165 protein-coding genes and 1 tRNA gene (1 of these 166 cut by a window edge) are annotated in these 173249 nt (G+C 61.5%); 90 read left to right on the top strand and 76 right to left on the bottom strand.

The window, feature by feature from the left end; translation table 11 throughout:
• On the top strand, nucleotides 1-355 hold a 355-nt coding region (locus ACFORG_RS19770; RefSeq protein WP_386737274.1), incomplete at its 5' end, for a TetR family transcriptional regulator C-terminal domain-containing protein.
• Nucleotides 356-1198: 843 nt separating this feature from the next.
• Here the strand turns inward: ACFORG_RS19770 and ACFORG_RS19765 are convergent.
• From ACFORG_RS19765 to pyrH, 11 genes are all read right to left on the bottom strand, one after another.
• Nucleotides 1199-1288, bottom strand: a tRNA-Ser gene (locus tag ACFORG_RS19765).
• A 147-nt stretch (nucleotides 1289-1435) separates the two neighbouring features.
• Nucleotides 1436-3871, bottom strand: a complete 2436-nt coding sequence (locus ACFORG_RS19760; RefSeq protein WP_386737273.1) for a DUF3772 domain-containing protein — start codon at nucleotides 3869-3871, stop codon at nucleotides 1436-1438.
• Complete coding sequence (locus ACFORG_RS19755) at nucleotides 3871-4905, bottom strand: cysteine synthase A (protein ID WP_386737272.1); 1035 nt, start codon at nucleotides 4903-4905, stop codon at nucleotides 3871-3873. Before ACFORG_RS19755 ends, ACFORG_RS19760 begins: the two co-directional genes overlap by 1 nt.
• Before the next feature lie 74 nt (nucleotides 4906-4979).
• Nucleotides 4980-6104, bottom strand: coding sequence for an NUDIX domain-containing protein (locus ACFORG_RS19750; RefSeq protein ID WP_386737270.1), 1125 nt, complete (start codon nucleotides 6102-6104; stop codon nucleotides 4980-4982).
• 17 nt (nucleotides 6105-6121) lie between these two features.
• Complete coding sequence (locus tag ACFORG_RS19745; protein ID WP_386737269.1) at nucleotides 6122-6565, bottom strand: TrgA family protein; 444 nt, start codon at nucleotides 6563-6565, stop codon at nucleotides 6122-6124.
• A gap of 8 nt (nucleotides 6566-6573) precedes the next feature.
• Nucleotides 6574-7788 carry a class I SAM-dependent methyltransferase gene (locus ACFORG_RS19740; RefSeq protein WP_386737268.1) on the bottom strand — a complete coding sequence of 405 codons (1215 nt, stop codon included), beginning with the start codon at nucleotides 7786-7788 and terminating at the stop codon, nucleotides 6574-6576.
• Nucleotides 7789-7862: 74 nt separating this feature from the next.
• On the bottom strand, nucleotides 7863-9281 hold the full coding sequence (locus ACFORG_RS19735; RefSeq protein ID WP_386737267.1) for a cryptochrome/photolyase family protein: 1419 nt from the start codon (nucleotides 9279-9281) through the stop codon (nucleotides 7863-7865).
• Between the two features lie 47 nt (nucleotides 9282-9328).
• The gene (locus ACFORG_RS19730; RefSeq protein WP_386737266.1) at nucleotides 9329-10552 is read right to left on the bottom strand and encodes an aminotransferase class V-fold PLP-dependent enzyme; all 1224 of its coding nucleotides are present in this window, start codon (nucleotides 10550-10552) and stop codon (nucleotides 9329-9331) included.
• Nucleotides 10553-10653: 101 nt separating this feature from the next.
• Nucleotides 10654-12357, bottom strand: coding sequence for a BCCT family transporter (locus ACFORG_RS19725; protein ID WP_386737265.1), 1704 nt, complete (start codon nucleotides 12355-12357; stop codon nucleotides 10654-10656).
• Nucleotides 12358-12410: 53 nt separating this feature from the next.
• Nucleotides 12411-12830 carry a universal stress protein gene (locus tag ACFORG_RS19720; RefSeq protein ID WP_386737264.1) on the bottom strand — a complete coding sequence of 140 codons (420 nt, stop codon included), beginning with the start codon at nucleotides 12828-12830 and terminating at the stop codon, nucleotides 12411-12413.
• A 233-nt stretch (nucleotides 12831-13063) separates the two neighbouring features.
• Complete coding sequence (gene pyrH / locus ACFORG_RS19715; RefSeq protein ID WP_386737263.1) at nucleotides 13064-13816, bottom strand: UMP kinase; 753 nt, start codon at nucleotides 13814-13816, stop codon at nucleotides 13064-13066.
• Between the two features lie 44 nt (nucleotides 13817-13860).
• On the opposite strand from pyrH, the gene miaA reads away from it, so the two are divergent.
• A complete protein-coding gene (gene miaA / locus ACFORG_RS19710; RefSeq protein ID WP_386737262.1) occupies nucleotides 13861-14796 on the top strand; it encodes a tRNA (adenosine(37)-N6)-dimethylallyltransferase MiaA in 936 nt (311 codons plus the stop codon).
• 154 nt (nucleotides 14797-14950) lie between these two features.
• Here miaA and ACFORG_RS19705 read toward each other — a convergent pair whose 3' ends face one another.
• A complete protein-coding gene (locus ACFORG_RS19705; RefSeq protein ID WP_386737294.1) occupies nucleotides 14951-15439 on the bottom strand; it encodes a hypothetical protein in 489 nt (162 codons plus the stop codon).
• On the opposite strand from ACFORG_RS19705, the gene ACFORG_RS19700 reads away from it, so the two are divergent.
• The 6 genes from ACFORG_RS19700 (at nucleotide 15320) to ACFORG_RS19675 (ending at nucleotide 24093) form a co-directional block, all read left to right on the top strand.
• Nucleotides 15320-15688 carry a helix-turn-helix transcriptional regulator gene (locus ACFORG_RS19700; protein ID WP_386737291.1) on the top strand — a complete coding sequence of 123 codons (369 nt, stop codon included), beginning with the start codon at nucleotides 15320-15322 and terminating at the stop codon, nucleotides 15686-15688. The two genes, ACFORG_RS19705 and ACFORG_RS19700, sit on opposite strands and share 120 nt — an antisense overlap.
• Before the next feature lie 223 nt (nucleotides 15689-15911).
• The gene (locus ACFORG_RS19695; protein ID WP_386737261.1) at nucleotides 15912-17579 is read left to right on the top strand and encodes an ABC transporter substrate-binding protein; all 1668 of its coding nucleotides are present in this window, start codon (nucleotides 15912-15914) and stop codon (nucleotides 17577-17579) included.
• Between the two features lie 140 nt (nucleotides 17580-17719).
• Complete coding sequence (locus ACFORG_RS19690; RefSeq protein WP_386737260.1) at nucleotides 17720-18766, top strand: ABC transporter permease; 1047 nt, start codon at nucleotides 17720-17722, stop codon at nucleotides 18764-18766.
• Between the two features lie 24 nt (nucleotides 18767-18790).
• Nucleotides 18791-20005 carry an ABC transporter permease gene (locus tag ACFORG_RS19685; protein ID WP_386737258.1) on the top strand — a complete coding sequence of 405 codons (1215 nt, stop codon included), beginning with the start codon at nucleotides 18791-18793 and terminating at the stop codon, nucleotides 20003-20005.
• Between the two features lie 89 nt (nucleotides 20006-20094).
• Entirely contained in the window at nucleotides 20095-22182 is a 2088-nt protein-coding gene (locus ACFORG_RS19680) for a dipeptide ABC transporter ATP-binding protein (RefSeq protein WP_386737257.1), read from the top strand.
• A gap of 63 nt (nucleotides 22183-22245) precedes the next feature.
• Nucleotides 22246-24093, top strand: a complete 1848-nt coding sequence (locus ACFORG_RS19675) for an adenylate/guanylate cyclase domain-containing protein (RefSeq protein ID WP_386737256.1) — start codon at nucleotides 22246-22248, stop codon at nucleotides 24091-24093.
• A gap of 10 nt (nucleotides 24094-24103) precedes the next feature.
• On the opposite strand, the gene ACFORG_RS19670 is transcribed toward ACFORG_RS19675, so the two are convergent.
• Nucleotides 24104-24682 (bottom strand): lytic transglycosylase domain-containing protein, encoded by a 579-nt coding sequence (locus ACFORG_RS19670; protein WP_386737255.1) that lies wholly within the window; start codon nucleotides 24680-24682, stop codon nucleotides 24104-24106.
• 209 nt (nucleotides 24683-24891) lie between these two features.
• On the opposite strand from ACFORG_RS19670, the gene ssb reads away from it, so the two are divergent.
• Complete coding sequence (gene ssb / locus ACFORG_RS19665; protein WP_386737254.1) at nucleotides 24892-25398, top strand: single-stranded DNA-binding protein; 507 nt, start codon at nucleotides 24892-24894, stop codon at nucleotides 25396-25398.
• 18 nt (nucleotides 25399-25416) lie between these two features.
• Nucleotides 25417-26487: a site-2 protease family protein gene (locus ACFORG_RS19660; protein ID WP_386737253.1), complete on the top strand. Its 1071-nt coding sequence runs from the start codon at nucleotides 25417-25419 to the stop codon at nucleotides 26485-26487.
• A 3-nt stretch (nucleotides 26488-26490) separates the two neighbouring features.
• Here the strand turns inward: ACFORG_RS19660 and aroB are convergent, their stop codons facing one another.
• Complete coding sequence (gene aroB, locus ACFORG_RS19655) at nucleotides 26491-27594, bottom strand: 3-dehydroquinate synthase (RefSeq protein WP_386737252.1); 1104 nt, start codon at nucleotides 27592-27594, stop codon at nucleotides 26491-26493.
• On the bottom strand, nucleotides 27594-28178 hold the full coding sequence (locus ACFORG_RS19650; protein WP_386737251.1) for a shikimate kinase: 585 nt from the start codon (nucleotides 28176-28178) through the stop codon (nucleotides 27594-27596). The genes aroB and ACFORG_RS19650 overlap by 1 nt, the downstream gene beginning before the upstream one ends.
• A 72-nt stretch (nucleotides 28179-28250) precedes the next feature.
• On the opposite strand from ACFORG_RS19650, the gene ACFORG_RS19645 reads away from it, so the two are divergent.
• The 6 genes from ACFORG_RS19645 (at nucleotide 28251) to ACFORG_RS19620 (ending at nucleotide 35416) form a co-directional block, all read left to right on the top strand.
• Nucleotides 28251-28403 (top strand): hypothetical protein, encoded by a 153-nt coding sequence (locus tag ACFORG_RS19645; protein WP_386737293.1) that lies wholly within the window; start codon nucleotides 28251-28253, stop codon nucleotides 28401-28403.
• A complete protein-coding gene (locus ACFORG_RS19640; protein WP_386737250.1) occupies nucleotides 28393-29916 on the top strand; it encodes a hypothetical protein in 1524 nt (507 codons plus the stop codon). The genes ACFORG_RS19645 and ACFORG_RS19640 overlap by 11 nt, the downstream gene beginning before the upstream one ends.
• Complete coding sequence (locus ACFORG_RS19635; protein ID WP_386737249.1) at nucleotides 29917-30879, top strand: site-specific tyrosine recombinase XerD; 963 nt, start codon at nucleotides 29917-29919, stop codon at nucleotides 30877-30879.
• Nucleotides 30880-30932: 53 nt separating this feature from the next.
• The gene (locus ACFORG_RS19630) at nucleotides 30933-32240 is read left to right on the top strand and encodes an HlyC/CorC family transporter (RefSeq protein ID WP_386737248.1); all 1308 of its coding nucleotides are present in this window, start codon (nucleotides 30933-30935) and stop codon (nucleotides 32238-32240) included.
• Between the two features lie 130 nt (nucleotides 32241-32370).
• Nucleotides 32371-34788, top strand: a complete 2418-nt coding sequence (locus ACFORG_RS19625) for a GcvT family protein (RefSeq protein ID WP_386737247.1) — start codon at nucleotides 32371-32373, stop codon at nucleotides 34786-34788.
• 31 nt (nucleotides 34789-34819) lie between these two features.
• Entirely contained in the window at nucleotides 34820-35416 is a 597-nt protein-coding gene (locus ACFORG_RS19620) for a nucleotidyltransferase family protein (RefSeq protein WP_386737246.1), read from the top strand.
• 96 nt (nucleotides 35417-35512) lie between these two features.
• Here ACFORG_RS19620 and ACFORG_RS19615 read toward each other — a convergent pair whose 3' ends face one another.
• The 7 genes from ACFORG_RS19615 to ACFORG_RS19585 all read right to left on the bottom strand — a co-directional run bounded on the left by ACFORG_RS19615 (nucleotide 35513) and on the right by ACFORG_RS19585 (nucleotide 47987).
• Nucleotides 35513-40741, bottom strand: a complete 5229-nt coding sequence (locus tag ACFORG_RS19615) for a Hint domain-containing protein (RefSeq protein ID WP_386737245.1) — start codon at nucleotides 40739-40741, stop codon at nucleotides 35513-35515.
• A gap of 728 nt (nucleotides 40742-41469) precedes the next feature.
• On the bottom strand, nucleotides 41470-42456 hold the full coding sequence (locus ACFORG_RS19610; protein ID WP_386737244.1) for an oligopeptide/dipeptide ABC transporter ATP-binding protein: 987 nt from the start codon (nucleotides 42454-42456) through the stop codon (nucleotides 41470-41472).
• Entirely contained in the window at nucleotides 42453-43427 is a 975-nt protein-coding gene (locus ACFORG_RS19605) for an ABC transporter ATP-binding protein (protein WP_386737243.1), read from the bottom strand. Before ACFORG_RS19605 ends, ACFORG_RS19610 begins: the two co-directional genes overlap by 4 nt.
• Nucleotides 43424-44332 (bottom strand): ABC transporter permease, encoded by a 909-nt coding sequence (locus tag ACFORG_RS19600; protein ID WP_386737242.1) that lies wholly within the window; start codon nucleotides 44330-44332, stop codon nucleotides 43424-43426. The genes ACFORG_RS19605 and ACFORG_RS19600 overlap by 4 nt, the downstream gene beginning before the upstream one ends.
• Nucleotide 44333: 1 nt before the next feature.
• On the bottom strand, nucleotides 44334-45311 hold the full coding sequence (locus ACFORG_RS19595) for an ABC transporter permease (protein WP_386737241.1): 978 nt from the start codon (nucleotides 45309-45311) through the stop codon (nucleotides 44334-44336).
• Nucleotides 45312-45372: 61 nt separating this feature from the next.
• A complete protein-coding gene (locus ACFORG_RS19590) occupies nucleotides 45373-46929 on the bottom strand; it encodes an ABC transporter substrate-binding protein (protein ID WP_386737240.1) in 1557 nt (518 codons plus the stop codon).
• An 89-nt stretch (nucleotides 46930-47018) separates the two neighbouring features.
• Nucleotides 47019-47987: a LysR substrate-binding domain-containing protein gene (locus tag ACFORG_RS19585; RefSeq protein ID WP_386737239.1), complete on the bottom strand. Its 969-nt coding sequence runs from the start codon at nucleotides 47985-47987 to the stop codon at nucleotides 47019-47021.
• Nucleotides 47988-48071: 84 nt separating this feature from the next.
• Between ACFORG_RS19585 and ACFORG_RS19580 the strand changes: the two genes are divergently transcribed.
• The 5 genes from ACFORG_RS19580 to ACFORG_RS19560 all read left to right on the top strand — a co-directional run bounded on the left by ACFORG_RS19580 (nucleotide 48072) and on the right by ACFORG_RS19560 (nucleotide 54274).
• Nucleotides 48072-49700, top strand: a complete 1629-nt coding sequence (locus ACFORG_RS19580) for an amidohydrolase (protein ID WP_386737238.1) — start codon at nucleotides 48072-48074, stop codon at nucleotides 49698-49700.
• Nucleotides 49700-50572 carry a CobW family GTP-binding protein gene (locus tag ACFORG_RS19575; RefSeq protein ID WP_386737237.1) on the top strand — a complete coding sequence of 291 codons (873 nt, stop codon included), beginning with the start codon at nucleotides 49700-49702 and terminating at the stop codon, nucleotides 50570-50572. The genes ACFORG_RS19580 and ACFORG_RS19575 overlap by 1 nt, the downstream gene beginning before the upstream one ends.
• A gap of 104 nt (nucleotides 50573-50676) precedes the next feature.
• Nucleotides 50677-52077 (top strand): DegQ family serine endoprotease, encoded by a 1401-nt coding sequence (locus tag ACFORG_RS19570; RefSeq protein WP_386737236.1) that lies wholly within the window; start codon nucleotides 50677-50679, stop codon nucleotides 52075-52077.
• Between the two features lie 162 nt (nucleotides 52078-52239).
• Nucleotides 52240-52920, top strand: a complete 681-nt coding sequence (locus ACFORG_RS19565; protein ID WP_386737235.1) for a response regulator transcription factor — start codon at nucleotides 52240-52242, stop codon at nucleotides 52918-52920.
• Nucleotide 52921: 1 nt separating this feature from the next.
• Entirely contained in the window at nucleotides 52922-54274 is a 1353-nt protein-coding gene (locus ACFORG_RS19560; protein ID WP_386737234.1) for a sensor histidine kinase, read from the top strand.
• Here ACFORG_RS19560 and ACFORG_RS19555 read toward each other — a convergent pair.
• The 5 genes from ACFORG_RS19555 to ACFORG_RS19535 all read right to left on the bottom strand — a co-directional run bounded on the left by ACFORG_RS19555 (nucleotide 54265) and on the right by ACFORG_RS19535 (nucleotide 58507).
• Nucleotides 54265-54729, bottom strand: coding sequence for a CYTH domain-containing protein (locus tag ACFORG_RS19555; RefSeq protein WP_386737233.1), 465 nt, complete (start codon nucleotides 54727-54729; stop codon nucleotides 54265-54267). The genes ACFORG_RS19560 and ACFORG_RS19555 overlap by 10 nt on opposite strands.
• Nucleotides 54729-55478, bottom strand: a complete 750-nt coding sequence (locus ACFORG_RS19550) for a ParA family protein (RefSeq protein ID WP_386737232.1) — start codon at nucleotides 55476-55478, stop codon at nucleotides 54729-54731. Before ACFORG_RS19550 ends, ACFORG_RS19555 begins: the two co-directional genes overlap by 1 nt.
• Before the next feature lies 1 nt (nucleotide 55479).
• On the bottom strand, nucleotides 55480-56988 hold the full coding sequence (locus ACFORG_RS19545; RefSeq protein ID WP_386737231.1) for a CYTH and CHAD domain-containing protein: 1509 nt from the start codon (nucleotides 56986-56988) through the stop codon (nucleotides 55480-55482).
• A 9-nt stretch (nucleotides 56989-56997) separates the two neighbouring features.
• Nucleotides 56998-57171: a hypothetical protein gene (locus tag ACFORG_RS19540; RefSeq protein ID WP_386737230.1), complete on the bottom strand. Its 174-nt coding sequence runs from the start codon at nucleotides 57169-57171 to the stop codon at nucleotides 56998-57000.
• A 115-nt stretch (nucleotides 57172-57286) separates the two neighbouring features.
• On the bottom strand, nucleotides 57287-58507 hold the full coding sequence (locus tag ACFORG_RS19535) for a cytochrome P450 (protein ID WP_386737229.1): 1221 nt from the start codon (nucleotides 58505-58507) through the stop codon (nucleotides 57287-57289).
• A 164-nt stretch (nucleotides 58508-58671) separates the two neighbouring features.
• On the opposite strand from ACFORG_RS19535, the gene ACFORG_RS19530 reads away from it, so the two are divergent.
• Together ACFORG_RS19530 and ACFORG_RS19525 are read left to right on the top strand one after the other, a co-directional pair.
• The gene (locus tag ACFORG_RS19530; protein ID WP_386737228.1) at nucleotides 58672-58848 is read left to right on the top strand and encodes a YqaE/Pmp3 family membrane protein; all 177 of its coding nucleotides are present in this window, start codon (nucleotides 58672-58674) and stop codon (nucleotides 58846-58848) included.
• Between the two features lie 3 nt (nucleotides 58849-58851).
• Nucleotides 58852-59259, top strand: coding sequence for a DUF4112 domain-containing protein (locus tag ACFORG_RS19525; RefSeq protein ID WP_386737227.1), 408 nt, complete (start codon nucleotides 58852-58854; stop codon nucleotides 59257-59259).
• A gap of 68 nt (nucleotides 59260-59327) precedes the next feature.
• On the opposite strand, the gene ndk is transcribed toward ACFORG_RS19525, so the two are convergent.
• On the bottom strand, nucleotides 59328-59750 hold the full coding sequence (gene ndk / locus ACFORG_RS19520) for a nucleoside-diphosphate kinase (protein ID WP_386737226.1): 423 nt from the start codon (nucleotides 59748-59750) through the stop codon (nucleotides 59328-59330).
• A 114-nt stretch (nucleotides 59751-59864) separates the two neighbouring features.
• Nucleotides 59865-61067 carry a multidrug effflux MFS transporter gene (locus ACFORG_RS19515; RefSeq protein WP_386737225.1) on the bottom strand — a complete coding sequence of 401 codons (1203 nt, stop codon included), beginning with the start codon at nucleotides 61065-61067 and terminating at the stop codon, nucleotides 59865-59867.
• A 97-nt stretch (nucleotides 61068-61164) separates the two neighbouring features.
• On the opposite strand from ACFORG_RS19515, the gene ACFORG_RS19510 reads away from it, so the two are divergent.
• From ACFORG_RS19510 to ACFORG_RS19495, 4 genes are read left to right on the top strand one after another with little or no spacing between them, the layout of a single operon-like run.
• Nucleotides 61165-63021: an ABC-F family ATP-binding cassette domain-containing protein gene (locus tag ACFORG_RS19510; protein WP_386737290.1), complete on the top strand. Its 1857-nt coding sequence runs from the start codon at nucleotides 61165-61167 to the stop codon at nucleotides 63019-63021.
• Nucleotides 63018-63404 (top strand): ACT domain-containing protein, encoded by a 387-nt coding sequence (locus ACFORG_RS19505; RefSeq protein ID WP_386737224.1) that lies wholly within the window; start codon nucleotides 63018-63020, stop codon nucleotides 63402-63404. The genes ACFORG_RS19510 and ACFORG_RS19505 overlap by 4 nt, the downstream gene beginning before the upstream one ends.
• Complete coding sequence (locus tag ACFORG_RS19500; RefSeq protein ID WP_386737288.1) at nucleotides 63404-64024, top strand: MarC family protein; 621 nt, start codon at nucleotides 63404-63406, stop codon at nucleotides 64022-64024. Before ACFORG_RS19505 ends, ACFORG_RS19500 begins: the two co-directional genes overlap by 1 nt.
• Before the next feature lie 39 nt (nucleotides 64025-64063).
• The gene (locus ACFORG_RS19495) at nucleotides 64064-64645 is read left to right on the top strand and encodes a retropepsin-like aspartic protease family protein (protein WP_386737223.1); all 582 of its coding nucleotides are present in this window, start codon (nucleotides 64064-64066) and stop codon (nucleotides 64643-64645) included.
• Between the two features lie 30 nt (nucleotides 64646-64675).
• On the opposite strand, the gene ACFORG_RS19490 is transcribed toward ACFORG_RS19495, so the two are convergent.
• Nucleotides 64676-65134 carry a DNA polymerase III subunit chi gene (locus tag ACFORG_RS19490; protein ID WP_386737222.1) on the bottom strand — a complete coding sequence of 153 codons (459 nt, stop codon included), beginning with the start codon at nucleotides 65132-65134 and terminating at the stop codon, nucleotides 64676-64678.
• 8 nt (nucleotides 65135-65142) lie between these two features.
• The gene (locus tag ACFORG_RS19485) at nucleotides 65143-66624 is read right to left on the bottom strand and encodes a leucyl aminopeptidase (protein WP_386737221.1); all 1482 of its coding nucleotides are present in this window, start codon (nucleotides 66622-66624) and stop codon (nucleotides 65143-65145) included.
• Nucleotides 66625-66888: 264 nt separating this feature from the next.
• Here ACFORG_RS19485 and lptG point away from each other — a divergent pair, with 264 nt between their 5' ends.
• The 5 genes from lptG to rsmA all read left to right on the top strand — a co-directional run bounded on the left by lptG (nucleotide 66889) and on the right by rsmA (nucleotide 73276).
• Entirely contained in the window at nucleotides 66889-67989 is a 1101-nt protein-coding gene (lptG, locus tag ACFORG_RS19480; RefSeq protein ID WP_386737220.1) for an LPS export ABC transporter permease LptG, read from the top strand.
• Between the two features lies 1 nt (nucleotide 67990).
• Nucleotides 67991-70144 (top strand): LPS-assembly protein LptD, encoded by a 2154-nt coding sequence (locus ACFORG_RS19475; protein WP_386737219.1) that lies wholly within the window; start codon nucleotides 67991-67993, stop codon nucleotides 70142-70144.
• The gene (locus tag ACFORG_RS19470; protein ID WP_386737218.1) at nucleotides 70129-71376 is read left to right on the top strand and encodes a peptidylprolyl isomerase; all 1248 of its coding nucleotides are present in this window, start codon (nucleotides 70129-70131) and stop codon (nucleotides 71374-71376) included. Before ACFORG_RS19475 ends, ACFORG_RS19470 begins: the two co-directional genes overlap by 16 nt.
• Nucleotides 71369-72355 carry a 4-hydroxythreonine-4-phosphate dehydrogenase PdxA gene (gene pdxA, locus ACFORG_RS19465; RefSeq protein WP_386737217.1) on the top strand — a complete coding sequence of 329 codons (987 nt, stop codon included), beginning with the start codon at nucleotides 71369-71371 and terminating at the stop codon, nucleotides 72353-72355. The genes ACFORG_RS19470 and pdxA overlap by 8 nt, the downstream gene beginning before the upstream one ends.
• A gap of 81 nt (nucleotides 72356-72436) precedes the next feature.
• Complete coding sequence (gene rsmA, locus ACFORG_RS19460) at nucleotides 72437-73276, top strand: 16S rRNA (adenine(1518)-N(6)/adenine(1519)-N(6))-dimethyltransferase RsmA (protein ID WP_386737216.1); 840 nt, start codon at nucleotides 72437-72439, stop codon at nucleotides 73274-73276.
• Here rsmA and ACFORG_RS19455 read toward each other — a convergent pair.
• The 4 genes from ACFORG_RS19455 to prfA form a co-directional block, all read right to left on the bottom strand.
• On the bottom strand, nucleotides 73273-74850 hold the full coding sequence (locus ACFORG_RS19455; protein ID WP_386737215.1) for a trimethylamine methyltransferase family protein: 1578 nt from the start codon (nucleotides 74848-74850) through the stop codon (nucleotides 73273-73275). The two genes, rsmA and ACFORG_RS19455, sit on opposite strands and share 4 nt — an antisense overlap.
• 163 nt (nucleotides 74851-75013) lie before the next feature.
• Nucleotides 75014-75655, bottom strand: coding sequence for a DUF4167 domain-containing protein (locus ACFORG_RS19450; RefSeq protein WP_386737213.1), 642 nt, complete (start codon nucleotides 75653-75655; stop codon nucleotides 75014-75016).
• Between the two features lie 247 nt (nucleotides 75656-75902).
• Complete coding sequence (gene prmC, locus ACFORG_RS19445; protein WP_386737286.1) at nucleotides 75903-76718, bottom strand: peptide chain release factor N(5)-glutamine methyltransferase; 816 nt, start codon at nucleotides 76716-76718, stop codon at nucleotides 75903-75905.
• A gap of 38 nt (nucleotides 76719-76756) precedes the next feature.
• Complete coding sequence (prfA, locus tag ACFORG_RS19440; RefSeq protein WP_386737285.1) at nucleotides 76757-77806, bottom strand: peptide chain release factor 1; 1050 nt, start codon at nucleotides 77804-77806, stop codon at nucleotides 76757-76759.
• 76 nt (nucleotides 77807-77882) lie between these two features.
• Between prfA and ACFORG_RS19435 the strand changes: the two genes are divergently transcribed.
• Nucleotides 77883-78197, top strand: coding sequence for a hypothetical protein (locus ACFORG_RS19435; RefSeq protein WP_386737211.1), 315 nt, complete (start codon nucleotides 77883-77885; stop codon nucleotides 78195-78197).
• Here the strand turns inward: ACFORG_RS19435 and ACFORG_RS19430 are convergent.
• Together ACFORG_RS19430 and speB are read right to left on the bottom strand one after the other, a co-directional pair.
• Nucleotides 78129-78536 (bottom strand): DUF1499 domain-containing protein, encoded by a 408-nt coding sequence (locus ACFORG_RS19430; RefSeq protein ID WP_386737210.1) that lies wholly within the window; start codon nucleotides 78534-78536, stop codon nucleotides 78129-78131. The genes ACFORG_RS19435 and ACFORG_RS19430 overlap by 69 nt on opposite strands.
• A gap of 31 nt (nucleotides 78537-78567) precedes the next feature.
• Complete coding sequence (gene speB, locus ACFORG_RS19425; RefSeq protein ID WP_386737209.1) at nucleotides 78568-79515, bottom strand: agmatinase; 948 nt, start codon at nucleotides 79513-79515, stop codon at nucleotides 78568-78570.
• A gap of 197 nt (nucleotides 79516-79712) precedes the next feature.
• Here speB and ACFORG_RS19420 point away from each other — a divergent pair, with 197 nt between their 5' ends.
• Nucleotides 79713-80516, top strand: coding sequence for a lytic murein transglycosylase (locus tag ACFORG_RS19420; RefSeq protein ID WP_386737208.1), 804 nt, complete (start codon nucleotides 79713-79715; stop codon nucleotides 80514-80516).
• 211 nt (nucleotides 80517-80727) lie between these two features.
• A complete protein-coding gene (locus ACFORG_RS19415) occupies nucleotides 80728-81636 on the top strand; it encodes a hypothetical protein (protein WP_386737207.1) in 909 nt (302 codons plus the stop codon).
• A 30-nt stretch (nucleotides 81637-81666) separates the two neighbouring features.
• On the opposite strand, the gene ACFORG_RS19410 is transcribed toward ACFORG_RS19415, so the two are convergent.
• A complete protein-coding gene (locus tag ACFORG_RS19410) occupies nucleotides 81667-82401 on the bottom strand; it encodes a heme-dependent oxidative N-demethylase family protein (protein ID WP_386737206.1) in 735 nt (244 codons plus the stop codon).
• A 145-nt stretch (nucleotides 82402-82546) separates the two neighbouring features.
• On the opposite strand from ACFORG_RS19410, the gene dddP reads away from it, so the two are divergent.
• Nucleotides 82547-83887 (top strand): dimethylsulfonioproprionate lyase DddP, encoded by a 1341-nt coding sequence (gene dddP / locus ACFORG_RS19405; protein WP_386737205.1) that lies wholly within the window; start codon nucleotides 82547-82549, stop codon nucleotides 83885-83887.
• Nucleotides 83888-83918: 31 nt separating this feature from the next.
• On the opposite strand, the gene ACFORG_RS19400 is transcribed toward dddP, so the two are convergent.
• Complete coding sequence (locus ACFORG_RS19400) at nucleotides 83919-84773, bottom strand: endonuclease/exonuclease/phosphatase family protein (protein WP_386737203.1); 855 nt, start codon at nucleotides 84771-84773, stop codon at nucleotides 83919-83921.
• Between the two features lie 139 nt (nucleotides 84774-84912).
• On the opposite strand from ACFORG_RS19400, the gene ACFORG_RS19395 reads away from it, so the two are divergent.
• Entirely contained in the window at nucleotides 84913-86130 is a 1218-nt protein-coding gene (locus ACFORG_RS19395) for a bifunctional alpha/beta hydrolase/OsmC family protein (protein WP_386737202.1), read from the top strand.
• Between the two features lie 9 nt (nucleotides 86131-86139).
• Here the strand turns inward: ACFORG_RS19395 and ACFORG_RS19390 are convergent, their stop codons facing one another.
• Nucleotides 86140-86448 (bottom strand): hypothetical protein, encoded by a 309-nt coding sequence (locus tag ACFORG_RS19390; protein WP_386737201.1) that lies wholly within the window; start codon nucleotides 86446-86448, stop codon nucleotides 86140-86142.
• Nucleotides 86449-86461: 13 nt separating this feature from the next.
• A complete protein-coding gene (locus ACFORG_RS19385; protein ID WP_386737200.1) occupies nucleotides 86462-87022 on the bottom strand; it encodes a hypothetical protein in 561 nt (186 codons plus the stop codon).
• A gap of 191 nt (nucleotides 87023-87213) precedes the next feature.
• Here ACFORG_RS19385 and purB point away from each other — a divergent pair, with 191 nt between their 5' ends.
• Nucleotides 87214-88521 carry an adenylosuccinate lyase gene (purB, locus tag ACFORG_RS19380; RefSeq protein ID WP_386737199.1) on the top strand — a complete coding sequence of 436 codons (1308 nt, stop codon included), beginning with the start codon at nucleotides 87214-87216 and terminating at the stop codon, nucleotides 88519-88521.
• A gap of 17 nt (nucleotides 88522-88538) precedes the next feature.
• On the opposite strand, the gene nhaC is transcribed toward purB, so the two are convergent.
• The gene (nhaC, locus tag ACFORG_RS19375; protein ID WP_386737198.1) at nucleotides 88539-90032 is read right to left on the bottom strand and encodes a Na+/H+ antiporter NhaC; all 1494 of its coding nucleotides are present in this window, start codon (nucleotides 90030-90032) and stop codon (nucleotides 88539-88541) included.
• Nucleotides 90033-90223: 191 nt separating this feature from the next.
• Between nhaC and ACFORG_RS19370 the strand changes: the two genes are divergently transcribed.
• From ACFORG_RS19370 to ACFORG_RS19350, 5 genes are all read left to right on the top strand, one after another.
• Nucleotides 90224-90382, top strand: a complete 159-nt coding sequence (locus ACFORG_RS19370; RefSeq protein ID WP_386737196.1) for a chitin-binding domain-containing protein — start codon at nucleotides 90224-90226, stop codon at nucleotides 90380-90382.
• A gap of 108 nt (nucleotides 90383-90490) precedes the next feature.
• Complete coding sequence (locus tag ACFORG_RS19365) at nucleotides 90491-91087, top strand: tetratricopeptide repeat protein (protein WP_386737195.1); 597 nt, start codon at nucleotides 90491-90493, stop codon at nucleotides 91085-91087.
• A 72-nt stretch (nucleotides 91088-91159) separates the two neighbouring features.
• Complete coding sequence (locus ACFORG_RS19360) at nucleotides 91160-92263, top strand: flagellar motor switch protein FliG (protein ID WP_386737194.1); 1104 nt, start codon at nucleotides 91160-91162, stop codon at nucleotides 92261-92263.
• 223 nt (nucleotides 92264-92486) lie between these two features.
• On the top strand, nucleotides 92487-93377 hold the full coding sequence (locus tag ACFORG_RS19355; protein ID WP_386737193.1) for a DMT family transporter: 891 nt from the start codon (nucleotides 92487-92489) through the stop codon (nucleotides 93375-93377).
• A gap of 6 nt (nucleotides 93378-93383) precedes the next feature.
• Nucleotides 93384-94307: a lysophospholipid acyltransferase family protein gene (locus tag ACFORG_RS19350; RefSeq protein WP_386737192.1), complete on the top strand. Its 924-nt coding sequence runs from the start codon at nucleotides 93384-93386 to the stop codon at nucleotides 94305-94307.
• Here ACFORG_RS19350 and ACFORG_RS19345 read toward each other — a convergent pair whose 3' ends face one another.
• Nucleotides 94308-95009, bottom strand: coding sequence for a DUF1223 domain-containing protein (locus ACFORG_RS19345; protein ID WP_386737191.1), 702 nt, complete (start codon nucleotides 95007-95009; stop codon nucleotides 94308-94310).
• A 238-nt stretch (nucleotides 95010-95247) separates the two neighbouring features.
• On the opposite strand from ACFORG_RS19345, the gene acnA reads away from it, so the two are divergent.
• Nucleotides 95248-98025, top strand: coding sequence for an aconitate hydratase AcnA (acnA, locus tag ACFORG_RS19340; protein ID WP_386737190.1), 2778 nt, complete (start codon nucleotides 95248-95250; stop codon nucleotides 98023-98025).
• Between the two features lie 145 nt (nucleotides 98026-98170).
• Here the strand turns inward: acnA and ACFORG_RS19335 are convergent, their stop codons facing one another.
• The 5 genes from ACFORG_RS19335 to ccmA are packed head-to-tail and all read right to left on the bottom strand — an operon-like array spanning nucleotide 98171 to nucleotide 100923.
• Nucleotides 98171-98710 carry a DsbE family thiol:disulfide interchange protein gene (locus ACFORG_RS19335; RefSeq protein ID WP_386737189.1) on the bottom strand — a complete coding sequence of 180 codons (540 nt, stop codon included), beginning with the start codon at nucleotides 98708-98710 and terminating at the stop codon, nucleotides 98171-98173.
• Entirely contained in the window at nucleotides 98703-98861 is a 159-nt protein-coding gene (ccmD, locus tag ACFORG_RS19330) for a heme exporter protein CcmD (protein ID WP_386737188.1), read from the bottom strand. The genes ACFORG_RS19335 and ccmD overlap by 8 nt, the downstream gene beginning before the upstream one ends.
• On the bottom strand, nucleotides 98858-99610 hold the full coding sequence (locus ACFORG_RS19325; RefSeq protein ID WP_386737187.1) for a heme ABC transporter permease: 753 nt from the start codon (nucleotides 99608-99610) through the stop codon (nucleotides 98858-98860). Before ACFORG_RS19325 ends, ccmD begins: the two co-directional genes overlap by 4 nt.
• Before the next feature lie 45 nt (nucleotides 99611-99655).
• Complete coding sequence (gene ccmB, locus ACFORG_RS19320; protein ID WP_386737186.1) at nucleotides 99656-100312, bottom strand: heme exporter protein CcmB; 657 nt, start codon at nucleotides 100310-100312, stop codon at nucleotides 99656-99658.
• Nucleotides 100309-100923 carry a heme ABC exporter ATP-binding protein CcmA gene (gene ccmA, locus ACFORG_RS19315; RefSeq protein ID WP_386737185.1) on the bottom strand — a complete coding sequence of 205 codons (615 nt, stop codon included), beginning with the start codon at nucleotides 100921-100923 and terminating at the stop codon, nucleotides 100309-100311. The genes ccmB and ccmA overlap by 4 nt, the downstream gene beginning before the upstream one ends.
• Before the next feature lie 130 nt (nucleotides 100924-101053).
• On the opposite strand from ccmA, the gene ACFORG_RS19310 reads away from it, so the two are divergent.
• Nucleotides 101054-102346 (top strand): O-acetylhomoserine aminocarboxypropyltransferase/cysteine synthase family protein, encoded by a 1293-nt coding sequence (locus tag ACFORG_RS19310; RefSeq protein WP_386737184.1) that lies wholly within the window; start codon nucleotides 101054-101056, stop codon nucleotides 102344-102346.
• 32 nt (nucleotides 102347-102378) lie between these two features.
• Here ACFORG_RS19310 and ACFORG_RS19305 read toward each other — a convergent pair whose 3' ends face one another.
• Entirely contained in the window at nucleotides 102379-103077 is a 699-nt protein-coding gene (locus ACFORG_RS19305) for an SIMPL domain-containing protein (protein WP_386737183.1), read from the bottom strand.
• A gap of 164 nt (nucleotides 103078-103241) precedes the next feature.
• Here ACFORG_RS19305 and ACFORG_RS19300 point away from each other — a divergent pair, with 164 nt between their 5' ends.
• The 5 genes from ACFORG_RS19300 (at nucleotide 103242) to ACFORG_RS19280 (ending at nucleotide 110962) form a co-directional block, all read left to right on the top strand.
• Nucleotides 103242-105581, top strand: a complete 2340-nt coding sequence (locus tag ACFORG_RS19300) for a hypothetical protein (RefSeq protein ID WP_386737182.1) — start codon at nucleotides 103242-103244, stop codon at nucleotides 105579-105581.
• A 175-nt stretch (nucleotides 105582-105756) separates the two neighbouring features.
• A complete protein-coding gene (locus ACFORG_RS19295; RefSeq protein ID WP_386737181.1) occupies nucleotides 105757-107643 on the top strand; it encodes a monovalent cation:proton antiporter-2 (CPA2) family protein in 1887 nt (628 codons plus the stop codon).
• An 85-nt stretch (nucleotides 107644-107728) separates the two neighbouring features.
• Nucleotides 107729-108187: a (2Fe-2S)-binding protein gene (locus ACFORG_RS19290; RefSeq protein WP_386737180.1), complete on the top strand. Its 459-nt coding sequence runs from the start codon at nucleotides 107729-107731 to the stop codon at nucleotides 108185-108187.
• A 3-nt stretch (nucleotides 108188-108190) separates the two neighbouring features.
• Nucleotides 108191-110359: a xanthine dehydrogenase family protein molybdopterin-binding subunit gene (locus tag ACFORG_RS19285; RefSeq protein ID WP_386737179.1), complete on the top strand. Its 2169-nt coding sequence runs from the start codon at nucleotides 108191-108193 to the stop codon at nucleotides 110357-110359.
• Nucleotides 110360-110362: 3 nt separating this feature from the next.
• A complete protein-coding gene (locus ACFORG_RS19280) occupies nucleotides 110363-110962 on the top strand; it encodes an Isoquinoline 1-oxidoreductase subunit (protein WP_386737178.1) in 600 nt (199 codons plus the stop codon).
• 18 nt (nucleotides 110963-110980) lie between these two features.
• Here the strand turns inward: ACFORG_RS19280 and cobT are convergent, their stop codons facing one another.
• Complete coding sequence (gene cobT, locus ACFORG_RS19275) at nucleotides 110981-111994, bottom strand: nicotinate-nucleotide--dimethylbenzimidazole phosphoribosyltransferase (protein ID WP_386737177.1); 1014 nt, start codon at nucleotides 111992-111994, stop codon at nucleotides 110981-110983.
• A 79-nt stretch (nucleotides 111995-112073) separates the two neighbouring features.
• Here cobT and ACFORG_RS19270 point away from each other — a divergent pair, with 79 nt between their 5' ends.
• Nucleotides 112074-112835, top strand: coding sequence for an adenosylcobinamide-GDP ribazoletransferase (locus tag ACFORG_RS19270; RefSeq protein ID WP_386737176.1), 762 nt, complete (start codon nucleotides 112074-112076; stop codon nucleotides 112833-112835).
• Between the two features lie 71 nt (nucleotides 112836-112906).
• On the opposite strand, the gene ACFORG_RS19265 is transcribed toward ACFORG_RS19270, so the two are convergent.
• The 5 genes from ACFORG_RS19265 to ACFORG_RS19245 form a co-directional block, all read right to left on the bottom strand.
• Nucleotides 112907-113416, bottom strand: coding sequence for a CarD family transcriptional regulator (locus ACFORG_RS19265; protein ID WP_386737175.1), 510 nt, complete (start codon nucleotides 113414-113416; stop codon nucleotides 112907-112909).
• A 282-nt stretch (nucleotides 113417-113698) separates the two neighbouring features.
• Nucleotides 113699-114037: a ferredoxin FdxA gene (fdxA, locus tag ACFORG_RS19260; RefSeq protein ID WP_386737174.1), complete on the bottom strand. Its 339-nt coding sequence runs from the start codon at nucleotides 114035-114037 to the stop codon at nucleotides 113699-113701.
• 64 nt (nucleotides 114038-114101) lie between these two features.
• Nucleotides 114102-114488 carry an RNA-binding S4 domain-containing protein gene (locus ACFORG_RS19255; RefSeq protein WP_386737173.1) on the bottom strand — a complete coding sequence of 129 codons (387 nt, stop codon included), beginning with the start codon at nucleotides 114486-114488 and terminating at the stop codon, nucleotides 114102-114104.
• 12 nt (nucleotides 114489-114500) lie between these two features.
• Nucleotides 114501-117446, bottom strand: coding sequence for a helicase-related protein (locus ACFORG_RS19250; protein ID WP_386737284.1), 2946 nt, complete (start codon nucleotides 117444-117446; stop codon nucleotides 114501-114503).
• Between the two features lie 48 nt (nucleotides 117447-117494).
• Entirely contained in the window at nucleotides 117495-118064 is a 570-nt protein-coding gene (locus ACFORG_RS19245) for a tetratricopeptide repeat protein (RefSeq protein WP_386737172.1), read from the bottom strand.
• A gap of 100 nt (nucleotides 118065-118164) precedes the next feature.
• Between ACFORG_RS19245 and ACFORG_RS19240 the strand changes: the two genes are divergently transcribed.
• Genes ACFORG_RS19240 through ACFORG_RS19210 form a run of 7 tightly spaced genes read left to right on the top strand, consistent with a single transcriptional unit; the run spans nucleotide 118165 to nucleotide 124991 of the window.
• Entirely contained in the window at nucleotides 118165-118455 is a 291-nt protein-coding gene (locus tag ACFORG_RS19240) for an SCP2 sterol-binding domain-containing protein (protein WP_386737171.1), read from the top strand.
• Nucleotides 118455-119423 (top strand): alpha/beta hydrolase, encoded by a 969-nt coding sequence (locus ACFORG_RS19235; protein ID WP_386737170.1) that lies wholly within the window; start codon nucleotides 118455-118457, stop codon nucleotides 119421-119423. Before ACFORG_RS19240 ends, ACFORG_RS19235 begins: the two co-directional genes overlap by 1 nt.
• 36 nt (nucleotides 119424-119459) lie before the next feature.
• The gene (locus ACFORG_RS19230) at nucleotides 119460-120467 is read left to right on the top strand and encodes a ligase-associated DNA damage response exonuclease (protein ID WP_386737169.1); all 1008 of its coding nucleotides are present in this window, start codon (nucleotides 119460-119462) and stop codon (nucleotides 120465-120467) included.
• Nucleotides 120464-122056 carry an ATP-dependent DNA ligase gene (locus tag ACFORG_RS19225; protein ID WP_386737168.1) on the top strand — a complete coding sequence of 531 codons (1593 nt, stop codon included), beginning with the start codon at nucleotides 120464-120466 and terminating at the stop codon, nucleotides 122054-122056. Before ACFORG_RS19230 ends, ACFORG_RS19225 begins: the two co-directional genes overlap by 4 nt.
• A gap of 35 nt (nucleotides 122057-122091) precedes the next feature.
• On the top strand, nucleotides 122092-122862 hold the full coding sequence (locus ACFORG_RS19220) for a phosphatase PAP2 family protein (RefSeq protein WP_386737167.1): 771 nt from the start codon (nucleotides 122092-122094) through the stop codon (nucleotides 122860-122862).
• Nucleotides 122863-122892: 30 nt separating this feature from the next.
• The gene (locus ACFORG_RS19215) at nucleotides 122893-124713 is read left to right on the top strand and encodes a M3 family oligoendopeptidase (protein WP_386737166.1); all 1821 of its coding nucleotides are present in this window, start codon (nucleotides 122893-122895) and stop codon (nucleotides 124711-124713) included.
• Entirely contained in the window at nucleotides 124710-124991 is a 282-nt protein-coding gene (locus tag ACFORG_RS19210; RefSeq protein WP_386737165.1) for a hypothetical protein, read from the top strand. Before ACFORG_RS19215 ends, ACFORG_RS19210 begins: the two co-directional genes overlap by 4 nt.
• Nucleotides 124992-125023: 32 nt before the next feature.
• On the opposite strand, the gene ACFORG_RS19205 is transcribed toward ACFORG_RS19210, so the two are convergent.
• On the bottom strand, nucleotides 125024-125293 hold the full coding sequence (locus tag ACFORG_RS19205) for a DksA/TraR family C4-type zinc finger protein (RefSeq protein WP_386737164.1): 270 nt from the start codon (nucleotides 125291-125293) through the stop codon (nucleotides 125024-125026).
• 121 nt (nucleotides 125294-125414) lie between these two features.
• Between ACFORG_RS19205 and ACFORG_RS19200 the strand changes: the two genes are divergently transcribed.
• A complete protein-coding gene (locus tag ACFORG_RS19200; RefSeq protein WP_386737163.1) occupies nucleotides 125415-126593 on the top strand; it encodes a dipeptidase in 1179 nt (392 codons plus the stop codon).
• A 16-nt stretch (nucleotides 126594-126609) separates the two neighbouring features.
• On the opposite strand, the gene ACFORG_RS19195 is transcribed toward ACFORG_RS19200, so the two are convergent.
• Complete coding sequence (locus tag ACFORG_RS19195) at nucleotides 126610-127071, bottom strand: Lrp/AsnC family transcriptional regulator (RefSeq protein ID WP_386737162.1); 462 nt, start codon at nucleotides 127069-127071, stop codon at nucleotides 126610-126612.
• A 153-nt stretch (nucleotides 127072-127224) separates the two neighbouring features.
• On the opposite strand from ACFORG_RS19195, the gene cobA reads away from it, so the two are divergent.
• The 8 genes from cobA (at nucleotide 127225) to ACFORG_RS19155 (ending at nucleotide 133549) form a co-directional block, all read left to right on the top strand.
• Nucleotides 127225-128016: a uroporphyrinogen-III C-methyltransferase gene (gene cobA, locus ACFORG_RS19190; RefSeq protein WP_386737161.1), complete on the top strand. Its 792-nt coding sequence runs from the start codon at nucleotides 127225-127227 to the stop codon at nucleotides 128014-128016.
• Nucleotides 128016-128330: a DUF2849 domain-containing protein gene (locus ACFORG_RS19185; RefSeq protein WP_386737160.1), complete on the top strand. Its 315-nt coding sequence runs from the start codon at nucleotides 128016-128018 to the stop codon at nucleotides 128328-128330. Before cobA ends, ACFORG_RS19185 begins: the two co-directional genes overlap by 1 nt.
• Before the next feature lie 57 nt (nucleotides 128331-128387).
• Nucleotides 128388-130052, top strand: a complete 1665-nt coding sequence (locus tag ACFORG_RS19180) for a nitrite/sulfite reductase (RefSeq protein ID WP_386737159.1) — start codon at nucleotides 128388-128390, stop codon at nucleotides 130050-130052.
• Complete coding sequence (locus tag ACFORG_RS19175) at nucleotides 130042-130785, top strand: phosphoadenylyl-sulfate reductase (RefSeq protein ID WP_386737158.1); 744 nt, start codon at nucleotides 130042-130044, stop codon at nucleotides 130783-130785. The genes ACFORG_RS19180 and ACFORG_RS19175 overlap by 11 nt, the downstream gene beginning before the upstream one ends.
• Nucleotides 130782-131189, top strand: a complete 408-nt coding sequence (locus ACFORG_RS19170; protein WP_386737157.1) for a DUF934 domain-containing protein — start codon at nucleotides 130782-130784, stop codon at nucleotides 131187-131189. The genes ACFORG_RS19175 and ACFORG_RS19170 overlap by 4 nt, the downstream gene beginning before the upstream one ends.
• 110 nt (nucleotides 131190-131299) lie before the next feature.
• Entirely contained in the window at nucleotides 131300-132133 is an 834-nt protein-coding gene (locus ACFORG_RS19165; protein WP_386737156.1) for a ferredoxin--NADP reductase, read from the top strand.
• Nucleotides 132134-132311: 178 nt separating this feature from the next.
• Nucleotides 132312-132860 carry a translation initiation factor IF-3 gene (gene infC / locus ACFORG_RS19160; RefSeq protein ID WP_386737282.1) on the top strand — a complete coding sequence of 183 codons (549 nt, stop codon included), beginning with the start codon at nucleotides 132312-132314 and terminating at the stop codon, nucleotides 132858-132860.
• 89 nt (nucleotides 132861-132949) lie between these two features.
• A complete protein-coding gene (locus tag ACFORG_RS19155) occupies nucleotides 132950-133549 on the top strand; it encodes an SAM-dependent methyltransferase (RefSeq protein ID WP_386737155.1) in 600 nt (199 codons plus the stop codon).
• Here the strand turns inward: ACFORG_RS19155 and ACFORG_RS19150 are convergent.
• Nucleotides 133546-133893: a phasin family protein gene (locus tag ACFORG_RS19150; protein WP_386737154.1), complete on the bottom strand. Its 348-nt coding sequence runs from the start codon at nucleotides 133891-133893 to the stop codon at nucleotides 133546-133548. The two genes, ACFORG_RS19155 and ACFORG_RS19150, sit on opposite strands and share 4 nt — an antisense overlap.
• A 146-nt stretch (nucleotides 133894-134039) precedes the next feature.
• Here ACFORG_RS19150 and ACFORG_RS19145 point away from each other — a divergent pair, with 146 nt between their 5' ends.
• Entirely contained in the window at nucleotides 134040-134165 is a 126-nt protein-coding gene (locus ACFORG_RS19145; RefSeq protein ID WP_386737153.1) for a hypothetical protein, read from the top strand.
• Nucleotides 134166-134169: 4 nt separating this feature from the next.
• On the opposite strand, the gene ACFORG_RS19140 is transcribed toward ACFORG_RS19145, so the two are convergent.
• From ACFORG_RS19140 to ACFORG_RS19095, 10 genes are all read right to left on the bottom strand, one after another.
• Nucleotides 134170-134964 (bottom strand): FAD binding domain-containing protein, encoded by a 795-nt coding sequence (locus ACFORG_RS19140; protein WP_386737152.1) that lies wholly within the window; start codon nucleotides 134962-134964, stop codon nucleotides 134170-134172.
• Between the two features lie 93 nt (nucleotides 134965-135057).
• Complete coding sequence (locus ACFORG_RS19135; RefSeq protein WP_386737151.1) at nucleotides 135058-137421, bottom strand: xanthine dehydrogenase family protein molybdopterin-binding subunit; 2364 nt, start codon at nucleotides 137419-137421, stop codon at nucleotides 135058-135060.
• Nucleotides 137422-137458: 37 nt separating this feature from the next.
• A complete protein-coding gene (locus ACFORG_RS19130) occupies nucleotides 137459-137944 on the bottom strand; it encodes a (2Fe-2S)-binding protein (protein ID WP_386737150.1) in 486 nt (161 codons plus the stop codon).
• Between the two features lie 110 nt (nucleotides 137945-138054).
• On the bottom strand, nucleotides 138055-139053 hold the full coding sequence (locus ACFORG_RS19125) for a molybdopterin-binding protein (RefSeq protein ID WP_386737149.1): 999 nt from the start codon (nucleotides 139051-139053) through the stop codon (nucleotides 138055-138057).
• Nucleotides 139050-140018: an XdhC family protein gene (locus ACFORG_RS19120; protein ID WP_386737148.1), complete on the bottom strand. Its 969-nt coding sequence runs from the start codon at nucleotides 140016-140018 to the stop codon at nucleotides 139050-139052. The genes ACFORG_RS19125 and ACFORG_RS19120 overlap by 4 nt, the downstream gene beginning before the upstream one ends.
• Nucleotides 140019-140176: 158 nt before the next feature.
• Nucleotides 140177-140767, bottom strand: a complete 591-nt coding sequence (locus tag ACFORG_RS19115; protein WP_386737147.1) for a YeeE/YedE thiosulfate transporter family protein — start codon at nucleotides 140765-140767, stop codon at nucleotides 140177-140179.
• Nucleotides 140768-140770: 3 nt separating this feature from the next.
• Entirely contained in the window at nucleotides 140771-141322 is a 552-nt protein-coding gene (locus ACFORG_RS19110) for a YeeE/YedE thiosulfate transporter family protein (RefSeq protein ID WP_449284312.1), read from the bottom strand.
• Between the two features lie 145 nt (nucleotides 141323-141467).
• A complete protein-coding gene (locus ACFORG_RS19105; protein WP_386737146.1) occupies nucleotides 141468-143285 on the bottom strand; it encodes an OmpA family protein in 1818 nt (605 codons plus the stop codon).
• 97 nt (nucleotides 143286-143382) lie between these two features.
• Complete coding sequence (locus ACFORG_RS19100) at nucleotides 143383-144645, bottom strand: vWA domain-containing protein (protein ID WP_386737145.1); 1263 nt, start codon at nucleotides 144643-144645, stop codon at nucleotides 143383-143385.
• 58 nt (nucleotides 144646-144703) lie between these two features.
• Nucleotides 144704-145612, bottom strand: a complete 909-nt coding sequence (locus ACFORG_RS19095) for an AAA family ATPase (protein ID WP_386737144.1) — start codon at nucleotides 145610-145612, stop codon at nucleotides 144704-144706.
• 204 nt (nucleotides 145613-145816) lie between these two features.
• Between ACFORG_RS19095 and ACFORG_RS19090 the strand changes: the two genes are divergently transcribed.
• The 20 genes from ACFORG_RS19090 to ACFORG_RS18995 all read left to right on the top strand — a co-directional run bounded on the left by ACFORG_RS19090 (nucleotide 145817) and on the right by ACFORG_RS18995 (nucleotide 165832).
• Nucleotides 145817-146848 (top strand): glycosyltransferase family 2 protein, encoded by a 1032-nt coding sequence (locus ACFORG_RS19090; protein ID WP_386737143.1) that lies wholly within the window; start codon nucleotides 145817-145819, stop codon nucleotides 146846-146848.
• Complete coding sequence (locus tag ACFORG_RS19085) at nucleotides 146845-147513, top strand: hypothetical protein (RefSeq protein ID WP_386737142.1); 669 nt, start codon at nucleotides 146845-146847, stop codon at nucleotides 147511-147513. Before ACFORG_RS19090 ends, ACFORG_RS19085 begins: the two co-directional genes overlap by 4 nt.
• A complete protein-coding gene (locus tag ACFORG_RS19080; protein WP_386737141.1) occupies nucleotides 147513-149888 on the top strand; it encodes a glycosyltransferase family 2 protein in 2376 nt (791 codons plus the stop codon). The genes ACFORG_RS19085 and ACFORG_RS19080 overlap by 1 nt, the downstream gene beginning before the upstream one ends.
• Before the next feature lie 4 nt (nucleotides 149889-149892).
• A complete protein-coding gene (locus ACFORG_RS19075; protein WP_386737140.1) occupies nucleotides 149893-150600 on the top strand; it encodes an FkbM family methyltransferase in 708 nt (235 codons plus the stop codon).
• Between the two features lie 5 nt (nucleotides 150601-150605).
• The gene (locus tag ACFORG_RS19070; RefSeq protein WP_386737279.1) at nucleotides 150606-151682 is read left to right on the top strand and encodes a glycosyltransferase family 2 protein; all 1077 of its coding nucleotides are present in this window, start codon (nucleotides 150606-150608) and stop codon (nucleotides 151680-151682) included.
• Nucleotides 151683-151766: 84 nt separating this feature from the next.
• Nucleotides 151767-152729 (top strand): phosphoadenosine phosphosulfate reductase, encoded by a 963-nt coding sequence (locus ACFORG_RS19065; RefSeq protein WP_386737139.1) that lies wholly within the window; start codon nucleotides 151767-151769, stop codon nucleotides 152727-152729.
• Nucleotides 152730-152814: 85 nt separating this feature from the next.
• Nucleotides 152815-153852, top strand: a complete 1038-nt coding sequence (pyrC, locus tag ACFORG_RS19060) for a dihydroorotase (RefSeq protein WP_386737138.1) — start codon at nucleotides 152815-152817, stop codon at nucleotides 153850-153852.
• Nucleotides 153853-153872: 20 nt separating this feature from the next.
• Nucleotides 153873-154550 (top strand): orotate phosphoribosyltransferase, encoded by a 678-nt coding sequence (locus tag ACFORG_RS19055; RefSeq protein WP_386737137.1) that lies wholly within the window; start codon nucleotides 153873-153875, stop codon nucleotides 154548-154550.
• Nucleotides 154551-154741: 191 nt separating this feature from the next.
• Complete coding sequence (locus ACFORG_RS19050) at nucleotides 154742-156220, top strand: replicative DNA helicase (protein WP_386737136.1); 1479 nt, start codon at nucleotides 154742-154744, stop codon at nucleotides 156218-156220.
• A 47-nt stretch (nucleotides 156221-156267) separates the two neighbouring features.
• Nucleotides 156268-157059 (top strand): DUF1194 domain-containing protein, encoded by a 792-nt coding sequence (locus ACFORG_RS19045; protein WP_386737135.1) that lies wholly within the window; start codon nucleotides 156268-156270, stop codon nucleotides 157057-157059.
• Nucleotides 157060-157118: 59 nt separating this feature from the next.
• Nucleotides 157119-158153: an alanine racemase gene (gene alr / locus ACFORG_RS19040; protein WP_386737278.1), complete on the top strand. Its 1035-nt coding sequence runs from the start codon at nucleotides 157119-157121 to the stop codon at nucleotides 158151-158153.
• Entirely contained in the window at nucleotides 158150-158932 is a 783-nt protein-coding gene (locus ACFORG_RS19035; protein ID WP_386737134.1) for an MlaE family ABC transporter permease, read from the top strand. Before alr ends, ACFORG_RS19035 begins: the two co-directional genes overlap by 4 nt.
• On the top strand, nucleotides 158929-159675 hold the full coding sequence (locus tag ACFORG_RS19030; protein ID WP_386737133.1) for an ABC transporter ATP-binding protein: 747 nt from the start codon (nucleotides 158929-158931) through the stop codon (nucleotides 159673-159675). Before ACFORG_RS19035 ends, ACFORG_RS19030 begins: the two co-directional genes overlap by 4 nt.
• Before the next feature lie 4 nt (nucleotides 159676-159679).
• Nucleotides 159680-160123, top strand: coding sequence for a paraquat-inducible protein A (locus ACFORG_RS19025; protein WP_386737132.1), 444 nt, complete (start codon nucleotides 159680-159682; stop codon nucleotides 160121-160123).
• A 133-nt stretch (nucleotides 160124-160256) separates the two neighbouring features.
• Nucleotides 160257-161081, top strand: coding sequence for a DNA repair protein (locus tag ACFORG_RS19020; RefSeq protein ID WP_386737131.1), 825 nt, complete (start codon nucleotides 160257-160259; stop codon nucleotides 161079-161081).
• A 72-nt stretch (nucleotides 161082-161153) separates the two neighbouring features.
• Nucleotides 161154-162518: a DNA repair protein RadA gene (radA, locus tag ACFORG_RS19015; RefSeq protein WP_386737130.1), complete on the top strand. Its 1365-nt coding sequence runs from the start codon at nucleotides 161154-161156 to the stop codon at nucleotides 162516-162518.
• A 41-nt stretch (nucleotides 162519-162559) separates the two neighbouring features.
• The gene (locus ACFORG_RS19010) at nucleotides 162560-163114 is read left to right on the top strand and encodes a CvpA family protein (protein ID WP_386737129.1); all 555 of its coding nucleotides are present in this window, start codon (nucleotides 162560-162562) and stop codon (nucleotides 163112-163114) included.
• A 192-nt stretch (nucleotides 163115-163306) separates the two neighbouring features.
• Nucleotides 163307-164767 (top strand): amidophosphoribosyltransferase, encoded by a 1461-nt coding sequence (purF, locus tag ACFORG_RS19005; RefSeq protein ID WP_386737277.1) that lies wholly within the window; start codon nucleotides 163307-163309, stop codon nucleotides 164765-164767.
• Between the two features lie 114 nt (nucleotides 164768-164881).
• Nucleotides 164882-165130 (top strand): hypothetical protein, encoded by a 249-nt coding sequence (locus ACFORG_RS19000; RefSeq protein WP_386737128.1) that lies wholly within the window; start codon nucleotides 164882-164884, stop codon nucleotides 165128-165130.
• Between the two features lie 42 nt (nucleotides 165131-165172).
• A complete protein-coding gene (locus ACFORG_RS18995) occupies nucleotides 165173-165832 on the top strand; it encodes an SDR family NAD(P)-dependent oxidoreductase (protein WP_386737127.1) in 660 nt (219 codons plus the stop codon).
• A 5-nt stretch (nucleotides 165833-165837) separates the two neighbouring features.
• Here ACFORG_RS18995 and ACFORG_RS18990 read toward each other — a convergent pair whose 3' ends face one another.
• Nucleotides 165838-166680, bottom strand: a complete 843-nt coding sequence (locus tag ACFORG_RS18990; protein ID WP_386737126.1) for an ATP-binding protein — start codon at nucleotides 166678-166680, stop codon at nucleotides 165838-165840.
• A 160-nt stretch (nucleotides 166681-166840) separates the two neighbouring features.
• Here ACFORG_RS18990 and ACFORG_RS18985 point away from each other — a divergent pair, with 160 nt between their 5' ends.
• Nucleotides 166841-167269 (top strand): c-type cytochrome, encoded by a 429-nt coding sequence (locus ACFORG_RS18985; RefSeq protein WP_386737125.1) that lies wholly within the window; start codon nucleotides 166841-166843, stop codon nucleotides 167267-167269.
• A gap of 127 nt (nucleotides 167270-167396) precedes the next feature.
• On the opposite strand, the gene tatC is transcribed toward ACFORG_RS18985, so the two are convergent.
• The 3 genes from tatC to ACFORG_RS18970 are packed head-to-tail and all read right to left on the bottom strand — an operon-like array spanning nucleotide 167397 to nucleotide 169024.
• Entirely contained in the window at nucleotides 167397-168287 is an 891-nt protein-coding gene (gene tatC, locus ACFORG_RS18980) for a twin-arginine translocase subunit TatC (RefSeq protein WP_386737124.1), read from the bottom strand.
• Entirely contained in the window at nucleotides 168284-168760 is a 477-nt protein-coding gene (tatB, locus tag ACFORG_RS18975) for a Sec-independent protein translocase protein TatB (RefSeq protein WP_386737123.1), read from the bottom strand. The genes tatC and tatB overlap by 4 nt, the downstream gene beginning before the upstream one ends.
• 6 nt (nucleotides 168761-168766) lie before the next feature.
• A complete protein-coding gene (locus ACFORG_RS18970) occupies nucleotides 168767-169024 on the bottom strand; it encodes a twin-arginine translocase TatA/TatE family subunit (protein WP_386737122.1) in 258 nt (85 codons plus the stop codon).
• A 221-nt stretch (nucleotides 169025-169245) separates the two neighbouring features.
• Between ACFORG_RS18970 and ACFORG_RS18965 the strand changes: the two genes are divergently transcribed.
• Entirely contained in the window at nucleotides 169246-169878 is a 633-nt protein-coding gene (locus ACFORG_RS18965; RefSeq protein ID WP_386737121.1) for a helix-turn-helix transcriptional regulator, read from the top strand.
• Here ACFORG_RS18965 and ACFORG_RS18960 read toward each other — a convergent pair.
• The 4 genes from ACFORG_RS18960 to ACFORG_RS18945 all read right to left on the bottom strand — a co-directional run.
• Nucleotides 169866-171107: a peptidoglycan DD-metalloendopeptidase family protein gene (locus tag ACFORG_RS18960; RefSeq protein ID WP_386737276.1), complete on the bottom strand. Its 1242-nt coding sequence runs from the start codon at nucleotides 171105-171107 to the stop codon at nucleotides 169866-169868. The two genes, ACFORG_RS18965 and ACFORG_RS18960, sit on opposite strands and share 13 nt — an antisense overlap.
• Before the next feature lie 73 nt (nucleotides 171108-171180).
• Nucleotides 171181-171831 carry a protein-L-isoaspartate(D-aspartate) O-methyltransferase gene (locus ACFORG_RS18955; protein WP_386737120.1) on the bottom strand — a complete coding sequence of 217 codons (651 nt, stop codon included), beginning with the start codon at nucleotides 171829-171831 and terminating at the stop codon, nucleotides 171181-171183.
• Entirely contained in the window at nucleotides 171828-172616 is a 789-nt protein-coding gene (gene surE / locus ACFORG_RS18950) for a 5'/3'-nucleotidase SurE (RefSeq protein ID WP_386737119.1), read from the bottom strand. The genes ACFORG_RS18955 and surE overlap by 4 nt, the downstream gene beginning before the upstream one ends.
• Nucleotides 172617-172755: 139 nt before the next feature.
• Nucleotides 172756-173249 carry the end of an ABC transporter ATP-binding protein gene (locus ACFORG_RS18945; protein WP_386737118.1) on the bottom strand. The gene runs 595 nt beyond the window's last position, so the window shows 494 of its 1089 coding nt (coding positions 596-1089); its start codon lies off the right edge, out of view; the stop codon is at nucleotides 172756-172758.

Genomic DNA, 173249 nt, shown 5'->3' with positions numbered 1-173249 from the left:
CGCGCTCGACAGGGTGGTAACCCTTCTTGTGCAGGACTTGCGCCGGGCGGAGATCGCGTTCTTTCCGCAACTTTGGGCGCGTTCATTGAATGACGATGCCGCGGTCGAACTGATGGACAAAATCCACGAGCTTGAGAGACAGGTGATTGCAGGACTGATTGGAGCCAGTCGTCCCGACTGGCCACAAGAAGACTGCGATTCACTTGCACTTCACGTCACTGCGGCAATTGAGGGGCTGACCTTGTTCATCGGGCGAAACAAGAAATCACATGGCATCTATGCAGCGCCCGAACAGGAGATTGCCCGCGTACTGAAAGCTGTGCTGGAAACCAAATGTAGTCCGAGCCAGTGCTAAATTTGAGAGTTAAGTCGACAGACGACGCTGGGCTCGAAGCGGTTATGCAGCATTGCGGCAGACAGCCCGGCCTCCCAGGCAGGACACCATGACGCTGCTGGCCTATGGCTTACTTCGCCAGTTCGTCCGGTGCGGCAGCGCAGTTTCAACGTACCTGCCTTTCGTGCAGCACGCAAAGCTTCAGGTACCTTTATCACCGAGATACAAACGGGGCTCTGTTTCACAAATCTGGCGAGAGATGCATATCGCGAAACCAGCGAATGAGCTGGGACGCATAGTGCCAGCGAAAAGCACAGAGATCGGATTGGCCAAGTCAGTTGGAATGTCGAGCCAGTCTGTTCGGTTATTGGAAGAGCAGATATTCGTTGCCACCCTGTCGTTGTTTGAATTGGGCTTGGAGCCGACTTGCGCCAGTTCAGCGCGAGGAGCGGTATCATCTTAGTAGGACGAATGTCCGCTACATCGGATGTCGCATAGACGGCTCGCGATAGCAGCGAATGGCAGCTCCCCGCCCTTCCTGTCATGCTTCGAGGAGTGCTGCAGGTCAGCGGTCATGCACAGCTTCGAGCGACCAGCGAACGTTCGATTTCTGTTCCATCTTACCGAGCGCCACTGGCATCGAAGTGTTCAGGTTGCCAGTCAGAAAAGCAGTTTGTTTTCAGCGCGGTACAAGCTTTGCACCAAATTGGCGCAGTCATCAGGTTCAGAGAATATCGCTCATGAGAGACCACCACCGGGCCTCCTGGAGCCGGGGCCAGTGCTCAGCCCCACCCGCATAACCCTCGAAAACAAAAAGAAATTCAGGCCGCGGCGGCCAGCGGAGAAAGATTCGGAGAGGTCAAGTGGCGGACAGTGAGGGATTCGAACCCTCGAGACGGTTTCCCGCCTACACACTTTCCAGGCGTGCGCCTTCGACCACTCGGCCAACTGTCCGTGGAGCGCTGTTTGGCTTATCGATATAGGATTTGCAAGAGGGCAAACGTCATTTTGCGGAACAAGGGGGCAACGGCGTCCGAGCATGACATAAGCGTATGCAATGGGCGCCGCAGCCATCTTCTGGCAACACCTTCAAGCGTTTCGCTAGTAGTCGCTATCGGGATCATTATCGAGATCGCTCGCCGTCATGTCGACCGGGCGTCCGGATCCGGAGGTCGTCTCGTCCGACGCCTCTCGGGAAACGCCATCAGGCTGTTTTGTCAGCGCTTCAGGATTTCGCAACCAAATGTCACGCTGAGCGAACGGGATATCGATGCCTTCCTCTGCAAATCGGCGCGCGATTTCATAGTTCATGTCCGACTTGACGGACAGCACCCAATTCACGTCGCGCAAGATCGCCCGGATCTCGAAATCGAGGGAATCCGCACCAAAGCCCTGGAAAACGACCGATGGAGGTGGATTGAGCAGAACCATCGGATGCGCTTCGCCAATTTCCCGAAGGATCTTTTCGACCTTGCGCGTGTCGGTGCCATAGGCCACGCCAACCGGGACGATCACGCGCCCGACCGTATTGCCGCGCGTGTAGTTGGTAACAGTACCGCTGATCAGATCCGAGTTGGGTACGATCACATCCGTGCGGTCGAAGGTCTCAATCCGGGTGGAGCGGACCGAAATGTCGCGCACATAGCCCATCAACCCGTTCACATCGATCCAGTCCCCCTTTGAAATCGGTCTTTCGATCAACAGGATGATTCCTGAGACGAAATTCGAAACGATTGTCTGCAGGCCGAAACCGATACCGACGGACAGCGCACCGGCGACAATGGCAAGCGACGACAAATCGAAACCCGCGATCGTAATCGCCACGATCGCCGCAAGGAATATTCCGATGTAACCAGTACCTGAAACGATGGCGTTCTGCCCACCGGGATCGATCTTGGTCTTTGGCAGGAGCGACGTCTTGAGCCCGCTCTGCATCAGGCGTGTCAGGCTGTAGCCGATGACAAAGACAACCGCAAAGGCCAGAAAGCTCGACAGCGAAATCGTGACACCGCCGATCTCGAACCCACCGACCACGCGAGCCCACAACTCGGTGAGGTCCGTTGTTCGTGCGCCCCAATAGAGAGCCAGAATTGGCAAGGACACAACGGCCAGTACGAAACCGATGACGACGGAGAAGAGCGACTCGCTCGCGGCCTCTCCCTTGCCGCTGATCCAGCCGTAAAGCGTGGTGAAGAACCTTTGGAGGATGAACATCGTCGCGAAAAGCGAAAGCGTTTTGATCGCTGGCAGCACGATGGCTTCGGCTGCATAAGTATACCCTGCCGCGGCGAGGATCGGGGACACTACCCCCATGATGAACAGTATCCTGCGGACAATTTCCACGAACGCCGTGAAACCAGCGCGCGAAGGACCGTCCTCTCCGTCATCAACTGTTGCGCGCTCTTCCCGTGCGAAACTGCGAATAGCGTTCAGCCGCAACAGCAGAAGACCGGAGGCCAAGATGATCGGGAACGCAAGAACCGCACGTGTCGGATCAGACAGATTTTCAACCTGCTCAATCAGTTTCACCAGCGAAAACAGGACCAGCATCATCGCAAGCATGTCGACGACCAGCCGTATCTCCCAAATCCTGGCGGTAGGTATGGCTTCGAGTTCCTCGTCGGACCGCATGGCGAACGCCTGGCGACCAATCCAGTTGAAATACAGCAGCGTCGCTGCCCATGCGGGAACCTGCTCCAGCAAGAGGGTTCCGTGGATCCCCGGGATTTCCGTCAGGATGATCGCAACGACCAACGCAAGAACGCCCAACCATGGAAGCAGGATCCGGAACAAGGAGATAACGAATTCCCATACACCGTGCCCACGGCCGCCCCATTTTCGCAGTAATTCCCCCAGCCACTCCGACCAATGCTTGCCTCTGGCCAACAGGATAGTTCCCAAAACGACCAGGAATATCAGAACAGGGGCCCGGTCCTGAATCTGCTCGCGTACCGTGCTCTTGCCCATGTTCGAGGAAATCTCGGCAACAAGAGCAAGTGTCACCTGCTCCATCGTGCGCCATGCTTCTGGCCAGTACTGCGGATTAAGAGGCGAAGGCCCTCGAGACAGGAGTTTGTCAGCTTGCCTTTCCCGGATTATCCGGTCGATCTCGCGTATCAGCCCGTCTGCACGCGCATAAGCTTGTTCTGCAATGATCTGGGGAACACGGAGTTCATTCAGTTGATCCTCCAGACCCTGACGCAATCGCGCAATGTCCTGCGGTTCTTCGGATCCATCCTCCGGTCGAGGTCCCAGAACCTCGAGCTGGTTTTCGAGCGTCTTTATCCGGTCAGTACTTTGCGTCCGCGTGTTGTTGAAGGTCTCACGGTACTCGCTGAGTTGCTCTCGCAGACTCTCGAAGGCGTTGCTCGACGCTCGTTGCGCCTCGATCACATCCTCGGCGCGGTCAGCCGTGCTGCGCCACTGCTCAAGATAGGCCTGGACCTCTTCGTCCAGTTGTGCCGAAGCCTGCGGGACGAAGGCTAGCGAACACAGGGCGATCAGGATCGCCGAGAGGAGGCGCAGCAACCGAGGCATCAGACGTCCTCGAAGACACCGGGGATGGAGCGCGGTGCGCTGGTCATCCAATCAGGCACCGGCAGTTCCTTTTCTCGGAGGAAATCAGGGTTGAAGAGCTTGGATTGGTACCGTGTGCCGTAGTCGCACAGGATCGTCACGATGGTGTGGCCCGGCCCCATCTCACGGGCGAGCCTTACTGCACCCGCAATGTTGATTGCAGTAGAGCCGCCCATGACAAGCCCCTCTTCGCGCAACAGGTCAAAGACGTAGGGCAGCGCTTCGTTATCCGATATCTGGTATGCATGGTCGGGCTTGAAGCCTTTGAGGTTCTCGGTGATGCGAACCTGGCCGATACCCTCGGCGATCGACCCGCCCTCCATCTCCAACTCACCCTTCGTGTAATAGGAATAGAGCGCGGCCCCCATGGGATCGGCCAATCCGATCGTCACGCCCTTGGGCTGCAATGCTTCGGCCGTCCCTGCAAGGGTGCCGCCCGAACCGACGGCGCAGATGAAACCGTCCACCTTGCCGCCTGTCTGTTCCCAAATCTCTGGCCCGGTCGTTTCGACATGGGCCTGCTTGTTGGCCACGTTGTCGAACTGGTTTGCCCAGATCGCGCCGTTCGGCTCGGTCTCGGCCAGTTTCTTGGCCAATCGCTCGGAATATCGGACAAAGTTGTTGGGGTTCCGGTAAGGCGCGGCCGGCACCTGCACCAACTGTGCACCCGCAAGGCGCAACATGTCCTTTTTCTCTTCGGATTGGGTTTCGGGGATGACGATAACCGTCTTGAACCCCATCGAAGCGCCGACAAGCGCCAGGCCGATACCGGTGTTGCCAGCGGTCCCTTCCACGATGGTGCCGCCAGGCTTCAGTTCCCCGCGCGCGATGGCGTCACGAATGATGTAGAGCGCGGCGCGATCCTTTACAGACTGGCCGGGGTTCATGAACTCGGCCTTACCGAGGATCTCGCACCCGGTTTCCTCGCTGACCCGGCGCAACCTGATGAGGGGTGTCTTTCCTACGGCGTCGGCCAGATCCTTTGCGATGCGCATGGCGCCCTCCTGTTGACTATAGCCCAATCTCTAGCGGTCGGCCTGCGCGACCTCAAGCAACGAGGTCGGTGTTTTCATCTACCGGCATGTTCGCGCAAACGTGGCCGGTGTCGGGCAAGCCAAAGAGCAAGCGACAAGAGCGGGAGATCGTTCACCTCGCCGCCATCTACGCGGGACATAAGATCGTCAAATGACAAAATGGCGCTGCGTATGTCCTCCCCCTCGCCTTCGGCCCCTACCCCCGAGACCGTACGCTCGAGCTCTGCGATACCCACGAAAAGGTGAAGATACTCGGTCGAGGAACCACTTGAGGAATAACAACCGCCCGCCCGCTCCAACCGCTTGAGTTGAAGATGTGCCTCTTCGGAGGCTTCGCGGTGGGCTGCCTCCTCCGGTGATTCCCCGGGATCGACAAAACCGGCCACAGGTTCCCACACCCAGGGGTTGGGATCCCCTGCAATATACACCGGGGCGCGAAACTGTTCGACCAACAGCACCGTATCGGCAACCGGATCGTAGGGCAGCACCACCGAAGCCTGCGCCGTCATCAAGGCGCTGCGCTGCATGACTTCACTCATTCGACCATCATGCAGGCGATGACTCAGCGAGAACTCATCAAGCCCGAAAAAACTCATCCCTATGCGACGCCGCCCGATCATTCGAACGTCGCTTGCAACGACCCTAGCGCCCGAGGGACGCATAGACGCAGCCTCGCGCGAGCACGCGCGCATCCTGACAGCCGGAAAGTTGCGCAGCACATCGTCGGTTTCGAGCCTGCCGAAATAAGCCATCATCTCTTCCGCCGCGTAAAGGGTAACTCTTCCCCAACGCTCGATCCAACCATCGAGGGACCAAGGCCCATCGGGTTCCCAGAGCTCGACATCAGGAAAGAAAACGCGCGCCGAGCGTACTTCGCCACTCGACGTGACGACTCCACGCGGGTCGAGATCGAAATCGAAACCACCTTCGTAAAAGCGCAGCCTCTCGACGTCTTCGTCGCTCAACCCCGAAACAAGCAAACCTTGTGCTTGCCCACCGACTGTTTGCCCGATCATTGGGAAGTCTTCTCCCCGCACAGAGAAAACAGCATGTCCGTCAAGCCGCGCTTCGACCATTTCGATGTCAACGGCGTCACGCCCGAGAACCAGCGACAACAACGGCGGGTATCTCAGCGTTCCATAGAAAAACAGATCGGCCAAGGAATGCGCCCTTTCGATCAGCGCCACTGTCGAGCGGCAATTTCGGTTGCGATACCGGTAAGTATCCCGCCGATGACCAGCGTGCCGATTGTATCGGCATGGGCAAGGAGTGGAGCGTATTCGAAAACTCCGATTTCGAATACGGCCACGATCGCCTCCAGCGGGCCATCATAGCGGTTGCGCATCGCCCGCTGGAACATCTCGTAACTGCCCTGAACGAACAACGCCCAGAAGACCACTGCAGCTGCGCCGGTCACGCCATTGTTGATGGCCCAGGTCAGGCCGCGGCCCGCGCGTTTTCCCATGATGATCCAACCGCATAGGAAACCAAGGCCGACGTTCACCCAGACGAACCATCCGAAATCCATGCCTTCGGGAAGACGAGGCATGACTTGCCCGGACACGACGAACCCGATCAATCCAAGACCGAGTGCTGCGATCAGCGCGGCGGCGGTCGGCATCTCCGCTCTCAGACCCCGCGCGGACGGGCGATTGTCACCTGTGTGACATCGCAATTGCCGGTTTCAAAAGCCGCTCCACATGCGGTCAGGTAGAAATTCCACATGCGCCGGAACCGCTCATCAAATCCCATCTCGGCAACTTGCTCCCAGCGTTCGTTGAACGTTTCGTACCAGCGACGCAGGGTCAAGTCGTAGCTGCTGCCGAACTCCTTCGATCTCACGAAGTTCAAGCCAGCACGATCGATCTCCTCACGCAGTACCTTGGGCGCAGGCAGCATACCGCCCGGAAAGATATACTTTTGTATGAAATCGACGCCATTTCGATAGATCTCCCACCTTCGGTCGGCAACGGTGATGATCTGCAAAGTAGCATTTGCGCCAGGTTTCAACCGGTCTCGGACCGTCTGAAAGTAAACCGGCCAGTATTTCTGGCCCACAGCCTCGAACATCTCGATGGATGCTATGCCATCATACGTACCGCGCTCGTCGCGATAGTCCTGCAACTTGAAATCAACCAAATCAGAAAGCCCTGCCTTTTCAATCCGGTGTCGGGCATAGTTGAATTGCTCCTGGCTGATCGTAAGCCCTGTTACACGCAATCCGCGCTCACGGGCGGCGTACTCGGCAAAACCACCCCAGCCACAACCGATTTCAAGGATGTGGTCGCCGGGTTTGGCACCCATTTCATCAACCAGCGACGCGTATTTGGCGGTCTGAGCTTTCTCCAGGCTTTCCTGCCCGGTGTCGAAGATTGCGCTGGAATAGGTCATCGTCTCATCAAGCCAGAGCGAGTAGAAGTCATTTCCCAGATCGTAGTGATAGGAAATGTTCTTTTTCGCTTGGGTCTTGTGGTTACGTTGAAGCCAGAAGCGGAGGCGTTCAAATGCGCGCACGATCGCCCGACCGGTAAAGCTGTCATAGACCGCGTCGTTGCCTTGGTGCACAAGGTCCATGAATGCCCTGAGATCGGGCGTACTCCACCCGCCTTCGAGGTATGCGTCGGAAAAGCCTAGTTCGCCCTCTCTCACAAGGCGGGCAAAGACGTCAGGGTCGTGAATGACGATCTCGGCAACGGGACCCGGTTTTGCCGCGTCAATTCGAAACACACGGCCATCTTCCAGACGGATATCGATGCGCCCGCATTCCATGTTGCTCAGCATCTTGAAGACCTGGGCGAAATAGCGTGGCAGGCCGGACTGCCCATCTGTCGTCGTCAGGATCATCCGCTCTCCCCATTGCGGTTTTGCGTCAGGCTAGGACGGAACGGCCAATCAGGCAAGTTCCCTGTCCCGAAGTATCAGAAATCTCTGTTTTCGTAAGCGCTTAGCGCTTTATCACGCCCTTCTTCGGCGGTTACGATCGGATCGGGATAGGTGTCGTCAGCCGACATCCCCCAAGATATTGGAATCGCATTGAAATAGCTGAGCGCAGTATCAGGCGGGCTGGATTGTCCTTCAGCAATCCAACGGCGACGGTATTTCTTGTCCGGGTCATATTGCTCAAGCTGCTTTTCCGGGTTGAACACACGGAAGTAAGGTGCGGCATCCGGCCCCGACCCCGCCACCCACTGCCAGCCAAGCGCGTTTGACGCCGGATCCCAGTCGATCAGGCAATCCTCAAACCACTTAAGCCCGACCTTCCAATGGGTTAGCATATGCTTGGTCAGGTAACTTCCTACGATCATGCGGGCCCGGTTGTGCATTCGGCCCGTGACGTACATTTCGCGCATCGCCGCATCGACGAAGACCATGCCCGTACGCCCCTGCTTCCATGCCTTTATCTCCTTGGCGCGCTCATCGTCTTTCCATGGGAACGCGTCCCATTTCTCACGCCAGTTGCGCGTGGCAATTTGCGGGGTGTGGTACAGCAAGTGGTAAGCGAACTCGCGCCAGACCAATTCCTTGAGAAAATGCTCCGCACCCTCCTTTCCTTGTTTTTTCGCTCGCAATCCGGCATGCCAAATACGGCGCGGGCTGATCTCACCGAGACTCAGATATTCAGACAGGTTCGACGTGGCATCGATATCGGGACGGTCACGGTTTGTTTTGTATCCCTCAACCTTGCTCGACATGAATGCCCCGAGACGCGCTTCGGCAGCGTGCTGGCCTGCATCGATATAGGTCGAGACGACCTCCGCGCCCCTTTTCATCGCAACGCTCAGGCCCCAGTCACCCAGATTTTCACTTTCGGGCCAATGCTCCGGCGAACGCAACGATGACGGTTCGGGCAGCGGATCGGCAACCTCGCGATCCTTCACTGCGCGCCACATGGGGGAATAGACCTTGTAGTATCCGCCATCCTTGGTCTCGACCGTCCAAGGTTCAAAGAGAAGATGACCGGGAAAGGATCGCGCATCGATGCCATCTTCCTTGAGGGACGACTTCACCCGCTGGTCCCGTTCGATGCTGTCTGGATCGTAGGCCCGCGTCCACCAAACGGCTTCTGCGCCCGTGGTCTGGATCAACTCCCGCAAGACTTCCAGCGGTGGCCCCGATCTAAGGACAAGTCGACTGCCCTTATCTTCCAGCAGATGTGCAAACGCCTCCAGACCCTTTTCAAGTCGAAGGCTCGGGGCAGCTCCCAGGCTATCGACAAGCGCGTCCCGAACAAAGACAGGAATGACGCTACTGCCTGATTTTGCGGCCTCGAAAAGCCCGGGGTGGTCGCTCAACCGCAGGTCGCGGCGGAGCCAGTAGATAATCGGTTTCTCGGGCATTCTTCCTCACGGTTTTCAAGAGGTTACGCCCGCGACTTGCGGCCGGATCACAAAATGTCGTTCAAGGCGTCAATCAACTGTTCGATTTCCGATTGCGATGTGTAATGGGTGAAGCTGACACGCAAAACGCCCTGCTCGGGATCAAGGCCAAGGGCCTGAAGCGCGCGGACGGCGTAGAAATCCCCGCCGCCCGCCATTATGCCACGCGCAGAGAGTGCCTCGGCCACGGGCGCCGCGGGACGATTGAGCGCCAACGCCACGGTAGGTGCACGACGCTCGGCATCGTCCGGTCCAATCAGCCGCACCGCGTTCCGCGTCTTCACCGCGTCGAGCAGTGGCTGTAGCAGTTGAACCTCTTGACCGCGCATCAGGTCGTGGACAAAGGCCGCCCTTTCCGCAGCAGTCCCTTCCGGCTTTCCATGGTGAGCGCTCAGAAGGTCGACGTAATCGGCCATTCCGGCGCTCGCCGCAACCTGTGCGTGATCGGGACCGGCAGGTGTGAAGCGCTTGTACAATATGTCGGCATTGAAGAAATGCGCCTGGTTCGGAAGAATCTCTCCAAGCGCCCGGCGTATCACCATCAAACCCTGGTGCGGCCCGTATGTCTTGTAGGCCGAGAACAGGTATATGTCCGGACCCAATTCACCAACATTCGGGAATCCATGAGGTGCATAGGAAACACCATCGACGCAGACAAAGGCGCCGGCCGCGTGCGCAATTGCCGTGATCTCGGTCACCGGGTTGATTTCACCCACCACGTTCGAGCAATGCGGAAAACAGACAAGACGAACCTTCTCGTCCAGCAGATCCTCCAGCTTGGCAGGATCTAGGTGACCGGTGTCCAGATCGATCCGCCATTCCCGAATTTCGATGCCCGCCTCGGCAAGTCTGCGCCAAGGACCCGAATTTGCCTCGTGGTCCTGGTCCGTCACGATAATCGCTTCGCCCGGCCGCATCCACTGCCGGAAAGCTTGGGCAAGCACATAGGTGTTCTGGGTCGTTGACGGGCCAAAGCTTAACTCGTCGGTCTCCACGCCCAAGATCGCTGCCATGCGCGTCCGAGCCTCGTCCATCTCGGCCCCGCCCAATCGGCTCGCTTCGTATGGCCCATAAGGTTGCACCTTCCGCTGGGTATAGAACCGCATCAGCCGATCGATCACGGGCTTGCAGGTATATGACCCGCCGGCGTTCTCAAAAAATGCCTGGCCCTGTAGCGAAGGCTCTGAAAAGGCCGGGAATTGCGCCCGGACGAATTCGATGTCGAGTGTCATGGCAGCAAGTCAAAGCGCCCTTTCCACGCCTCGTCAAGCACCAACAAAAAAAGCCCGGCGCAAGCGTCGCGCCGGGCTTAGACTTCATGGGCTGCGTAAAGTCAGCGTGGCTCGGCGCTGAGACCGCGCCAGATTGCGAAGCACATCAAAAGAAGCACGAGAGTGAACGGCAGCCCCGTGGAGATGACAGCCGATTGAAGCGATGCCAACCCGCCGCCGATCAGCAGTACCACCGCGACCGCGCCTTCGAAGATGCACCAGAAAACGCGCTGCGACACTGGCGCATCGACCTTCCCGCCAGCCGTGATCGTGTCGATCACGAGGCTTCCTGAATCAGAGGACGTCACGAAAAACACAACAACCAGCACGATACCGATAAGCGATGTGATCCCTGCAAGCGGCAATGGATCGAGCATGTAGAACAGCTTCAACTCCAGCGACGCATCGCGGACAGCTTCGTAGCCATCATTGACGAATTGGTTAATTGCAGTGCCGCCAAAGACGGTCATCCACAAGACGCAGACGAGCGACGGGATCAGCAGAACGCAGATTATGAACTCGCGCACGGTCCGACCACGGCTGACCCGCGCAATGAACATGCCGACAAAAGGCGACCAGCTGATCCACCACGCCCAGTAAAAGGCCGTCCAACCTTGGCTGAAGTTCACGTCTTCTCGTCCGAACGGGTTCGACAGCGGAATGAGGTACTCGAAATAGGCGAGGAGGCTGTCCCAGAAGAGCGTGATCAGGAAGATCGGCCCACCGACGAAGAAGACGAACAGAAGCAGGAGTGCCGCGAGCCCCATGTTGATCTCCGAAAGAACCTTCACGCCTCCGTCAAGACCACGCACCACCGAGACCAGAGCAATCGCCGTGATGCCGGAAATCAAGATCACCAGCAGTGCCGGGCTGTTGGCAACGCCGCTTTCCTCGCTGTTGCCATAGGTTATGCCGAGAAAGTTGCGAGTTCCCTCTGCTGCATCGCCGGAGCCGAACAGGAACGTGAGGCCCGAGGCCGCTTGCTCCGCACCAAAGCCCAAAGAAGTGGCAAGGCCGAAAAGCGTGGCAAAAACCGCCAGCGTATCGATGATGTGACCCGTCCACCCCCAGACTCGTTCCCCGAAGATCGGGTAGAACGCCGAACGTAGTGTAAGGGGCAGCCCCTTGTTGTAGGTGAAAAGCGCGAGAGCCAAGGCCACAACCGCGTAAATCGCCCAAGGATGCAGACCCCAGTGAAAGATCGTCGCAGCCATGCCCAGACGCTGTGCCGCTGCCTCGTCGCCAGCAGCTGCACCAAGGGGCGCCCAGTCGGTGCGCATTTCGCCTTCCATCGAGGTTCCACCAAGGGAAGAGCCAAAATGGCTCATCGGTTCGGAGACGCCGAAAAAGACCAGCCCGATCCCCATACCGGCAGCGAACAACATCGCGAACCACCCAACATAGCTGTAATCCGGTCGCGCGTCGGCCCCGCCGAGCCGCACACTGCCGTATGGTGTGAAAATCAGCAGCAGACAAAACAGGACCATGATGTTGGCTGCGCCAAGGAAGAACCAGTCAAACGTCGTGGTTACCGCCGAAAACAACCAGCTGAAAACCGAAGAAGCCTGTTCCGGCAAAGCCAAGGCATAGAAAACGAACAAAACGATGGACAAACCCGAGATCAGGAAAACCGGATTGTGAATGTCGAGGCCGAAAGGACCGATATGCGTTTCGATGTTGTCCTGTCCGATCTCGTAATCGGTTTCGATTATGTCAGAGGGCCCCTCGGGATCGGGTATCCCTTGGTTCTGCGAACTGTCAGTCATGAAAAATGTCCCTGTATAGGAAGTCTTTTGCTTGAGGCGTCGGCGCAAGCGGATCAGGAGTCTCGCACGATCATCACCGAGCACTTGGCGTGGTTGGCCATATGCCCGCCATGAGACCCGCGAAGGAAGTCGGACCATGCGGGAACGTGGCTGGCCATGATGACAAGGTCGGCACCGGTGTCCTGCACGGCTTTCAAAAGGGTCCTGTCGAGATCGACCGCAGGGTCGTGACTGATCGCAAGGTGCGATTTGGCCGCATGGCCGTGTGCCTCGCCCTGCGCCGCTGCGAAATGCGCCAGTTTCGTTCGGGCTTCCTCGGGGTTGTGTCCGAGGTCGCCCGGGGCCGACGACGAAACCGCGACGTAGCAGATTTCTGCCCCGTAATGCATGGCAAGATCAGCCGCCACTCCCAACGCTTTGGATAGTCCGCCGGGGTGAGCAATGTCGACCGGCACCATGATTCTGGAATACATGTGTCCATCCTTCCTGATTTTTCGGCCGGCTCCAAAAAACAGGATGGTCCGCGGACCACTATGGACCGGCTCTGTTATTGTGATCGGCTCCTGCCCGCCGACCCATTTAATCGTGGCATATCGAACGCGTTTTGGCGCGATACATCAGACGCCCCGGCACCAGAATGCGACGCTAACAGCTGATTAGTCGAAGTGTCCCACAAGTCTCAGCGTGAACGCCACGAGGCAGCGGTTCAACCCTGAACCTTGGTATAAGTTCCCTCTCCCGCCAGAATCCCCCGGAATCCGCCCGGTTCATCGAGAGAAAAAACAATCAACGGCAGGTTATTGTCACGTGCAAGCGCGATGGCGGACGCATCCATGACCTTCAGTCGTTTAGCCAGCACGTCGTCATAGCTGACATGGTCATAGCGCACGGCGTCGGCATGCATCTTCGGGTCCTTGTCATACACGCCGTCGACCCCGTTCTTGCCCATGAAAATCGCTTCGCAGGCCATTTCGTTCGCACGCAGCGTCGCGGCCGTGTCTGTCGTGAAATACGGATTCCCCGTACCCGCCGCGAAGATACACACACGTTTCTTTTCAAGGTGACGCACGGCCCGCCGACGGATGTAGGGTTCCGCGACTTCGTCCATTCGAATGGCGGTAATTACACGACAGAAGACGCCCAGCCCCTCGAGAGCGGATTGCATTGCCAAGGCGTTCATGACCGTCGCAAGCATTCCCATGTAATCGGCCGTGGTACGCTCCATGCCTTGGGCCGATCCCGAAAGCCCCCGAAAGATGTTGCCGCCGCCGATGACCATGCAGATCTCGACGCCCAGATCATGCACCGATTTCACTTCTTGGGCGATGCGTTGCACGGTCGGCGGGTGCAATCCGAATCCCTGATCCCCCATCAGAGCTTCGCCCGAAATCTTCAGCATTACCCGCCGGTAGGTGGTCTGCGGCCGTTCCGCCGGGTCAGTTGCAAGGGTCGAGGTCATACGGAGGCTCCGAGATCGCGAAAGGGTTGTTTCCGCCGCGCAAAATGACGCAAAAGCCTCGGAGGTTCAATGCGGCATGGCAAAGGAAAGGGCACGGCCAGGTGACATCGCTTATCGACCAGCTTCCCGAAATTCCTGCCGACAGACCTGTGCTGATCGCCGGTCCGACCGCATCGGGCAAGTCCGATCTGGCGCTTGCCATTGCCGAAAAATGGGGCGGCGTTGTCGTGAATGCCGACGCCAGCCAGGTTTATGATTGCTGGCGCGTCATTACCGCCCGCCCGACAGAGAAGGACGAGGCGCGCGCCGAACATCTTCTTTATGGCCATGTACCTTATGACATGGCCTATTCTGCGGGACACTGGCTGCGCGCAGTCAAGCCGCTCCTGCGAGGGCCGCAGCGTCCGATCATTGTCGGCGGCACCGGCCTTTACTTTTCTGCACTGACCGAAGGCATGGTGGATATCCCGCCGACACCGCCGCACGTCAGAGCAGAAGCGGACATGCTCGATCTTGAAGCCCTGTTAGCGGGCATCGACGGACGCACACTTGGCCGTATCGACCAGCGGAACCGGGCACGTGTTCAACGCGCCTGGGAAGTCCAACTCGCGACCGGGCGCTCTCTGGCGGATTGGCAGGACGAAACACCGCCGCCCGAGCTAAGCCTGTCCGCTTGTGTTCCATTGGTGTTCGATGTCGACAAGAACTGGCTGAACACACGGATCACGGCGCGCTTCGATCGAATGCTGCAAGGCGGCGCGCTGGACGAAGTCGCCGCGATGAGAGACCGCTATGATCCCGCTTTGCCGTCCTGCCGGGCCATCGGTGTTCCGGAACTCATGGCCCATCTGAACGGAACGCTCACCCTGGCGGAGGCACGCGAAAAGGCGACTATTGCAACTCGCCAATTCGCCAAGCGTCAACGAACCTGGTTCCGGGCGAGGATGCGCGCCTGGCATCGCTTGACGCCTGAGACATGACACCGCAGAAAACTAAGAGCCGTGTTCTTGTCACTTTGACGTGAACCAGTCACGTCCATTTCCAGCCCAGCTGCACGAGGGCGACGATCCGATGGCATTCACTCCTGCCGCCTCGACTGCGATACGGGTACTTACTCTCCCGCAATTGTCGCCGTTAGGACGCTGGCAATTGGAGCTTGTCCACGATCGCGAAGATCACTTGCTCATATGGATAACGCGCGGTCAGGGCATTGCCTTGCTGGACGGGGCGCGTGTAGGTATCGGCGCGCACAATGCAGTTTTCGTTCCATCTCGAAACCTGGTTTCCCTGACGGCAGGACGTCAGTGCTTTGGACAAGCGCTGCTGATCCCCGGCGGTACCGAATTGACCTTGCCGGAACATCCGCTGCATTTGCGGGTTCGCGACACCGCCTCGCAGACGGAACTCACCCAGATTTTCGAAGCGCTGGGGCGGGAACAAGTGAGCGCAAAACCGCTTTTTCAAAGCGCTATGCTGGCTCATTGCGAACTTGCCGGGATATGGTTGCGCCGCCATCTCGGCGCGGATACGCTTCCCTCTTCCCCATCGGCAAGCCGCCAGTTGACCAGGCTCTTCTTTCGTCACCTCGCGCGACACTACGCCGATGGGAAGCCGCTTGCCCATCTTGCCGCCTCTCTTTCGATCACCCCGACACATCTGACCCGCGTTTGCAAGGTCGAGACAGGGCGTACTGCTGCAAGCCTGATGACTGACAGGATACTTCACGCGGCTCGCCTGCTTCTGGCCTCGACCGATGTGCCGGCCAAGGATATCGCGCGGCATCTTGGCTTCGGCAGTCAGGCCTATTTCACCCGGTTCATCCAGAACCACACGGGGCAAACACCGTCCAACCTGCGTCGAGCGACGGCCTGAACACGGGTGTATGAGGTGCCTTGATTACTCTCACCCCGACATCGGCATGTCGTTTTCCGTCTGTCAGTGTCGAATCCGGTCATTGACGCGGGCCGGAATCTGTTGCGGAATACCGCCAAGGGGATGGCGTACAGCAGCATGCGAAACAAACCACCGATCATGTCAAACGCCAACAAGGCCGCAAACAGAAGCGGACCCCAAAAGAAGTGACAGGGAGAAATTGATGACATACCAGGAAAACATCCAAGAACCGGTGCATTGGGCCGCGGAAATGCACGCGCAGGAGTATCGTGATGGCAAGCTGAGCCGTCGTGAGTTCCTCACCCGTGCTACCGGCCTTGGCGTGTCCGCAGCGGTGGCCTACTCGCTTATCGGACTGCCGGCTCCGGCACAGGCACAATCGGCCGAGGCTCGCCAGGGCGGAACATTGCGGGTGCAAATGAGCGTCCGCGCTTTGAAAGACCCCCGGACATATGACTGGTCCGAGATGGGCAACCAGAGCCGCGGCACGATGGAATACCTTGTGGAGTACAACTCCGACGGTACGTTCCGGGGCATGCTGCTCGACAGCTGGGAAATTAACGACGACGCAACCGTCTACACCCTCAACGTCAGGCAGGGCGTGAAGTGGAACAATGGCGACGACTTCACAGCCGAAGACGTTGCCCGCAACATCGAGCGGTGGTGCGACAAGAACGCAGAAACCAACTCGATGGCGGGCCGTTTCGCGACCCTGGTCGATGATGAAACCGGCATGGCGATCGAGGGAGCGATCGAGGTCGTGGACACACATACCGTGCGCCTCAACCTGCCCAAATCGGACATCTCTCTAATCGCCGGCATGTCCGATTACCCGTCGGCCATCGTGCACAGCACCTTCAATGAAAACGATCTGACCAACAATGTCGGGACCGGCCCTTACGTGATCGAAGAGTTGGAAGTCGGGGTAAAGTGCACGCTGGTCCGCAACGAGAACCACCAATGGTGGGGCGAAGAGGCGTTCGGACGTCCTGCGCTGGACCGGATCGAATACATCGACTACGGCACCGATCCTTCAGCCTGGTTGGCCGCGCTTGAATCGGACGAAGTCGACATGCTTCACGAGTCGGTTGGCGAATTCATCGACGTGATGGACGGCCTCGGCTATGTGAAATCCGAGATCGTCACCATGGGCACCATCGTCATACGTCCCAACCAGTTGGCCGAGGTCGATGGCATGAAGCCCTATGCCGACAAGCGTGTTCGGAAAGCGCTCGCCATGGCGGTCGACAATTCCATCTGCCTCGAACTGGGTGCGGGCGGACGCGGCACCCCGGCGGAAAACCATCATGTCGGACCGATCCACCCGGAATATGCTGAACTGCCCAAGCAGGCTGTCGATCCTGCCGCGGCCAAGGCGCTGATGGACGAGGCCGGTATGGGCGATTTCGAGCATGAGCTTGTGTCGATCGATGACGACTGGCGCCGTAACACCACTGACGCGGTTGCCGCGCAGCTGCGCGACGCGGGAATTAACGTCAAGCGGACCGTTCTTCCAGGCAATACATTCTGGAACGACTGGACAAAGTATCCGTACAGCTCGACCAATTGGAACCACCGTCCGCTGGGTGTGCAGATCTGGGCGCTGGCATACAAATCCGGAGAAGCGTGGAACGAGTTCGGCTGGGCGAATGCCGAGTTTGACGCCATTCTTGCCGAAGCCCTTGCAATCGCGGATGCCGAAAAGCGCTCCGAAGTTGCAGCCAAGGGCATGGCGCTGATCCAGGAAGAGGGTGTCACAATCCAACCCTACTGGCGTTCGTTGTATCGCCATATGAAAGAAGGTCTCGTCGGCACCGACATGCACGTCGCGTTCGAGCACCATCACTACAAGTGGGGATTCGCGGCCTGATGGCAGCGTCCTGACATCACGCGGGGCGCCCTGTTCGGCGGGGCGCCCCACCCAGCCGCGGCAAGGCCAGCCAATATCGGCCGAAAGAGACCCCGGAACGGTCCAACACGCTGCGCAACATCCTGAAGACAGGGGAAACCATGGGATTGTTCATTCTCCGTCGGTTCGGCGTAATGCTGTTGACAGCGTTTTGCCTTACCTTTGTGGTCTTCTTTCTGACCAACCTTTATCCGAACCTTGAAAAGCTCGCCAAAACGCAGGGCAACCAAAGGATGACGGACGAGCAGGTCGAAACCTGGCTCGACAATCGCGGGTATACCGACCCGTTGTTGGTCAAGTACGGACGCTGGCTGGGCGTTGCCCCGGGGTTCGCCAATACGCTTGATGACGGGCAGTTGGTGGGCAGTTGCGTCAGGCCCGGCATGGAAGCGGCTGATGTTCCCCAGTTCTGCGGGATCCTCCAGGGCGAATGGGGCTATTCCACGGTCTTCAAGGACGAGGTGGGCGGTATCGTGGCGAAACGCCTGGGCAATACCGGTTACCTCATGTTCTGGGTCCTTGTACTGATGGTTCCCACTGCGCTTTTGGTTGGTGTCCTTGCAGGCATGCGCGAAGGTTCGGCAACCGACCGCAGCCTGTCCACCTTCTCGATTATCACGACGGCGACGCCGGAATATGTCTCCGGCGTGATCTTTATTGCCGTTTTCACATCATCCGCTGTCGGGCTGAAATGGTTCAAGGGTACTGCCACTCAGGCGATGGACAACCCGACATTCGAGAATTTCTTCCTGCCGGTTCTGACGATCGCCCTTTACGGCATGGGCTACATCGCGCGCATGACCCGCGCCTCGATGACTGAAGTCATGACTGCTCAATACATCCGAACGGCGCGTCTCAAGGGCGTATCCTTTCCCAACATTGTCATGAAGCACGCGCTAAGGAACGCGCTTATCGCCCCCTTCACTGTCATCATGCTGCAGGTTCCGTGGCTTCTGAACGGCGTCGTGATCGTCGAGACGCTGTTCAACTACAAGGGCTTCGGCTGGGTGCTGGTGCAAGCAGCAAGCAACAATGACATCCAGCTGCTGCTCGCGGTTTCAGTCGTTTCGGTTTTCGTGGTCCTCGTGACACAGATGATTTCGGATATCGGATACGTCTACCTCAACCCACGCATCCGCATTTCGTGACCGGCCTGCAGGAGTAAATCGATCATGGAACCTCTTACAGGTCTTGAAATCACCGGGCGCATCTTTTGGCAGCTGATGCCAGTCTGGGTCGCTCTCGTTCTCTTGTTTGCAGTCTCGATCGCCTTCAAGCGACGCCTCGGCCTTTACGGAAAGCTGTTCGACAGCCTGATCGGCATGATCGGCTTTGCACTTGTCATGTTCTGGGTCTTCGCCGGGATTTTCGGCGCAATGGACCTGATCGCGACGCATGATCCATTGAGCCAGGTATCAGGCATGAAGAACAAGGTGCCCGGCACACCACTTGGGAACCCCGATGAAGGCGAGTACGCATGGTACCTTCTTGGTGGCGACAATCTTGCGCGTGACGTCTTCAGCCGCGTTATCAAGGGGGCGTGGATCGTCGTGCAAATTGCACCGCTGGCCACCTTGTTCGCTTTCATGGTCGGAGTGACACTGGGCCTGCCTGCAGGATACTATGGCGGTCGGCTGGATACATTCCTGTCGTTCCTCGCCAATCTTATCCTCGCCTTCCCGGTGATCCTGCTCTTTTATCTGCTGGTCACGCCAGAGATCGTGGCGACAGGTGTGCCAAATTATATGGCGGCGGTTCTGTTCGTCTTCCCGATCATCTTCCTCGGCGTATTGCTCAACTCGCGCTATTATACGCAGCCGAGTTTCCGCACACCGCTGCTGATCGGGGTGCTAGGCATCATGATCTGGCTTTATCTCGCGGTGATCTCGACCGAGGGCTACGTTGTGAACAATGGCAACGTGGCCATTCCAGGGCTGCCCGGCATTCTTGATCCGTTCGACATACCCGGAGGCATTCTGGTGGTCTTCGTGTCGGTTGTCTTCGTCAACTCGCCTACCGTTTTCCGGATCGTTCGGGGCCTCGCGCTTGACATCAAGACGCGCGACTATGTTGCCGCCGCACAGACACGCGGCGAAGGACCATGGTACATCATGCTGTGGGAGATCCTGCCCAACGCACGTGGCCCGCTGATCGTGGATTTCTGCCTCCGCATCGGCTACACGACGATCTTGCTGGGAACGCTGGGCTTTTTCGGCCTCGGGTTGCCGCCTGAAAGCCCTGATTGGGGATCGACGATCAACGAGGGGCGCAAGCTTCTGTCGATTTACCTGCACCCGGCCCTGCCGCCAGCGCTCGCACTTCTCAGCCTTGTTCTGGGGTTGAATCTCTTGGCTGACGGACTGCGCGAAGAAAGCCTGAAAGACTGAGGATGGTGCCGGGGCTCTCCCCCGGCCCTCCGACGCATTTTCAATAAGATTAACGCCACAAACCGGCGTTTCACCCGGGAGACAGCAAGATGAGCAAACTCGCCGATTACGACGGACCGATCCTTGAGATCGACAAGCTCTCGATTTCCTTTTTCACAAGGTTGAGGGAAATTCCCGCAGTCATGGATTTCTCGGTAAAGGTCCAGCCGGGTGAGGCGGTCGGTCTTGTGGGCGAGTCCGGCTGCGGCAAGTCCACCGTGGCACTTGGCGTCATGCAGGACCTTGGCAAGAATGGTCGGATCGTTGGCGGCACGATCAAGTTCAAGGGCCGCGATCTGTCCGAAATGAGTGCCGAAGAACTGCGTGACATCCGGGGCAACGAGATTGCCATGATCTATCAGGAGCCGATGGCCTCGTTGAACCCGGCGATGAAGATCGGCAAACAGCTGATGGAAGTGCCGATGATCCACGAAGGGGTCAGCGCCGACGAGGCCCGCAAACGCGCTCTCGAAGTTGTGACGGATGTCCGTCTGCCCGACCCGGAACGCATTCTGAACGCCTTTCCCCACCAGCTGTCGGGTGGTCAGCAGCAGCGCATCGTGATCGCCATGGCCCTGATGTCCAAACCGGCCTTGCTAATCCTAGATGAGCCGACCACGGCGCTGGACGTCACTGTGGAAGCGGCCGTTGTCGAACTCGTAAAGGACTTGGGCAAGAAATACGGCACATCAATGCTGTTCATCAGCCACAACCTCGGCCTTGTCCTTGAAACCTGTGACCGCATTTGCGTCATGTATTCCGGGGAAGCTGTCGAACGCGGCTCGATCACCGATGTCTTCGACGAGATGCAGCATCCCTACACGCAGGCTTTGTTCCGTTCCATCCCCCTGCCCGGTGCGGACAAGAACGCGCGGCCCCTAGTCGCGATTCCTGGCAACTTCCCCCTGCCCCACGAACGCCCGCCCGGTTGCAATTTCGGACCACGCTGCGATTACTTCGAAGCCGGGCGCTGCGACGCTCAGGACATTCCGATGTTCGATGTGCCGGCCAACGACCGTCACGCGACACGTTGCCTGCGGTTTCAGGAAATCGATTGGAACGCACCACTCGAAATCGGCGAGAGCAAGGAAAAGGCCGCCGTCGGCGATGTTGTCCTGCGCATGGACAAGCTGAAGAAGTATTACGAGGTCGCAGCCAACGCCCTGTTCGGAGGCGGCGACAAGAAGGTTGTCAAGGCAAACGAAGAACTGAGCTTTGAGGCACGGGAAAGCGAAACCCTTGCAATTGTTGGAGAATCCGGCTGCGGAAAGTCGACCTTTGCCAAGGTGTTAATGGGACTTGAAACCGCGACCGAGGGTCAGATCCTTCTCGACAACCGAAACATCGAGAGCCTTCCGATCGAGAGTCGCGACGCCAAGACCGTCGGCGAAGTCCAGATGGTGTTTCAGAACCCGTTCGACACCCTGAACCCCTCGATGTCCGTCGGTCGGCAGATCATGCGCGCGCTCGAGATATTTGGCGTCGGCAAGAACGATAGCGAGCGCCGGCAACGGATGTTGGAACTGCTGGACCTTGTAAAGCTGCCCCGCGCATTTGCAGAGCGGATGCCACGGCAGTTGTCGGGAGGCCAGAAACAACGTGTCGGCATCGCACGAGCCTTCGCCGGAGACGCAAGGATAGTCGTTGCGGACGAGCCTGTTTCGGCACTCGACGTGTCCGTTCAGGCCGCGGTTACGGACCTGCTCATGGAGATTCAGCGTGAACACAAGACCACGCTACTCTTCATCAGTCACGACCTGTCGATCGTTCGCTATCTCTCGGACCGGGTCATGGTGATGTATCTGGGACATGTGGTGGAATTGGGTACGACCGAACAGGTTTTCAGCCCGCCCTACCATCCTTATACCGAAGCACTGCTATCTGCAGTGCCGATCGCGGATACCCATGTGGAGAAAACGCACATCGTGCTCGAAGGCGATATTCCATCGGCGATGAACCCGCCGCCGGGGTGCCCTTTCCAGACGCGCTGCCGGTGGAAATCCAAGGTGCCGGGTGGCCTTTGCGAAAAAGAAGTTCCGCCGATGGTGACAATGGCCGAAGGACACCAGGTGAAGTGTCACCTGAGCTCGCAGGAGTTCGCGGACATGGAGCCTGTCATCAAGATTGCGGCCGAATAGCAGGAAATCTGCCGCGTTCCTTCGCGTCGCTCTCTCTGTTAGCCTGATCTCGAGGAGATCGGGATGAAACGACATCTCTGCGCCATACTCGCGGCGGATATCGTCGGATACAGCCGCCTAGTCGAGGCGGATGAAACCGGTGTCCTCACACGGCAAAAGAAGCATCTTTCGCAGTTTCTTCTTCCCGTGATCGAACGGCATCGCGGCCGGATCGTGAAGCTGATGGGCGATGGTATCCTTGTGGAGTTTTCCAGCGCGGTCGAAGCGGTTTCCTGCGCTGTTGAAGTGCAGCGGGAAATGCCTGAACGCGAAGCTGGTTATCCCGAAGGGTCCAGGATTGAGTATCGGATAGGGATCAATCTCGGCGATGTCGTCGCCGAAGGCGAGGACATTCTCGGTACTGGGGTCAACATAGCAGCGCGCCTCGAACAAGCCGCGGACCCCGGAGGCATATGCGTATCCGGGACGGTTTACGACCAACTCGGCGCCTTGCCTTCGTTACGGTTGGAACCGCTGGGAGAAATCGAGGTCAAAAACATCGAGAAACCGGTTCGGGCTTACAGGATCGCCCTTTCACCGGATGGTATGACCGCTCCACCCAGAATCCGGCGAAAGAAGATCTTGCCGGCAGCCCTCGCAATGGTCGCCGCAAGCATAGTGGGCGGCTGGTTTTTCTTTTCAACCTCACCTCGATTTGCACAAAGCACGGGATCCGAACAAGTCACGGATGACCGCCCGTCGATAGCCGTGTTGCCATTCGACAATTTCGGGGCCGCAGGAGAAGAAGACTACTTCAGCGATGGGATGACCGAAGACCTGATCACCGATCTGTCCAAGGTTTCGGGCCTGTTCGTCCTCGCACGTAACACGACATTTGCCTACCGGGATCAAGCGATGGACCTGCAGGAGGTCGCGCGCGAACTTGGTGTGCAATACGTGGTCGAAGGCTCGGTGCGGCGTGTTGGCGACAGAATTCGCATCAATGCGCAGTTGATCGACGCAAGGACAGGCGGCCACATCTGGGCTGATAGGTACGATCGCGACATGACAGATGTACTTGAGTTGCAAGACGATGTCGTAAAACGGATCGTGACCGAGTTGGCGGTGACACTAGACCCTGATGAGGCCGCCCGTCTGGCGGAACCAAAGCAGGTGGACCCCGAAGCCTATGACCTCTTGCTGCGCGGCTTGGAACAGTTCCGACGGTTTTCTCCTGACACAAACCGGGTCGCGCGCAGCTACTTTGAACGCGCACTCGCAATCGATCCGAATTTTGCACGGGCCGAGGCTGATCTCGCCTTGACTTACGCGATGGATGCCGAGCAAGTCTGGACACAGTACCCGCACGAGGCCTCGCGCAAAGCACAACTCCATGCGGAGCGCGCCCTGAAGCTCGACGCCAAACTCGCCCAGGTGCATTTCGCGTTCAGCCTTGTTCACAGGAACCTTGGCGACATCGACGCTTCGATAGCCGCTTCGCAAAGAGCGGTGGAACTGGATCCGAACTACGCCGACGGATACGCAACTCTGGCGTCGTCACTGGCTTATGCAGGACGGGTCGACGAGTCTTTTGCCGCAATAGAGCACGCGGTGAAACTCAATCCGATCCGGGCTTTCTTCTACGTTTGGATCGAGGGCTTGGCCCATTACGTCGCTGGCGACCATGCACGCGCCGCCGAACTTTTCGAGCGCGTCCTGATCGCCAATCCCGAGTTCACGGCAGCGCATCGAATGCTGGCGGCAACCTATATAGAGCTCGATCAGATCGACGATGCCGAATGGTCGGCTCACGAGGTGCTAGCAACAGCGCCGGGTTTCCGCGTCTCATTGGACGCGAAAGTCACCAATTTCATGGATGCGGAGCTTAAGGAGCGTTATCTAGCCGCTTTGCAGCAAGCTGGGCTTCCGTGACACCGACAGTTCACCCGCCCCAGATGATTTTCACATAGTTCTGAGTTTCGGAATAAGGTGGAACACCGCCGTGTTTGCGAACCGCTTCGGGCCCAGCGTTGTACGCCGCCAGTGCAAGGCGCCACGATTTGAAGTTCCGGTATTGCCGGGCGAGGTAGCGCGCACCTCCATCGAGGTTCTGCGCAGGATTCAGCGGGTCCACCCCAAGCGCACTTGCCGTCGAAGGCATCAATTGAGCCAGCCCAAGAGCCCCCTTGTGAGATTTGGCGACGGGGTTCCAACCCGATTCCTGCTGCACAAGACGCAGGAACAGTTCCTCTGGAACATTATGTCGACGGGCGGCGGCACGTGCCATTGCAAGATATTCGCCACGGTACTTGCCCGCATAACGTTTGATCGCGTTAACAGTCGCCGATTTCGGTTTCAGCCTGTCCGAACTCTCGTACTGGCTGGCCCCGCGCGTATCCAACAGCCGCGCCTGCTTTTCAAAGATGGCGCGCCGGTTCTTGCTCGAAAACATGTCCGCCTGTACCGGAATGGCCGTTGCGGCCAGTGACACGGCCAAAGCTGCGCCGAGAATGCTGCGCATGTCCCTCACACTCGTTTTCACATGTCCCTCGCAACTGCCATACCCGAATTCCGCTCCCTTTGCAAAGGCGACGCCGCATAGCGGCGATGTCTCGCCAGAAGTGATGCCAATGGGTGGTTTTGATCGCCTTCAAGGGCGTATAGGGTCTTGCAAACGCGTGGCCGGATTCGGCGCGCACCAAGAACAACTCGACATGCACGGGGGAAGCCATGGCAGGCTCGGTCAACAAAGTCATTCTCGTAGGAAACCTGGGCCGCGACCCTGAAGTACGGTCATTTCAGAACGGGGGAAAGGTGTGCAACCTGCGCATCGCGACCTCCGAGAACTGGAAAGATCGCAACACCGGCGAGCGTCGCGAACGCACCGAGTGGCATTCGGTCGCGATCTTTTCGGAACCGCTGGCACGGATCGCTGAACAGTACCTGCGCAAGGGCTCCAAGGTATATATCGAAGGCCAGCTTGAAACCCGCAAATGGCAGGACCAATCCGGCCAGGATCGCTACACCACCGAGGTGGTATTGCGCCCCTATCGTGGAGAGCTGACGCTGCTCGACAGTCGCGGCGAAGGCGGCGGCGGTGGCGGTGGTTACGGCGGTGGTCAGGGCGGTGGCTATGGCGGCGGTGGCTATGACCGCGGTGGCCCGCAGGGTGACCCTTATGGCGGAGGCTCGGCACCGGCGTCCGGTGGGATCGACGATGACGAGATTCCGTTCTGATCAACGGGGACTGACGATATGACATGGTCCTTTTCCCTTGGCCGCTTGTTCGGCTCGGAGTTGCGGATCCATGTCACCTTTTTCCTGCTACTGGCTTGGGTAGGGTTCGCCTCCTACAGCGAAGGCGGGCCAGACGCCGCGCTGAACAACGTGTTGTTCGTCTGCGCCCTTTTCGCCTGCGTCGTTGCGCACGAATTCGGTCACGCGTTGGTGGCGCGGCGTTATGGGATAAAAACGCCTGATATAACTCTACTGCCAATAGGCGGCTTGGCCCGGCTGGAACGCATGCCGGAAAACCCGCTTCATGAGATCGCCGTTGCTCTCGCAGGCCCGGCCGTGAATGTGGTCATCTGGGCGGTGTTGATCGCGCTTGGCGCGCGAACGAGCACCGATGCGCTTATCGCACTTGATGGAACCGGTGCGGGTTTCCTCGGACGACTGGCACTGGTCAATCTGTTCCTCGCCGTTTTCAACCTGATCCCGGCCTTCCCTATGGATGGCGGCCGGGTGTTTCGTGCCGTTCTCTGCCTGCGCATGGATCGGGTCAAGGCGACGCGATACGCGGCCTATGCGGGCCAGGCAGTTGCCGTTGTCCTTGGGTTTCTCGGTCTGACCGGCGGCAATCCGGTTCTTGTTCTGGTGGCCGTATTCGTTTTCGTAGCCGCGAACGCGGAAAACCAGGATGTCGCGATGCGCGCCGTCACCCGCCGCATGATGGCCCGCGACGCGATGATCACCAGTTTCGAGGCCTTATCGCCCGCCGATACCTTGGGAACTGCGGCGCAAGCCGTCATCCGCACGACACAGCACGAATTTCCTGTTGTTGACGAGACCGGCTCGCTGCTGGGCTTCGTGACGCGTGGCAACCTTTTTGCGGCCCTCGCCGCCGAACACCCTCGCTCCGACCCAGCCACCTCGGTGATGGAGGAGAACATTCCCCGAGTAAACCTTGCCAGCGGACTCGAGGATGTTCTGGACCTGCTGCACAAGGGAGCGCCCGCGGTCGCAGTCTGCTCTGAGGTCGGCGCAATGCTCGGCTATGTCACTCGCGAAAATGTCGGCGAGTTGATCGTTATTCGGGGTCGTTAGGCGTCACGCGGCATCTCGCAGAACCTGAACCACGCTCTCGCGCGGCACATCACCCGTCACGAACGCGTCACCGATACCACGGGCAAGGACGAACCGAAGCTGGCCGTCGACGACTTTCTTGTCCTGCCCCATCAAATCGACCAATGCCTCCGCGTCAGGAAGGTCACCGGGGATGTCTCGCAGGTCGGTTTTCATTCCCATTTCGCGCAGATGCGCGCGAACGCGGCTGGGATCTTCCTGCGGGCAGAGGCCCAGCCTTGACGACAGTTCAAAGGCCAGCGCACAGCCGATCGCGACACCTTCACCATGCAGCAGGCGATCGGAGTACCCCGTGGCGGCCTCCAGCGCGTGACAGAACGTATGCCCTAGGTTGAGCAGCGCGCGATCGCCCTGCTCGGTTTCGTCGCGCGCGACGATTTCGGCCTTCATCTGCACCGAGCGCGCGACAGCCTGAACTCGCGCGGCCATGTCACCCGCTGCCAGCCTCGGTCCCTGCGTTTCTAGCCATGCAAAGAACTCTGCATCGCCAAGCAGCCCGTATTTGACGACCTCGCCATACCCGGCCAAAAGATCACGCGCGGTGAGTGTTGCAAGCACCGAGGTATCGGCAAGAACCAGTGATGGTTGGTGAAATGCGCCGATCAGGTTCTTGCCGTGGGAAGAATTGATGCCGGTCTTTCCGCCCACGGAACTGTCCACCTGGGCAAGCAGCGACGTGGGGATCTGGACGAACCGCACCCCACGCCGCAAGATCGCTGCCGCAAAGCCGGCCAGATCGCCGATGACCCCGCCACCCAGCGCAACGACGACATCACGCCTTTCGATCTTCTGGGACAAAAGCCAGTCCACGGCATGCTCAAGGTGCGGCCATGTCTTGGTCGTCTCGCCTTCCGGAAGGGAGAGGGACACCATGTCGATCCCTCCACGCCCAAGACCGTCGCGAAGCGCCTCCAGATGCAGACCGGCAACCGTTTCATCAGTCAAAACCGCCACGCGCGGCCGTGCGAGAAGGGGCGCGATTCTTGCGCCGGACTGATGCAGCAGATCTGGTCCGATCTCGACGTCGTAAGAGCGCGCGCCAAGCGCAACCCGCACTGAATGATGCATTATGCCTGCTCCAACACGTCCGGACGGGTCTTGAGTGCTTCGATCACCCTATCCACCATTGTTTCTATTGCCGTGTCGCTGTCCGATATCACGGCAAGGTCAGCCTCGGAATAGAGAGGTACGCGCGCGTCATAGAGTTCACGCAATGTCGTCCGCGGATCGTCCGTACGGAGCAATGGCCGGGTGTCGCGATGTCTGACCCGGTTCCATAGTGTTGAAAGATCTGCCTTGAGCCAGACAGAAACCCCCTTTTCCGAGATCATGCGACGGTTCGTCTCGGAGAGGAAGGCACCGCCTCCCGTCGACAGCACACCTTTCGCCTCGTCCAGGAGCCTGCCGATGACCTGCGTTTCCTTCTTTCGGAAGAAAGGCTCGCCATCGCGCGCGAAAATCTCGGGGATGGTCATGTTGGCGGCTGATTCGATTTCGGCATCGCTGTCGAGGAAAGGAACGTGCAACCGTGCGGCCAGCGCCCTCCCGACGGCCGTCTTGCCTGCACCCATCATGCCGACCATGACGACGGTCTTCTTGAGAGTATAGGCTTCGCCCCCCGTCCGCGCCGTGCTTTGCTCAATTCCGCTCATTCTCACGTGAATGACGTGATCTTGTCGAAAAGGCCAGTTATATGTTGGGCAAAATCTAAAATGGGGCAGGCGATGATCGGCCGACTACTCAAGTTTCTTCTCTACCTGGTCTGCTTGGCCGTGATCGGGTTGATCGGCTACACTTATATCGGGCCATTCTTCGGCGTGGATTTCTCGGCGCCGCAAAGCGAAGTGCGGCAGCCTGTGGTACTGGATGCGAATTGAGGGGTTCCTGATTGCAGTACTGTTCCCGGCGATCGCCTGGTCGCAGGAACCGCTGTCGTCGATTGACTGGCTAAAGGACACGTCGCGCATCCCGCTCCCCGACACCATGGTGATGGAACCTCCGGTGTCATCGACCGGCGACGGCCCCGCTGTGGATGTCATCCCGCTCGCGCCCGCGACGCCGCCCATCGGTTTGGTATCCAGCACGGTGACCGGGTTACCTGTCGATTTGTGGCAGGGCAGCGACCCTGCCCGGCTGGCAGATTTGATATCGCGTGTGCCGGTTGGCGATAGCCCGGCAATGCAAAAGCTGCTTTATGCCCTTTTGCTGACCGAGAGTAGCCCGCCAGCCGGACCGGATGCCGCCGAAACCCTGCTCCTAGCACGACTGGACAGGTTGGTTGCTCTGGGAGCCAGCGACCCGGCACAGGCCTTGGTCGAACTAGCTGGACCGGATCAGAGCCGCGCGAGGTTTGCGCGCTGGTTTGAGACGACCCTGCTGTCCGGAGACGAGGACCGAGCCTGCTCGGCTTTGCTGGCAGCGCCATACCTCTCGGACGACTACGCCGCCCACATCTTTTGCCAGGTCCGGGTCGGCGACTGGGAAGCAGCCGCGTTGACGCTTGAGGCCGTCCATACGTTGGAACTGATGCATGAGGAACGCCTGGCGCTACTCGACCGTTTCCTCAGCCCGGACATCTTCGAGGGTTCGCCCCCTCTTCCGCGTCCGAACTATCCAGACGCGCTCGAATTCCGCCTGTTCGAAACGATAGGCGAACGTCTCAACACCGGTTCGCTCCCGAAAGCTTTCGCCAATGCAGACCTTCGCGACATAGCTGGGTGGAAAGCTCAGATCGAGGCCGCCGAACGGCTTACCCGTATGGGCGTGTTGCCCCCCAACCAGTTGATCGGCCTTTACACCGAACGTGATCCTGCCGCTTCGGGCGGTGTATGGGACAGGGTCGAGGCGATACAAAGATTCGACACCGCTATTTCCGTCGGCAACTCAACCGCAATCGAAAGAAGTTTGGGGCAGGTGTGGCGCAAGATGCGCGAGGTAGGCCTTGAGGTGCCTTTCGCCGAACTCTTTGCCGAAGGGCTTGGCAACCAATCGCTCGAGAATGGCAGCGCGGCCGAGTTGGCGTGGCGCGTCCGGCTTCTATCGAGGCTGTATGAACAGGCATCGTCGGATGCTCCGAATGAATCGGCGGAGTCCATGTTTCTTTCGGCGCTGGCCCAAGGTGATCCGGGCCGCGTGATCGCCCCTTCCGAGTTGGCAGCATCGATAGCAGACGGGTTTTCCGAAGAGGCCGTCGTACCGCAGAAGATTGCCGATCTGCGGCGAAACGGACAATTGGGAGAAGCAATTCTCGAAGCCATGCTGTTGTTCGACCGTGGCGCCCGCGGCAATCCATCGGATCTAAGTGCTGCGCTGGCCTCTTTGCGCGCGATGGGGCTTGAAGACACCGCCCGGCGCGCCGCGCTGGAGCTTATGCTACTGGGGTATGGCTGAATGACATCCGGCCCCGCGACAATGCATCAGTGGATCTCGACCTTTTTAGACGCACAGGCCGCCGAACAAGGCGCTGCGAACAACACCCTTCTTGCATATGGTCGGGACTTGAAGGATTTCGCGGACTGGGCGGCCCATCGAGATTTGGAATTCGCAACGCTCGATCAAGCGGCCGTAGAGGCGTACCTGATCTCCTGTGAAACGGAGGGCCTTTCTCGCGCCACGCGTGCGCGGCGACTGTCGGCAATACGTCAGATTTATCGCTTTGCCTTTGAAGAGGGTTGGCGCAGCGACAATCCGGCGATCCAGATCAAGGGTCCGGGCCGCGCAGCGAGGCTCCCCAAAACGCTGGACGTCCTAGAGGTCGACCGTCTGTTGGAAGCTGCCCGTACCAGCGGGCGCGAACGTCTTCGCAATACCTGCCTAATGGAGCTTCTTTATGCGACCGGTATGCGGGTCAGCGAATTGGTATCGCTTCCAGTTGCAGCCGCCCGGGGAGATCCGAGGATGCTGCTTATCAAAGGGAAAGGCGGCAAGGAACGTATGGTCCCGCTATCCCCTCCTGCCCGAGAGGCTTTGGCTGAATGGCTCGAAACGCGGGATCAGGCGGAAGCGGAAGCCGAACGCCGGGGGCGCCCTACATCACGGTTCCTCTTTCCGTCGCGCGGCAAAGCAGGATATTTGACCCGGCACAGGTTTTATCTGCTGATCAAGGAGCTCGCTGTTGCGGGCGGCGTCTCGCCCGAAAAGGTCACGCCGCACACCTTGCGCCATGCTTTTGCAACGCACCTGCTGGCAAATGGCGCTGACTTGCGCTCGATCCAGACGCTACTTGGACACGCCGACGTGGCCACGACCGAAATCTATACACACGTTCTGGAAGAGCGTTTGCGCGACCTCGTTCTGGACCACCATCCGCTTGCCGATCAGGACGACCGCGACGGGCCATCACGCCGCACTTGATTGGTTTGGTTCGCACCCCCATAAGATAGGGAACACTGCTGAACCGGAACCCGATGGACCCTTCTCCTTCTTTGATCGACGGCGCCTTTTGGCTTACCACTGGCGCCATTCTCTTGCTCCTTGTACTTTCAGGATTCTTTTCCGGCTCCGAGACAGCTCTGACCGCCTCGTCTCGGGCCAAGCTTCGGACGCGAGCTGACAAGGGCTCGCGCGGGGCGCAGCGTGCGCTGGACATCACAGAGGATAACGAGCGGCTTATCGGCTCTGTTCTTCTGGGCAACAACCTCGTCAACATTCTTGCCGCGTCGCTTGCGACCGCTCTCTTCACACGCTTGTTCGGTGAAAGCGGGGTCGCACTGGCCACTCTCGTGATGACGCTCTTGGTTTTGATCTTCGCCGAAGTGTTGCCAAAGACCTATGCGATTACGAATGCGGAAAAGGCCGCATCGGCGGTCGCACCGATCATCGGTGTAGTTGTCACGGTCTTTGCCCCCGTTGTCAGCGCCGTTCGCCTGCTCGTACGCGGCGTCCTTAGGCTATTCGGCGTCCGGATCGACCCAGACAGTCATGTCCTTGCGGTACGAGAAGAAATTGCAGGTGCGCTTCATCTTGGCCATTCCGAAGGCGTAGTAGAAAAAGAAGATCGCGACCGAATCCTTGGCGCACTCGACCTCGGTGACCGCACCGTCGAAGAAATCATGCTACACCGTTCCGGGATAGAGATGATCGATGCGGATTCGGATCCCGAAGTCATTCTGGAGCAATGTCTACAGAGCCGTCACACGCGTCTGCCCGTGTTCCGGAACGAACAGGAAAACATCATCGGTGTGATCCACGCCAAAGACCTGTTCAGAACGCTCTATACCGAGCTTGGCGAAGCCGAGAGTCCGAAGGCCCGGGTTCAGCAGTTCGATGTCTCAGAGGTGGCCAAGGCCCCCTATTTCGTTCCTGAAACAACGACACTCGACGACCAGATGCGGGAGTTCCTGCGGATGCGCAGCCATTTTGCGCTGGTGGTCGACGAATACGGCTCGCTGCGAGGCTTGATCACGCTGGAAGACATCCTCGAGGAAATCGTCGGCGAGATCACCGACGAATTCGACGTGGCCGAAGAAAGCGTTGCGCGCCGGACCGATGATGGTCAGTTCATTGTCGAGGGTGCAACGACGATCCGGGACCTGAACCGGGAGATGGACTGGTCGCTGCCCGACGACGAAGCGAACACACTGGCGGGTCTCGTGATTCACGAGGCGCAGATGATACCGGTCGTCGGACAGGTCTTTTCATTCCACGGCTTCCGCTTCGAGGTGACAGCACGCGAGGGCAACCGCGTTACCGAGCTGAAAATCCGGCCGCTGTAAGCCGCAACTCCGCCCGACGCTTTGGGCGCAGGCGGAGTGACGGGGCAACCACGACATTATCTGTCGCAAACGGTCTTGCTGGCCTTCCCAGCCTCGCGCAGGGTGGCGCCGAACAAGCGGAGGGACGGATATGCAGACCACAACCCGAGTTGCCGTCATAGGCGGCGGCGTCGTCGGATGTTCGGTGCTTTATCACCTGACCAAGCTGGGCTGGTCAGATGTTATGCTGCTGGAACGGTCCGAACTGACCTCGGGTTCGACATGGCATGCTGCGGGCGGGTTCCACACGCTGAATGGCGATACGAATATGGCCGCCCTGCAAGGTTACACCATCCGTCTCTACAAGGAATTGGAAGAGATTACGGGGATGTCTTGCGGGTTGCACCATGTCGGTGGCGTGACCCTTGCCGATAATCGCGACCGGTTCGACATGCTTCTTGCCGAACGCGCCAAGCACCGTTTCATGGGGCTGGAAACGGAAATCGTTGGCCCTGACGAAATCCGCAGGATAGCGCCGGTCACCAATACGGACGGCATCATCGGAGCTCTCTATGATCCGCTGGACGGTCATCTCGATCCCTCAGGAACCACGCACGCCTATGCAAAGGCCGCGCGCATGGGTGGTGCCTCCATCGAGACGCATTGCATGGTTCGCGAAACACGCCAGAGAACGGACGGAACGTGGGATGTCGTAACGGACAAAGGCACGATCCATGCCGAGCATATCGTAAACGCCGGCGGGCTCTGGGCGCGAGAAGTGGGCGCCATGGCGGGCGTGTATTTCCCGCTGCACCCGATGGAGCATCAGTACCTAGTCACCGACGCGATCCCGGAGATCGAAGCGATAATTGATGCGGGTGGCGAACATCCTCATGTGATGGACCCGGCCGGCGAAAGCTACTTGCGCCAGGAAGGTCGCGGCTTGTGTATCGGTTTCTACGAACAACCCTGCAAACCCTGGGCCGTGGATGGCACACCGTGGACTTTCGGGCACGAACTGCTGCCAGACGACTATGACAAGATCGCCGACAGCATCGATTTCGCCTATCGCCGCTTCCCGGTTCTTGAACGTGCAGGCGTGAAATCGGTGATCCACGGCCCGTTTACCTTTGCGCCCGATGGCAACCCCTTGGTGGGCCCCGTACCGGGAATGCGCAACTACTGGTCGGCTTGTGGCGTCATGGCCGGTTTTTCGCAAGGCGGCGGTGTTGGCCTGACGCTTGCGCAATGGATGATCGAAGGTGCGCCCGAACGCGATGTGATGGCGATGGACGTCGCCCGCTTTGGCGACTGGATCACGCCCGGATACACCCGGCCGAAGGTGATCGAGAATTACCAAAAACGGTTCTCTGTCTCCTACCCGAACGAAGAGCTTCCGGCCGCGCGCCCAAACCGGACCACCCCGATGTACGACATTTTCTCAGAAATGGGGGCTGTCTGGGGGCAGCAGTACGGGTTGGAGGTCACGAACTATTTTGCTGAAGCCGGCGAACCTTCCTTCGAGACCCCGTCCTTCCGCCGATCCGACGCCTTTGCCGCGACAGGGCGAGAAGTGCGCGGTGTTCGCGAAGGGGTCGGTATCAACGAAGTGCACAATTTCGGGAAGTACCGGGTAAGCGGGCCGAATGCGCGCGCGTGGCTCGATCGGATCATGGCCGGCCGCATCCCCCAGCCGGGACGTTTGTCGCTGACCCCGATGCTGAACCATGCGGGAAAGCTCTACGGCGATTTCACGGTGTCCTGCCTTGCGGAGGACGAGTTTCGGCTGACCGCATCCTACGGTGCGCAGGTCTTTCACATGCGTTGGTTCGAAATGCACGCGGAAGACGGCGTAACCATCGAAAATGCAAGCGATAAATTGACCGGCTTTCAGATCGCGGGTCCAGTGGCGCGCGATGTTTTGGCAGCGTGTACCAGAACTGACATCAGCGACATGCGGTTTCTGGATGTCAGGCGTTTGGTCGTGGGCATGACGGACTGCATCGTGCAGCGGGTAAGTTACACTGGCGATCTGGGGTTCGAGATCTTTTGCGACCCGATGGCCCAGCGAAACCTGTGGTGGACGCTGTGGCAGGCCGGCAAACCACACGGCATGATACCCTTCGGCATGAGAGCCATGATGTCCTTGCGGCTCGACCGGTTCTTTGGGTCTTGGATGCGGGAGTACTCACCGGATTACACTGCGGCCGAAACCGGGCTTGATCGCTTCATCTCCTTCCGCAAGAACACTGATTTCATTGGCAGATCGACCGCCGAGGTTGAACGTGAAACGCCGCCGTCTCGCAAGCTCTGCGCCTTTATCGTCGATGCAGACGATGCTGATGTGAACGCCTACGAGCCCATCTGGCTCGATGGCGAAGTTGTCGGCTATTGTACCTCTGGCGGATACTCACATTACGCTCAGAAGTCAGTCGCGATGGGCTTCTTGCCGACCGCCAAGGTAGCTGATGGGCGAGAGGTCGAGATTGAAATACTGGGACAGATGCGAAAGGCACACGTTGTCTCGACACCGCTCTTCGACCCCGAAGCCCTGCGAATGCGAGGCTGACAACCTCACGGAAACAAAGCAGAATGGAGGCATGACCTCCATTCCTGTTATCCTACTTGCCGCTGGCACGTCTTCCCGCATGGGGGGGAAAGACAAGCTCCTGCAGCCGGTAGACGGCATTCCATTGCTGCGGCGAACCGCGCTCAGAGCTTTGAGCGCGGGTCCACTTTGGGTGGCGCTCCCGCCGTCTCCACATCCGAGGTTCGAGGCACTCGCCGGGTTGGATCTCAACACCGTTGCCGTCCCCGATCGTCAGGAAGGAATGAATGCCAGCCTGCGCCGCGCAATTGCCGCACTTCCAGTGCATTGCCATGCGGCCATGGTTTTGTTGGCCGATCTTCCAGATCTCACCGCTGAGGACCTAACTAAGGTACTCAATGTGGCCGATCAGGACAGAGAGCATTTGATCTGGCGGGGCACGACGGATGACGGCGCACCAGGCCATCCTGTGATCTTTCACTCTGAACTTTTCCCCGAGCTTCTTGCCTTGACCGGTGACGGCGGAGCACAAAGCGTGGTTGAGCGACACCGTGACGCCACCTGCTTCGTTCCGCTTGCAGGGAAACGCGCTCGGCTGGATCTAGACACGCCCGAAGCTTGGGAAAGCTGGCAAAAATCCCGTTCATGAAGCAGCGAGGGGTGGTGCGCCTGTGCGCACCACCCATGCCCGCGGGTCCCCGTCGCCCACGGCAGCTGCAAATCGGGGAGGTTCGAGGCCCGCCGCTCAGAGCAGCAGGCGCGCCTCGTGTTTCTTCAGCGAGCGGCGGGCAGCCGTGTACGCTTCGAGACCTTCGGTCTCGGCCAGTTCCGGGAAGAGTTCATAGATCTCCTCACGTTGAGCATCACCCATGCTGGCCAGCGTCTGATCGCCGGGCTGGAAGCTTTCGGTCCAGGCGCCGTCGGACAGTACCACCTCGTGCTGTTCGAACATGAAGTGGATGTAGCTGACCTCACCGACCTCGATCTTATCGACCCCCTCGAGGCCGGTGAGGTGCTTGGCGGCCACAAGAACTTCACGCTCTTCGAAATAAAGCGCGGTCTTGTCATTGGCGACCAAGATCCTGTGGTTGGGCGAAACCAGCATGTCCCGCTCCGGCAATCCGCCACCCAACGCGCCCTGACGGATCAGGACCGGCTGCAGATGTGGCGCGCGGGTCAGTTCACGTGAGGCCAGATCGCGGCGGCCGAGCCACTTGATCTCCTGGATGCCGTTGTCCCGCGTAATGATCCGATCACCGACTTCCAGCTCTTCCACCAACCGTTCACCTTTGGGCGTCGCGATCCGCGTACCGGGGGTGAAACAGGGGATGATCTCTTCGATCTCGCGGTACTCCATCGACCCTTCGACACTGCCATCGGCAGCAAGGAAGTTGATCGTCCCCGAGAAGCTGTCCCCGTCCGGGTCCAGAGTACGGCTGGCGATCTCAAAGTCGATACCGGTCAGATCGAGCGTGTCGAAGTCATCGCCATCGGTACCACCATCGGCAATGTCACCGTCGTTGCCGCCGATGAACAAGTCGCGCCCGGCTCCACCCGACATGTTGTCGGCTCCTGCGCCACCGGTGATCGTGTCGTTGAAGTCGCTGCCTATGACACTGTCATCGCCATCGCCACCATCGATGGAGTCACCGATGCTGTCCTCAAGGCTGGGAGCGAGGCTCGGAACACCCGGAGCGTCACCACCGTAGATCGTGTCATTGCCCGCGCCACCAAGGATCGTATCTCCGCTGATGCCGCCAGCAAGCAGATCATCTCCGCCTCCGCCGTCGATCGAGTCGTTACCGTCCTGACCATGGATCTCGTCGTCGCCGTCACCACCTGTCAGTGTATCGTTGCCAGGTTCGAGGGTCAGAGCCTCGGCAATATCGGCTGGCGGCGCCGTATCCGGATCGCTGTCGCCAAAGATCGTGTCGTTGCCTGCGCCGCCATCCATCTGGTCGGCACCGATCCCGCCATATTTCTCGTCGTTTCCGGTTCCGCCCATGACCACGTCGTCACCCGAACCGGTACCGATCCGGTCATCGCCTGCGCCACCGTCGACAAAGTCGGGCGACCGGCCGATCGACGCGACCCCCGTAAAGGCGGGGTCGTAGGCAAGTACGGAGTCGTCGCCGCCACCGGCAAAGACGGTATCTGCACCATCTCCGGCCTCGATCGTATCGGCGTTGTCACCACCGGTCGCCAAGTCATCCCCGGCACCCAGCTGCACGAAGTTGCGGCCAAGGCCAGCCTCAACCGTGTCAGATCCGTCACCGCCCAGCAGGGTATCGTCGCCGAAGCCACCAATCAGCAAGTCGTCGCCATCCTCACCGAACAGCTTGTCATCGCCTTCCTGGCCGTCGAGGGTGTCGTTACCAGCACCGCCCGCGACATCGTCGAAGCCGAAGCCAGCATAGACGAGGTCGTCGCCGCCGCGCCCCTTGACGATATCGTCGCCCGCGCCAGAGAACACCGTGTCGTCACCGTCTCCGGCATCGACCGCGTCCCGCTGGTCACCTCGCGGCGTGCCGCCGAGATCCTCGAAGAAGTCCGACGGAACAAGACTGTCAATCGGCTGATCGAGGAAGTTTTCCAGCGCATCGAAGCCGTCGATGACATCGCCTTCGGGGTCGCCGGTATAGCTTGCATCGATCAGGTCAGCCCCATCGCCGCCTTCGACAACACCGTCGATCTGGGGATTCCGGATGATGACTTCTTCGATATTGATGAAAGTCGTCGTCACGCCGGTCCGGACATCCGCATCGTCGAGATAGAAGACGGTGCCGTTCTCGATGTTTGTCGGATCGTACTCGACCTCGGCGTTACCGAAAACAATCAGCGTATCGAAGTCGTCGCCGCCTTCATTGCCGTCAACGAACTGATCGTTCTGGCCGACAACGATGAACGTGTCCCGATCATCACCGCCAGACGCGACATCCTCACCCGGACCTGTCGAGATCGTGTCGTTCCCGGCGCCACCGGACAGCGTATCGCTACCGTCATTGCCGATGATCGTATCATCGCCATCACCACCGTCCAGCACATCGTCGCCGGGATTCCCGGTCAGGACATCGTTGCCGGCGTCGCCGAACATGGTGTCATTGCCCCGCCCGGCATCAAGTGCGTCGTCACCGTCGCCGCCATGGATCTGGTCATCGCCGGCATTGCCCTCGAGAACATCGTCGCCCTCCTGGCCACGCACCGTATCGTCACCGTCATCACCATAGGCGGTGTCGTCACCCGCTCCGGCAAACACGTTGTCGTTGCCGTCACCGGACAGAATCGCATCGTCTCCGGTCTTGGCAATGATGATGTCATCGTCGCCAACCTGTCCGGGCAGAATGGCATCGTCATTGTCAACGAAGTCACCATTCGGGTCGCCGTCATAGGCCAGGTCGATTATGTCATCGTCGAACGTGCCTTCGACAATTCCGTCCGGCTCCAGCGGATCATCGATAAGGACGGTCTCGATCTCTTCGAAGGTCACGACCCCGCCGGTGTCACCGATCACCGCGATGCCGTCTTCCTCATCCGGCGAGGTGTAGATGACACCGATGGGTCCAAGACCGCGAAGATCCAGCGTATCGAAGTCATCGCCACCAGATCCACCGTCGACCTGATCGCCATTGTCACCGCCAAGGAAAGTGTCCCGGTCGTCGCCACCGGCGAGCAGGTCTGCACCGTGGCCGCCCGTGATCGTATCGTTCCCAGTGCCACCGTCCACGATGTCGTTGTCGATACCCGCGTCGATCAGGTCATCACCTTCGCCGCCAGTGATTACGTCGGTGTCATCCTGACCAAAGATCGTGTCGTCGCCAGCGCCGCCATCGATTGTGTCGTCACCATTGGTGGTTTCTGGGTCGGCCGGACGGCCATCGCTGCCATCGTCACGGATGTTGAGACGGTCCGGAAAGCTGGGATCGAGACCGCCATACACAACGTCGGCGCCATCGCCCGCGATGATACTGTCGGCACCTTCGCTGCCGATAAGCGTGTCGTCACCCGTTCCGCCATCGATGGTATCATCGTCAAGTCCGCCGTCGATCAGATCCATCCCGGCACCGCCGGTGATCATGTCGTTGTCGTCACCTGTCGAGATCGTATCGTTACCATCGCCTCCATCGACCGTGTCACGGTCGTCCATGACGTCAGGATCCGCAGGAACTGCCGGCAGCCCGTCATATGACGGGAACCCGCGGTCCGGAAGCTCGGTCAGCGGGTCGCGGCCGGTTTCGATCAGATCATCGCCGTCTCCACCGTCGACGGAGTCCTGTCCTTCACCGCCTGTCAAGGTATCATCGCCTTCGCGACCGATCAGGGTATCATTGCCGTCGCCACCGTCGAGACTGTCATCTCCGGGAGCACCACCTCCGGTGAACGGTTGCGCAACGTCGAAGTAAACGTCGGTCACGTTTATGGTCGAGCCTTCGGGCCCGATATTCGCTTGCTCTATCACGAAGCGAGACACAGGCCCCGGGATTGTCACGAGCATCGAATAGTCTTCGCCGATCGGGTCCTGGAAGCCGCCGGTGCTGACACCGGTGTCGGCACCCGGCACCGCGTCTGTGTCCGAAAGCATGACGCGTGGGCCTGCCCCGAGGTTCACCGTGATCGGGTTATCCGCTTCGTCGAACGCCGTCACGCGGACACCGGCGCTTCCGTCAATATCGTTGATGCGGAACGATACGTCGGTGACCGGACGGTCGAATTCAAGCTGGTACTCCGTGGCGGTACCGGGGCCATCAAGAACCGAGTTGAGGCTGCTCGCCGGGTTCGCACCCGGACCATCCGTATCGATCTGGTTCGTGTGCTGCGGGACAGTGTCGAACTCGGTCGTGGTTCCGGGCGAGCCGGTCAGTACGCTGAACGTGACATTGGCATTTCCAGTATCCTGGGTGACGCCGCCGCTCAGGTCCTCACCATCGGGGTACGTGACACCGTCGTTCTGAATCGGCCCTTCGTTCCAGAGAAACGCTTCACGGATCACGGTCCCTGCACCGGGCGCCGTGCCATCGCCATCAATCAGGTCATCCCCCGGCCCACCTGTCGCGGTGTCATCGCCACCGCCGCCGTAGATATCGTCATCCTCATCGGCACCGTCGATCATGTCATCGCCGTCGCCGGCATTCACAACATCGTCGTTGGGATTCGCCGACGGGTCGATCGCATCCATGTTGTCGATCCGGTCACCTTCTGGGTCACCGGTATAGCCCAGATCGATATCGTCATCACCCGGAGTGCCGTCAACGATGCCGTTCAGGCCGCCTCCATTCACGGGCGCATCCAGAACCGCAACATAGTCGATGCCGCCAAAGAAGTTCTGGTCGAAATTGCCATCCGTCGCTTCGCGCGCAGCGAGCGAGAAGCTCTGCTCGGTCTCTTCCGCAATGTCGAGCGTCAGCCCCGGTGCTTCACCGCTCATCTGTTCGGAAGTGCCCTGCGTCTCGTTCACGACCGAAAATGTCTGCGTCCCTTCCGACGAGAAGGTATAGGTCGCAGTCACGACGTCGCCGTCGTTGAAAAAACCATCCGAGGTTCCGAAAACCTGCTCCGCATCACCGTCGCGGTGCACAACCTCGACCCGGCCCTCGGGGGTTACGCGCATCTCGAAAAAGCCGCGATCTTCCGCTTGTCCTGCGCTTTGCTCGACACCGCGGCTGACAACTGTCTGATTACCGGGTGTGGGCGACCCACCAGAGGCAACGGCGGACCCGAAGCCGAACGGCCGGAATGACGCGATTATCGTTCCCTCATCGAGATCGAAGGGCTCGTCATCGCCGTCGTCGATATCCATTCTGTCGCTGTCGCCAGCACCCGTGAACATCCAGCCAGCCGAAAAATCCGGCGAGTCCACGGGGGTTCCGTCCTGGGCGATGCCATCATCAAGCCCGGTATCATTGGTCTCGAAATTCGTGCGGAAATCCCAAAGACCAATCAGGTTGGCCGAATACGGATTGTCAAAGTTCGTCGCCATCACACTCTCCTTTTCGGCACAGACCGTGCCACACCGCCTAACCGCGGCTACCCCCCAAACCACCAAGGCGCGATGACCGGACGAAAAGCGACCACCTCGAAATGCACCCGTTCACGCCCAAGGCGAGGAGAGAGATTCAGCACAAAGGACACGTTCCGAAGCGCGTCAAACACGCTTCGGGGCGGCGACCGGTGCAGAGAGCAGCCCCTGCACGTGCACTTCAATCCCCTCGCATCGAGATTCGATGCAAATCGTGCGGTCGCCCCCGTGACCAGCAAACATCGCCCCCCAGTTGGGCTAATCCATGAATACTCCTCGCCAGATCACCGGCAAAGTGAAAAATCTCTGAAAACTGGCGGGATTGCGGCAACTTAGAGGTAGGCTCGATTGCCGAACACTCCAGCCACTCCACCTAAGCGCGAACATTGTTTCCACGCCGAACGCGTGCATCGTCGTGTTTTTCCCTTGATTGCTTCACTATCATGTCGACACTCAAGGTTGTGGAGGCTGCGCCATGTCCGGGTTTGTTTCGCCCCGGAGAACAGTGCTCACCGCCACATTTCGCATACCGGCCGGTTCAGCGTTGCCCTGTTTTCGCCACAATTGTCGCCTTACGTGGAACCAATCAAGGCGGCATGCGGTCATTATTTCCGCGCTCGAGGGCAATACCAGCAGTGTTTTCCTCGAATCATTCTACAATTTCATCAAAAATGTCGATTCTTGCAGGCTCACGCCACGTCTGGCGGTCCGGGAAAGTGGCAAGCGACTTGCAATGACCCGTGGTTTTCCAACTCGGGTGCCTTTTCCCGGCACAGGCTTTGCGCCTTGGGGCAACGTTCTGCAAAGGCGCAGCCCGGTGGCGGGTTGATCGGGCTCGGCGGATCCCCTTTTACTTTGAGCGGTCGCACGTACCCCTTTGACTTGCGACGTGCCAGTGATGGAGCAGCGGCCAATAGGGCCTGCGTGTAAGGATGCTGAGGTGCGGCAAACAAGGCCTCCGTCGGCCCCTGCTCGACGATCTTGCCAAGATACATCACGGCAACCTCGTCACAGACATGGCGCACCACGCCCAGGTCGTGACTGATGAACAGGTAACTCAGACCTAGACGATCCTTCAGGTCCGCCAGAAGATTGAGGATCTGGGCCTGGATGGCCACGTCGAGCGCTGAAACCGGTTCGTCACACACCAGAAGTTTTGGATTGGTGGTCAACGCACGCGCAATCGAAATCCGCTGGCGCTGCCCGCCCGAGAACTGGTGCGGGAACAGGTTCAACTGGTCCTCGCGCAACCCGACGAGAGTGAACAATTCCTTGACCCGTTCCACGCGCTCGTCCGGCGTTCCAATCTCCATGAGGTCCATCGGTTCGCGCACGATGTCCATTACGCGCGCGCGAGGGTTGAGAGAAGAATAAGGATCCTGAAAGATCAGCTGGATGTCACGCCGACGTTGGCGCATGTTTTCATCATCAAGCGCAAGAAGGTCATCGCCGTCGAACAGAACCTTCCCGCCCGCCGCCTCGGTCAGGCGTATGGCAGCCATGGCTGTCGTGGTTTTCCCCGATCCGCTCTCGCCAACAATTCCCAGAGCCTGCCCGGCCCTGAGGGTGAAGGAGACCTGGCGTACTGCCTCTAGGTGGGGCCTCTCGGCAAAGATCGACGGTTTCGGCAGGGCAAAGCGCACTGTCAGACCGCGCACATCCATGAGCATGCTCATATCCGCCCCTCCTCGACGGCATGGCAGGCCGCCGGATGATGGCCATGTGCCGCGAGAACGGGTTTCTCGGTCTCGCAGCGTGCCTCACAATGGGCGCAACGCGCAGCAAAGGCGCAGCCATCCCCCAAAAGGTGCAATGGAGGCACAACTCCCGGGATTTCGGCAAGCCTGTGATCGTCGCGTCCAAGGGCGGGGATGCAGTCGATAAGCCCACGGGTATAGGGATGCTGCGGGAAATCCAGCACATCGTCTGCACTGCCCTGCTCTATGACACGGCCCGCATACATGACCGCCACGCGATCGGCCATTTCGCTGATCGCACCCATGTCATGCGTGATGAGGATGATTGCCGCGCCAAAATCTCGCTGGATTTCGTTGAGCAGGTCGAAGATCTGGGCCTGGACCGTCACGTCAAGCGCGGTCGTCGGCTCGTCCGCGATGAGGACCTTGGGCCTGCACGAGACCGCCATAGCGATCATCACCCGTTGTCGCATACCGCCCGACAACTGGTGCGGAAAATCCCGTGCACGCTTGTCCGGGCTGGGAATTCCGACCCGGTCCAATAGCGCAACCGCATCGCGGAACGCCTGATCGGCGCTGACCTTCTGGTGCAGCATGATCGCCTCGGCAATCTGGTCGCCGACCGTGAACACAGGGTTCAGCGAGGTCATCGGCTCCTGGAAGATCATAGCCGCCTCGGCCCCCCTGAGAGAGCGCAAACGTGCCGGGCCCGCCTTGGTCAGATCTTCGCCCGCCAACCGGATAGCTCCGCCGGCAATCTTGCCGGGGGGTTGTGGGATCAGCCCCATGACCGACAGGGCAGTGATAGACTTGCCGCAACCGGACTCGCCCACCACTCCAAGCGTCTCACCCTCATTGACATGCATGGACACGGAATCGAGCGCCGTGACTTCTCCATACCGCGTGTCAAAAGTGACGCGCAGATCTTCTATTTCCAGAAGCGCGTTCATCGGCCCCTCAGCTTGGGATTGAATGCATCGTTCAGACCGTCCCCGATCAAAGAGACTGCAAAGACCGTCAAAAAGATCGCGAGCCCCGGAAAGGTCACCGGCCACCACGCGTCGAGTATGTACTCGCGGTTTGCGCCGATCATGAGGCCCCAACTCATTACATTGGGATCACCGAGCCCGAGAAACGAAAGCCCCGCCTCGAACAGGATCGCCACCCCGATGGTCAGCGTCGCCGAAACGATCAGCGGCGGCGCCGCGTTCGGCAGGATCACTTTCCAGATGATACGACCGTTCTTTGCCCCGATCGCGCGCGCGGCGGTGACGTATTCCAGCTCCTTTATCTTCAGGAACTCGGCCCGCGTAAGGCGCGCTGTCTGTGGCCAACTGACCACCCCGATGGCCATGGCGATCGTGAACAGCGACGGCGAGAAGAGAGAGACAAGCACCATCGCGAAAAGAAGCGCCGGCAGCACCTGAAAAAATTCGGTGATACGCATGAGCAGGTTGTCCACCCAACCGCCATAATACCCGGCAAGCGCACCCAGCGAGATACCGATGACCATCGTGATAGAGGCCGCGGCAAGCCCGACCGCCAGTGTTGGCCCCCCGCCTGTCAACAATCCCGCAACGATATCGCGACCAAGATAATCCGTGCCAAGCGGGAACTCCGGAGTGGTAAAGGGGCGCTCATGCGGGGCCCAGACGATCTCGTAGGGATCGCCTGTATAGAAAAACGTGCCATAGAACGTCGCCAGAACGATCACGGCCAAAATGGCGGTTCCCGCAAGCGCGGGCAGGTTCCGCCGAAACATGCGCCATGCTTCGCGCGCCGGGCTTTCCGCCTTGTAGGTCGCCGCGCCATCCGGCAGGTTTCGCCCCTTGGTATCGACACTGGTTGCGCGCATGTCAGCCCTTTCCCCGCAACCGCGGATCGGCGAGCCTGTAGCTCAGGTCAGTCAGGATATTCGCAACGACCACCATGAACGAGGCAAAGAAAAGCACACCCATGATCGTCGGGTAGTCCCGCCGAAGAATGGAGTCGAAAGCCAGGCGCCCCATTCCGGGCCAGTTGAACACCGTCTCGACCAGCAGCGCGCCAGAGATCAGGTTGCCAAACTGCAAGCCGGCAACCGTCAGGATCGGCAGGGCGGCATTGCGTAAAGCGTGGCGGAACAGCACCGAGCGCTCCGAAGCCCCCTTGGCGCGGGCTGTCCTGATGTAGTCTGACCCCAGAACTTCAAGCATGGAAGCGCGGGACAGGCGTGCATATTGGGCGAGATAGATGATCGCCAGGGTGAAAGCGGGCAAGACTAGATGGTGCGCGACATCCAATGCTTTCACCAGGACATTCGCATCCCGCAGCTTGACCGATTGCATGCCCTCTACGGGAAAGACGGGCAATACGCTTGCGAACAGGATGATAAGCATGATCCCGGTCCAGAAAACGGGTACGGCGTAGCCGATCGTCGCAAAGACCGAAACGAAGGCACTCATAGGACCGTTTGGTTTGCGGGCCGCGATGACGCCCAGAAACACGCCTAGCAGGATTGACATGAGCTGCGCCGTGACGACGAGAAGGATCGTCGGCCCGATCCTGTGTCCGATCAAGGTCGTGACCGGTTGGTTGAAGAAAAAGCTTTCGCCAAGATCGAACCGAACGACATTGCCGATGTATATTCCAAGCTGTACGAGCACCGGCTTGTTCAGGCCGTATTCCTCGCGAATGCTCTCCAGCATCTCTTCGGTCGCACCGCCCATCTCACCCGCGATCACGACAGCGGGATCGCCCGGTGCCATACGGATGAGAAGGAAGTTCAGAACCACGACCCCGAGCATAAGCAAAAGGCCATAGAAGACGCGTCGTAACAAGAAACTGCCGCTCATGCCCGCTGCCCCCGGGATTGGCCCCGCACCGGACGAACCGGAACGGGGCGGATTTCAAGGATCACTCGGACCAGTCGACCATGTCCATCGGATGCATGGTGCCCCAGATACCTGTCGGGACATTCGAGAGCTTCTTGTCATAGGCAGTGTGGTAAGGCAGCGCGTTGATCCAGTAGATCGGCAGATCCTGGGCAACGATCTGCTGGAACTGTCCATACATCTCCTTGCGCTTGGCATCGTCCTGCTCGACCGCGGCTGCATTGAGCAGTTCATCGACCTTTTCGTTGCAATACTGCTGGGTATTCGACCAGATCACGCCCTCACGGATATTCGAGCAGAGATACGTCCGGTGGACGCCGATGACCGGGTCACCCCAGTTGAACACCACGTCCATTGTCAGTTCGAAATCATGTCCACCTACCCGGCCAGCCCAAGTCGGGAAATCCGGCGCAGCGCGCACGGTCACGTCGATCCCGATCTTCTTGAGCTGCGATTTCATGTATTCGGCAACAGATTGCTGCTGCTCCTTCGGGCCGGGGATGAAGTCGATGGTCAGTTCCATTCCATCACCGAACCCCGCCTCCTGCATCAGAGCGTTGGCCTTGTCGAGATCGACATCGTAGCTGGGGATCGACTCGTCAAAGAACGGTGAGCTTTCGATGATCGGGCCGCGCTGGGGCGCGGAAACGCCGCGATGCAGGGCCTTGGTGATGAAGTCGCGATCAACCGCGTAAGCGATGGCTTGGCGAACTCGGACGTCGCTGAGCTTTTCCGAGGTTGTGTTGAAGGCCAGCCAGTTGATCGGACCGACCGCAGCATAGCCCTGGTCGGTGATGCTCAGATGGTCAGCGCCTTCAAGGCGTTTGATTTCCTGGCTGCCAGCCATGAACGGATACAGGTCGGCCTCGCCATTTTCCATCGCGATCAGCAGGGCCGAAGGATCCTTGATGATGCGAATGATGATCTCGTCGAGTTTGGGCCGACCGTCGATAAAGAAATTCGGGTTCTTCTTGAGAACGACAGCTTCGCCTGCTGTGAACTCTTCCAGCATGAATGGTCCTGAACCGACCGGCGCAGAGTTGAAGGAATTTGACTTGGGATCTTCGCCATTGTCGAAGAGGTGCTTTGGCAGAACCGGAGCAAGCGCCGGTGACAGGGCCAGCAAAAGCGCCGGGTGCGGCTGGCTGAGATTGATGACGGCTGTATGCTCATCCGGGGTGTCGATGCTCTCGACCGGCGCGAACATGGATGCAAAAGGGTGGTTTTCCTTCGTGACCATCAGCGAATACGCCACATCCTCCGACGTGACCGGTTCACCATCGTGGAAGGTCGCGTTCTGAACGAGGTTGAGCGTGACTTTCAGGCCGTCTTCGCTGACCTCCCAGCTTTCGGCGAGGTACGGCTGCGGCTCCCAGTTCTCGTCATACCGCAGCGGCGAGGCGAAAATCTGTGTCGAAGGCACTGCGGTCGCGATTCCCGACTGCACCGCCCCGTTAAGGTGGCGCGGCACCTGAGTAGACGCGATTACAAGCGTACCCCCTTCGGCATGGACCGGCGCGCTTGCCAGTCCGGTCACAACAAGGGCTGCCGCCCCCATCAGTCTCGTCATCATCTTCATTATGCTCTCCCGGTTGGCTTTTTCAGCTTTCAGAAGAGGCTAGCCGTGGCCTATCCCGCAGAAAACAGCGTTTTCTGTGTCGGAAAGATCTATTCAATGCACTTTCTGGTCGATGCCAGAATGCGTGGCGGCATGAGTATCGGCTCGAAAGCTCCCTGCGTTGTCAGTTCCGCGGCGATACTGCGCACCGCCTCGACAATGGCTGATCCGTGAAGCGGGCCAAGATAGGCTACACCGAATTCCGGCGCGGCCACGTCTTCGATGATTGGCAAAGCGCGATAACCGTTTCGTCCATCACGATCGTTTGGACCGCAGATATTCAAGATCGAATACCCGAAATCGCTGGCCACGAGGCCACGCAGGACCGAGCTTGACCGGGTCGAATGTACCACGTTCGGCGTAAGACCCTCGTTCTCGAACAGGGCGCGGAAGTAATCCTCGGTATTTGGCAAATCCAGCAGGATCATCGGTAATGGTGCGAGATCATGCAGGCTCACCTCGTCACGTTCCGCCAAGGGCGAGTTCACCGGCAATAGCGCCCAAGGGTGAGCCAGAAAAAGCGAGTCGAAAGGTGGATCGACCTCAAGCCCTGCCCGGTAGGTCAACGCGACATCGACCGCACCCGTCGCCAGATGGGTGGCTATGCTTTCCATGTCGCCCTCGGTCAACTCGATCCTGATCGAAGGGTATTTTTGTGCGATCCGGCTCAAGATCGGTGGCAAAACGTAAGGCGCCGTCGGCGCATAGCAGCCCAGCCGCAAAGTACCGGTCGGGTCACCGGCGATCGACATGAGGTCGGACTCGAAAACCCGTGCCTGGTCGAGAAAGGCGCTGACCCGTTCGCCGACCTCCAGCCCTGTTTTCGTCGGCACGATACCCTTGGCCGGGATACGGCGAAACAGATCAGTCCCGATAGTCTGCTCGATCAGGTCAATGGCAGCGGTTATCGAACTTTGCGAGATATTCATCTCGCTCGCGGCCTTGGCAATCGATCCACACCGCAGCGCGGCATCGAGGTAGCGGAGTTGTTTGAGTGTGAAATGCATGGCTAACAACATTTTGCCGATCTTTGCTGCACAGTAAATCCATTTTCCCACGGGTTTCACCTGCGTTACCCGTGTTGAAAACACCGGGAGGACCCAATGGCCGCGATAACAGTATTCCGGGCCCGAAAAATCATCACGATGGACCCCAGCCGTCCAGAGGCCACGCATGTCGCGGTTCGGGACGGTCGCATCTTGGCGGTGGGTGGGTCCGACTGTGCCGATGCCTGGGGCGAGGTCGCACATGATGAAAGCCTTGCAGATACGGTTCTCATGCCAGGCTTCGTCGAGGGCCACGCCCATATGATGGCCGGCGCGATGTGGAACTTCGCCTATGCCGGGTATCATGACCGCATCGATCCACGAGGCAAATGGCACAAGGGAATGACGGATATCGACGCAGTGGTGGAGCGGTTGCGTAAGCAGGCCTCGGACCTGCCCGAAGGCGCGCCACTAATCGGCTGGGGGTTCGACCCGATTTTCCTGCCTACCGAACGCCTGAATCGCCACCATCTCGACCGGATCGCAGATGATCGACCGGTAGTGATCATGTATTCGAATTTTCACTTGCTTTGCGCCAATTCCACGGCGCTCGAGATGGCAGGATACAATCGCCAAACCAATGTCGAGGGCGTGGTGAAGGGGCCGGACGGCGAGCCCACCGGCGAATTGCAGGAAATGGCGGCGATGTTCCCGGTCATGCGCCGCACCGGCGTGGATTTCCGTGGCCTGTCCCAGAAAGAAGAAGCGATCCGCGCCTACGCCGACGTATGCAAGCACGCTGGTGTCACTACGGTGACCGACCTTTATTCGCAGATGGAGGATGCCGACCTCGACACGCTTCTACGCGTGACGGGTGACGACGAGTTCGCTGTCCGCATCGTTCCTGCCCTCGGAACGGTCGGACACGACCCCGATGAAATCGCTCTCCGAGCACTCTCCCTACGCGCCAAATCCACCGATAAACTGCGAATGGGCGCGGTGAAGTTGATGACTGACGGGTCGATCCAGGGCTGGACCGCACGAGTCAAATGGCCGGGCTATGTCGGCGGCCAGCCGAATGGGATATGGAACACACCTCCCGAAACGATTCATGCCCTTTGCGAGGCGATGCAGAAACACGGTGTACAGATGCATATCCACGTAAACGGCGACGAGGCGTCGGACGTTTCACTTGACGCAATCGAAGCAGCGGGAAAAAAGCATCCCTGGCCGGGAGCGCGTCATGTATTGCAACATTGCCAGATGATGGGCGTCGATCAGTTCCGGCGCTGCGCGGATATGGGCGTTTGCACCAACATATTCTCCAACCATATCTGGTACTTCGGAGATCAGCATGCCGCCCTGACCATTGGCGAGGATCGCGCGCAGCGGATGGACGCGGTCCGATCGGCTCTGGACGAGGGCGTGAACGTCGCCATCCATTCCGATGCTCCTGTTACTCCCATGGGACCACTGTTCACCGCATGGTGTGCCGTAAACCGACAAACCATGTCAGGCCGGACACTGGGTGATGCGCAGCGCATCAGCGTGAACGAGGCGCTTTACGCGATTACACTGGGTGCGGCCTACACCCTGAAGCTCGATGACGAAATCGGCTCCATTGAAACGGGAAAGATCGCGGATTTTGCCGTTCTGGGCGACGACCCCACCGCTGTCGGACGTCAGAGACTGAAGGACGTTCCGGTGCTTGGCACCGTCTCCGGTGGACGTTTGCACCTGGTATGATGCGGCTGCCGCTGACAGTCATTTCCGGCTACCTCGGTGCTGGAAAAACGACGCTCATAAATCGTCTGCTGGCCGAGGATCACGGGCTGCGCCTTCTGGTGATGGTCAATGACTTTGGCGCCATCAACATCGACGCGGCCCTGATCGCCGCGAAAGGCGACGATACCATCGCACTGACCAACGGCTGCGTCTGCTGCACGATGGGCGCCGATCTGTTCCTGGCCCTTGGCGACGCGCTCGACCGCGACCCGAGGCCCGATCATCTGGTAATCGAGGCGAGCGGCATTGCCGATCCGGCCGCAATTGCGAACGCGGCGAAGGCAGAACCTGATCTGTCCTATGCCGGGATCGTCACGCTGGTGGATGCACAAAACGCCACCGGCCTGCTGTCGGACCCACTGATTGCACCTCAGGTAGCTCAACAGATGGCCGTGGCCGATTTGCTCTTGCTGACAAAGGGTGATCTGACAGATAGCCTCAGGGGCGCACTCGCCGCGCATCATCTGACAGAACCACAAAGACTCCCAGCAGGCGGCGGGCTTGCGCCGTTGCTGTTCGGCCTTACCCCCCTTCTCCGATCCAGGCCTGCAAACGCGCACCCGGCCTATTGCCATTGGGCGACCGATAAAGTCTCCGCACATTCACGCGATGCATTATGGGATAAACTCGCGGCTCGCCCCTCTGACCTCTACCGGCTCAAGGGGATCGTTCCTGGCCTTGACGGATGCACCGAAGTGCATGTTGTAGGCCATCACGTCGAACTGCGGCCGGTAAAGGATGGCACACCTGCACTTGTTGGTTTGGGACTTGCAGATCGGATCACGCCCCAAGAAATCGACCGCTGGTGGCGTGGCGCGGACATCGAAGATTAAACTTTCTTAATCCCGCGGTCAGCGCGCTGTCAGGTTCACCCTTTATCTCCTCGTTCAAGCTTGGGGACAGGCACCCCAAGACAAAAGGACCAAGGAGATCCATGATGAGCATGCAAACGAAAAACTGGCTGGGTGCGTCCGCGCTTGGCGCTGTGCTGATGTCGAGCACCGCCCTACCCGCTTTGGCGGATGAGGCACTTGCCGATCTGGTCGAAGAGGTCGCGCCATCGGTCGTTACCATCCTGGCGACGCAGACCGCGCAATCGCAGCCTGCACAGGTTCCAGACATGCAAGGCCACCCCTTCGGTGAGTTTTTTCGCCAGTTCGGCATGCCCGAGGGCATGCCGATGCCCAAGCAGGGACCGCGCCAGGGGCTGGGATCCGGGTTCGTGATCGAAGCGGACGGATTGATCGTTACGAACAACCATGTGGTCGAAGGCGCTGACAAGGTGACCGTACGCTTGTCGGATGACCGCAGCTTCGACGCCGAGGTGATTGGCACGGACCCGCTGACCGATCTGGCGCTGCTGCGCATCGAGGCCGACAACCTTCCCGCGCTTGAGTTGGGTGACAGCGATGCGATCCGCGTAGGCGAAGATGTTTTTGCCGTCGGCAATCCGTTTGGCCTTAACCAGACCGTCACCACCGGCATCGTCTCGGCCAAGGGCCGGAACATTTCCGAGGGCCCCTATGCCGAATTCATCCAGACGGACGCCGCCATCAACAAGGGCAATTCCGGTGGCCCATTGTTCAATATGCAGGGCGACGTGATTGGCGTGAACTCAGCCATCTACTCTCCCACCGGTGGCTCTGTCGGCCTCGGTTTCGCGGTGACCTCGAACATCCTCGACGAGGTGGTCGAGGATCTGCTCGACGATGGCAAGGTTGACCGTGGTTGGCTGGGGGTCTCTATCCAGAATGTAAGCCCCGACATTGCCGAGGCGCTTGGGCTGGATGGTGCCAAAGGCGCGTTGGTTTCCGAGGTGGTCGAAGGTAGCCCAGCAGAGGGTGTGCTCAAGGCAGGCGACGTTATCCTGTCATTTGGCGGCAAGTCCGTCACCTCCAGCTCCGATCTACCGCGACTTGTGGGTGCAACAGATACCGGAGAAAATGCCGATATCTCTGTTTTGCGCAATGGCAAGGAAGAGACGGTTACCGTCACGGTCGGCGCGTTCAAGGCGGCGATGGAGGTCGAGGAAACCGTTGAAGAACTCGCTTCGGGCAAGGCTCTTGGCGTGACCGTGGCGCCGCTCACGGCTGATACCCGCGCCCAAGCCGGTGTAGACGCATCGACGGAAGGTGTGGTCGTCATGTCGCTGAAATCGGGCAGCCCTGCCGAGCAGGCCGGCCTTCGCCCGGGCGATGTGATCGTCAAGCTTGGCAGCCAGGCAACGCCGTCCCCGCAGGCGCTCAAAGATGCGCTGCAAACTGAACCGACCGATCCGGCCCTTTTGCTTGTCAAGCGCGGCGGCAGCCAGATCTTCATACCTGTCCGGATCGCTTGACCCCGAAGCCCGCCGCCCGTGGGGAGTGGGCGGTGCGCAAGCCCGGCATCGGCCGGGTCGCCGGGCGCCCTTTTTTGGGGTGCCCGGCCCTTGCGTCGCAACCCACGTGCAACGCCTTGGCGCATGCCTTATACCCCATGCCGAAAGGAGACATCGAGCCAGATGAGCCGCCGCCTGTTGATCATTGAGGACGACACAGAAACCCGCGAGTTCGTCGCCAAGGGTTTCGCCGAAGAGGGTTTCGCCGTTGAAGCCGCCACCGACGGGCGCGAGGGGCTTTACCTCGCAACCGATGGCTCCTTTGACGCTATTGTTTTGGACCGGATGCTCCCTGGTTTGGATGGGCTTGCACTCATCAAGTCCTTGCGCGCCGCCGGAATGCGCACCCCGGTCCTGATGCTGACCGCAATGAGCGCGGTCGACGAACGCGTCAAAGGCCTGCGTGCGGGGGCTGACGACTACCTCGTCAAACCCTTTTCTTTTCAGGAACTGCATGCGCGGATCGAGGCATTGCTACGCCGACCGCAAGAGGCCGAGGAGACGGCTTTGCTGTCATGCCGTGATCTGGAGATGGACCTGCTGCGTCGCCGGGTCACCCGTGCCGGACGCGAGATCACGCTGACACCGCGTGAATTTCAGATCCTCGAGTATTTCCTGCGCCGCAAGAACCGGGTCATCTCTCGAACGATGCTGCTCGAAGGCGTGTGGGATTATCATTTCGATCCGAGCACCAACATCGTGGACGTACATATCTCGAAGCTGCGCCGCCAGATCGGAGACAACTCGGAGTCCCCCCTGATCGAAACTGTCCGCGGCGCGGGTTACATGATGAGCGACGCCTGACGTGCTGCGCAACGCCCGCACACGGTTGGTCCTTGCGGCCATGCTTCTCAGCACCGTATTGGCGGCGGCCGTTTTGGCACTCGTCTATGTAACCGCCAACCGGACCATCGCCGCGGAAACCCGGTCGGTCGTCGAAGCCGAACTTGCGGGTTTGGAAGACGATTACGAGCGCCTGGGTGTTCTTGGTCTCATCACCGCGATCGAACGGCGCGCAGTCGATGCGGAACGCCGCGATGCGCTCTACCTACTGACGAACCGCTTCGGGACGGTGCTGGCAGGCAACATGCTACGCTGGCCGCCTGACGTGGAACCCGGCAGTGGTTGGGTTGAGCTGGACCTTATCCGAACCGCCTCTGGCGAAACGGTTCCGATTTCGGCCGCGTCCCTGCAATTACGCGGTGGAGAACGGCTCTTGGTCGGGCGCGACGCGAGCGCCCGGCGCCAATTCGAGCAGGTTCTGCTTCGTACTATGGGTCTTGCGCTGCTGGCGGCGACCGTGCTCAGCCTCTTGACCGGTGGTCTGCTGACCCGTCTCGTTTTTTCGCGGCTTCAGGAAACCGCCCTTACAGCCGGAGAGATCGTCTCCGGCGACCTCAGCCAACGTATTCCATTGCGCGGCACGGGGGACGAGATAGACCAGATGGCCGGTACATTGAACGAGATGTTGGATCGCATTGAGGAACTGGTAAGCAATTTGCGAACGACATCCAACGCCATCGCACATGATTTGCGGTCGCCGCTGTCGCGGCTTCGCCAGCGGATCGAAACACTTGCCGATGCAACGCTTTCGCCCGAGACCCGCGAAACCGATGGCACGCGCGCGTTGGCCGAAGTCGATCACCTGCTCAAGGTACTCTCCCAGCTCACGGCCATTTCGCGAGCCGAGGCAGGGCTTGGTCGCGACCAGTTTGAGCCGGTCCGTCCCGCACGGCTGCTGCAGGACGTGGCCGAACTCTACGAACCCGTTGCGGCCGAGCGTGGCATTGCATTGGACGTATCCGCCGAAGACACGGTCCTGCCGGGACACAGGGCTCTCTTGGCCCAAGCGCTTTCGAACCTGGTGGAGAACGCGTTGCGCTACGCACCCGACGGCTCGACCATTTCCTTGCGGGCCGAAAGCACGGACAAGCATGTGCGACTGGCTGTAGCCGATGCTGGCCCCGGCGTGCCCGAAAGCGACCTGCACAAACTCGAGCAACCCTTTGTCACTCTTGACCCGTCTCGCGGCGATGGGTCTTCGGGCTTGGGTCTCGCCCTTGTGGCGGCGATTGCCCGCATGCACGGCGGCAAGTTCGAACCGCGCTGCCTGTCGCCGGGGTTTGAGGCAACCTTTACTCTGGCCCGTCAGGGTTGACCGTCGATCGCGAGTGCCCGGTTCTTGTAGCGTCCATCTTCACTAACGTCTTCGCCGAACCAGTCGGGTGGGCTGAAGTTGCGGGCAGCCGTCTCGTTTGCAAATTCCACTTCGACGAGCTTCAACCCTTTCAGCGCGCCTTCGAAGACGTCCAATTCAAAGAATAGACCATCGGCCAAAGCGCCGGTATGGCGTGTTTTTTCAACGCGCCTGCCTTCGGTCGCCGGCCAGAAGGTCTCGAAAACGGCCACCGGTATCTCGGCCTCTTCCTCGCGCCGGACAATACCTCCCTCGCCCTTGAGCGTCAGGAAATACCGTGCGCCTTTCTGGCGAAGCCGCATTTCAACCGAGTCGCCCGGCGTCGTCAGGTAACCTTGGCGGATTGCGGCCGAATTGGCCTCGGCGAGGTCCGGCATTTCCCGAACCAGGAACTTGCGTTCGATCTCCTGCCCCATCATTTGACCCCGCTGCCCAAAACTTCCTTGTAAAGGGCGGCATAGGCACGCCCGGCTGGTTTTTTGGCAGCATAACTGCGCACCGGGGCGCGTTTCAGCCCCATGCGCTCCACATCCGCCGAGAATGGAATTGTGCTTTCGAGAAACAGCTTGCGATACCGTGCGCGCATTTCTTTCATCGTGTCGGTATGCAGGGACTTGCGCGTTTCCACCATCGAAAAGAACGGCGCCAGCTTTCGACGGCGCAACCCGTGCTCGTCGAAGAACTCGACCAATTGTTCGAACGTTCGCGCAGAGAGAGTCGTCGGAATCACGGGAACGATGATCCGGTTGGCCGCCTTGAAAACGTTCTCGGAGAGGGCCGAAATATTCGGCGGGCAATCCAACACGATAACATCGTAATCATTGCCGACCGCGCTCAACGCTTTCTTGAGGCGCGACCGCTTATTGCGCATCCGGGCCAGGAAAACGTCGAAATCCCGAAAGCTCATGTTCGCGGGCAGAATGTCCAACCGTTCGAAATCGCTCGCACGGATGGCCTTGGTGAATCGCGCGACATCCTCGAAGAAACGCGCCTCGTCCAGTTTCTTGGAGGGCTTTACCCTGAAATAGAAACTCGACGCGCCTTGCGGGTCGAGATCACACAAAAGCACGCGTTTCCCGCCTTCGGCGAGAGCATGGGCCAGGTTGACTGAGGTCGCTGTTTTGCCGACCCCGCCTTTGTTCGAGTAGCAGGCGATGACTTCCACCTTAGCCCTCCGTGACATGGAACAGCGTGCGCGCGGTTTCGCGCACCTCGTCGCTGTCGAATTGTTTGAATCTTGCTGTGACAAGCGCACGCTCGTCCAGTTGCCGCTTGTGCAACACGGTTATCAACCCGCCCACTGCAAGAGCAACTTCCGTATCTGTAGCGCGGTCGCGACTGCGATGCGTTTTCACGAAGCTGCGCAATGCCTCTTGCTGAACCGAGTAGTCGTTGAAAAGACCCAGGTTGTCCTGCAATTTCTTAAGCGGTTTCAAAACCTTGGCGAGATCTTCTGCCGCAAAAAGCGGGGCGAAGAATTCGATAAGATAGCGCAGTTTCTTGCAGCTGATCCGCAGTTCGTGCACCTCTTCGTCCGGAGTGCTATCATCGATAGCGCGGGCGATCTTGCACACCTTGCGGTACCGTTTCCAGATTAGCGCCCTGGCATATTGAGCAGCAGGCAAATCGGCTTTGTCGCCCCGCGACAAGTCCTCCTCGGAAAATGCCTGTTCGAGTTCTGCCATGCGGTCGGCGTAAGCTTTCGACCGGAACCTCCGCGCAATTCTTTGCTGTGCGGCGTCGCGTTCCTTCTGATACGTGCGAAACATGTCGCGCAGCCCACGATGAAGGCTGTCCGGCAGCAGTTCGAAATAGGCGTCTTTCTCCAGCAAGTAGACGTCCAGATCACGCAAGGGACCGGTCGGCGCCATCAATTCGGAGAACGCGCTTTTCAAATGAACTGTCTGCTCGTGAGGAAAGACACCTTTGAACAGGCTCAGAACCGAGCGGATCTTGCGCAGGGCAACCCGGTAGTCGTGCAGGAACTCGGTATCGTGATCGGCGATCGTGCCAGCCTCGTTGCGGCGTGCGACCTCCAGATACGCGCGAATGATGGTAACCGCCACGTCATGGGCAGTCTGACCGGCATCGAGGGGGATTGCAGGTTTCGATACGTAAGGCTTCAATGAGGGTGCCAGTTTCGAAGCAATGGTGCCTGTTTGCGCCGTGGCGCCCCGAGCGATGAGCGACGCTCGAAGCGTCTCGAACGCCTTGTCGTAGCCGCGCATGAGTTCGACGGTGACCAGCGTGACCTCACCTTCCGCCGCCGACAGAACACGGATCGCAGCTCGCGCTTGGGTCTTGTCCTCATCATCCAGCAATGCCGCCTGCTGTGACTGAGCGGTACCTGACGCGACCTCCAGCAATGCTCGCAGTGGAGAAATATCGCCAAGCCGTTTGCGCACAGGACCGGGTGTCATTTCGGCGACGAAACCGCCTGAGGCCTTGGTTGCCTGATCATACACTGAGCCATCGGCTGCAAAGAGCAGGAGTTCCCCGCCAATTTCAAGCAATGCCCGGCCCGATTTCTGCAAACTCTGGTCGAAATCGTCGAGAAGAACAAAGCCCCCCTCGTCCTTCAGCGGTTCAAGAAGCAGTCGCAAGCCGTTGTCCGACCATATCTTTCCGGCTTCGATGCGCCCCGGAACAACCAGCATTTCTTGTCGCGCTGACATTTGTTTCGCTCACTTTTTCCGCGACGTACCGAGATAGTCTTCTACCAGCGTCTCAACGATTTTCTGGACACTCGTCCCCTCCTCGATGGCTCTGATCTTGAGGGCCTTCAGCGTTTTGACGTCAAGTCTCAACGACGTGTTCCGCTTGCCCTTTTCGCCATCGGCTCCGGTATTCTTGCCCATCCCGCCAACTCGCGCCTCGAACTCATGACGTCATGCTGTCACCGGACGACGCAGAAGACAACCGGCCGACATACTTGACGTCCAGTTACGTTACTACATTTCGCGTCGCCGGTTTTCAGGAAAGCTGCGCAGGAAGCTCCGCATATCCGCGAAAACGTATTCGTCCGCCCAGGACCCGCCCCCGCAACAATTGATAGTCGGGATATCTTGCGAGGAAGCGCGACAGCGCGATCCGACCTTCAAGTCGCGCAAGGGTCAATCCGACACAGACATGGGGACCACCTGCAAATGCGAGGTGCTTGTTCGGTTTGCGCGCAATGTCGAACTCTTTTGGGCTGTCGAACTGGTCAGGGTCGCGATTGGCCGCGCCAATGCACAGGTGCAGGTTGGTTCCTGCCGGAATGTCTTCGCCACCGATTTCGACGGTTTCGGTCGTTTCGCGGTTACCCAACTGGTTCGGCGAACGAAAGCGAAGGATCTCTTCCACGGCGGATTGCATCAAAGTCGGCTCGTCCATCAGGCGTCTGCGCGCCTCGGGGTGGTCATTCAGCAGTGCCAGGCCATTGCCGATCAGGTTCGTTGTCGTTTCGTGCCCGGCATTCAGGATGAAGATGCAGTTCTGGAGCAGCTCCGTTTCGCTCAGTTGCGCATCAGCACCCTCACCCCGGATCAGGCGCGTCAGAACGTCTGTTTCGGGATCTCCCGGCTGCGCGCGCCGCCGCGCGACCAGATCCTCGAGATAGCGCTTGAAGTCCTCCACCGCGCGGTGTCCTTCGGCCAGTTGCTCTTCGGTCAAGGCCGGTTCGAGCGCACCAAGGATCGCCAATGACCAGTCCCGCAACGGTCCGCGCTCGTCCATTGGAACGTCCAGAAGGTTCCCGATTATCTGGATCGGGATGGTGGATGCGAAATCCTCGATCAGATCCACATCTTCCTTCGTTGCCATGTCGTCCAGCAGCGTATCGACCGTGTCGACAAGGCCGGGCTCCATCCGTGCGATCGCACGTGGTGTCAGGGCTGAGGTCATGATCTTGCGGACGCGCGTATGTAAAGGCGGATCGGAGAAGACCAGCGAGGTCGTGTGATGCTCGTATAGCGGCGAGCCTTTCCCGAATTTCGGCGCAAAGGCGACGGTTTTATCCGAAGAAAACAGCTTTGTGTCGCGGTAGATGCGGTCGAGGTCACGATACCGGCTCAGCAGTACGGATCCGTCCGGCTGCCACAGCACAGGGGCATGCTCCAACAGCGCGTCGTAGAAAGGAAACGGGTTTTCGACAAATCCCTTGGGCGGCGCCAAAAGGTCAAAAGATAAGGCGGTTTCTCGCGACACGGTCATCAGTTCTCCCTTCGGCGGCAACCTGCGATCCGGCGCGACGCTACATCCGACCTGTTCCGGCGTCCAGATACACACTCCTGCCACCGCGCAGTTCTGCCCAAGGGAACCACGCAAGCCGATGGTTGTTGATCAGTAACACCTGACACATGTTCAAGGAGGCCGTAATGGACCTGATCCGCATCATTGTCGCCATCCTCTTGCCGCCGCTCGGCGTGTTCCTGCAGGTCGGTTTTGGCAAGCACTTCTGGCTCAACATACTTCTCACGCTTCTCGGCTATATCCCCGGTATCGTGCACGCCGTCTGGATCATCGCGCGAACCCCGGACTCGCGAACGGTGTAACCCATGGACACAGCCAGAAACCTCCGCCGTGTTGAGCGGGCCGAGCGCATCGCGCGGAAACTTGACGCCGCCTTTCGCTTGCCCGGCACTCGGATCCGCTTTGGTTGGGACAGTGTACTGGGCCTTGTGCCTGGCGTCGGCGATGCCCTCACCGTGGCGCCGGCCGCATACATCCTGAAGATTGCCCATGATACGGATGCACCTACCGCGCTGTTGGCCCGAATGGCCGCGAATGTCGTGATCGACTGGATCACTGGACTGGTGCCGATCGTGGGTGACCTCCTCGACGTGGGCTACAAGGCGAACTTGCGAAATGTCGCACTTCTTCGCGAGCACGTGGAGAAACAGCACAGCCACGCTACGGCCCAAACCCAAAGGCCTGGGCGTTTCCGATCGGCCAGAACAGCCTGAAGACCCAAACGAAAAGAGGCGCCCAGCAAAGCGGGCGCCTCTACGTCTTTTTTTTAGGGACGGACGGCTTAGCCGACCAGTTCGATTCCGGCGAAGAAATACGCAATCTCGACAGCCGCAGTTTCAGGGGCGTCCGAGCCGTGAACAGAGTTTTCGCCGACCGACTCGGCAAACTCTGCGCGGATCGTGCCGGGGGCGGCATCGGCGGGGTTGGTCGCGCCCATGATCTCGCGGTTTTTGGCAATGGCGTTCTCGCCTTCCAGCACCTGAACGACAACCGGAGCCGACGACATGAACTCGCACAGTTCGTCGTAGAAGGGGCGCTCTTTGTGTACGGCGTAGAACTCGCCTGCCTGCGCCTTGGTCATGTGGATGCGCTTCTGGGCAACGATGCGCAGGCCGGCTTCCTCGAACTTTGCGTTGATGGCGCCGGTCAGGTTACGGCGGGTTGCGTCGGGCTTGATGATCGAAAAAGTGCGTTCCAGTGCCATGAGGTCTCTCCTTGAAAAATTGCTGCGCGGGACGGCCGCCCGACGCCTGATTTTCATCGCGCGCCGCGTAGCACGACCCGCGCCTCATGAAAAGCACTAACGGAAGCGTCCTGTTCAGGCCGGCCCGGGCGCTCCTTCCAACCGTTCGATGCGGCGGACGTAAAGCGAGGCGATCAGTGCTGTGGTACTGGTTACCAGCATCGTCCCCAAAACAGCAAAGGGTGCGTTTTCGGGTGTAACCAATACACCTACGCCAGAGGTCAGCACGGCGCCAAGGGCCACGGTGAATGCTCCGGACAAGCCCGAAGCACTGCCTGCAAGATGCGGGCGGACGGACACCAGCCCCGCATTGACAGATGCGAGCGTCAGACCGTTGCCAAGCCCCAGAAGGATCGCGGCGCCGAAGAAGACCAAGACGCTGCCTTGTCCAAGAAGAAAGGCGCCTAGGCCGAGGAACGGCCCCAGCACCGCCGAGCAACGACCGGCCAATACCAGGTTCAGCGGATCGGTTCGAGTGGCCATCCGGCCGGTGACGAGGTTACCCACCATGAAGCCACCGGTTATGATACCGATACCCAATCCCAACTGCGCGGGCACCAGGTCGAACCATGCCGCCGCGACCAAAGGCGCGCCGGTGATGAACGTATAAAACCCTCCCACCGAGAACCCGAGGCATAGCACGTAACCACGAAACCGGCGCGAAGCTGCAAGCTCCGGCAACTCACTCAGCTGCTGCGCCAGGCTTTGCGAGGCGCGACGGCTTGTTTCGCCTAGGTCGAACCAGATCAACCCAAGCACGGCAAGCCCAGCCAAAGTATAGAAAACGAAGGATGCACGCCATCCGAATGCCATGTCGAGCGCACCGCCCAGCATCGGTCCAAGCATCGGCGCCAGCGCCATCGACATGCCAATATAGCCCAGGCGGCTTGCAGCCTCGGCGGGTGGGTACATGTCACGGACAATCGCCAGCGAAACGACACTGGCAGCAATAACGACACCCTGCATCATCCGAAACAGCAGAAAAACCCAGATTGAGCTGGCCAGCGCGCACCCGATCGACGCGAGCACGAATATGGCCATGGCGCTCAACAGCACGGGCCGCCGCCCAAACCGATCGGACAGCGGCCCGATAAGCAGTTGCAGCACGGCTGTCATCGCCAGGTACCCCGCGACCGACAGGTTGACCAATCCATATTCGACGTCGAAATCTTCGGCCATCCGCGCCAGCGACGGCAGGAACATGTTGAGCGACAGCACGCCTAACGCAGAGCCGAGTATCAGTGTAACAAGATGCGGCGGAGTTTTGGCAGGGCGCATGAGCTTCTCTTTGCGGAACCACATGGGCCTATCACGACATTACGATGCTGACCATGACCGCTGGCGGGCGCGTCGCCGCTCTGCTATCAGCCACGCCATGTTGCGCATTCAGGACATAACTTACGCCGTCGAAGGTCGCCCCCTGTTTGAGGGCGCGTCAGCCACGATTCCGACCGGGCACAAGGTTGGGCTGGTCGGCCGAAACGGCACCGGAAAAACCACGCTCTTTCGCCTGATCCGTGGTGAACTTGCGCTCGAGTCGGGAGCGATCGCCCTGCCCTCGCGCGCCCGTATCGGAGGCGTCGCGCAGGAGGCGCCCGCCTCGGATGTCTCGCTGCTCGACACCGTGCTCGCGGCGGACACCGAACGCGCCGCGCTGATGCAAGAGGCCGAGACCGCGTTGGATTCCGTTCGCATCGCCGAAGTGCAGACGCGGCTTGCGGATATCGACGCTTGGTCGGCACCTGCCCGTGCGGCCTCGATCCTCAAAGGCCTCGGGTTCGATGACGACGAACAACTCAGGCCCTGCTCCGATTTCTCGGGCGGCTGGCGCATGCGCGTGGCGTTGGCAGCGGTGCTCTTTGCGCAACCCGACTTGCTGCTGTTGGACGAACCGACCAACTACCTCGATCTCGAAGGAGCGTTGTGGCTGGAAACCTATTTGGCGAAGTATCCCCATACCGTCATAATCATCAGTCACGATCGCGGGCTCTTGAACCGGGCTGTCGGATCGATCCTGCACCTGGAGGATCGCAAGCTTGCGCTCTACCAGGGTCCTTATGACCAGTTCGCACGCCAAAGGGCCGAGAAACTCGCTCAGGCCGAAGCCATGGCCAAGAAGCAGGAAGCGAGGCGCGCGCATCTGCAATCCTATGTGGACCGGTTCCGTTACAAGGCCGACAAGGCCAAGCAGGCACAGTCGCGCCTCAAGGCGCTGGCAAGGATGCAGCCCATCTCCTCACCACAGGAGGCCGCGCTGCGCGCCTTTTCCTTCCCCTCACCCGAGGAAATGTCACCCCCGATCATCGCGCTCGAGGGCGGCGTGACCGGCTATGGCGAAACCGAGGTTCTCAGACGGTTGAACTTGCGCATCGATCAGGACGACCGCATCGCGCTTCTTGGAAAGAACGGCCAGGGAAAATCGACCCTTTCCAAGCTTTTGAGCGACCGCCTGCCGCTCATGGCGGGCAAGGTGACGCGGTCAAGCAAGCTGCGTATCGGCTATTTCGCACAGCACCAGGTCGATGAATTGCATGTCGACGAAACCCCGCTCGACCACCTGCGTCGGTTGCGTCCGGAGGAGGCCCCGGCGAAACTCCGTGCCCGCCTTGCAGGATTCGGATTGCTTGCCGATCAGGCCGATACGGTGGTCGGCCGCCTTTCGGGCGGACAGAAGGCACGGCTGTCGTTGCTGATTGCCACGATCGATGCGCCGCATATGCTGATCCTCGACGAACCGACCAACCATCTGGACATAGAAAGCCGCGAAGCTTTGGTCGAGGCGTTGACCGACTATTCGGGCGCCGTGATCCTCGTCAGCCACGACATGCACCTGTTGAGCCTCGTGGCCGACCGGCTCTGGCTTGTATCCGACGGAACGGTAAAGTCTTTTGACGGCGACCTTGATGCTTATCGTGGGTTCCTGCTGGCACGCGACAAACCTCAGGCGCCCAAAGTACCTGCGACGCCCAAACCCAAGCGCCCGGCGCGCGAAGCATTGCTGGCGCTCCGTGCAGACCTTCGCAAAGCCGAGGAACGCGTCGAAAAGCTGACGGATATGCATGACAAACTGTCGGCCAAGCTCGCCGACCCGTCCCTATACGAAGACGACAAACGCGGTGATCTTGAGCTATGGAACCGCAAATACGCCGAACTGACAGAGGCGATGGAGCGCGCCGAAGGACTGTGGCTCGAGGCGCAGGAAAAGCTCGATGCGGCAGAGGGGGCGGCATGAGCGTCGTGCGCGAAACCGCGGCAATGATCTCGGGCATGAACCCGGATCTGCGCGCGGGCGAATTCGCGTTTGCCCTTTGGGAAACCGGCAGACCTTGGCCCGATGGCACTTTTGCCAGCGTTGCCGAAGAGGAAGGCATGTCACTGATCGTGCCGCTGTCACACGCGCCCGACAAAGCGCTTCCGATGCGGTGCATCACATTGCGGGTGAACTCCGCCCTCGACGGGGTCGGCTTGACTGCTGCCGTATCGGGTGCCTTGGCGCGGGCGGATATCCCTGCGAACATGGTCGCCGGACTACATCATGACCATGTTTTTGTCCCGACAGAAGCGGCAGACAAGGCTTTGGACATATTGCGAAACTTGCAGGAAAGTGGCGCATGATTGTTGACACAGCCTTCCTGATCACCGCGTTCACGACCCTTTTCGTCGTCATCGACCCATTTGGTACGACACCGGTTTTCGTCGCCCTGACCCACGAAATGCCAGCGGCAACCCGTCGACGTATTGCGGTCCGCGCCTGCGTGACCTCGATCGCCGTGCTTTTGGTCTTTGCCGCCTTTGGCGAGGCGGTGCTTGGCTTCATAGGTATCTCCATGCCCGCCTTTCGCGTCGCAGGCGGCGCTCTCCTGTTCCTCACGGCGCTGGACATGCTGTTCGAGCGGCGGACCAAGCGGCGCGAGGACCGCGCCGAGGAGGCCGATGCGCCCGACCCGTCCGTCTTTCCGATTGCCATTCCTCTCATCGCAGGGCCAGGTTCCATCGCGTCGATGATCCTGCTTGCAGGCGCAAAACCGGGCCTCGAAGGCATCGCCTACGCCTCGGCGGCCATGCTCGCCGTCATGGCCATCGTTTTGTTCCTGTTTCTTACGGGCGGCGTTTTGGCGCGCATTCTGGGCAAGACAGGCCTCAACGTCGTCACCCGGCTTTTGGGCATGCTGCTGGCCGCGCTTTCCGTTCAGTTCATTCTCGAAGGGTTGCGGGCCTTCGGTTTCGCGGCCTGACGCCTATATCTTGCAGGAATACTGCTGCAAGGAGTCATCATGGACGGTACCGACGTCGCAAGCGTTCTCTACTTGGCCCTTCTGGGTGCGGCTTTGCTTTTCTGGTACTTCACCCATCACCGCGCAAACCTTGGCAAAACCGTCCAGCAGGCTGCGGCCTGGGTATTCATCTTTATCGGCGTGATAGCTGTCGTCGGTCTGTGGGAAGATATACGCGGCACCGTTTCGCCGAGTTCAAGCATGGTCGTTACCGAGGAGTCCATCCGCGTGCCACGCGGACCCGACGGGCATTACTACCTGAGGCTGCTGGTCAACGATACACCGGTAGAGTTTCTGGTCGATACCGGCGCCAGCCAGGTCGTATTGACGAATGGAGATGCCCGCCGCATCGGGGTAGACCTTGATAACCTCAACTTCTTTGGTCGGGCAATGACGGCAAATGGTGAAGTGCGCATTGCTCCGGTCGAACTCGATACCATCACGCTGGGCGAATTCGAAGACCGCGGTGTGACGGCCTGGGTCAATGAAGGACAGATGGACCGCTCCCTCTTGGGCATGACCTATCTCAACCGCTGGGCCTCCGTCTCGATCGCAGACGGCGCGCTTGTCCTGACCCGATAATTGGATCGACACCGCCTAATCGTAACGGCGTCATGCCTCGGCCTTCATCTCCCACCGACCCGACTCTTCGGACCAGTACTTCGCCGAACACCCCGCCTTGGTAAGCTCCCGCCACTGGCGGCGCGCATGCTGAACGGCAGCGTCGTCGCCTCCGTCAAAGAGAATGCAGGTCCGCTCAAGTGCCTGCACCTCGTCCGCCGCGATCTCGGCGCCGTCAATCGACATGACGCAATGCGGACTGTTTCCGGCGGTGCGCTCATTTCCCAACAAGACCGGTTGCAGCGCATCATACGGGCCGCCGGCCAACCCGTGCGGAAGGAAACCGTCCTCGGCACCCAGCCACAGCTTCTCATCAAGCCAAGCCAGCCGGTCCGGTTCCCGCCCTCGCACGGCGACGCGCCAACCTGCCTGCAGAGACTTGCCCAACAAAACGGACAAGGTCTCGTCCAGCGGACGGCGCGTCAGGTGATAGAAATAGACTGCGCCCATGCGCCAGCTCAGCCTTTCGCTTCGTAGCTATCCTCGACAAGGCGGCTGAGCGCGCGCACTCCCCATCCGGTCGCTCCCTTCGGCGCGTAATCCGTGTCGGATTTTACCGAAGCGACACCTGCGATGTCGAGATGGATCCAAGGGGTGCCATCCTTGATGAAGCGTTGGAGAAATTGCGCCGCCGTGATCGAGCCGGCCGGCCGGCCGCCGACATTCTTCATGTCTGCGATGCGCGATTTCAGCTGGTCGTCATAGGCTTTGCCCAAGGGCAAACGCCACGCGCCTTCCGCTTCGGCCTCGGCAGCCTTCAGGAACGCACCGCAGAACGCATCGTCATTGGAGAAGACCCCTGCATTCTCATGGCCGAGACCGATGATGATCGCGCCGGTCAGCGTCGCCAGATCGATCACGCCCGCTGGCGAGAACCTTTCCTGCGCGTACCACAACACGTCGGCCAGAACGAGGCGACCTTCGGCATCGGTGTTGATGATCTCGACCGTGTCACCCTTCATCGACTTGACGACATCGCCCGGACGTGTGGCGTTGCCGGATGGCATATTCTCGACCAGACCGACAAGCCCAACAACATTCGCCTTGGCCTTACGCAAGGCAAGCGCTCGCATCGTGCCTGCGACGACGCCTGCGCCGCCCATGTCCATCGTCATGTCTTCCATGCCGCCAGCAGGCTTGAGCGATATGCCCCCCGTGTCGAAGACAACACCTTTGCCGACCAAGGCCAACGGTGGCTCACCCTTCTCGCCGCCGTTCCACTGCATGACCACGACCTTCGACGGGCTGTCGGAGCCTTGCCCGACGCTCAACAGCGTGCGCATGCCAAGTTCCTCAAGCTGTGGCTCGTCCAGCACCTCGACGTTCAGGCCAATGCTCTCCATCTCTTTCAGGCGGTTGGCAAACTCCGTAGTGGTCAGAACATTGGCGGGTTCGTTGACCAGATCGCGTGTCATATGGACGCCCTCGGCCAAGGCTGCAAGCGGGGCATAGCTCGCCTCGGCCTCTTCTGGCTTCGAACAGGCAACGGTTATCGAACCCACCTCTTCGGCATCCTCGGCCGGAGTCTTGTGCGCGTCAAAATCGTAAGCGCGCAGCGCGATCCCTTGTACCAGTTCGGCCAGCCGAACCTGTCCGCCTGCTGCAAGCAGCAGTGCCGAACGCCCGCGCAACTTTCCCAAAGCAGCGCCCGCCTTGCGCGCTTCGACCGGCTGCGGACGCCTGGGCAGAACCAATACATCGACCGCTTCGGCCGCCATACCGGCGGGCCAGGCCAAGGTGATTACCTGCCCCGGCTTGGCCTTGGCAAAACGTGCGCTTTCGACCAGCCGCCCAAGTGCCCCGCGCGTAAGCTTGTTCACGCGTCGCGCCGCAGGATCCAGCTTACCTTCGGGCGGGACAATCACCGCAATGCGCCCTGCGGCCTCGGCAATCGTATCGAGGTCGGTTTCGGCAAAGCGGATCGAGGTCTGGCTGCTCATGTCGTGCGCTCCTTTGGCAAATGCGATGCTGTGTTCATGTCGGCCATATGGGTAGCGCGGCCCCGTGCCCTTGACCAGATAGCAGTTTTCGGCGGCATCGATTTCGTCTAGTGTCTCCCGAAAACGACTGGCAGGTTCCGGGGGGATCGCAGTGTCACGAAATGGCAGGCAAGGGCTGTCGCCCTATTTCATAGGCCCGGCAACGGGTTGCCTGCATGTGCCCCGCCCGATTCCCCTGCTGGCATCCCGCAAGGAGCGGTGTGCATGATCCTTGACCGTTACTTTGCACGTCTCTTTCTGCAAAGCTTCCTCGTCATTGGCGCGATCTTTCTGTCGCTCATCCTCCTCGTCGATCTGATCGAGCAGGTACGACGGTTCGAAGGTGTGGGGCTAAGCTTTGGTCAAGTGTTTCGGCTGACACTTCTGAATGCGCCCGCGACCATGAGCGAGATCCTGCCCCTGCTGATGATCCTGGCCACGATCGTACTGTTCGTGAGCCTTGCGCGCAGCTCCGAACTGGTTGCAACCCGCGCCATCGGTCGGTCAGGCATTCGCGCGCTGGTTGCCCCGGTCCTGGTCGCGCTGATCATTGGCGTGCTGGCAGTTGCGATGCTGAACCCCATCGTTGCTGCAACGAGCGAGCGGTACCAACGACTGTCGGATACTTATCGCAATGGCGGCGCGTCGGCGCTGTCGTTTTCGGGCGAAGGTTTGTGGCTAAGACAAGGATCGCCGACGGGCGGGCAATCTGTCATTCACGCCACCGGCTTCGGCGGCGAGGGCATTACCCTCTACAACGTCACGATCCTTACCTTTGCCAAGGATGGCGGGCCAGTCCGGCAAATCTTCTCTGACAGCGCTGAACTGGCCACGGACACCTGGGTCTTGCGAAATGCAAAGGTCTGGCCACTGGTTGCGGGCATCAACCCCGAAGCAAATGCCGTTCTGCATGAGACGCTGGATATCCCGACCACTCTTACCCAGGACCGCATTCGCGACACGCTGAGCAACCAGGATACGATCTCGATCTACGATTTGCCCGAGGTGATCGCAGCACTGCGCGAGGCCGGGTTCAACACCAAACAGCACGAAGTCTGGCTGCAGGTCCAGCTGGCGCGCCCGATGTTTCTGGTCTCGATGGTTCTGGTTGGCGCCGCGTTCACCATGAGGCATGTCAGGTTCGGGGGAACCGGCGTTGCGGTGCTTACTGCAGTTCTATTGGGTTTTGCCCTTTATTTCGTTCGAAATTTCGCGCAAATCCTTGGAGAGAATGGGCAGATTCCGATCATACTCGCCGCTTGGGCTCCACCGGTGGCTGCTTTGATGCTTACCTTCGGTCTTCTCTTGTACTCGGAGGACGGCTGACATGCGTCGCTGCCTCGCCTTGTTGGTCCTTGGCGCCGCGATGGCCCTGCCCGGCCTGTCGGTCGCGCAGACCAGCGGGGCACAGCCAGCGGAAACAGAGGCACAGCGCCCCGCGATGCTTGTCGCCGACAGCGTGTTCATCACACCAGAGCGCCAGCTTATCGCCGAAGGCAATGTCGAAGCTTATCAGGGTGACGTTCGCCTGCAGGCAAGGAGGATTACCTACGACCGCGCGACAGGACAATTGTCAGTGGTCGGGCCGATCCGCATTGACCAAGGCGGCGCGGTTACCATCCTGGCTGATGCCGCGGAACTCGACAATGAACTGCGGAACGGGCTTCTGACAAGTGCTCGAATGGTTTTCGACCAGCAGCTTCAACTTGCCGCCCTGCAGATGACCCGCGTGGGTGGACGCTACACCCAGCTATACAAGACGGCTGTCACGTCCTGCCATGTCTGCGAGGATGGTCGACCTCCGCTCTGGCAGATACGGGCACAAAAGGTCACGCATGACGAGTTGGAACGGCAACTCTATTTCGAGAACGCGCAGTTTCGTGTGCTCGATGTACCCATTTTCTATCTGCCGGTCATGCGCCTGCCAGATCCCACGCTCGATCGCGCTACGGGTTTCTTGATTCCGTCGGTGCGAACGACATCTCAGCTTTCGACGGGCGTGAAACTACCGTACTTCTTCCGTCTCGGAGATCATCGCGATCTGACGTTGACACCGTACGTGTCGTCGAAGACGCGCACGCTTTTCTACCGATACCGGCAGGCCTTTCGCCGCGGACGGATTGAAATCGAGGGCGCACACACCCGCGACGATCTGCAACCCGACGATGACCGCGGATATTTCTTTGCCAACGGTCGATTTGCCCTGCGCAACGACTTCAAGCTCGATTTCCAGGTTCAGACGACCTCGGACAATGCCTATCTCGTCGATTACGGCCTGCCCGACTACGACCGCCTGCGCAGCCAGATCTCGCTGGAACGGATCAAGCGGGACACGTTCTTCTACACCAGCTTCATTCACTTCGAGACGCTGCGCGACAGCGAAATCGAAAGCCAGATCCCCTCGGACATCATTGACCTCGCCTACCAGCGTCGGTTCTTTCCAGCGGGACTGGGAGGAGAAGTGCGCCTGACCGCACTTGCCCACGGACACAAGCGAACGACCTCAGCGGACATGCTGGGCCGCGACGTCGGCCGCTTTACCGCAGATGCGGAATGGCTGAGAAGCTGGACATATTCGGGCATACGCGCTGACTGGCGGATGGGTGCGTCCGTCGAACAGTTCCATGTTTGGGATGACAGCAGTTATCCACCCGACACGACCCGAACAACACCCCGCGCGGCACTGACCCTGCGGTATCCAATGGCACGGACGGAAATCGCCGGCGCCCGGCAGATGCTGGAACCCATAGCGCAGATCGGTTGGAGCCACGTCTCAGATACGAATGTGCCAAATGACGAAAGCGGATTTGTCGAGTTCGACCAGGGCAACTTGCTGGCCTTGTCTCGCTTTCCCGCCCCCGACCGGCGCGAGGATGGAACCACCGCGGTCCTCGGTGTCAACTGGGCGCGGTTCGATCCATCGGGCTGGGAGGCTTACGCAACGCTTGGCCAAGTGTACCGCCGTGATGCCGATCCGGGGTTCTCCAAGACGTCTGGACTGGGCGGCACAACATCCGACCTGCTCGTTGCAGGACAGATCAGGATGGAAGACAGCCTGTCGCTCATCGCGCGGGGGCTTCTCAACGACCAGTTCAATTTCTCCAAGGCGGAATTGCGTGCTACCTGGTCGAACGAGCGGACCGATATCTCTGGCAGCTATCTCTGGCTTGGGCGGGATCCGGCCGAAAACCGCGCACTTGCCGTGTCCGAAGTCTGGTTCGATGGCAGCTACGACGTCACCCCGAACTGGACCGCATTGGCCAATATTCGTTACGATATCGAAGACAGCCGCGCCATCAACGCGGGTGTGGGCGCGATCTACCGGAACGAATGCGTAACATTCAATGTATCCATAAACCGGCGGTATACGTCCTCGACAAGTGTTGAGCCTTCGACCGATTTCGGCTTTACCATCGCGCTGAACGGCTTCGCCGTGGAAAGCGGCAACAAAGAATACAGGCGATCATGCAAAACTTCCTGAACCCGCTGACCCGAACCGCCGCCCGTTGGATGCGCAGAACGCTTCCGCTGGCCTTGGCGGTGACGCTGTCCACCGCGCCGCTTTCGGCGCAGAGCCTCTTTTCGCCTGCGATCCGCGTCAACTCCGACATCGTGACACGCTACGAAATCGCTCAACGGCAGTTGTTCTTCGAAACGCTCCGTATTCCCGGTTCTTCCGAACAAGACGTCCGCAATTCACTGATCGACGACAAGTTGCGCCTTCAAGCGTTGCGCGAGGCTGGCATCGACTATCCGCCCGAGGGTGTGCAGCAAGGCATCGACGAGTTCGCCTCGCGCGGGCGCCTTACAACCGAAGAATTCCTGCAAGCACTTGCCGAGGTTGGTGTCGATGCCGAGACGCTGCGTGATTTCGTGGCGATGCAGATTGCTTGGCGCGATTATATCAGCACGCGCTACCTAGCCCAAGCCAGACCCAACCCGGACGAGATTGACCGGGCGATGGGTCTTGGCGGCGGCGGCGGCCTCCAGGTTCTGCTGTCCGAGTTGATTGTTCCGGTGACGCCGCAGACTCTTGACCAGGTGGACTCGATCACACGCGAACTGTCTCAACTGAACAGCTTTGGCGCGTTCGAGGCAGCGGCGGCGCAGTATTCCGCCGCGGAAACCGCCAGCCAGGGCGGTCGGCTACCTTGGATCCCGCTCGCCGACTTGCCGCCCGCGCTTCAACCCGAGATCCTGTCGCTGAAACCCGGCGAAGTGTCGGACCCGATCACCCTGCCGAACGCGATCGCCCTGTTCCAGATGCGCGACGTGCGCGAGGCAGCGACTGGAACGCCTACGTATTCCAAGATCGATTACGCGGCCTATTACATCGCCGGAGGCCGCAGCGCCGAAGGTTTGAGTGCGGCGGCAGAACTGCGCAATCGCGTTGACGTGTGCGACGATCTCTACGGTGTCGCAAAAGACCAGCCGGAACAGGTGCTTGACCGTGTCAGCGCGGCTCCGGGCGAAATACCAAACGACATAGCGCTGGAACTCGCAAAGCTCGACAACAACGAAGTCTCGACCGCGCTGACGCGCAACAACGGCCAGACGCTCGTCTTTCTCATGCTTTGCAACCGCACACGCGATCTGGGCGGGGATGCCTCGCGCGAAGAAGTTGCAAATGCCCTGACGCAGCAGCGGTTGCAGGCCTTTGCCGATAGCCTAATAGCGCAATTGCGAGCCGACGCGGTCATCGTTGATGAATGAAGCAACCAGCCCCTCGGGGCGACCGATCGCACTCAGTTGCGGAGAACCAGCAGGCATCGGGCCGGAAATAGCCGCGCGCGCATGGGACCAGCTACGCGAATCTTGTCCGTTCGTCTGGATTGGTGACCCCGATCACCTGCCCGCCGGGACGCCGGTCCAACTGCTTGAAACACCTGCCGGCGCCCAACGGGTTGCGGGCCATGCCCTGCCCGTGCTTCCGCTCGAATTTGGCGGCGATGCTGTCCCCGGAAAACCGGACCCTCGCAACGCGACCGGCGTGATCCGGGCCATCGAATACGGCGTCGAGCTTGTGCGCGGCGGTCAATGCGCGGCCTTGTGTACGGCACCCATCCACAAGAAAGCACTGATTGACGGGGCGGGCTTTGCCCATCCCGGCCACACGGAGTTTCTGGCAGCAATTGCAGGGCGCCGTCGCGTCGTGATGATGCTCGCCAGTCCACAGTTGCGCGTCGTGCCCACCACGATACACATTGCTCTTGCGGATGTGCCCCGCACCCTCACCCCCGCGCTCTTGCGTGAGACGATCGAGATCACGGACACGGCGCTGCGCGATCAGTTCGGCATCGCCGAACCACGCCTCGCCGTGACTGGCCTGAACCCCCATGCAGGTGAAGGCGGTGCTATGGGCCATGAGGAGATGAACTGGATCGCCCCGCTGATCGCCGAGATGGAAAAACAGGGCTATGCGCTGACAGGTCCACATCCGGCTGACACCCTGTTTCACAAGGCCGCCCGCGTGAATTATGACGCCGCAATCGCGATGTACCATGACCAGGCGCTTATCCCTATAAAGACGCTCGATTTCGACCGCGGTGTGAACGTCACCCTTGGTCTTCCGTTCATTCGCACCTCGCCGGATCATGGCACGGCTTTCGACATCGCCGGACAAGGCAAGGCCAATCCGACGAGCCTTGTCGAGGCATTGAAGCTCGCACAACGCATGGCGGCCGTTGCGTGATACGCCGTTTCGCGTAAAGAACGATGCCACCGCGATGAAAATCTCTGGCCTTGCCCCGTCCCGGCGCGCTACATCGCCGGAATGAGTGCTATCGACACCCTGCCCCCCTTGCGCGCGGTCATCGCGTCGCATCAACTGTCTGCCCGCAAATCGCTGGGCCAGAACTTCCTGCTCGACCTGAACCTTACCGCCAAGATTGCTCGGCAGGCCGGAGACCTGACCGAATGTGATGTGCTTGAAATCGGCCCCGGTCCCGGAGGTCTGACCCGTGGACTGCTTGCCGAAGGCGCGCGCCGGGTCGTGGCGCTGGAAAAGGATACGCGCTGCATCCCCGCGCTCGAGGAGATTTCAGCGGCCTATCCCGGAAGGCTTGAGATCGTTCAGGGCGACGCGCTCGAGATCGATCCTCTCACCTATCTGAATGCACCCATCCGCATTGCCGCCAATCTTCCCTACAATGTCGGTACCGAACTATTGGTGCGCTGGCTCACCCCGCCCGACTGGCCGCCCTTCTGGCAAAGCCTGACACTGATGTTTCAGCGGGAGGTCGCCGAACGCATCGTGGCGCAGCCGGGCTCAAAGGCCTATGGACGCCTCGCAATTCTATCCCAATGGCGCACCGATGCACGCATTGTGCTGTCCCTGCCACCCGAGGCTTTCACGCCGCCGCCAAAGGTCTCCAGCGCGGTGGTGCACCTTACCGCCTTGGCCGAACCGCGCTACCCGGCGGATGCACAAGTCCTCAGCCGCGTAGTCGCCGCAGCCTTCAACCAGCGCCGCAAAATGCTGCGCGCCGCTCTCAAGGGCGTCACCCCGGATATCGAGGATCGGCTGCGCGCCGCAGGCATTCAGCCGACCGAACGTGCCGAACAGGTTTCGCTCGAAGCGTTTTGCGCATTGGCCCGAGAGCTCGCGCGCTAGATCACCTGAGTCGCGGTTCCGTGGTATACATCCTCGACGATGTGCCGATCCGCTGCCGCGACAACCGCCGCGATTTCCTGCCGCTGATCAGCGCTCAACACGCCCTGCTCGGGCGCAGCCGCTATCAACTCCAGCGCGCGCTCACGCGCCGCGTCAAACGCGGTATGCCGACCGGCTTTTTCGTAATCGTCGCGACCTTGCCGCAAGAACACGCCGGGACGATGCTGATCACGGCAACCGGCCAGCGTATGCGTACTGTCGAGGAAATGCCCACCTGCCCTGACTTGCAACATCTCTTCCCAGTTCAACGCCTCGGCGCTCACATCCGGCGGCTGCAGAAACCGGCGCACCATCGCGCCCATCTCATCGTCAAGGACTGCCTGAACCGGGCTGAATACCGTTGCGCATTCAAGCTGGCCGACCCCGCCCAGTATATCAGCACCGGCCAGCGCCACGGCCTGCGCGAGCAATGCGCGTTCGCTCTGGGACTGGTGATCGGCATCGGGCGTGTCGGATCCGGCACCATAGGTATGGGTCGGCAGGTCAAAGCCCTGCCGCATCAACTGCACCGCCATAGAGGCGGCCTGAATCGACTCGGGGCAGGATTGCAGCGCCGAGCCAGTTCGCATGTCCAAGGTGAACATCAACGGCACCGCGATGACCGGCGTCTCCGGTACCAGAACATGTGCCACAGTCAGCATCGACAGGATCTCGGCCGCGGCCATCAGCACCAGCCCACCCACCCCCAAGGGCGCCGTTCCGCCCGCAGACGGCAGCGAACACGCATGTAGCGGTAGCCCCAATGCACCGGCCCGCAAAATCACCTCGGTATCCATATGCTTGAATTCGAGCGGCGAAAAGGAACAGGTAATCACCGAGGTGATCGGGTTCGCTCGTAGCGCGTCTTCGCCCCCGGCAGCGATGGCCGCAATCTTCAAAAGGTACTCGATGTTCTCTTTGCCGTAAGGCTGCATCCAGCAGTGCTTGTTGGTGTGAGACACCATTTCCGCAAAGGAATGAACGTCCGCCGTCACTTCGGGTACGCCATGCACGAAGGGATGCGCAATGAAACCGACCTGCTCCAGGCCGCTGGCCACGGCGGCCATCTCGCGCACTGCGGTCAAGTCGAGATTGCGATAAGACGCGTCGCCCGGGTCGACGTAACCATGCGCACCCGTGCCTGTCCGCATTACGAACCCGTCATCAACGCGTGGAACCGCAAGGTCAAACGCCCGGGTCTTGCCAGCAAGGCGGAACGCGCGCGGCGCGGCGGCGATGGCCTCCTCGACAAGTTCACGCGGAAACCGGAGCCTATCGGCATCGCGTCCCTCGACCGCCCCTGCTGCAAGCAGTGCCTCGCGGGCCTTCGGGTGGATGATGACAACGCCATAATCAGCCAGAAGATCGAGGCTGCGAGCACGCAAGCCCTCGATCTCGGCATCGCTCAACAGTACGAAGCGTGAGCGGCCCAAGGAAACTGGCGAATTGACGAAAGCCCCGGGTAAAGAAACCTCGGGCGCAGGGGTAACGCGCCGGCGCGACCGGCGGCGAGTAGGAAGTTCGGTCTGATCCATAACGAACCCTCGAAAACAGACAATCCAAGGAAGTTATGGCACACACCGATTATGCTCACTGCCTGCCGACTTGAGCATGCTCAGGATAAGACCGCCAAGGCAGATCCGTCAATCACCAGCGCGATGCGGCGCAGAAAAGCCCCCGCCCCACGCCGGGTAAGGATCACTCTGCCGCTTCGGGCGCGCCTTTTGGCGAATCCTTTTCGGAACCGCCCTCTGCCGACGCTACCGGCTTTTCGACCTCTGCCTTGGCCTCGTCAGCCTTGGATGCATCGGTCTTGGGCTCATCAGCCTTGGCCTTTTCGGTCTTGGGCTTTCGAGGCCGCGGCGTGCGTTTTGCCGGTTTCTTGGGTTTGCTTTCGGGCGTCTCGACAAGGCCGCTGTCGGCCTCTTCACGACGATCGCCGAAATCGAGCACGTCGGGCTGTTCGCCTTCGCCTGCAGCCTCGGGCACAGGCTGGTTCGCCTCACGCTCTTGCCGTTCGGCGCGCTCGCGGTCACGCTCGGCCTGGCGTTCGCGGTTCTGGCGCTCCTGCTCTTCGCGTTTTGCGTCGATCTCGCGCTGTGCCTCGCTCAACAAGCGCAGGTAATGCTCTGCATGTTGTTGAAAGTTCTCAGCCGCGACACGGTCATTACCCAACTGTGCATCGCGTGCCAGCTGGTTGTACTTGTCGATGATCTGCTGAGGTGTGCCTCGCACCTTGCCTTCCGGGCCCGAACTGTCGAACACCCGGTTAACTACGTTACCGCCAGAAGGCCGATTGCGGTTGTTCTTCGACCGCGAACGGGATTTGGAAGATCTCATTTTGTTTAACTGCAGCCTTGTACTTGATGCCGAACGATCCGTGTTGCGTCTCTTGCGCCTGTCTCGATCTGGATCTGCGGGCTTTTTTTGGGCTTGATGTCGGGACGCGCCAAGTAGGGCGCAGAAGTCCGTGACACCTCTGAGTAAGCATGTCCCAAGGACCGATACAAGAGGTTGTAACCGAAAAATAGGCAAAAAACCGCGTTTTCCACAGCGAATTCGCGTGTTCTTGCCGTGTTTGGGCGAATCACGAAGTACGGCGCGCGCGAACCACGCGGTCGCGGCCATCGATATCAGGAATCACGCTCATCTCCTGCAGGCCGCCTTGCGCCAACAAATGGCAAACGTCTGCCGCCTGTGTCGGCCCGATTTCCACCAGAATGCGCCCGCCGGGGCGCAGGAAGTCATGGGCATGTCCCGCGATGCTGCGATAGGCACTCAGCCCGTCTAACCCGTCCGTCAGCGCCATCTCGGGTTCGTGCTCTCGGACTTCTGGCGCAAGTCCGGACATTTCCGCCTGAGCGATGTATGGAGGGTTAGATACGATCAGGTCGAATCGTCCATCAATGCCATCCAACCAATCGGCCTTGCGTATCTCGGCCCGCCCATCGACCCTGTGAAGAACGGCGTTTGCGCTGGCCTGAAGGCAGGCTGCCTCGCTCAGATCAGTCCCCACGCCGGTCGCTTCGGGCCGTTCGGCCAGCAAGGTCACCAGGATGCAACCCGATCCGGTCCCTAGGTCCAGAACCTTGCCATATGGTTCGGCAAGGGCAGCCTCGATCAGCGTTTCAGTCTCGGGGCGTGGGTCGAGCACATCACCGGACACCTTGAAGCGGCGACCATAAAACTCGCGTTCACCAAGCAGGTGCGAAACGGGCACCCGAATGGCCCTGAGCGCAATCAACTGTTCGTAGCGTTCGGCTATTTCTGGCGAGAGCGCCTCTGGCGCTATGAGTGTCACCCGGCTTGCCTCGATCCGGGCCGCGTGCGCCAACAGGATGCGCGCATCGCGAGCAGGGTCCGAAACGCCTGCGGCGCGCAATCGGGCCGTTGCGGCGACCATCGCCTCGGCGGCCGTCAGGTGCGCATCGCCATACAGGCTCACTGTCCCATCTCCGCCAGCATCCGCGCTTGGCCATCGGCGATGAGCGCGTCGATCACTTCGTCCAGGTCGCCGCCCATCACGGCTTCGAGTTTGTAGAGAGTGAGGTTGATCCTGTGATCCGTCATCCGCCCCTGCGGAAAATTGTAGGTTCGTATGCGTTCTGAGCGATCGCCAGAGCCCACCTGCGCCGAACGACTGGCCGAGCGTTCGCTGTCTAGACGCTGCCTCTCCAGATCGTAAAGCCGGGTCTTGAGCACCTGCATCGCGATTTCACGGTTCCGATGTTGCGACTTCTCGGAACTCGTGACCACGAGCCCGGTCGGGATATGCGTTATCCGTACCGCCGAATCGGTGGTGTTCACGTGTTGCCCACCCGCACCCGAGCTGCGCATTGTATCGATCCGCAGATCGTTCGCGTCGATATGGATATCCACATCTTCCGCTTCGGGCAGGACAGCCACGGTCGCAGCCGAGGTATGGATGCGGCCACCGCTCTCGGTCGTCGGAACCCGCTGAACGCGATGTACGCCGGATTCGTATTTCAGCCTGGCAAACACGTTGTCGCCGGAAATCCGTGCCACGACCTCCTTGATCCCCCCAAGCTCGGTTTCCTGGTATTCGATGAACTCGAACCGCCAGCCGGAGGCTTCGGCATATCTCTGGTACATGCGAAGCAGATCACCCGCAAAAAGCGCCGCCTCGTCTCCTCCCGTGCCGGGCCGTATCTCGAGAATGGCGGGGCGTGCGTCGGCCTCGTCCTTGGGCAACAGCGCCAACTGCAAAGCATGCTCAGCCTCGGGTAGCCTTGCCTTGAGTGCCAGAACTTCCTCTTCGGCCAGTTCCTTCATATCCGGATCCGACAGCATTGCCTCGGCCTCCGCCAGATCGGCGCGCAATTGCCGCCATGCCGCGATCTGCTCCACCACCGGGCGCAGGGCGGAGTATTCCTTGGCGAGCTTTGCGATATCCGCGTTCCCGTCGGCCATCGCGGCCTCGAGATACTGGAAACGCTGGGTGATCTGTTCAAGTCGGTCTTCGGGGATCATCCGCGCGGTGTCCGCCATTGCGCCGCTTCGGTCAAGAGGCTTTGGCCGGATGCGAGAGCCATGCTATCGTCAGCCCATGACAGAATTTCCGATCCGACAGCCGCTGTTGATACTCGTCGTGTCCCTCTTGCCTTTTACCGCGGCTGCCGACGTCGTTGGTCCCGGAGGCAAGGTACAGGATTGCTACTGTACCGATACGAGCGGTTCACGGGTCGAGTTGGGGGAAACGATTTGCCTGCATGTCGACGGGCGTATGTTCATGGCGCAGTGCCAGATGTCGCTCAACGTACCGATGTGGCGCGAAGTGCAGGAAGGGTGTCTCTCAGCCCGGTTGATCCATCCGCGCCACCCAGTCGTCGAGCCGCCTGGCGTTCACCCCAAGATCCCGTAAGCCAAAACGCTGGCGCGACAGCAAGCGTAAAGTGCTGCCATCCTGCTGCGCAGTTATGTAGTCAGGAAACCCGAGCCACTTGCTGCGCTGAATATAGGTCACCATGCCCTCGCTCACCGATCCGGCTAGCGCAATCGTCCGGGGGGCCGACCGCGCCACCGTGTCGAATCGTTCGAGGCCCTGCGGACCAGTCTCAACCACACGCACGGCGCCACTGTCGAAATTGCGGTCTTGGCTTGCCTCCGTCGCAACATGCCAGCGCGTGGGATCACTTGGGGCAAGCCGGACATAGCCGAGCATCACCACGACAACTGCAAGACAGATGTAGAGTATCGTCATCACGCGCCCCATGTCCTGCGGGTCGATCCTGTCATCGTTGCGTCACCCCCGGCAGCACGCAGATCAACTCGTAGAGCAGGTTGGCTCCCGTCAGGGCGGTATTTCCTGACAGGTCGTAAGGCGGCGATACCTCGACAAGGTCGCACCCCACGATGTTCAACCCCTTCAGCGCGCGGATCAGTTCCATCGCTTGCGGTGTTGTCAGCCCCCCGATCTCGGGCGTGCCGGTGCCCGGCGCATAGGCCGGGTCGAGACTATCGATATCATAGGTGACATAGACCGGTCCCGTTCCGATATCGCGACGTATTTCCGCACCCAGCGAAGCCAGCGACCGGTGCCAAAGATTCTGCGCCGGGAATTGCTGAAATCCCCAACCGGCTGCCTCGGTAAAATCATCGGCGGCGTAGCCGGTGCCGCGAATGCCGATCTGGTAGGTCTTCGCGGGATCAATCAACCCCTCCTCGCGGGCGCGGCGAAACACGGTTCCATGCGTTTCGCGTTCTCCAAACATCTCGTCATTCACATCGGCATGTGCATCGACGTGGACAAGCGCAACAGGGCCATGCCGCGCGGCGATAGCCCGCAGGATCGGGAGCGTGATGGAGTGATCGCCACCCATCGCGACCGGAATAACGGGGTGCGCAAGGATCGCGTCGTAACTTTCGCGGATTATCCGAAGGCTGTCCGCAAGCGAAAAGGTGTTGATCGCCAGGTCCCCGATATCCGCGATTTGCAAGCTGTCGAAAGGCGCCGCACCGGTGGCCATGTTGTAAGGTCGGATCATCGCGCTTTCCGCGCGGATCTGTTTCGGTCCGAACCTCGTACCCGCGCGCCATGATGTCCCGATATCCATGGGAATGCCCAGCACGGCCACGTCGAGTCCCTCGAGGCTATCGGCAGCGGGCAGACGCATGAAGGTATTCGGCCCAGAAAACCGTGCTAGGTCATTGCCGCTAATCGGCTGATTGAACTCGCTCATTCCATTACCCCTGTCGTGTCGCGCACAGCTTTTGCAAATTCCGCGCAGGCTGGCAATTCTCACGGGAACGTCATTGCAAGAGGGCTTTACCGCAACGCCCCTTTTTCGTTGACCGGGCACGCCACTCCCCCGAAACTGAAAGGAACGTTTCGTTCATCCTGTCGTTGACCCGATACCCCATTCTTCCGGAGATCGTTATGCCCCGTATTGCTTCCCTCGTCCTTGGTTTCGCCCTGTCCATCGCGTCAGGGTTGCCGCTCGCAGCGGCGCAATGCGGCAATACCGGTGCCGGATTCGAGACCTGGAAGCGTGATTTCGCGCGCGAGGCGCAACAGGCGGGCGTTGGTCAGCGCGGCCTGAACGCCTTGGCGCAGGCACGTTACGCCACGGGGACGATCGCGGCTGACCGCAATCAGAAGAGCTTTCGCTACTCCCTCGACAAGTTCATGCAGATCCGCGGCGCCGACACGATCGTACGCCAGGGACGGCAACGCAAGGCGCGAAACCCCAACTTCTATGCAGCGCTGGAACGCCAATACGGTGTGCCGGCCGGCATCTTGATTGCGATTCACGGCATGGAAACCGGGTTCGGAGGGTTCATGGGCGACAGCTCTGTCGTCTCGGCGATTACCACCCTCGCCTATGACTGCCGCCGGTCAGACTTCTTCAAGCCACACGCAATCGGCGCGCTGAAACTGGTCGATCGAGGGGCCATCACCGGCGCAACCCGCGGGGCCAAGCATGGCGAACTTGGCCACACCCAGTTCCTACCGGGCAACGCATTGGCATATGGTGTGGATGCAACCGGAGATGGCAGAGTCGATTTCTACAACGTGACGGATGCGCTCGCCTCTACCGCGAACTTCCTGCGCGCAAAGGGCTGGCGCCCGGGGCAAGGCTACCAGCAGGGACAGCCGAACTTTGCCGTGATCAAACAGTGGAACGCGGCCACCGTATACCAGCAGGCAATCGCAATCATGGCCGCACGAATCGACGGATGACTGAATACGTAATGGCCGCCAGTTCGCCGTAGGGTTGCCGCCTTCTCGCCTTGTTTGGACGGATACCCCTTGTTTTCTTGGTTTCCGGATCGTGGTCAATCCGTCGAAAAACGGGCGAACGGCCTCGTGAAAACACAAATCAAGACAAAATTTTTCCCACATCCAATCCTAGATTGCACTGAGAGAACACACGCAATGGAGGATTCTCGCTGTGACACATACAGGCAGGTATCACGGTGGGCTGGTATTCCTGAGTGACCTCGAGGGGGCGCTCGACCGCTTCTGCAGGATCACCTCAGCCACACTCGAGGATTACGGTCACTCGGTCGACCGCCAGTCGATCACGTCCCCGGTCGAAGCTCGGGTTGTCGCCAGTCACTATATGGTCAAGCTGTCTCTTGAGACCTTGCCCGGTGGCGAACGCGACGTGCTCCTCGACGAAGCGGCCGGTCTCAATCGCCGGGTCAAGCCACGCAAACCACGCGACCGGCAGCGTCTAGTGATCGAGCTTACACCGGTTGCTTCGGCAAGCGACGATCGCGACATCTCCGAGTTGATGCTGGTGGTCATGCTTTACCGCATGGTCGACATCTACGCCTCGGAATACATTGAATGGCTCAGCCCCGACGTGCACCTGACCATCGAGCAGTTCCTTGGCGCTTTTGCCAACGTGTCACCCCGGCGCGTTCGGGGCCGCCAGCAGATAATCGCGAATAATGGCAAGCGCTTTGCAGATATCGAGGAAACCGCGCCCGATCTGGCAATGCGCTACGACAGGATTGCAGGCCAGAATGCTCATGCAGGCAATCAGGGTCTCGTTCGCCTGACCGAGGAAGAAGCGCTTGCGCTGGCATTCCGTGCCGCTCCTCATCCGAACGAAGTCGATGGGCAACCCCCCGAGGAAGAAGCCGAGAGCGACATTCGCCGTCTCACTGCCTGGGGCATGACCGGAATGCTGTGCTTCGTTTCCGCGCCAGTCGCGGCGGCCATGGCAGCCGTGAACCTTCTGCGCGGCGAAGACTTCCGTCTCAACACGCAAGTTCTGGCTTTGACCGGCGCCGTAGCGACAATCGCCGGCAGTGGCATGTTGGGCGAAGCGCTTTCTTTGCTGTCGATCTAATGCACAAACAGATCGCCCAAACCCCCGCTGTCAGGCGGGGTTTTGCATTTCTGGTCCTACCGCCTTGCGTGGCACCACGTAGGTGTGAATCGAGAAAACGACAGCCTTTGTTTCCGGCAGACGCAAAAGGCATTGCCGTTCGCTGCGCAGAAAGGGAGGAGTCGCCGCTGGCTTTTTCCGGCGGGCGCTTTCGCTCCTTGGTTGGTGCAGTTCCGGATCCTCGTACCACAGGGCATTGAACCGCCAAAGGGGTCGACCAACCTGGATGCCATCGAAAAGCCGCTGCACTCTGCGGGCGATGTTGTCGTCATAGCTTTCCACGGGCTTGTGTATGCCAATCAGCGGGCGCATGAGCTTTTCGGACAGCAGCCAGCTTGCGGGAAAGCAAAGCGAAGCGGCAGTCAGAACATGTTCATCGCCCTGTTTCTGCAAAACGCAAAGATCTTCCTGCACAAGCCTGCCAAGACTGGCCATCGGGTCGGAGCGATTGATCGCGACGGCCACACCATCAGGACGCAGCACGCTATCACCCTGCACCCCATATGCGGTTGCAAGAACAAGATCGAGTAATTCCAGCGCCGCTGGCCTTGCGCTCTCGTGCATTGCGATAACCTGATCGTACCGCTCTGAGATCAGCGCATCACGCCGGGCCATCTGCCCGTCAAACGCCTCGTCACGATGCAGCCAGTCCTCCATCGTCGTCGGCTGGATACCGGGGAGCTTTCGTGGGCTCAAATCAAAGGGGATACGCTCTTGCAGGATCATGCAAAGGGGATAGCGCGCGTTCCGCTCAATGAGAAGAACAATCAGGGCGGCTCTCGGCCGTGACGCGGATGAACAAAATCCGCGTCGCAAACCGACATGACCCTTTTGCATTCTCGGCAGACCCTTCAGATGGGAGGAGACGCGCATGAACCAGTATTTCCGAGATGGACGAAAGATCGACCCGACCGGCGGGCCGATACTGGGAGACGGAACCCCCAACGACAATGACCGCATCGAGATCGGGCCGACCCAGCTGGCATTTGCCGAGTGGGCAGCTGCGGGACTCGACCTGCCCGATCTTGCCCGAATGCGCGAGTTTCGGTGGCAAAGGCTGACCCGAGCGATTGTCGACCGCGACTATGGCGGGCTGCTGATGTTCGATCCGCTGAATATCCGTTACGCGACCGACAGCACCAACATGCAGCTTTGGAACACGCACAACCCGTTCCGCGCAGTCCTGCTCTGCGCCGATGGGTACATGGTGATCTGGGACTACAAGAACGCACCCTTTCTGTCTTCGTTCAACCCGCTGGTGCGCGAGGTCCGGTCAGGCGCGGACCTGTTCTATTTTGATCGGGGCGACAAGGTGGATGTCGCGGCCGACAGCTTTGCGAATGAAGTTCGGCACCTGATCGACGAGCACAGCGGCGGGAACCGCAGGCTGGCGGTAGACAAGATCATGCTGCACGGCCTCCGTGCGCTTGAGGCGCAGGGGTTCGAGGTGATGGAGGGTGAAGAGGTCACGGAAAAGACCCGCGCCGTGAAAGGGCCCGACGAGATCCGTGCCATGCGCTGTGCAAACCATGCTTGCGAGACCGCGGTGGCCGAGATGGAACGCTTTGCCCGCACCAATGTAGGCGATGGCAAGACCTGCGAGGACGACATCTGGGCCGTGCTGCATGCCGAGAACATCAGGCGCGGTGGCGAATGGATCGAAACGCGCCTTCTGGCCTCGGGCCAGCGCACGAACCCGTGGTTTCAGGAATGCGGCCCGCGCATCACGCGACAGAACGAAATAATCGCTTTCGACACCGACCTGATCGGCTCTTACGGCATTTGCATCGACATCTCGCGCACGTGGTGGATCGGCGATCAAAGGCCGCGCCCCGACATGATCTATGCGATGCAGCACGCGCATGAGCACATCATGACCAACATGAGCATGCTCAAGCCCGGCGTCACGATCCCGGAACTGACTGCCAACAGCCACCGGTTGGACGACAAATTCCAGGCCCAGAAATACGGCTGCCTTATGCACGGGGTTGGCCTGTGCGATGAATGGCCTCTGGTGGCTTATCCCGACAAGGCTGTCGCCGGGGCCTACGATTATCCGCTGGAACCGGGCATGGTGCTGTGCGTCGAGGCCTGCGTGGGCGAAGTCGGTGGCGATTTCTCGATCAAGCTCGAGGATCAGGTGCTGATTACGGAAGACGGGTACGAGAACCTCACGACCTACCCGTTCGACCCTGCACTGATGGGCCAGTAACCGACCACCCGGGTACCTTCATGACGCGCCCTCAATAAGGTCGCACATACGCCAAAACCCCGTTGTGATCCGAGCCCAGACGGGGCTGAACCTGCGCAATTCCATCGGGCGCAAGCACATGGTCGATTGTCACCGGATATGGAATGTGCGGAAGAGCGAAGGTAGCGCCCGACGGACCGACGCGTCTAGTCCCGGTGACCCGTGCGATTTGGCGGACGGTATGCGACCAGCCCACCGCGTTGAAATCTCCTGCGAGGACGACAGGGCGCTCAAGCCGGGCAAGCATAGACAACAACTCCTCAACTTGGTGGGATTGGCCATACGGCCACGGCCAATGAAGGTGCAATGACACGACGGTAACCGGACCATGTGGCGACACGACCTGCATTGCCGCCACCCCCCTTGCACAGACGGCGCTGTCCGGCACTTTCGGAAAAGGCGACAGCACCGCCACGCCCCCGACGGCGGCAAAGGGGCAAAGGGTCAGCGCCGGGTAGTTCGGTCGGAGTTCGTCCAGCAAGCTAGTGTTCTTCTTTGAAACCTCCTGCAGGGTAATCACGTCCGGCTGCGCTTTCGCGATCGCCTCCAGCCACTCATCGTTTTCACGACGGTTGAAGAGTAGATTTTGCTGATACAGCTTCAATGATTGATCCGGGCTCTGGCGCGGCATCCATCCCGGCCAAAACACCTGCAGCAGGGAAAGCATGCCGGAAACCGCCAGCGGCCAGCGGATCCGCCTGGGCCAAGCACTCCAGATCGTGGCCAAAGCGAAAAGGAGTGCCCAGACGGGTCGGAAAACGGCAAGGCTGTCCCCGGCTGGATGCAGGACGCCAAGGTAACTGACTAGTAGGATCGCACCCAACACCACCGCCAACACCTTCGGCATCCCAACCCCTTCCATCTCGACGCCCCAGGCGGCATCTCCCGTACACCAATCTCACCATGCCGTGACAGCGTAGGCGAACGGCTTGCGACGCCGCTTCGGCGCGGCCATGTTGCAGAGGCCTTGCCACACAGGACCTGCCATGCCGACCGAACGCGTAACCTTCGAAGGCCACGATGGTGGCCAACTCGCCGCCCGTCTCGATCTACCCGAAGGACCGGTGCTTGCAACCGCGCTCTTCGCGCATTGCTTCACCTGTTCCAAGGACATTCCCGCCGCACGCAGGATTGCTGGACGTCTTGCATCGATGGGCATCGCGGTTCTGCGCTTCGATTTCACCGGTCTGGGTCATTCCGACGGCGAATTCGCGAATACCACTTTCACTTCGAATGTCGACGATCTCAAGGCCGCCGCCCATTACCTCGAGGGGCGCGGAATGGCCCCTTCGCTTCTGATTGGACATTCGCTGGGCGGTGCTGCCGTGTTACGGGCGCGCGAGGGGATCGCATCGGTCAAGGCCGTGGTGACGCTGAATGCACCCTTCGACCCGAGCCATGTCACCCATCACTTTGCCGAGGCGCTGCCGCGTATCCACGAAGACGGCAGTGCCGAGGTCTCTTTGGCGGGCCGGTCGTTCCGCATCGGTCGCGGTTTTGTCGAGGATATAGCCGAGGTTGCGCTTCGCCCGGCAGTCGAACGCCTCGGCGCCGCACTGCTGGTGATGCACGCGCCGCGCGACGATACCGTCGGGATCGACAACGCCACGGGGATCTTCACCGCCGCGAAACATCCCAAGAGTTTCGTGACGCTCGATGATGCCGATCACCTGATCACCCGAGAAAGCGATGCAGAGTATGCGGCGGCTGTCATTGCCGCCTGGGTTACGCGATACGTCGACCTGTCTCCGCCAGCCCCTCCGCCTGGCGCGCCAGAGGGTATCGTCCGCGTCAGCGAGGCCGATCCATCAGGCTTCCTCCAGGACGTTCAAAGCGGCCCGAACCATTACGTGCGCGCCGACGAACCCCTGGCATACGGCGGAACCGATCTCGGCATGTCGCCTTACGGCTTCCTTGCTGCCGGGCTCGGTGCCTGCACCTCGATGACCATTCGTATGTACGCGCGGCGCAAGGGCTGGCCCCTTACCCATGTCAGCGTGGATGTCAGCCACGAGAAGGTCCACGCCCAAGACGCCGACCCCAGCACCGCGCCCGGCAAAGCCGACCGTTTTGCCCGGGTCATCCATCTCGAAGGCGCGCTGGATCGCGAGCAGCGCCAGGCCCTGCTCGAAATCGCAGATCGATGCCCGGTTCACCGAACGCTGGAATCGTCTGCGGTGGTCACCACACGCCTTGCCGAGTGATACCCTGCGTCAGCCACGGCGCGGCATGGGTCGCGCCACTGGTGGGCGATGGATGGGCGGGCGCGCCACGGGTGGCCGCGCAATCGGCGGCACAGGCCTTACCGGTGGCTTCGCGATCGGCGGCTCTGGGCGGACTGGAGGACGCTCGATGGGGTTCTCGGGCCGGGGCGGACGCGGGTACCCATAGTAATAGTCGTTCCACATCATGCCGTCGTAATAGACATTGGCCGATCCCGTGGCCGAGGGATCACATCCAGCCAGCAGCCCCGTGCCCAGTGCAAGTGCGAGGGCCAGTCGACAAGTACGATAACGGTTCATCCGATCACCCCTTTCATCGAATGGCCCGGAACGAGCCGTAGATCGCGTTGAGATCGTTGACGAGTGCCGGATCGGCTCGCGAATCCAGCACGGCGAGCGAAACAGCCATGCGATTTCCCGGCAGGTCGATGACCACGGCGGTGAAGTTCACGCCGCGCCCGTCACGACGCCCCGTGCCCTTGAAACTGCGTGCCGCAAGGCCTCCGACGCGAATGTCGCGTTGACCCGTAACCTCCGGATCGCTGACGATGGACTGACCGATATTGCGCAGATAGTCCTCGGCCTGCGCAAAGGTCGAGACACCGTTCGGCGACATGAAACCGATCCAGGCCCCGCTTTCGGTCACCGGGGAAAGGCCAATTATCCGGTTGATCAGCCGCGCCTCATCCGATCCCGGCGGCGTCAGCGATCTCGGGCCGCCTGCCCTCACCTGCCAGAAATCGGGCGCGCTGACCTGGAACAGGGCGCGGCCATCGGACCTGTAGGTGACCGGCATGTCGGCGATGGCCGGGGCCGCCCCAACCATGACCAGCCCTGCGGCAAACGCTAGGCGCAGCCTTGGTAGCAATTGCATGTTTAGACCTCCATCCTTTGACTTCATCATTGCGGCAAGAAACCGATCCGTAAATGTCCCTGTTTAATCCTCGCAGCGTTGGCGCGGGGGGCAAACCGTCTCAGGCGGTCCCCTGCGACTTGTTCCGGCCAGCGGACGCGTCTAAGACCCGCGGCAACCCGCTCCATTCCCGCATGCAGGAGGCCTTGCCGATGATCCCCCGATATTCCCGTCCCGACATGGTCGCCATCTGGTCGCCCGAAACCAAGTTCCGCATCTGGTTCGAGATCGAGGCACATGCCTGCGACGCGATGGCCGATCTGGGCGTCATCCCGCGCGAAAACGCGGACGCTGTGTGGAAGGCCAAGGATGTCGAGTTCGACGTCGCTCGCATCGATGAAATCGAAGCCGTCACCAAGCATGACGTCATCGCTTTCCTCACCCACCTGGCCGAGCATGTCGGCAGCGAAGAGGCGCGCTTCGTCCACCAGGGCATGACCTCGTCGGACGTGCTGGACACCTGTTTCAACGTACAGCTTACACGTGCGGCGGACATCCTCATCGCAGACCTCGAGGCGCTTCTGGCCGCGCTCAAGCGTCGTGCGCTTGAACACAAGGATACGGTTCGCATCGGACGCAGCCACGGCATCCACGCCGAACCGACGACGATGGGTCTGACCTTTGCCCGCTTCTATGCCGAGATGGATCGCAACCTCAGCCGCATGCGCGACGCGCGGGCCGAGATCGCAACGGGCGCGATCAGCGGTGCGGTCGGCACTTTCGCCAATATCGACCCGGCAGTCGAGGAACATGTCTGCGACAAGCTCGGACTTGTCCCTGAGCCGATTTCCACACAGGTGGTTCCCCGCGATCGCCACGCGGCCTTTTTCGCGACGCTTGGCGTGATCGCCTCCTCGATCGAGAACATCGCCATCGAAATCCGTCACATGCAGCGGACCGAGGTGCTGGAGGGGGCCGAATTCTTCTCGATGGGGCAAAAGGGCTCCTCGGCCATGCCGCACAAGAAGAACCCGGTGCTGACCGAGAACCTGACCGGCCTTGCACGTATGGTCCGTTCGGCCGTGATCCCGGCCATGGAAAACGTTGCCTTGTGGCACGAACGGGACATCAGCCATTCTTCGGTCGAACGCATGATCGGGCCTGACGCGACCATCACGCTCGACTTCGCGCTTGCGCGGCTGACCGGTGTCATCGACAAGATGCTGATCTTCCCCGAGAACATGCTCGAGAACATGAACAAGTTCCCCGGCCTCGTGATGAGTCAGCGCGTCCTGCTCGCCCTGACGCAGGCCGGTGTCAGCCGCGAAGACGCCTATACATACGTACAGCGCAACGCGCTGAAAGTCTGGGAGCACCGGACCGATTTCAAGGAAGAGTTGCTCTCTGACCCGGATGTCACCGCTGCGCTCAGCCGCGAGGAAATCGAGGAAAAGTTCGATCTCGGCTATCACACCAAGCATGTCGACACGATCTTTGCGCGCGTCTTCGGCGAGGACTAGGGCGCTAACATCCCCGCTTAGGCCTCTACGGGTCTTTCATCGGGCTTGGGCGGGTCTCCCGCCCTGCTCTGCTGAAACAGCGAGGGCATGAGAGCCGCCAGCCCGATCGCCACCAGCGGGTTCAGCAGGTTGAAAATGGCGTAGGGCGCGTAGTTGATCGTGGCCACGCCTAGCGTCGCCGCCATGTATGCACCGCAACTGTTCCATGGAATCAGCGCCGATGTGACGGTCGAACTGTCGCCGACGGTCCGCGACACGGCAACCCGGCTTAAACCACGTTGTAGAAAGACCTTGCGGAACATGCGTCCGGGCAGAACGATCGCAATATACTGGTCCGAGGCCAAGATATTGGTTCCCAAGCCGGCCACGACCAGCGCCGCCACCATCTGCCACGTCGCCTTGGCTGCCTGAACGACAGGGTCCAGCAGCGTTTCAAGCACGCGCGTCTTCTCGATCACGCCGCCAAAGGCGAGCGCGGTCAGGATCAGCCAGATCGTAGTCAACATGCTCTCCATCCCGCCGCGTGAGAGAAGTTGATCCACTGCTTCGCTGCCCGACGCGCTTTCATACCCCGTCGCCATCGCCATCCAGACACCTTTCAGCAGGCCCAGCCCGACCGGCAATTCGGGTTCGTTGACAAAGGCCAGGACATGATCGGGCTGATTGAAGACGGCCAGCACGCCGCCGGCAAGCGCCCCCAAAAAGATGGTTGTGAACGGCGGCCATCGCGTGAGTGCCAGCACGAGGACGAGTGCCAGCGGAATGAAAGGCACGAAACTTACGTCAAAGACCTGCGCGATGGCGTTCGTGATCTCGGTCGCGTCGAAATCCCGTGGACTGCCAAGCAACATCAGCACGACAAGTGTCACAACCAGCGTCGGAACCGAGGTCACGAAAGCGGCCTTGATATGCGCATACAGGTCCGCAGCTGCAGCCGCCGCCGCAAGGTTCGTTGCATCCGACAGCGGTGAGGACTTGTCCCCGAAATAAGCGCCTGAAATGACGGCCCCTGCCGTGATCGCCGGGTTCAGCCCGATCTGCTGCGCCACCCCCATCAACCCGATGCCGATGGTGCCCGCAACGGTCCATGACGACCCGATACACAACGCGACCACCGCGCATATGATCGCCGTGGTCATGTAGAAATAGTCGGGCGACAGGATCATCAGGCCCCAGTACACCATCGCCATCAGCGTGCCGCTCATCGCCCATGTGCCGATAAGAGAGCCGACGGCCAGCAGGATGAAGATCGCCGTCACGCCCGTATTCACGCTCTCGATCGCAGCCTCGCGCATTTCCTCCATCGTGAAGCCCAACCGCCATCCAACCGCAGTGGCCATCAACGCGCAAAACAGCAGGGCGATCTGGTTGGGACCGGCCGCCGCCTCGTCCCCGAACAACAGGTATGCCAGCGCCAGCAGAACGATGAGACCAACAACCGGGATCAAGGCCATGGCAAAGCTGGGAGAGCGATCCTCCGCCGGTGAGGGCGCATCACTGTTGTCGGGCATCATTTTCCTCCCGGAGCGCGGATAACCCACCGTTTTCGGGTACATTTATCCAGCCGTACATCGGACTATTTCCATGCTACGTCAGAACATTCGTTTCGCAAAGCCTGCCGGAACATCGAAGGGCTTTGCCAAATTCGCTTCTCGGGTTACTTTTCCGGTACGATGATCAGGAAACCAACGGGAGAAATTGCATGAAGACCAAGATTGCCTTGACTGCCCTTGCCTTGATCGCCCTTCCGGCGGTCTCGTTCGCAATGTGCTCGGATCGACAGCACCAGGCACAATCCTGTGCCGCCGGATCGCAATGGAATGCCGATACGCAAAGCTGCGAGAAGGTGGTCAACAGCTGATCCAGCTACACCGAAACGTGATGGCCGCGGCGGGGCGTGTCCCTCGTCGCGGCCTTGCAGTATCATAGGTTGAGTGAAAAGAATTTGCCCAAGGATGGAGTTTTCCCGATGCGCCCCCTGATCGCCGCCGCCCTTTTCGCCAGCCTGCCAGTTGCACTTTTTGCCGCGGGCGGCAACATGACCACGACGACACCGCCCAAACCGACAGAGACGACCACCGATTGTTTCTCTGAACGTCAGTGGGACCCCGAAAAAAAAGCGTGGGTGCGTTACTCGAAAAAGGTGAACGGCGTCTGGGACCCAAAAATCCAGCGCTGCGTGCGCCCTGACAAGGCCTCTTCGCTCGACCTCGATACCTTGCGTGACGCTGTACGCGAACTCGCTTACGCCGGTCGTCTCGAAGACGCACAGACCGTGTTGTCACAGATGCCGCAAGACGACGATCTCGTGTTGACCTATTGGGGGTTCACACATCGGAAACTCGGCAATCAGGTTGAGGCTGACGAGTTCTATGCCCGCGCGATTGCTACCAACGCCAACAACCTTCTGGCGCGTAGCTACATGGGCCAAGGCTTTGTGACTGCAGGAAAAACCGATGAGGCCATCGCGCAATGGCGCGAGATCAAGGCCCGCGGCGGCGACGGCACATGGGCCGAAGCGTCACTGCGCGAGGCTATCCGGTCTGGCCTTACGTACAATTACTGACCTTCAGGTTTTCTTTACCGCGTCGCGGCTACGGTCATCCGGCACAAGGACTTGCCGGGTGACTCGGACGACATGGCAGAAAACAACTTACTGGTAAGGCTCGGGAATGGCATCCCGCCTGATGTCGAAACCGCTACGGACACGGTCGGGGAAAGGCGCGTTCCTCGCCCCCTGTCAGGCCGGGAAAAAGCCGCTATCGTCGTACGCCTGTTGCTGAACGAAGGGGCCGACATCCCGCTTGAGGACCTTCCCGAAGAGCTTCAGGTCAAGCTGACACAGCAGATGGGGCGCATGGGACTGGTTGATCGCGTCACACTCGCCGCCGTTGCACATGAATTTTCCGACGCGCTCGAGGGGATCGGTCTCAGCTTCCCGCACGGGCTTGCAGGTGCGCTGACCGCAATGGACGGAAAACTCGCACCGTCGACCGCGGCACGGCTTCGCAAGGAAGCAGGTGTTCAGCGCATGGGCGATCCCTGGGTGCGGCTGCGGGCGCTCCCGCCCGCCGAGTTGGCACAGATGGTCGAAGCGGAAAGTACCGAGGTCGCCGCCGTCGTCCTCTCCAAGCTCGATACGGCGAAAGCTGCAGGCATGTTGGGAAAACTGCCTGGGCCCGTCGCGCGCCGGATAACCTTTGCGATTTCCCGCACGGCAAGCGTCACGCCCGAGGCGGTGGAACGTATCGGCTGGTCGCTCGTCACCCAACTCGACGCGAAACCGGTCAGCGCCTTCCCGCTCGCCCCGGGTGAAAGGGTGGGCGCGATACTCAACCAATCTCCCGCAGCCACACGTGACGGGCTTCTGGACGCGCTCGAAGAGCAGGATGCTCACTTTGCCGAAACCGTGCGTAAAGTGATTTTCACCTTCGCGCATATCCCCGAAAGGCTTGCCGCGCGCGATGTCCCCGCGGCCATCCGAACGGTCGAGAATGCGACGCTCGTGACCGCCCTTGCAGGCACCCAAAGCGACGGTGATCGTGCCGCGGCCGACTACCTGCTCGCGAACATGTCGAACCGAATGGCCGGCACGCTGCGCGAGGAAATGGCAGAGCGCGGCAAGGTCAAGCGCGCCGAGGCCGAAGGCGCGATGGCAGAGCTCGTGACCGCGATCCGCGCCCTCGCCGACGAAGGGGCGATCTCGTTGGTGGAACCCGAAGACGACACCGAAGAGGTTTGACGCAGGCCGAAATCCATCGATTTCTTCTAATGCCAATACCAAAAGATCTCGGCATTGTGGGCAACACCGCCGTGGTCGGACCCGCGCCGCACCGAAGGGGCGGCGCCCGGCCCAACGCATCGCGTCGCATCCCCGATGCGGCGTGACGGGGCGGGAGCATCCTGCCCTTGGGCGATAGCGCGCGGTGGATGGACAGCCCGCCCCATCCCGCCTATCAGGACCTATGGACCCGACTTCCCTCCCCCCGATCGCAGCGCAAAGCCGACAGGTCGCGAACCGCGCGATCCTTCTGATGATTGCGGCCATCCTTTGCTTTTCCCTGATGGACGCAACCGTCAAGGCGCTCGCCCCGCGCATCGGTGTGTTGCCTACGCTCTGGGCGCGCTACGCGGGCCAGATGGCGGTCGTGTTCCTCCTCGTTCTGCCGCGCCTCACGCGTGTCGTCAGAACGCGTTACCCCGGTCTGCAATTGCTGCGCTCGCTGTTGCTGATGGGTGCCACGGCATTCTTTTTCACAGGCATCAGCCGGATCCCCCTGACCGATGCCGCGGCGCTCATGTCGATCAATCCGGTTCTGATCACGCTGGGTGCCGCTCTCTTTCTCGGCGAAGGGCTCGGACCACGGCGCATCGCCGGGATCGCGGTGGCAGCCATCGGCGCTCTGATCATCATTCGCCCTGGCACGGGCATGTTTCAGCTGGCTGCGCTTTTCCCGCTGGGGGCTGCGGCCTGCTATTCTGCCTATGCGCTGTTCACGCGGCGCGTGGGCCCTGACGAGGATCCATGGACCTCGCTTTTCTACACCGGACTTGTCGGCACCGTCCTGCTGACGCTAGCGGTACCCTTTTACTGGCAGCCGCTCGATCTTGCGTCCCTGGGCCTGATCGGGATCGTTGCCGGCTTCGGAACTCTGGGCCAGATGCTCTTGATCCGCGCCTTCAGCACGGGCGAGGCAGCCATGCTGGCACCTTACGCCTATTGCGGCCTCGCCTTTGCTGCATTGTGGGGCGCAATCTTCTTTGGGGAATACCCCGATATCTGGACAATCTGCGGCGCGCTTGTGATCGCGGGGGCCGGCATTTATGTCTGGCATCGCGAAACCTTTGGCCGTTGAGATCAGATGCCCGTCCCCAAGTCCGAGCTGTCCCGCTTTCAGCGCGCGAAATACTATCTCTCGAACCTGTTCCTGCAGGGCGTGATTGGGGTCATGCATTTGCTGCCCTACGAGCGGCGCGTTCCCGCGATGGGACGTATCGCGCAGGTGCTGTCTCCAGTCGTCGGATTCCGCAAGCGTATTCGCGACAACCTCGCACTGGTCTGTCCTGACCTGCCCGAGGAAGAGGTCGCCCGCATCACCCGAGAGGTTCCCCATAATGCCGGCAGCGCGATCATGGAGCATTTCTCGCCCGAAGAGTTCGTCGCCCGGCAAAAGACTGCCCCTGTAAGTGGCGATGGCCTCGCCGCGTTCGACGAGGCGGCAGCAGCGGGCCGGCCGATCATGATCATCGCGGCGCATTTCGGGCATTACCTCGCCATCCGCATCGCGCTGCAGGCGCGCAGCGGCCGGCCAATGGGCTGTCTGTATCGCCGTATGGCGAACCCCTATTTCAACGACGCCTATGTCGAGTGTTTTCTCAAGACCGGCGAGCCGATGTTCGAACAGGGCCGGCGCGGCATGTCGCAGATGGTTCGCCACCTGCGACAGAACGGGATTATCGCAATTGTATCCGACCTTCACGTGCATGGCGGGCAGGAGTTGCAGTTCTTCGGCAAACCTGCCGTCACCTCGGTACTGAATGCCGAACTGGCGCTGAAACACGATGCCCTGATGCTGCCCTGCTATGCGATCCGGCAACCCAACGGCGTCGATTTCGACATCCGGGTCCATGCCCCCGTTCCGCATAGCGATGCCGAGACGATGACGCAGTACATCAACGACGATCTCGAGGCGGTCGTTCGGCAGCACATGGGACAGTGGTTCTGGATTCACCGTCGTTGGAAACCCTGGGGCGGGCTGGGTATTCAGCCCGAGGAAGAGCGCTGATCACTCCACCCTCTTGGCCGCAATGATCGCGCCGGGACCGCGCCGTTGAAGCAAGACGACGGCAGGCAGGTCGCCGGTCCAGTCTGACGAGAACTGCGCCTCCCCCTGCCCGTCCCATTCGCCCAGCCGCTCCCAGCTTGTCACGACATTGGCATAGTCGAGGTTGCGCCCGGCATTCTCACCACGTTTGATCTCGCTGTGGCGCAGGGGCTGGTATCGCACCAGAACGACGTCGGCAGGCGGTTGCACGGCCTGCCCCGCCCCGGTCGCCGTCACGGTCACCCGCCCCTCGGCTGTTTCGATGTGCAGTTCTGCCAAAGGCGCCGTGGCTCCGTGCCGTTCGATCGCCCTCTCCAGCGCGGGCTGGTCGGCACCACGGATGTCGGATTGTCCGCCGACGATCATCTGCGGCGTGTAGATCATCGACCGTCCCGCAACCCTTGCATAAGCTTGCTGCCGAACCTTGTGGCTCGGCAAGGCAAACTGGTCCTTCCACCCGATGTAGTCCCAGTAATCAACATGCAACGCGAGACCGATGACATCCTCCCGCTGTGCCAACTCGCGCATGATCGCATCTGCTGGCGGACAGGAAGAACACCCCTGCGAGGTGAACAACTCGACCACGACGGGATCGTCACCCGACGCCGCTGGGGTTGCGAATGCAAGGCCTAAGCCCAACAGGGCCGTGAGGATGCGCGACATGCTGCCATATTCCGTTCTGGTTACATGATTGAGGTTTAGACCCGACCCCAAACACGTGCCAATCAAGCTTGAGTGACCCGCAGCCACCGTCGCGCAAAGGGTATTCCTGCCAAAATGTGTGCAATGGTATACAAAAATCGTCGCACCCCCGCCGCAACGCTTGAACCGCGCCCGCGCGTGATGCAGAAGGCAGGCAGCGAATCCCCGTTTCCACCAACCCTGAGAGGGAGGCCACGAAATGCCCATCACAGTTGGACAGGACAAAGCCAAGACGCGCCGTACGCTGGACGTCAACGGAAAGTCCGTCGCCTATTATTCCATCCCCGCCGCCACCGAGGCCGGTCTGGGCGACTTCTCGAAACTTCCCGCCGCATTGAAGGTCGTGCTGGAAAACATCCTGCGGTTCGAGGATGACGGCTTCTCCGTTTCCGTAGATGACATCAAGGCATTTGCCGAGTGGGCGGAAAAAGGCGGCAAGAACCCGCGTGAGATCGCCTATCGCCCCGCACGCGTGCTGATGCAGGACTTCACCGGTGTTCCGGCGGTGGTCGACCTCGCCGCGATGCGCGATGGCATCAAGAACCTCGGCGGCGACGCGCAAAAGATCAACCCGCTCAACCCCGTTGACCTCGTGATCGACCACTCGGTCATGATCGACGAGTTCGGCAACCCGCGCGCCTTCCAGATGAACGTGGACCGCGAATACGAGCGGAACATGGAGCGCTACGAGTTCCTGAAATGGGGTCAGACCGCGTTCGAAAACTTCCGCGTGGTTCCCCCCGGAACCGGCATCTGCCACCAGGTGAACCTGGAGTATCTGGCGCAGACCGTCTGGACCGACACTGACCAGAACGGTGATACCGTCGCGTATCCCGACACGCTCGTGGGCACCGACAGCCACACCACCATGGTCAACGGCATGGCCGTGCTGGGCTGGGGCGTTGGCGGGATCGAGGCCGAGGCCGCCATGCTGGGTCAGCCGATCTCGATGCTGATCCCCGAGGTCGTGGGCTTCGAGCTGACCGGCGAGATGGTCGAAGGCACCACCGGCACCGACCTCGTGTTGAAAGTGGTCGAGATGCTGCGCGAACATGGCGTGGTTGGCAAGTTCGTCGAATTCTACGGCGCGGGCCTCGACAACCTGCCGCTGGCGCAGCGCGCCACCATCGCCAACATGGCCCCCGAATACGGCGCGACCTGCGGCTTCTTCCCCATCGATGACGAGACGCTGCGCTACATGCGCCAATCGGGCCGCGACGAAGACCGCATCGCCCTGGTCGAAGCCTATGCCAAGGAAAACGGCATGTGGCGCGGCTCGGACTATGCCCCGGTCTATTCCTCGACCCTGTCGCTGGACATGGGTACGATCGTACCGGCGATCTCGGGCCCCAAGCGGCCGCAGGATTACATCGCGCTCGACAAGGCCGCTTCGGCCTTCGCCGACTACGTCAAGGGCGTGCGCGACGGCAAGGACGCCAGCGCCAATGCCGAAGTACGCTGGGAAGGTGAAGGCGGCGCGCCCGAACCGCAGGACATTCCCGGCGACGAAGGCCATCACAAGAAGGGCTGGTACAAGACCGACGACGGCGCCTACCAGCTGCATGACGGCTCCATCGTGATCGCCTCGATCACCTCCTGCACCAACACGTCGAACCCCTACGTGATGATCGGCGCGGGTCTCGTGGCGAAAAAGGCGCATGAGCTGGGCCTGAACCGCAAGCCCTGGGTCAAGACATCGCTCGCACCCGGTTCCAAGGTCGTGTCGGACTACCTCGAGGCCGCTGGCCTTCAGGATCACCTCGACGCCATCGGTTTCAACCTCGTGGGCTACGGTTGCACCACCTGTATCGGCAACTCCGGTCCGCTCGACGCGCCGATTTCCAAGGCGGTGAACGAGTTCGACCTGATCGCCACATCGGTTCTGTCGGGCAACCGCAACTTCGAAGGCCGGATCAGCCCCGACGTGCGCGCGAACTACCTTGCCTCGCCGCCGCTCGTCGTCGCCTATGCTCTGGTTGGCGACATGAATGTCGACATCACCAAGGACGTCATCGGTCAGGACAAGAACGGCAACGATGTCTACCTGAAAGACATCTGGCCCACCAATGCCGAGATCGCCGAACTGGTCGAAAAGACCGTGACGCGCGAAAGCTTCCAGTCGAAATATGCCGACGTATTCAAAGGCGATGAGAAGTGGCAGGGCGTCGATGTTTCCGGCGGCGAAACCTATGACTGGCCGGCGACGTCGACCTATGTCCAGAACCCGCCCTATTTCCAGGGCATGAGCAAGGAGAAGGGCACGATCTCGAATATCGAGGGCGCGCGCGTTCTTGCCATCCTCGGCGACATGGTGACGACCGACCACATCTCGCCCGCGGGTTCCTTCAAGGAGACGACCCCGGCAGGCAAGTACCTGATCGACCGACAGGTTGCCCCTCGCGAGTTCAACTCTTACGGCTCGCGCCGCGGCAACCACGAGATCATGATGCGAGGCACTTTCGCCAATATCCGCATCAAGAACGAGATGCTCGATGGCGTCGAGGGTGGCTACACCAAGGGCCCCAACGGCGAGCAGATGGCGATCTATGACGCGGCCATGGCCTACCAGGAGCAGGGCACGCCTCTTGTCGTCTTCGGCGGTGAGCAATACGGCGCAGGATCCAGCCGCGACTGGGCTGCCAAGGGTACGGCGCTTCTGGGCGTCAAGGCGGTCATCGCCGAGAATTTCGAGCGCATCCACCGCTCGAACCTCGTCGGCATGGGCGTCATCCCCTTCGAGTTCACCGGCGGCGACACCCGCAAATCGCTGGGCTTGAAAGGTGACGAAACCGTTTCGATCACCGGTCTGGACGACGTGAAACCGCAGCAGGAAGTGCCTTGCACGATCACTTTTGCGGACGGCACCGAAAAGACCATCACGCTCAAGTGCCGGATCGATACCGCGCCCGAGATCGAGTATATCGAGAACGGCGGCGTCCTGCATTACGTGCTGCGCAACCTCGCCAAGGCGAGCTGACGCGCCAGAGCATCAAGACCACGAAGGGCGCCCCGGTCGGGCGCCCTTTTTCGTTCCGGCAATCAATAGCGCGAGACAAAGCCAAGAACCGCGGCATCAAGAGATGCGCCGCGCGTCAAAGGCGAACAAATGGCAAAGAGCGCACTTACTGCGCAGCGGCGCGTTCCAATGCAGGACGAATCGTGCTTTCGATGACGCGCGACGTGATCGGCCCGGCAAATCGCAGAACCACCGTGCCGTCGCCCGCGATCACATAGGTCTCGGGTACGCCATAAAGGCCCCAATCCAGTGCCATGCGCCCCTGTTCGTCGCGGCCGATACCCGCATAGGGATCGCCCAGCTCGTCCAGGAACCCCTGCGCCTGCCCCAGCTGGTCCTTGTAATTGACCCCATAGATGGGGATGCCCTCATCCGCCAGCGCTTCGAGGCTGGGATGTTCCACCCGGCAAGGCGCGCACCAGCTGGCCCAATAGTTGACCAGCTTGACCTCGCCATCGCGAAGCGTGGCATCATCGAAACCGGGACGGCCCGGAAACTCCGTCAACACAACCGACGGTGCAGGTTGCCCTTCACGCGCAGAGGGAAGGCTGTCCTTGTCCTCGCGCATCATGCCCACATAAAACAGGACCGCCAGCGCGGCGAAAATGGCCGGCGGCGCGATCATCAGCGGTGAAACCTTAGCCATTTCTGGACATCCGCGCCTCGACCCGCTCCATCTCGGCCCGCACACGGCGCCCGCGCCAGATCGACAAGACGACGATGGCGACCAACAACACAAGCGAGGCCGCATAGGCCGACAGTACCGTATCGGCGTATTTTCCCAGATCCGGCATCATCCCTGCGCCCTCTCCCGTGCCATCAAAGCCTTGATCCGGCGCGCACGGATCTCGGTTCCCGTGCGGTAAAAGACCAGCGCGACAAACAGCAGAACAAACCCCGCGATTGCCACCAAAAGCGGCTGATAAAAGACATCTGCCACGTTCTTTTCTTTATCGAGGCTGAGGGACGCGCCCTGGTGCAGCCCCTGGTTCCAGAAATTCACCGCATAGCGGCTGAGCAGCGCAAAGACGGACCCCACAAGGCACAGCACGGCGGTCAGGTCCGCCGCCGTGTCGGGATTATCGATCGCCTCCCACAGAGCAACATAGCCCAGGTAGAAGAGGAACAGGATAAGGAACGATGTCAGCCGCGGGTCCCAGGCCCACCATGTCCCCCACATCGGCTGGCCCCAGATCGCCCCGGTAACCAGCGCGATCAGAGTGAAGACGATGCCGACCGGGGCCGCCGCCCGGGCCGCCAGCGCCGAGACATGATGCCTCCGGACAAGCCAGATAAGCGAAGCGACCAGCATCATCAGCCACGTGTTGATCGCCATCAGCGCCGAAGGCACGTGCAGGTAGATGATCTTGACCGTGGATCCTTGCCGGAAATCATCGGGCGTAAAGAAGAACCCCCAGATCAGCCCGACCGCAAGACAGGCAAATGCCAGCACCCACAGGACCGGCAACACCCGTTCCGTGGTGGCCAGGAATTTCTTGGGATTGGCGTAGGACCAGAGGCTGTTCGACGTGTCGTTCGTTGGCATGGGCAATATCTAATCCGGTTTCGGGGCCGCCTCAATCGCGAATGACTAGCGCAGATTGACGCGCAGCACGGCGGCGCTGGCAAAGGGCAGCAGGGATATGGCACCGGCCGTGATCCCCGCAAGCAGCAATAGCGGCGTCGTGGTTTCCATCCCTTCGGCCCCGCGGCGCGCGACCTCGGCCCCGAAGATCAGCGTCGGCACGTAGAGCGGCAGAACGAGAAGCGACAGCAGAAGGCCCCCACGTTTCAGGCCGACGGTCAGCGCGGCACCAAAGGTGCCGATCACAGACAGGGCAGGCGTTCCGGCCAATAGCGATATGACAAGCCATGAAAACCCCGCCACCGGCAGGTTCAGCAGCACGCCCAGCACTGGCGCGGCCAGAACCAGCGGCAACCCGGTGGTGATCCAATGGGCGAGCGCCTTGATGCTCACCGTAGCCTCAAGCGGCAAGGGAGCGGTCGCCAAAAGGTCCAGCGATCCGTCCTCCCAGTCCAGCGCCAGCAGACGATCAAGCGACAAAAGGCAGGCAAGAAGCGCACCCAGCCACAGGATACCCGGAGCAATCGTCGACAACAGCTGCGATTGCGGGCCGACCGAAAAAGGTACGAGCACGGTGACGATCAGGAAAAACGCAAGACCAAGACCAAAGCCACCGCCGGCGCGAAAGGCCAGCCGAAGGTCACGCAACAGCAGGGCAATCACAGGAAACCTCCGTCGAAATCCTCGAGCGGGGGCGGCGCGGCCTTGAACGTCCCGACTTCCAGCACCTCGGCCGCAAGGCCAAGGTCGATATGCGTTGCGATCAGGGCCGAACCGCCCTGCCCCAGATGCGCCCGCACGGCATCGGCAAACAGCGCCACCGCATCGCGGTCAAGTGACACGGTCGGCTCATCCAGGATCCACACCGGTCGTCCCGTCACCAGCAGGCGCGCCAGCCCAAGGCGGCGTTTTTGTCCCGCCGACAGGTTGCCTGCGAACCGGTCCGCCAAGTCGTTCAACGCGAAGGCATCAAGCGCGGGCGCGATGTCCCTTGTTCCGAACACGCTTGCCCAGAAACGCAGGTTCTCGGTCACGGTCAGGGTCGGCTTGATCCCGTCGGAATGCGCGGCATAGGCAATACGCTCCTCGGCACCTTCGATCCGGCCCGACAAGGGCGGCTGCAACCCGGCCAGCGTCCGTAAAAGTGTCGTCTTCCCGATCCCGTTGGGCCCCCGCAGGATCAAGGCGCGCCCCGGCTCGAGAACGAAGCTCAGTCCTTCCAGCACGGGAAGGCCGCCGCGTGAAATGGCAAGATCGGAAACGTTCAAGTTCATCCCGCCCGCTTAGCCCAAAGCCCGCCGCTTCAAAAGACCGCATTTGCCGCAGGCAGAAATGCCGCGCGTTGTACACCTTCCTGCGATGGCCTAATCAGGGCGGGAGATTTTGAACAGGGAGACGATCATCATGTCCGATACCCCCGCTTACGGGTTCGACACGCTTCAGATTCACGCAGGCGCACGGCCTGATCCGGCCACTGGCGCACGGCAGACGCCTATCTATCAGACCACGGCCTACGTGTTTCGCGATGCCGATCACGCCGCGGCGCTCTTCAACCTGCAAGAGGTGGGATACATCTACTCGCGCCTGACCAACCCCACGGTTGCGGTGCTGCAGGAGCGCATGGCCACGCTCGAAGGCGGCGTCGGCGCGGTGTGCTGCTCCTCGGGACATGCCGCCCAGATCATGGCGCTTTTCCCCCTGATGGCGCCGGGCTGCAACGTGGTCGCCTCTACCCGTCTTTATGGCGGAACGGTCACCCAGTTCAGCCAGACCATCAAGCGGTTCGGGTGGTCGGCGAAATTCGTCGACTTCGATGATACCGAGGCCGTGAAGGCAGCCATCGACGAGAACACCCGGGCCGTGTTCGGCGAGTCGATCTCGAACCCCGGCGGCTATGTCACCGACATCCGCTCCATCGCAGACATCGCGGATGCGGCGGGCGTTCCGCTGATCATCGACAATACCTCGGCCACGCCTTACCTCTGCCGCCCGATCGAACAAGGTGCCAGCCTCGTCGTGCACTCGACCACCAAGTTCCTGACCGGCAATGGCACCGTCACCGGCGGCTGCATCGTGGATTCGGGCACGTTCGACTGGTCGGCCTCCGACAAGTTCCCCTCGCTCAGCGCACCCGAGCCTGCCTATCACGGGCTCAAGTTCCACGAGACGTTCGGCCCGCTCGCCTTCACCTTCCACGGCATCGCCGTCGGGCTGCGCGACCTGGGTATGACGATGAACCCGCAGGCGGCGCATTACACGCTGATGGGGATCGAAACGCTGTCCCTGCGCATGGAACGCCATGTAGAGAACGCGCAAAAGATCGCCGCCTGGCTGGAGGCCGACCCCCGGATCGAGTACGTGACCTATGCCGGACTCGACAGCTCACCCTATTCCGACCGGGTGAAGCAGCAGTACCCGAAGGGCGCCGGTGCGCTGTTCACCTTTGCCGTCAAGGGCGGCTATGACGCCTGCGTCAAGCTGGTGAACGCGCTCGAGATTTTCAGCCACGTTGCCAATCTCGGCGACACGCGCTCGCTGATCATTCACTCTGCCTCGACCACTCACCGCCAGCTGACGCCAGAGCAGCAAGAGGCCGCAGGCGCCGGTCCTGGTGTCGTCCGCGTGTCCATCGGGATCGAGGATGCAGACGACCTGATCGCAGATCTCGACCAAGCCCTGACCAAGGCCTGCAGCTAAGACGACGAAAGGGGGCTTCGGCCCCCTTTCCCTTACTCTCCGATGGCAAAGACCATCGACACGTTGACCTGCACGGACACTTCGCCACCCGCGACAGGTACCCCGCCGCCGGAATCGGCCATCGCCATCTCTGCCATCCGCGCCACCGGCCGACCCCCGCCATGCTCCGAGATGGTGACGACCTCACCCAGAGTCACGCCCGCCGCCTCGGCCAGTTGCCGCGCCTTGTCGGTTGCATCCTGAACCGCCTCCGCGCGCGCCTCCTTGACCAACGGACCCGACTCTTCAAGACCGAAGCTTAAGCCATTGAAATCGTTTGCGCCATCGCGGATCACCGCATCCATGATCTCGCCCAGCCGGTCAAGGTCGCGAACCCTGACGAACATGCGGTTCGATGCAACGAAACCGGTGATGCGGCGCGGTTCGGACTGATCCACCGGTCGCCGGTCGGACCAGACCGGGCGCAGCGACAGGTCCCGCGTCTGTACGTCGCGCGCGGCAATGCCCATTTCCTGCATGCGGCCAAGGATCCGTGTCACGGCCTCCGACGTCGCCTGCATGGCCGCGCCCGCCTCCTCGGCCTCGTTGGTCACGCCAAGCACGATGGTCGCCATGTCCGGCGCAGCCTCGACAGAGCCTTCACCATTGACAGTAATAAGGCGCGGCTGTTCCTCGGCCCAGGCCATCATCGGCGCCAGTATTGCGGCCGCCAGAAAAACGAATGTCTTCAACTGGTCTACTCCCGTTGTTATACCACCAGCATGGCTGCGCGGGGCTTTGCCGGGCAAGGGGGTGAATGGCCTTTCCCTTTCCCTCGGCGGGTTCCTGCTTTACAGTCGCAACACAGGCCGAGACAGGCTTGCACAGCAGTCGTTACGGGTGCCAAGACCAAGACATGAAACCGGCTTTTGCCCTGTCCCTGTCCTTCGAGGGTATTTCTCTCCTGCATCGCGCGGCCGGCGGCTGGCGCCGCGTGGGCGACGTTGCGCTCGACACTGCCGATCTTGCCGGCGCCTTGTCCGGCCTTCGTGAGAAGGCGCTCCGGCTTGAGCCGCAGGTAACCTCCAAACTCGTCATCCCGAACGAACAGATCAAGTATCTCACGGTCGAGACCGGCAGCCTCGACGACCCGGCAAGGATCGCTGCGGTCGAAGCCGCTCTCGAAGGCGCGACGCCCTACGCTCTTGCCGACCTTGCCTATGACATGTCGCCCGAGGGCGATGTCACCCATGTTGCCGCTGTCGCCCGCGAAACGCTGGACGAGGCCGAGGCATTCGCCCGCGAACACGGGTTCGATCCGCTCAGCTACGTCGCGATCCCGGGCGAGAATCCCTTTCTGGGCGAGCCGTTCTTTGGCCCCGCCCACGATGTCGCCGAGTTGACCGGCAGCGCTGCCGTCGATCCGGATGGAATCGCGATCGTTGTGATTGGCGAAGCCGAGATACCGCCCACGGAAACGCCCGCAGAAGAGGCTCCGGCGCCCCCAACCGTGGACCCTTTCGCCAAAGCCGAGGCCGTCGCGGACCCCGAACCAGAGGCCGCTCCGGAGCCCGCGGAAAAAGCCATTGCACCGGTTATCGGCTTTACCAGTCGGCGCGGCAAGACCGAGGATGACACCCCTGCAGCGCCGGTTCATGCACCCGCCACGCGCTCCGATCTGCCGGACACCGCCCCGACGGAAAAGCCGAAATCGGAACCGGAACCACCGACAGAGTCGAAACCGGTCGAAACACCTCCGTCGCCAGCTAAACCTGTCGCCGCACCTGTTCTGGCACCGGAACTCGACCTTCCGGATCTGCCGCAGACCGCTGCTCCGCAGGCGCATGCCGTGGCCGGACCGGTACCCGCCTCGACAGGCTTTGCCGCCGCACAAGCACCAGCCGACGAGGCCGAGCGCCTCACGATTTTCGGCGCGCGGGAAAGCAATCGTGCGACGCGCGGCAAGCCTCGCTACCTCGGCCTTGCCCTGTCGGTCGCGCTGCTGATCTTCCTCGCCGGTGTCGCGCTCTGGGCCGCTCTGTTCCTCGATGATGGGGTAACCGGCCTGTTCAGGTCGGAGCCTGAAACGACCGAGGTCGCACAGACCCAGATTTCCGAAGACCCGCAGGAACCGGCCCCCGAGAGCGCGCCGCAAGCGACATCGACAGAGGCCGAGGCACCCGTCGAACCCGCAGCCGCCGCGCCCGAGGTGCTGGCCAGCCTGCCGCAGGACGAAACCCTGTCGGAAACCGATGGCGCGGTGCTCGACGCCCTGCGCCAAGCGCCCCGCGTCGTCGCACCGCTGGCGGATGAACTGGCGGATACGGAACCCGAAGAGACCGCCCCCGCGCAACAGGCCCTTTACGCCGCAACGGGCATCTGGCCGAATGCACCGGAGGTTCCCGAGTTACCTGGTCTCATCAGCCTTGATGACGTCTATATCGCGTCCATCGACCGCCGGGACCTGTCTCAGGATGCCGTCGCGCTGGCGCCGGCTCAGGCGTTCGACACCGATGTGCAAATGACCTCGCTCGTGACGCCGTCGGCCGCGGGGGCCAGCTTCGAGCTCGACGCGCGCGGGCTTGTGACCCCGACGCCCGAAGGAACGCTGAACCCCGACGGCATCCTTGTTCATGCAGGCCCGCCGCCCCTTGTCCCCCCGGCCACGCCCGTCCGGTTCGAGGAAGAACCAGAAATCGACGCGGCGCGCGAACGGCTTGCAGGCTTCCGCCCACGTGTCAGGCCCGATGCGCTTGTCGAACAGAACGAACGGTTCCAGCTGGGTGGCCGCACGCGCGAGGAACTTGCCGGTGTTCGGCCCAAGCTGCGCCCGGAATCGCTACAACAGCAGGTTCAGGAGGCCACCCCTTCCGCCGCCACGCCGACCGAGAACGCCATCGCCGCCTCCACCGTACCAAAACTGCGGCCCAAGGACCTCGAGAAACAGGCCGAGCAGGACGATGACGAACCGCAAAGGGTTCCCGCCCGCACGGTCAAACCATCCTCGCCCTCGCCCAAGACCGTCTCGCGGCAGGCGACGGTCAACAACGCCATCAACCTTCGCAAGGTCAACCTGATCGGTGTCTACGGCACCCCTGCGAACCGGCGTGCATTGGTTCGCCTGCCCAGCGGTCGCTACAAGAAGGTCAAGGTCGGCGACCGTGTCGATGGTGGGCGCGTCCTCGCCATCGGCGACAGCGAGCTGCGCTACCAGAAAGGCGGGCGCAACCTGACCCTCAAGATCCCCAGCGGCTGAACCATTGGGCAGGGTGACGAAACGACCGGGTCACATCCGCGCGCCCCGGGATGCAACAACTTGCCCTCTGGCGCGTTCATCATCATCCTGAAACCGCGCAGCGGCAGGGTCGGACCGTCCGGATATCAGTCAGCCCGCGTCTCCGCGTCCCACCCGCCCCCTTTCGAGGAACCACATGGACAGCTTTCTTTACCAGGCCACGATCTACCTCGCAGCCGCGGTGATCGCGGTGCCGATTTCGGCGCGCCTTGGTCTTGGTTCGGTGCTGGGCTACCTCGCCGCCGGTATCGTGATCGGCCCGGTCCTTGGCCTCGTCGGCGCGGCCGAGACCGAGGACCTCCAGCATGTGGCGGAATTCGGCGTCGTGATGATGCTGTTCCTGATCGGGCTGGAGCTTGACCCGAAGGCGCTTTGGAACATGCGCGACCGGCTTGTCGGGCTCGGGGGCCTTCAGGTCGGCGTTTCGACCGTGGTGTTGATGGCGGTCGCGATCATGGCCGGTCTGGACTGGAAAACCGGCCTCGCCATCGGCCTGACACTGTCGCTGTCCTCCACCGCCATCGTCTTGCAGACCCTTTCCGAAAAGGGCCTGATGCAGACGAATGGCGGGCGGGCGACCTTTTCGGTTCTGCTGACGCAGGATATCGCCGTCATCCCGATCCTGGCCTTCCTGCCGCTGCTGGCCGCTGCGCCCGACATGGCCAAACTGGACGCGGACGGCTCGATCAGCCGCCTGCCGGAACATGCCGACAAGGCACATCACGGCATCAGCCTCGTCGAAGGTCTGCCTGGCTGGGCGGTGACACTCGTGACGATCGCGGCTGTCGCCTTCGTCATTCTGGCCGGCATCTACCTGACCCGGCCTCTGTTCCGCTTCATCCACTCCACGCGCCTTCGCGAGATGTACACCGCCCTCGCGCTGATGATCGTGGTGGGCATCTCCTTTCTCATGACGCTGGTGGGGCTGTCGCCCGCGCTCGGGGCCTTTCTTGCAGGTGTCGTTCTTGCCAACTCCGAATTCCGCCACGAGCTGGAAAGCGACCTCGAACCCTTCAAGGGCCTGTTCCTGGGTCTTTTCTTCATCACCGTAGGTGCCGGTATCAATTTCGGCTATTTCTTCGCCGATCCGTTCGACCTGATCGGGCTTGCCCTGCTGGTGATCCTCGCCAAGGGGATCATCCTCTACCTCGTCGGCCGGGCCTTCAAGCTCAAGGGGCGCGACCGCTGGCTGTTCACGCTCGGCCTTGCACAGGCGGGCGAGTTCGGCTTCGTCCTGCTGGCCTTTTCGGTTCAGCAGAACGTGATCGCGCCAGACCTGTCGCAGAAACTGCTGGTCATCATCGCCCTCACCATGCTGATCACGCCGCTTCTTTTCATCCTGCACGATCTCATTTCGCGCAACATGCGCGAGCAGACCCGCCAACAGCAGAAGCCCGACAAGATTGATGAGGTCGGCCCCGTCATCATCGCGGGCATCGGTCGTTTCGGCCAGATCGTGAATCGACTGGTCACCGCCAGCGGGTTCAAGACCATCGTGCTGGACCACAACATGGAAACCATCCAGCTGATGCGCCGCTTCGGAATGAAGGGGTTTCTTGGCGATCCGACCCGCCCCGAACTGCTCAAGGCCGCCGGCTTGGAAAAGGCCAAGGTGCTCGTCGCCGCGATGGACGAACCGCAGCAGGTAACCAAGCTGGTCGCCTATGCCCGCCGTCAGCGCCCCGATCTGCACATCATCGCCCGCGCCTATGACCGCAACCATGTCTACGAGCTCTACCAGGCCGGTGCCGATGACATCGTGCGCGAGATGTTCGACAGCTCCCTGCGCGCAGGGCGATATGTGCTCGAAAACATCGGGCTCAGCGATTACGAGGCTGCCGGCGCGGAAAAGACCTTCTACTTCCACGACCGCGAAACCGTGCGTGAACTTGCCAAACTGTGGAAGCCCGGCGTGCCCGCCAGCGAGAACCAGGAATACATCGAACGCGCCCGCGAGTTGCAGAAGGATCTCGAAACCCAGTTGCTCGAAATCGCCGAGCGGGACGACCGCCGCTCCGCCTGAGAAAGTGAAATCGTGATGGAACCCTGACGCGGCAGTCGGACTTGGCCTTGTAACCAAGCCGACATGTCAGCCAGGGAGACGCCGCATGACCACTTTCGAACTCAACGGAAAAGAGGTGACGGTCGACGTCCCGGATGACACGCCTCTGCTCTGGGTCCTGCGGGACGAGCTGCGCATGACCGGAACCAAGTTCGGATGCGGTATCGCACAATGCGGTGCCTGTACCGTCTACCTCAACGGAATGACGCGGCGCTCCTGCGTCACTCCGGTCTCGATGGCCGAAGGCGCCTTCGTGACCACGATCGAAGGGCTCGACGGGGTCGAGGCCGAGGCAGTTCAGCAAGCATGGGCCAAGCTCGACGTCCCTCAATGCGGCTGGTGCCAGTCAGGCCAGGTTATGAGCGCCACCGCGCTGCTGCGTGAGATCCCCGATCCCAGCGACGAGGATATCGACAACGCGATGGCCGGAAACATCTGCCGCTGCGCGACCTATGTGCGGATCCGCAAGGCGATCCACGACGCTGCCGACACGCTGGAGGGCTGAGCCATGACACGCCTGTCCCGCCGCGCCTTCGTCGCCTCCTCTGCCGGTCTCGTGATCGGCCTGACCCTGCCATTCAAGGCGCGCGCCCAGTCCGGGGCCGCCGCGGCGCTGCAATCGGGCGCGACCGACGGCGCCAGCTTTGCGCCCAATGCCTTTGTCCGCGTGGCCCCAGATGACACGATCACCGTGCTTATCAAGCATATCGAATTCGGCCAAGGTCCGTTCACCGGCCTCGCCACGCTTGTCGCCGAAGAGATGGATGCCGACTGGTCCCAGATGCGCGCCGAACATGCGCCCTCCGACAGCGAGCTTTACAAGAACCTCGCCTTCGGCATGCAGGGCACTGGCGGCTCGACCGCGATGGCCAATTCCTATACGCAGATGCGCCGCGCCGGTGCCGCCGCCCGCGCCATGCTTGTGGCCGCAGCCGCGCGCGAATGGGACGTACCCGAGGCCGAGATCACCGTCGCCAAGGGCCGCCTCAGCCACCCGTCGGGGCAAGAGGCAGGCTTTGGCGCATTGGCCGAAAAGGCCGCCCAAATGACACCCCCCGAGAACCCGGCGCTGAAATCGCCCGCCGATTTCGTGCTGATCGGCACCGACCTGCCCAAGCTCGACACGCAGGCCAAATCCAACGGCACCGCCGAGTTCACGATGGATGTCTACCGCGAGGGGATGCAGACCGTGGTCGTGGCGCACCCACCCAGTTTCGGCGCCACAGTGGCTCGGTTCGACGATGCCGAGGCCCGCACAGTGTCTGGAGTGACCGCCGTTCGGCAAATCCCGCAGGGCGTCGCCGTCTATGCCAACTCGACCCACGCGGCGCTCAAGGGGCGCGACGCACTGACGGTCGAATGGGACGAGCGCAACGCAGAAACCCGCTCCAGCGACCAGATCCTTGCCGATTATGCCGCCGCAGCCAAGGATGGCGGCCGCGATGCCGAGGTGATCGGGAACGGCGCCGCTGGTATCGACCGCTCCGATCAGATCCTCGAGGCCGAATTCCACTTCCCTTACCTCGCACACGCCCCACTGGAACCGCTCGACGGTGTTGTCGAATGGTCCGGTGACCGGGCCGAGGTCTGGATGGGCTCGCAGTTTCCAGCCTTCGATCATCCCACGATGGCGCAGGGGCTTGGCATTCCTCCGGAAAACATCTCGCTCAACGTCATGCTCGCCGGGGGCAGTTTTGGCCGCCGCGCGCAAGACACGGCCCATTTCGCGGCCGAACTCGCCGCCGTGGCCAAGGCCGGCGGACCCGGCGCCTACAAACTTGTCTGGACGCGCGAGGATGACCTGCATGGCGGCTATTACCGCCCGCTCACCATCCACAAGCTGCGCGCCGGACTGGACTCGCAGGGCCAGATCACCGGCTGGGAAGACATCGTGGTGAACCAGTCGATCATGGCCGGTGGGCCCATGGCCGCCATGATGCAGGACGAGATGGACCCAACCGCCTACGAGGGCGCGACCAAGATGCCCTATGATTTCGGCAATGCGCGCACTGGCTGGGTGTCGCAGCAGGGTCCCGTTCCCGTGCTCTGGTGGCGCTCTGTCGGGCACACGCATACGGGCTATGCGACCGAGGTGTTCCTCGACATGCTGCTCGAGGCGCAGGGCAAGGACCCCGTTCAGGGCAGGCTCGACCTGCTGAAACCCGATGCCGGGCGCGATCGCGGCGTGTTGGAAAAGGTCGCGCAGATGGCCGGTTGGGACGGAACGCTCGTCAAAGGTGACAAGGCCTACGGCGTGGCCCTGCACGAAAGCTTCCAGACCTATGTCGCGCAGATTGCCGAGATATCGGAGCAGGACGGCATGCCGCGCGTGCATCGCGTCTGGTGCGCGGTCGATTGCGGCGTTGCGGTGAACCCGAACGTGATCCGCGCCCAGATGGAGGGCGGGATCGGCTTCGGACTTGGCGCCGTGCTCTTCGACGAGATCACGCTGGTCGAGGGCGGGCGCGTCGAACAGTCCAACTTCGACACCTACCGCATGCTGCGGATCAACGAGATGCCCGAGGTCGAGGTCGCGATCATCGCGTCCGACGCCGACCCCACCGGCGTGGGTGAACCCGGCCTGCCGCCCATCGGACCCGCCGTGGCCAACGCCTGGCGTGTGCTGACCGGCCAAACCGTTACCCGTCTTCCCTTCACCCGCGCGACCGGAGCCTGATCCATGCTGAAACCGACCTTTCTCGCGGCGCTTATCTGCGCCGCCCCCGCCTATGCCGAAACCGTCAACGGCCTGCGCACGCCCGATGCCTTTACCAGCATCGAGAACGAGGCCGACCGTTCCATCGCCATTTTCGAGGAAATGTTGCTGGTGATCGAACACCCCCGCTGCCTCAATTGCCACCCAGTGGGTAACTCTCCGCGACAGGGCATGGCGATGGAGCTGCACCAGCCGCCCGTCATACGCGGCCCGGCCGATTTCGGCGCTCCGGGCATGCGCTGCAGTACGTGCCACGGCCCCGAAAACGTCGCTTATGCAACCAACGACGGATCGATTCCCGGTCACGAGCCGTGGCAGCTTGCCCCGCTCGAAATGGGATGGGTAGGCAAATCCGCCGCCGAGATTTGCGCGCAACTCAAGGATCCCGAGCGCAACGGCGGCAAAAGCCTTGACGAGCTGCACGAACACAACGCCAAGGACGGGCTCGTCGGCTGGGGCTGGGACCCCGGCGAAGGCCGCGAACCCGCGCCCGGTTCGCAGGAGGTCTTTGGCCAGCTTACCCGCGCCTGGATCGATACCGGCGCGGCCTGTCCCACGGGCTAGGTCACGGGGCCGGAGGGCTCAGCCCTCCGCCACGCCCGCCTCGGCAAAAGTCGCCATGCCCGAATGGCAGGCCACCGCCCCCTTGAGGATCTGGATCGCCAGCGCCCCGCCCGACCCTTCGCCCAGTCGCAAACCAAGCGACAGCAACGGCTGCTTGCCCAACCGCTCAAGCAACGCACCATGGGCACCCTCGGCGCTTTGGTGGCCCGCAACCGCATGATCCAACGCCCCGGCAATGCTGGCATCAAGGCAGGCCGCCGCAGCGGTACAGATGAACCCGTCAAGGATGACGGGAATGCGCAACACCCGCGCCGCCGCAATCGCCCCGGCCATCGCCGCCAGCTCGCGCCCGCCAAGTCGGCGTAATACGTCCAGCCCGTCGCCCTGCCCCGCATGAAGGGCAACGCCCTCGCGAACCACGCGGATCTTGTTGGCCAGTCCGGCATCATCCACGCCGGTTCCGCGCCCGGTCCAATCCGCCGCGTCCCCGCCGTACAGCGCACAGGCAATCGCTGCCGCCGGGGTGGTGTTCCCGATCCCCATCTCTCCGACCACCAACAGATCAGCCGCCGGATCGACAGCCCGCCAGCCCGCACGCAGCGCCGCGACCACCTCTTCTTCGCTCATCGCGGGAGATTGCGTGAAATCCGCCGTCGGACGGTCGAGATCAAGCGCATGGACATCCATCCGCGCCCCCGCCGCGCGGGCCAGCTGGTTGATCGCGGCGCCGCCCGCCTGGAAATTCGCGACCATCTGCACGGTCACCTCGGCGGGAAAGGCGGAAACGCCTTGCGCTGTCACGCCGTGATTGCCCGCGAACACGATGACCTGCGGCGCCTTGATCTCGGGACGCGCATCACCGCGCCACCCGGCATACCAGATCGCCAGATCCTCCAGCCGCCCCAACGCCCCCGGCGGTTTGGTCAACTGCCCATTGCGGTCTTCGGCCCCGGTGCGTGCCGCCATGTCCGGGCCTAACGCCTCTGACAACAGGGCACGGAAACGGGAAAGGTCATCGAATTGGGGGAGCATGAAGGGCCTCGTTGCATTGCGGGTCGGCCCCGTGTTTAACCGACCCGGTTCCAGCGACAAGTCCGGGAAAGGCCCGCGCATGACGAAAAACGACAAAGCCCTTGTTTCGCCATGGGACCCGGCGCTGGCGCTTGTGCTGCTCACCCGCTTGCCCTTGCCCACACTGCCCGATCACGCGTTCACGCGGCAGGCACGCGCAGCCTGGGCCTGGCCACTGGCGGGGCTTGTCGCCGGGGGAATGGCCTGGGCGGCGGGTGCATCGCTGTTGGCACTCGGCCTGCCCCCGATGCCTGCGGCAGGCGTTATGCTGGCGCTGTTGATCATGACGACCGGCGCAATGCACGAAGATGGGCTGGCCGATACCGCGGACGGGCTGTGGGGCGGGTTCACGCGCGAAAGGCGGCTCGAGATCATGCGTGACAGCCGCATCGGCAGCTACGGCGTACTGGCTCTGATCGTCATGCAGGGGTTGCGCTGGTCGGCAATCGCCGGTCTCGCCGCAAGCGGAGGCCTCGGAACGGTGCTAGCAGCTGCACTCTGGTCGCGGGCACTGATGGCCGGTCTCATGGCCACCCTGCCGCAGGCCAGAAGCGATGGTCTCAGCCGTTCGGTTGGCCGTCCATTCGTGCTGACTGCCCTGCTGGCCTGCGCCTGCGCGCTGATCGGCGCCTGGTTCACAGGCACTCCCCTGATCTTGCCCGCGTTTCTCGCCCTTGCCGGGGTTGCTGCGCTTGGCGCATTGGCACATGCCCGCATCGGTGGACAAACCGGCGACATCCTCGGCGCCGCGCAGCAAATTGCCGAGACGCTTTTCCTGCTCACGGCGCTTGCCCTGCTCTAAGCAGACCCGCCACGAAAAAGGGCCGCGCGCAATGGCGCACGGCCCCTCGAAAGTCTTGACGCCCTGCCCGATCAGGCGGCGCGCGACATCAGCACCTCGTCAACCTGCCGGGCTGCCGACAACTCGTCGCCGCCGGACACGGCCGCAACCTCGCGCGTCAGCCGTTCCAGCGCGGCTTCGTAAAGCTGGCGCTCGGAGTAGCTCTGCTCGCGCTGGTCGTCGCTGCGATGCAGGTCCCTCACCACTTCGGCGATCGAAATCAGGTCACCGGAATTGATCTTCTGTTCGTATTCCTGGGCACGGCGCGACCACATCGCTCGCTTGACCTTGGCCTTGCCCTTGAGCGTCTTCATCGCCTGGTTGATGACGTCCGGAGAGCTGAGCGAGCGCATCCCCACCTCGGTGGCCTTGTTCGTCGGCACCCGCAAGGTCATCTTGTCCTTCTCAAAGGAAATCACGAACAGCTCGAGCGCATACCCCGCCACTTCCTGCTCCTCGATCGACAGGATCTGACCGACGCCATGCGCTGGATACACGACGTAATCGTTGGGGCGGAATTCGAGCTTCTTCGACTTGGTCATTCACGTTTTTCCTTGGCTACGGACCGGTTGCGGGCGACAAAAGCCCCCCGACGGGAAGAGTGGTTCCCGTCAAGCGGCCATGCGTATCTGTGGATTCAGAATTCGAAACTGAGCATAGTTTCGATGCGTTTCCCGGTCACGATCATCATCAGGCCGCCAATCTACCATAAAATAGGTAGAGATGGAAGCGGACTCAAGGCCCACGCCCTCGAAACCCAATAGTTGCATGGGTTTATCCAGCTGATCCCGTACTTATTCCAACCTTGGAAGACGACGAATCGGTCAACCGCCCTCGCCCGGCGCTTCCGAGAAATACTTGTCCAGCTTGCCGGTTTCTCCGTCGCGCTCCTCGGCCTCGGGCAGAGGGTCCTTCTTGGTGACGATGACCGGCCACTGCTCGGCATATTTGCGGTTCAACTCGACCCACTTTTCCATATCCGGCTCGGTATCGGGCCGGATGGCGTCCGCAGGGCATTCAGGCTCGCACACGCCGCAATCAATGCATTCGTCAGGGTGGATCACCAGCATGTTCTCGCCCTCGTAGAAGCAATCCACCGGGCATACCTCGACACAGTCGGTGTATTTGCAGGAGATGCAGTTATCGGTGACGATATATGTCATGGTGGCCATCCGGTCTCGGTCTGTTGCGGTCTAGCTAGAACAGACCGGCCCCATCTTCAAGGGATCAATCCCCACCCTTCCTTCCGGAAAGATCAAGTGCGCGGCGATCCTTCTTGGTAGGCCGCCCTTTTCCCTCGAAACGAGGGTTTGCCGGAACATCCGCCTCACCAGGCTCTTTTGGCGGGGAAAGGTCGGTGTAAAGCGTCTGCGCCTCGGGGGCCGGACCGCGCCGCGTACCCAGCGCCTCGACCCGCACGACGCGCACGTCTCCGGCCTGCGCGAAGGTCAGAACATCGCCCGGCGATACGCCCGCTGCGGGCTTTTCCGCCCGTTTGCCGTTGATACGAACATGGCCGCCGCCCACCTGGGCAGCGGCCAAGCCGCGCGTCTTGAAAAACCGCGCATACCAGAGCCATTTGTCCAGCCGCAGCCGGGGCCGCGGCTCAGACATGTAAGATACCCGTCACTTGTCGCCCTTGAGCCCCATAAGCGCCGCGGCAAAGGGGTTGTCGGGATCGATGGGCTTGTCCTTCTTGGGCGGTCGGGCAGAGAAGCTCTTGCCGCCCTGGTCGCCACCGCGTCCGCCGCCCTTCTTGCCCTGCGGCCGGTCTCCGCGCGGCTTGCCGCCCTGCGGTTTTCCACGGCCACCCTTGGCATCGCGCTTGCCCTTGCCCTCTGGGCGCGGACCGCGAGGCTGGCGGGCGCGACCCCAGGTGAAGGTATAGAACACCTCGGTCTCGGGGCCTGCCAGCGCCGCGTCGGGCGCGGTGCCGGGCATCAGCTCTTCTTCCGGAGTCTCGGGGACCACGTTCTCGTTCGCGTTGGCATCCGTCGCCTTGGCGGGGTCGGTGGCAACCGGTGCCTCGCCATGATCATCGAGTGCCTGCACCGCCTGGGGCGCGTCTGCGGGTTCCGGCTCCACCGCGGCATCGGGCATGACACCGGCCGGTGCTTCATGCGCCTTGTCGAAAAGCGGGGTGTCATCCACTGCAACCGTGTCCTCGTCCGCAGGCACCGCGCCCTCTTCGTCGGCGACCACCTGGTCGACCGGCTTGACCTTGACCCGCTCGCCCTTTTCGGCGCGATAACCCAAACCTTCCATCAGACCCGAGAACTGCTCCAGCGTCATGCCGGTGATCGACAGCATGTCGGGCTTGGCCTCGAACCCGCCACGGCTGTCCTCGCCGCGCAGCAGATCGGCCAGACGCTCCAGCATGTCGATGCGGATCGCCCGCTCGCCCGCGATGCGGTAGCCGCACATAGTATCATAGCCCTTCGGCGCATGAGTGTTGGCCGGAATCGTCACCAGCCCCGGCGGGGGCGGCTCGGGGAAGTCGTCCAGCCCCTGCGCCAGCGACCACAGCACGAGGCGCAGGCGCGTCGGCGCGGGCTTCAGCAGAAGCGGCATGAAGATCGTATACTGTCCGAACCGCAGACCATGCTTGCGCAGTGCGCCGCGCGCTTCCTGGTCAAGATCCTTGACCTCCTGCGCCACGTCTGCGCGCGGCAGAATGCCCAGGTTCTCGACCATGCGGAAGGCAAAACCGCGTGCCAGCCCGCTCAGCGTCTCGTCGCGTTGCAGGTTCAGCAACGGTTCGAACAGCGCGGCCACCTTGCGGTCGATGAAGTGCTGCAGACGACGCTGCACCTTCTGTTCGACGTCGGGGCCCGCGGCCTCGTCGACGAACACCTGGATCTGCGGGCGCAACGGCTCTGCCCCGGCGACCAGCTTGCCGACGGCAGCGTCACCCCACATCAACCCACCCTGATCGGTAAAGTCGATCTCGGTATCCGGCGCATTATAGAACCGGTCCGCGCGCAGGTGGAACTGCGGCGCCAGTGCCTGCAACGAGGCCGATTTCAGCGTTTTCGCCTCGGCCCCCTGCGCGCTTTTGTCCGGGCTGAACCGGAATCCTTCCAACCGGCCGACGAATTCGCCTTCGACCGTCACTTCACCCTTGTCGTTCACCTCGGCCAAAAGGGCCTCCTTCTGCTTGAGCCGGCGCAGCAGCACGCTGGTGCGCCGGTCCACAAATCTTTGCGTCAGACGTTCATGCAGCGCGTCCGACACCCTGTCTTCTACAGCGCGCGTTTCAGAGCGCCAATGGCTTTCATCGGCCAGCCAACCCTTTCGTTGCGCGACATATGTCCACGTGCGGATATAAGCCAACCTCTTTGACAACGCGTCAATATCGCCATCGGTTCGGTCGATCCTGCGAATTTGTCGGGCCATGAAGTCTTCAGGCACCGTGCCGCGTTCGTGCAGGTGCCGGAAAATCACCTCCAGCAGCCCGGCATGCTCGGCATGGCTGATGCCGCGGAAATCGGGGATACGGCAGACATCCCACAGAAGACGCACGGAATTTCCGTCGCTTGCGCGCGCCGCGACCTCGCCCACCTGGGCCAGCGATTTCAGCGCGTTCAGGTCATCGGCGGGGCGCGCCTTTACCAGGTTTTCATCCTTCGGACTTTCCTCCAGCGCGGCAATCAGCGCGTCGATGGACCCGAAGCGCAGCGCGGAATTCCGCCAATTCAGCTTCTTGAGTGGCGTGAAACGGCTGTCCATGATCGCCTGCGCCACGCCCTCGTCCAGCGGCGGAGCTTCGCCCGTGACGCCAAAGGTGCCATCCGACATGCCGCGCCCCGCGCGTCCGGCGATCTGCGCAAGCTCGTTCGGGGCAAGCGGGCGCATCCGCCGCCCGTCGAACTTGGTCAGCGCCGAAAAGGCGACGTGGTTGATGTCCAGGTTCAACCCCATCCCGATGGCATCCGTCGCCACCAGGTAATCGACCTCGCCATTCTGGTAGAGCTCGACCTGCGCGTTGCGCGTTCGTGGCGACAACGCCCCCATCACCACCGCCGCACCGCCCTTCTGGCGGCGGATCAACTCGGCGATGGCATAGACGTTTTCGACCGAAAACCCGACGATCGCGCTGCGCGCGGGCATCCGGCTGATCTTTTTCGAGCCGGAATAGACCAGCTGACTCATCCGCTCGCGCTGGACGAACTGCGCCTCGGGCACCAATGCCCGGATCGGCCCGCGCATCGTGTCGGCGCCCAGAAACAGCGTCTCGTGCGTGCCGCGTGCGCGCAGCAGCCGGTCGGTAAAGACATGGCCGCGCTCGGGATCGGCGCAAAGCTGGATCTCGTCCACCGCGACGAAATCGGCGCCCATCCCCTCGGGCATCGCCTCGACCGTGCAGACCCAATACTGCGTGCGCGGCGGCACAATGCGCTCTTCGCCCGTGACCAGCGCCACGACCGACGGCCCGCGCACCGCGACGATCTTGTCATAGATTTCACGTGCCAGCAGGCGCAGCGGCAGACCGATCACCCCGGTCCGATAGCCCAGCATCCGCTCGATGGCATAATGGGTCTTGCCCGTGTTGGTCGGGCCCAGAACGGCCACGATCCGCGATGCGCTCACATCCGCCCCCTGCCCCGTGCCCCGGGGTTCTCAGAGTGACTGTCCGCCCACCCGGGGCTCCAGCCGATTCACGGCCTTGGTTACTTCCTCGTGATGGGGATGTATAGCCAGCGCCCGCCGATAGGCATCCAACGCAAGCTCGGGCGCATCAAGCGCCTCGAAGATCAGGCCCAGCCCGTAAATGGCATTGTAGTTGTGCGGATTCAAGGCCAGCGCGCGCTGCAGATCGTCCAGCGCCAGCCCGTACCGGTCCGCCCCGAAAAAGGCCGAGGCCCGCGCATGCCAGCCTTCGGCGAATTCCGGCGCATGGTCGGTCAGCGCGGTCAGGTGCTCGATGGCCAGCCGCGTGTCGTTGTCCTCCATCGCCTCGCGGCCCCGTTCCAGCAGAAGATCGGCCGAGGCCGACCCCGACTTTGACCACAGGCCCTGCAACTGACGCTCTATGCGCCGCGCCTCGGATGGATCGGCTGTGGCCAATGCCTCCAAAAGCGCCGACTCATCCGTCAGATCGGCCTCCTGTGCCCCGGCTATGCCGGAAAACGTGACTATGACCGCCGCTGCCGCAACGATAGGTTTGAGATTGAAGCGCGCTATGCCCATAACGATGAGTGTAGCTGAGCAAGCGGCGTTGTCCACTCACGACGAGCGGATCGCGGCGCCTCTGGAACCGAACGACCACCAAAGACCTACAGGGGATACCATGAGCGAAACTCTAGAAAAGGCCGCCGCCGAACTGAACTCCAAGGCAGCGGGCAGCGATTTCAGCGACTCCGCCAAATTCAACATCACCGGCCTCGGCAGCATCGTGCTGGACGGTGCGGGCGCCCGCGTGTCGGACGAGGACACCGACGTGACCCTGACCGCCGACCAGGAAACATTCGAGGCGATGATGACCGGCGATCTGAACCCCACCGGTGCGTTCATGTCCGGCAAGCTCAGCGTCGATGGCGACATGAGCGTCGCCATGAAACTGGCCTCGGTCCTGTCCTGATGGATCTCGCGCCGGCCCCGTTCCTGGATGACTTGGCCGGCGTCCCTGCGGGGGGCGCGGCACATTGGCTGCAAACCCCCGATTCCATTCGTATCCGATTGGGCCACTGGCAGCCCGAGGGCAAGCCTCGGGGCACCGTGCTGATGTTCCCCGGCCGGACAGAATTCATCGAGAAATACGGACATGCCGCCGGCGAATTCACCGGGCGTGGATATGTCTTTGCCGCGATCGACTGGCGCGGACAAGGGCTGGCCGACCGCCTTTTGCCCGACACCCGCGTTGGCCATGTCGTAGAGTTCACCGACTACCAAAAGGACGTCGAAGCCGTGGTAAGAGCCGCCGAAGCGCTCGATCTTCCGCGGCCCTGGTACGTGATCGGCCATTCCATGGGCGGGGCCATCGGCCTGCGCGCCGTGATGGAGGGGCTGCCCGTCCGGGCCTGTGCCTTTACCGGGCCCATGTGGGGCATCTTCTTCACCCCCGTCATGCGCCCGATCAGCTGGGTCACCGCCTATTGGGGCTCTCGCTTCGGTCTGGGGAACCGTAACCCGCCCACGACATCGCTCGTCAGCTATGTCGCGCAGACCCCGTTCGAGGGCAACGTGCTGACCCGCGATCCCGACATGCTCCAGATGATGAAGGACCAGCTTGTCGCGCGGCCCGAACTGGCACTTGCCGCACCGACGACGATCTGGCTGCGCGAGGCGCTCAGCGAATGTCGCTTCCTGTCGGAGCAGCCCTCGCCCGACATGCCCTGCCTGACTTTCCTCGGAAAGAAGGAAAAGATCATCGACCGCAAGGCCGTGCGCCAGCGCATGCAGAACTGGCCACGTGGCGAACTGGTCGAAATCCCCGATGGCGAGCACGAGGTGCTGATGGAACCGCCCGAAGTACGCGGCCCGGTCTTCGACCGGCTCGACGAACTCTTCACCGAGGCTGCCGAGGCCGAGGCGCGCGTAACCGTTTGATTTGCCGCGCCGTGGCACCGGGCTAGAGTGACCCGCATGGTTCGCGATCCCGTCATCAGCTTTACCGACAGGGGGCTTTATTGCTCCGCCGGTGATTTCTACATCGACCCGTGGCGACGGGTCGATCGCGCGCTTATCACGCATGGCCATTCCGACCACGCCCGCCCGGGGCATCAACGCTATCTCTGCACCCCCGGCGCAGCCCCGACGATGCGGCATCGCCTTGGCGAAATAGACGTCCAAACAATACATTACGGGCGGACGCTTACCCTCGGGGATGCCAGTGTCTCCTTTCATCCTGCAGGACATGTGCCCGGCTCCGCCCAGATCCGGGTAGAGGTCGCGGGCGAGGTCTGGGTCGTGTCGGGCGATTACAAGACCACCCCCGACGGGCTTGCCGAAGCGTTCGAGCCGGTGTCCTGCCACGCCTTCATCACCGAAAGCACCTTTGGCCTTCCGGTGTTCCAATGGCGCCCGCAGGAAGAGGTTGCGGCCGAGCTGAACGCATGGTGGCGCGACAGCCTCGCCGCCGGCAAGCGCCCCGTTCTGGGTGCCTATTCGCTGGGCAAGGCACAGCGCCTGCTCTCGCTGCTCGACCCCGACATCGGCCCCATCCTCACCCATGGCGCGGTCGAAGCGATGACCGCGATCCTGCGCGACGAACAGGGATATGACCTGCCCGCCACGATCCCCGTCACGCCCGACACCAACCCCAAGGATCATCCCGACGCCCTGCTGCTCGCGCCGCCCTCTGCGGTCGGCTCGGCATGGTCGCGCCGTTTCGGCTCGGCTTCCACCGGCTTCGCCAGCGGCTGGATGCAGTTGCGCGGCGTCCGGCGCAGACGGGCGATGGATCGCGGCTTTGTCATATCCGACCATGCCGACTGGGACGGGCTGAACACGGCCATCGATGAAACCGGCGCGGAAAAGATATTCGTAACGCATGGTTACACGGAAATCTTCACGCGCTGGCTGAACGACCGCGGGCTTCAGGCCCGAATCGTCGAAACCGAGTTCACCGGCGATGACGGAGAGGGCGAATGAAACGCTTTGCCCGCCTTTTTGCCCGCATCGACCAAACCACCAAGACCAATACCAAGGTGGCCGCGCTGGCCGAATACTTCCGCGAGGCCCCGGACCAGGACAAGCTCTGGACCGTCGCACTGTTCTCGGGCCGCCGCCCGCGTCGTGCGATCACCACCACGAAACTGCGCGAATGGGCCGCCGAAAAGGCAGGCGTGCCGCTCTGGCTCTTTGAAGAGGCCTATCCCATCGTGGGCGATCTGGCCGAAACCATCGCCCTGATCCTGCCCCCCGCCACACGCAGCACGGATGAAAGCCTGACCAGCTGGATCCTCTACCTTCGTGATCTCGGCACCCGCCCCGAAGAGGACCGCAAGGCCGGTATCCTCGATGCCTGGGACCAGCTCGACGCGACCGAACGCTTCCTGTTCAACAAACTGCTCACCGGTGGTTTTCGCATCGGCATCAGCCAGAAACTGATGACCCGCGCGCTGGCACAGGCCACCGACCGCGACGAGGCCGAGCTCGCCCACCGGCTGATGGGCGACTGGACGCCCGACAGCGTGACATGGGACAGCCTGATCGAGGCCGAGAATGCCAGCGCCGATGCGTCGCGCCCCTATCCGTTCTACCTCGCATATCCGCTCGAGGACGCGCCAGAAACCCTCGGCCCGCCAACGGATTGGCATGCCGAGTGGAAATGGGATGGGATCCGCGGCCAGCTTATCCTGCGCGACGGCCAGCATTTCGTCTGGTCCCGGGGCGAAGAGTTGATGACCGACCGGTTCCCCGAACTGGCCCGTGCCATCGACTTCCTGCCTGCAGGCACCGTGATCGACGGCGAGATCCTCGCATGGCAGGCCGAGGCACCGATGCCATTCAACGCTCTGCAAAAACGCATAGGGCGCAAGACTGTGCCGAAAAAGCTGCTCAAGGACGCACCGGTCATCGTCTACGCCTATGACCTGCTCGAGGACCGGGGCGAGGATCTGCGCGATCATCCTTTCGCCCAGCGCCGCGACCGGTTGGCCCGTATCCTGACGGACCTGCCGCCCGAGGCGCCGCTGCGGCTGTCGCCCACCGTGCCCTTCGACGACTGGCACGCATTGGCCAAAACCCGAAACTCCGCACGCGATGCCCGCGCCGAGGGTCTGATGCTCAAGAAGCTAGACAGCCCCTACCTATCGGGCCGCAAAAAGGGCGACTGGTGGAAGTGGAAGCTCGACCCGCTGACCATCGACGCGGTTATGATCTACGCCCAGCAGGGTTCGGGCCGCCGCGCCAACCTGTTCACCGACTTTACCTTCGCCGTCTGGCAGGGCAACGATCTCGTCCCCTTCACCAAGGCCTATTCCGGCCTCACCGACGAGGAGTTCCGAAAGATCACCGCCTGGGTACGAAAGAACACGCTGCAACGCTTCGGCCCTGTCCGGCAGGTCAAGCCCGAGCACGTGTTCGAGATCGCCTTCGAGGGCATCCATGAAAGCCCGCGCCACAAGTCCGGCCTCGCCCTGCGCTTTCCCCGCATGTCGCGCTGGCGTCACGACAAACCCGTGCAAGAGGCCAACAGCCTCGACGATCTGCGGGCGATCCTTGCGGCCTACGGATAAGGGAACCGGCCCGCGCCTTTCCGGGTTCGCGTGGCATGGATGTCCGAACCGCCGCCCCCGTCACATGGCTCCGCCGCAATGTCGAACTCACATCGCTCCTCTTCTTTGCTGCCGTGGTGCTTGCGGTCTGGGCCTTTGCCGAATTGTCCGACGAGGTGCTCGAAGGAGCCACCCGCAGGCTGGACCGTGATCTGCTGCTCCTGCTGCGCACGCCCGGCGACCTGTCGGATCCGATCGGTCCGCACTACCGCGAGGAAATCGGCCGCGATCTGACAGCCCTCGGCGGAGTCGTGGTGCTGACGCTGATGATCCTCGGCACGGCCGGGTTCTTTCTGATCCGGCGCGAATGGGGCACCGCGCTCTTCCTGCTGGCGGCCACAGGCACCGGCATTCTCGCCTCGACCATCGCCAAAAGCCTTTTCGACCGCGCCCGGCCCGACCTTGTGCCGCACGGCTCCATCGTCGAAACCGCCAGCTTCCCTTCGGGTCACTCGATGATGGCGGCCGTCACCTATCTGACGCTCGGCGTGCTGATCGCGCGCGCTCTGCCGCAACGCCGCCAGAAACTCTATGTCCTGACGCTGGCCACGCTCGTCACAATCGCCGTCGGCATCAGCCGCGTCTATCTCGGCGTTCACTGGCCGACCGACGTTCTCGCCGGCTGGCTGGGCGGCGCGGGCTGGGCCATGGGCTGCCTGCTGCTGGCCCGCCTTCTGGCCCATCGCGGCCATGTGGAGCCGGAACAATCCGACCAAGCGGCGGACAAACCCCACCCCCCGCTTGTGCCGCCGGGTCCGTCGCCCTAAGTCTGGTGCGACACAACAAGAGGTTTCCCGATGCTCACCCTTCCCTTCCCCGTGCGCGACGCCAATGCCGGATCCGGCCCAAAGGATCTGGGCGATCTGCCCGAATGGGACCTGAGCGATCTGTACCCCGCCCCGGACGCACCCGAACTCAAGCGTGATCTTGACTGGCTCGAGGAGGCCTGCGCCAGCTTTGCCGCCGATTACGAGGGCAAGCTCGCCGAACTCGACGCAAAGGGGCTGCTGGACTGCGTGCTGCGCAATGAACGCATCTCGGCCATTGCCGGGCGGCTCATGTCCTTTGCCGGCCTGCGCTACTACCAGCAGACCACCGATGCCGAACGGGCCAAGTTCCTGTCCGATCTTCAGGAAAAGGTCACCGTCTACACCACGCCGCTGGTCTTCTTCACGCTCGAGTTGAACCGCATCGACGAGGACCGCCTGCAGGCGCTTTTCGCCGAAAATGACGAACTCGCCCGTTACGCCCCCGTTTTCCGCCGCATCCGCGCGATGAAGCCTTACCAGCTGTCGGATGAGCTGGAGCGCTTCCTGCACGACATGGGTGCCGTCGGCGACGCGTGGGAGAAGCTCTTCGACGAAACCATCGCCGGACTGACCTTCGAGATCGACGGCGAAGAGATGGGCATCGAATCCACCCTCAACCTTCTCACCGAACAGGATCGCTCCAAGCGCGAAGCCGCCTCGCACGAACTGGCCCGCGTCTTTGGCGAGAACATCAAGACCTTCGCCCGTGTCCACAACACGCAGGCCAAGGAGAAAGAGATCCTCGACCGCTGGCGCGGCATGCCCACCGCCCAGACCGGCCGTCACCTGTCGAACGATGTCGAACCCGAGGTGGTCGAGGCGCTGCGCGAAGCCGTGGTCGCCGCCTATCCGAAACTCAGCCACCGCTATTACGAGCTCAAACGCAAATGGCTCGGCCTCGACCGGATGCAGGTCTGGGACCGCAACGCGCCCCTGCCGCTGGAAGAGCCGCGCACCATCGGCTGGGACGAGGCCGAGAAAACCGTGATGGAGGCTTACCAGGCCTTCGATCCCCGTATGGGCGATCTTGCGCAACCCTTCTTCAAGAAGGGCTGGATCGACGCCGCCGTGAAACCGGGCAAGGCACCCGGCGCCTTCGCGCACCCCACGGTGACCGAAGTACACCCCTATGTGATGCTCAACTACCTCGGCAAACCGCGCGACGTGATGACGCTGGCGCATGAACTGGGCCACGGCGTCCACCAGGTGCTTGCCGCCGGACAGGGCGAGATGCTGTCCTCGACGCCGCTCACCCTCGCGGAGACCGCATCCGTCTTCGGCGAGATGCTGACCTTCCGCAAGATGCTCGACAAGGCCGAGACCAAGGAGCAACGCAAGGTCCTGCTCGCGGGCAAGGTCGAGGACATGATCAACACGGTGATCCGCCAGATCGCCTTCTACGATTTCGAATGCAAGCTGCACGAGGCGCGTCGTGGCGGTGAACTGACACCCGACCAGATCAACGCGATCTGGATGTCGGTGCAGGGCGAAAGCCTCGGCCCCGCCTTCGACTTCATGGACGGGTACGAGACGTTCTGGGCCTATATCCCGCATTTCGTTCACTCACCCTTCTACGTCTACGCCTATGCCTTTGGCGACGGGCTCGTGAACGCGCTCTACTCGGTCTATGCCGAGGGCGAGGACGGTTTCGAAGAGAAGTATTTCGAGATGCTCAAGGCGGGTGGCTCGAAACACCACAAGGAACTTCTTGCCCCATTCGGACTTGATGCCTCGGACCCCGAGTTCTGGGACAAGGGCCTGTCGATGATCTCGGGGATGATCGACGAGTTGGAGGCGATGGAAAAGTGACACGCACCGGTAACGGCGGCTGGTGGACCCGCCTGCCGCCTTCGGTCAAACGTCAGGCCGTGCGCGGCAAGCGCACGGTCGAACGCCGCATTTCGCCCGCATGGCGCATAACTACAGGCGCCGGCCTGATCGCGGGCGGCACGCTTGGCTTCCTGCCCATCCTCGGCTTCTGGATGATCCCCCTCGGCATTCTCGTAATCGCCGCCGAACTGCGCCGCCGGCGGCGTTTCGATCCAAAGCGGCGTAAGACCAACCTGTCCGAGACACCTCTGGACTGATCCCGGCGCGCATTCGCGCCGCGCGACCAAATTCACTTCAACTGGCTGTCCTTGGACCCCCGCCGGTTGATGCCGCCACGGGTCTTGAATGCCCCGTCGCGCTCCTGCTGGCAGTCGAGGCACAGTTTGACCCCCGGCAGGGCCACGCGCCGCGCCTCGGGGATTTCCTCTTCGCATTCCGCGCAATGGGTCAGGCTTTCGCCCACGGGCGCGCGCCGCGCCTTCATCCGCGCAAGCTCGTCGCTGATCGAGGCTTCGATCTGTTCGCTTACCGCTCCGTCGCGGCTCCATCCTCCGGCCATGGCATCGCTCCTTTCGGTTCAATCTAGGCAGCCGGGTGCGCCATTGCAAAAGCCCGACGCCGGGTCAGCCTTCCCAAGCGGTCCGCAACCTGTACCCTTGGCACAAAAGACGGAGGGACAGATGCGCACATTCGGAAAATGGCTTGGCCGGACGATCCTGCTCGGCATCTTGGCGGGCGCGGTCTATTTCTTCGGCTTCCTGCCTGCGCAGGTCGAGAAAAGCCGCAATGCGGTTGTGGGCGACGGGCCCTACCCGGTGTCGGAGACCGCCCAAGAGCTGCACATGACCCTTACCGTGGGCGACTGGCATGCCGACAGCCTGCTTTGGTCACGCGACATCACCCAGCGCGGCGACCGGGGACAGGTCGACATACCCCGCTTGCAAGAGGGCAACGTCGCGCTGCAGGTCTTCACCGCCGTCACCAAAAGCCCCGCGGGACAGAATTACGACCGGAACTCCGCCGATGCCTTCGACAACATCACGCCGCTGGCCATCGGGCAGCTCTGGCCGATGCGAACATGGACCAGCCTTGCCGAACGCGCGATCTTTCAGGCCGACAAGCTGCGCGAGGCCGAACTGGCCGCCCCCGATGACCTGATGATCATCGAAAGCCGCGAGGATCTAGAGGCCGTGCTGACCGCCCGCGCCGAGGGTTCCAAGGTCGTTGGCGCCATCCTTGGCATCGAGGGCGCCCACGCGCTCGAAGGCGACCTCGCCAATCTCGACCGTCTCGAAGAGGCCGGGCATCGCCTGATCGGTCTGCACCATTTCTTCGACAACGCCCTGGGCGGTTCGCTGCATGGACAGGGCAACCAGGGCCTGACCGAGTTCGGCCGCGCCGTGGTCGCCGAGGTCGAGCGTCGCGGCATGGTTCTCGACCTCGCCCATTCCAGCCCCCGCGTCGCCGAGGAGGTGGTCGCCTTGACCGACATGCCGCTGGTGGTCAGCCATTCCGGCCTGCATGGCCACTGCCCGGTCAAGCGCAACCTGCCTGACGCGCTGATGCAACGGATCGTTGCCAGCGGCGGGACCGTCGGCATGGGCTACTGGGCCGATGTCACCTGCGGCGACATCTCGCCCGCGGGCATCGCCACAATGATCGCCAAAGCCGTCGACACGCTGGGCGAGGATCACGTCTCGCTTGGCTCCGATTATGACGGCTCGGTCGCGACCGCCTTCGACACGTCCGAACTTGCCGCCCTCACCTCGGCCCTGCTCGACAAGGGGCTGACCGAGACACAGATCCGCAAGGTCATGGGCCAGAACATGATCCGCGTCCTGCGCGCCCGTCTGAACTGAACCGGCGGCCCTGCAATCACAATGGCAGCATCGTGGTCGACTTGATCTCTTCCATCGAAAGAAGCGCGGTGACGTTGTACACCCGCACCTCCGAGATCAACGCCTGGTAAAACGCATCATAGGCGCGGGCGTTCTTGACCCGCACCTTCAGGATATAGTCGATATCGCCGGCCAGCCGATGCGCCTCCTGCACCTCGGGGCGCTCCTGCAGTGCCTTGAGAAACGCCGCCTGCCAGTCGGCCTCGTGCTCCGAGGTACGGATCAACACAAAGAAGGTCGCCTCGAACCCCAGCGCCTCGGCATCCAGCAAAACGGTCTGCTGCCCGATCACGCCCGCGCTCTTCAGCTTGCGGATCCGATTCCATACCGGCGTCTTGGAACTGCCCACGCGGCCTGCGATTTCGTCCAGCGACTGGCTTGCGTCGCGTTGCAGCTCGATCAGGATTTTCCGGTCCATCTCGTCCATGCGTACCGTCATTCTTCAATTATCCTTTCCGGCGGAACGTGACCCTGCTCTCGCCGTCACGGCGAAACGAATGTCCTTATTTCCCGCCCCGTATGGCGCAATACCGGGAATATTTCCTATGTTCCACCTCAAGTCAAACACGGGAACGAGAGAGCGAGACAGATCATGGCAGCGCAGCTCCAGACGGGACATGTCGACTTCGTGGGCGCCGGACCGGGTGACCCCGACCTGCTGACCGTGCAGGCCCTGCGCGCGATCGAGGCCGCCGAGGTCATCCTGCATGACCGCCTCATCGGCCCGGACATCCTTGCGCTTGCCGCGCGGTCGTCCACGCTCATCGACGTGGGCAAGGCAGGCTTCGGCCCCTCCTGGAAGCAATCCGATATCGACGCACTCATCGTTGCGCAAGCCCGCACCGGTGCCCGCGTGGTCCGCCTTAAATCCGGCGATCCCACCGTCTTTGGCCGCCTCGACGAAGAGATCGAGGCCTGCGATGCCGCCCATATCCCGTGGCGGATCGTGCCCGGCATCACCGCCGCCTCTGCCGCCGTCGCTGCCATCGGGCAAAGCCTGACGCGCCGCGGCCGAAACGCCTCGGTCCGGTTCCTGACCGGCCACGACATGAAAGGCTTCGCCGATCACGACTGGACGGCGCTGGCCCGTCCGGGCGAGGTTGCGGCGATCTACATGGGCAAGAAATCCGCCCGCTTCGTGCAGGGTCGCCTGCTGATGCACGGCGCGGCCCGCTCCACCCCCGTAACGCTGGTCGAAAACGCCTCTCGCCCCGACCAGCGCATCCTGGCCACCACGCTCGACCGTCTGTCCGCCGACCTGGCTGCGGCCCGGCTCGATGGCCCGGCTCTCACCTTCCTGGGTCTAGCCCCGCGCGCCGCGGTGTTGGCCCTGCCCGATCTCGAACATGGCCTTGAACCTGGCCTCGAACAGGAGTTCGCCTGATGCCCCGCGCATTCACCCCCAAAGTTGTCACCGCCAATCACCTGCTCGAAGGCGACGTTGTCTACCTCACCGCCGATGACCGCTGGTCGCCGCGACTCGACGAAGCCGAACTGATCGAGGACGAGGCCCACGCTCAGATCCGCCTGCTCGACGGACAGGCACAGGCCGACCGCGTCGTCGGCGTCTACCTCGCCGACATGCAGGCCGGTCAAAACGGCCCCGAACCGACCCATTTCCGGGAGGATTTCCGCCGCAGGGGGCCGTCCAACTACCCCCACGGCAAACAGGAAACCTCCCCGCAGCCCCGGGCCTGAGGCCCCTGTCTCCCCCCGACCGCCCCGCCCGGGGCTGCAAAAAGAAAGGACAGCACCATGTACCGCTACTCCGAATTCGACACGGCCTTTCTGGCCGAACGCAACGCCCAGTTCCGCGCACAGGTTGAACGCCGCATCGACGGGTCGCTGACCGAAGACGAGTTCAAGCCGCTGCGCCTGATGAACGGCCTCTACCTGCAACTGCACGCCTACATGCTGCGGGTGGCAATCCCCTACGGCACGCTCAACGGCGCGCAAATGCGCCAGCTCGCCCTGCTGGCCGAGAAGTGGGACAAGGGTTACGGCCATTTCACCACCCGCCAGAACATCCAGTACAACTGGCCGAAACTGCGCGACGTGCCCGACATGCTGGACGCTTTGGCCGAGGTCGGCCTGCACGCGATCCAGACCAGCGGCAACACAATCCGCAACGTGACCGCCGACCATTTCGCCGGTGCCGCCGCCGACGAGGTGGCCGACCCCCGCCCCGTGGCCGAGCTGATCCGGCAATGGTCCACCGACCACCCCGAGTTCCAGTTCATGCCGCGCAAGTTCAAAATCGCCATCACCGGGTCCGACAATGACCGCGCCGTGATCAAGGCGCATGACATCGGCCTGCAACTGGTCGACCGCAACGGCGAGATCGGCGCGCGCGTCCTTGTCGGTGGCGGCCTCGGCCGGACCCCGATGCTGGGCAAGGAGCTCTCGCCCTTCGTCGCGCTCTCCGACCTGCTGCCCTATCTCGAGGCAACGGTCAGCGTCTGGAACCAGATCGGCCGCCGCGACAACAAGTACAAGGCGCGGATCAAGATCACCGTTCACGAGCTGGGCATTGACGAGATCCGCGACCGGGTCGAGGCACGCTTTGCCGAAATCCGGCCCGAGTTCACCGGTGCCGACATGGCACTGTTGGAGGAGATCCGGGCACAATTCGCCCCACCGCGTTTTGTACAAAACGGACAAAACGGCTTTGAGAGCATGTACAAAACGGACAATTTGTTCCGATCCTGGGTGGATACGAATGTCACCCCCCACAAGCGTGACGATCATGCCATCGTTACGATTTCTCTCAAGGCGCACGGGGCAACGCCGGGCGACGCAACGGCTGAACAGATGCGCGTGATGGCCGAATTGGCCGAAACCTATGCCTATGACGAGTTGCGCATCAGCCACGAGCAGAACGTTATCCTGCCCCACGTCCCGCGCGCACATCTGCCCACGATCTACCGGGAACTTAAGGAACACGGCCTAAGCACTGCTAATATAGGACTTATTTCCGATATCATCGCCTGCCCGGGCATGGATTACTGTGCGCTTGCGACGGCACGCTCGATCCCGGTCGCCCAGCAGATCGCAACCCGGTTCGAAGAGTTGAAACTCGAGCACGATATCGGCCATCTCAAGATCAAGATCTCGGGCTGCATCAACGCCTGCGGGCATCATCATGTGGGTCATATCGGCATCCTCGGCCTCGATCGCGCCGGGGTCGAGAACTACCAGATCACCCTCGGCGGTGACGGCACCGAAACCGCAAGCCTGGGCGAGCGCACCGGTCCGGGGTTCGCCTATGACCAGATCGTCCCGGCCATCGAACGGCTGGTCTATGCCTATCTCGACCTGCGCGAAGGGCCCGCCGAGACGTTTCTGGAAACCTATCGGCGCGTAGGCATGAACCCTTTCAAATCAGCACTTTACGAGGAGGAACGCGCCGATGCCGCGTGACGCTGAACCGTTCGACGACCTTCATCGTCGAGTCGAGGGCCTCAATGCGCGCTACCGGAATCATAGCGCAACCGACGTGCTCCGCGGTGCCTTGTCGGACGCGGGCCACGTTGCGCTCGTGTCCAGCTTCGGGGCGGAATCGGTTGTACTGCTCCACATGGTGGCGGTGGCCGACCGCGCGACGCCGGTGCTGTTCGTCGATACCCAGATGCTTTTCGCGGAAACCCTTGTTTATCAACAGGAAATCAGCGAAAGACTGGGGTTGAAGAACCTGCACATCATCCGCGCCGAGGATGATGAGATTGCCCGGGAGGATCCCTATGGTGCCCTGCGCCTGCGCTCGACCGATGCGTGCTGCAACCTGCGCAAGACGGCTCCGCTGAATCGCGCGCTCGACGGGTACGACGGCTGGATCACGGGGCGCAAGCGGTTCCAGTCGGGCACGCGCGCCGCGCTGGAATTCTTCGAAGTCGAAGAGGGAACCGGTAGAATCAAGGTCAACCCGCTTGCCCACTGGGCCCCCGAGGACGTTCGCGCCTACATGGAAGAGAACCGGCTGCCGCGACACCCGCTGGTCGCCAAGGGTTACCCCTCCATCGGCTGCGCCCCCTGCACATCGCCGGTGAAACCGGGCGAAGACCCCCGTGCAGGACGCTGGCGCAATGAAGCAAAGGAAGAATGCGGTATCCATCTTGTCGACGGCAAGATGGTCCGCAGCGGAGAAATGACATGACCATCATCGTGAGAGACACCGGCTTCGCCGGCGAAGACTGGCCGCATGGCTTTGCCGCGCTGGATGACGGCACAGACAACGTGAGCGCCCTCGACTTGCCATCCGATACGGACCCCGATGCAGTGATCGACCGGTTGAGCGGCGTGAAACTGGTTCGTATCGCCTTTCCGTCCTTTGCGGATGGGCGAGGGTTCACCATCGCCCGCACACTGCGCCGCAAGGGTTACACCGGCCGACTGCGCGCTGCCGGCCATGTTTTGGCCGACCAGTACGCGATGGCCCGCCGGTCCGGTTTCGACGAGGTCGAGATCGACGAAGCTCTCGCCGCCCGGCAGCCCGAACCGCAATGGCTGGCGCGCGCCGACTGGCAGAGCCACAACTATCAGTCGCGCCTGCGCGGCTGACGCCGCGTATTCGTTCGCCTGCAAACAAAAAGGGGGAGACAACACCCCCTTTCCTGACCTATATCAAAGATCAATCCGAGGTACCGGTTTACGCAACCGGTAGTGTGACCATGACAGAGATGACCCCCGTGACCGAAGCGACCGCCGTCAAAGCCGCCACCCTGCCCGACGCCCAGACCGTGACCGAAGTGAAACACTGGACCGACCGGCTGTTCTCCTTTCGGGTGACCCGCCCACAAACCCTGCGGTTTCGGTCGGGAGAGTTCGTGATGATCGGCCTGCTGGGCGACAACGGCAAACCGCTCCTGCGCGCCTACTCGATCGCATCGCCCGCCTGGGACGACGAGTTGGAATTCTACTCGATCAAGGTGCAAGACGGTCCGCTGACCTCAAGGTTGCAGCATATCCAACCGGGCGACCAGATCATCCTGCGGCCCAAGCCGGTGGGCACATTAGTTCATGACGCCCTGCTTCCTGGCAAGCGATTGTGGCTGTTCGCCACCGGTACAGGGTTTGCGCCATTCGCGTCGCTGCTGCGGGAGCCGCAAACCTATGAGGATTACGACGAGGTGATCGTTACCCATACCTGCCGCGAAGTGGCCGAGTTGGAATATGGCCGCCAGTTGATCGACCTGATCCGCAAGGATGAGATGCTTGCCGAATTGATCGGTGAGGGCTTTGCCGACAAGATCCGGTATTACCCCACGACAACCCGCGAGCAGAGCCCCAAGATGGGACGCATCACCACCCTGCTGGAGGACGGAACGGCGTTTCGTGACCTCGGCATCGACGGCGGGATCACGCCGGAAACCGATCGCGCGATGGTCTGTGGCAGCCTAGCATTCAATCACGACATCAAGGCGATTCTCGAAGAGTTCGGCCTGCGCGAGGGCGCGAACTCGGAGCCTGCAGAATTCGTGGTCGAAAAGGCTTTCGTCGGCTGACAGGTGGCATAGCGGGGCAAAAGGGTCGCATCGTCGATCCGACCGGCCCGCCGATGCGGCACTAAGGCCGCATTTTCAGGGCTTTCGCTGCGCGTAGGCCCGTATCCTGCTTGAAACGGCCTTGCCGCCAGTTTAAATTCTGAAACTGACTTTTTGAAGCAATCAAAGGAAGAAACTCATAGCCCGCAAACCGCACAACGCGCCGCCAACCCGTGACACTGGCCCGCGCGTCAACGAAAAGATCCGCGCCCCCGAAATCCGCCTGATCGGCGCCGAAGGTGAAAACGTGGGCGTCGTTCACCCGGCAAAGGCCATGCAGCTGGCAGAGGAAGCCGGCCTGGATCTGGTCGAGATTTCACCGAACGCCAATCCTCCGGTCTGCAAGATCATGGATTTCGGCAAGTACAAGTACGAACAGCAGAAACGCGAAAGCGAAGCACGCAAGAAACAGAAGATCATCGAGGTGAAGGAGGTCAAGTTCCGGCCGAATACCGACACTCATGACTACGACGTGAAGATGAAAAACGTCGTGAAGTTTCTTGAAAAAGGCGACAAGGTGAAGGTCACCCTGCGCTTTCGCGGCCGCGAGATGGCTCACCAGAACCTCGGGCGCGATCTTCTTGAGCGGGTCGCCGAGGACGTGAAAGAACTGGGCAAGGTCGAGAACATGCCCAAGATGGAAGGCCGCCAGATGGTCATGATGATCGGACCGCTTCCGCAGAAATAGGCCGTCGAAACATAGGTGTTTCGACACCTCCGGGTTGACCAGCCCGGAGGTGTTTTTCATTCTGCCGCCGAAATCCGAAGGAGAGCGAGATGTGGGAAGAGCGTTACAGGTCCTCAGCAGGATACCTTTTCGGCAAGGAACCGGCGTTGTTTCTTCGCGACCACGAGAACCTGCTGGAGCCCGGCCTGAGCGCGCTGTCCGTGGCCGACGGCGAAGGGCGCAACTCCGTCTTCATGGCCCAAAAGGGCCTGGAGGTTACAGCGATCGAGTTCGCACCCAGTGCCGTTGACAGAGCGCGCGCACTGGCCACCGAGGCCGGCGTTGACGTGGATTTCCGGCAAGAGGATATTCTGACCCGCGAGTGGGAACAAAACGCCTTTGACCTTGTGGTCGGAATTTTCATTCAGTTCGTCGGCCCGAAAGACCGCGAAATCCAGTTCGCCGGCATGAAACAGGCAACGCGTCCCGGCGGGCTTGTTCTTCTTCATGGCTACAGGCCCGAGCAGCTCGACTATGGCACCGGTGGGCCGCCCTATGCTGAGAACATGTATACCGAGGGATTGCTTCGCGACGCATTTAGTACGTGGGAGGTCCTGACCTGTCGTGGCTATGACCGCGAAGTGCAGGAAGGTCGCGGACATTCCGGAATGTCCGCGCTGATCGATCTGGTCGCGCGCAAACCCGCCTAGTCTTTCGAGCCCGGTTTCTGCCCCGGCATGGACCACATGCCGCCGCCCATTTCGGCAAGGCGCTCCATCTCGCCGCGATATTGCTCGATCGCTTCTTGCCAGAATCGGCTCTGCACCTGCTGAAGCTCCTGCATATCGCGGCATTGCAGCAGTTTCTGCTGGAACTCCATGTCCTGTTTCATGCGATCGGCGGCGAAACTCATCACCTCGGTTCCAACCTTGCTCATCCGTTCCGCCCAGTCGCCTCCCATGGCAGCCATCGCATCGGTCCCCATTTTCTGCATTTGGGCCATCATGTCGGTCATCGCCTTGGTCGGGTCTGCGGTCTTATCGTCCTTGGTCATGTGTCTCTCCTACTGACGTGAATTGAACCGAGTTTCGCGCGGATGACGGCGCATCTCCTTGATTCGGGTCAAACCCAAGCGGAACGATTGGCCGCGGTGCGGCGTTCAGACAGCAAAGACGGAAAAATGGAACAAGGGGATCAATCATGCGCGCAGCGATTCTCGCCCTGCTCATCCTTGCCGCCTATCCCTTCGCCTATGCCGAACGCAGCAATGCTGGCGAAGGCGGGCTCCGCATCACGACGGAACCCGAAGAGGCCATTACCCGGTAAACGCCTACCCCGCGGCCGCCGTCACGGCTCGCGCAGTCATTACGCCAACGAGGTGAGCGCGATAGGCCTTCGACCCGTGAAGATCGCCGATCATGCCGTCGGCCTCAACAGACAGGCCCTCGATTGCTTCGGCACTGAAGTTACCGGTCAGCGCCTCTTCAGCAGCGCTCCACCGGAAAACGCCCTCTTCCGAAGCGCCGGTGACCGCGACCCGAACGCCATCGGAATACTTCGCCACGAACACACCCACCAGCGCGAAGCGCGACGCGGGTTGCACGAATTTCTGGTAATTTGCCGCCTCAGGCACGGGGAACCGAACCTCGGTGATGATCTCGCCATCCTCCAGCGCAGTGGCAAACATGCCCTGGAAATAGTCATCGGCCGCAATTTCGCGGGTGTTCGTCACGATGGTCGCTCCGGAACCAAGGGCCGCCGCCGGATAGCAGGCTGACGGGTCGTTATTGGCCAGAGACCCACCAACCGTCCCTCGATTTCGTACCGCCGGATCACCGATCTGGCCCGCCAGCGCAGCCAAAGCCGGATAATGCGATGCGGCTTCGCGGGCAACCACCGAATGCGGTGTTGCTCCGCCAACGGAAACGGCACCATCGTCATTCACGCAGACACCGCGCATCTCGGCGATGCCGCCGAGGCTGACCAGCTTTTCGGGCATGGCCAGGCGCTGTTTCATCGTCGGTATCAGCGTCTGACCGCCACCCAACGCCTGCGCTTCGTCACCGCCAAGTGCCGCAACCGCCTCCGCAATTGTCGTGGGTTTCTCGAATTCAAAATTGTACATCTCGTCGCTCCTTCAAGAGAACCGGCCCTGCCTTTCCTCTTGCTGAAAATATCCCGGGGGTCCGGGGGCAGCGCCCCCGGCCGCCCATCACCATCATCCCTGCATCGCGGCCCAGACGCGCCCCGGCGACAACGGCATGTCGATATGGGTCACCGGTTTTCCTGCAGATTGCAGCGCATCCACCACCGCGTTGACCACGGCTGGCGGTGATCCGATGGCACCGGCCTCGCCGCATCCCTTCACGCCCAGCGGATTGTGTGTGCAGGGTGTCTGGCAGGAGTGATCGACCGTGTAGAACGGCACGTCGTCGGCGCGCGGCATTGCGTAATCCATGTAGGACGCGCTCAGCAACTGACCGTTGTCGTCGTAAACCGCCCCTTCCAGCAACGCCTGACCGATCCCCTGTGCCAGCCCGCCATGAACCTGGCCGGACACGATCATCGGGTTGACCACATTGCCAAAATCGTCGGCCGCCGCAAAACGCTCGATCGTGACCTTGCCGGTATCCGGATCGACCTCGACTTCGCAGGCATAAGCCCCCGCCGGATAGGTGAAGTTCGACGGGTCGTAGAACGCCGTCTCTTCGAGGCCAGGCTCAATATCCTCAAGCGGGTAGTTATGCGGAACATAGGCGGCCAGACAGACATCGCCCCAGGCCACCGACTTGTCGGTGCCAGCAACTGTGAACTGGCCATCCTTCAGCTCGATATCGGCCTCCGAGGCCTCCATCAGGTGCGCGGCAATCTTCTTGGTCTTGTTGATGATCTTCTCGGTTGCGCGAACCATGGCCGAGCCGCCGACCGCCAGAGAGCGCGAGCCATATGTGCCCATGCCCATCGGGGTACGGGCGGTATCGCCATGAACGATCTCGACCTGGTTCTCGTCGATTCCGATCATCTCGGCGATCACTTGCGGAAAGGATGTCTCGTGCCCCTGTCCGTGGCTGTGCGATCCGGTCATCACGACCAGTCCGCCGGTTGCATTCACACGCACCGTCGCACTTTCATACAGACCGGCACGCGCGCCAAGCTGGCCGACAAGGTTCGACGGAGCGATACCGCAAGCCTCGATGTAGCAGTTTATGCCCAGCCCGCGCAGCTTGCCCTTGGCTTCGCTTTCCTTGCGCCGGGCATCGAAACCCTTGAGATCGGCGATCTCTTCGAGCTTGTCCATCGTCGCGTTGTAATCGCCCGTGTCGTATTCCACGGCCACCGGCGTCGCATAGGGGAATTCCGTCACGAAGTTCTGGCGGCGTAGGGCGATCGGATCGACGCCCAGCTCGCGCGCGGCCTTGTCGATGACGCGCTCCAGCTGGAAGGTCGCCTCCGGCCGTCCAGCACCGCGATAGGCATCGACAGGCACGGTGTTGGTGAAAACCGCCTTCACGTTCACGTAGATGAGCGGCGTCTTGTAGTTCCCCGCCATCAGCGTGCCGTGAAGCCATGTCGGCACAGAGGGCGCAAAGGTCGACAGGTACGCGCCCATGTTTGCGTAGGTTTCGGTACGCAACGCGGTGAAGTTGTTGTCACCATCCAGCGCCAACTCGATCTTCGTCACGTGATCGCGGCCATGCGCGTCCGAGATAAAGGCCTCGGACCGCGACGAGGTCCATTTCACGGGACGCTTCATCGCCTTTGCGGCGAAGGTGCAAAACGCTTCTTCGGCATAGTGGAAGATCTTCGTGCCGAAACCGCCGCCCACGTCCGGGGCCACGACCCGCAGCTTGTGCTCGGGAATGCCAAGGACAAAGGCCCCCATGAGCAGACGGATGACATGCGGGTTCTGGCTGGTTGTGTAGAGCGTCGACTCGTCGCTGTGGCGGGTGTAGTCGCCGATCGCCACGCGCGGCTCCATCGGGTTGGCGACCAGACGGTTGTTCACCAGCTCAAGCGTCGTGACATGCGCGGCCTGTTGAAAGGCTTCTTCGACGGCCCCTTTGTTCTCTTCGACGAAGCCCCAGTCATAACAAAGGTTCGAGGTCAGATCGTCGTGCACCTTCGGCGCGCCGTCCTCGACCCCGGCTTTCATGTCGACCACGGCGGGCAATTCGGTGATGTCGAGTTCGATCGCTTCGGCCGCGTCGCGAGCCTGTTCGGCTGTCTCGGCAACCACGGCTGCGACGATTTCACCGACATGGCGTACCTTGCCCTGTGCCAGCACCGGATGCGCCGGTTCCTGCATCGGCTGGCCGTGCTTGTCAGTTACCTGCCATCCGCAAGGCAGCCCGCCGACCCCTTCGAAATCCGCCCCCGTAAAGATCCGCAACACGCCGGGCATGGTTGCAGCGGCATCGCTGTTTACGGCGTTAATCGTGCCGTGCGCGATATCTGAGCGCAGGAAATGGACATAGGCCTGTCCGGGAATGTTGATGTCGTCCGTGTAGTTTCCGGCGCCAGTCAGAAAGCGCACGTCCTCGCGGCGCTTGGAACTGGCTCCGATCCCATGATCCTTGGGCATTGCTGGTTCTCCTCCCTGAGAAACAAGTCCGTCGCGATTACTCGGCGGCGATGGCACTCACGTCCTGACCGCTGGCGGCCATGATTGCCTTGACGATGTTGTGATACCCCGTGCACCGGCAGATATTGCCCTCGAGATGGTGCCGGATCTCGGCCTCGGTCGGCTTGGGGTTGTCCTTCAGAAGCGCTGCGGCAGACATCACCATGCCGGGCGTGCAAAAGCCGCACTGAAGGCCGTGATGGTCCTGGAACGCCTGCTGGATCGTGTTGAGCGAACCGTCCTCATTCGCCTGGCCCTCGATGGTGGCCACCTCGGCGCCGTCCGCCTCGAGCGCCAGCATGTTACAGGATTTGACCGCTTCGCCATCGACATGGACCATGCAGGCACCGCACTGGCCGGTGTCGCATCCGACATGCGTGCCGGTCAGCGAAAGCTGGTCGCGCAGGAAATTGACGAGAAGCGTCCGCCCCTCGACCTCACCGCTCACGGATTTGCCGTTCACGGTCATCGAGACCTGTGTCATGAAGTCCTCCCTTTGAATTATGTCCCTTTGACGCGGAGTTAAGCACGCGCTTTGTCGTTTGAGAACAGGTTTTCTTTCTGGTCGGGGACTTGCCCCGCCCTCGCAATGGGCTAACGCTTGCCCGCCCGGGGTTGCGGACGGGTCGGGATTTCCTTGAGCAGGCCACCCACCCCCATGCCGGCGATGTCCGAGCCGGAGGTGGGAATACCGCAGGCAACGCGCACGAGCACCCAGTCCGCCCCGTTCAGGGCTGGCGAGCGCGCGCAGCCCGGCAAGCCGATCACGGGCCGCGCCCCGAGGTTGCCCAGAAACAGCAGGTTGCCCGGGTCGACCGGCATGCCGAACCGTTCCACCTTGCCCCCGGCACGCCGCAATGCCTCAGGCGCCACATCGAATGGGTCCGATGTCGCCGAGCCAGTGAGGACAAGAACGATCTCGCCCGGTGCCTCACCAATGGCTTGCGCCAGCTCCCTGACCTCATGCCGAACAATACGCGGCTCCGTCAGCACCATGCCCAGCGCCTCGATCCGGCTGCGTATGGCCGCGATCCCCTTTTCATGTGGCGGTCCGCCGGGAATCTCGGTGACAATCAGCGTCGCCGTTCGAAACGCGGGCGCGGCCAGCGCGATTGCGCCCGCTCCGGCAGAGCAGGCTGCGGCAACATCGCTGCCTGGCACCGCGTAGGAAATGACCTTGATCGTGGCTACCATTCCCCCTGCACCCATCTGCTGATACTGGGGAACGGTCGCGACCGTGATCATTGGGTGCACGGCATTGAAAGCCTCGATTGCAGCGGTGTCGAGCAAGGCCGCGCCTGCCCTCTCGGCGATCAGGTTGACACGTCCGGTAAAGGGTTTCATTGCCTTCAGGTTCACCGCAGCCGGATCCGGGCAAAGCGCCGCGGCCAGACGCTCTGCCGCATCGTTTTCATGCAAGTCGTCCGGGTCGAGCCGCGCGACGATCACCTCCGTCAGACCCGCGCCTGAAAGCTGATCTAGGTGCCCCGGCTCTAGCGTAAGCCCCTTCTTGAGCTTTTGGGCACCGACCTGAACCGAATGCGCAAGAATGCACCCCTTGGCTTCGGCAATTGGAACCGGGCCGAATTTCACGCGCGTCCCCGCAGGACCGCCGTCATTTGTGCCAGTACAGCAACGGCGATCTCGGCCGGTCCCGCCGCGCCGATATCAAGCCCGATCGGCCCGTGAATACGCGCGATCTGTTCCACAGAGAATCCTGCCTCCTGCATCCGCGCAACCCGTTTGGCATGGGTGCGGGTCGAACCCAGCGCACCGATATAGAAAACGTCGGCTTTCAGCGCGGCCTCCAATGCAGGGTCATCAAGCTTTGGGTCATGCGTCAGAAGCACCAATGCCGTTCGGGTGTCGAGACCAAGCTGCGCCACGGCCTCGTCCGGCCAATCGTGCAGGATGCGTTCCCCGGGAAATCGCCCCTCCGAAGCAAAGGCCTCACGCGGGTCGACGACTATCGGGTCGTATCCCGCGATCCGGGCCATCGGGACCAATGCCTGCGCGATATGGACCGCGCCCACGACGATCAGGCGGAGGGGCGGATTGTGCACGGCTATGAAGGTCTTGCCGTCCTCTTCGAACCCGGACCGGTCCATCCGCATGCGCTCGGGATAGGCCCCGCGCCAAAGCGCCCTCGCTCCGGTGTCGAGATTGACCTCATAGGCCAGCGGTTCGCGCCTTTCGCGGGCCTCGACCAACTCTGCCAGCATCGCCTCGGTTACAACCCTGCCAATCGGCTCTACCAGAACCCGGATCGTGCCGCCGCAGGCGAGGCCCACGGCGAAGGCATCCTCATCGCTGACACCGAATTCGAGCAGGCGCGCCTCTCCCTCCTCAATGGCTTCCAGCGCCTCGACGATTACCGCACCCTCGACGCAACCGCCGGAAACAGAGCCTTCGATCCTGCCGTCGCCGCCAATTGCAAGTTGTGCGCCCACGCGACGCGGAGCGCTGCCCCAGGTCTCAACGACCGTGGCCAAGGCGGCACCGAGCCCCTCACGGTGCCAGGCAAGCGCTGTTTCAGGGCTGTTATCGAAACGATCCATCCGATCCTCCCGCCGCGCAGTATGGCGCGGGAAACGGTCGAGGCAAGGGGGGCATTGCACATGTGGATGGCAAGAAAAAAGGCGGCCCGATGGGAACACGAAATCATCGGGCCGCTAGGATGCAGGACAGCACCGCCATTCTGCATCGGGAGCCGCGCTTATTCGGCGGGTTGCGCGATGGCCCGGTTGCCGACCAGATTGTCGGGCAGGGCAAAAGCAATGACGATGAAGGCGAGGCCCAGGACAAGGCCAAGCACATCCCCCGGCAGAGCGGTCAGGCCATCGAATTTGGAACTGGGAACGGTACCTAGGGTGACCTTGCCTCCGGCAAAGCTGTCGAGCAGGCCCGAGGCTTTCCATGTCGGGTACGTCACCATGTATGCGGCAGCTCCCAACAGCCCGCCCGCGATGAAGAACAGTGCATCCTTGCGCCCACTGGCCGCGGCGACGACGCCGGTACCCGGGCAGTACCCGGCCACTGCCCAGCCAGCGCCCAGCATTAGGCCGCCGATGAACACGCCCGCATAGGCCGCCTTCACCGACATGTGCCCCACATCGACAAGCCCAAGCATCTGGCCGCCGAACATAAGCGCAGACCCGATACCGATGGCCAGCAGAATGGTTTTCATCAGATGCAGGTTGGTAAGGTTCAGCATTCGCCCGATCCAATTCGGGTTCGATGCTCCGATCCGGTCAAGCACGGCTCCGAAGGCTGCGCCGATCACGATGGCGAGTAGTATCGAGGTCATGGCTCAGGCCTCCTTGCGAAACAGCATCAGGGAAACGGGAATGGCGGCGGCAAAGGCTCCGGCGGCGAAGACATATCCAGACAGCGCCGTCTGCATCATGCCCGACATCATGTGACCGGAGGTGCAGCCGCCGGCGAGGCGCGCCCCGTATAGGACGACGAAACCTCCGACAAAGGCCGCGGCGTATCGTTTCCACTGCGCGTCCCCGAAATTCGCACGCCACAGGGCCGGAACGGCGCGTTCGGCCGCGTCGATCCCGCCGCGCAGCCGGGCAGACAGGAATCCGCCCAGCATCATCGCAAGCACGAAAACAAACGAGTAGTTGAGCGGGTTCGCAACCGCCTTGGCGTATTTTCCGTCAGACTTGGCGAGATAGGCGTTGGTTGACGTGAACCCGTCATCCGTTGCGGTTACGAGCGAACGGTTCACGGCGTCACCCACTATGCCGTCGAGAATGACGAATTGGGTCGAAACGCCGATGGGCTTGACCAGCAGGACAGCGGAGAAAAACACCAATCCCAGCAGCAAGCCTCCGATTTTCCAATTGAGAGGCATCCAGGCAATCCTTTCGTTTACATTCCAACGAAAGAATACGAATCACATTCCATTGATTGAATGACATGGATCAAATGGCAGGTACGTTACCGACGGAAACAGCCGCCCCCACTACAGGGACGGCTGTTTGCCGGATGCGGGTACATCAGTTCAGCAGTGGCGTGATGCGCCGCACCGCGACGCGGCGGTTTGCGGGTTCGGCACTGGTTGTCGGCACCTTCAGGACCGACTCGCCATAGCCCTGGACCACAATGTTGGCCGGCGGCACGTTGAAATACTCGGTCAGGGCCAGCGCAACCGTTTCTGCACGCCGGTCCGAAAGGGCAAGGTTGTAACCCGCGGTTCCGGTCGCGTCGGTATGCCCTTCGACAAGGAAGACTTCGGCCGGGTTTTTCTCGATGGCCTCGCGCATGGCATACCCCAGTTCAGCAAGATCGCGTGCCTGGTCTGGCCGGATCGCCGCCGAGTTGGTGTCGAACCTCACGTTATTGACCGAGATCTCGGGAACCAACTGCCGAACGTCGTCGATATAGCGGATCTGAGACAACGAGAAGTTTCTGTCGATCTCGGAACCTTGCATGTCGAGAATCGCTCGGCGCAACTCGTCGCCGCTGGCTTGCCCTTCGTAGGAAAATTCGCGCATCTGCGCTCGCGGCAATTGCGAAACCTCCACAGGCTGCACCGGTTTCGTATCGTCGAACAGAACCACCTCTTGCCCGCCGGGCAGCAGGCGCGAGCGCCGCAGCACACGGCCGTCGGCGGCACGGATGGTCACGACCTCGCTACCATCGGGTTGGCTGACGAAGGTGCGGGTGGACCCGTCCGAGAAGGTCTCGGTATCGACATTGCTGCCGGGGCGGTAGAGAAGCTGGTTGTCATCCTTGATCACGCGCAGGCCTTCATCGCCGCGGACGACAAGCCGATCATCGGATTGGGTCACGACCTCTTCGCCACCACGCAGCAACTGGTTGATGGCCAGCGCGCCAATACCGACCAGCGCGGCTTTACCGAAATCCGAAATGCCATCATCGCCACTTGCCGCTGGCGGGTTGGCCGCCGCATTGACCTGCGTGTCGAACTCTTCGTTCGAGCGCCGAACCTGGTCACGCTCGATCTGCCGACGAACCCTTTTGCCTTCCCGTCCGGTCAGCGCCTCTGCGGCCTCGGCCTCTTGCGACAGCCTCTCCGCCCTGCGTGCCTGTTGCGTGCTGTCGAGTTGCGGGGCCTCGTCTGCATCTTTGGTCCGGACCCGTTCAAGCTCGCGCTCCAGTGCCTCGGCCCGTTTCTGCGCCTCGGCCTCGCGTGCAGCGCTGGCCTCAGCCTCTTGCTGAACGCGCTTCAGATCATCTTGAAGCTTTTGCTGTTGTTCCGCCGCCTGTTGGTCTTGTGCGGCCTGCACATCGGCAGGCAAACGAGGTCCGCCTTCGGACTGCCCGGCCTGCTGTTCCACTTCACGCTGTCGTTGCGCGCGGCGCGCCTCCTCTGCTTCTGCGGCTTGACGTGCGGCTTCCGCCTCCTGAGCCTGACGGGCGGCCTCAGCCTCGGCAGCCTGGCGCGCAGCCTCCGCCTCCTGAGCCTGACGGGCGGCCTCTGCCTCGGCGGCTTGGCGCGCGGCGTCCGCCTCCTGAGCCTGACGGGCGGCCTCTGCCTCGGCGGCCTGGCGCGCCGCTTCGGCCTCCTGAGCCTGACGGGCGGCCTCTGCCTCGGCAGCCTGGCGCGCCGCTTCGGCCTCCTGAGCCTGACGGGCGGCCTCTGCCTCGGCAGCCTGGCGCGCCGCTTCGGCCTCCTGAGCCTGACGGGCTGCCTCTGCCTCGGCGGCACGTTGCGCCTCGTCCTGCGCTGCCTGCACATCGGCCGGCAAACGCGGGCCGCTTTCGGAGTCGCGTTGAGCGTTCGCGACTTGCGGAAGAGTCATGGCGAGGGCCGTCATCACTGCGGTACTGGATCTAAGAAAGTTTTTCATGGCCATCTGTCCTTTCCCCACCCAGAAACGGGCGGCTATTCAGACAGTCAACGCATAGCTGCGACGTCAGGTTGCACCACCCTTTGAAACCGGCGGATCATCGCTCGATCATGGCCAAGAGGCGTGTCTTCTCGCCCATGTCGTCCGGGCGCGAGATGACGCGTGCGAGATCCTCGAGCGAGGCGATGGAGTGCCCGGCCCGAAAGCTGTCGACATGGGGAAGCATGGCCGTGATGCCGCGGGCCTTGGGTGCGAACCCGTCCCAGCGCAGCAGCGGATTGAGCCAGATGAGACGGCGTGCCGACAGGCGCAGACGCTCCATTTCCCGTGCCAGCGGTTCGGGATCGTCCCGGTCAAGCCCGTCAGTGATCAGCAAAACGACGGCCCCCTGCCCCATCACGCGACGCGACCAATCGCGGTTGAACGCATGCAGGCAGTCACCGATACGCGTGCCACCCTCCCAATCCTGCGCTTCGGCCCCTGCTGCCGCAAGTGCCGCATCCACATCCCGCGTTGCCAAGTGGCGGGTGATATTTGTCAGGCGTGTTCCAAAAGTAAAGGCGTGCACCTTGGCCCAACCTGCCCCCTTCGCATTCGACACGGCATGCAAGAAATGCAGGATGATGCGGCTGTACTGGCTCATCGATCCTGAGATATCGCAAAGCACGACAAGGTTCGGCCAGCGATCTCGCGGTTTGACCCGAGCCAGGGAATGCAGCTCACCCCCCTGTTTCATCGCCGCGCGCAGGGTACGGCCACGGTCGATGCGATGGCCGAGGTGACTTGCCTGCCGCCGCCGCGAGGCGATGGGTTTGACCGGAAGCGTCAATCGCGCCAGCATCCGCTTGGCCTGCGCAACCTCCTCGGTGCTCATCTGTTCGAAATCGAGCGTGCGCAATCTCTCTTCACCGGACATTGTCAGCGTTGCGTCGACCTCGATCTCGGTGCCGTCTTCATCCTCCTCGGTCGTCTGGTTCGGAACGTCGCGGTCGGCACCATCCAGCAAGGCCTCGGCTGCACGTTTCTCGGCGGGTTTCGCCGTCCGATCCTCTTGCACACCGCGCACCGCCGGAAGCATCATCGACATCATGTGCTCGAGATACCGGGGGTCGCGCCAGTAAAGACGGAAAATCTGGGCAAAGATCGCCCGGTGTTCCGGCCGGTTCACGAAACAGGCATGCAAGACCCAGTAGAAATCGCGCTTGTCGGTAAATCCCGCGGCTTCGACCGCCCTGATCGCATCCACGACGCGACCCGTTCCAACCGGCAGGCCACCTTTGCGCAGCGCACGAGCGAAATGCAGGATGTTATGAGTAAGTTTCGGGTTCTCTGGCAGATCGAGCGGAGCGTATTCCGGCATCACAGCTCACAGGGGCGAGGCCCCCATGCCCCCAGGTTTCGCGAGATACGGCGGCGCATCACGCCGGCTCCAGCGCCGCCCGGGCCTGATCGAGAATGCGTTTCGCCTCGGACCCTTGCAGCTTCTGGATATCGTCCTGGTATTTCAGGATCGCGCCCAGCGTATCGGCGATCACCTCGGGGCTCAGGTCGATGACGTCGAGCGCCAGCAGGCATTTTGCCCAGTCGATCGTTTCGGCGACGCCTGGCTTTTTGAACAGGTCTTCGGTGCGCAATTGCTGCACGAAGGCCACCACCTCGCGGCTGAGGGTTTCGGCTGCTTCGGGCGCGCGGGCATGGACGATTTCAAGCTCGCGCGCAAAATCGGGGTAGTCGACCCAATGATAAAGGCACCGCCGCTTAAGCGCATCGTGAACTTCGCGTGTCCGGTTCGAGGTCAGGATGACGATCGGAGGCTCGGGCGCCTTCACGGTTCCCAGTTCGGGGATCGTGACCTGAAAATCCGACAGCGCCTCGAGCAGGAACGCTTCGAAAGGCTCGTCCGTACGGTCGAGTTCATCGATCAGCAGGACCGGAGCGCCGTTTTCGTCGGCCCGCATGGCCTGCAGCAGCGGCCTTTCGATGAGGTAGTCGGGTCCAAAAAGCTCGCGTTGCAGATCGTCCCGATCTGCATTTCCTTCGGCCTCGGCCGTGCGGATTGCAACCATCTGCGCGGGAAAGTTCCACTCGTAGACCGCCGAGGACGCATCAAGCCCCTCGTAGCATTGGAGCCTGATCAGACGCCGGCCAAGAGCGGCGGACAGCGCCTTGGCAATCTCGGTCTTGCCGACACCGGCCTCGCCCTCAAGGAAGAGCGGTCGGCCCAACCGCAGCGACAGGAACACGACCGTGGCGAGTGCCCGTCCGCAAACATATCCCTGATCACTCAGCATCTGCTGGACGGCGTCGATCGATCCCGGCTTGGTCATTGCTTCTCCTCTTGGCGTCTCTAACAGGTCACGCAACGGCAAGTTCGTCAACCGCCACCGGCAAGCCCTTGGCCGCAAATGTTGACGGAGTCCGGCCGAACTGTCATGAATTATGCAAGATAAATCGGTCAGGCCGCCGGGCCACAACGGCGGTGCCCCGGCAAACGGGGCGGGCAGTCAGCAAGGGGCGGCAAAGAACGGGCGATGCGGATCACCGCGGTTACCTGCGTCAAGAACGAGGGACCCTTCGTTCTGGAATGGATTGCTTTCAACAAGCTGTTGGGGGTGACCCATTTCCTGTTCTATTCCAACGATTGCTCGGACGCGACCGACCGTCTGCTGGATGCCCTGCAGGCCCGGGGCTTGGTGCGGCACCTGCCCAACCCGGCCGAGGGTCGCAATTACCAGATGGAGGCGCTCAAAGATGCGCGCAACCAACCCGAAGTCAGCGATGCCGATTGGGTCTGGGTCGCGGATGTCGATGAGTTTCTGAATATACATGTCGGCGATCACACAATTCCGGCACTGATAGAGGCCTGCGGTGATCCTCAGGCAATTTCCGTTCATTTCCAGTTCTTCGCCAACGACGGCGTCGACACGTTCGAAGACCGGCCAGTCATCGAGCAATTCACCCGGTCCCACAATCCGGACCTATGGAACGGTGACAGCGCGATCGAGGTCAAATCGCTGGTACGGCGCGACTTTCCGCTTCAGTACTATGGCGCACATCGGCCTTTCTTTCGGTCCAAGCTTGCACCACGCAAAAGACCGCGCTGGACGGATGGATCAGGCCGCGACGTTCCACACCGGTTTCTTGTCGCGGCAAACCCCCGGCGCATCCGCAAGTTTCCAGCACATGGCGCGCGCGCCTTCGCGACCCTCAACCATTATGCGCTTCGATCGCTCGACAGCTATCTGGTCAAGAATGACCGGGGCGATGTGAACCGCGAGAACCGCGCCTTTGACGACAGTTACTGGCGCGAAAGAAACGACCCGGCCTGGCAGGATCTGTCCATCGGGCGCTACCTGCCCAGACTCCAATCCGCGCTGGCAGAGCTGAAATCAGACCCCGAAATCGGCCAGCTCCATGCAGAAGCCGTGCGCCTTCACCGCGCAAAGAGAGACGAATTGCTAACGAAACCGCAGTATCGCGACATGCAGGAACATCTGCGGACGGCCCCGACCTTGCCGCCCGCGGAAATCGAACTGCTGAGTGAACTGGGGATCGCATCATGAAACGTCTGCGTGTCGTAAATCTCGGCCTGCCAAAATCGGGCACAACCACGTTGGGCAAGGCGTTGCGCCTGTCGGGGCTCAAGACCGCCGACTGGAAGGTGCGGAAAGGACAGTCGCGCGATCCGTCCGTGGCCGGCCAATTCGTCGGAGACCTGATGTATCGCGGATATTTCGAATATGGCGATCCGCTTTTTCACCTTGGCGAATTCGATGCGTTTTCCGAGATCAGCCTTGCCCGACCCGACCTCAACCGCTGGCCCCAGACCGATTGGGGGTTGATCTCGACCATCGCCGAACGCCACCCCGGCACGCGTTTCATCCTCAGCTATCGCAACGCCGCCGATCACGTCGACAGCATGATGCGCTGGACCAACCTCGGCACGCAACGCCTGCCCCGCCTGTCGGTGCCCGGCCTGCCATCCGGTTTCGGACAAACACGGGAAGAGTTGATCCGCTGGGTCGAGGGGCATGAGCGGTTCTGCCGACAGGTTTTCAAGGGACGCCGCGATTTTCTTGCCTATGACATTCGTGATCCCGACGCACCGGCAGAGATCGCGGAATTTCTCGGCATCGAGGTCAAATGGTGGGGTACCGCCAATCCAAACCCGGAAACTCCTGGCGTGTCAGGGTTAACCCATGCTGCACAGGAGGGCCGACTGAACTGATGCGGATCTATCTGCATATCGGACCCGAGGCTGCCGGCGCCCGACGCATTCAACAGGTGTTGGGCGACAAACGCGAACAGTTGCGCGGCAAGGGTGTCTTGTTTCCGCGCAGCCCAGGCGGCGGAAACCACACGCGGCTATTCATGGCCGTAACCGACCCCGACCACGTCGATGTGCTCCGTTTCAATCGCGGCTTTGCCGATCCCGCCGCGCAGAAGCGCCTATTCGACGGATTGAAAGAGGGGCTGGCCAAGGAGATCGACGCCGCGCGACCGCATACGCTTATCCTGTCAGCCGCACAATTGGCCGCGTCGGTTCACCGCCAATCCGAAATGGCGCGCCTCCGGGATCTGCTCGCGACATTCTCGGACGACATTCGCGTCGTGACCTATCTCGGGGAACCTGCGGCGATGATGTGCGGCCACTACGCACGGCAGCTGGCCGAAGGGCGCGCGCGGTCATTGTCGCAGGAGCTTTCGTTGTTGGACGCGTCCGACTGGTGGACTGCTGCGCTGGATCTGATGCCACGGATCTCTCCCATGACAGGCCAGTTCGAGGAAACGCAAGGTCCGGCATTCTGGCTGGATTATGAGGCGCTTGAAAAGGCCTGGGCCACGGTATTCGGCGCCAACAAGGTACATCTGCGCGGCTTCGAGCCTACACGGTTTGCAGCGACCGATATCGTCGAAGAGATACGCAAGGCGTTTGGGATTGAAGATACCATTGGGCGTGCCGATCCCGTGGAAGACGGTCCGCAACCGTCGGAGGCGACGCTTTCGCGCATGCGGCGTTTCAACGAGATCCTGTTACGCTATCTCTCTGACGGTAAACGCCATGTCCCGCGTCAGTTGTGGCGCGCCCTTCTGTCCGAAATGGCCATTCCCGGTGCACCCACGAGACCGACCGACCTTTGGTCAGTGTCCCGACGTTTTCATGCTCAGAACGTGAAGCTGGCCGAGGCTCATGGCATCGCCCCCGCCCTGTTCGACGTGCCACCGAGCGCGTCCGATTGGCAGGAGGCGGACCCCGATCGCGGCTTTCGCGCGTCGCAATACCTTTTGGCGGCCCGGTTCCGTATCGAGAAAGCCAGCAAAGAGAAATACGCAGCACGGGCCGCTGAGATTGCCAGCCGTTTCGGGGTGGCCGCCCCACCCAAGGTCACCCCTCCTCAGCCCGAACCGGCCGACGGGTTGAGTGAGACTGCGCGTGCGATACTTCCTCCGCTTGCGGTCCAGAAATTCGAGTCGCTTCGAACAACCTCTTACGCGCCGCATAACAAGATTGGTGCGGTCGACGAGGAACAGCTTGCCGCGGCATACACACCTGCTCCGCCACGTGTTCTGCCCAACGGACGCGCCGGCAACGTCATCGTCGGCTGCATGAAGAACGAAGCGCCCTATATTGTGGAATGGGTCGCGTATCACCGTGCCATCGGTGTGGACAATTTCCTGATCTATACCAACGATTGTTCTGACGGTACTTCGGAAATCCTCGACCGGTTGCAGGAACTGGGCGTTCTTCAGCATCGCAACAACGACAATTGGAAGGGCAACAGCCCCCAGCAATACGCGCTCAACCAGGCAATGAAGGAACGGGTCGTCACGCAGTCGGACTGGATCATCCACATAGATGTCGACGAGTTCATCAATGTGCGCTGTGGCAATGGCACGCTTGACGATTTTTTCGCCCATGTTCCGGACGCGACCAACGTGGCAATGACCTGGCGGTTGTTCGGCCATAACGGCGTGACGCGGTTGGCGGACGACTTCGTGATTGACCAGTTCGACACCTGTGCGCCGAAATACTGCCCCAAGCCGCACACTGTTTGGGGTTTCAAGACGATGTTCCGCAACATCGGCGCCTATGCCAAGCTATCCTGCCATAGGCCCAACAAGCTTGGCGGGGAGTTTCGGGAAAAGGTCCGCTGGGTGAACGGTTCGGGCCGCGACATGACCGGCGAAGCAGCCGAGAAGGGATGGCGGAGTTCGAAGAAGTCCATTGGCTATGATCTTCTCCAATTGAACCACTACGCTCTGCGCAGCGCGGAAAGCTTCCTTATCAAGCGGCAAAGGGGCCGCGCACTACATGTCGACCGCTCCATCGGCCTCAATTACTGGATCCGGATGGATTGGGGCGATTACCGCGACATCACGATCAAGCGAAACCTCCCACGACTGCGCGCGGAGTATGACCGCCTCATGCAGGATGAAACGCTGAGAAAATGGCATGACACCGGTGTCGCCTGGCACCGTGCCAAGGCAGAAGAACTGCATGCCATGCCGGAATTCGAGGATCTTTATCGAGAGGCCTTGAAGATCAAACTGACCGAGACCGAACGGGTCGCTTATGCGCTCGCCCTTGATGTGGAGAGCTGAGGACATGCCCGCACCTCGCGTCCAGCAACCGGAAAGCCAGGAGCGTTTCATCACGTCTCGCGGTATCCGCTTTCCGCTTGAGGCTGGGCTGATACCATGGCGCCTGCGCAAGGCGCTGCGAAGCAACAGCTATGAACACCGAGAAGCCGAAGCCGCATTGAAACTCATCGGCAAGGACGATGTCGTGATGGAACTGGGAGCGGGAATCGGTTTCATGTCCACGTTGATCGCCACCCAGACACCTGCGAGCTCTGTTCACGCGTTTGAAGCGAACCCCCGCCTGATCCCGTACATCCGGCGGGTCCACGCGGAAAACGAGGTCTCCAATGCCACCGTTCATCACGGTGTCCTGGGTGAGGCGGAAGGCAGCGCCGGTTTCTATGTGCGGCCACGGATCCTTGACAGTTCGCTCGCCCCGATGGCCGATGACAGCGAGGAGGTTGAGTTGACCGAAGTGCCAGTCCTCGACGCTCGATCCTGCTTCGACAAGGTTTCCCCGACCATCCTGGTGTGCGATATCGAAGGGGCCGAAGTCGACCTTTTGCCGCTTCTCGACCTGTCGGGGCTGCGGGGCATGGTCATCGAACTGCACCCCCAGTTTGTCGGCAAGGAAGGGATCGACCGGGTGTTTTCTCATCTGCATTCCTGCGGACTGGTTTTCTTTCCGCGCTTCTCGGACCGAAAGGTCGCCGTTTTTCGTAGCGATTGGTGAGCAAGTTGCGCATCGCGGCAATTCTCACGGTGCGCGACGAGGCCGCATTCCTGCTTGAATGGCTCGCTCATCACCAGACCATCGGCTTCACCGATTTCGTGGTATTGTCGAACGATTGCCGCGACGGGACCGATACGATGCTGGATCGGCTGCAGGCGCTCGGGCAGGTCCATCACATTCGCAATAATGGTCCTCACGACAAGCGCGGCATCCAGTTCACCGGACTGAACCTCGCGGCCAAGCATCCGGCCATTCGCAAGGCTGACTGGATATTGCCACTGGATATCGACGAATTCGTCAATATTCATGCAGGAGAAGGAAGTGTTGCAGACCTTCTCGAGGCTTTGCCTGATGCCACTGCAATCACACTTACGTGGCGGCTCTTCGGAAATGCGGGCAAGTTGCGGTTCGAGGATGCGCCGGTCCTGGAAAACTTCACCCGTTGCGCACCCGAATTAGTATATTGGCCTTGGCGCGCCGCGATGTTCAAAACCCTTTATCGCAACGACGGCACATATCGCAAACCGGGTGTACATCGACCCCGGCAGCTTGTTTCCGATCGGGTGGAGGCTGCGCGTTGGTTCGACGGTCACGGCCGGGAGCTTGATCCGCAATTCCGCGAGCGGCGGATTTTCTCGCCCTTCGGGCGCGAGAATTTCGGACTTGCTCAGCTCAATCACTATCCCCTCGGCGCGATGGAAAGCTTTGTACTCAAGGCGGATCGTGGTCGCGCGGTTCATTCCGATCACATGCTTGACGTCGATTACTGGGTCGAACGGAACTTCAACACGCACGAAGACCGCAGCATCCTGCGATTTTCGCCCGCGCGCGACAAACGGCGGGCCGATTTGATGGCAGATCCCGAAATCGCACGCCTGCACGCCGCGGCAGTTGGATGGCGCAAGGCACGGTTCGAAACACTGATGACGCAAGAGCCGTTTCGCGCCCTGTTTGCACGCCTGATGATGACGCCCCCATCGCGCCCGGTCGATGCACGTTCTGCCCAAACCCTTATGCGCTATGCTGCCCTCGGTCGGGCGAACGGCGAAGCGGGCCGCGAGAACGACCCGAAACCGGCCTGAGTTTTACCCAATTTGGCCGTATTTGCCGCCTAGAACCGAACCTCGAAACCGTCCCGTCGAGTGGATGGAAACGAGGATCGATACATGCAGGACGCGCAGAACAGCCTAGACGATTCGATCGCCGGATACCGCGTCGGTGTCTGGAAGGAGAAGCTGATTGCCCAGGCCGAGGCTGAAGGAATGGCGCAGATCCTTGGCGAGCAGCATTTCGCGACCTTCATTGATCGAGACAGCACGCTCATCGTGACATTCGAGACCATCCAGGGCATCCGGGCCATGTCCGAAACACAGCAACCATTCGGCTTTGAACTGGTGAAGGCGCAGGGCTGGTCACATCTTTGCATCATCTCCGACGGTGACACCTGGTTTCGCGACGCGAAGGTTTACGGGTTCTTCGACCGGCTGGTCGATGACGGTTTTTTCGAGGATTTCGACCATGTCGTGTTTTACGGCGCGGGCCCCTGCGGCTATGCGGCGGCAGCATTTTCAGTTGCCGCGCCTGGTGCGACCGTTGTCGCCGTGCAGCCGCAGGCCACGCTTGATCCACGCATGACCGAATGGGACGACCGCTTCACGGAAATGCGCCGCGTATCGTTCACCGACCGCTATGGCTATGCCCCCGACATGCTGGACGCTGCCGAGAAGGCGTTCGTGCTGTACGATCCGCATGAGCAGCTCGACGCGATGCACGCAACGCTTTTCGCACGCTCCAACGTCACCCGGCTCCGGATGCGCATGATGGGCGGAGAGCTGCAATCGCGCCTGCTTGACATGAACCTACTCTATCGGCTGCTGACGCTTGCAGGCACGGGTAATCTGAACCCTCGCAGCTTCAGCCGCCTTTATCGTGCGCGCCGTTCCTATCCGAAATACCTCAAGATGGTTGTCGCGCGTCTCGACCAGCAAAATCGGCCCTATATGACGATGCTGGTCTGCCGCAATGTGATCGCCCGGCTACCGCTGCGCCGCCTCCGCTTGCGGTTGGAAGAGTTGGAAGAAAAGGCCAAGGCTGGCGCCTTTACCCCTCCGCCGCCGGCCCGTAGCTGAGGCTTTCCACTTTTTCGTCGATCAAATCGGCCGATGAACCGGCATGGCTCTTTCCCGGCAGGGGGGCCTGTGCTAGCGGGTCCGCATGACCCAGACCCTGACGCTGCGCCGCCCCGACGACTGGCACCTGCATCTGCGCGATGGCGCAATGCTCGAGGCCGTACTGCCCGAAACCGCGCGCCATTTTGCGCGCGCGATCATCATGCCCAACCTCGTGCCGCCCGTGGTGACCGGTGCCCAGGCCGCATCCTATCGCGACCGTATCCTTGCCGCCCTGCCCGACGGTATGGGTTTCGAGCCGTTGATGACGCTCTACCTGACCGAGGACACCGATCCAGACGACGTCGCCGCCGCTGCGCAAAGCGGGCTGGTCAAGGCGGTAAAGCTCTACCCGGCCGGGGCGACCACCAACTCGGCTTCCGGTGTTCGCGACTTCGACAAAGTGCGTGCCGTGCTTGAACGCATGGCCGAGATCGGCCTGCCGCTTTGCGTGCATGGCGAGGTAACCGATACCGAAATCGATATCTTTGACCGCGAAGCCGTCTTTATCGACCGCGTCCTTGACCCGATCCGCCGCGCCACGCCCGGGCTTCGCGTCGTGATGGAACATATCACCACTGCAGACGGTGTGAATTATGTCATGGCGAATGACGAGGGCCTTGGCGCAACGATCACCGCCCACCATCTTGTCATCAACCGCAACCACATCCTCGTTGGTGGTATCAAGCCGCATTACTACTGCCTTCCGGTGGCGAAACGCGAAGATCATCGCCTTGCCCTTGTCGACGCAGCCACGGGCGGCGATGCGCGCTTTTTCCTCGGAACGGATAGTGCGCCGCATACGGATGCCAACAAGGAAAGCGCATGTGGCTGCGCCGGTTGCTTCACGGCGACCAACTGTATGAGCGTTTTGGCCGAGGTGTTCGAGAGCAGAAATGCCCTCGACCGTCTGGAAGGGTTCGCCGCGCTCCACGGCCCGGCTTTCTATCGCCTGCCTGTCAACGACGAGACGATCACCCTGACCAAGGGCGATCCTGTCGTCTATCCCGATCATATCGACAGCGGCGAAGGACCCGTAACCGTCTTCGACCCCGGCTTTCCGCTTCATTGGCGCGTCGCCTGACAGATCGAAAGAGCACTATCATGATCCCCAGTTCATACCCGTCCAACGAAGAAATCGCCCGCCTGACCGCCCGGATGCTGCTTGAAATCGGCGCGGTGAACTTCAACACCGACGAACCCTATACTCTGGCGTCGGGCCTGCCATCGCCCAGCTATATTGATTGCAGAAAACTCATCTCCTTTCCGCGTATCCGATCGACGTTGATGGACTTCCTGACCGTGACGGTCATGCGCAATGCCGGGTTCGAGGCATTCGACAACATCGCAGGGGGCGAGACCGCGGGCATCCCGTTTGCCGCGCTGGTGGCGGAGCGGATGGCCCTGCCAATGACCTATGTACGGAAAAAGCCCAAGGGCTACGGGCGCAACGCCCGGATCGAAGGCGCGATGACCGAGGGGCAGCGCGTTCTTCTTGTCGAGGATCTGACCACCGATGGCGGGTCCAAGCTGTCCTTCGTGGATGCGATTCGCGAGACTGGCGCCACCTGCGGCCACACGGCGGTGATCTTTTTCTACGGCATCTTTCCCGAGACGGAAAAGACGCTGGGCGATCACGGCGTCGCACTGCATTACCTGTGCACCTGGTGGGATGTCTTGGCCGAGGCCAAGGCGCAAAATGCCTTCGACGCCAAGACGCTGGACGGTGTCGAAACCTTCCTCAAGGACCCTCGTGCCTGGCAGGAAGCGCACAAGACCTAAACGCGCCTCCACCGGCGATCTCTTGCCGGCCCCCAGACCCGAAAAAGAACATCTAGCGCGAAACCTCGGGCCAGACACAACATTATGTGATATCCTTCGATACACACAGCCTATCCACAGAAACATACAGTTTGCGTTTCAGCCCCTCGGACAGCTAGAACTCCGGTCCCATGGGGATGGCAGGAACAACAATGAACGAGATCAGCAGTATCGCGCAGGCGCAAATTCAGGACGCCGAGACCATGCCGCATTCGGTCGAAGCCGAACAGCAGCTTCTCGGTGCGATCCTTACCAACAACGACCTGTATGACCGTGTGGCCTCCATCATCGGAGCCGAGCATTTCTATGATCCGGTCCACGCCCGGATCTGGGAGGTGGCCGCCGCGCGCATTGCCAAGAACGCGCTTGCCTCTCCCGTAACGCTCAAGTCCTTCATGGCCGACGATGCAGGCCTGCAAGAGTTGGGCGGTGCCGCGTATCTAGTAAACCTTGCCGGTGCTTCGATCAGCGCCTTTGCCGTGCGCGATTATGCGCAGATGATCTATGACCTCGCGATCCGGCGCGAGTTGATCCGGCTGGGTCGCGATATCTCGGACAAGGCATCGCGGGTCGACGTGTCCAGTGAACCCAAGGAGCAGATCGTCGAGGCGGAGCAAAAGCTCTACCAGCTGTCCGAACAGGGGCAGACCGAATCCGGCTTCAAATCCTTTCTCAAGGCGGTGACCGAGGCCGTCAATGTCACCAACGAGGCCTATCAGCGCGGCGGAGGCATGGCCGGAATCTCGACCGGGCTGGCCGATCTCGATAAGCAGCTGGGCGGCTTGCACCCCTCGGACCTTCTCATCCTCGCCGGGCGGCCGTCGATGGGCAAAACCTCTCTTGCCACCAACATCGCCTTCAACGTCGCCAAGGCCTACAAGCGCGGGCAGAAATCCGACGGCTCCGAAGGGGCCATCGACGGTGGCGTCGTCGGCTTCTTCAGTCTCGAAATGAGCGCCGAACAGCTGGCGGGCCGTATTCTGGCCGAAGCCTCGGAAATCTCCAGCCACAAGATTCGCCAAGGCGACATGACCGAAAGTGAGTTCCGCCGCTTCGTCGATGCGGCCAAGGCGCTGGAAGCCTGCCCGCTTTTCATCGATGATACTCCTGCCCTGCCGATCAGCCAGTTGGCGGCACGCGCCCGCAGGCTCAAACGGACGCATGGCCTGGACCTGTTGGTCATCGACTACCTCCAGCTTTGCCGCGGCATGTCCGACAACCGCGTGAACGAGATCGCCGAGATCTCGATGGGCATGAAGGCCATCGCCAAGGAACTCAACATTCCTGTCATTGCGCTGTCACAGCTGAGCCGACAGGTCGAAAGCCGCGACGACAAGCGCCCGCAACTTTCGGACCTGCGCGAATCCGGCTCGATCGAGCAGGATGCAGACGTGGTGATGTTCGTGTTCCGCGAAGAATACTACAAGGAACGCGAAAAACCCGGTGATCATGAGGCCGACAAGATGGCCGAGTGGATCGAGGCGATGGAACGCCTGCACGGTAAGGCCGAAGTCATCGTTGGCAAGCAGCGACACGGCCCCATCGGCACTGTTGAGCTGGCCTTCGAGGCGCAGTTCACCCGCTTCGGAAACCTCGTGAAGCCTTGGCAGCAGAACGAACAAGGCTACTGACACAGGTTTGAGTAGACAGGGCGACCCTGGTCTGGCCCAATCGGTCCATGGTCCGTGTTCTTGTTCTATGCCTTCTCTTCGCAACCCCTGCCCTTGCCCGGGACCGCGAGGTCGATGTCGAGCTGTTTCTCGCGGTCGATGTCTCGCGCTCGATGAACCCGGATGAGCTGGAAATACAGCGCCGCGGCTATGCACAGGCGCTGCAAAGCGACGAGGTCATTGCCGCCATTCTGAACGGGATGATCGGCAATGCGGCCATCACCTATGTCGAATGGGCCGGCACGGCCAGCCAGCGCGAGGTTGTACCCTGGACCTTGATTGAAAGCGCCGAGGATGCCCGCGCTTTTGCGGCGCAGATCATTGCGCATTACGATGCCTCGATGCGCAGGACATCCATCACCCAGGCCTTGCGCCACGCTGCGGATGCGTTCGAGGGAAACGGGTTCAGCGGTCTGCGCCGCGTCATCGACATTTCCGGGGACGGTCCGAACAATCAGGGCGGGCTGGTCACTGCTGCCCGCGATGCTGTGCTCGCCCGCGGCATTACCATCAACGGCCTTCCCCTGATGACCGAGGATGCGTTGACGCCCACATGGGGCATCCCCGATCTGGATACCTATTACATCCGTTGCGTGATCGGCGGCCCCGGTGCGTTCATACTTCCCGTGACACATTGGGACCAGTTCGCCGAGGCAGTGCAACGCAAACTCGTGCTCGAAATCGCGGGCAACCTGCCAGCCCGACTGTATCGCGCACAGAGCAGAAACCTGCCGCCCTACGATTGCGAAGTGGGCGAAAAGATATGGGAACGCAACAGGCGCTACCTGGACTGGCCCTGATCGGCGCTTTGCGCCTGTTTCCTCTTGACCCGGACGACGCTGCTGTCAACAACGCCAACATGGGAACTGCTCGCCTCACCATCGACCTGAATGCGCTTGCCGAGAACTGGCGCGCGCTTGACGCAATGACCGAAGCCGAGACCGCTGCCGTGGTAAAGGCGGATGGTTACGGGCTGGGTGTGGCACCGGTCGCGCATGCGCTTGCCCGTGCAGGCGCGCGAAGCTTCTTCGTTGCCGTGGCCGAGGAAGGCGCAGCCTTGCGCCGCGCCTTGGGCCCCGGCCCGGTCATCTGCGTCTTCTCCGGGCACATGGCGGGCGATACAGAATTGCTGCGCGATTTCGACCTCGTGCCGATGCTCAACTCCATCGATCAGATGCTACGGCACGCCGAGGCGATGCCCGACCATCCGTTCGGCGTTCAACTCGATAGCGGGATGAACCGGCTCGGGATGGAGCCTGCGGAATGGGTCGCGCTGCGCGAGCTTGCGCTCCGTCTGAAACCCGAACTCATCATGTCTCATCTAGCATGTGCAGACGAGCCGGGACACCCCATGAACACGCGTCAATTGCAGTCGTTTCGAGAAATGACCGAAGGGCTCGATATCCCGCTGTCCCTTGCCGCGACGGGGGGCATTCTCTTGGGGCCGGAATACCACTTCGATCTCTGTCGTCCGGGTATCGGCCTCTATGGTGGGCTGCCATTTGCCGAGGCACAGCCGGTGGTGTTCCTGGATGTTCCGGTGATCCAGGTGCGCGAGGTCGAGCCCGGTGAAACGGTCGGATATGGCAACACATGGTTCGCAACGCGACCCAGCCGCATCGCAACCATCGCGGCGGGCTACGCCGATGGAATCCTGCGCGGGACCGGCGGCGGCCTTGTCGCTCATTCGGATGGGCATCGTTGCCCGGTCGTCGGCCGCGTTTCGATGGACCTCATCACCGTTGATGTCACCGATCTTGATCAAGACCCCGACCATCTGCGCCTGTTGGGGGAGAAACAACGGGTAGATGACTGGGCGGACGCCGCAGGCACCATCGGCTATGAAATCCTGACCTCACTAGGCGCGCGCTACACGCGGGACTACAGGGAATGAGCCCCGCCGCGCCGCTTGGCGCGTTGGGGCGCATCGTACTTGAAACACTGGCGCGGATCGGACGCGTCACGATCTTCGCTCTCGATGGATTGAGCCATATCCTGCGCCCGCCCTTTTATGCCCGGGAGTTTGGCCTTGCCCTCTTCGGTATCGGCTGGGCGTCGCTGCCGGTCGTCGGTCTGACAGCCGCATTCTCTGGCGGGGCGCTTGTCTTGCAGATTTACGCGGGCGGTGCACGGTTCAACGCCGAGGCCGTCGTGCCGCAGATCGTCGCCATCGGCATCGTGCGAGAGCTTGGTCCCGTTCTTGTGGGCCTGATGGTCGCGGCGCGCGTGACCTCTTCGATCGCGGCCGAGATCGCGACGATGAAGGTCACGGAACAGATCGATGCGCTGATCACGTTGTCGACGGACCCGATGAAGTATCTCGTCGCCCCGCGTCTGCTCGCGGCATTGGTCACGGTCCCCATGCTGGTTGCCATCGGCGACCTGATCGGTATAGCAGGTGGATACGGCGTGGCGGTGTGGCAGCTTGGCTTTGCTCCGGTTGCCTACCTCCAGACGACAATCGACTTCCTCGAATACAACGACATCGCCTCCTCCCTGGCAAAAGGCGTAGCCTTTGGCGGAATAGCCGCGATCATCGGCTGCTATTTCGGGCTTCGGGCGGGCAATGGCGCACAAGGTGTCGGCCGCGCGACGAAGGCTTCGGTCGAGACCGCCGCCATGTTGATCCTGGCCGCCAATTTCTTGCTGACCGGTCTGTTCTTTGTCCCATGATCACGCTTGACGATATTCATCTGTCCTATGGCGAAAGTGCTGTCTTGCGCGGGCTATCACTGCATGTGCCCAAGGGGCAATCGGTGGCCATCATCGGCAGGTCCGGGACGGGCAAGTCCGCTGCCCTCAGATGTATCCTTGGCCTCGAACGACCGGACCAGGGACGAATCTTGATCGACGGACAAGAAGCCAAACGAGAGAACAGAGACAGCTGGCTGCCGCGCATCGGGATGCTGTTCCAAGGCGCGGCGTTGTTCGACTCCCTCACCGTCTGGCAGAATGTCGCCTTTCGCCTTCTCCACGGTCGATCCAAGCGCCCGAGGTCGGAGGCCCGAGACCTTGCCGTGGAAAAATTGCTCCGCGTCGGCTTGATGCCGGATGTGGCCGACCTTTATCCGGCTGAATTGTCCGGAGGCATGCAAAAGCGAGTGGGCCTTGCCCGTGCCATCGCGATCCAACCCGAGATCATGCTGTTCGACGAACCGACGACAGGCCTAGACCCGATCACGGCAAGCGTCATCAACCGGCTGATCCGCGAGATCGTGACCGAAATGGGCGCGACCGCGATCACCATTACCCATGACATGCCGTCCGTTCGGATCATAGCCGACGACGTGGCGCTCTTGCATGGTGGTCGGCTGCACTGGTCCGGACCGGTTGCACAGCTTGATACGTCAGGCGATCCCTTTCTCGAACAATTCGTCCACGGTCGGGCCACGGGTCCGATCCGGGCGATGGGATAGACCCATGTTGCTACGACTCGCCACGCTTTCGCTCCTGGTTCTTTATCCGGTCGCCTGGTTTGCACCGCTCATGCGCGCGGGTTTGCTGCCGATCTTCGGGTTGTCCGAAATCAGTGTCATCACCGGGCTGCAGAGCCTGTGGCGCACGGACGTGGTCCTTGCCCTCGCCGTCACGCTCTTTGCGCTCGTGGCCCCGGTGGTCAAGACGGTCGGGCTGGCGCTGGTGCAATGGCGATTTCTGGACGCGCGCGCCCTGCCCGCGCTTCACGTCATGGGCAAGCTGGCGATGGCCGATATCTTTCTTATTGCGCTATACATCACCGTGGCCAAGGGCGTGTCCTACGCCACGATAGAGATTGCATGGGGGCTGTATCTTTTCACCTTCTGCATCCTTGCGTCTCTCGGGCTTTCGCTTCTCACGGAAAAATCGAAAACAATAAGTGACTGACGGCCCGGTAATTTCGGAACCAAAGTCAATGTCGGAGCTTTCTACTCCAGCGGCAGGCAAAAACTTGCCAGATGCGCGCAAGCGTCTATACTGATTTGTATTTTACGCTTGCATTCTGTGACTGGAGGCCTTCATGGCGACTTTTCGACCCCAAGCGGCCGAATCATCGGTCAGCTTGTTCAAGACAATACTCTATTCGATCATTCAGCCTGTTCTTCTCGGGCTTATCGTCCTGTTCGCCTTCGGGTTGCTGGGTGCGACGTTGCTTGCAGCCTTCGGCGTCATGCCGTGGTTGGAAGTGCCGGTCACCATCAATGGCGCCGCCTTTGAGGCGGCCGGAATGTGGGCTCAGATCGGGTTTACCGTCCTCGTACTCGCGCTTTGCGCCTTTGTTCCGACAAACGGTCGCGTGATGCAGCTTGAGCATTCCCACCGCAAGTTTCACCTGACGATGAACGATATCGTGCATGCCTATCACACCGCTCATGCCGCCGACCGTCAGGGTGCCTTCAGCCTAAGCCACGAGTTCGACGCCGTGCGCGAGCGTATCGCCTACCTGCGTGAACATCCCGACCTCCAGTCCATGGAGCCGGAGATTCTCGAAGCGGCGGCGCAGATGAGTACCGTCAGCCGCGACCTGGCCGATACCTATTCCGATGAAAGGGTGAACCGGGCTCGCGAATTCCTTCGCCAGCGACAGCAGGAGCTAGAGGATTTCAAGGACCGGATCGACACGGCCAAGATCCTGACCGAAGAGATGCGCCAGTGGGTTCAGGCCGTCGAGATCGACGAGGCGGTCGCCCAAAGCCAGGTGAACCGGCTCAAGGCGGATCTGAACGACATCCTCCCCGAACTCGATCTCGGCCTTGCCGAACTGGAAGCGCGCCGGGGAAAGACGCGGACCGACCCGGAGCGGCCGGACAACGTGGTCGGGATAGCAAAGACGGCGGCAGAGTGATCTACCTGCCAGATCGCGGCGCCACGTAGCGCCGCGATTGACCGCGCCCACGAAGCGGGCGAAAAGCCTCGCATGGCAAAAACTCTCTCCTTCTCCTGCTCCGCCTGTGGCGCGCGACATGCCCGATGGTCAGGCCGTTGCGATGCGTGCGGCGAGTGGAATACGATCACCGAAGACGCCCCGATTTCCTCCGGCCCAGCCGGAAAATCGCTCGGCAACAAGCGCGGGCGGGCTGTTGCGCTGACGGATCTGTCGGCAGAAGAGACTCCCCCACCCCGTGCTACCAGCGGCCTTGCCGAGCTTGATCGCGTTCTTGGCGGCGGATTGGTTGCCGCATCCGCGCTTCTGGTGGGCGGGGATCCGGGCATCGGGAAATCGACCCTGCTGCTTCAGGCTGCCGCCAAATTCGCACAATCCGGGCTCAAGACGATCTATGTGTCGGGCGAGGAGGCGTCGGCACAGGTGCGGATGCGTGCCCGCAGGCTTGGTCTTGCAGATGCGCCGGTGCAGTTGGCTGCCGAAACCAATCTGCGCAACATCCTGACCACGCTTGAGTCGGAAAAACCGGGGCTTGCCATCATCGATTCGATCCAGACCATGTGGCTGGACACGGTGGACAGCGCCCCCGGTTCCGTGAGCCAGGTCCGCGCTGCCGCGCATGAGTTGACGACCTTTGCCAAGCGTCACGGGATTTCGGTGGTCATGGTGGGCCACGTTACGAAAGAAGGGCAGATCGCCGGTCCCCGCGTGGTCGAACACATGGTCGATACCGTCCTCTATTTCGAAGGCGAACGCGGACATCAGTTCCGAATCTTGCGGGCCGTCAAGAATCGCTTTGGGCCAGCGGACGAGATCGGCGTTTTTGAAATGACCGGCAGCGGCTTGTCCGAGGTGGTGAATCCCTCGGCACTGTTTCTGTCCGAACGCGGCACGCCAAGTCCCGGCTCGGTCGTCTTTGCCGGGATCGAAGGCACCCGCCCGGTTCTCGTCGAGATTCAGGCGCTTGTCGCCCCGTCTCCGCACAGCCAGCCACGGCGCACTGTCGTGGGCTGGGACGGTGGCCGCCTTGCCATGATCCTTGCCGTGCTAGAGGCCCGCTGCGGCATTCCCTTTGCAGGGCTCGACGTCTATCTCAACGTTGCCGGTGGCCTGAAGATTTCAGAACCTGCCGCCGATCTGGCCGTCGCGGCGGCACTTCTGAGCGCCCGCGAAGATGCCGCCCTGCCCGCAGAAACGGTGTTGTTCGGTGAAATCTCGCTCTCAGGCGGGTTGAGACCGGCACCTCAGACGGAAAACAGGTTGAAAGAAGCTCAAAAACTTGGTTTCACCGCAGCGATTGCTCCGGCAGGCGGCAAAACCGGCACGGTGGACGGACTGACGCTCAGCCGCCCCTCTGATCTCGTGGGTTTTGTTGGCGAAACGTTTGGAGCAGGATAAATTGGCCCGGATCCCGGGCTCCAGATGAACAGGCGAGGGTCATGGAAGGTTTCACCATTATCGACGGGGTCGTGGCCCTGGTCATCGTCGTTTCGGCGCTTCTGGCCTATTCGCGTGGCGTCGTGCGCGAGGTCATGGCCATCGCAGGGTGGGTGGCTGCGGCCGTGCTTGCCTTCATCTTTGCGCCTCAGGCTGTCCCTCTGGTACGTGAGATCCCGGTGCTGAATGAATTCCTTGCCGGAAGTTGCGAATTGTCGGTCATTACCGCCTTTGCCGCCGTTTTCGCCCTTGCTCTTATCATCGTCAGCTTCTTCACGCCGCTGTTTTCCTCGCTGGTGCAGCGTTCGGCGCTTGGCGGGCTCGACCAAGGCCTCGGCTTTCTGTTTGGCGTGGCGCGCGGCATCCTGCTCGTCGCCATCGCTTTCTTCGTCTATGACACCGTGATGTCGAACCAGGCCTTTACCATCGTCGACGAAAGCCGGTCCGCGCAGGTGTTCTCGCGCATGTCCGGCAAGATCGACGAGCAGAACCCCGAAGAGGCATTGGGCTGGATCACGCAACAATACGAACAACTCGTCGGCACCTGCGCCGAATAAGACAAGCGGTAGACGGCAAAACGCAAAGGCAGCCCCGGGGCTGCCTTTTTCGTTGGCATGTCAGAAATCAGGCACCCGATACGTTTTGACCCAAGGTTCAATTGTGATCCTTTGATGACACCGCCGGTCCAAGGCATTATGTGGGGGCTGACCATCACGGAATCGGAGCTGCACGTTTTGCAAAGCCCGCAGATGCCTCCCGCCCACCCGTTCGACGATGACAAGCTCCGCGAGGAGTGCGGCATCTTCGGCGTGACGGGCGTTCAGGATGCCGCCACCTTCGTCGCCCTCGGACTTCATGCGCTGCAACATCGCGGCCAGGAAGCCGGTGGAATCGTCGCCCATGACCCGGAACAGGGGTTTAACTCGGCTCGCCGCTTCGGCTATGTCCGCGACAATTTCACCTCGGCCGATATCATGGAAACCTTGCCCGGGCCGCTGGCCATCGGGCATGTGCGCTATTCGACGACCGGGTCCAAGGGCCAGACCGCCATCAGGGACGTTCAACCGTTCTTCGGCGAGTTCTCGATGGGCGGGGCCGCGATCGCGCATAACGGAAACATCACCAATGCCAACGCGTTACGACGCGAGTTGATCGAGCGTGGTTCGATTTTCCAAAGCTCGTCCGACAGCGAATGCATCATCCACCTGATGGCCCGTTCGCTTCAGCGCAACATCCCCGAGCGTATGGAAGATGCGCTGCGCCGGGTCGAAGGCGCGTTCTCGGTCGTGGCCATGACACGCACCAAGCTCATTGGCGTCCGCGATCCGCTGGGCGTTCGTCCGCTCGTACTGGGCCGTGTCGGCGATGGCTGGTGTCTGAGTTCCGAAACCTGTGCCCTTGATATCATCGGTGCCGAGTTCATCCGCGAGATCGAACCTGGCGAAATGGTCGTCATCACCGCCGATAAGGGCGTTGAGAGCCATTTTCCCTTCCGTCCGCAACCCTCGAAGTTCTGCATCTTCGAGCATGTCTACTTCTCGCGCCCTGATTCGATCCTGGGTGGCCGCTCGGTCTATGAGACCCGCGAGGCGATCGGGCGCGAACTGGCCAAAGAGTCCCCGGCAGAGGCAGATATCGTTTGCCCGGTTCCTGATAGCGGCACGCCTGCCGCCATTGGGTATTCGCTCGAATCGGGCATCCCTTACGCGATGGGCATCATTCGCAACCAGTACATGGGTCGCACCTTCATCGAGCCAACCGAGCAGATCCGCAACATGGGTGTCCGGCTCAAGCTGAACGTCAATCGTGCTCTCATCCGGGGCAAACGCGTGGTATTGGTCGATGACTCGGTGGTGCGTGGAACGACGAGCCGCAAGATCAAGGAGATGATCCTCGACGCTGGCGCGAAAGAGGTCCATTTCCGCATCGCAAGCCCACCGACGGCATGGCCATGCTTCTACGGGGTCGACACACCCGAGAGGGAAAAGCTGCTTGCCGCGACCATGTCCGAGGACGAGATGGTCAAACACCTCGCAGTCGACAGCCTGAAGTTCATCTCTCTCGACGGCCTTTACCGGGCGGTTGGCGAATCGCAGGGGCGCAACAAGGCGTGTCCGCAATATTGCGACGCCTGTTTTTCGGGCGAATACCCGGTCGTGCCTGCGGACAAGGTCGAACAGGGCTTCAAGATGCGGACAGCCGCCGAATAAATCCGTCGATCGGCACCCTTTTGCCGCCGGCGGCATCTGCCGCCGCGACTCGGCTTTTGCCTCCCGCCTGGTTTTGCTAGGCAGCCGCGATTTTCACGGACAGGTACGACATACATGGCAAACAAGACCATCGAAGGCGCCGCCACGCAGGAGGGCGCCCTCAAGAAAAACGCGCTTGCGGTACTCGGAATTTTCGGACCCGAGAACGATCTGAACGCCTTGGTGCGTTTTCCCAACGGTCGGGTCGAAACTGTGACACGCGGCGAACGGGCCGAACGCGGAACCATCGTGGCGATCGACCGCGAGGGCATCGTCGTCCAGCGTAACGGCCAGGCACGACGCATCCCCATCTCCGGCGGCTGATCCCTCTTGACGGGTGGCCAAAGCGGGTTCAAACCGCGCCCCATGACAGATACTTCTTCCTCATCGAAACTCGCCCTCGTCACAGGTGCCTCGCGCGGGTTGGGTGCGGCCATGGCCGAGGCGCTGGCCCTCGACTACCACGTCGTCGCCGTCGCCCGCACCACCGGTGCGCTCGAGGAACTGGATGACCGCATCAAGGCGCGCGGGGGATCGGCCACACTCGCCCCCATGGACATCACGGACCCAGCTGCCATGGCCACCCTGTGCCGTGGCATTCACGACCGCTGGGGAAGGCTGGATCTTTGGGTGCACGCCGCGATTCATGCCGCCCCACTTGCGCCGGCGAATTTCGTCGACACCAAGGATTGGCAGAAATCGATCGCGGTGAATGCAAGCGCCACCGCACTGCTCATCCCCTACGTCTCACCGCTTCTCGGAACGGATGGCCGCGCCCTTTTCTTCGATGATCCTCGCGCGGGCGAGAAGTTCTTTGGGGCTTATGGCGCCACGAAGGCGGCACAGATAGCGCTTGCACGCAGCTGGCAGACCGAAACGGAGCGGACCGGACCACGTGTCGTGATCGCCAGCCCGGCGCCGATGCCGACCGCCACGCGAGCACGTTTTTTTCCGGGGGAAGACCGCGACTCCCTGACCTCATGTGCGAAGGAAGCGTCCCGCATCCTTGCCGACATGGGTGTCTGAGCCGGTCAGCCGAGGCGAACCCCGTGCCGCCCGGCGAGATCGGTAAAGAACTGCCACGCCACGCGGCCCGAGCGTGCGCCGCGCGTGGCCTGCCACTCGATCGCTTCGGCGCGCAGCACGTCGAGGTCGGGCTTCAGGTTGAAGGCCGCGCAGTAACCTCTTATCATTTCAAGATATTCATCCTGGCTGCATGGATGAAAACCGAGCCACAAACCGAACCGATCGGACAGCGAAACCTTCTCTTCAGTCGCCTCGGACGGGGAAATCGCCGAGGATCTTTCGTTCTCGATCATGTCCCGCGGCATCAGGTGCCGCCGGTTGGACGTGGCATAAAACACCACGTTTTCGGGCCGCCCTTCGATGCCGCCGTCGAGTACTGCCTTGAGGCTCTTGTAGTGCTGGTCGTCGTGGCTGAAGGAGAGATCGTCACAGAACAGCATGAAGCGATAGGGCGCGGCGCGCAGATGATTCAGCAGACGCCCGACCGAGGGGAGATCCTCTCGCTGTAGTTCGACCAGCTTCAGCTCGGGATAACTCACTTGAACATGCCCATGTACTGCCTTGACAAGGCTTGATTTCCCCATCCCGCGCGCGCCCCAGAGCAGGGCATTGTTCGCAGGCAGACCCGCTGCGAAGCGCCGCGTATTGTCGAGGAGCGTATCGCGCGAGCGGTCAATCCCCACGAGCAGAGAAAGGTCCACCCTGTTCACCTGTTCCACCGGTTCCAGACGGTCGGGCGCGACGTGCCAGACATAGGCGGGCGCGCTCGAGAAATTGGGGGTGGTCAGGGGGGCCGGTGCCATGCGCTCAAGCGCGTCGGCGATCCGGGAAAGCGCGGTCTGGTCCATCGTCATGCTCCTGTCTCTAACCGCCGGTCAAAGCAAAATGTGACGTTTTGTACAAGCTTCCCGCCCGTGATTGACCGTTTTGTACAAAACTTTCCCGCCCCTGTTGACCTTCCCGCAGGTGGAAACCCCAGTTTCGCGGAAAAGACGGGAGACACATGGAATGAAACCACCCCTGATGATCGGCCTGGCCCTCGCCGCCGGAGCTGCTGTCGCCTGGGTTCTGATGTCGACGCAAAGGGAGGTCGCGCAGCCACAGGACACAGAAGGCGCCGCCATGGTCGAGGTCACCCTCCCCGGCAGCTGGAGCGAGGGGGCCGGAATCGGGCAGAGCATTTTCGAGGCCAAATGCAGCAGCTGCCACGGCATGAACGCGGTCGGCAAGGAAGGCTATGGCCCCCCGCTCGTACACAAGATCTACGAGCCGTCGCATCACGCGGATGAATCGCTCCAGCGGGCCGTTGCCCTTGGCGTGCGCGCACATCACTGGGGCTTTGGCGACATGGCCCCTGTCGACGGTCTGACACGCGGCGATGTCGCCATGGTCATTCGCTACATCCGCGATCTGCAACGCGCCAACGGGATCGAATGAGCCCGAAGCAGAAAAGGCGCGGCCTGTGCTGCGCCTTTTCCATGTCCGTGCCTTTCCACCTGCCACCGGCTGCGCGCCTCAGGCGCGCTGATCGAGCGCGCGCGGAACGCGCGCTCCTTTGGATTGCCTAGCGGTCGTTCTCTTCGTCGAACTCTTTCATCAGCGGATCGTCGAACTCTTCCTCGTCGTCATAGTAGCCGTCGGCGCGCAATTGTTCTTCGCGCTTGGTTTCGACCCGGCGGACAAGGAAGATCGACACCTCGTACAGCCCGTAGACCACCACGAAGAGAATCACCTGCGTGATCACGTCAGGCGGCGTGACGAGGGCTGCAAGCACGAGGATGGCGACAACCGCGTATTTGCGGACACCGCCCAGCCCTTCGGCGCTCACCAGCCCGGCCTTGCCCATCAGGGTGAGCAGGACTGGAAGCTGGAAGCACAGGCCAAAGGCCACGATGAACTTGATCGTGAGGTTCAGGTATTCCTGCGCAGAGCCCTGAAACACGACCGATAGTCCGGGCTGTGCCATTTCCGGCTGCGCGGGAAGCGCTTGGCCGTCGGCCCCAAACTGCTGGAACCCCAGGAAGAAGTCGTAGGCCAGCGGTGTCACCACGTAGAAGGCGAAAGACGCGCCCAGCAGGAACATGAAGGGCGACGCCAACAGGAAGGGCAGAAACGCGTTCTTTTCCGTCCGGTAGAGGCCCGGCGCCACGAAGCGCCACATCTGCATCCCGATATAGGGAAAGGACAGGATGAAGCCGCCGAGAAGCGAGACCTTGATCGCGACGAAGAAACCCTCCTGCGGAGAGATGAAGATCAGGTCGCAATCCTGGCCGCGCTCGGACAGCACCTGACAGAGCGGGTTGGTCAGGAAGTTGAAGATCGGGGTCGCGACGGTAAAGCAGATCACCATCCCGATGATGAAGGCGATCACCGAGTGGATGAGCCGCGTCCGCAGCTCGGTCAGGTGTTCGATCAACGGGGCGGCGCTGTCGTCGATCTCGTCTGTCTTTGTCATGTCTTGTCCGTTTCAGGGGCCGCGTCGTCACGGGCCAGCGCGGCCTCGTATTCCTCGGCCTTTCTCAGCGCCTCTTCGGCTTCGCGCGCCTTGCGCTCGGCAGCCGACCGCGCGGTGGCGGCCTGGATCTTGCGGGCTTTCTCGGCGCGGTCGGCGGCCAGCTTGCCGGTTTCGCTTTCGGGGTCGTACTTGGTCGGATCGATACCCTTGGCGATATCCTTGGTGGCGTCCTTGACACTGTCCATGGCCGACCCGATCGGGTTCGATGCGGCCTTGAAGCTTTTCTGGATATCGCTGACGCCGGCCTCGTCGGCGGCCTCGTTCATGGCGCGGCTGAACTCGCGCGCCATGCCACGGGCACGGCCCACCCAGCGACCCACGTTGCGAAAGAGCACCGGCAGGTCCTTGGGCCCGACGACGATCAGCGCGACGATGCCGATGACCAGAAGCTCGGTCCAGCCGAGGTCAAACATGGGCGATCAGACCTTGTCTTTTTCGACGTCGAGATCGGTCTTGGGATGCGTGCCAGCATCGGTCGGCTGGGGGGTAACGTCCTTGGCGCTGTCGGATGCGTCAAGCTCGAGCTGTTCTTCCGAGCCGTCCTTGACGCCTTTCTTGAAGGCGGTGATGCCCTTGCCGACCTCGCCCATCAGCGACGAGATCTTGCCGCGGCCGAACAGCACGAGGACGACGACGGCGATGAGAAGAAGGCCGGGAAGGCCGATATTGTTGAGCATTGCGATTCTCTCCTTTGCGGTGACGGGCGGCGCCGCGGCCCGTCTGTATCGGTTCGGTCCCGCTTTTACGGGTCCGTGAAGGATGCCGGAAGATCCCACGTCGCCCGAACGCGGTCCGGCGACCGGTCCTGGCGGTGGTTTTTCCGCCACGCGCTTGACACCTGACAGGTTTTTGTCAGTTTTGAACGATGGAGGGCGTGGTGGGCCGGACAGATAGGTTGATGGAGATTCTGCGCCTGCTGGGCGATGGCGGACTGCACACCGCCGGCGCGCTGGCGGCGCGGCTTGGCGTGTCGCAGCGCACGCTCTACCGCGACATGGAGGTGCTCGCGTCGCGCGGTGTTCCTGTCGAAGGGACGCGGGGGTCAGGTTACAGGCTGGCCCGCCGGATCGTGTTGCCGCCCTTGGAACTGAGCCCCGAGGAGATGGAGGCGCTGAGCCTGGGGCTTGCGATCGTTGGAGAGGCCACGGACCCGGCGCTCAAGGCGGCAGCGCTTGGTTTGGCAGACAAGGTCGAGGCGGCGCTGCCCATGGATGCCCTGCCCGCACCCGAGGCGTGGAAGCTTGCCGTGAATCCGCTGGCCGACGCGGCGCGGGGCTTTGCGCACGTGGCGCCGGTGCGCGCGGCGATCGGGGCGCGGCAGAAGCTTGAGATCCTGCCGCGCGGGGGCATGCCCGATGTATTGCGTCCACTGCGACTGGAAGTGCTGGGCCGGATCTGGGTGCTGACTGGCTGGTCCGAAACGCGCGAAAGGTTCGCCGAGCACCGGCTGGACCTGCTGGAGCGAGTCAGCCCCCTGCCCGCGCTTTTTACCGATGAGCCGGGCAAGCGTCTGGAGGATTACTTGAGATAAGGTTCGGGATCGACGGAATCGAAGCCTTTGCGCACTTCGAAATGCAGATATGCATTGTCTCCGCCACGCAGCCTGGCGATTTTCTGGCCACGGCGGACGGTATCGCCCTTGTTCACCTCGATGCCATCGACATTGGCGTAGACGGTCAAAAGGTTGTCGGCATGGCGCAGCACGATGATCGGCACCTGGTCGGCATCCGAGGTGATGGCCGCGACGGTTCCGCCATCGGCGGCGGTCACGGCGGTTCCGGGAGCAGCGGCAAAGTCGATGCCTTCGTTCTTGCCCTTGGAATAGGGACGGATGATCCGGCCCTTGACCGGCAGGGCCAGCTGCGAAGACTGCGTCGGCTCTCCGACCGAGGTTTTCGGCGGCTCGGGCTTCTGTGCCGTCGTCTTCTCGTCGGGCAGCGGCTTGGTCGCGCTGGGGGGTGTGGGTGTCGGGCTGCCCTGCCCCGGCGCTGTGACGGCGGCGGTGGCCGTGGCAGCCGCAGCAGTGGTCGCGGCGTCGGGCGCGCGTGCGGTCGAGGAACTGGCCGCCGGTTGCTGGCTGCTGCGCGGTGCGGGCTGGTCCTTGATCGGGATCAGCAGGTACTGGCCCTCGCGCACGGCGAAGTCGGGGCCAAGCCCGTTCCATTCGGCGAGCGCCTTGACCGGCACCTGGTAAAGCCGCGAGATCGTGTAGGCTGTTTCACCCCGGGCGACCTTGTGCCGGACAGGTTCGGGCCCGGAGGGGGGCGCCGGCTGCGGCTTGGCAGGGGCCAGCGCGGTGGTCTGGACCGGTGTCGTATCGGGCGCGTTGTCTATCGCCTCGCCTGCAACGGCAGCGATGTCTACGCTGCCCGCCGTGCTTGCGGCGGGAACCTTGCGTGGCAGGGCGAGCACCTCGCCCTCGCGCAGCGTGACCTGCGGGTCAAGCCCGTTGAAGCGGGCAAGTTCGGATGCGGGCAGGCCGACGCGTGTCGCGACCTGCGCGACCGTATCGTTGCGCCGGGCCACTACGACCTGGTAATTCGGATAGGTGATCACCCCGCGCTCGTCCGGGCGCGGCCTGTCGGCGGTCGAGACCGATTGCGCCGCCGGCGCGGTCGAGAACCCGCCGACATTTCCCCGCAGATCGTAATCGAGCGGTTCATCGCATCCCGCCAGCAGTGCCACGACACCCACGAGTGCCGCGCCGCGCACGGTTCTGACCCGGTTCAGCCGGGGAACATGCCGGAAATCATCACGCATCTTGCCATCCTCGATCCTGCCCCGTTCGTCGGAGCTTGGTCCCTGCCCGTCCGGGTCCTCTTGCCCGATCCGCTCAGCCGCCGTCACGCCCTAGCCCCTCGAGCAGAGGGACGAAGCGCACTGGCCTGAGCTCGTCGTAATCGAACCCGGTTTCAGTCCGGCGAACCCGGATCAGCGTCTGCACCGTATCCGACTGGCCCACCGGCACCACCATGATACCGCCGATTTTCAACTGCGCCAAGAGCGGCCCCGGCGGGTCTTCGGCGGCGGCGGTCACGATTATGCGGTCGAACGGCGCCTGTTCGGGCAAGCCGAAGGATCCATCCGAGACCATCGTGGTGATGTTCACCAGATCGAGGTCGCGAAACACCTGCGACGCCTCGCGTACCAGGCGGGCATGGCGTTCGACCGTGTAGACGCGCCGCGCCAGCCGCGCGAGGATCGCCGCCTGGTAGCCCGACCCGGTGCCGACCTCGAGCACCTTGTCGCGCGGGCTGACCTCGAGCGCCTGCGTCATCAGGCCGACGACCGAGGGCTGGCTGATGGTCTGCCCGCAGGCGATGGGCAGGGGCATGTCCTCGTAAGCGCGCCCCGCGAAGATGCCGCGCACGAAACGGCCGCGATCGACCGCCTCCATCGCTTCGAGCACGCGCTTGTCCGTCACCCCGCGCGAACGGAGCGCAAAGAGGAACTGCATCTTGGTTTCGGGGTCGGGGCTGCTCATTCGATCGCTTTCAGCGCCTCCAGCGCGTCATGCGCCGTCAGGTCGGCCCGCATCGGCGTGACCGAGATGAAGCCGTCGAGATTTGCCGCGGCATCGGTGCCCGCATCCGTCGGGATCTGCTGATTGCCGCCGGTGACCCAGAGGAACCGCCGCCCCGACGGCGAGGTGTGTGCCTGCACCCCGAAGAACGTATCGCGCCGCCAGCCCTGCCGCACGGCGCGGATTCCCTTGACCGAGGCGGCAGGCACGGGCGGGAAGTTGACGTTGTAGAACAGGCGATAATCCGCCGTCGCATCGGTTTCAGGCGTAGCGGAGAGGATGCGCCGGATCACCTCTGCCCCATGCTGGGCCGCGGCCTCGAACGCGTTGTCGAGCTTGAGGTTGGCCGGTCCGTAATATTGCGACAGCGCGATCGCGGGCAGCCCCTGAAGAGCCCCCTCCATCGCGCCGCCAAGCGTGCCGGAATAGAGCGCGTTTTCCGCCGAGTTGTTGCCACGGTTCACACCCGACAAAATGAGGTCGGGAGGTGTGCCCTGCATCACGTCATGGACGCCCGCCAGGACGCAGTCGGCCGGGCTGCCCTCGGCCGCGAAGCGACGCTCGCCCATCTGGGCAATCATGGTTGGGTGGGTGTAGCTGATGCAATGGGCGACGCCCGATTGTTCGAAGGCCGGAGCCACCACCCAGACCTCTCCCTCGGGTCCGGCAAGCTCGGCCGCGATGGCCTCGAGCACCTTCAGTCCCGGCGCATTGATGCCGTCGTCATTCGTACACAGGATCCGCATAACCGCCCTTGCCCCCGCAAAGCTTTTTTCGGAAGTTTTGCCCTTGATAGACGCGCGCCCCGCCAGCGGCAAGCAAACGCCGTGCCATATATGCGGCAAAGACGCATCAACCGGCGATGAAACGATCGTTTCCCTGTCGTCAGGAGGCCGGGAACACGAAACAGCGGTCGCGACGGATGGTCAGCCACATGACCCGGCCCGGTTTGGGCATGAACACGTTCGGCACGGTTGCCCGCAGGATCGAGCCGTCATGGTCCATGCGGAACTCGACAAGGCTTTCATTGCCGAGAAAGCGCGCCCGCTCCACCACGCCGCGTGCGGCCACGCCATCGGAGGGCGTGGGGACCGGCCCCTTGCCACCGCGGTCGAAGTCGAGCTTTACATGCTGCGGGCGAAAGACGATCTCGACATCGGTGCCGTCGGGATGGCCGGGCGCAAGGAACTGGCCGAAGGGGGTCTGTGCCAGCGCGCCGTTCACCTGCGCGCGCAAGACGTTGATATCGGAGAAGAAGGCCACCGCGGCCTTGTCGGCGGGACGGGTATAGACGTTGTAGGGCGCGCCTTGCTGTACCACCCGCCCGTCGCGCATCAGGGCGATCTGGTCGGCCATGCGCATCGCCTCTTCGGGCTCGT

Origin of the sequence: Lutimaribacter marinistellae, assembly GCF_042648365.1 — a bacterium.
Taxonomy (GTDB): Bacteria; Pseudomonadota; Alphaproteobacteria; order Rhodobacterales; family Rhodobacteraceae; genus Lutimaribacter_A; species Lutimaribacter_A marinistellae.
Note: the sequence above shows the minus strand (reverse complement) of the source record. Positions and strands in the feature narration are given on the sequence as shown.

Excerpts from the sequence above, each read along its gene's own strand:
- ACFORG_RS19760 (WP_386737273.1), bottom strand. The coding sequence starts at position 3,871 with ATGCCTCGGTTGCTGCGCCTCCTCTCGGCGATCCTGATCGCCCTGTGT.
- ACFORG_RS19755 (WP_386737272.1), bottom strand. The coding sequence starts at position 4,905 with ATGCGCATCGCAAAGGATCTGGCCGACGCCGTAGGAAAGACACCCCTC.
- ACFORG_RS19745 (WP_386737269.1), bottom strand. The coding sequence starts at position 6,565 with ATGCCGACCGCCGCCGCGCTGATCGCAGCACTCGGTCTTGGATTGATC.
- ACFORG_RS19740 (WP_386737268.1), bottom strand. The coding sequence starts at position 7,788 with ATGATCCTGACGACGACAGATGGGCAGTCCGGCCTGCCACGCTATTTC.
- ACFORG_RS19735 (WP_386737267.1), bottom strand. The coding sequence starts at position 9,281 with ATGCCCGAGAAACCGATTATCTACTGGCTCCGCCGCGACCTGCGGTTG.
- ACFORG_RS19730 (WP_386737266.1), bottom strand. The coding sequence starts at position 10,552 with ATGACACTCGACATCGAATTCGTCCGGGCGCAATTCCCGGCCTTTTCA.
- ACFORG_RS19725 (WP_386737265.1), bottom strand. The coding sequence starts at position 12,357 with ATGACTGACAGTTCGCAGAACCAAGGGATACCCGATCCCGAGGGGCCC.
- ACFORG_RS19720 (WP_386737264.1), bottom strand. The coding sequence starts at position 12,830 with ATGTATTCCAGAATCATGGTGCCGGTCGACATTGCTCACCCCGGCGGA.
- pyrH (WP_386737263.1), bottom strand. The coding sequence starts at position 13,816 with ATGACCTCGACCCTTGCAACTGACCCGGCGGAACGGCCGCAGACCACC.
- miaA (WP_386737262.1), top strand. The coding sequence starts at position 13,861 with ATGACGCAAAAGCCTCGGAGGTTCAATGCGGCATGGCAAAGGAAAGGG.
- ACFORG_RS19705 (WP_386737294.1), bottom strand. The coding sequence starts at position 15,439 with ATGGGCAAGCGGCTTCCCATCGGCGTAGTGTCGCGCGAGGTGACGAAA.
- ACFORG_RS19695 (WP_386737261.1), top strand. The coding sequence starts at position 15,912 with ATGACATACCAGGAAAACATCCAAGAACCGGTGCATTGGGCCGCGGAA.
- ACFORG_RS19690 (WP_386737260.1), top strand. The coding sequence starts at position 17,720 with ATGGGATTGTTCATTCTCCGTCGGTTCGGCGTAATGCTGTTGACAGCG.
- ACFORG_RS19685 (WP_386737258.1), top strand. The coding sequence starts at position 18,791 with ATGGAACCTCTTACAGGTCTTGAAATCACCGGGCGCATCTTTTGGCAG.
- ACFORG_RS19680 (WP_386737257.1), top strand. The coding sequence starts at position 20,095 with ATGAGCAAACTCGCCGATTACGACGGACCGATCCTTGAGATCGACAAG.
- ACFORG_RS19675 (WP_386737256.1), top strand. The coding sequence starts at position 22,246 with ATGAAACGACATCTCTGCGCCATACTCGCGGCGGATATCGTCGGATAC.
- ACFORG_RS19670 (WP_386737255.1), bottom strand. The coding sequence starts at position 24,682 with ATGCGCAGCATTCTCGGCGCAGCTTTGGCCGTGTCACTGGCCGCAACG.
- ssb (WP_386737254.1), top strand. The coding sequence starts at position 24,892 with ATGGCAGGCTCGGTCAACAAAGTCATTCTCGTAGGAAACCTGGGCCGC.
- ACFORG_RS19660 (WP_386737253.1), top strand. The coding sequence starts at position 25,417 with ATGACATGGTCCTTTTCCCTTGGCCGCTTGTTCGGCTCGGAGTTGCGG.
- aroB (WP_386737252.1), bottom strand. The coding sequence starts at position 27,594 with ATGCATCATTCAGTGCGGGTTGCGCTTGGCGCGCGCTCTTACGACGTC.
- ACFORG_RS19650 (WP_386737251.1), bottom strand. The coding sequence starts at position 28,178 with ATGAGCGGAATTGAGCAAAGCACGGCGCGGACGGGGGGCGAAGCCTAT.
- ACFORG_RS19645 (WP_386737293.1), top strand. The coding sequence starts at position 28,251 with ATGATCGGCCGACTACTCAAGTTTCTTCTCTACCTGGTCTGCTTGGCC.
- ACFORG_RS19640 (WP_386737250.1), top strand. The coding sequence starts at position 28,393 with ATGCGAATTGAGGGGTTCCTGATTGCAGTACTGTTCCCGGCGATCGCC.
- ACFORG_RS19635 (WP_386737249.1), top strand. The coding sequence starts at position 29,917 with ATGACATCCGGCCCCGCGACAATGCATCAGTGGATCTCGACCTTTTTA.
- ACFORG_RS19630 (WP_386737248.1), top strand. The coding sequence starts at position 30,933 with ATGGACCCTTCTCCTTCTTTGATCGACGGCGCCTTTTGGCTTACCACT.
- ACFORG_RS19625 (WP_386737247.1), top strand. The coding sequence starts at position 32,371 with ATGCAGACCACAACCCGAGTTGCCGTCATAGGCGGCGGCGTCGTCGGA.
- ACFORG_RS19620 (WP_386737246.1), top strand. The coding sequence starts at position 34,820 with ATGACCTCCATTCCTGTTATCCTACTTGCCGCTGGCACGTCTTCCCGC.
- ACFORG_RS19615 (WP_386737245.1), bottom strand. The coding sequence starts at position 40,741 with ATGGCGACGAACTTTGACAATCCGTATTCGGCCAACCTGATTGGTCTT.
- ACFORG_RS19610 (WP_386737244.1), bottom strand. The coding sequence starts at position 42,456 with ATGAGCATGCTCATGGATGTGCGCGGTCTGACAGTGCGCTTTGCCCTG.
- ACFORG_RS19605 (WP_386737243.1), bottom strand. The coding sequence starts at position 43,427 with ATGAACGCGCTTCTGGAAATAGAAGATCTGCGCGTCACTTTTGACACG.
- ACFORG_RS19600 (WP_386737242.1), bottom strand. The coding sequence starts at position 44,332 with ATGCGCGCAACCAGTGTCGATACCAAGGGGCGAAACCTGCCGGATGGC.
- ACFORG_RS19595 (WP_386737241.1), bottom strand. The coding sequence starts at position 45,311 with ATGAGCGGCAGTTTCTTGTTACGACGCGTCTTCTATGGCCTTTTGCTT.
- ACFORG_RS19590 (WP_386737240.1), bottom strand. The coding sequence starts at position 46,929 with ATGAAGATGATGACGAGACTGATGGGGGCGGCAGCCCTTGTTGTGACC.
- ACFORG_RS19585 (WP_386737239.1), bottom strand. The coding sequence starts at position 47,987 with ATGTTGTTAGCCATGCATTTCACACTCAAACAACTCCGCTACCTCGAT.
- ACFORG_RS19580 (WP_386737238.1), top strand. The coding sequence starts at position 48,072 with ATGGCCGCGATAACAGTATTCCGGGCCCGAAAAATCATCACGATGGAC.
- ACFORG_RS19575 (WP_386737237.1), top strand. The coding sequence starts at position 49,700 with ATGCGGCTGCCGCTGACAGTCATTTCCGGCTACCTCGGTGCTGGAAAA.
- ACFORG_RS19570 (WP_386737236.1), top strand. The coding sequence starts at position 50,677 with ATGAGCATGCAAACGAAAAACTGGCTGGGTGCGTCCGCGCTTGGCGCT.
- ACFORG_RS19565 (WP_386737235.1), top strand. The coding sequence starts at position 52,240 with ATGAGCCGCCGCCTGTTGATCATTGAGGACGACACAGAAACCCGCGAG.
- ACFORG_RS19555 (WP_386737233.1), bottom strand. The coding sequence starts at position 54,729 with ATGGGGCAGGAGATCGAACGCAAGTTCCTGGTTCGGGAAATGCCGGAC.
- ACFORG_RS19545 (WP_386737231.1), bottom strand. The coding sequence starts at position 56,988 with ATGTCAGCGCGACAAGAAATGCTGGTTGTTCCGGGGCGCATCGAAGCC.
- ACFORG_RS19540 (WP_386737230.1), bottom strand. The coding sequence starts at position 57,171 with ATGGGCAAGAATACCGGAGCCGATGGCGAAAAGGGCAAGCGGAACACG.
- ACFORG_RS19535 (WP_386737229.1), bottom strand. The coding sequence starts at position 58,507 with ATGACCGTGTCGCGAGAAACCGCCTTATCTTTTGACCTTTTGGCGCCG.
- ACFORG_RS19530 (WP_386737228.1), top strand. The coding sequence starts at position 58,672 with ATGGACCTGATCCGCATCATTGTCGCCATCCTCTTGCCGCCGCTCGGC.
- ACFORG_RS19525 (WP_386737227.1), top strand. The coding sequence starts at position 58,852 with ATGGACACAGCCAGAAACCTCCGCCGTGTTGAGCGGGCCGAGCGCATC.
- ndk (WP_386737226.1), bottom strand. The coding sequence starts at position 59,750 with ATGGCACTGGAACGCACTTTTTCGATCATCAAGCCCGACGCAACCCGC.
- ACFORG_RS19515 (WP_386737225.1), bottom strand. The coding sequence starts at position 61,067 with ATGCGCCCTGCCAAAACTCCGCCGCATCTTGTTACACTGATACTCGGC.
- ACFORG_RS19510 (WP_386737290.1), top strand. The coding sequence starts at position 61,165 with ATGTTGCGCATTCAGGACATAACTTACGCCGTCGAAGGTCGCCCCCTG.
- ACFORG_RS19505 (WP_386737224.1), top strand. The coding sequence starts at position 63,018 with ATGAGCGTCGTGCGCGAAACCGCGGCAATGATCTCGGGCATGAACCCG.
- ACFORG_RS19495 (WP_386737223.1), top strand. The coding sequence starts at position 64,064 with ATGGACGGTACCGACGTCGCAAGCGTTCTCTACTTGGCCCTTCTGGGT.
- ACFORG_RS19490 (WP_386737222.1), bottom strand. The coding sequence starts at position 65,134 with ATGGGCGCAGTCTATTTCTATCACCTGACGCGCCGTCCGCTGGACGAG.
- ACFORG_RS19485 (WP_386737221.1), bottom strand. The coding sequence starts at position 66,624 with ATGAGCAGCCAGACCTCGATCCGCTTTGCCGAAACCGACCTCGATACG.
- lptG (WP_386737220.1), top strand. The coding sequence starts at position 66,889 with ATGATCCTTGACCGTTACTTTGCACGTCTCTTTCTGCAAAGCTTCCTC.
- ACFORG_RS19475 (WP_386737219.1), top strand. The coding sequence starts at position 67,991 with ATGCGTCGCTGCCTCGCCTTGTTGGTCCTTGGCGCCGCGATGGCCCTG.
- ACFORG_RS19470 (WP_386737218.1), top strand. The coding sequence starts at position 70,129 with ATGCAAAACTTCCTGAACCCGCTGACCCGAACCGCCGCCCGTTGGATG.
- pdxA (WP_386737217.1), top strand. The coding sequence starts at position 71,369 with ATGAATGAAGCAACCAGCCCCTCGGGGCGACCGATCGCACTCAGTTGC.
- rsmA (WP_386737216.1), top strand. The coding sequence starts at position 72,437 with ATGAGTGCTATCGACACCCTGCCCCCCTTGCGCGCGGTCATCGCGTCG.
- ACFORG_RS19455 (WP_386737215.1), bottom strand. The coding sequence starts at position 74,850 with ATGGATCAGACCGAACTTCCTACTCGCCGCCGGTCGCGCCGGCGCGTT.
- ACFORG_RS19450 (WP_386737213.1), bottom strand. The coding sequence starts at position 75,655 with ATGAGATCTTCCAAATCCCGTTCGCGGTCGAAGAACAACCGCAATCGG.
- prmC (WP_386737286.1), bottom strand. The coding sequence starts at position 76,718 with ATGGTCGCCGCAACGGCCCGATTGCGCGCCGCAGGCGTTTCGGACCCT.
- prfA (WP_386737285.1), bottom strand. The coding sequence starts at position 77,806 with ATGATCCCCGAAGACCGACTTGAACAGATCACCCAGCGTTTCCAGTAT.
- ACFORG_RS19435 (WP_386737211.1), top strand. The coding sequence starts at position 77,883 with ATGACAGAATTTCCGATCCGACAGCCGCTGTTGATACTCGTCGTGTCC.
- ACFORG_RS19430 (WP_386737210.1), bottom strand. The coding sequence starts at position 78,536 with ATGACGATACTCTACATCTGTCTTGCAGTTGTCGTGGTGATGCTCGGC.
- speB (WP_386737209.1), bottom strand. The coding sequence starts at position 79,515 with ATGAGCGAGTTCAATCAGCCGATTAGCGGCAATGACCTAGCACGGTTT.
- ACFORG_RS19420 (WP_386737208.1), top strand. The coding sequence starts at position 79,713 with ATGCCCCGTATTGCTTCCCTCGTCCTTGGTTTCGCCCTGTCCATCGCG.
- ACFORG_RS19410 (WP_386737206.1), bottom strand. The coding sequence starts at position 82,401 with ATGATCCTGCAAGAGCGTATCCCCTTTGATTTGAGCCCACGAAAGCTC.
- dddP (WP_386737205.1), top strand. The coding sequence starts at position 82,547 with ATGAACCAGTATTTCCGAGATGGACGAAAGATCGACCCGACCGGCGGG.
- ACFORG_RS19400 (WP_386737203.1), bottom strand. The coding sequence starts at position 84,773 with ATGCCGAAGGTGTTGGCGGTGGTGTTGGGTGCGATCCTACTAGTCAGT.
- ACFORG_RS19395 (WP_386737202.1), top strand. The coding sequence starts at position 84,913 with ATGCCGACCGAACGCGTAACCTTCGAAGGCCACGATGGTGGCCAACTC.
- ACFORG_RS19390 (WP_386737201.1), bottom strand. The coding sequence starts at position 86,448 with ATGAACCGTTATCGTACTTGTCGACTGGCCCTCGCACTTGCACTGGGC.
- ACFORG_RS19385 (WP_386737200.1), bottom strand. The coding sequence starts at position 87,022 with ATGCAATTGCTACCAAGGCTGCGCCTAGCGTTTGCCGCAGGGCTGGTC.
- purB (WP_386737199.1), top strand. The coding sequence starts at position 87,214 with ATGATCCCCCGATATTCCCGTCCCGACATGGTCGCCATCTGGTCGCCC.
- nhaC (WP_386737198.1), bottom strand. The coding sequence starts at position 90,032 with ATGCCCGACAACAGTGATGCGCCCTCACCGGCGGAGGATCGCTCTCCC.
- ACFORG_RS19370 (WP_386737196.1), top strand. The coding sequence starts at position 90,224 with ATGAAGACCAAGATTGCCTTGACTGCCCTTGCCTTGATCGCCCTTCCG.
- ACFORG_RS19365 (WP_386737195.1), top strand. The coding sequence starts at position 90,491 with ATGCGCCCCCTGATCGCCGCCGCCCTTTTCGCCAGCCTGCCAGTTGCA.
- ACFORG_RS19360 (WP_386737194.1), top strand. The coding sequence starts at position 91,160 with ATGGCAGAAAACAACTTACTGGTAAGGCTCGGGAATGGCATCCCGCCT.
- ACFORG_RS19355 (WP_386737193.1), top strand. The coding sequence starts at position 92,487 with ATGGACCCGACTTCCCTCCCCCCGATCGCAGCGCAAAGCCGACAGGTC.
- ACFORG_RS19350 (WP_386737192.1), top strand. The coding sequence starts at position 93,384 with ATGCCCGTCCCCAAGTCCGAGCTGTCCCGCTTTCAGCGCGCGAAATAC.
- ACFORG_RS19345 (WP_386737191.1), bottom strand. The coding sequence starts at position 95,009 with ATGTCGCGCATCCTCACGGCCCTGTTGGGCTTAGGCCTTGCATTCGCA.
- acnA (WP_386737190.1), top strand. The coding sequence starts at position 95,248 with ATGCCCATCACAGTTGGACAGGACAAAGCCAAGACGCGCCGTACGCTG.
- ACFORG_RS19335 (WP_386737189.1), bottom strand. The coding sequence starts at position 98,710 with ATGGCTAAGGTTTCACCGCTGATGATCGCGCCGCCGGCCATTTTCGCC.
- ccmD (WP_386737188.1), bottom strand. The coding sequence starts at position 98,861 with ATGATGCCGGATCTGGGAAAATACGCCGATACGGTACTGTCGGCCTAT.
- ACFORG_RS19325 (WP_386737187.1), bottom strand. The coding sequence starts at position 99,610 with ATGCCAACGAACGACACGTCGAACAGCCTCTGGTCCTACGCCAATCCC.
- ccmA (WP_386737185.1), bottom strand. The coding sequence starts at position 100,923 with ATGAACTTGAACGTTTCCGATCTTGCCATTTCACGCGGCGGCCTTCCC.
- ACFORG_RS19310 (WP_386737184.1), top strand. The coding sequence starts at position 101,054 with ATGTCCGATACCCCCGCTTACGGGTTCGACACGCTTCAGATTCACGCA.
- ACFORG_RS19300 (WP_386737182.1), top strand. The coding sequence starts at position 103,242 with ATGAAACCGGCTTTTGCCCTGTCCCTGTCCTTCGAGGGTATTTCTCTC.
- ACFORG_RS19295 (WP_386737181.1), top strand. The coding sequence starts at position 105,757 with ATGGACAGCTTTCTTTACCAGGCCACGATCTACCTCGCAGCCGCGGTG.
- ACFORG_RS19290 (WP_386737180.1), top strand. The coding sequence starts at position 107,729 with ATGACCACTTTCGAACTCAACGGAAAAGAGGTGACGGTCGACGTCCCG.
- ACFORG_RS19285 (WP_386737179.1), top strand. The coding sequence starts at position 108,191 with ATGACACGCCTGTCCCGCCGCGCCTTCGTCGCCTCCTCTGCCGGTCTC.
- ACFORG_RS19280 (WP_386737178.1), top strand. The coding sequence starts at position 110,363 with ATGCTGAAACCGACCTTTCTCGCGGCGCTTATCTGCGCCGCCCCCGCC.
- cobT (WP_386737177.1), bottom strand. The coding sequence starts at position 111,994 with ATGCTCCCCCAATTCGATGACCTTTCCCGTTTCCGTGCCCTGTTGTCA.
- ACFORG_RS19270 (WP_386737176.1), top strand. The coding sequence starts at position 112,074 with ATGACGAAAAACGACAAAGCCCTTGTTTCGCCATGGGACCCGGCGCTG.
- ACFORG_RS19265 (WP_386737175.1), bottom strand. The coding sequence starts at position 113,416 with ATGACCAAGTCGAAGAAGCTCGAATTCCGCCCCAACGATTACGTCGTG.
- fdxA (WP_386737174.1), bottom strand. The coding sequence starts at position 114,037 with ATGACATATATCGTCACCGATAACTGCATCTCCTGCAAATACACCGAC.
- ACFORG_RS19255 (WP_386737173.1), bottom strand. The coding sequence starts at position 114,488 with ATGTCTGAGCCGCGGCCCCGGCTGCGGCTGGACAAATGGCTCTGGTAT.
- ACFORG_RS19245 (WP_386737172.1), bottom strand. The coding sequence starts at position 118,064 with ATGGGCATAGCGCGCTTCAATCTCAAACCTATCGTTGCGGCAGCGGCG.
- ACFORG_RS19240 (WP_386737171.1), top strand. The coding sequence starts at position 118,165 with ATGAGCGAAACTCTAGAAAAGGCCGCCGCCGAACTGAACTCCAAGGCA.
- ACFORG_RS19235 (WP_386737170.1), top strand. The coding sequence starts at position 118,455 with ATGGATCTCGCGCCGGCCCCGTTCCTGGATGACTTGGCCGGCGTCCCT.
- ACFORG_RS19230 (WP_386737169.1), top strand. The coding sequence starts at position 119,460 with ATGGTTCGCGATCCCGTCATCAGCTTTACCGACAGGGGGCTTTATTGC.
- ACFORG_RS19225 (WP_386737168.1), top strand. The coding sequence starts at position 120,464 with ATGAAACGCTTTGCCCGCCTTTTTGCCCGCATCGACCAAACCACCAAG.
- ACFORG_RS19220 (WP_386737167.1), top strand. The coding sequence starts at position 122,092 with ATGGATGTCCGAACCGCCGCCCCCGTCACATGGCTCCGCCGCAATGTC.
- ACFORG_RS19215 (WP_386737166.1), top strand. The coding sequence starts at position 122,893 with ATGCTCACCCTTCCCTTCCCCGTGCGCGACGCCAATGCCGGATCCGGC.
- ACFORG_RS19205 (WP_386737164.1), bottom strand. The coding sequence starts at position 125,293 with ATGGCCGGAGGATGGAGCCGCGACGGAGCGGTAAGCGAACAGATCGAA.
- ACFORG_RS19200 (WP_386737163.1), top strand. The coding sequence starts at position 125,415 with ATGCGCACATTCGGAAAATGGCTTGGCCGGACGATCCTGCTCGGCATC.
- ACFORG_RS19195 (WP_386737162.1), bottom strand. The coding sequence starts at position 127,071 with ATGACGGTACGCATGGACGAGATGGACCGGAAAATCCTGATCGAGCTG.
- cobA (WP_386737161.1), top strand. The coding sequence starts at position 127,225 with ATGGCAGCGCAGCTCCAGACGGGACATGTCGACTTCGTGGGCGCCGGA.
- ACFORG_RS19185 (WP_386737160.1), top strand. The coding sequence starts at position 128,016 with ATGCCCCGCGCATTCACCCCCAAAGTTGTCACCGCCAATCACCTGCTC.
- ACFORG_RS19180 (WP_386737159.1), top strand. The coding sequence starts at position 128,388 with ATGTACCGCTACTCCGAATTCGACACGGCCTTTCTGGCCGAACGCAAC.
- ACFORG_RS19175 (WP_386737158.1), top strand. The coding sequence starts at position 130,042 with ATGCCGCGTGACGCTGAACCGTTCGACGACCTTCATCGTCGAGTCGAG.
- ACFORG_RS19170 (WP_386737157.1), top strand. The coding sequence starts at position 130,782 with ATGACCATCATCGTGAGAGACACCGGCTTCGCCGGCGAAGACTGGCCG.
- ACFORG_RS19165 (WP_386737156.1), top strand. The coding sequence starts at position 131,300 with ATGACAGAGATGACCCCCGTGACCGAAGCGACCGCCGTCAAAGCCGCC.
- ACFORG_RS19155 (WP_386737155.1), top strand. The coding sequence starts at position 132,950 with ATGTGGGAAGAGCGTTACAGGTCCTCAGCAGGATACCTTTTCGGCAAG.
- ACFORG_RS19150 (WP_386737154.1), bottom strand. The coding sequence starts at position 133,893 with ATGACCAAGGACGATAAGACCGCAGACCCGACCAAGGCGATGACCGAC.
- ACFORG_RS19145 (WP_386737153.1), top strand. The coding sequence starts at position 134,040 with ATGCGCGCAGCGATTCTCGCCCTGCTCATCCTTGCCGCCTATCCCTTC.
- ACFORG_RS19140 (WP_386737152.1), bottom strand. The coding sequence starts at position 134,964 with ATGTACAATTTTGAATTCGAGAAACCCACGACAATTGCGGAGGCGGTT.
- ACFORG_RS19135 (WP_386737151.1), bottom strand. The coding sequence starts at position 137,421 with ATGCCCAAGGATCATGGGATCGGAGCCAGTTCCAAGCGCCGCGAGGAC.
- ACFORG_RS19130 (WP_386737150.1), bottom strand. The coding sequence starts at position 137,944 with ATGACACAGGTCTCGATGACCGTGAACGGCAAATCCGTGAGCGGTGAG.
- ACFORG_RS19120 (WP_386737148.1), bottom strand. The coding sequence starts at position 140,018 with ATGGATCGTTTCGATAACAGCCCTGAAACAGCGCTTGCCTGGCACCGT.
- ACFORG_RS19115 (WP_386737147.1), bottom strand. The coding sequence starts at position 140,767 with ATGACCTCGATACTACTCGCCATCGTGATCGGCGCAGCCTTCGGAGCC.
- ACFORG_RS19110 (WP_449284312.1), bottom strand. The coding sequence starts at position 141,322 with ATGCCTCTCAATTGGAAAATCGGAGGCTTGCTGCTGGGATTGGTGTTT.
- ACFORG_RS19105 (WP_386737146.1), bottom strand. The coding sequence starts at position 143,285 with ATGAAAAACTTTCTTAGATCCAGTACCGCAGTGATGACGGCCCTCGCC.
- ACFORG_RS19100 (WP_386737145.1), bottom strand. The coding sequence starts at position 144,645 with ATGCCGGAATACGCTCCGCTCGATCTGCCAGAGAACCCGAAACTTACT.
- ACFORG_RS19095 (WP_386737144.1), bottom strand. The coding sequence starts at position 145,612 with ATGACCAAGCCGGGATCGATCGACGCCGTCCAGCAGATGCTGAGTGAT.
- ACFORG_RS19090 (WP_386737143.1), top strand. The coding sequence starts at position 145,817 with ATGCGGATCACCGCGGTTACCTGCGTCAAGAACGAGGGACCCTTCGTT.
- ACFORG_RS19085 (WP_386737142.1), top strand. The coding sequence starts at position 146,845 with ATGAAACGTCTGCGTGTCGTAAATCTCGGCCTGCCAAAATCGGGCACA.
- ACFORG_RS19080 (WP_386737141.1), top strand. The coding sequence starts at position 147,513 with ATGCGGATCTATCTGCATATCGGACCCGAGGCTGCCGGCGCCCGACGC.
- ACFORG_RS19075 (WP_386737140.1), top strand. The coding sequence starts at position 149,893 with ATGCCCGCACCTCGCGTCCAGCAACCGGAAAGCCAGGAGCGTTTCATC.
- ACFORG_RS19065 (WP_386737139.1), top strand. The coding sequence starts at position 151,767 with ATGCAGGACGCGCAGAACAGCCTAGACGATTCGATCGCCGGATACCGC.
- pyrC (WP_386737138.1), top strand. The coding sequence starts at position 152,815 with ATGACCCAGACCCTGACGCTGCGCCGCCCCGACGACTGGCACCTGCAT.
- ACFORG_RS19055 (WP_386737137.1), top strand. The coding sequence starts at position 153,873 with ATGATCCCCAGTTCATACCCGTCCAACGAAGAAATCGCCCGCCTGACC.
- ACFORG_RS19050 (WP_386737136.1), top strand. The coding sequence starts at position 154,742 with ATGAACGAGATCAGCAGTATCGCGCAGGCGCAAATTCAGGACGCCGAG.
- ACFORG_RS19045 (WP_386737135.1), top strand. The coding sequence starts at position 156,268 with ATGGTCCGTGTTCTTGTTCTATGCCTTCTCTTCGCAACCCCTGCCCTT.
- alr (WP_386737278.1), top strand. The coding sequence starts at position 157,119 with ATGGGAACTGCTCGCCTCACCATCGACCTGAATGCGCTTGCCGAGAAC.
- ACFORG_RS19035 (WP_386737134.1), top strand. The coding sequence starts at position 158,150 with ATGAGCCCCGCCGCGCCGCTTGGCGCGTTGGGGCGCATCGTACTTGAA.
- ACFORG_RS19030 (WP_386737133.1), top strand. The coding sequence starts at position 158,929 with ATGATCACGCTTGACGATATTCATCTGTCCTATGGCGAAAGTGCTGTC.
- ACFORG_RS19025 (WP_386737132.1), top strand. The coding sequence starts at position 159,680 with ATGTTGCTACGACTCGCCACGCTTTCGCTCCTGGTTCTTTATCCGGTC.
- ACFORG_RS19020 (WP_386737131.1), top strand. The coding sequence starts at position 160,257 with ATGGCGACTTTTCGACCCCAAGCGGCCGAATCATCGGTCAGCTTGTTC.
- radA (WP_386737130.1), top strand. The coding sequence starts at position 161,154 with ATGGCAAAAACTCTCTCCTTCTCCTGCTCCGCCTGTGGCGCGCGACAT.
- ACFORG_RS19010 (WP_386737129.1), top strand. The coding sequence starts at position 162,560 with ATGGAAGGTTTCACCATTATCGACGGGGTCGTGGCCCTGGTCATCGTC.
- purF (WP_386737277.1), top strand. The coding sequence starts at position 163,307 with ATGCCTCCCGCCCACCCGTTCGACGATGACAAGCTCCGCGAGGAGTGC.
- ACFORG_RS19000 (WP_386737128.1), top strand. The coding sequence starts at position 164,882 with ATGGCAAACAAGACCATCGAAGGCGCCGCCACGCAGGAGGGCGCCCTC.
- ACFORG_RS18995 (WP_386737127.1), top strand. The coding sequence starts at position 165,173 with ATGACAGATACTTCTTCCTCATCGAAACTCGCCCTCGTCACAGGTGCC.
- ACFORG_RS18990 (WP_386737126.1), bottom strand. The coding sequence starts at position 166,680 with ATGGACCAGACCGCGCTTTCCCGGATCGCCGACGCGCTTGAGCGCATG.
- ACFORG_RS18985 (WP_386737125.1), top strand. The coding sequence starts at position 166,841 with ATGAAACCACCCCTGATGATCGGCCTGGCCCTCGCCGCCGGAGCTGCT.
- tatC (WP_386737124.1), bottom strand. The coding sequence starts at position 168,287 with ATGACAAAGACAGACGAGATCGACGACAGCGCCGCCCCGTTGATCGAA.
- tatB (WP_386737123.1), bottom strand. The coding sequence starts at position 168,760 with ATGTTTGACCTCGGCTGGACCGAGCTTCTGGTCATCGGCATCGTCGCG.
- ACFORG_RS18970 (WP_386737122.1), bottom strand. The coding sequence starts at position 169,024 with ATGCTCAACAATATCGGCCTTCCCGGCCTTCTTCTCATCGCCGTCGTC.
- ACFORG_RS18965 (WP_386737121.1), top strand. The coding sequence starts at position 169,246 with ATGGAGATTCTGCGCCTGCTGGGCGATGGCGGACTGCACACCGCCGGC.
- ACFORG_RS18960 (WP_386737276.1), bottom strand. The coding sequence starts at position 171,107 with ATGCGTGATGATTTCCGGCATGTTCCCCGGCTGAACCGGGTCAGAACC.
- ACFORG_RS18955 (WP_386737120.1), bottom strand. The coding sequence starts at position 171,831 with ATGAGCAGCCCCGACCCCGAAACCAAGATGCAGTTCCTCTTTGCGCTC.
- surE (WP_386737119.1), bottom strand. The coding sequence starts at position 172,616 with ATGCGGATCCTGTGTACGAATGACGACGGCATCAATGCGCCGGGACTG.